Origin of the sequence: Thalassospira povalilytica (assembly GCF_002844235.1) — a bacterium.
Taxonomy (GTDB): domain Bacteria; phylum Pseudomonadota; class Alphaproteobacteria; order Rhodospirillales; family Thalassospiraceae; genus Thalassospira; species Thalassospira povalilytica.
Window position 1 is genome coordinate 288,358 of record NZ_PGTS01000004.1, and the last position, 209,079, is coordinate 497,436.

195 protein-coding genes and 2 riboswitches (1 of these 197 only partly in view) are annotated in these 209,079 nt (G+C 55.3%); of the genes, 114 read left to right on the top strand and 81 right to left on the bottom strand.

Features of this window, described 5'->3' with window-relative positions; translation table 11 throughout:
• The 3 genes from nadB to CU041_RS12745 all read left to right on the top strand — a co-directional run.
• Positions 1 to 563, top strand: the 3' portion of a protein-coding gene (gene nadB / locus CU041_RS12735; protein ID WP_101247220.1) for an L-aspartate oxidase. 1,084 nt of this gene lie to the left of the window's left edge; 563 of the gene's 1,647 nt are visible here — the last part of the coding sequence; the start codon falls outside the window, past its left edge; its stop codon occupies positions 561 to 563.
• A gap of 68 nt (positions 564 to 631) precedes the next feature.
• Positions 632 to 1,084 carry an MOSC domain-containing protein gene (locus CU041_RS12740; protein ID WP_068519805.1) on the top strand — a complete coding sequence of 151 codons (453 nt, stop codon included), beginning with the start codon at positions 632 to 634 and terminating at the stop codon, positions 1,082 to 1,084.
• A gap of 87 nt (positions 1,085 to 1,171) precedes the next feature.
• Positions 1,172 to 2,242, top strand: a complete 1,071-nt coding sequence (locus tag CU041_RS12745; RefSeq protein ID WP_101247221.1) for a sensor domain-containing diguanylate cyclase — start codon at positions 1,172 to 1,174, stop codon at positions 2,240 to 2,242.
• Between the two features lie 18 nt (positions 2,243 to 2,260).
• On the opposite strand, the gene CU041_RS12750 is transcribed toward CU041_RS12745, so the two are convergent.
• Entirely contained in the window at positions 2,261 to 2,809 is a 549-nt protein-coding gene (locus CU041_RS12750) for a DUF4269 domain-containing protein (RefSeq protein WP_170310223.1), read from the bottom strand.
• A 208-nt stretch (positions 2,810 to 3,017) separates the two neighbouring features.
• On the opposite strand from CU041_RS12750, the gene CU041_RS12755 reads away from it, so the two are divergent.
• Positions 3,018 to 3,974: an AEC family transporter gene (locus tag CU041_RS12755; protein ID WP_068519808.1), complete on the top strand. Its 957-nt coding sequence runs from the start codon at positions 3,018 to 3,020 to the stop codon at positions 3,972 to 3,974.
• Positions 3,975 to 4,039: 65 nt separating this feature from the next.
• Here CU041_RS12755 and CU041_RS21015 read toward each other — a convergent pair whose 3' ends face one another.
• On the bottom strand, positions 4,040 to 5,176 hold the full coding sequence (locus CU041_RS21015) for a YHYH protein (RefSeq protein ID WP_212733799.1): 1,137 nt from the start codon (positions 5,174 to 5,176) through the stop codon (positions 4,040 to 4,042).
• A gap of 88 nt (positions 5,177 to 5,264) precedes the next feature.
• Complete coding sequence (locus CU041_RS12765; RefSeq protein ID WP_101247223.1) at positions 5,265 to 7,139, bottom strand: ABCB family ABC transporter ATP-binding protein/permease; 1,875 nt, start codon at positions 7,137 to 7,139, stop codon at positions 5,265 to 5,267.
• A gap of 251 nt (positions 7,140 to 7,390) precedes the next feature.
• On the opposite strand from CU041_RS12765, the gene CU041_RS12770 reads away from it, so the two are divergent.
• From CU041_RS12770 to CU041_RS12800, 7 genes are all read left to right on the top strand, one after another.
• Positions 7,391 to 8,677, top strand: a complete 1,287-nt coding sequence (locus CU041_RS12770) for a glutamate-5-semialdehyde dehydrogenase (protein ID WP_101247349.1) — start codon at positions 7,391 to 7,393, stop codon at positions 8,675 to 8,677.
• A complete protein-coding gene (locus CU041_RS12775) occupies positions 8,674 to 9,282 on the top strand; it encodes a nicotinate-nucleotide adenylyltransferase (RefSeq protein WP_068519811.1) in 609 nt (202 codons plus the stop codon). Before CU041_RS12770 ends, CU041_RS12775 begins: the two co-directional genes overlap by 4 nt.
• Before the next feature lie 53 nt (positions 9,283 to 9,335).
• A complete protein-coding gene (gene rsfS, locus CU041_RS12780) occupies positions 9,336 to 9,725 on the top strand; it encodes a ribosome silencing factor (protein WP_228196103.1) in 390 nt (129 codons plus the stop codon).
• A gap of 76 nt (positions 9,726 to 9,801) precedes the next feature.
• Positions 9,802 to 10,260, top strand: a complete 459-nt coding sequence (rlmH, locus tag CU041_RS12785) for a 23S rRNA (pseudouridine(1915)-N(3))-methyltransferase RlmH (RefSeq protein WP_068519813.1) — start codon at positions 9,802 to 9,804, stop codon at positions 10,258 to 10,260.
• A 199-nt stretch (positions 10,261 to 10,459) separates the two neighbouring features.
• Positions 10,460 to 12,229 carry a methyl-accepting chemotaxis protein gene (locus CU041_RS12790; RefSeq protein WP_101247224.1) on the top strand — a complete coding sequence of 590 codons (1,770 nt, stop codon included), beginning with the start codon at positions 10,460 to 10,462 and terminating at the stop codon, positions 12,227 to 12,229.
• A 206-nt stretch (positions 12,230 to 12,435) separates the two neighbouring features.
• The gene (locus CU041_RS12795; RefSeq protein WP_101247225.1) at positions 12,436 to 14,271 is read left to right on the top strand and encodes a methyl-accepting chemotaxis protein; all 1,836 of its coding nucleotides are present in this window, start codon (positions 12,436 to 12,438) and stop codon (positions 14,269 to 14,271) included.
• Positions 14,272 to 14,330: 59 nt separating this feature from the next.
• Positions 14,331 to 15,095 carry a DeoR/GlpR family DNA-binding transcription regulator gene (locus CU041_RS12800; protein ID WP_068519816.1) on the top strand — a complete coding sequence of 255 codons (765 nt, stop codon included), beginning with the start codon at positions 14,331 to 14,333 and terminating at the stop codon, positions 15,093 to 15,095.
• 49 nt (positions 15,096 to 15,144) lie between these two features.
• Here the strand turns inward: CU041_RS12800 and CU041_RS12805 are convergent, their stop codons facing one another.
• Both CU041_RS12805 and CU041_RS12810 read right to left on the bottom strand, forming a co-directional pair.
• Positions 15,145 to 16,479, bottom strand: coding sequence for an aspartate aminotransferase family protein (locus tag CU041_RS12805; RefSeq protein WP_101247226.1), 1,335 nt, complete (start codon positions 16,477 to 16,479; stop codon positions 15,145 to 15,147).
• On the bottom strand, positions 16,479 to 17,477 hold the full coding sequence (locus tag CU041_RS12810; protein ID WP_101247227.1) for a phosphotransferase enzyme family protein: 999 nt from the start codon (positions 17,475 to 17,477) through the stop codon (positions 16,479 to 16,481). The genes CU041_RS12805 and CU041_RS12810 overlap by 1 nt, the downstream gene beginning before the upstream one ends.
• 462 nt (positions 17,478 to 17,939) lie before the next feature.
• Between CU041_RS12810 and fabG the strand changes: the two genes are divergently transcribed.
• Both fabG and CU041_RS12825 read left to right on the top strand, forming a co-directional pair.
• Positions 17,940 to 18,719, top strand: coding sequence for a 3-oxoacyl-ACP reductase FabG (gene fabG / locus CU041_RS12820; protein WP_101247229.1), 780 nt, complete (start codon positions 17,940 to 17,942; stop codon positions 18,717 to 18,719).
• A gap of 97 nt (positions 18,720 to 18,816) precedes the next feature.
• Positions 18,817 to 19,479: a YajG family lipoprotein gene (locus CU041_RS12825; protein ID WP_068519821.1), complete on the top strand. Its 663-nt coding sequence runs from the start codon at positions 18,817 to 18,819 to the stop codon at positions 19,477 to 19,479.
• 61 nt (positions 19,480 to 19,540) lie between these two features.
• Here CU041_RS12825 and CU041_RS12830 read toward each other — a convergent pair whose 3' ends face one another.
• Together CU041_RS12830 and CU041_RS12835 are read right to left on the bottom strand one after the other, a co-directional pair.
• Complete coding sequence (locus CU041_RS12830; protein WP_068519822.1) at positions 19,541 to 20,080, bottom strand: dihydrofolate reductase family protein; 540 nt, start codon at positions 20,078 to 20,080, stop codon at positions 19,541 to 19,543.
• A gap of 164 nt (positions 20,081 to 20,244) precedes the next feature.
• Positions 20,245 to 21,687: an L-serine ammonia-lyase gene (locus CU041_RS12835; protein WP_101247230.1), complete on the bottom strand. Its 1,443-nt coding sequence runs from the start codon at positions 21,685 to 21,687 to the stop codon at positions 20,245 to 20,247.
• Positions 21,688 to 21,887: 200 nt separating this feature from the next.
• Positions 21,888 to 21,982: riboswitch (glycine riboswitch) on the bottom strand.
• Between the two features lie 272 nt (positions 21,983 to 22,254).
• Here CU041_RS12835 and gpmI point away from each other — a divergent pair.
• The 11 genes from gpmI to CU041_RS12890 all read left to right on the top strand — a co-directional run bounded on the left by gpmI (position 22,255) and on the right by CU041_RS12890 (position 33,154).
• On the top strand, positions 22,255 to 23,847 hold the full coding sequence (gene gpmI / locus CU041_RS12840; RefSeq protein ID WP_101247231.1) for a 2,3-bisphosphoglycerate-independent phosphoglycerate mutase: 1,593 nt from the start codon (positions 22,255 to 22,257) through the stop codon (positions 23,845 to 23,847).
• On the top strand, positions 23,828 to 25,186 hold the full coding sequence (locus tag CU041_RS12845; RefSeq protein WP_228196314.1) for a murein hydrolase activator EnvC family protein: 1,359 nt from the start codon (positions 23,828 to 23,830) through the stop codon (positions 25,184 to 25,186). Before gpmI ends, CU041_RS12845 begins: the two co-directional genes overlap by 20 nt.
• A complete protein-coding gene (locus CU041_RS12850; RefSeq protein ID WP_068519826.1) occupies positions 25,183 to 26,484 on the top strand; it encodes a S41 family peptidase in 1,302 nt (433 codons plus the stop codon). The genes CU041_RS12845 and CU041_RS12850 overlap by 4 nt, the downstream gene beginning before the upstream one ends.
• A gap of 58 nt (positions 26,485 to 26,542) precedes the next feature.
• On the top strand, positions 26,543 to 28,075 hold the full coding sequence (locus CU041_RS12855) for a divergent polysaccharide deacetylase family protein (protein ID WP_101247233.1): 1,533 nt from the start codon (positions 26,543 to 26,545) through the stop codon (positions 28,073 to 28,075).
• Positions 28,076 to 28,118: 43 nt separating this feature from the next.
• Positions 28,119 to 28,664 (top strand): RNA pyrophosphohydrolase, encoded by a 546-nt coding sequence (locus CU041_RS12860; RefSeq protein WP_101247234.1) that lies wholly within the window; start codon positions 28,119 to 28,121, stop codon positions 28,662 to 28,664.
• Positions 28,665 to 28,749: 85 nt separating this feature from the next.
• Complete coding sequence (locus CU041_RS12865; RefSeq protein ID WP_101247235.1) at positions 28,750 to 28,938, top strand: hypothetical protein; 189 nt, start codon at positions 28,750 to 28,752, stop codon at positions 28,936 to 28,938.
• Positions 28,939 to 29,014: 76 nt separating this feature from the next.
• Positions 29,015 to 29,821, top strand: coding sequence for a methyltransferase domain-containing protein (locus CU041_RS12870; protein WP_101247236.1), 807 nt, complete (start codon positions 29,015 to 29,017; stop codon positions 29,819 to 29,821).
• A gap of 35 nt (positions 29,822 to 29,856) precedes the next feature.
• The gene (locus tag CU041_RS12875; protein WP_101247237.1) at positions 29,857 to 30,693 is read left to right on the top strand and encodes an alpha/beta fold hydrolase; all 837 of its coding nucleotides are present in this window, start codon (positions 29,857 to 29,859) and stop codon (positions 30,691 to 30,693) included.
• Positions 30,694 to 30,920: 227 nt separating this feature from the next.
• Positions 30,921 to 31,598, top strand: coding sequence for a hypothetical protein (locus CU041_RS12880; protein WP_101247238.1), 678 nt, complete (start codon positions 30,921 to 30,923; stop codon positions 31,596 to 31,598).
• A 129-nt stretch (positions 31,599 to 31,727) separates the two neighbouring features.
• The gene (locus CU041_RS12885; protein WP_101247239.1) at positions 31,728 to 32,711 is read left to right on the top strand and encodes a squalene/phytoene synthase family protein; all 984 of its coding nucleotides are present in this window, start codon (positions 31,728 to 31,730) and stop codon (positions 32,709 to 32,711) included.
• 200 nt (positions 32,712 to 32,911) lie between these two features.
• Positions 32,912 to 33,154 carry a hypothetical protein gene (locus tag CU041_RS12890; protein WP_101247240.1) on the top strand — a complete coding sequence of 81 codons (243 nt, stop codon included), beginning with the start codon at positions 32,912 to 32,914 and terminating at the stop codon, positions 33,152 to 33,154.
• Between the two features lie 72 nt (positions 33,155 to 33,226).
• Here the strand turns inward: CU041_RS12890 and CU041_RS12895 are convergent, their stop codons facing one another.
• The 3 genes from CU041_RS12895 to CU041_RS12905 all read right to left on the bottom strand — a co-directional run bounded on the left by CU041_RS12895 (position 33,227) and on the right by CU041_RS12905 (position 36,084).
• Positions 33,227 to 34,423 (bottom strand): phosphoglycerate kinase, encoded by a 1,197-nt coding sequence (locus tag CU041_RS12895; RefSeq protein WP_068519834.1) that lies wholly within the window; start codon positions 34,421 to 34,423, stop codon positions 33,227 to 33,229.
• A gap of 188 nt (positions 34,424 to 34,611) precedes the next feature.
• Positions 34,612 to 35,457 carry a diaminopimelate epimerase gene (gene dapF, locus CU041_RS12900; protein ID WP_068519835.1) on the bottom strand — a complete coding sequence of 282 codons (846 nt, stop codon included), beginning with the start codon at positions 35,455 to 35,457 and terminating at the stop codon, positions 34,612 to 34,614.
• Positions 35,458 to 35,565: 108 nt separating this feature from the next.
• Positions 35,566 to 36,084 (bottom strand): hypothetical protein, encoded by a 519-nt coding sequence (locus CU041_RS12905; protein WP_068519836.1) that lies wholly within the window; start codon positions 36,082 to 36,084, stop codon positions 35,566 to 35,568.
• A 418-nt stretch (positions 36,085 to 36,502) separates the two neighbouring features.
• On the opposite strand from CU041_RS12905, the gene ccoN reads away from it, so the two are divergent.
• The 4 genes from ccoN to ccoP are packed head-to-tail and all read left to right on the top strand — an operon-like array spanning position 36,503 to position 39,772.
• Entirely contained in the window at positions 36,503 to 37,960 is a 1,458-nt protein-coding gene (gene ccoN, locus CU041_RS12910; RefSeq protein ID WP_068519837.1) for a cytochrome-c oxidase, cbb3-type subunit I, read from the top strand.
• Positions 37,961 to 37,974: 14 nt separating this feature from the next.
• A complete protein-coding gene (ccoO, locus tag CU041_RS12915; RefSeq protein ID WP_068519838.1) occupies positions 37,975 to 38,706 on the top strand; it encodes a cytochrome-c oxidase, cbb3-type subunit II in 732 nt (243 codons plus the stop codon).
• Between the two features lie 16 nt (positions 38,707 to 38,722).
• Entirely contained in the window at positions 38,723 to 38,884 is a 162-nt protein-coding gene (locus CU041_RS12920; RefSeq protein ID WP_101247242.1) for a cbb3-type cytochrome c oxidase subunit 3, read from the top strand.
• A gap of 15 nt (positions 38,885 to 38,899) precedes the next feature.
• Entirely contained in the window at positions 38,900 to 39,772 is an 873-nt protein-coding gene (ccoP, locus tag CU041_RS12925) for a cytochrome-c oxidase, cbb3-type subunit III (RefSeq protein WP_101247243.1), read from the top strand.
• 100 nt (positions 39,773 to 39,872) lie between these two features.
• On the opposite strand, the gene CU041_RS12930 is transcribed toward ccoP, so the two are convergent.
• Together CU041_RS12930 and CU041_RS12935 are read right to left on the bottom strand one after the other, a co-directional pair.
• Positions 39,873 to 40,382, bottom strand: coding sequence for an SRPBCC family protein (locus CU041_RS12930; protein WP_101247244.1), 510 nt, complete (start codon positions 40,380 to 40,382; stop codon positions 39,873 to 39,875).
• Positions 40,375 to 40,719 carry an ArsR/SmtB family transcription factor gene (locus tag CU041_RS12935; RefSeq protein WP_101247245.1) on the bottom strand — a complete coding sequence of 115 codons (345 nt, stop codon included), beginning with the start codon at positions 40,717 to 40,719 and terminating at the stop codon, positions 40,375 to 40,377. The genes CU041_RS12930 and CU041_RS12935 overlap by 8 nt, the downstream gene beginning before the upstream one ends.
• Before the next feature lie 293 nt (positions 40,720 to 41,012).
• On the opposite strand from CU041_RS12935, the gene ccoG reads away from it, so the two are divergent.
• The 16 genes from ccoG (at position 41,013) to leuB (ending at position 56,975) form a co-directional block, all read left to right on the top strand.
• Positions 41,013 to 42,506, top strand: a complete 1,494-nt coding sequence (ccoG, locus tag CU041_RS12940) for a cytochrome c oxidase accessory protein CcoG (RefSeq protein ID WP_101247246.1) — start codon at positions 41,013 to 41,015, stop codon at positions 42,504 to 42,506.
• Between the two features lie 34 nt (positions 42,507 to 42,540).
• On the top strand, positions 42,541 to 43,059 hold the full coding sequence (locus CU041_RS12945) for a FixH family protein (RefSeq protein WP_101247247.1): 519 nt from the start codon (positions 42,541 to 42,543) through the stop codon (positions 43,057 to 43,059).
• Positions 43,056 to 45,479 (top strand): heavy metal translocating P-type ATPase metal-binding domain-containing protein, encoded by a 2,424-nt coding sequence (locus tag CU041_RS12950; protein WP_101247248.1) that lies wholly within the window; start codon positions 43,056 to 43,058, stop codon positions 45,477 to 45,479. The genes CU041_RS12945 and CU041_RS12950 overlap by 4 nt, the downstream gene beginning before the upstream one ends.
• 4 nt (positions 45,480 to 45,483) lie before the next feature.
• Positions 45,484 to 45,672 carry a cbb3-type cytochrome oxidase assembly protein CcoS gene (gene ccoS, locus CU041_RS12955; RefSeq protein ID WP_068519843.1) on the top strand — a complete coding sequence of 63 codons (189 nt, stop codon included), beginning with the start codon at positions 45,484 to 45,486 and terminating at the stop codon, positions 45,670 to 45,672.
• 78 nt (positions 45,673 to 45,750) lie between these two features.
• Complete coding sequence (locus CU041_RS12960; protein WP_068519844.1) at positions 45,751 to 46,449, top strand: cyclic nucleotide-binding domain-containing protein; 699 nt, start codon at positions 45,751 to 45,753, stop codon at positions 46,447 to 46,449.
• A gap of 215 nt (positions 46,450 to 46,664) precedes the next feature.
• Entirely contained in the window at positions 46,665 to 47,510 is an 846-nt protein-coding gene (gene panB / locus CU041_RS12965) for a 3-methyl-2-oxobutanoate hydroxymethyltransferase (protein WP_068519845.1), read from the top strand.
• 54 nt (positions 47,511 to 47,564) lie between these two features.
• Positions 47,565 to 48,434: a pantoate--beta-alanine ligase gene (panC, locus tag CU041_RS12970; protein WP_068519846.1), complete on the top strand. Its 870-nt coding sequence runs from the start codon at positions 47,565 to 47,567 to the stop codon at positions 48,432 to 48,434.
• A 244-nt stretch (positions 48,435 to 48,678) separates the two neighbouring features.
• Entirely contained in the window at positions 48,679 to 50,166 is a 1,488-nt protein-coding gene (gene ffh / locus CU041_RS12975) for a signal recognition particle protein (RefSeq protein WP_101247350.1), read from the top strand.
• A 148-nt stretch (positions 50,167 to 50,314) separates the two neighbouring features.
• Positions 50,315 to 50,725, top strand: coding sequence for a 30S ribosomal protein S16 (gene rpsP, locus CU041_RS12980; RefSeq protein WP_068519848.1), 411 nt, complete (start codon positions 50,315 to 50,317; stop codon positions 50,723 to 50,725).
• Positions 50,726 to 50,772: 47 nt separating this feature from the next.
• Positions 50,773 to 51,447: a ribosome maturation factor RimM gene (gene rimM, locus CU041_RS12985; RefSeq protein WP_101247249.1), complete on the top strand. Its 675-nt coding sequence runs from the start codon at positions 50,773 to 50,775 to the stop codon at positions 51,445 to 51,447.
• Positions 51,448 to 51,450: 3 nt separating this feature from the next.
• On the top strand, positions 51,451 to 52,167 hold the full coding sequence (gene trmD, locus CU041_RS12990) for a tRNA (guanosine(37)-N1)-methyltransferase TrmD (protein ID WP_068519850.1): 717 nt from the start codon (positions 51,451 to 51,453) through the stop codon (positions 52,165 to 52,167).
• Between the two features lie 3 nt (positions 52,168 to 52,170).
• Positions 52,171 to 52,575, top strand: coding sequence for a 50S ribosomal protein L19 (rplS, locus tag CU041_RS12995; RefSeq protein WP_068519851.1), 405 nt, complete (start codon positions 52,171 to 52,173; stop codon positions 52,573 to 52,575).
• A gap of 981 nt (positions 52,576 to 53,556) precedes the next feature.
• Positions 53,557 to 54,963, top strand: coding sequence for a 3-isopropylmalate dehydratase large subunit (gene leuC, locus CU041_RS13005; RefSeq protein WP_101247351.1), 1,407 nt, complete (start codon positions 53,557 to 53,559; stop codon positions 54,961 to 54,963).
• An 11-nt stretch (positions 54,964 to 54,974) separates the two neighbouring features.
• Positions 54,975 to 55,163: a hypothetical protein gene (locus CU041_RS13010; protein ID WP_068519852.1), complete on the top strand. Its 189-nt coding sequence runs from the start codon at positions 54,975 to 54,977 to the stop codon at positions 55,161 to 55,163.
• 4 nt (positions 55,164 to 55,167) lie between these two features.
• Positions 55,168 to 55,779 carry a 3-isopropylmalate dehydratase small subunit gene (gene leuD / locus CU041_RS13015; RefSeq protein WP_068519853.1) on the top strand — a complete coding sequence of 204 codons (612 nt, stop codon included), beginning with the start codon at positions 55,168 to 55,170 and terminating at the stop codon, positions 55,777 to 55,779.
• Between the two features lie 92 nt (positions 55,780 to 55,871).
• Entirely contained in the window at positions 55,872 to 56,975 is a 1,104-nt protein-coding gene (gene leuB / locus CU041_RS13020) for a 3-isopropylmalate dehydrogenase (protein ID WP_068519854.1), read from the top strand.
• Between the two features lie 35 nt (positions 56,976 to 57,010).
• Here leuB and sigJ read toward each other — a convergent pair whose 3' ends face one another.
• From sigJ to CU041_RS13040, 4 genes are all read right to left on the bottom strand, one after another.
• On the bottom strand, positions 57,011 to 57,934 hold the full coding sequence (gene sigJ, locus CU041_RS13025; protein ID WP_101247352.1) for an RNA polymerase sigma factor SigJ: 924 nt from the start codon (positions 57,932 to 57,934) through the stop codon (positions 57,011 to 57,013).
• Positions 57,935 to 58,083: 149 nt separating this feature from the next.
• Entirely contained in the window at positions 58,084 to 58,518 is a 435-nt protein-coding gene (locus CU041_RS13030) for a carboxymuconolactone decarboxylase family protein (protein WP_101247251.1), read from the bottom strand.
• 135 nt (positions 58,519 to 58,653) lie between these two features.
• The gene (locus tag CU041_RS13035) at positions 58,654 to 59,076 is read right to left on the bottom strand and encodes a hypothetical protein (RefSeq protein ID WP_101247252.1); all 423 of its coding nucleotides are present in this window, start codon (positions 59,074 to 59,076) and stop codon (positions 58,654 to 58,656) included.
• Between the two features lie 128 nt (positions 59,077 to 59,204).
• Complete coding sequence (locus tag CU041_RS13040) at positions 59,205 to 60,428, bottom strand: SAM-dependent methyltransferase (RefSeq protein WP_101247253.1); 1,224 nt, start codon at positions 60,426 to 60,428, stop codon at positions 59,205 to 59,207.
• Between the two features lie 449 nt (positions 60,429 to 60,877).
• Here CU041_RS13040 and CU041_RS13045 point away from each other — a divergent pair, with 449 nt between their 5' ends.
• The 7 genes from CU041_RS13045 to CU041_RS13075 all read left to right on the top strand — a co-directional run bounded on the left by CU041_RS13045 (position 60,878) and on the right by CU041_RS13075 (position 68,311).
• Complete coding sequence (locus CU041_RS13045; protein WP_101247353.1) at positions 60,878 to 61,900, top strand: aspartate-semialdehyde dehydrogenase; 1,023 nt, start codon at positions 60,878 to 60,880, stop codon at positions 61,898 to 61,900.
• A 184-nt stretch (positions 61,901 to 62,084) separates the two neighbouring features.
• Entirely contained in the window at positions 62,085 to 63,035 is a 951-nt protein-coding gene (locus CU041_RS13050; RefSeq protein WP_068519859.1) for a sugar-binding transcriptional regulator, read from the top strand.
• Between the two features lie 198 nt (positions 63,036 to 63,233).
• Complete coding sequence (locus tag CU041_RS13055; RefSeq protein WP_101247254.1) at positions 63,234 to 64,544, top strand: ABC transporter substrate-binding protein; 1,311 nt, start codon at positions 63,234 to 63,236, stop codon at positions 64,542 to 64,544.
• Between the two features lie 154 nt (positions 64,545 to 64,698).
• Positions 64,699 to 65,571: a carbohydrate ABC transporter permease gene (locus tag CU041_RS13060; protein ID WP_068519861.1), complete on the top strand. Its 873-nt coding sequence runs from the start codon at positions 64,699 to 64,701 to the stop codon at positions 65,569 to 65,571.
• Positions 65,572 to 65,581: 10 nt separating this feature from the next.
• A complete protein-coding gene (locus CU041_RS13065; RefSeq protein ID WP_068519862.1) occupies positions 65,582 to 66,412 on the top strand; it encodes a carbohydrate ABC transporter permease in 831 nt (276 codons plus the stop codon).
• A 40-nt stretch (positions 66,413 to 66,452) separates the two neighbouring features.
• A complete protein-coding gene (locus tag CU041_RS13070; RefSeq protein WP_068519863.1) occupies positions 66,453 to 67,460 on the top strand; it encodes an ABC transporter ATP-binding protein in 1,008 nt (335 codons plus the stop codon).
• Between the two features lie 80 nt (positions 67,461 to 67,540).
• On the top strand, positions 67,541 to 68,311 hold the full coding sequence (locus tag CU041_RS13075; protein ID WP_068519864.1) for an SDR family NAD(P)-dependent oxidoreductase: 771 nt from the start codon (positions 67,541 to 67,543) through the stop codon (positions 68,309 to 68,311).
• A 120-nt stretch (positions 68,312 to 68,431) separates the two neighbouring features.
• Here CU041_RS13075 and CU041_RS13080 read toward each other — a convergent pair whose 3' ends face one another.
• Positions 68,432 to 69,652, bottom strand: a complete 1,221-nt coding sequence (locus CU041_RS13080) for a winged helix-turn-helix domain-containing protein (protein ID WP_233433100.1) — start codon at positions 69,650 to 69,652, stop codon at positions 68,432 to 68,434.
• Between the two features lie 231 nt (positions 69,653 to 69,883).
• Here CU041_RS13080 and CU041_RS13085 point away from each other — a divergent pair, with 231 nt between their 5' ends.
• Complete coding sequence (locus CU041_RS13085) at positions 69,884 to 71,902, top strand: SLC13 family permease (protein ID WP_101247256.1); 2,019 nt, start codon at positions 69,884 to 69,886, stop codon at positions 71,900 to 71,902.
• 11 nt (positions 71,903 to 71,913) lie between these two features.
• Here the strand turns inward: CU041_RS13085 and CU041_RS13090 are convergent, their stop codons facing one another.
• The 4 genes from CU041_RS13090 to CU041_RS13105 all read right to left on the bottom strand — a co-directional run bounded on the left by CU041_RS13090 (position 71,914) and on the right by CU041_RS13105 (position 74,836).
• Positions 71,914 to 73,101: a hypothetical protein gene (locus CU041_RS13090; protein ID WP_101247257.1), complete on the bottom strand. Its 1,188-nt coding sequence runs from the start codon at positions 73,099 to 73,101 to the stop codon at positions 71,914 to 71,916.
• Positions 73,102 to 73,295: 194 nt separating this feature from the next.
• Positions 73,296 to 74,195 (bottom strand): bifunctional methylenetetrahydrofolate dehydrogenase/methenyltetrahydrofolate cyclohydrolase FolD, encoded by a 900-nt coding sequence (gene folD / locus CU041_RS13095; RefSeq protein WP_101247258.1) that lies wholly within the window; start codon positions 74,193 to 74,195, stop codon positions 73,296 to 73,298.
• Positions 74,188 to 74,523 carry a DUF167 family protein gene (locus CU041_RS13100; protein WP_101247259.1) on the bottom strand — a complete coding sequence of 112 codons (336 nt, stop codon included), beginning with the start codon at positions 74,521 to 74,523 and terminating at the stop codon, positions 74,188 to 74,190. Before CU041_RS13100 ends, folD begins: the two co-directional genes overlap by 8 nt.
• A gap of 16 nt (positions 74,524 to 74,539) precedes the next feature.
• Complete coding sequence (locus CU041_RS13105; protein ID WP_068519870.1) at positions 74,540 to 74,836, bottom strand: YggT family protein; 297 nt, start codon at positions 74,834 to 74,836, stop codon at positions 74,540 to 74,542.
• 500 nt (positions 74,837 to 75,336) lie between these two features.
• On the opposite strand from CU041_RS13105, the gene CU041_RS13110 reads away from it, so the two are divergent.
• The gene (locus CU041_RS13110; RefSeq protein ID WP_101247354.1) at positions 75,337 to 75,924 is read left to right on the top strand and encodes a DNA-3-methyladenine glycosylase I; all 588 of its coding nucleotides are present in this window, start codon (positions 75,337 to 75,339) and stop codon (positions 75,922 to 75,924) included.
• A gap of 86 nt (positions 75,925 to 76,010) precedes the next feature.
• Here the strand turns inward: CU041_RS13110 and CU041_RS13115 are convergent, their stop codons facing one another.
• The 6 genes from CU041_RS13115 to CU041_RS13140 form a co-directional block, all read right to left on the bottom strand.
• A complete protein-coding gene (locus tag CU041_RS13115) occupies positions 76,011 to 77,057 on the bottom strand; it encodes a LacI family DNA-binding transcriptional regulator (RefSeq protein WP_101247260.1) in 1,047 nt (348 codons plus the stop codon).
• Between the two features lie 109 nt (positions 77,058 to 77,166).
• Positions 77,167 to 77,778, bottom strand: a complete 612-nt coding sequence (locus CU041_RS13120) for an alpha-ketoglutarate-dependent dioxygenase AlkB family protein (protein WP_101247261.1) — start codon at positions 77,776 to 77,778, stop codon at positions 77,167 to 77,169.
• A 153-nt stretch (positions 77,779 to 77,931) separates the two neighbouring features.
• A complete protein-coding gene (locus CU041_RS13125; protein ID WP_101247355.1) occupies positions 77,932 to 79,383 on the bottom strand; it encodes an efflux transporter outer membrane subunit in 1,452 nt (483 codons plus the stop codon).
• 1 nt (position 79,384) lies between these two features.
• A complete protein-coding gene (locus CU041_RS13130; protein ID WP_101247262.1) occupies positions 79,385 to 82,579 on the bottom strand; it encodes an efflux RND transporter permease subunit in 3,195 nt (1,064 codons plus the stop codon).
• Positions 82,580 to 82,581: 2 nt separating this feature from the next.
• Positions 82,582 to 83,739 (bottom strand): efflux RND transporter periplasmic adaptor subunit, encoded by a 1,158-nt coding sequence (locus tag CU041_RS13135; RefSeq protein WP_068519876.1) that lies wholly within the window; start codon positions 83,737 to 83,739, stop codon positions 82,582 to 82,584.
• A gap of 309 nt (positions 83,740 to 84,048) precedes the next feature.
• Complete coding sequence (locus CU041_RS13140; protein ID WP_101247263.1) at positions 84,049 to 86,166, bottom strand: methyl-accepting chemotaxis protein; 2,118 nt, start codon at positions 86,164 to 86,166, stop codon at positions 84,049 to 84,051.
• 443 nt (positions 86,167 to 86,609) lie between these two features.
• On the opposite strand from CU041_RS13140, the gene CU041_RS13145 reads away from it, so the two are divergent.
• On the top strand, positions 86,610 to 87,503 hold the full coding sequence (locus CU041_RS13145; RefSeq protein WP_101247264.1) for an AraC family transcriptional regulator: 894 nt from the start codon (positions 86,610 to 86,612) through the stop codon (positions 87,501 to 87,503).
• Between the two features lie 74 nt (positions 87,504 to 87,577).
• On the opposite strand, the gene CU041_RS13150 is transcribed toward CU041_RS13145, so the two are convergent.
• From CU041_RS13150 to CU041_RS13175, 6 genes are all read right to left on the bottom strand, one after another.
• Positions 87,578 to 88,381 (bottom strand): carbon-nitrogen hydrolase family protein, encoded by an 804-nt coding sequence (locus CU041_RS13150; RefSeq protein ID WP_101247265.1) that lies wholly within the window; start codon positions 88,379 to 88,381, stop codon positions 87,578 to 87,580.
• Between the two features lie 3 nt (positions 88,382 to 88,384).
• Complete coding sequence (gene speB / locus CU041_RS13155) at positions 88,385 to 89,437, bottom strand: agmatinase (protein WP_101247266.1); 1,053 nt, start codon at positions 89,435 to 89,437, stop codon at positions 88,385 to 88,387.
• Between the two features lie 65 nt (positions 89,438 to 89,502).
• Positions 89,503 to 90,309 carry an ABC transporter permease gene (locus CU041_RS13160; RefSeq protein WP_068519881.1) on the bottom strand — a complete coding sequence of 269 codons (807 nt, stop codon included), beginning with the start codon at positions 90,307 to 90,309 and terminating at the stop codon, positions 89,503 to 89,505.
• Positions 90,306 to 91,157, bottom strand: a complete 852-nt coding sequence (locus CU041_RS13165; RefSeq protein ID WP_101247267.1) for an ABC transporter permease — start codon at positions 91,155 to 91,157, stop codon at positions 90,306 to 90,308. Before CU041_RS13165 ends, CU041_RS13160 begins: the two co-directional genes overlap by 4 nt.
• On the bottom strand, positions 91,154 to 92,203 hold the full coding sequence (locus tag CU041_RS13170) for an ABC transporter ATP-binding protein (protein WP_101247268.1): 1,050 nt from the start codon (positions 92,201 to 92,203) through the stop codon (positions 91,154 to 91,156). The genes CU041_RS13165 and CU041_RS13170 overlap by 4 nt, the downstream gene beginning before the upstream one ends.
• 141 nt (positions 92,204 to 92,344) lie before the next feature.
• Positions 92,345 to 93,445: an ABC transporter substrate-binding protein gene (locus CU041_RS13175; protein WP_101247269.1), complete on the bottom strand. Its 1,101-nt coding sequence runs from the start codon at positions 93,443 to 93,445 to the stop codon at positions 92,345 to 92,347.
• Positions 93,446 to 93,627: 182 nt separating this feature from the next.
• Here CU041_RS13175 and CU041_RS13180 point away from each other — a divergent pair, with 182 nt between their 5' ends.
• The 3 genes from CU041_RS13180 (at position 93,628) to CU041_RS13190 (ending at position 95,850) form a co-directional block, all read left to right on the top strand.
• Positions 93,628 to 94,536, top strand: coding sequence for a LysR family transcriptional regulator (locus CU041_RS13180; protein WP_068519885.1), 909 nt, complete (start codon positions 93,628 to 93,630; stop codon positions 94,534 to 94,536).
• A gap of 166 nt (positions 94,537 to 94,702) precedes the next feature.
• Positions 94,703 to 95,524 carry an AzlC family ABC transporter permease gene (locus CU041_RS13185; protein ID WP_101247356.1) on the top strand — a complete coding sequence of 274 codons (822 nt, stop codon included), beginning with the start codon at positions 94,703 to 94,705 and terminating at the stop codon, positions 95,522 to 95,524.
• Positions 95,521 to 95,850: an AzlD family protein gene (locus CU041_RS13190; RefSeq protein WP_068519887.1), complete on the top strand. Its 330-nt coding sequence runs from the start codon at positions 95,521 to 95,523 to the stop codon at positions 95,848 to 95,850. The genes CU041_RS13185 and CU041_RS13190 overlap by 4 nt, the downstream gene beginning before the upstream one ends.
• Before the next feature lie 72 nt (positions 95,851 to 95,922).
• Here the strand turns inward: CU041_RS13190 and CU041_RS13195 are convergent, their stop codons facing one another.
• The 3 genes from CU041_RS13195 to CU041_RS13205 all read right to left on the bottom strand — a co-directional run bounded on the left by CU041_RS13195 (position 95,923) and on the right by CU041_RS13205 (position 99,074).
• Positions 95,923 to 97,518, bottom strand: a complete 1,596-nt coding sequence (locus tag CU041_RS13195; protein ID WP_101247270.1) for a peptide chain release factor 3 — start codon at positions 97,516 to 97,518, stop codon at positions 95,923 to 95,925.
• A gap of 103 nt (positions 97,519 to 97,621) precedes the next feature.
• Positions 97,622 to 98,659 (bottom strand): permease, encoded by a 1,038-nt coding sequence (locus CU041_RS13200; RefSeq protein WP_101247357.1) that lies wholly within the window; start codon positions 98,657 to 98,659, stop codon positions 97,622 to 97,624.
• Positions 98,660 to 98,708: 49 nt separating this feature from the next.
• Positions 98,709 to 99,074, bottom strand: a complete 366-nt coding sequence (locus CU041_RS13205) for an ArsR/SmtB family transcription factor (protein WP_101247271.1) — start codon at positions 99,072 to 99,074, stop codon at positions 98,709 to 98,711.
• Positions 99,075 to 99,233: 159 nt separating this feature from the next.
• On the opposite strand from CU041_RS13205, the gene CU041_RS13210 reads away from it, so the two are divergent.
• From CU041_RS13210 to CU041_RS13245, 8 genes are all read left to right on the top strand, one after another.
• The gene (locus CU041_RS13210; RefSeq protein ID WP_068519890.1) at positions 99,234 to 99,572 is read left to right on the top strand and encodes an ArsR/SmtB family transcription factor; all 339 of its coding nucleotides are present in this window, start codon (positions 99,234 to 99,236) and stop codon (positions 99,570 to 99,572) included.
• Positions 99,573 to 99,600: 28 nt separating this feature from the next.
• Positions 99,601 to 100,113 (top strand): arsenate reductase ArsC, encoded by a 513-nt coding sequence (locus tag CU041_RS13215; RefSeq protein WP_101247272.1) that lies wholly within the window; start codon positions 99,601 to 99,603, stop codon positions 100,111 to 100,113.
• Between the two features lie 23 nt (positions 100,114 to 100,136).
• Positions 100,137 to 101,174 carry an ACR3 family arsenite efflux transporter gene (gene arsB, locus CU041_RS13220; protein WP_101247358.1) on the top strand — a complete coding sequence of 346 codons (1,038 nt, stop codon included), beginning with the start codon at positions 100,137 to 100,139 and terminating at the stop codon, positions 101,172 to 101,174.
• A 22-nt stretch (positions 101,175 to 101,196) separates the two neighbouring features.
• Positions 101,197 to 102,213 (top strand): ArsJ-associated glyceraldehyde-3-phosphate dehydrogenase, encoded by a 1,017-nt coding sequence (locus tag CU041_RS13225; protein ID WP_101247273.1) that lies wholly within the window; start codon positions 101,197 to 101,199, stop codon positions 102,211 to 102,213.
• 11 nt (positions 102,214 to 102,224) lie between these two features.
• Positions 102,225 to 103,451 (top strand): organoarsenical effux MFS transporter ArsJ, encoded by a 1,227-nt coding sequence (gene arsJ, locus CU041_RS13230; protein WP_233433102.1) that lies wholly within the window; start codon positions 102,225 to 102,227, stop codon positions 103,449 to 103,451.
• A 338-nt stretch (positions 103,452 to 103,789) separates the two neighbouring features.
• Positions 103,790 to 104,551 (top strand): PhoH family protein, encoded by a 762-nt coding sequence (locus CU041_RS13235; protein WP_068519893.1) that lies wholly within the window; start codon positions 103,790 to 103,792, stop codon positions 104,549 to 104,551.
• Positions 104,552 to 104,735: 184 nt separating this feature from the next.
• A riboswitch (cobalamin riboswitch) is annotated at positions 104,736 to 104,960 on the top strand.
• Positions 104,961 to 105,068: 108 nt separating this feature from the next.
• Complete coding sequence (locus CU041_RS13240; protein ID WP_101247275.1) at positions 105,069 to 108,029, top strand: ribonucleoside-diphosphate reductase subunit alpha; 2,961 nt, start codon at positions 105,069 to 105,071, stop codon at positions 108,027 to 108,029.
• Positions 108,030 to 108,050: 21 nt separating this feature from the next.
• On the top strand, positions 108,051 to 109,163 hold the full coding sequence (locus tag CU041_RS13245) for a ribonucleotide-diphosphate reductase subunit beta (RefSeq protein WP_101247276.1): 1,113 nt from the start codon (positions 108,051 to 108,053) through the stop codon (positions 109,161 to 109,163).
• Positions 109,164 to 109,245: 82 nt separating this feature from the next.
• On the opposite strand, the gene CU041_RS13250 is transcribed toward CU041_RS13245, so the two are convergent.
• Entirely contained in the window at positions 109,246 to 110,226 is a 981-nt protein-coding gene (locus tag CU041_RS13250) for a cation diffusion facilitator family transporter (protein ID WP_228196060.1), read from the bottom strand.
• A gap of 235 nt (positions 110,227 to 110,461) precedes the next feature.
• On the opposite strand from CU041_RS13250, the gene CU041_RS13255 reads away from it, so the two are divergent.
• From CU041_RS13255 to CU041_RS13270, 4 genes are all read left to right on the top strand, one after another.
• A complete protein-coding gene (locus CU041_RS13255) occupies positions 110,462 to 112,444 on the top strand; it encodes a heme lyase CcmF/NrfE family subunit (RefSeq protein WP_101247277.1) in 1,983 nt (660 codons plus the stop codon).
• A gap of 22 nt (positions 112,445 to 112,466) precedes the next feature.
• Positions 112,467 to 113,705: a c-type cytochrome biogenesis protein CcmI gene (gene ccmI / locus CU041_RS13260; RefSeq protein ID WP_101247278.1), complete on the top strand. Its 1,239-nt coding sequence runs from the start codon at positions 112,467 to 112,469 to the stop codon at positions 113,703 to 113,705.
• A gap of 463 nt (positions 113,706 to 114,168) precedes the next feature.
• The gene (locus CU041_RS13265) at positions 114,169 to 114,615 is read left to right on the top strand and encodes a response regulator (protein WP_068520018.1); all 447 of its coding nucleotides are present in this window, start codon (positions 114,169 to 114,171) and stop codon (positions 114,613 to 114,615) included.
• Positions 114,616 to 114,637: 22 nt separating this feature from the next.
• Positions 114,638 to 117,262: an ABC transporter permease gene (locus tag CU041_RS13270; protein WP_101247279.1), complete on the top strand. Its 2,625-nt coding sequence runs from the start codon at positions 114,638 to 114,640 to the stop codon at positions 117,260 to 117,262.
• A gap of 356 nt (positions 117,263 to 117,618) precedes the next feature.
• On the opposite strand, the gene atpC is transcribed toward CU041_RS13270, so the two are convergent.
• The 6 genes from atpC to CU041_RS13300 form a co-directional block, all read right to left on the bottom strand.
• Positions 117,619 to 118,023, bottom strand: coding sequence for an ATP synthase F1 subunit epsilon (gene atpC / locus CU041_RS13275; RefSeq protein ID WP_068519900.1), 405 nt, complete (start codon positions 118,021 to 118,023; stop codon positions 117,619 to 117,621).
• A 41-nt stretch (positions 118,024 to 118,064) separates the two neighbouring features.
• Complete coding sequence (gene atpD / locus CU041_RS13280) at positions 118,065 to 119,483, bottom strand: F0F1 ATP synthase subunit beta (protein ID WP_068519901.1); 1,419 nt, start codon at positions 119,481 to 119,483, stop codon at positions 118,065 to 118,067.
• 52 nt (positions 119,484 to 119,535) lie between these two features.
• Positions 119,536 to 120,426, bottom strand: coding sequence for a F0F1 ATP synthase subunit gamma (locus tag CU041_RS13285; protein ID WP_101247280.1), 891 nt, complete (start codon positions 120,424 to 120,426; stop codon positions 119,536 to 119,538).
• Positions 120,427 to 120,456: 30 nt separating this feature from the next.
• Complete coding sequence (gene atpA, locus CU041_RS13290) at positions 120,457 to 121,989, bottom strand: F0F1 ATP synthase subunit alpha (protein WP_068519903.1); 1,533 nt, start codon at positions 121,987 to 121,989, stop codon at positions 120,457 to 120,459.
• Positions 121,989 to 122,546, bottom strand: a complete 558-nt coding sequence (locus tag CU041_RS13295) for a F0F1 ATP synthase subunit delta (RefSeq protein WP_068519904.1) — start codon at positions 122,544 to 122,546, stop codon at positions 121,989 to 121,991. Before CU041_RS13295 ends, atpA begins: the two co-directional genes overlap by 1 nt.
• 506 nt (positions 122,547 to 123,052) lie before the next feature.
• On the bottom strand, positions 123,053 to 123,376 hold the full coding sequence (locus CU041_RS13300; protein WP_101247281.1) for a nucleoside triphosphate pyrophosphohydrolase family protein: 324 nt from the start codon (positions 123,374 to 123,376) through the stop codon (positions 123,053 to 123,055).
• 60 nt (positions 123,377 to 123,436) lie between these two features.
• On the opposite strand from CU041_RS13300, the gene CU041_RS13305 reads away from it, so the two are divergent.
• Complete coding sequence (locus CU041_RS13305) at positions 123,437 to 124,270, top strand: substrate-binding periplasmic protein (protein ID WP_101247282.1); 834 nt, start codon at positions 123,437 to 123,439, stop codon at positions 124,268 to 124,270.
• A gap of 17 nt (positions 124,271 to 124,287) precedes the next feature.
• Here the strand turns inward: CU041_RS13305 and CU041_RS13310 are convergent, their stop codons facing one another.
• Positions 124,288 to 126,519, bottom strand: a complete 2,232-nt coding sequence (locus CU041_RS13310) for a primosomal protein N' (RefSeq protein WP_101247283.1) — start codon at positions 126,517 to 126,519, stop codon at positions 124,288 to 124,290.
• 173 nt (positions 126,520 to 126,692) lie between these two features.
• Between CU041_RS13310 and fsa the strand changes: the two genes are divergently transcribed.
• The 10 genes from fsa to CU041_RS13360 all read left to right on the top strand — a co-directional run bounded on the left by fsa (position 126,693) and on the right by CU041_RS13360 (position 134,812).
• A complete protein-coding gene (gene fsa, locus CU041_RS13315; protein ID WP_068519907.1) occupies positions 126,693 to 127,349 on the top strand; it encodes a fructose-6-phosphate aldolase in 657 nt (218 codons plus the stop codon).
• A gap of 125 nt (positions 127,350 to 127,474) precedes the next feature.
• Positions 127,475 to 128,164 carry a DUF484 family protein gene (locus CU041_RS13320; RefSeq protein ID WP_068519908.1) on the top strand — a complete coding sequence of 230 codons (690 nt, stop codon included), beginning with the start codon at positions 127,475 to 127,477 and terminating at the stop codon, positions 128,162 to 128,164.
• Complete coding sequence (locus CU041_RS13325) at positions 128,143 to 129,096, top strand: tyrosine recombinase XerC (RefSeq protein WP_101247284.1); 954 nt, start codon at positions 128,143 to 128,145, stop codon at positions 129,094 to 129,096. Before CU041_RS13320 ends, CU041_RS13325 begins: the two co-directional genes overlap by 22 nt.
• Positions 129,097 to 129,177: 81 nt before the next feature.
• Complete coding sequence (locus tag CU041_RS13330; protein ID WP_101247285.1) at positions 129,178 to 129,471, top strand: YrhK family protein; 294 nt, start codon at positions 129,178 to 129,180, stop codon at positions 129,469 to 129,471.
• Between the two features lie 104 nt (positions 129,472 to 129,575).
• Positions 129,576 to 130,181 carry a glutathione S-transferase family protein gene (locus CU041_RS13335; protein ID WP_101247286.1) on the top strand — a complete coding sequence of 202 codons (606 nt, stop codon included), beginning with the start codon at positions 129,576 to 129,578 and terminating at the stop codon, positions 130,179 to 130,181.
• 95 nt (positions 130,182 to 130,276) lie between these two features.
• Positions 130,277 to 130,771, top strand: a complete 495-nt coding sequence (locus tag CU041_RS13340) for a class I SAM-dependent methyltransferase (RefSeq protein ID WP_101247287.1) — start codon at positions 130,277 to 130,279, stop codon at positions 130,769 to 130,771.
• 66 nt (positions 130,772 to 130,837) lie between these two features.
• On the top strand, positions 130,838 to 132,226 hold the full coding sequence (locus CU041_RS13345; RefSeq protein WP_101247288.1) for a glutamine synthetase family protein: 1,389 nt from the start codon (positions 130,838 to 130,840) through the stop codon (positions 132,224 to 132,226).
• Positions 132,227 to 132,450: 224 nt separating this feature from the next.
• Positions 132,451 to 133,473, top strand: a complete 1,023-nt coding sequence (nadA, locus tag CU041_RS13350; RefSeq protein WP_101247289.1) for a quinolinate synthase NadA — start codon at positions 132,451 to 132,453, stop codon at positions 133,471 to 133,473.
• A gap of 75 nt (positions 133,474 to 133,548) precedes the next feature.
• On the top strand, positions 133,549 to 134,388 hold the full coding sequence (gene nadC / locus CU041_RS13355) for a carboxylating nicotinate-nucleotide diphosphorylase (RefSeq protein WP_068519915.1): 840 nt from the start codon (positions 133,549 to 133,551) through the stop codon (positions 134,386 to 134,388).
• Positions 134,389 to 134,455: 67 nt separating this feature from the next.
• On the top strand, positions 134,456 to 134,812 hold the full coding sequence (locus tag CU041_RS13360) for an NUDIX hydrolase (protein ID WP_233433103.1): 357 nt from the start codon (positions 134,456 to 134,458) through the stop codon (positions 134,810 to 134,812).
• A 29-nt stretch (positions 134,813 to 134,841) separates the two neighbouring features.
• Here the strand turns inward: CU041_RS13360 and CU041_RS13365 are convergent, their stop codons facing one another.
• Positions 134,842 to 137,445: a mechanosensitive ion channel family protein gene (locus CU041_RS13365; RefSeq protein ID WP_101247291.1), complete on the bottom strand. Its 2,604-nt coding sequence runs from the start codon at positions 137,443 to 137,445 to the stop codon at positions 134,842 to 134,844.
• Positions 137,446 to 137,620: 175 nt separating this feature from the next.
• Here CU041_RS13365 and CU041_RS13370 point away from each other — a divergent pair, with 175 nt between their 5' ends.
• The 10 genes from CU041_RS13370 to CU041_RS13415 all read left to right on the top strand — a co-directional run bounded on the left by CU041_RS13370 (position 137,621) and on the right by CU041_RS13415 (position 151,153).
• Positions 137,621 to 138,610 carry a CorA family divalent cation transporter gene (locus CU041_RS13370; RefSeq protein ID WP_068520026.1) on the top strand — a complete coding sequence of 330 codons (990 nt, stop codon included), beginning with the start codon at positions 137,621 to 137,623 and terminating at the stop codon, positions 138,608 to 138,610.
• A 138-nt stretch (positions 138,611 to 138,748) separates the two neighbouring features.
• Positions 138,749 to 139,876: a cell division protein ZapE gene (gene zapE, locus CU041_RS13375; protein WP_101247292.1), complete on the top strand. Its 1,128-nt coding sequence runs from the start codon at positions 138,749 to 138,751 to the stop codon at positions 139,874 to 139,876.
• A gap of 588 nt (positions 139,877 to 140,464) precedes the next feature.
• On the top strand, positions 140,465 to 141,415 hold the full coding sequence (gene mdh, locus CU041_RS13380) for a malate dehydrogenase (protein WP_068519918.1): 951 nt from the start codon (positions 140,465 to 140,467) through the stop codon (positions 141,413 to 141,415).
• A gap of 141 nt (positions 141,416 to 141,556) precedes the next feature.
• Positions 141,557 to 142,786: an ADP-forming succinate--CoA ligase subunit beta gene (gene sucC / locus CU041_RS13385; RefSeq protein ID WP_228196313.1), complete on the top strand. Its 1,230-nt coding sequence runs from the start codon at positions 141,557 to 141,559 to the stop codon at positions 142,784 to 142,786.
• 2 nt (positions 142,787 to 142,788) lie between these two features.
• Positions 142,789 to 143,664, top strand: a complete 876-nt coding sequence (gene sucD / locus CU041_RS13390; protein ID WP_068519920.1) for a succinate--CoA ligase subunit alpha — start codon at positions 142,789 to 142,791, stop codon at positions 143,662 to 143,664.
• 69 nt (positions 143,665 to 143,733) lie between these two features.
• Positions 143,734 to 146,646 (top strand): 2-oxoglutarate dehydrogenase E1 component, encoded by a 2,913-nt coding sequence (locus CU041_RS13395; RefSeq protein WP_068519921.1) that lies wholly within the window; start codon positions 143,734 to 143,736, stop codon positions 146,644 to 146,646.
• Between the two features lie 105 nt (positions 146,647 to 146,751).
• Positions 146,752 to 148,017 carry a 2-oxoglutarate dehydrogenase complex dihydrolipoyllysine-residue succinyltransferase gene (gene odhB, locus CU041_RS13400; RefSeq protein WP_068520028.1) on the top strand — a complete coding sequence of 422 codons (1,266 nt, stop codon included), beginning with the start codon at positions 146,752 to 146,754 and terminating at the stop codon, positions 148,015 to 148,017.
• Between the two features lie 24 nt (positions 148,018 to 148,041).
• A complete protein-coding gene (lpdA, locus tag CU041_RS13405) occupies positions 148,042 to 149,448 on the top strand; it encodes a dihydrolipoyl dehydrogenase (protein WP_068519922.1) in 1,407 nt (468 codons plus the stop codon).
• A gap of 275 nt (positions 149,449 to 149,723) precedes the next feature.
• Positions 149,724 to 150,170 (top strand): methylglyoxal synthase, encoded by a 447-nt coding sequence (locus tag CU041_RS13410; RefSeq protein ID WP_068519923.1) that lies wholly within the window; start codon positions 149,724 to 149,726, stop codon positions 150,168 to 150,170.
• 56 nt (positions 150,171 to 150,226) lie between these two features.
• Positions 150,227 to 151,153, top strand: coding sequence for an AEC family transporter (locus tag CU041_RS13415; protein WP_101247293.1), 927 nt, complete (start codon positions 150,227 to 150,229; stop codon positions 151,151 to 151,153).
• Here CU041_RS13415 and CU041_RS13420 read toward each other — a convergent pair.
• Complete coding sequence (locus tag CU041_RS13420) at positions 151,100 to 151,888, bottom strand: RluA family pseudouridine synthase (RefSeq protein ID WP_101247294.1); 789 nt, start codon at positions 151,886 to 151,888, stop codon at positions 151,100 to 151,102. The two genes, CU041_RS13415 and CU041_RS13420, sit on opposite strands and share 54 nt — an antisense overlap.
• Before the next feature lie 151 nt (positions 151,889 to 152,039).
• Between CU041_RS13420 and CU041_RS13425 the strand changes: the two genes are divergently transcribed.
• Genes CU041_RS13425 through CU041_RS13435 form a run of 3 tightly spaced genes read left to right on the top strand, consistent with a single transcriptional unit; the run spans position 152,040 to position 154,059 of the window.
• Positions 152,040 to 152,855, top strand: a complete 816-nt coding sequence (locus CU041_RS13425; protein ID WP_101247295.1) for a DUF6134 family protein — start codon at positions 152,040 to 152,042, stop codon at positions 152,853 to 152,855.
• Complete coding sequence (locus CU041_RS13430; RefSeq protein ID WP_101247296.1) at positions 152,852 to 153,619, top strand: SDR family NAD(P)-dependent oxidoreductase; 768 nt, start codon at positions 152,852 to 152,854, stop codon at positions 153,617 to 153,619. Before CU041_RS13425 ends, CU041_RS13430 begins: the two co-directional genes overlap by 4 nt.
• Positions 153,616 to 154,059 (top strand): nuclear transport factor 2 family protein, encoded by a 444-nt coding sequence (locus CU041_RS13435; RefSeq protein WP_068519928.1) that lies wholly within the window; start codon positions 153,616 to 153,618, stop codon positions 154,057 to 154,059. Before CU041_RS13430 ends, CU041_RS13435 begins: the two co-directional genes overlap by 4 nt.
• Positions 154,060 to 154,092: 33 nt before the next feature.
• Here CU041_RS13435 and CU041_RS13440 read toward each other — a convergent pair whose 3' ends face one another.
• Genes CU041_RS13440 through CU041_RS13460 form a run of 5 tightly spaced genes read right to left on the bottom strand, consistent with a single transcriptional unit; the run spans position 154,093 to position 159,457 of the window.
• Positions 154,093 to 154,635, bottom strand: coding sequence for a DUF3833 domain-containing protein (locus tag CU041_RS13440; RefSeq protein ID WP_101247297.1), 543 nt, complete (start codon positions 154,633 to 154,635; stop codon positions 154,093 to 154,095).
• 29 nt (positions 154,636 to 154,664) lie between these two features.
• A complete protein-coding gene (locus tag CU041_RS13445; protein WP_101247298.1) occupies positions 154,665 to 156,011 on the bottom strand; it encodes an MFS transporter in 1,347 nt (448 codons plus the stop codon).
• Entirely contained in the window at positions 155,998 to 157,275 is a 1,278-nt protein-coding gene (locus CU041_RS13450) for an SAM-dependent methyltransferase (RefSeq protein WP_101247299.1), read from the bottom strand. The genes CU041_RS13445 and CU041_RS13450 overlap by 14 nt, the downstream gene beginning before the upstream one ends.
• Positions 157,276 to 157,280: 5 nt before the next feature.
• Positions 157,281 to 158,117 carry a DUF1365 domain-containing protein gene (locus CU041_RS13455; RefSeq protein ID WP_101247300.1) on the bottom strand — a complete coding sequence of 279 codons (837 nt, stop codon included), beginning with the start codon at positions 158,115 to 158,117 and terminating at the stop codon, positions 157,281 to 157,283.
• Positions 158,114 to 159,457: an NAD(P)/FAD-dependent oxidoreductase gene (locus CU041_RS13460; protein ID WP_101247301.1), complete on the bottom strand. Its 1,344-nt coding sequence runs from the start codon at positions 159,455 to 159,457 to the stop codon at positions 158,114 to 158,116. Before CU041_RS13460 ends, CU041_RS13455 begins: the two co-directional genes overlap by 4 nt.
• Before the next feature lie 213 nt (positions 159,458 to 159,670).
• On the opposite strand from CU041_RS13460, the gene CU041_RS13465 reads away from it, so the two are divergent.
• Positions 159,671 to 160,261 (top strand): sigma-70 family RNA polymerase sigma factor, encoded by a 591-nt coding sequence (locus CU041_RS13465; protein ID WP_068519933.1) that lies wholly within the window; start codon positions 159,671 to 159,673, stop codon positions 160,259 to 160,261.
• Entirely contained in the window at positions 160,258 to 160,962 is a 705-nt protein-coding gene (locus tag CU041_RS13470) for a ChrR family anti-sigma-E factor (protein ID WP_101247302.1), read from the top strand. Before CU041_RS13465 ends, CU041_RS13470 begins: the two co-directional genes overlap by 4 nt.
• Before the next feature lie 72 nt (positions 160,963 to 161,034).
• Here the strand turns inward: CU041_RS13470 and CU041_RS13475 are convergent, their stop codons facing one another.
• From CU041_RS13475 to CU041_RS13485, 3 genes are all read right to left on the bottom strand, one after another.
• On the bottom strand, positions 161,035 to 161,922 hold the full coding sequence (locus tag CU041_RS13475; RefSeq protein WP_101247303.1) for a 23S rRNA (adenine(2030)-N(6))-methyltransferase RlmJ: 888 nt from the start codon (positions 161,920 to 161,922) through the stop codon (positions 161,035 to 161,037).
• A 6-nt stretch (positions 161,923 to 161,928) separates the two neighbouring features.
• Complete coding sequence (locus CU041_RS21045; RefSeq protein WP_170310224.1) at positions 161,929 to 162,813, bottom strand: rRNA large subunit pseudouridine synthase E; 885 nt, start codon at positions 162,811 to 162,813, stop codon at positions 161,929 to 161,931.
• A gap of 77 nt (positions 162,814 to 162,890) precedes the next feature.
• Complete coding sequence (locus CU041_RS13485; RefSeq protein ID WP_101247305.1) at positions 162,891 to 163,625, bottom strand: SIMPL domain-containing protein; 735 nt, start codon at positions 163,623 to 163,625, stop codon at positions 162,891 to 162,893.
• Between the two features lie 261 nt (positions 163,626 to 163,886).
• Here CU041_RS13485 and CU041_RS13495 point away from each other — a divergent pair, with 261 nt between their 5' ends.
• Positions 163,887 to 164,564: a D-lyxose/D-mannose family sugar isomerase gene (locus tag CU041_RS13495; RefSeq protein WP_068519939.1), complete on the top strand. Its 678-nt coding sequence runs from the start codon at positions 163,887 to 163,889 to the stop codon at positions 164,562 to 164,564.
• A 112-nt stretch (positions 164,565 to 164,676) separates the two neighbouring features.
• Here CU041_RS13495 and CU041_RS13500 read toward each other — a convergent pair whose 3' ends face one another.
• A complete protein-coding gene (locus CU041_RS13500) occupies positions 164,677 to 165,627 on the bottom strand; it encodes a tetratricopeptide repeat protein (RefSeq protein ID WP_101247307.1) in 951 nt (316 codons plus the stop codon).
• A 182-nt stretch (positions 165,628 to 165,809) separates the two neighbouring features.
• On the opposite strand from CU041_RS13500, the gene CU041_RS13505 reads away from it, so the two are divergent.
• The 3 genes from CU041_RS13505 to CU041_RS13515 all read left to right on the top strand — a co-directional run bounded on the left by CU041_RS13505 (position 165,810) and on the right by CU041_RS13515 (position 168,503).
• A complete protein-coding gene (locus CU041_RS13505; RefSeq protein ID WP_233433105.1) occupies positions 165,810 to 166,934 on the top strand; it encodes a GGDEF domain-containing protein in 1,125 nt (374 codons plus the stop codon).
• Positions 166,935 to 167,006: 72 nt separating this feature from the next.
• On the top strand, positions 167,007 to 168,191 hold the full coding sequence (locus CU041_RS13510) for a BaiN/RdsA family NAD(P)/FAD-dependent oxidoreductase (protein ID WP_101247308.1): 1,185 nt from the start codon (positions 167,007 to 167,009) through the stop codon (positions 168,189 to 168,191).
• Between the two features lie 120 nt (positions 168,192 to 168,311).
• The gene (locus tag CU041_RS13515; RefSeq protein ID WP_068519944.1) at positions 168,312 to 168,503 is read left to right on the top strand and encodes a PLD nuclease N-terminal domain-containing protein; all 192 of its coding nucleotides are present in this window, start codon (positions 168,312 to 168,314) and stop codon (positions 168,501 to 168,503) included.
• An 86-nt stretch (positions 168,504 to 168,589) separates the two neighbouring features.
• On the opposite strand, the gene CU041_RS13520 is transcribed toward CU041_RS13515, so the two are convergent.
• The 3 genes from CU041_RS13520 to CU041_RS20645 all read right to left on the bottom strand — a co-directional run bounded on the left by CU041_RS13520 (position 168,590) and on the right by CU041_RS20645 (position 171,728).
• Positions 168,590 to 170,356, bottom strand: a complete 1,767-nt coding sequence (locus CU041_RS13520) for a TRAP transporter permease (RefSeq protein ID WP_101247309.1) — start codon at positions 170,354 to 170,356, stop codon at positions 168,590 to 168,592.
• Positions 170,357 to 170,429: 73 nt separating this feature from the next.
• Positions 170,430 to 171,386 (bottom strand): TAXI family TRAP transporter solute-binding subunit, encoded by a 957-nt coding sequence (locus CU041_RS13525; RefSeq protein WP_068520032.1) that lies wholly within the window; start codon positions 171,384 to 171,386, stop codon positions 170,430 to 170,432.
• A 201-nt stretch (positions 171,387 to 171,587) separates the two neighbouring features.
• Entirely contained in the window at positions 171,588 to 171,728 is a 141-nt protein-coding gene (locus CU041_RS20645) for a hypothetical protein (protein ID WP_170310225.1), read from the bottom strand.
• Positions 171,729 to 171,824: 96 nt separating this feature from the next.
• On the opposite strand from CU041_RS20645, the gene CU041_RS13530 reads away from it, so the two are divergent.
• Together CU041_RS13530 and CU041_RS13535 are read left to right on the top strand one after the other, a co-directional pair.
• The gene (locus CU041_RS13530) at positions 171,825 to 173,270 is read left to right on the top strand and encodes an MFS transporter (protein WP_233433106.1); all 1,446 of its coding nucleotides are present in this window, start codon (positions 171,825 to 171,827) and stop codon (positions 173,268 to 173,270) included.
• 229 nt (positions 173,271 to 173,499) lie between these two features.
• Positions 173,500 to 175,692: a malate synthase G gene (locus tag CU041_RS13535; protein WP_101247310.1), complete on the top strand. Its 2,193-nt coding sequence runs from the start codon at positions 173,500 to 173,502 to the stop codon at positions 175,690 to 175,692.
• Positions 175,693 to 175,790: 98 nt separating this feature from the next.
• On the opposite strand, the gene map is transcribed toward CU041_RS13535, so the two are convergent.
• From map to pcaH, 4 genes are all read right to left on the bottom strand, one after another.
• A complete protein-coding gene (map, locus tag CU041_RS13540; RefSeq protein ID WP_068520033.1) occupies positions 175,791 to 176,540 on the bottom strand; it encodes a type I methionyl aminopeptidase in 750 nt (249 codons plus the stop codon).
• Between the two features lie 100 nt (positions 176,541 to 176,640).
• Positions 176,641 to 178,281 (bottom strand): GGDEF domain-containing protein, encoded by a 1,641-nt coding sequence (locus CU041_RS13545; RefSeq protein WP_233433107.1) that lies wholly within the window; start codon positions 178,279 to 178,281, stop codon positions 176,641 to 176,643.
• Between the two features lie 233 nt (positions 178,282 to 178,514).
• Positions 178,515 to 179,144, bottom strand: coding sequence for a protocatechuate 3,4-dioxygenase subunit alpha (gene pcaG, locus CU041_RS13550; protein ID WP_101247312.1), 630 nt, complete (start codon positions 179,142 to 179,144; stop codon positions 178,515 to 178,517).
• A 3-nt stretch (positions 179,145 to 179,147) separates the two neighbouring features.
• Positions 179,148 to 179,861, bottom strand: coding sequence for a protocatechuate 3,4-dioxygenase subunit beta (gene pcaH, locus CU041_RS13555; RefSeq protein WP_068519950.1), 714 nt, complete (start codon positions 179,859 to 179,861; stop codon positions 179,148 to 179,150).
• 101 nt (positions 179,862 to 179,962) lie between these two features.
• Here pcaH and CU041_RS13560 point away from each other — a divergent pair, with 101 nt between their 5' ends.
• Together CU041_RS13560 and CU041_RS13565 are read left to right on the top strand one after the other, a co-directional pair.
• Entirely contained in the window at positions 179,963 to 180,916 is a 954-nt protein-coding gene (locus CU041_RS13560) for a LysR family transcriptional regulator (protein ID WP_101247313.1), read from the top strand.
• Positions 180,917 to 180,926: 10 nt separating this feature from the next.
• A complete protein-coding gene (locus CU041_RS13565) occupies positions 180,927 to 181,562 on the top strand; it encodes a trimeric intracellular cation channel family protein (protein ID WP_101247314.1) in 636 nt (211 codons plus the stop codon).
• A gap of 136 nt (positions 181,563 to 181,698) precedes the next feature.
• Here the strand turns inward: CU041_RS13565 and phnF are convergent, their stop codons facing one another.
• The gene (phnF, locus tag CU041_RS13570; RefSeq protein ID WP_101247315.1) at positions 181,699 to 182,412 is read right to left on the bottom strand and encodes a phosphonate metabolism transcriptional regulator PhnF; all 714 of its coding nucleotides are present in this window, start codon (positions 182,410 to 182,412) and stop codon (positions 181,699 to 181,701) included.
• A gap of 131 nt (positions 182,413 to 182,543) precedes the next feature.
• Here phnF and phnG point away from each other — a divergent pair, with 131 nt between their 5' ends.
• From phnG to phnN, 8 genes are read left to right on the top strand one after another with little or no spacing between them, the layout of a single operon-like run.
• Entirely contained in the window at positions 182,544 to 183,059 is a 516-nt protein-coding gene (phnG, locus tag CU041_RS13575; protein ID WP_101247316.1) for a phosphonate C-P lyase system protein PhnG, read from the top strand.
• Entirely contained in the window at positions 183,056 to 183,664 is a 609-nt protein-coding gene (gene phnH, locus CU041_RS13580) for a phosphonate C-P lyase system protein PhnH (protein ID WP_101247317.1), read from the top strand. Before phnG ends, phnH begins: the two co-directional genes overlap by 4 nt.
• A gap of 2 nt (positions 183,665 to 183,666) precedes the next feature.
• On the top strand, positions 183,667 to 184,800 hold the full coding sequence (locus CU041_RS13585) for a carbon-phosphorus lyase complex subunit PhnI (protein ID WP_101247318.1): 1,134 nt from the start codon (positions 183,667 to 183,669) through the stop codon (positions 184,798 to 184,800).
• A gap of 4 nt (positions 184,801 to 184,804) precedes the next feature.
• On the top strand, positions 184,805 to 185,731 hold the full coding sequence (locus CU041_RS13590; protein ID WP_101247319.1) for an alpha-D-ribose 1-methylphosphonate 5-phosphate C-P-lyase PhnJ: 927 nt from the start codon (positions 184,805 to 184,807) through the stop codon (positions 185,729 to 185,731).
• The gene (phnK, locus tag CU041_RS13595) at positions 185,731 to 186,513 is read left to right on the top strand and encodes a phosphonate C-P lyase system protein PhnK (protein ID WP_417826855.1); all 783 of its coding nucleotides are present in this window, start codon (positions 185,731 to 185,733) and stop codon (positions 186,511 to 186,513) included. The genes CU041_RS13590 and phnK overlap by 1 nt, the downstream gene beginning before the upstream one ends.
• Positions 186,514 to 186,526: 13 nt before the next feature.
• Positions 186,527 to 187,231, top strand: a complete 705-nt coding sequence (phnL, locus tag CU041_RS13600; protein WP_170310226.1) for a phosphonate C-P lyase system protein PhnL — start codon at positions 186,527 to 186,529, stop codon at positions 187,229 to 187,231.
• Positions 187,224 to 188,366, top strand: coding sequence for an alpha-D-ribose 1-methylphosphonate 5-triphosphate diphosphatase (locus tag CU041_RS13605; protein WP_101247320.1), 1,143 nt, complete (start codon positions 187,224 to 187,226; stop codon positions 188,364 to 188,366). The genes phnL and CU041_RS13605 overlap by 8 nt, the downstream gene beginning before the upstream one ends.
• Positions 188,363 to 188,968: a phosphonate metabolism protein/1,5-bisphosphokinase (PRPP-forming) PhnN gene (gene phnN / locus CU041_RS13610; RefSeq protein ID WP_170310227.1), complete on the top strand. Its 606-nt coding sequence runs from the start codon at positions 188,363 to 188,365 to the stop codon at positions 188,966 to 188,968. The genes CU041_RS13605 and phnN overlap by 4 nt, the downstream gene beginning before the upstream one ends.
• Before the next feature lie 62 nt (positions 188,969 to 189,030).
• On the opposite strand, the gene CU041_RS13615 is transcribed toward phnN, so the two are convergent.
• From CU041_RS13615 to CU041_RS13640, 6 genes are all read right to left on the bottom strand, one after another.
• Entirely contained in the window at positions 189,031 to 189,729 is a 699-nt protein-coding gene (locus CU041_RS13615; protein WP_101247321.1) for a DUF1045 domain-containing protein, read from the bottom strand.
• A 136-nt stretch (positions 189,730 to 189,865) separates the two neighbouring features.
• On the bottom strand, positions 189,866 to 190,513 hold the full coding sequence (locus CU041_RS13620; protein WP_101247322.1) for an LbetaH domain-containing protein: 648 nt from the start codon (positions 190,511 to 190,513) through the stop codon (positions 189,866 to 189,868).
• Between the two features lie 4 nt (positions 190,514 to 190,517).
• Entirely contained in the window at positions 190,518 to 191,330 is an 813-nt protein-coding gene (gene phnE, locus CU041_RS13625; RefSeq protein ID WP_068519968.1) for a phosphonate ABC transporter, permease protein PhnE, read from the bottom strand.
• A gap of 69 nt (positions 191,331 to 191,399) precedes the next feature.
• Complete coding sequence (phnD, locus tag CU041_RS13630) at positions 191,400 to 192,416, bottom strand: phosphonate ABC transporter substrate-binding protein (protein WP_068519969.1); 1,017 nt, start codon at positions 192,414 to 192,416, stop codon at positions 191,400 to 191,402.
• 68 nt (positions 192,417 to 192,484) lie between these two features.
• Positions 192,485 to 193,330 (bottom strand): phosphonate ABC transporter ATP-binding protein, encoded by an 846-nt coding sequence (gene phnC / locus CU041_RS13635; RefSeq protein WP_068519971.1) that lies wholly within the window; start codon positions 193,328 to 193,330, stop codon positions 192,485 to 192,487.
• Positions 193,331 to 193,627: 297 nt separating this feature from the next.
• Entirely contained in the window at positions 193,628 to 194,623 is a 996-nt protein-coding gene (locus CU041_RS13640; protein ID WP_101247323.1) for an Ldh family oxidoreductase, read from the bottom strand.
• Between the two features lie 218 nt (positions 194,624 to 194,841).
• Here CU041_RS13640 and CU041_RS13645 point away from each other — a divergent pair, with 218 nt between their 5' ends.
• Positions 194,842 to 195,303, top strand: coding sequence for an META domain-containing protein (locus CU041_RS13645; protein ID WP_170310228.1), 462 nt, complete (start codon positions 194,842 to 194,844; stop codon positions 195,301 to 195,303).
• Between the two features lie 96 nt (positions 195,304 to 195,399).
• On the opposite strand, the gene CU041_RS13650 is transcribed toward CU041_RS13645, so the two are convergent.
• The 5 genes from CU041_RS13650 to CU041_RS21020 all read right to left on the bottom strand — a co-directional run bounded on the left by CU041_RS13650 (position 195,400) and on the right by CU041_RS21020 (position 199,950).
• Positions 195,400 to 197,070 carry a BCCT family transporter gene (locus CU041_RS13650; protein WP_101247325.1) on the bottom strand — a complete coding sequence of 557 codons (1,671 nt, stop codon included), beginning with the start codon at positions 197,068 to 197,070 and terminating at the stop codon, positions 195,400 to 195,402.
• A gap of 66 nt (positions 197,071 to 197,136) precedes the next feature.
• Complete coding sequence (locus CU041_RS13655; protein ID WP_101247326.1) at positions 197,137 to 197,550, bottom strand: universal stress protein; 414 nt, start codon at positions 197,548 to 197,550, stop codon at positions 197,137 to 197,139.
• A 312-nt stretch (positions 197,551 to 197,862) separates the two neighbouring features.
• Complete coding sequence (locus tag CU041_RS13660) at positions 197,863 to 198,807, bottom strand: alpha/beta hydrolase (RefSeq protein WP_101247327.1); 945 nt, start codon at positions 198,805 to 198,807, stop codon at positions 197,863 to 197,865.
• Between the two features lie 72 nt (positions 198,808 to 198,879).
• Positions 198,880 to 199,812 (bottom strand): L-lactate dehydrogenase, encoded by a 933-nt coding sequence (locus CU041_RS13665; RefSeq protein WP_101247328.1) that lies wholly within the window; start codon positions 199,810 to 199,812, stop codon positions 198,880 to 198,882.
• A gap of 3 nt (positions 199,813 to 199,815) precedes the next feature.
• Complete coding sequence (locus tag CU041_RS21020; protein ID WP_255355948.1) at positions 199,816 to 199,950, bottom strand: hypothetical protein; 135 nt, start codon at positions 199,948 to 199,950, stop codon at positions 199,816 to 199,818.
• 209 nt (positions 199,951 to 200,159) lie between these two features.
• On the opposite strand from CU041_RS21020, the gene CU041_RS13670 reads away from it, so the two are divergent.
• The gene (locus CU041_RS13670; protein WP_212733800.1) at positions 200,160 to 201,098 is read left to right on the top strand and encodes a 3-hydroxyacyl-CoA dehydrogenase NAD-binding domain-containing protein; all 939 of its coding nucleotides are present in this window, start codon (positions 200,160 to 200,162) and stop codon (positions 201,096 to 201,098) included.
• Between the two features lie 107 nt (positions 201,099 to 201,205).
• On the opposite strand, the gene CU041_RS13675 is transcribed toward CU041_RS13670, so the two are convergent.
• The 7 genes from CU041_RS13675 to CU041_RS13705 form a co-directional block, all read right to left on the bottom strand.
• Positions 201,206 to 202,141 carry a BKACE family enzyme gene (locus CU041_RS13675; protein ID WP_101247329.1) on the bottom strand — a complete coding sequence of 312 codons (936 nt, stop codon included), beginning with the start codon at positions 202,139 to 202,141 and terminating at the stop codon, positions 201,206 to 201,208.
• A gap of 23 nt (positions 202,142 to 202,164) precedes the next feature.
• Positions 202,165 to 202,968 carry an SDR family oxidoreductase gene (locus tag CU041_RS13680; RefSeq protein ID WP_233433108.1) on the bottom strand — a complete coding sequence of 268 codons (804 nt, stop codon included), beginning with the start codon at positions 202,966 to 202,968 and terminating at the stop codon, positions 202,165 to 202,167.
• A gap of 23 nt (positions 202,969 to 202,991) precedes the next feature.
• Positions 202,992 to 203,702 (bottom strand): ABC transporter ATP-binding protein, encoded by a 711-nt coding sequence (locus CU041_RS13685; RefSeq protein WP_068519990.1) that lies wholly within the window; start codon positions 203,700 to 203,702, stop codon positions 202,992 to 202,994.
• Complete coding sequence (locus tag CU041_RS13690) at positions 203,699 to 204,469, bottom strand: ABC transporter ATP-binding protein (RefSeq protein WP_101247331.1); 771 nt, start codon at positions 204,467 to 204,469, stop codon at positions 203,699 to 203,701. Before CU041_RS13690 ends, CU041_RS13685 begins: the two co-directional genes overlap by 4 nt.
• Positions 204,466 to 205,746, bottom strand: coding sequence for a branched-chain amino acid ABC transporter permease (locus CU041_RS13695; protein WP_101247332.1), 1,281 nt, complete (start codon positions 205,744 to 205,746; stop codon positions 204,466 to 204,468). Before CU041_RS13695 ends, CU041_RS13690 begins: the two co-directional genes overlap by 4 nt.
• Before the next feature lie 2 nt (positions 205,747 to 205,748).
• A complete protein-coding gene (locus CU041_RS13700) occupies positions 205,749 to 206,690 on the bottom strand; it encodes a branched-chain amino acid ABC transporter permease (protein ID WP_101247333.1) in 942 nt (313 codons plus the stop codon).
• Between the two features lie 74 nt (positions 206,691 to 206,764).
• Positions 206,765 to 208,006 (bottom strand): branched-chain amino acid ABC transporter substrate-binding protein, encoded by a 1,242-nt coding sequence (locus CU041_RS13705; RefSeq protein ID WP_068519995.1) that lies wholly within the window; start codon positions 208,004 to 208,006, stop codon positions 206,765 to 206,767.
• A gap of 322 nt (positions 208,007 to 208,328) precedes the next feature.
• Here CU041_RS13705 and CU041_RS13710 point away from each other — a divergent pair, with 322 nt between their 5' ends.
• Entirely contained in the window at positions 208,329 to 209,069 is a 741-nt protein-coding gene (locus CU041_RS13710; protein ID WP_101247334.1) for a GntR family transcriptional regulator, read from the top strand.
• The last annotated feature ends 10 nt before the right edge of the window (positions 209,070 to 209,079 follow it).

Below are 209,079 nucleotides of genomic sequence, written 5' to 3' on the forward strand. Positions count from 1 at the left end.
GCACCGACTTGACCGGGCTTTATGCCATTGGTGAATGTGCGGGCACCGGTCTTCATGGTGCGAACCGTCTGGCATCCAACTCGCTTCTGGAATGTCTGGTCTTTGGCGAGGCCGCGGCCAATGACATTATCGAAGCTCTTCCGGTCGAAGATCATTTCAAACCGATCCCCGATTGGGATGAAACCGGCATCACCGATTCCGACGAGGAAGTCATTGTTGCCCATAACTGGGAACAGTTGCGCAACGTGATGTGGGATTTCGTCGGCATCGTGCGCACCACCAAACGTGTGCAGCGCGCCCAGCACCGTGTTGATTTGCTGTTGTCGGAAATTGACGAATATTACGGCAATTTCCGTGTCACCAATGACCTTCTGGAACTGCGCAACCTGTCAGTGGTGGCCAAGCTGATCATTCAATCGGCCCTGTGGCGTCGCGAAAGCCGTGGTTTGCATTATACCACCGATTATCCCGACCTTGATCAAAGCGGATCACCGCGCCAGACCATTCTAGTGCCTGAAAACTTTGCCGGTCGCTGGGTAATTGCCGGTCAGTGGAAAACCTGACCGGCAGCCTGACGACACCAATCCATCCATACCAAAACATGCCCTGATGCCCGCAACGGAACCCCGCCATGACCGCGCACGCCACACTGATCGGAATTGCCCGCAAATCAAAGTCCCATGCGCCGATGGAGACACTGGATCAGGTTCAGGTCAGCACCGAACTTGGCGTTGATGGCGATTATCGCGGGAAGTTGCGCCGTCGGCAGGTCACGATCCTGGCCGAGGAAGGCTGGAACGCCGCCATCAACGAAATCAGCAAACCTGATCTGCCCTGGACGACAAGGCGGGCAAACCTGTTTGTGCGCGGGATCGATCTGCCCCGTGAAAAGGGCAGCAAACTTGTCATCGGCAGCGTAACATTTGAAATTACCGGGGAAACCGATCCCTGCCACCGCATGGATGATGCCGCACCGGGGCTAAAGGACGCCATGACGCCCGACTGGCGCGGCGGGGTAACGTGCCGGGTAATTGAAAGCGGCGAACTGGCGATCGGGGATCAGGTCACGATACCGGTGGCCTGATCGTCGCAATCACACAGGAATTGAATTCGGGTATCGGGCAAACAGAATTTACATCAAAGGTTATTGATCAGCCGGGGGGAAGATCAGATGAAAAAAGCTGAATTACCAGACAATGAAGCTGCCCGTCAGAAGTCGCTTGAAAGCATGGGCATTCTGACCAGTGATGCCGACCCCGAACTTGATCGTATTACCCGTGTTGCCCAACGCATTTTCGGATCGGAAATCGTGGCGATATCGCTTCTTGATAATGATCGCCAGTTTTTCAAATCCAACATCAATCAGCCAACATCGGAAACCCCGCGCGATATTTCGTTCTGTGGTCATGCCATTCTGGGTGACAAGACATTTGTCGTCGAGGATGCCGAACATGACGAACGGTTCCATGACAGCCCGCTTGTCACCGGCATTCCCAATGTGCGTGCCTATGCCGGTGTGCCGCTGACCAATCCGGATGGTTTCAAGATCGGCGCATTGTGCGTGGTCGATACCCAAACCCGCCATTTCAGCGAGGAAGACCTTCAGATTCTTGAAGATCTGGGCCATTGGGCGGAAACCGCGATTGCCCTGCGCTATGGCGCAAGAACCCCGCAACAGGTTCTTGATGATCTTGACCCGGCCAAACATGAATTGCTGATCGATCCGATGACGCGGACCTGGAATGACGTCGGGATGAAGGAATTCCTGCACCGCGAATTGATCAATGCCCGTCTCAAGCATGACAGTCTTGCGATCTATCGGTTTGAAATCGATGACCACGAAAGACTGCTGCAAACCTATGGCAAGGACACCGTCAACCGGATCGTTCAGGCAATTGCGTCGGTTATCACATCATCATTGCGTGACCGCGACGTTGTCGGGCGGGTTGATGAATGCGGCTTTGCCTGTCTGATGCCCGGTGTGCGTCAGGAACAGACAAGTTTTCTTGGCTTCAAGCTGTGCGATACGGTGCGCGAACAATGCCGCTTTACCGACATGGAAGGCGAACCTGTGCGCATCACCATCAGTGTCGGCGCCACCTGGGCTGATCCCGACACCAAACTGCATTTCAAGGCCAACCGGATCCTTGAACATGCGGCAAATGCCATGGATCAGGCCAAGGCCGACGGGTTTGAAAACGTTGTTTATCGCGCCCTTCCTGCACCAGACCAACCGGTTTGACGCGGTTGGTCCCCGGCATCATTTTCTGATCGTTGATATCAACCGGTTGTGCATTTCGCCCGGTGTCATATCCGCCATTTCCGCCAACAAGATATAGGGATCGCCGTCCAGTCCCAACAATTGGGCAAAGGCCGGTTCGGTTTTGACCCCGGCCATCTTCAGGGCCAGTACGCCTTTTGCGAAATCCGGCCCCATCAAATGCAATATCCGGGCTTCGACCAGCATATGAAGAAATCCGAATTGCGACATGACCGGACAGTTTGTTGCAAATATCTCGACAGGAAAGCCGCCACAGACAAACCGGACAATCACCGCTGCCCCGACATTTGCCGTTGCCGCGCGATCATGACAGGAAAACTGCGCGAACGTTTCCAGTCGTGATATGGCAAATTTCCTGAACCGGTCCAAATCGGATGCATGACACAGAATATCGATATCGGAACTGGCGGTATCGATCCCGATCGGCAATGTCCCGGCAACAACCGGATCAAAATCCGAAAGGATGTCCATGACCCCGAATTTTTGCAGAATTTCTGCGGCCTGACGCCCACGCGAAGATGCCGACATCAACCGATCCAGCCCGCGAAAGTCATCACGACGACACCCGCAAGGCCAATCCATTACTGTTTGGTTCATTGACAAAACCATTCCGTTTCTTGACCCGATCGACCAATGCGGAGATACCTGATAATCGCAGCCATTCCAATCAGATGGTGCTGCGCCAGCCATTTGCGCATGTTCCTGTGCGCAGCCAACCAGAAAGCCCGTAAGTCACATGCTTGATATTCTGGCGATCACGTCACCGATCTTCATGATCATCGCGATCGGCTATTTTGCAGTCTATCGCAATATCGTGCCGCAAAACATTGTGCGCGGCATGGGGGCATTTGTAATGAATTTCGCGCTGCCATGCCTGTTGATCCGGGCACTGGGGCAGCGTGATCTGACCGAAATTATCGAACCGGTCTATCTTCTGGCGTACGGGATCGGTTCGCTTCTGGTGTTTGCATTTGGCTATTTCTATGCCCTGAAAGTTGCCGGCAAAAGTCAGGCCAATGCCACCTTGCAAGGCCTTGGCATGTCGATGTGCAATAGCGGCTTTGTCGGATATCCGGTCGTATCCCAGATCCTTGGTCCGACTGCGGCAATCGGACTTGCGCTGTGTGTCATGATTGAAAACCTTGTGATGATGCCGCTGGTTCTGGTGCTGGGTGACAGTGCACAAAATAACGGGCAAAGCCGCGTACAGGTACTTGGCAAGGCGTTTGTCAATCTGGGGCGCAACCCGATCATTATCGGCATTGCGATCGGACTTGTGATTTCGTTATCGGGCGTCACATTGCCCGGCCCGATTGTCCGGGTGATTGACATGCTGGCATCGGCATCGGGACCGGTTGCATTGTTTGTCATTGGCGGGGGCCTTGTCGGGCTGAAGCTTAAGGGGCTTCGCGTCGATATGGCACGCATCGTCAGCGCAAAGCTGTTGCTGCACCCGATTCTGGTTTTTGTTCTGGTTTATCTTCTGCCGGATATGGATCCGACTTTGCGGATCGCCTGCGTTGCCTTTGCCTGTTCCCCGATGCTCAGCATCTATCCGATTTTCGGCCAACGTTATGGCCACGAAGGATTGTGCGCGGCGTCACTGATGATGGCGACATCCCTGTCATTCATCACCATCAGCACCGCATTGTGGCTTCTCGATACCACCCACGTCTTTGGTCCGCTGCCCTGACATCCAAAGCAGCATCATCCGCCGCCGCTTAACGGTCTTCCTCTATCTGTCACCGGCGCAAGATTTCACCTTGGTGGCTGGCCGAACTTTGGACGCTGTCCGGGGAAACCGCCACCCGACGGAGGATCACGGCGACCATCCGGGCCTGCACCACCTGGGCCACCACCCGGACCACCGCCTGAACCACCCCCAGGGCCGCCACCTGGTCCATTTCCACCGGGTCCACCGGGCGGCATGCCACCCGGCCCCTTGTTGAAGCTGGGATCGCCAATACCGGCCAACAGACGCGGGATGAACGGGAAACTCTCTGTCACGAAATAGGCATAGGTTCCTTGCGGATATTCCGGTGTCACGGTTTCGCGGCCATTGGCCTCGTCAAGGTCACCAAGACCGGGCACATATTCGAAATCCTCGCCATATGTTCCGTCATATGGCCCGCCCGGACCACCGGGACGCGTGCCGGTTTTGACCCGCCATGAACTGCGCAACGCGACCACCGGTGATCCCGGATCATTGGGGTCGGCATAGCCAAACATCGCATAGATTGGGAAACCGTCGGCCGCAAAACCGATGCGAATGGAATGCTGATCGGGTGACCAGCTTTTTATCAGCCCCTTGGGCACGCCATGATAATGATAGGTGCCATCGGGCTGCACATGGGCATTGTTTTGATCAAGCCCCAGATCAAGGGTTGGTGAAATTGCTTCGTATCGCCAGCCGGACTGGCGATTGCGTTGCCAGAATTCCGCAGTATAGGGATCAAACGGAACCCCGTTTACTGCAATACCGAATGACAATCGATCAATCGGGGCGAACCGCCCTGTGCGAACCGGGTTTAAAGGCAAACGGAACTCAAGAGACTGCGCCTTGATCGCATTGGGGTTGCGCCGGTTCGGGAAACTGCCGGTGGCATGATCGGGAATGGCGTTTGATGTGATGTATCGATACCGACCCTCTTCACGCATGCGGACCTCGTTTGACAGTGCCCAGGCCTGCCGGGTCGGGTTCAAGACCATACCGGCCAGGGGCAACATGCCAAGCCCGACCAGAAGATTGCGCCGCATTCGGTCGACTTCTTTGCGTGTGTCGCCGATATATCTGCCCTCGTCCATCGGCGCGCGATCATGGTGATGATGGTGATGCTGAGGAGCGGATTGCTGATCCTGCTGCGCGTGAAGTTCGCTTCGTGTCAGTTTCGGCACCGGACTTTCCCCCAAAGGCAGATGTGGCGTCATCCTGATAGTTGGGGATAACGCCACACTGTTCCAGAGAAAAATCTGATATATCCGCCTAGCCTGGGATTTCACCCGCATGCGCAAGGATTTCCTCGGCCTCGCGGATTTCCTGTTGCTGGGCCCACATTTCCGAATATAGCCCGTCCTGTGCCAGCAAATCCTGATGGCGGCCACGTTCGGCCACCTGCCCATCGCGCAGGACAATGATTTCATCGGCATCGATCACGGTGGAAAGCCTGTGCGCGATCACAAGGGTCGTGTGACCGCGCGATACATCACGCAGGGCCTGCTGAATGTCCTTTTCCGTTCTGGTATCAAGGGCCGATGTTGCCTCGTCAAAGATCATGATTTTCGGACGTTTGAGCAACATGCGCGCAATCGACACGCGTTGCTTTTCCCCGCCCGAAAGTTTCAGACCACGTTCACCCACCATGGTTTTGAACCCGTCGGGAAGACCGGCAACAAAACCGTCGATGCTGGCAAGTTTGGCAGCATTTTCGATTTCTTCCTGCGCGGCACCGGGGCGGCCATAGGAAATGTTATAGGCGATGGTATCGTTAAACAGCACGGTGTCCTGGGGCACGATGCCGATTTCCTGACGCAGTGAATTTTGCGTCACATCGCGGATATCCTGACCGTCAACCGTGATCCGCCCGCCCGATACGTCATAGAACCGGAACATCAGACGCGTCAGCGTCGATTTCCCTGCCCCGCTTGGCCCGACCACGGCAACGGTTTTACCCGCTGGCACCTCAAAGCTGACACCCTTAAGGATCTTTCGATCCGGGTTATAGGAAAAATGAACATCCTCGAACCGGATCGCCGCATCCTTGCAGGCAAGTGCATTTGCGCCCGGCTTGTCTTCGACTTCCTTGTCGACATCAAGCAACGAGAACATACGTTCCATATCGGTCAGCGACTGTTTGATCTGACGATAGACAAAGCCAAGGAAATTGAGCGGCATATAGAGTTGCAGCAAATAGGTATTCACCAGCACAAAGTCGCCCACCGTCATGGTGCCGTCTTTGACCCCCTGGGCTGCCAGCAACATGTTCAGAACAAGACCGACCGCAATGATCGCACCCTGCCCGACATTGAGCTTGGAAAGCGAAACCTGTGACTGGACTGCTGCAATCTCATAGCCCCGCAATGCGGCGTCATACCGTTTTGATTCGTGGGCTTCGTTGTTGAAATACTTGACCGTTTCGTAATTGATCAGACTGTCGATCGCCTTGGTATTGGCCTCATCGTCGCGCTTGTTCATTTCACGGCGGAACTTCATCCGCCATTCGGTCACGACCAGCGTAAAGACGATATAGATCACGATGGTGACAAAGGTGATCAGCGCAAACCAAACATCATAAAGCGCCCACAGAATCACCGAGACCATGACAATTTCGAGCAGGGTCGGCAGGATATTGAACAGCATGAAGGACAACAGGAATTCGATACCCTTGACCCCGCGTTCAATCGCACGTGACAGCCCGCCCATCTGACGGTCCAGATGAAAGCGCAGCGACAATCCATGAAGATGTTCAAAAACGCCAAGGGCCGATGTGCGAATGGCCCGCTGGGCCACCTTGGCAAAGATCGCATCGCGCATCTCGCCAAATGCCGCCACCAGAATACGCACAAGGCCATAACCGACAATCAGCGCAACTGGCACAACGATCAGTGATGTACCATCCGTCCCGCCCGACTGCGCTGCTGATTGCGCGGCATCACCGGCCTTTTCCCCGCCGCCCAGCGCATCGACCGCGTATTTGTATAATACCGGAATGTAAACGTTTGCGACCTTGGCCCCGACAAGAAACAGCAAGGCCAGAACCACCCGCGCCTTAAGTTCGACTTCGCCGCGTGGCCACAAATAGGGCAGAAATGTTTTGATAACGCCAAACTCCGCGCGCGCGGTCGGCTGATCGGAACCCATATTTTTCAATTTCTTATCCCCAAACAGGTACCGGACAGCATGGCGGGATGCGCACGGTATGTCTTTTCATTCTGTCCCAAACAGATGGACCGGAATGCCCGCTTTGGCAAGCACGCATGGACGTTTATCCACTTAAGATCATTGCGAACTGCGGGTTTGATGTCTATTTTGCCAATTTGTTGATAAAATCTCAAAACGGCGGGTTTGACGCAGGTGCGATCAAACCGCTTTCTAGGAACGGAACCAGGACCATGACGGCGCTTGCCAGTATCGAAAGTCAGGACATCGCGACGCTTATGCGCGAAATGGGCATCAATGCCCGCACCGCTGCACTCGAACTTGCACAGGTCCCGTCAGAACCAAAAGTAGCCGCCCTGAAAACCGCCGCCGCAAAGCTGCGCGAAAATGCCGCCACCATTCTTGAAGCCAATGCCAAGGATATGGAAGCCGGCCGTGCAAAGGGCCTTACGGCTGCTCTTCTGGACCGTCTTGCCCTTGACGAAGCCCGGATCGAAGGCATTGCATCGGGTGTCGAAGCGGTCGCGGATCTTCCTGATCCCGTCGGTCGTGAACTGGCCCGCTGGAGCCCGGAACATAACGGGCTTGATATCGCACGCGTTTCGGTACCGCTTGGCGTGATTGGCATCATTTATGAAAGCCGCCCGAACGTTACCGCCGATGCCGGTGCCATGTGCATAAAATCAGGCAATGCCGCGATCCTGCGCGGCGGGTCGGAAAGCTTCAACTCGTCGCGCGCGATCTTTGATTGCATGAAAGCCGGCATCATCGAGGCTGGCCTGCCCGAACATGCAATCCAGATGATCCCGGTGACCGATCGTGCCGCGGTTGGCGAAATGCTGAAACTGTCGGACTATATCGATGTGATCGTGCCGCGCGGGGGCAAGTCGCTTATTTCGCGCATTACCGATGAAAGCCGCATTCCGCTGTTCAAACATCTTGAAGGCCTTTGCCACACCTATGTCCATGCCAGTGCCGACCCGCAAAAGGCCGTGGATATCGTGGTCAATGCCAAGATGCGCCGCGTTGGCATTTGTGGTGCGACCGAAACCGTCCTGATTGACAGTTCGGTTGCCGGGCGTCTGTTGCCCCGTATTGCCGAGGCACTGGTTGCCAAGGGCTGCGAGCTGCGCGGTGATGAAACCGCACAGGCGATTGATGGCCGCATCAAACCGGCAACGGCGGATGACTGGGTCACCGAATATCTTGATGCGATTGTCTCGATCAAGGTTGTCTCGGGTGTTGATGAAGCCGTCAATCACATCAACACATATGGTTCACACCATACCGATGCGATCATTGCCGAAAACGCCACCGCCACCGCGACCTTCCTCAACGGGGTTGATTCGGGGATCGTGATTGTCAATGCATCGACCCAGTTTGCCGATGGCGGCGAATTTGGCATGGGGGCAGAAATCGGCATTTCGACCGGCAAGCTTCATGCACGCGGTCCGGTCGGAGTCGAACAGCTGACCAGCTATAAATACATCGTGCGCGGTCGGGGTCAGACCCGTCCATGAGCGTCCCTGCGCCAAGATCGCATGTCGCACCAAAACGCGTCGGATTGCTGGGCGGGTCATTCAACCCCGCCCATGAAGGGCACCTTCATATATCACTAGAAGCGTTGAAACGCCTGCAATTGGACGCGGTTTGGTGGCTGGTATCCCCGCAGAACCCGCTTAAGTCCAGAACCGGTATGGCCGACCTTGCCGATCGCTTTGATTCTGCACTGATGATGGCAAAGCATCCCCGCATTGTTGTTTCTGCAATTGAAACCGAGCTTGGAACCCGCTATACGGCCGACACTCTTGCAGCCTTGCAACGTCGTTTTACCCAAACACGGTTCGTTTGGCTGATGGGAGCAGACAACCTGGCTCAGTTCCATAAATGGAAATGGTGGGACAGGTTGATTTTACGTGCTCCCATTGCGGTTATCGACCGTGAGGGGTATTCTAACAAGGCATTGTCCGGAACCGCCGCGCGCCGTATGGAACGCTGGCGTATTCCCATGGACAGGGCGGGTTTGCTGGCCGATCTTGATGTTCCGGCCTGGGTATACCTGCCGATCAAGCGCCATCCGGCCTCTTCGACCGCAATTCGCGCCGAAGGCAGATGGCAGGTGTAAGCAACACGGAGAGGTGCGTTTCGGGTTATCCGACCATCCCGTGGAAAGTTAAGGTGGCGACCATAGGTACCGCAAAACAAACTCTGAAGCCGGGCGAAATGCTTGCGCTGATCCAGAGATCGCTCGAAGACGACAAGGCAGAAGACCTTGTCACCATTGATCTGACCGATAAAACCTCCCTTGCCGATCATATGATCATTGCAACCGGCTCGTCATCACGTCGTGTGGCAGCCATGGCAGAACATATTGTCGAAGCTATCAAGGATGCCGGTCAGGGCCGTGCCCAGGCAGAGGGCAAGGAACAGGGTGACTGGGTTCTGGTTGATACCGGCGATGTCATCGTTCATCTGTTCCGTCCGGAAGTTCGCGCCTTCTACAACATCGAAGAGATGTGGGGCGTTGAAAACCCGGCTCTGAAACAGCAGGCAGCGCGGCTGTATTAACAGCCCGCGCTGTTTGGCGCCTGCCCGTTGCGGGCGTCACTGAACAGATATCTGCATAACGGTCTGGATCTGAGACATGCAAATTACCCTTGCTGCGGTCGGGCGGATGAAAGCCGGCCCCGAAAAAGATCTGTTTGACCATTATGCAGCCCGGCTGCGCTGGCCCTTTGCCGTACGCGAAGTCGAAGAAAAGAAAAAACTCCCCCCCAATCAGCTCAAAGACCGCGAAGCAGAATTGCTGCTTGGCGCCATACCCGACAACGCGTTCCTGATTGCCCTTGATGAACGCGGCAAGGAATATGGTTCGATCGAGTTTGCCCAAAAACTCGAAGGCTGGATGGATCAGTATGCTGGCAATATCGCCTTTGCCATTGGCGGGGCAGACGGACATGGCGCGGCCCTTAAATCCCGCGCCAATACGTTGTGGTCACTGGGCAAGGCGACCTGGCCGCATATGCTGGTGCGCGCACTGATCGCCGAACAGCTGTTCCGCGCACATGCTATCCAGACCAACCACCCCTATCACCGCGAATAAAATATCGGGTGCACTGCACCCCCTGTCCTGACGACCTTTTCGTTCAGATCGCAACGGATGACCGAGTGAAGAAATCGCTTCTCTCGTTTTTCGTGCATGTTGCCTTGCAACATATCGCCATTCCCGCTAACATTTTCATCACAAGAAAAAAACATTCCCAATATCAAAAATACTCTTGGGTAGTGGCGAGGCTTTGAAAATGGAACAAACCGTCTTTTCGGCAGATCAGGCCGCCGATGACGCGCGCAATGGTGGTGCATCCGAAGCACAGATCAGGGATCTGATGCGCGGCATTTCAGCTGCCCTTGATTACATTCAGCATCTTCTGGAATTTGCCAATACGGCCGGCGAAAGCCAGGACAGCCTGATGCGCGAGATTGATGTGCGATCAAACAATTTGCGGGCCGGGCTTGATGAAACCCGCCGTGAAATTGCCAACAGCACCGACGTTGCCCACGAAGTTCAAAACACCACCCGATCAACCGTTGCCAGCAAGACCGACGCCATCCGCACCGATCTTGAACGCATCAGCGCCGAACTTGAAACCAAGGCCGAAGGCGCCAACAAGGTTCTGGGCGCGATCGAGGATATCGGCAAGGGCATCAAACTTCTGGCGCTCAATGCTGCCATCGAAGCGGCCCGGGCCGGGGATCACGGGCGGGGCTTTGCCGTTGTCGCCAAGGAAGTCGGCAATCTGGCCCAAAGCACCATGCAACGCACCAACGAGGCAGTCGATCTGATTGACCTGTCGGAAGTCACACAGGCACTGCGCAAAAGCATGGCCAATATCGGCAGCGACCTTGACAGTCTGGGCAGCGAGATCGAAGCATCCCTTGCCACGCTTCAGGAACGGTTTGCCAATATGTCCGAACGGCTTTCGGACATTTCCGAACATAACCAGGTGGTGTTTGAATTGCTGTCAGGCAGCAAGGATGCATCGGCCCGCACCCGCAACAAGGTGACCTGGGCGCGGACCGATACCAGAACACTGGCCACCACATTGGCCGATGCCGGAACAGCCCAGCAAAAACTTGCAGGCTTTTTGAAAACCAACCACCTGCATGATGACCCAACCTTTGACCGGCTGGCTGATATCAAGGCGCGCGGTAAAATCCGCATTGCCATCGAACCGGCCTTTGTCGGGTTGTCATTCCGCCTTAGACCCGGGGATCCGTTGCGCGGACTGGATGCGGACTATGCGCGCGCACTGGCAAAATGGCTTGGTGTGGAATGTGAATTTGTTGAACATCCTTGGGATTTGCTGACCGAACTTCTGTTTGTCGGCACCAAACCGGGCAGCCCCACCGCCGATGTGGTCTGGAGCGCCCTGCCACCAAGTGAGTTTTACAAAGGTGTCGCCTATTCGGATACTTATACCTATCTGAATTTTGCGCTATGTCGCCGGGCTGCCAATAGCAGCATCAACCGCCTCGCCGATCTTGATGGCAAGGTTCTTGGCATCATCAATGATCCGGTGGCCTTTACCGTCCTTGAAGAACAGGGGCTTCGCTGGGCAGGAAATGAAAACAAGCCCGGCGGTATCGCCAGATTGTCCAATCTGATCGCCTATAGCGACCAGACCCGCCTGCATGATGCCCTGGCCGACGGGGCCGTTGATGCCTTTGCGGTGGATCAGCCGATTTTCCACTGGGCGGCCAACAACCCCGAAAGCCCCTGGCACGGCCGGATCGAAGTTCTGCCGGGCAATATCCTGCCCTTGCCTTACTATTATACCGCGGCGGTCGCGGCCGATCCGTCATCATATAACCTGCTTGCCGCGATCAATGAATTCATCGCCGGGTTCCGCCCCACTCCGGAACGGGCCGCCATTGAAAAACTGTGGCAGGGACAGGCCATCAATCATCATCTGACCTACAAGGATGAAGCGGGCAATCTGATCGGCGCGGACGAACTTGAAACGCTTTATCACGCCCATTGCCGCAAACACGGCATCCGGATTGACGCATAAGGCAACATGATCACGGCATCGCCGGGCGTTCAGTCCGGACGATGCCGTGATCAACCCGCAACACCCCCAAAACAGATCACCACCGTCACAGATCCTGTTTCGCAAATTCATAATATGCTGCCTTGCAACATAACTCGCCCGACGGTAGTGTTTCCCTAAAAGAAATAATTATTCCTAATTCAACGGGTAGTGGTGAGGCTTGAAGTATGGAAGAGACCATTCTGGCACCGCGTGATGACAGCATCACGCAAGATGATCACGTTTCGACACCCCAACAACATGATGCATCCGGCTTGGCAAAGGATGCAGAAACCGAAGAAAAATCCACGGCAAGTTCAAATGATCTTGCCCCGCTGATGCGCGGGATATCTTCGGCACTGGATTATATCGAACATCTTTTGACATTCGCCAATACGGCGGGCGAAAGCCAGGACAGCCTGATGCGCGAAATTGATGTCCGGTCCAATAACCTTCGTACCGGCCTTGATCAGACCAAACGCGAAATTGACGAAAGTACCGCGACCGCCAGCACGGTTCAGGATGCCACCCGCACCACCGTTTCATCCAAGACCGATGCCATTCGAAGCGACCTTGAAAAGATCAGCCAGGACCTTGAAACCAAGGCCGAAGGTGCAACCAAGGTGCTGAGTGCGATCGAAGATATCGGCAAGGGCATCAAGCTTTTGGCGCTCAATGCCACGATCGAGGCGGCACGCGCTGGCGAACACGGGCGCGGTTTCGCCGTCGTCGCCAAGGAAGTCGGCAATCTGGCCCAAAGCACCATGCAGCGCACCAACGAGGCGGTCGATCTGATTGACCTGTCTGACGTAACCCGGTCCTTGCGCGAAAGCATGGCAAATATCGGAAGCGACCTTGACAGTCTTGGCAGCGAAATCGAAGAAGCCCTTGGCGGGCTTAAGGATCGTTTTGCTGCGATGTCGGGGCGCCTTGACCATATCAGCGGCCATAATCAGGTTGTTTTTGAACTGCTTGATGCCAGCAAGGAATCATCGGCACGCACCCGCAGCAAGGTTTCCTGGGCCACCGGCGAAATTGGCAACCTGTCGGCCTGCACCACCGAGGACGCCGCGACCAGCGCCAAGCTTTCGCAGTTTTTGCGCAGCAATCATATCCATGATGACCCGGCCTATGACCGGCTGGCAGATATCAAGTCACGTGGCAAAATCCGGATTGCGATTGATCCGGCATTGGTCGGCGCATCATTCCGCCCCCAAAAGAACGGCCCGCTGCACGGCATTGATATCGACTATGCCCACGCCTTTGCCAAATCGATCGGCGTTGCCTGCGAATTTGTCGAACATCCCTGGGATTTGCTGACCGAATTGCTGTTTGCCGGCAAAAAGGCCGGGCAACCGCCCGCCGATGTTGTGTGGTGTGCATTGCCACCGAGCGACTTTTACAAGGGTGTCGCCTTTTCAGATACCTACACCTATCTTAACTTTTCGCTGATCCGGCGTCCGGAAAACACATCGATCAATACAATCGCCGACCTCGAAGGCAAGGTTCTTGGAACGGTCAATGACCCGGCCGCCCTTGCGGTTCTTGAAGATGTCGGATTGCGCTGGGCCGATAATGAAAACAAGCCCGGCGGCATTGCCAAACTGTCGAACATGATTGCCTATGGCGATATTTCGCGGGTTCATGATGCGGTTGCGACCGGTGCGATTGATGCCTTTGCAGGCGACCATCCGGTCTTTCACTGGGCATCAAGCAACCCGCAAAGCCCGTGGCACGGGCGGCTTGAAGTCCTGCCCAAACCGATCCTGCCCCATCCGTTCTTCTATGTCGCGGCCGTCGCGGCCGACCCGGCTTCCTATACGCTGTTATGCGCGATCAATGATTTCATTGCCCGGTTCCGCACCACCCCGGAACGGGCCGCGATTGAAAAGCTGTGGCAGGGTGAGGCCATAAATCATCACCTGACCTACAAGGACGAAGCCGGCAATCTGATCGGGGCCGACGAACTTGCCAACAGCTATCAGGCCCATTGTCGGAAATTCAACATCGATCCGGCGAAATAAGGCGGGGCACCCCATACAACACGCTGGCGCGATGATGGTATCGGCACTATCATCGCGCCATGGCAACAAACAAAAAATCCCTGCGACAACAACGCATTCTGCGTGAACTTGACCATGAACCGTCCCTGCGGATCATTGATCTGGCAGACCGTCTTTCCGTGTCGACAGAAACCATCCGGCGCGACTTTGACGAACTGACCCAACAGGGATTGATCAACCGCACCTATGGCGGGGCGGTGCGTCGCCAGTCAAGCGAGCCGGGACTTAATGAACGCCACAAACTTCATATCGCCGAACGTGAACTGATTGCCCGCCACGCCATGCCTGTACTGGCCGGGACCCGCCATATCATGATCGGATCGGGTGCGACCACGGTCCATGTTGCCAAACGGTTGGCCGTAACCATGAATGACCTGACAGTCATCACCCATTCATTCGGGGTGGCAACGGTTCTTGCCATCAACCCGACCATCCGGGTCATCATGGCACCGGGCCTTTATCACGCCCAGGAAGGCGCGATGCATGGTGCGCAAACCATCCGTTTTCTTGAAAATTATCGGGTGGAATGGGCGATCCTTGGCGCCAGCGGCCTTGATGAAGATGGCGCAAGCGACGCCCTGATCGAAGCATCCGAAGTCTATGCCGTCATGATGGAACGGGCGACACGGTCCATGATCGTTGCCGACCATACCAAATTCAATCAGGCCTTCCCGGCGCGCTATTGCGACTGGGGAAATGTCGATATCCTGATCAGTGATCAGACACCACCCGGATCCCTTGGCGATACCATCCGCGATACCGGTTGCCTGATCAAGGCCGGCTGACTGCCAAGTGCTGATTGCTGATTGCCGATGTGCCGATCGCCCCAACCGACTAACCACAAGCACGCAGGGATTTTCCAAGCGCCTCGATAAAGAAATCGACTTCTGATCGTTTCAGGCACAGGGGTGGGCGAATTTTCAAGGTTTGCCCGTATTTTCCCGCCGCTCCGATCAGAACACGGTGACGGCGCATGGCATTGATGACATCGCCCACCAGTTGACCGCTTGGTCGGGTCGGGTCACCGTCTTCTGACAGATCCACCCCCAAAAACAGCCCCGCCCCGCGTATATCACTGATCCGGCCATCCAGTTCGGCCAGATGCTGCAACCCTTCACGCAAATAGGCCCCGCAAACCGCGGCATTGTTCTGAAGATTTTCATCACGGATGACATCAAGCACCGCAAGACCCGTGGCCGCGGCAACCGGGCTTGCGGCAAAGGTGTTGAAATAGCCGACATCCTCGCAAAATGCGGCCAGCATTTCGGGCCGTACCGCGATCCCGGCCATCGGAAAACCATTGCCCATCGGTTTGCCCATGCTGACGATATCAGGGACGACGTCATGACGCGCAAATCCCCAAAACGCATCCCCGGTCCGGGCAAATCCGGGCTGGACCTCATCGGCGATGAACACACCGCCTGCACGGCGAATAACCGCAACAGCCAGTCGGAAGAACCCCTTGGGATTGGAAAAGACCCCGTCACTTGAAAAGATGCTGTCGACAATCAGGGCCGCCACCCCGTGCCCGCGCTCTTTCAAGGTGATCGCAGCCGAATGCACCGCATCAGCAAACCCGGCGGCAATATTGTCGCCATAGGCATGCTTGCCCGGTGGTGCGATGGCAATCACGTGATCGGGCAAAACACCACGTTTGACTGCCGATGGCGATATCTCGGTCACAGCCGCCGTATTCCCGTGATAGGCACTTTCCGTCACGATGATGCCACGCGCCTTGGCCGCACGTTGCGCAATCCGGATGGCAAGATCGTTGGCCTCGCTACCGCTACAGGTCAGGACAATGTTTTCCAGATGGTCCGGAAATGTCGCCTTAAGGCGATCAAGATAGGTTTCAACTGTCTGATGCAGATAACGACTGTTGATATTCAGCCGGGCGGCCTGATTGGCCATGGCACTGACCACTTTTGGATGGCAATGCCCGACTGACGGCACATTGTTATAAAAATCGAGATAGTTGGTGCCATCGGCCGCTGTCATCCAGCACCCCGATGCCGACACCATTTCGATCGGGTCGCGATAAAACAGTACGGAGGCCGCCCCGACATTGCGCAACCGGCGCCCCAAAAGATCGCTTTGGGGGCTGTCTTTTTTCTGCGGGCCATGATTGTCAAAGGCATTCATATCCAGAATGGGGCGCGCCTTGGTCATTACGCCCCCTCTGCCGCAAGATAGCTTTGCGCCATGGCGATGGTGCCGTCGGTAAAACCGGTTCCCATTTCCCGGGCGGTCGGCGTTTCGGGATGGCTGGCAATCCAGGCCGTCAGCAACAACCGTCTGAGCATCACAAAACTGTCGAGCATCGCACAATCGGCATCGGAAAACGGCGCAATCGTGCGATATCCCTCTATCCAGGCTTCCTTAAGCGCCGGCACAATCGGGTCCAGTTCGATAAAGCTGATGGCCGCGGCAAAGTCATAGCCAAACCAGCCAAATCCGCAGTCATCAAAATCAATAACGCCAAGCCGGTCCCCATCGACCAGAAGATTGGCCAGTCGCAGATCGGCATGGATCAGACCAAACCGGTCATTGCCCATACCAAACGTCACAAGCTTCTGATCCAGATGCTGGCAAACGCGCGTCAGCACCGCCAAACCGGTCGCATCAAGACCCGGTGCAGCACGCCAGTCCCCCCAATGCGGGGTCGCGCCAAGGGTCGTGTCAAAGGTCCAGCTTTTGCGCACAAAATTGACCGACCGTGCCCATTGCCGCGCATGCCCGTGCAGGCGCGCACTGATCGCGCCCAGCTTGAAAAAACCATCCACCAGCGCATCATCCGCAGATGGTTCATCGCCTTGCATGAAATCAAAAGCAACAACATGGCGACCAACCCCTTCCTGATCGAACTCGGCAACCAGTGATCCGTCACTGCGCATGCGCGGCTTGGGTGTGTCGACCACCTCGGCAGCGCGAAGCGCATTGATCCAGGCCAGCTCAGACTCGATTTCAGACCGTGTATGATATCCGGGGCGATGAACCCGCAAAATCAGCCGTGCGTCCGTTTTCGGGTCTGTCGCCAGAAACGTTGCATTCTCTGACACGGTCAAAAGCCTGACATCGGCATCAGCCCCCATGCCCCACCCCGGCAGAACCGAAATCGCACCGTCACGCAGGCGGCCAATCAGTTCGTCATCATATATTCCGCCCAATGCAGCCTCCCCTTTTGCGCTGTTCCGGTCCCCGGCTCACCTGTTGGCCTGTGCCCGATCCAACAATCTTTAACCTACCGTCATCCGGCCACGGCACGACCACCGGCATCACCGCCTTAACCGCGTCCTCGCGTTCCGGCATGTCCCGGCATGCCCCTTCATGTCGCCGTCCCGCCTTTGCCGCCCTGCCTTTGCCCCCCGGCCTTTGGTCGTCCTTACCGGCCATGGCAGCAGGCTCCCCTCGAACTAACGGGCTTTAACTGGCGGGCTTTCTGATAAGCCGTCCGAAACAGTGTTCTGTGAATAGTGCGCCTTAAAATGTGTAACTTGCAACATTTTTTGTTGCATCACGGAAAAAACCACCCAATCATCAGGAAAACACATCGCAACACACAATCAGGGTAGCGCCACACCATCCCCATCGGGGTATCGGACACTGGCACCTTCACGAAAGGATCCACCATGCTGACTTCAATTTCGGGAAAAACTGTCATCGTCACGGGTGGCTCCAAAGGGATCGGCAAGGGCATCGCCAACGTCTTTGCCAAACAGGGGGCCAAAGTCATGATTGCGGCCCGCACAGAAAAGGATGCGGCCATCGCAGTTGGCGAAATCACGGGTGCTGGCGGGACGGCCGATATGGTTTTGTGTGATGTGTCGGACTGGGATCAGGTCGCCGGGATGGCGGAATATACTGCCAAGACGTTTGGCGGCATTGATATCCTGTGCGCCAATGCCGGAATTTTCCCGCAAGTCAAAATGATCGATATGACGGCAGATGACTGGGACCAGATCATGACCACCAACCTTAAAAGCAGCTTTCTGTGCGTTAAGGCCTGCATCCCCTATTTTGAAAAAGCCGGCAAGGGACGGGTTGTGATTACCTCATCGATCACAGGCCCCGTAACCGGTTATCCCGGCTGGTCGCATTATGGTGCGTCCAAGGCCGGACAACTTGGCTTTATCCGCACCGCGGCAATGGAACTGTCGCGCTATAACACGACGATCAATGCCGTCATGCCCGGCAATATCATGACCGAAGGCCTTGCCGACCTTGGTCAGGACTATCTGGATTCAATGGCCAGTTCGATCCCGCTCAAACGTCTGGGCAGCGTCGAAGACATCGCCAATGCGGCCCTGTTCTTTGCCTCGGACGAAGCGGCCTATATCACCGGGCAATCCATCGTCGTTGACGGCGGCCAAATCCTTCCGGAATCGCTTGATGCCTTGGGCGAGATTTAAAATCTAAACAAGAAACTTAGTCAAGAAATGCACTTTAAGTTTGCATCCGATTTCCCGTTTGAATACAGATATTTCTGAATTTCAGGGGAGATCTATGATGGAACGTCGCCACCTTAAACTTATTGCAGTTCTGGGATGTGTCGCATTTCTTGGCGCCTGTGCCACATCGCGAAGTGTCGTACAAATCGAAGAGCCGGATACCATCGAGAACCCGACGGAGGGTGTCGAAGTCCGAATTCTGGAAGTGAATGACAAACGGCAATTCGAAATTGATCCGCCGCGACCTGATATCCCGTCACTTGCCAATGACGAAATTGATGACGATGCGATCACGGCGCGCGCATATGCCCGCAAACGCAACACATACGGCATGGCGTTGGGCGATGTGCTGATTCCGGAAGGCAAAACCGTTGCCGATGCCATTGCCAGAACCGTGGAAAATGGCTTCCAGGCTGCCGGATACCGCGTCCTGACACCCGCCGACCCCAATTACGATAAGGCTGCCGATGTCAAAGTCGACATTGCCGAGTTTTGGTCGTGGTTCGAACCCGGCTTCTGGCAGGTCACAGTCCACAATCGAAGCGACATCACCATCACGACAGATGCCGCAATTGCGCCCGAGCCGATTAAAGTGACTGAACACTACCGGGAAAACATGCAGATGGTTCTCGACAGTGATTGGCAGGCCAGCGCGATCAAAGCGTTAAAGCAGGTACGCGAAACAATCACAGAACAGCTACAAAAGCTCTCGGTGCAATGAAGCGTTGATAACCGTCATTCCGCAAAACTCAAAACCGCGCCATGATGGCGCGGTTTTTCGTTCAGATATCATGCAATCCATACTGGCTGCGCACCACGCCGGAATTATAGCGTTCTGATGCCAGCAACCGTGGCTTGATGCCACCGGCGTCACGCCCGAACAATGATATGCCGTCCCCCAGAACTTCGGGGATCGTAAAGATATCCAGCTGATCGGCAAAGCCGCCAAACAGGAACTGTGTGACCACACTTCCGCCGCCAACAACCCAGATGTCGCCATCGCCATTGCGGCTGTCGCGAAGCTGATCGACAAGTTCGATAATGCTGCCGCCATAGGCCTCGGTATTGGCCGGACGGTCTTGCGGAAGATCGCGTGATGTCAGAACGATGGTGCGGCGGGCCTCATAGGGCCAATCGCCAAATTCCATCACCTGATCAAAGGTGTTTCTGCCAATGATCAGCGTGCCTACGGAGTCCAGAAAATCATCAAAGCCGAATTCGGCCGGATCATATTCATCCAGCCAATCCACCGCACCATTGGTGCGCGCAATGAAGCCATCCAGACTGACCGCGATGTAAATGCGGAACAGCTTTTTGCTCATGTCTAGGTCCAACCTTTGGTGGGGTCTTTGCCCCTTGTTTGCTCGCGCAGATCATAACAGATCCCAAACCAAAGGTCGCAAGAAACACATTTCACCAACCGCCGGTGAAATGACTGTATCACCCAAAACGTTGATTTAAATCGCGTTTCATCAATGTTGTAACATCAACATTCAACCACGTTGACATTGACAGCAAGGCCACCCTGACTGGTTTCCTTGTACTTGCTTTGCATGTCGAGTCCCGTCTGGCGCATGGTTTCGATCACACGATCGAGCGACACGGTATGCTGCCCGTCGCCGCGCATTGCCAGTCGCGCGGCATTGATTGCCTTGACCGCGCCCATGGTGTTGCGTTCGATGCATGGCACCTGCACCAGACCGCCAATCGGATCGCATGTCAGGCCAAGATTGTGCTCCATCCCGATTTCGGCGGCATTTTCAACCTGCTCAGGCGTACCGCCCAGAACCGCACAAAGCGCGCCTGCGGCCATTGAACAGGCAACACCGACCTCGCCCTGACAACCGACTTCGGCCGCCGAGATGGATGCGCGTTTTTTATAGATCGACCCAATCGCCGCCGCGGTCAGAAGAAATTCGCGAATTTTGGTCTGACTGACATTAGATCCGAACCGTTCGTAATACCGAAGCACGGCCGGAATGACGCCCGCCGCACCATTGGTCGGTGCGGTCACGACACGTCCGCCTGCGGCATTTTCCTCGTTCACGGCAAGGGCATAAAGATTGACCCAGTCAATCACCGTCAGCGGGTCGCGAAGGCCCGCTTCGGGTTTTTCGGTCAATTCATGATAAAGCTTTGATGCCCGGCGTTTGACATTCAACCCGCCGGGCAAAATGCCATCGGTTTTGCACCCGCGATCAATGCAATCCATCATTGCCCGATGAACACGATCGACAAATTCGTATGTTTCGTCCGGGCTGCGCCAGCTTTGTTCATTGGCCATCATGATTTCGGCAATCGATGCACCTTCGCGTTTGCAAATGGCCATCAATTCATCGGCCGATGAAAACGGATGGGGCAGCGTGATATTGTCGCCGGAATATTCCGCCCCGCGATCATCGCCAGACACGATGAACCCGCCACCGACCGAGAAATATTCCTGTTCATGAATTTTCACGCCATCGCGGTCAAATGCGGTGATCCGCATGCCATTGGGATGCTGTGGCAGGGTTTCGGTAAAGTGAAACACCAGATTGGTTTCACGATTGAAATCAACCGGATGCTTGCCATAAAGCTGCAATTGCGCGCTGCTGTCGATGGCCTGCACGGTTGGCGCGACATCATCGGGGTCCACACTGCGCGGCCGATGGCCCGAAAGCCCCATGATTACGGCCGTATCGGTGGCGTGTCCCTTGCCGGTCAGGGCAAGCGATCCGTAAAGATCGACCACAACACTGCCCGCCTTGGTCAAAAGATTGCGGGCATCAAGTTCAAGACAAAACCTGTATCCGGCGCGCATTGGTCCGACGGTATGCGAACTCGATGGTCCGATCCCGATGGTATAAAGATCAACAACAGAAAGGTTTACGTCTTGCACAGAACCGTCCTGCGATCCCGAACGGGGACCGGTGGCGGGATTGGTGGTCATAAGGGCCTCCTTCACGGCTCTTGAACGCGCGAAAATCGCGCCGTTTACGAACCGGTGTCTTGCCCCCTCTGTCCCTTGACCTGAGATTGTGCGCCCATGGGTCGAAAACAACATCAACCCACAGGTTTTCATCCTTCGGTGGAAGCCGGTTGTCATACATGTTTGATCTGTATGCGTGCCGAATTCTCTCTCCAGAGCCTCTATCCGCGACGGTCCATCTGCCTGAGAGTTTTATGGGGCTATTGCTCCTTCGGCGCCGGTTATGCGGGTAACCGGGCTCTCCCGTCGTGGTGCGAGACGCCATTTCTGCCGCCTCTGAGGATCACCGTTGGGGGCAGATTATCTGTGTCTGATACCCCTGTCAAAAAGCAGCTTTGCACCTGCAAAAAATTCCAGGTCGGGGTACTGTTTCGCGGCCACATTCGTGCTAAATTGCCGAAATTACACATTTGCCTGTTGTGAGTAACGGTTGACCCACCCTGCCCGCACAACAGGATTGATGGCGAATTACCCGGTAAGTCACCATATTTACGGGTAATTCAGCCTTTATCTCTATCAGTGGGGTTTATGAACGTGACTGTATCGAATTCCGTAAAGCGCCCGCGCCCTGTGGTGCTGTGTATTCTGGATGGCTGGGGGTATCGCGAAGAAACCAAGGACAACGCCGTTGCCTTGGCCAATACGCCTGTCTGGGACGCGCTTTATGCCAATTATCCGACCGGATTCCTCAAGGCTTGTGGTCTGGATGTCGGCCTGCCCGAAGGTCAGATGGGCAATTCGGAAGTCGGTCACATGAACCTCGGTGCCGGTCGTGTCGTCATGCAGGAACTGCCCAAAATTGACGAGGCCGTCAAAACCGGAAGCATCGCCGATACCGATGCCGTCAAGAAAATCATCGCAACGCTGCGCGATAGCAAGGGTGTCTGCCACATTGCCGGTCTTCTGTCCGAAGGTGGCGTGCATTCCCATCAGGCCCATATGGCCGCCCTTGCCAAAATCATCGCAGGCGCCGGTGTGCCGGTCAAAATTCACGCCTATCTTGATGGCCGTGATACCGCACCGAAAAGTGCTGCCAAATTCCTTGAGAAATTCCGCGCCCTGATCGGCGATGCCAATGTCGAGATTGTCACCGTGACCGGGCGTTATTACGCCATGGACCGTGACAACCGTTGGGAACGCGTCAGCCAGGCCTATTTCACCATGGTTCAGGGCAAAAACTATGCCGATGGTCGCACTGCCGAAAGTGCGGAGGTCGCAATTGCCAATGCCTATGCGAATGACACCACCGACGAGTTTGTCCTGCCAACCGTGATTGGCGATTTTGACGGGATCAAGGATGGCGATGGCATTCTGATGACCAATTTCCGTGCCGACCGTGCGCGTGAAATCCTTGCTGCCCTGTGTGCGCCGGAATTTGACGGGTTTGACCGCGGCACCGCGCCGAAATTTGCCGTACAGGCCGGCATGGTCGAATATTCGTCCGAACACGCCAAATACATGGATGCGATCTATCCGCCGCAAACCCTTCCCAACATCTTTGGCGAAGTGGTTTCCAAGGCCGGGCTGAAGCAGCTTCGCATTGCCGAAACCGAAAAATATCCGCATGTGTCGTTCTTCTTTAACGGCGGCGAAGAACAGGTCTTCGAAGGCGAAGACCGCATTCTGGTCGCATCGCCCAAAGTCGCGACCTATGACCTTCAGCCGGAAATGTCCGCACCCGAAGTCACCGAAAAACTGGTCGCTGCCATCAAGTCGGAAAAATATGACGCGATCATCCTGAACTTCGCCAACCCCGACATGGTCGGGCATAGCGGCATTCTGTCGGCTGCTATGAAAGCAGCCGAGGCTGTTGATACCTGCCTTGGCAAGGTGATTGATGCGATCAAGTCGGTTGGCGGCGTTGCCTTTGTCACCGCCGACCACGGCAATTGCGAGGTCATGGTCGATCCGGAAACCGGTGAACCCCATACTGCACATACCCTTAATCTGGTGCCGACCATTCTTGTTAACGGTCCGGAAGGGGTAACATTGGAGAATGGGCGCCTTGCCGATGTTGCACCGACTTTGCTGCAACTCCTTGGCGTGCCACAGCCAGCCGAGATGACTGGCAAACCGTTGCTTAAGGGCCTGAAACAGAATGATGCGCTTCTTGCGAGCTAAGTCAGCTTATGAGATCGCCCTGCCTGCCGTGACCGCGCTTGCGCTGTGTCTGGCAGGCGGGGCAGCGCCTTCTTTTGCCCAGTCGCTTCAAAAAGTTGACAAGAAACTTGATCAGCTTGAAAGCCAGCTGTCCGAACAGCAAAAACAGGAAGAATTCCTGTCGCGCAAATCGCGGGAACTCTGGACCGAGGAACAGGCCCTGCAATCCGAAGCCATTTCGGTTGCCCGCCGTACCCAGCGTCTGGAAACAACCCTGACCGAACTTGAAGATCAGCTGCAATCGCTTGAAACCCGCGAAAAGGTCGCGGCCACCAGCCTTGAGGACAAGGCCGGTCAATATGCCCGCATCCTGATGGCCTTGCAGCGCCTTTCGACCACCCCGCCCGAAGCGGTCATTGCCCTTCCGACATCGCCGCAGGATACCTTGCGTTCGGCGGTATTGCTCAAGGCTGCCCTGCCCGGCGTTGAACAGCATGCCCGCGACCTGCGTAAGGAACTCGATGAAATTGCACGTTTGCGCGAAGATATCCGCACCCAACGCGCGGACGTCGCCGAAGCCACCCGTGCGTTGCAACAGGAACGCACATCGCTTGCCGCATTGCTGAGTGAAAAGCGCCGCCTGCGCACCGAGACCGAGGCCGAAGCCCACGAAGCCGCCAAGGCCGTAAATGCGCTGGCTGACGAGGCCAAATCACTTGGCGAGTTGCTGAGCACCTTGCGCAAACGGGCCGAAGGTCTGCCCGCACCGCGATCACGCCCGGAAATTGATGTCGCCACCCGGACCGAACCCGATGCAGATACGCTGGGCGCAACCACGATTGCCCGCAATACGCCCCCCGAACCGCCAGCCCGCAAGGAAGAACCGGCCGCAGCCACCCCGAAACAGGATGGCACAAGCGACGAAGAATTCGCGGTTGGCAGTTCGATCACCCTGGCGCATGGGCATTTGCGCATGCCTGCCAGTGGCAAAGTCGTCACACTGTTCGGGGAAAAATCGCGTGGTCCCGACGGATTGACCGTCACAAGATCCAAAGGAATTGAGATCAGCACCCGCGCAAATGCGCAGGTTGTCTCGCCCTTTGATGGCAAAGTGGTCTTTGCAGGCCCCTTCCGCGGGTACGGCCGACTCTTGATTATCGAACACGGCGAAGGATACCATAGTCTTATCGCCGGTTTTGATCGGCTCGACAGTGTGGTAGGACAATATCTGTTGGCGGGCGAACCTGTTGGTATTATGGGTGAAACAGCGCCTAAACTCTATCTGGAGATGCGCCAGGACGGAGAAGCGATCAATCCGCTTCCGTGGCTGGCCTCGAAAAACGGCAAGGTAAGTGGATGAAAACCTCTCGATTGGCAGTACTCGCACTCGCGACCGGCATGACTTTCGGCCTTGCGTCCCCAAGTCTGGCGCAATCTTCAACCTCCTCGGCTGAGACATATCGTCTTTTGAACCTGTTTGGTGACGTGTTTGAACAGGTCAAAGCCAAATATGTCGAAGAAGTCGATGACAAGCAGCTGATCGAAGCCGCCATCAACGGCATGCTGACGTCACTTGATCCGCATTCCTCTTATCTGAACATGGATAATTTCGAGGAAATGCAGGTCGATACCCGTGGCGAATTCGGCGGTCTTGGCATCGAAGTCACGATGGAAGACGGCTTTGTCAAAGTCATCGCACCGATCTATGACACGCCCGCCGAAAAGGCCGGCCTGCAACCGGGCGACTTCATCACCCATATCGACGGCACCGCCATTCGTGGCATGACGCTTAATGATGCGGTCGAAATGATGCGCGGCAAGGTCAATACCGACATTGTCCTGACCATCATCCGAAAGGGCGAACAGGCTCCGTTTGATGTCACCCTGACCCGTGCGGTCATCAAGATCCAGTCGGTCCGCGCCGAAGCCAAGGATGATATCGGCTATATCCGCATCACCAAATTCAACGAACAGACCTTTAGCGGCCTGCAACGTGCGATTGGCGACATGCGCGATCAGATCGGCCCGGAAATCAAGGGTCTGGTGATTGATCTGCGCAACAACCCGGGCGGCCTGCTTGATCAGGCGATTTCGGTATCCGATGCCTTCCTGGACAAGGGCGAAATCGTATCGACCCGCCCGCGTGATACCCAGAATACCGAACGCTATAACGCGCGGTCCGGTGACCTGGCCGAAGGACTGCCGATTGTTGTTCTGATCAATGACGGTTCGGCATCGGCATCCGAAATTGTTGCCGGCGCTCTTCAGGATCACCGCCGTGCGGTCATCATGGGCACGCGCAGCTTTGGCAAGGGATCGGTTCAGACAATCCTTCCGATGCCGGGCAATGTTGCACTGCGCCTGACCACCGCGCGTTATTACACGCCGTCAGGCAAATCCATTCAGGAAGTCGGCATCGTTCCGGACATCATCGTGCCCCAGGCCCGTGTTGAAAGTATCGAAAGCGATACCCGCCGGTCCGAAGCATCCCTGAACGGTGCGCTTCGCAACGAGGACGCCGCGACCACAGACGCAGAAAAGGATGCAAATTCCCGCCGGGATGAAGCCGAGCAACTTGCGATCGACGATTATCAGCTTTCGCGGGCGCTTGACATGATCCGGGGCATTTCGCTGTTTGGTCCGCGCCCGAAAGGGTAAGGACCATCCGGACATCGTGAGAGACTAGCTGTTCGTGTTCAGGAAAATCCTAAATTCCTTGCCATTCCGAAAGAAGAAGGATGGCGATCTCGACGAGGACATGGCCGGCGCGCTGGCCGACGACCTTGGCGACGGGATGACTGACGCTGAAGAAGTCAATCTTGATGACCTGCCCTTTAACGAACTTCCGATCGAAATTCAGATCAAGCGTCTGCCCAAGCGGCCGAAATCACGGCGCAGCTGGCTGTCGAAAATTCTGATCATTCTGGTCTTCCTGTCGCCCTTCGGGGCGACAGCGGTTGCCCTGATCCCGATCCTTGATCCGGAAACCGGCTGGCGGCTGTTTCATCTTGGCAGTCCCGAGGCCTTGGTGGCTGTCCCGGGGTCTGAACGCGAACTCCAGGAAGAAATCGCGCGCGGTGTGCGCGACATGCAGGAACGCGAACGGGCCCAGCATAATGGCGATGTCGGTCCCGATGGCACCCCACAATCCGCCGAAGACATTACCAATCAGCTTTCCGGTGTCTCCGATCTGGTCGGGCCGGCCGATCAGGCTGACGGTGTTGCCCCCGATACCGAGCTAAGCCCCGAAGAACTGGCCGCCATCATCGCCGAAGAAGGATCGATTGACGATCCGATCGAACCCGACCCCTTGCGCAAGGCCCCGCTGCCCGGTCTGGATGAAGAAGGCAGTTTCGGCCGTGTCCCGCGCATTGCCGATGATGGCACCACACCGTTCGATGCCTATAAGCGGCCCTTTGAAAAAACCGACGGGCAACCCTATGTCGCGATCATTCTGACCGGGGTTGGCCTGAATGAAGCCCGCACCGAAACCGCGATCAATGATCTGCCGCTTAATATTTCGTTGGGTATTTCACCTTATAGCCGCGACATCAAAACCGTTGCCGAACAGGCCCGCGAAATGGGCCATGAAGTCTTTCTTGAATTACCGATGGAACCGGCCGATTTCCCGCTTTCCGATCCGGGGCCACGCGCGCTTTTGACATCCCTGTCAGAGGGTGAAAACCTTGTGCGGCTTGAATGGTTGCTCGCACAGTTCCCCGGCTATGCCGGACTGGTCAGCCACGAAGGATCAAAATTCGGAAGCCTTGATAGCGCCATCCGCCCGATCATTGAATTCGTATCGCGTTCGGGCCTGATGTATCTCGAAGGTACGCGCAGCGGCATGGCAAGCTATGGCGCGCAACTGGCATCAAATGCCGGAACGCCAAATGCGATTGGCAACATTCTGATCGATCAGGTTCCCAGCCGCCGCCAGATTGATGCAAGACTTGCCGATCTGGTCCAGCTTGCCAAACGCAACGGTGTTGCTGTCGGCTTTGCCCAATCCTATCCGGTCACCATTCAGCGCCTGCGCAACTGGGCCTTGCGCCTGAAACGACAGGGCGTCGAACTGGCACCGGTCAGTGCGATTGCCAATATGCAGGTCACCCCGCAATCCGCCGCCGAAGCAGAAGCCGCACGCCGCGAAGCCGAACAGCGCGAAAGCGAAATCATGGCACAGGAAGCCGAAAACAATCCGGCTGAAAATACCGCAGACGAACCCGCCGCCACCATCGAAAGTCAGTGACCGGACGCCATACGCACCCGGCCCCGATCACCCAGGAGAAATCATGGCTGACAAATCCGCATCCCCGTCCGATACGAACTCAACCGAAGCCACAAGGGTAAAGGCCGAAGACCTGCCCTATCGCCCCTGTGTCGGTATTGCGCTTTTTAACAAGGATGGCCTGGTCTGGGTCGGCAACCGTTTCGGATTTGAAGGCGCATGGCAATTGCCCCAGGGCGGCATTGACGATGGCGAAACCCCGATTGAAGCCGCCCTGCGCGAGCTCAAGGAAGAAATCGGCACCGACAAGGCCGAAATCATCGCCGAAACGCCCGACTGGCTGACCTATGATCTGCCCGACCATCTGATTGGCAAGGCGTTCAAGGGCAAGTATCGCGGCCAAAAGCAGAAATGGTTTGCCATGCAGTTCACCGGCAAGGACAAGCATATCAATATTGATGTGCCCAACCCGGAATTTGATGCCTGGCGCTGGAACGACCTGGCGACGCTGCCCGACATGATCGTACCGTTCAAACGGCCCGTTTATTTGCAACTCGCCGAGGCATTTCGTGATGTACCGCAAAGAATTCGTAAAATGAAAAAGGCATAAAGGATCAGAACGCGGCTTGATCGCTGCTTTCTTTTCGCTAAATTTTACGAATTATCAGACACCTACGACTTAGAGGAGCTCCAATATGGGTACGGATCGGTTTATCTTTGGTGTTCTGACCATTGTGGTCGGTCTTTTCGGACTGTTCTATGCGTCAGGCTCGCATGACGGTTATTCCTATTTTGTCGGCTTGGCCCTGTTTGTCGGTGCTGTGCTGTTCATGTTCCACCTGATCAAGGGGTATTATGATCAGCTTGATGCAACCGATCACTGATCACGCGCTGTGCCTGATACAGCTGTAACCGGCATCAATGCTTTTAAATTCCCCCAAAAGGCTCTAGGAATTAACCATGAGCAATACACATTGGGATCCTGCCCGTTACAGTCTGTTTGGCAATGAACGCCTGCGACCTGCCATTGATCTGATTGGCCGCCTGCCAAAAGCAGCCAGCGGCTTTTCCCCGCGCCATATCGTTGATCTGGGATGCGGTCCCGGTTCGGTGACCGCAATTCTTGCCGATGCCTTTGCAACGGACAACGATGACAGTCCCCGTATTGTCGGTGTTGATTCATCTGACGAGATGTTGGACACCGCGCGCAAACGATCCGAAAACATTGACTGGCAAAAGGCCGATATCGCCACCTGGCAACCTGACGAGCAGGTCGATCTTCTGTTTTCCAATGCGGCCTTGCATTGGGTGCCCGATCACTCGACCCTGTTTCCCCGCCTTCTGGACTTTGTCCGTCCGGGCGGCATGATCGCCATTCAGGTTCCCAACAATTTCCTGGCGCCAAGTCATCAGCTGATCGGCGAAGCTGGCATGGACTGGCGCAAGGAAGTGGCACAGGCCATGCACGCAGCCCGTATCATGCGTCCGGGCGATTATTTCGACGTTCTTGCACCGTCATGCGATGAGATCGATTTGTGGCAGACGCAATATTGTCATGTCCTGAACGGGCCGGATGCGGTTTATAACTGGACCAGTTCGACCATCCTGCGCCCGGTGATGGCGGCCCTTCCTGATGACGCGGCACGCGCAACCTTTACCGCGAAATACAAGGAACGCCTTAATCAGGTTTATCCGATCCGCGATGATGGCCGCACACTGTTTCCGTTCAACCGTCTTTTCATGGTTGCGCGCAAACGCCCAAGCTAACCCCACCGAACCATTCCCTGACAAGGAGCCGCACCATGGCAGAATTTCGCGAACATTTCGTCAAATGCTGCGGGTACGAGGTCCATGTCCGGGCATGGGGCAACCCGTCCCGACGGCCATTGATCATGATGCATGGTCTGGCCAGGCTTGCTGATGATTTTGATCATGTCGCCCCCCATTTCACCGATCAGTACTATGTTCTGTGTCCGACCATGATCGGGCGCGGCTTTTCCGGCTGGGCCAAGGACCCGGACCGTGAATATACCGTGCCCTTTTATGTCGCGCAGATGTTCGAGCTTCTCGACCATTTCGGCATAGAAACCTGTGACTGGATCGGGACATCCATGGGGGGCCTGATCGGGCTTTATGCCACCGCCGAAGTTGCCGGACGGATTGAAAAGCTGGTTCTTAACGATATTGGACCCGAACTTGATCCGGACGCGGTGGCGCGTATCAAATCCTATGTCGGCGCATCACCCGAATTTGAAACCATTGATGACGTCGAAAAACTGGTTCGGCTGGTTTATGCCCCGTTCGGGGTGGCCGACGATGCAACATGGGCGTTTTTGGCGTCCCGTTCCGTACGGCGCCTGCCAAACGGCAATTTCATGATGCATTACGATCCCGAAGTCATGCGCATCTTTGCCGAACATATTGATTCCTTTGATGCCTGGGACGTTTTTGACGCCCTGCCCTGCCCGGTCATGCTGATCAGCGGCGAACAATCCGACCTCATCCCCAAGGCGATTGTCGAGAAAATGAAAAATAAAAAACCCGAAATGCCGGTTTTTGCAGTGGCGAACTGCGGACATGCACCCCATTTGAATGACAAAGCACAAATCAACGCTATCAGGGACTTTTTGGGGCGCTAAAGCCAGTGTTGCGCGCAACATACGCGAACCGTCTGTTGACGCCATCTTTTAAAAAAATCCCCTGATGAAGTTCACGCCGTGACAATGCCGCAGTCAATGTGGAGGCACGGACACGACATGGTTGGTATGGGACCGACACCGAAACTTGCCTGACTTCCAGTAATGGGGGTCCCCTGACCAGTGCGCTGATTGCTGTGACCGTTAGATCACCTGTGGGAACAGGCGGCATGATGATGAAACCGCATTTGGCTAAAACCTCGATCTGTACTGCATTTCTGGCCACCGCGATGACTGCGGGTTCGGGTCTGTTTTCGGCTGTTTTCGCCCAGTCGACAGACAGCACACAGGTTCCGGCATCCTCACGCCTGACCTTTGGCACGGATCTTGGCGCGGGCATTCTGCCACCTGCCGGATCAAACGGGATCGGTCGCTATTTTTCCAGCCGCCCACAAAACAGCATCGTGATCGGGCCTGCATTACAGGATGCGCAAGATCCCGAAAATGCCAGTCAGTTCTGGCTTGAAATCGACAGCAACCGGAATACCCGCACCAACGCACTTAGCGCGCAAATCGGCCTGGGCTATGCGCCGGTGCCGGAACTCGGCATTGCTGTCGGGCCGTTTGTCGAACTGGGTTCAACCCGATCGGAAAATATCGGCAACTATCAGACCGGCGGCTATGCGCCCGATCAACGGCGCAGCCAGGTTTTGTTCTCTGACAGTGACAATGCCTTTCACGATGCCGGTCTTGCTGCGTCTCTGTCCTATATGCCGCTTGAAGATATCTGGATCGGGTTGCATGGCAGTGTGTCGCGCAATATGGCACCACCTCATCCGGAACAAAGCATCCTTGACGGTATTGACGCCATGCTGGGATTGACCGCCAGCTACCGGATCGAATTCTGATCATTTGGTGTGGCCCCGGTGTGATCATTTCCGGGCTGTCACGGGAAATCCCTGTTGCACAGGACGGGCAGTCCTGTATGACTCTTGGAAAGATAATCCACCGGGATATTCAGGGACATTTAGACACGCATGAGCCACTCGCTCCCATCAAAGGCCGTACTTGGCGCCCCGTTTGAGGCATGCAATGCACTTGCTGCGGCCAAAAATGCCAATCTTTACCGTGCGGCCATGCGTCTGTCCCCGGAACGCCAGCGTTTCTTTCTGGCAAGCTATGCCTCGATGCGGGTCATTGACGACATTGTTGATGACGGCTTTCTTGAACTGCCCGATGCCGAACGTCATGCACAGCGTGAAACCGTTCTGGAAACCATCAATCAGTGGCAGGCCCAGATCATTTCCGCCAAAGCCGGTGCTGACAACCCGTTGCCGGAAACCGGCCCGCTCAGCGGTGATGTCTATGAAGCATTGCGTCTGACCCTTGGACGCAGCGATCTTTCGCCCGAACCATGGGTTGCCCTTGCCGATGCGCTGCATCGCGATGTTGCCGAAGAACCGATGGATGAATGGGATGATTTCATCGCCTATTGCGAAGGGGCAACCGCAGCACCGGCATCGATCTTTGTCTATCTTCTTTCGGCCAGATACGATCCGGAAATCGGCTATACGTCGCCCTTGACCAACCCGCCGATCTGTCACGCGCGCGATATGGCTATTTTCTGCTATATCATTCACATCCTGCGTGATCTTCCCGAAGATATCAAAGGCCCGGACCGCCTTGTCACCATTCCGTCCGAAATGCTGATTGCTGCCGACATCACGCTTGGCGAAATCCGCAACGCCATCGGTCAGGCCAAGTTCGAAAATCTTGATTACCTTGGGCGCATCCTGCTTGAACATGCCTGGGAGCATTTCGAAACAGGTCAGGCGCGCTCGGGCGAGCTTCTTTCGATTCTTGATACCGACGAGGCCGATACTTTATCGCGCCTGTTCACGGTCTATATCGAGCTGGGCGGTGCCATGATGGAAAACGGTTATGCCAGCTTCCTGAAAGATCGCGATGCGATCATGAAAAGCACGGCACAAAACAGCCTGCCTGACGTCAATCAGCAATAAGTCCCCGGATCGTGCAAACATGCTCGACCTTCCTGCCAGGGTCGCGCATCATATTTCATGCCCCGACAAGACAAGAACCATCGGCCGCATCGAACCGGACTGTGCAAACAGGCCTGTTGCGAAATATTCGGACATTTTGCACCGGCTTGCCAAAGCCAATTGTTTGCGGCCTCACTTAACGACGTCAAAGAGGTCAAGTGATGTTTCCGCTGCTTAAAAAGGTTGAAACCTGGGTGCGCAATCAGTGGGTTGATGCGACGGTCGGATTTATCCTGCTATTCACCGCCTTAAACGATAGCGGCGATACCCTGGTTGATGATGTCATGACCGGCAATGTCGGCACATCCCACGGGGTTCTGGTTCTCGGACTGGCCCATGTCGTCCGGTCAATCCCGCCCGTGATCAAAAGCATCGGCATCATTTTCTATCCCGAAAAGACCTAAAGCCATTTCAGGCTGCCCAAAAGAAAACCCCGCCAGATGGCGGGGTTTGTCGTAAATTCCTGACCGGCAATCTTACTTGGCGCGAAGGGCCGCAACACCCGGAAGGGTTTTGCCTTCCAGCCATTCAAGGAACGCACCGCCCGCGGTGGAGACATAGGAAAAGTCCTGATCGGAATCCGCATGGCGAAGGGCAGCAACCGTGTCACCACCACCGGCAACCGACAGAAGTTTGCCTGCCTTGGTCAGTTTTGCCGCATGCTGGGCAACCGAAACCGTCGCCGTATCAAACGGGGTGATTTCAAACGCACCAAGCGGCCCGTTCCAGACCAGCGTTTCACAAGATTCCAGACGCTTGTTCAGATCAACGATGGTTTCCGGACCGGCATCCAGGATCATGCCGTCGCTGGCAACGTCGTTGATGTCAGACACATCATGCGGTGCGTTTGCGGCAAATTCCTTGGCAACCAGACCATCAACCGGCAGAACGATTTCACAATTGGCGGCGTCGGCCTTTTTGAAAATCTCGCGCGCGGTTTCAAGAAGATCATGCTCGCACAGTGATTTGCCAACATTGACACCCTTGGCCGCCAAAAACGTATTGGCCATGCCGCCACCGATCACCAGTTGGTCAACCTTGGCAACAAGGTTCCCCAGAAGATCAAGCTTGGTCGAAATCTTGGCACCGCCAACAATTGCCATCACCGGATGTTTCGGAGCTTCAAGCGCATTGCCCAATGCTTCGAGTTCGGCCTGCATCAAACGCCCGGCATAAGCCGGAAGTGCGCGCGCCAGACCTTCGGTCGAGGCATGGGCACGGTGCGCACAGGAAAACGCGTCATTGACGTAAACATCGCCAAGCTTGGCTAGCTCGGCCACGAATGCCGGGTCGTTCTTTTCTTCCTCTGCATGGTAACGCAGGTTTTCCAGAAGCGCGATTTCACCGTTCTCAAGGCTGTTGACCACGCTTGCTGCCGCATCACCGATGCAATCATCGGCAAATTTCACCGGGCGGCCCAACTGTTTGGCAAGGGCATCGGCAACCGGTTTAAGCGACATTTCAGCAACGCGCTGGCCCTTCGGGCGGCCAAAATGGGTGATGACCACCAGTTTGGCACCGGCATCAGCCAGTTCGATCAGGCCCGGAACGGTACGGTCGATGCGGGTCGTATCACCAACAACACCATCCTTCATCGGAACGTTAAGATCAGCGCGCAGCAATACGCGCTTGCCAGCGACATTGACACCGTCAAGCGTATTAAAGTCAGCCATTATCTGAACCTGCTTTTGAGTTTCACAAAAGACGGGAGGCGGGCGTCCCGACATGGATCGGACCCGATCCTGTTGGGCCCTGTTTTGCCCGATCACAACAATCGACGCAAGGCCCGAAGGGGTCCGTAAAAGTACATGTAAAAAATAACCGGCCAACATCACCATGCGGGCCGGTTACATATTTCTGATCAGTGCGCACCCAACAGGGATGAATGCAGGAAGCCCTGGAAACTGGTCGCGACCGGTCCGGTCATCAGGACATGGTCATCGGGCAACCATTCAATCGTAAGCTTGCCCCCGTCAAGAATGACATCGGTTTTGCGCCCGGTCAGTCCGCGACGTGCCGCCGCAATGCCGACCGCACAGGCACCGGTGCCACATGCACGCGTCACACCGACACCACGTTCCCAGACACGCATCCGGATCTGGTTTTCGCCGATGATGCTGCACACTTCGATATTGGCGCGTTCGGGAAACATTTCGTGATGTTCAAGGATCGGTCCGAATTTTTCGATATCGACGGCTTCGGCGTCATCGACGAAAAAGACCGCATGCGGATTGCCGACATTGACCCCGACTGCGTCCGAAAGCGGACCAAGCGACAATGGAATATGGTTGGTATCAACCGCTTCTGACAGCGGGATATCACGCCAGTCCAGCCGGACCTGCCCCATATCCACGGTTACCTGACCATCGGCCAAACCATTGGCATCAAGAAGGCCAACCACGGTTTCAATGATCGCATCATTGCGGCCAAGCTCGCCCATGACGATGCTGGCAACACAGCGCGTGGCATTGCCACATGCCTCGACCTCGCCGCCATCATTGTTGCGGATGCGCATGAAGGCATCGGCAAGATCATCGCGGGCCGGTTCGATCACGATCAACTGATCGCACCCCACACCGGTTTTGCGATCTGCAATCCGGGCAGCAGTTGCGTTATCAAGATCAAGCACAGCGGGATCGCGTCGTCCGTCAAAGACAACGAAATCATTTCCCAGACCATGCATTTTGACAAAAGGAATACCGTTCATACCCGCCTTATAGTCCTGTTTCCGGGGCCCGTCCACATATCGCTTACCCGGATGTAGCACGAATATGCCCCGGCGCAAGCAGGCGTTTTTACGGATTTGGAAATGCTGTCAGGCTGACAGTTTCGGCGTTGCCGGCGCGCAATAGCGGACCTTGCTTGGCACGAAGCCGGCCTTGGCAAAATAATCGCGCAAACGCCCGTCACATTCGCCAAGCGAAACATACACATTGGCGCATTTATGATCGCGCGCCAGCCGGTTCATCGCATCACGCATGGCATCAAACACATAGGCACCCGCCACGATTTCCACCGCCATGACATTATCGACATGCAGGACAAGCCCGTCGGTCATGTCATCACGCACATAATAGGAAAACAGACCGTGGATATAGCCGCGCTCGTTGGACAGAACGATGATGCCGCGCTGGCGTTGCCATAAAAGCTGGTCGGCATCAGTTGCCCCCGCCAGGCCAGAGTCCGCCCCCGTATCGCCAACCGGCAGACAATACCGGTCGACAAAGGCACGCCATCGATCAAAAGACATATCGACCTGCATCATCTGCACCAGCGGATACGTCATATCCGCAGTGTGCGATGTAAGGGGATGTGCCTGATAGGCTTCTGACATGATTACCGTCCTCTGGAATTTACCCGATCATGCCGCAAATAAATCCGGTCAACCTTGATGTGCATCAACACGTTTGGATGCGTTGGGGCGCATAAACAGCCACAACACTTGAGGTCCCCGTCCGGCGACAACATGGAATCCCATGATTGAATTTCCAACGGGTATTGCGCGCCTGTATTGACGTACATCAATGGCTTTTGGGCCATGTGCCCGCATACTCGCTGCACTGAATGGGAAACCTCGCCAGGTTCAATGCGTCCCTGTTTCAAACGGGATGCATTGTGGGTGGGGCTTCAAGTGCAGGTGAATAACCCATCCTCGGATCGGGTTATTCACGGGGACGGATGAAACTGTCCGAGAGGGTCTGGACAGTTGCCCCGAACACCTTGAACGGGAGTCAAGCATGGGCCAAGGGAGCATGGCACAGACAGCATCGCCTGCGGTTGCTGTTAATTATAATATGGACGTTGTGCGCTGGGCCGCACTCGCGACCGTATTTTGGGGAGTCGTCGGATTTCTGGTGGGTGATGTCATCGCCTGGCAGCTCGCATTTCCGGCGCTCAATTTCGACAATGAATTTCTGAACTTTGGGCGTCTGCGCCCATTGCACACCTCGGCAGTTATCTTTGCCTTTGGTGGTAACGCTTTGCTGGCGACTTCCTTCTATGTGGTTCAACGCACCTGCCGCACCCCGCTTTATGGCGGCACGGCGTTGCCTGCATTCGTATTCTGGGGGTATCAGCTTTTCATCGTGATGGCCGCGATCGGTTACGTGACCGGCACCACCCAGGGCCGCGAATATGCCGAACCGGAATGGTTTGTTGATCTGTGGCTTACCCTGGTTTGGGTATGCTATCTGGCGATGTTTGTCGGTACCCTGCTGAAACGTCAGGAACCGCACATCTATGTGGCAAACTGGTTCTATCTGGCGTTTATCGTCACGATCGCGATGCTCCATCTTGGCAACAACCTTGCCATTCCGGTATCGCTGACCGGCACCAAGTCCTATTCGATGTTCTCTGGTGTTCAGGATGCCCTGACCCAGTGGTGGTACGGCCATAACGCGGTTGGCTTCTTCCTGACGGCTGGCTTCCTTGGCATGATGTATTACTTCATCCCGAAACGGGCCGAACGTCCGGTTTATTCCTATCGCCTGTCGATCATTCACTTCTGGGCGCTGATCTTCCTCTATATCTGGGCTGGTCCGCACCATCTGCACTACACAGCCCTTCCCGATTGGGCGCAGACCCTTGGCATGACCTTCTCGATCATGTTGTGGATGCCGTCCTGGGGCGGGATGATCAACGGTCTGATGACGCTTTCGGGTGCCTGGGACAAGCTGCGTACCGACCCGGTCCTGCGTTTCATGGTTGCTGCTGTCGGTTTCTATGGCATGTCGACCTTCGAAGGTCCGGTCATGTCGATCAAGGCCGTCAACGGACTTTCGCACTATACCGACTGGACCATTGGTCACGTGCATTCCGGTGCGCTTGGCTGGGTTGCCTTCGTATCGTTCGGTGCGATCTACTTCCTGATCCCGGTTCTGTGGAATCGCGAACGCCTGTATTCGATGCGTCTGGTGTCGCATCACTTCTGGTTGGCGACCATCGGGATTGTTCTTTACATCACCTCGATGTGGGTTTCGGGGATCATGCAGGGCCTGATGTGGCGCGCCTATGACGAACTGGGCTTCCTGCAATATTCCTTCATCGAAACCGTTGAGGCGATGCATCCCTACTACATCATTCGCGCAACCGGCGGCCTGCTGTTTGTTCTTGGTTCGCTGCTGATGGTCTGGAACGTCTACAAGACGATCAAGGGCGATCTGCGTAACGAAGCTCCGATCGGCACACCTGCCACTGTTGCAGCCGAATAAGGGGGGAACGAGATATGCTTCTTAAAAAACACCATATCGTTGAAAAGAACGTCTTCGTTCTGATCCTTGGCATTTTCCTGACCATCATCATTGGTGGCATCGTGGAAATCGTGCCGCTGTTCACGATGGAACAGACCATCGAAAAGGTCGAAGGGGTACGTCCCTATTCGCCGCTCGAACAGGCCGGTCGCAATATCTATATCCGTGAAGGCTGCTATAACTGCCATTCCCAGCAGATCCGTCCGTTCCGTGACGAGGTCGAACGGTATGGCCATTACAGCCTTGCCGCGGAATCGATGTATGACCACCCGTTCCAGTGGGGATCGAAACGTACCGGTCCGGACCTGGCACGTGTCGGCGGGAAATATTCCAATGACTGGCATGTGGCCCACATGAAGGATCCGCGCTCTGTCGTGCCGGAATCAATCATGCCGGGTTATCCGTTCCTTGCTGAACGCAAACTGAACTTCGATGACGCACAGGCCCATCTCGAAACACTTCGTATGGTCGGGGTTCCCTATACCGACGAAATGATCGAGACGGCCAAGGCGGACCTTTACCTGCAGGCCAGCGAGGATGCGGCCTATGACGATGATTTCCTTGCTCGTTACCCGAATGCGGCAACAGGTGATTTTGACGGCAAACCGGAAGAACTGACCGAAATGGATGCGCTGATTGCGTATCTGCAGGTCCTGGGCCGGATGGTCGACTTCACCACCTATAACCCGCAGATGAACCTGCGCTAGGGCAAAGGGGAACGTCATGGAATTCTTTACGCAACTCGCTGACTTTTTCCGCCCCCTGTGGGGACTGTGGCTGATGCTTCTGTTCAGCGCGATCATTGCCTGGGTCATGTGGCCAAGCAAAAAGCGCAATCGGGACATGGAAGCACACGCCCGGATTCCGCTGCGGGATCAGGATTAAGGGGAGAACAGAGTAATGCCGACACATGTCGAAAAAGACCAGGTATCCGGGCGCGAGACCACCGGCCATGAATGGGACGGTATCAAGGAGCTCAACACACCGCTTCCGTCCTGGTGGGTCTATGTTTTTTGGGTGACCGTTATCTGGTCAATCGGTTACTGGGTGGTTTATCCGTCCTGGCCGACCGCCAATGACTATCTCAAGGGGATGTTCGGGACGACCAACCGTACCCAGCTGCATGAAACCCTGAACAATGTTGCTGCCGAACGCGCTCCGTTCATGGAACGCCTTGCGGCACTCGATGTAACGGAAATCACCAGCGATCCGGAACTTCTGAACTTCTCGATGGCCGGTGGCAAGGCGATCTTTGCCGACAATTGCGCACCGTGTCACGGTACGGGCGGATCGGGCAATCCGGGCTTCCCGTCGCTTCAGGATGACGCATGGCTTTGGGGTGGGACACTTGAAACCATCAACGAAACCCTGCATGTCGGGATCCGCTGGGATGCCAATGAAGACACCCGCATGAATGACATGCCGGCCTTTGGCCGTGACGAATTGCTTGAACGCGATCAGATCGACGATGTTGTGCAATATGTCCTGCACTTCACCGACCGCGCAACCGACAAGGCCGCGGCTGATCGTGGTGCGATCGTGTTCGAAGAAAACTGTGCATCCTGCCATGGTGACAATGCCAAAGGCATTCAGGAACTCGGTGCGCCGAACCTGACAGACGCCATCTGGCTGTACGGGGGCGACAAAGCCACCATCACCGAAACCGTGACCAATTCGCGCCGTGGCGTGATGCCGGCATGGGAAGGCCGTCTTGACGAAGAAACCATCAAGATGCTGACGGTCTATGTCCACTCTTTGGGTGGCGGCCAGTAAGTTCGGCAGTCTTTAAGACGGAATATATCTGACAAAAAGGGCCAGCGATTTATCGTCGCTGGCCCTTTTTATATTTTACTTTGCGCTTTCACCGCCGGGCTCAGGTCGATGCCTTTTCGACCCCAGCCAAATGGGCATCAAGCTTTTGCAAGGTCTGCGCCCCGTATTCCACTGCCCCGAACCCGATCACAATTGCGCGGCGTGCTGCACTTGGATGCAGTTGGCGCAAGGTCACAACGGTTTTGCCATTTTCCTGCGGATCAAATGTCACAAGCAACCGGAATTGGTCCGGATCATTATCAATGTCGGCCCCGTGCAACGCCTCGATCATCACGGGAAACGTCACCTGGACAAATTCCATCCGGTTGGAATAGCGCGTGCCATCCGGTGCCACCATATCGAACCGCCATACGCCGCCACTGCGGATGTCAATTTCCCGGGTTTCAAGTCGCATTCCATCAGGGCCGAACCATTTCACAATTTGTGTGGCATCGGACCACGCACGAAAGGCAAGTTCGACGGGTGCATTCACGACGCGCGCCAACACAACCTCCCGATCAAGCGGCCATTCTTGCCAGTCGGCGATATGGTCGGTACCGCGATCAATCATCTGCTTGTTCCTTTTTCATGGTTTCAAGATGTACCTCAAACCGGTCAAGACGGGCTTCCCATTGCGCACGATGCAACGCAAGCCAGTCTTCGGCTTCCTGAAGCGTTCCCGGATTAAGGGCACAAATCCGTCGCCGCCCTTCGCGATGCGACACAATCAGCTTGGCATCTTCCAGAATGCCCAGATGCTGCGTGAAGGATGGCAATGCCATCGCAAACGGTTTGGCCAGCTCAGAAACCGATACCGGACCGCTGCTGAGTGCTTCGATCACAGCACGCCGGGTCGGGTCCGAAAGCGCATTGAATGTTGTTTCGATAGTTTGTTTTTCGATCATCATGGATCAAACCATAACCAATTTCGTTACTTAGGTAAATACCTAAGTAACGAAATTGGGATCAACACATCACTACGGCGACAATTCACACGAATATCCCTGCGTAAATTGACATGTATCATGGTGCGTTTTTCGCCTGTCTCGTACTTTTCTGCCTGAGATTTGAATAATTAGAGTTTGCTTCGTAAAGCTGCCGGAAGTTGAAAATTCTCTGGCTGTTTAACCGATTGAAACAACTGGCGGTTCACCGCGACGAGAGCAGTTGCTCGGACGAAAGCAACAACCAGGTAGCGAACATGGCCATGTCCAATTTGCAAAGTCCCGATATCGAAACGGCCCCGATCATTGAAGAAGACGACCGTGATCAACCCCTTTATAAAACGCGGGACAAAGTTTATCCCAAACGCGTTTCCGGCCGGTTCCGCAACCTCAAATGGTTCGCACTGATCGCGTTATTGTCGATTTACTGGTTGGTGCCATGGATCCGCTGGGACCGTGGACCAAGCGCCCCCGATCAGGCTGTTCTGATCGACATGGATCTTGGCCGCGCCTATTTCTTCTTCATCGAAATCTGGCCGCAGGAAGTCTATTACATCACGGGCATCCTGATCATGGCGGCAATCGGTCTGTTTCTCGCAACCTCGCTGTTTGGACGTATCTGGTGTGGGTATGGCTGCCCGCAGACGGTCTGGACCGATCTTTTCATGCTGGTCGAACGTTATATCCAGGGCGATCGCAACGCGCGTGTCCGCCTCGACCAATCAAAATGGACGTTCGAGAAATTCTGGAAAATCGGTGCAACCCATCTGGCCTGGATTGCCATTGCCATGGCAACCGGCGGCGCGTTTGTTCTGTATTTCAACGATGCCCCGACCGTCATTGTCGATGTCTTTACCGGCAATGCGACGCTGGCTGTTTATGTCACCATCGCGTTTTTGACTTTCTCGACCTATCTTCTGGCTGGCTGGGCCCGCGAACAGGTCTGCACCTATATGTGTCCCTGGCCGCGTTTTCAGTCGGCAATGCTGGATGATGAAAGCCTGATCGTCACCTATGAAGGATGGCGTGGGGAAGCCCGCGGGCCGCTTAAACGCAAAAACCTGACCCGTGGCGAAGTGCCCGAAACCGGCCACTGCATCGATTGCCGTGCCTGTGTGAATGTCTGCCCGACCGGCATTGATATCCGCGACGGCCTGCAGATGGAATGCATTGGCTGTGGCCTGTGTATTGATGCCTGCAACGACATCATGGACAAGGTCGGCTTTCCGCGTGATCTGGTCCGGTTTGATTCGGTCCAGAACACCCAGCTTCGCGCCCAAGGCAAGGCAACCCGTGTGCGCATCATTCGCCCGCGCACCATTTTCTATGCAGCCATCCTGACCGTGGTGGCATCGGTGATGATGTTCGGTCTTTTGAACCGTTCGGTCCTTGAACTCAATGTGCTGCGTGACCGCAACCCGCTATTTGTGACCCTGTCTGATGGCGATGTCCGCAATGGCTATACGGTCAAGCTGCTCAACAAGGAACAGTCGCTGAAAACCTATGAACTGACGGTTTCCGGACTGACGATTTCGGATTTCCAGATCATCGGTCAGACCCCGAACCAGAAAGGCACCTTTGATCTTGAAGTGGCGCCGGACCGGGTTGGCAGTTTCCGTGTGTTCATTGCCGCCGATCCGTCGGCACTTGATGGCGATGCAACACCGTTCGAATTCACGGTGACCGATACGGAAACCGGAAACACCGAAACATATGATACAGTATTTGCCGGTCCCAAGACCGACCGCTGATCGTGAAAACGCTTTGGCACAGGAAAGACAAGCAATGGCAACGCATATGACGTCTCCTTCTTCTGATCAAACCGGCCCGCGCAAATCGGATCGCTGGATCCCTTGGTACTTTGTTGGCGGTTTTGCCATCATGCTGATTGCCAATATTTCGCTGATCACTTTTTCCATGACCAGCTGGAACGGCCTTGTCACCAAGCACGCCTTTGAAGAAGGCAACAACTACAATGCTGCAATTTCCGGTGCGGCCCGTCAGGCCGAACTTGGCTGGCGCAGCAAACTGACGGTCGGGGGTGTCATCAACCAGTCGGGCACTATCACTGTTCTGTTCCGTGACAAGGACAGCAAACCGATCAGTGGTGCAAAAATGTCGATCGTTCTGACCCGTTCTGACCGCGACGACATGGACCAGACCATCCCGATGGCCGAAGTTGCACCGGGCGAATATCGCGCAAGTGCATCTTTCCCGGTATATGGTCGCTGGCAGGTCCGCACCATCGCCCATGCCATGGGTGATGATTACCAGACACTTGAAAACGTCGTCATCAATCCATGACCCAGCCCGCCCTTTGCCGTCACTGCCAGGAACCGGTCACTGCCTCGTCACCGGCAGGGCCTGACTTTTGCTGTGCGGGATGCGCCGGGGCGTATGAGCTGCTCGGCGAATTGGGGCTTTCATCCTATTACAAACGCCGCGCGGTCGATCCCAAAATCCGTGCCCTGCGCCCGGATGAAGAAACGCTTGGCAGTCTTGATTTCACCGAACTGGCCAGCACCGATGACACCGGCACCCACCATCTTAATCTGATGGTGGATGGCATTCATTGTGCGGCCTGTGTCTGGTTGATCGAAACTCTTTTGCAACGCAACGATGCCGTGACGCGTGCCCGGGTCAATATGACGACCCGCCGCCTGCGTCTAAGCTGGCAGGGTGCGTCGTCCGATATCGGTGCCATCCTGTCACCGGTTTTGCAGATGGGCTATCGCCTGATCCCGTTTGATCCCGCCGCCCTTGAACAGGCAACCGTGTCTCGCAACAAGGAATTGCTGCGCTGTCTGGCCGTCGCCGGATTTGCGGCCGGTAATGTGATGTTGTTATCGGTTTCTGTCTGGGCCGGGTATTTTCAGGGCATGGGCGGGGCAACCCGCGATCTGTTTCACTGGTTATCGGCATTGATTGCATTGCCTGCCGCGGCCTATGCCGGGATGCCGTTTTATCGCTCCGCACTGGGTGCCATCCGCAGCCGCCGGGTCAATATGGATGTCCCGATCAGCCTTGGCGTGATCCTTGCCCTTGGCATGAGCCTTGCCCAAACCATTCGTAGCGAACCGCATGCCTATTTCGACAGCGCGATCACGCTTTTGTTTTTCCTGCTGATTGGTCGCTATCTGGACGGGCGGGCCCGTGGACAGGCACGGTCGGCGGCCGAACATCTTTTGTCTCTGAATGCCCGGTCAATCACCGTCATTGACGATGACGGAACCCGTCGCCTGATCGCCCCGCACAAGGCGGAACCGGGCATGGTCGTTCTGACGGCGGCGGGGGAACGGATCGGCATTGACGGTGAAGTCATCGACGGCCAGTCCGACATTGATACCAGCGTCATCACCGGCGAAAGCATCCCGGTCCTGACCCGCCCGGGCAAAACAGTCTTTGCCGGCACGACCAATATATCCGCGCCTTTGCGCATTCGTGTGACGGCAACCGGCGGCAATACCCTGCTATCGGAAATTGTCCGGCTGATGGAAAATGCCGAACAGGGTCGGGCCAAATATGTCGCGATTGCCGACCGGGTGGCCAAATCCTATGCCCCGGTTGTTCATTTCCTGTCGCTGGCCACTTTTGTCGGCTGGTGGCTGATTGGCGGTCTTGCCTGGCAGGATGCGCTGATGAATGCGATTGCGGTTCTGATCATTACCTGCCCCTGTGCGCTGGCGCTTGCGGTTCCGGTCGTTCAGGTCATTGCCACCGGCCGGTTGTTGCGCGCCGGAATTCTTGTCAAATCGGCAACCGCACTTGAACGGCTGACCAAAATTACCGGTATCATTTTTGACAAGACCGGAACACTGACCACCGGCAAACCCGAACTGGTCAGCCAGACCGACGCCGAAACGCTTGAACTTGCCGCACGCATTGCCGCCAACAGCAATCATCCATTGTCCCGAGCCCTGGTGCGTGCGGCTGGCAATGTTGCGGCCATGGCCAATGTTACCGAACAACCGGGCCTTGGCCTGACGGCGCATACACCGTTTGGCACCATTTTGCTTGGCAGTCGCACATTTTGCGATATCGCGGAAAACGCCGATTTGCCGTCTGATGTCACCGGGCCGGAATTATGGTTGGCAGAACCGGGAAAATCACCGACCCGGTTTGTGTTCCGCGACACACCGCGCAGTGACGCGGTCACGGTCGTTGATACCCTGCGTGCGCGCGGATTTGATATGACATTGCTGTCGGGTGACCGCAGCAGCACGGTCCGCCAGCTTGCCGAAACAATCGGCTTGCGTGACTGGCATGCGCGCATGTCCCCGACCGACAAGGCCGGCTTTGTCCAGAAACGCGCAGATGAGGGCAAGTTTGATCTGATGGTCGGCGATGGCATCAATGATGCCCCGGCTCTTGCCTGTGCCCATGCATCAATGTCACCGGCAACCGCTGCCGAGATTTCGCAAAACGCGGCTGATATCGTGTTTCAGGGTGACAGGCTGGGTGCCGTCATCGAAGCCATCGACGTCGCCCGCAAGGCCGACCGGCTGGTGCGTCAGAACTTCGCCCTGTCCTTTGCCTATAACCTGATTACGATTCCCCTTGCGGTATCGGGCTTTGTCACCCCCCTGATTGCAGCCATCGCCATGTCATCGTCATCGCTGATTGTTATTGCCAATGCCTTGCGCCTGCATGCCAAGACATCCGGACAATCGCCAGACCTTGATATCGCGCCCCTGCGCCCCACATCCCAACAGGCAGGAGCCTAATGGCATGAGCAACCTTCTTCTCCTGATCCCGATCGCACTTTTTCTGGGTCTTTTGGGGCTTGGTGCCTTTTTGTGGTCACTGCGTTCCGGGCAATTCGACGACATGGAAGGGGCCGCCAATCGCATCCTGTTTGACGACGATGACGACCAGTTTGCGCCTAAATCCAAGAAATTCCACCACAATGACAGTTAGAATAACTTGAAACGCTCCTGTCTGTTCGCATAAATTAACGCTACTCAATGTATCGGGTCACCAGTATCGGAGTCTGCGATGGCAGTCCGCCCCCAACTTTGCGAAGCCTGTTCTATCAAGGACTTGACCTTCTGCTCGTCTTTGCACGGGGCTGAACATGATCAGCTGCGCCAACTGCTGACTCACGTCCAGTTTGATTCACACAGCACCATCTTCCACGAAGCCGAAGAAGCCGACTATGTCTTCAACGTCACGTCGGGCTCAGTCAAACTGTACAAATTGCTGGGTGATGGTCGCCGTCAGATCACCGGTTTCCTGTTTGCAGGCGACTTTCTGGGACTGGCCCTGAACGCCAATTACAGCTACACCGCCGAGGCAATCGAACCGGTCACGGCCTGTCGCTTCCCGCGGCAGAAGCTCGAAAAGCTGTTTGATCAGTTCCCGCATCTTGAAAAACGCATGCTGGGCATGGCGGTGGACGAACTGGCCGCCGCACAGGACCAGATGCTGTTGCTCGGCCGCAAGACTGCCAAGGAAAAGGTCGCATCCTTCCTGTTGATGCTGGCCCGACGCCAGGAACATCGCGGTGAAAATACCGATACCATCAACGTCCCGATGAGCCGGTCCGACATTGCCGATTATCTGGGTCTGACCATCGAAACCGTGTCGCGCACCCTGACGCAACTGCGCAAGGAAGCAACGATTTCGCTCAAGGATAACCGCCATATCGAAGCGGTCGGGCTTGATATGCTCGAAGACCTTGCCGAAGGCCTCTGAATTCTTTTGTGCAACTGCACAGTAATGCTGACTGCGTCTTTGAAATGATGCGAGGAAAAAGCGCAAATTCGGTCAATTGATAACCTGTTGGCCGAATTGCCTATTTCGCGATTGCGAAAAAATATTTCCCGAATACCGTCATCATATTGTAAACATGACGGCACGCCCGACACAGATCGGGCAGCCAAATCCGGTCGAACCGGGGGAGAAACGTCATGAGTGCCACCACAAAAAAGATGGGCCGGGTTTCCGTCCCACAGCTTCGCGCCCGCAAGGGGGGCGAACCGATTGTCTGCCTGACTGCTTACACAACGCCAATGGCCCAGCGCCTTGATGAACATTGCGACCTTCTGCTGGTCGGCGATTCACTGGGCATGGTTGTCTATGGCATGGAAAGCACGCTTGCCGTGACCGTCGACATGATGGTCAATCACGGCAAGGCGGTCATGCGCGGCTCGAAAAATGCCTGTGTCGTGATTGATCTGCCATTTGGCAGCTATCAGGAATCCAAGGAACAGGCTTTCCGGACAGCATCGCATATTCTTGCCGAAACCGGCTGTGCCGCGGTCAAGCTCGAAGGCGGGGCCGAACTGGCCGAAACCATCGAATTTCTGACCCAGCGCGGCGTGCCCGTCATGGGCCATATCGGCCTGATGCCCCAACAGGTCAACACCATGGGCGGTTTCAAAAGTCAGGGTCGCGGCGAAGCTGCTGCTGAAAAAGTCCTGGCCGATGCCCGTGCTGTCGCCGACGCCGGCGCCTTTTCCGTCGTGGTCGAAGGAACGGTTGAACCGGTCGCCCGCCACATCACCGAAACCATCGATATTCCGACCATCGGGATCGGTGCATCGGTGGCCTGTGACGGCCAGGTTCTCGTCACCGAGGACATCCTTGGCCTGTTTTCGGATTTCACGCCAAAATTCGTCAAACGCTATGCCAATCTGGGCGATGCCGTCTCCGAGGCGGTCGGCCAGTATGCAAGCGAAGTGCGCAACCGTCAGTTCCCGGCGGATGAACATTGCTTTGGCGTTACCAAAAAAGGTAACTTGCGCGCGGTCTGATGCCAGATGGTTCTGACCGCCGCGATTTCTTGAAATTTCGATACGACGATTACGATGCCTCTTACGACTGTTCACACCGTCGCAGATTTGCGCGCGACTGTTGCCGACTGGCGCGCGCAGGGCCTGCGTGTTGCCCTGGTGCCGACCATGGGTGCGCTTCATGACGGCCATATCAGCCTGACCCGTCTTGCCCGTGAACATGCCGACCGCGTGATCGTATCGATCTTTGTCAATCCGACCCAGTTCGGCCCGAACGAGGATTTCGGCGCCTATCCCCGCACTCTGCCCGATGATCAGAAACTTCTTGATGCTGCCGGGGTGGAACTGTGCTTTGCCCCCTCGGTCGAGGAAATGTATCCCGACGGCTTTGCCACCAAGGTCAGTGTCGATGGCGCAATGACCAATGTTTTGTGCGGGGCGGCCCGCCCGGGTCATTTCGATGGGGTGGCCCAGATCGTCACCAAATTGCTGCTTCAAGCACTGCCCGATTGCGCGATTTTCGGCCAAAAAGATTATCAGCAGCTGATGGTCATTCGTCGTTTCAGTGCCGATCTCAACATTCCGGTCGACATTATCGGGGCCAAGATCCTGCGCGAAGAAGACGGTCTGGCCATGTCGTCACGCAATCGGTATCTGTCGCCACAGGAACGCGAAACCGCGCCGGTTCTGAACCGGGTTCTGGCCGATATCACCGCCAGGGCCGCCAAGGGCGCCGAACTTGGACCGCTTTTGGCCAAGGGGCGCGAAGACATTCTGGCCGCCGGGTTCAATCCGATCGACTATCTTGAAGTTCGCGATGCGCAAACGCTTGAACTGGTCAGCCAAACCGTTACCAGACCGGCGCGAATCTTTGTTGCTGCGCGTCTTGGCAAGGCCCGCCTGATTGACAATCACGCGATTGATCCGGTCAGCCCGGCGGTTTGAACATCCGGTTGGAAGCCCCCGGGCACCATCAGAATCGGGGATTGGGTTCGAAATGACTCGAAAAGCGCAGAACATCGCGCTTTTGCGCCCGATTGCGCTTGACTCCCCACCCCCGATCCAATAAACCCTCCTCACCAAAGGTCGCCCAAGGGGTGACTCCCCCAGTCCTCGAGTTTTCGAGCACTGGGTTTTAGTTTTTTGTGCGTACGCGGTGGAAACACCGGCAACACAGACGGGATTTGGAATGTTTGAAGGACTAAGCGATCGCCTTGGCGGAGTTCTCGATAAGCTGCGCAAACGTGGCGCGCTGAAGGAATCCGACGTCAAGGAAGCCATGCGCGAAGTACGCGTCGCCCTGCTTGAGGCTGACGTTGCGCTGCCGGTCGTCAAAACCTTTATCACCAACGCCACCGAACGTGCGGTTGGTCAGGACGTTCTGCGCTCGGTCACCCCGGGCCAGATGGTCGTCAAGATCGTCCATGACGAACTTAAAAACATGCTGGGAGAAGGCGAAGACATCAATCTTGCCTCGACCCCGCCGGTGCCGATCCTGATGGTTGGTCTTCAGGGTTCGGGTAAGACCACCAGTTCTGCCAAGATCGCGCTGCACCTTACCAAGAAGCGCAACAAGAAGGTTCTTCTGGCATCGCTCGATATCTATCGTCCGGCCGCCCAGCAGCAGCTGAAAGTGCTGGCCGACGATAATGGTCTGGGTGTTCTGCCGATCGTTCTTGGCGAAAAGCCGGTTTCGATTGCAAAACGCGCCATGGATACCGGCCGCAAGGAAGGCTATGACGCCGTCATCCTTGATACCGCCGGTCGCCTGCATATCGACATGGAACTGATGAGCGAAGTCGCCCAGGTCCGTGATGCGGTCAACCCGGTCGAAACCCTTCTGGTCACCGATGCGATGACCGGTCAGGACTCGGTCAATGTGGCCAAGGAATTTGCCGAAAAGGTCGGCATCACTGGTATCGTTCTGACCCGTGTTGACGGTGATGCACGCGGTGGCGCGGCCCTTTCGATGCGTCAGATTACCGGCTGCCCGATCAAGATGATTGGTGTCGGCGAAAAGATCGACGAGATGGAAGCCTTCCACCCTGATCGTATCGCCAACCGTATTCTTGGCATGGGTGACGTTGTCAGCCTGGTTGAAAAAGCCGCTGAAACGATCAAGGCCGAAGACGCCGAGAAAATGGCGAAGAAGTTGCGCAAGGGTCAGTTTGACCTGAACGACCTTCTCGCCCAGCTCAAGCAGCTTCAGAAGATGGGTGATCTTTCCGGCATCATGGGGATGCTGCCGGGCATGGGCGCGCTGAAAAAACAGATGTCGCAGACCAAGCTTGATCCGAAACTTCTGACCCATCAGGAAGCGATCATCCTGTCGATGACGCCCAAAGAACGTGAAAACCCGGCCCTGATCAAGGCATCGCGCAAAAAGCGTATTGCCGCGGGCTGTGGCCTGACGGTTCAGGACGTGAACAAGCTGCTCAAGCAATACCAGACCATGTCCACCATGATCAAAAAGATGGGCAAGATGGGCAAAAAAGGTCTGTTTGGCGGCATGCCGAAAATGGATCCGGCAATGCTTGAGGGCGGCGAAATGCCCGACCTCGGCAATCTGCCAAAAGGTTTCCCCGGTGCCGGGGGCGGTTTGCCGCCCGGCTTGCCGGGATTGGGGGGCGGCGGTGGCCTTCCTCCGGGATTCCCGGGATTTGGCAAAAAGAAATAGCCAGACCCCAGGTTCTTAAACAGGTTCTCAAGAATGCCTCTTAGGAACCGAAACGGTCGCAAGGCCGCAGACTACAAGACTAGCAAATAGGCCCCTCGGGGCCCTGATTTAGAAGACTACAAACCCAAGCTGAAAGGAACTTATCCGAATGGCTGTCAAGATTCGTCTTTCCCGTGGCGGTGCCAAGAAGCGTCCGTACTACCGTATCGTAGTTGCTGACGTTCGTGCTCCGCGTGACGGCAGCTTCATCGAGAAAGTCGGTACCTATGATCCGATGCTCCCGAAGGATGCTGACAACCGCGTGACCTTCAAAGAAGAGCGCATCAAATACTGGCTGTCTGTTGGTGCACAGCCGACCGATCGTGTTGCACGCTTCCTTGGCAAGGCTGGCCTTGCTGACGCGTTCAAACCGACCGAACAGCCGCAGAAGTCGGCTCCGAAAGCGAAAGCCCAGGAACGTCTTCGTGAGAAAGCTGAAAAAGCTGAAGCTGCTGCTGCCGCTGCTGCGGAAGCCGCTGCCGAAGCAGCAGCACCTGCTGAAGAAGCTGCAGGCGAGTAATCGCTGAACGCACGCTTTGATCAGATACCGGAAACTTGTGAACCGAAATGGCTGATACCCGCAAATCCAAGAACGACGAAGCTTATGTCTGCGTCGGCATGATCACCGCCCCGCACGGGGTGCGTGGTGCCGTGCGCGTCAAAAGCTATACCGTCGACCCGGATAACCTTGTCGGTTACGGCCCGTTGTTCGACGCCAAGGGACGCGTGAAATACAAGCTGTCTCCTGTCGGACATGTCCGCGACCAGCTGATCGCCAAGATCGAAGGTGTGGACGACCGGGACGCCGCCGAACGGCTGCGGGGTACCAAGCTTCATGTACCACGGGCAGCACTGCCCGAGACGGAAGATGAAGACGAATTCTATCTTGCCGACCTTGTCGGTCTGAAGGCCTTCCACATTGATGGATCGCTGTTCGGGACCGTACGGGGCGTGGCTGATTTTGGCGCTGGCGACGTAATCGAAGTCGCGCTTGAAGAAGTCCGTGGCAAGGTTGTCGTTCTTCCGTTTACCAAGGAAGTGGTTCCCGATGTGGTGCTTTCGGAACGCAAGCTGGTGGTAAATCCGCCCGAGGGGCTCCTGCAGGATGAAGACGGACCCGGCAATCGCAGCCGCCGTCCCAACAAATCCCGCAAGGACTCTCAGGCCGACCGCGATTCTGATGCCGTCACTGCCGATGCAGTAGGCGCGGAAACCGCGACCGGCAGCGGAAAGGAGGCCTGATCGATGTCTGTGTGGCAGGCAAAAGTTGCAACCCTGTTCCCGGAAATGTTCCCGGGTGTGCTTGGTCAGTCTTTGGCTGGCAAGGCGCTTGAGAACGGGATCTGGTCGCTTGATGTCAAAGACATCCGCGATCATGCAACCGACCGCCACCGCACTGTTGACGACAATCCTTTCGGGGGCGGGGCCGGCATGGTCATGCGCCCGGATATTGTCGACGCTGCCCTGCGTGAATTGCGTGCCGACGCACCGCAATTGCCGCTGATTTATCTCAGCCCGCGGGGAAAAGTGCTGAACCAGAAACGTTGCCGCGAACTGGCAGCGGGCCCGGGTGCCATCCTGTTGTGCGGTCGTTACGAAGGTATCGACCAGCGTGTACTTGATGAACACCAGGCCGAAGAGATCAGCATCGGCGATTACATCCTCATGGGCGGCGAACTGCCGGCCATGGTCCTGATTGAATCGTGCATTCGCCTCATTGAGGGAACGGTCAACAAGACCGAGTCCGTCGACGAGGAAAGCTTTGAAACCGGGTTGCTTGAATATCCGCATTACACGCGCCCGGCCAATTGGAACGGGCGTGACGTGCCGGAGATCTTGCTTTCCGGACATCATGCCAAGGTACAAGCCTGGCGGCATGCACAGGCAGAAGAAATTACTCGTGAGCGACGCCCGGACCTTTGGGACCAGTATGTCGCAAACGGGAACATCAAAGAGGGTTAAACCATGACCAACATCATCCAGCAGCTCGAGAATGAGCAGCTCGACAAAATCGTTGCGCAGCGCGAAGTTCCGGAATTCGACGCAGGTGATACCGTTCGTGTACACCTGAAAGTCGTTGAAGGTACCCGTGAGCGTATCCAGCAGTTCGAAGGCGTTTGCATCGCCAAGAAGAACCGCGGCCTCAATTCTTCCTTCACCGTGCGTAAAATCGCATCGGGCGAAGGCGTTGAGCGTATCTTCCAGTCGTACTCCCCGGCCATCGACAAAATCGAAGTCGTTCGCCGCGGTGACGTTCGTCGCGCGAAACTGTACTACCTGCGTGGTCGTACCGGTAAATCTGCACGTATCGCCGAGCAGACCACCGGCCACAAAGGCAAACTGACCGCAGCAGAACGCGCGAAGAAGTAATTCTCCGCCGTTTGGCTATGTCAGACGAAAAGACGGGCTCACCTTCGGGTGGGCCCGTCTTTATTTCATGATCAATCACAACAGAAAACAAAACCAGCTGTCTACAAACTCCATCGAACCTGAGAAGTTACCGATTTCCGCGTTTCCACTTTTCACGCAAACATTGTTGTACGCATTCACTATTCCGCTTTACGCAATCCTCAATGCAATAATCTATGAATTGCAGTTTGCGTGCTCGATTACGCGTGTATCTGCGATCTTTGCGCACTCGACGCTTACGCACACACAGCAGTTCCAAGAGTTGCGCAATTTCAAGTTGGTTCGAGCGAGATACAGGAAGACGCAGCTCCTCCTTCAGCCTCCATTCAAAATCTCCACGCGTAATCACAGCAAATCTCCACATAAGTTATTGATATAGCTACACAACCTATGGTTTCTCTGTCAGCAGTCAAGTTCAGCCCTAGGGGTTTTCCTGCGTAGAAAACCAATTACCAGGCCCAACACGTCAGCACAAAGTAACGCCTCATCAGGAAGCACAACTATTAAGAGCATTTCGCCGAATCGCCAGCTTTATAGCTTTGGAAAGAATACACGCAGAAACCATGGGATAAATTCATCAGCTTTTATTATATCAGATATCTCTAACTCATATTGATTTAAGCCGATTTGGCTACTTTTGGGTGCTGTATTTTTCCCGTTTCAATTTCAGGATGCAAACCTGGGAAAAACACGCGCCCGGCGGCTTGCGATTTAAAGGCCGGGGTGTATAAAGGCACTCCCGCGGCAAAAACAATCAAACCCGCGTGGTTCTGGATAATAAAATTTCGCAAACCGGATTAAGCCGGTTGCGCCGGAGAAAACGCCATAACCGATCTGCTGCCTTGGGCAGGATCACCTTGCGTATTTTTCGAGACATTCCGGGCCACACAGACGGGGCGGTTGTTGCTGCTCAAAAGATCGATGTTTTATGAGGAGGTCGAGATGGGTCAACCTAAAACCCTTTTTGACAAGATTTGGGAAAGTCATGTGGTCGATACGCAGGATGATGGCACCTGCCTGCTGTATATTGACCGTCATCTCGTCCACGAAGTTACCAGCCCGCAGGCATTCGAAGGTCTTCGCAATTCCGGCCGCAAAGTGCGCCATCCCGAATTGACCCTTGCCGTGCCCGACCACAACGTTCCGACGTCTGACCGGTCCCAGGGCATCAAGGAAGAAGACAGCCGCATTCAGGTCGAAACCCTTGACCAGAACGCGCGCGAAACCGGCATTCATTATTTCCCGATGAACGACCTGCGTCAGGGTATCGTTCACATTGTCGGCCCGGAAGAAGGCTTTACCCTTCCTGGCGTAACCATGGTTTGTGGTGACAGCCACACCTCGACCCACGGCGCATTCGGTGCCTTGGCATTCGGTATCGGCACGTCCGAAGTCGAACATGTTCTGGCAACCCAGACCCTGGTTCAGAAACCGGCCAAAAACATGCTGGTCAAGGTTGAAGGTGACCTGCATCCGGGCGTTACCGCCAAGGACATCACCCTTGCGATTATCGGTCGTATCGGTACGGCTGGCGGTACCGGCTATGTCATCGAATATGCCGGCTCGGCGATCCGTTCGCTGTCGGTCGAAGGCCGCATGACCGTCTGTAACATGTCGATCGAAGGTGGCGCACGTGCCGGCCTGATCGCACCGGACGAGAAAACCTTTGAATATATCAAAGGCCGTCCGATGGCCCCCAAAGGTGCCGCATTCGAACAGGCTGTTGAATACTGGAAAACCCTGCCGTCTGACGAAGGTGCCCATTACGACAAGATTGTCGAAATCGATGCCGCCGACATCGTCCCGCAGGTTACCTGGGGCACCAGCCCGGAAGACGTCGTACCGGTTACCGGTGTTGTTCCGTCGCCAAGCGACGGCAAGGACGCCGGCAAGCAAAAGGCAATCGCCCGTTCCCTCGAATATATGGGTCTGACGGCTGGCACCCCGATCGAAGAAATCAAGATCGACCGCGTGTTCATCGGTTCGTGCACCAACGGTCGTATCGAAGATCTGCGTGCCGTTGCCGAAGTCGCCAAGGGTCGCAAGGTTTCGCCGTCGGTCAATGCCATGATCGTTCCGGGTTCCGGTCTGGTCAAGGAACAGGCCGAAGCAGAAGGCCTGCATGAAATCTTCATCGAAGCAGGCTTTGACTGGCGCGAGCCGGGCTGCTCGATGTGTCTGGCAATGAACCCGGACCGTCTGGCCCCGGGCGAGCGTTGCGCTTCGACTTCGAACCGTAACTTCGAAGGCCGTCAGGGTCGTGGTGGTCGTACCCACCTCGTCAGCCCGGCCATGGCAGCAGCAGCTGCAATCACCGGTCACCTGACTGACATTCGTAAACTCGGTTAAAGAAGGTTCCCATGGCCGATACCGCATTCATCAATTTTCGCGAAAACGCCCCCCGTATGGGACGTGCTGCCGTGCTGGAGCAACTTCTGCCCCAGCTGACCGGCATCAACCTGCCCGACTTTGTCGCACAGGAACTCGACGCGACCGAAGAATTGATCGAAGCACTGGGCCTGGCCTGGGAAACCGGAAGCAAGGGATAAGACGATGGAAAAATTTACCAAGCTCACCGGTGTTGCTGCACCGCTGCCGATGATCAATGTCGATACCGACATGATCATCCCCAAACAGTTCCTTAAAACCATCAAACGTTCTGGCCTTGGCAAGAACCTGTTTGATGAAATGCGTTACGACGACAATGGCAACGAGATCCCCGATTTCGTTCTGAACAAACCGGCCTATCGCAATGCGCAGATCCTGGTATCTGGCGACAATTTCGGCTGTGGTTCATCGCGTGAACACGCGCCTTGGTCGCTGCTTGATTTCGGCATTCGTTGCGTGATCGCGCCGAGCTTTGCCGACATTTTCTATAACAACTGCTTCAAGAACGGCATCCTTCCGATCCGTCTGCCGCAGGAAGATGTCGACAAGCTGATGGCCGATGCCGAACGCGGTGCCAACGCCACCGTCACCGTTGATCTGGAAAACCAGGAAATCACCGGTCCGGATGGCGGCTGCATCAAGTTCGAAGTCGAAGAATTCCGCAAGCATTGCCTGCTGAACGGTCTTGATGACATCGGTCTGACCTTGCAGAAATCCGATGCCATCAACGCATTCGAAGCCAAGCGCGCTGCGTCGCAGCCCTGGTTGTCGCTCTAATTCAAAAAGGGGTGGCGAACGGTTTCGTTTGCCGCCCCTTTTCTATCGCTACGGGGTGAGCGGCCCCGAAAATATCTGGGAAGGATTCTTTTATGACCACCACCAAAAAAGTATTGATGCTGCCGGGCGACGGAATTGGTCCCGAAGTCATGCGTCAGGTCCAGCGCGTCATGGACTGGATGGCGAAAAAGCGCAATGTGAACTTCGAAATCACCGAAGGCCTGATTGGCGGTGCGTCGATCGATGCGCATAACAACCCGCTGACCGACGAAACCCTTGCCGATGCAATGGCGGCGGATGCGGTTCTGCTTGGTGCTGTTGGTGGTCCGAAATGGGACGATCTTCCGTTTGATATCAAACCGGAACGCGGTCTTCTGAAAATCCGCAAGGAAATGGGCCTGTTTGCCAACCTGCGTCCGGCACTGGTGTTTGACGCCCTTGTTGGTGCATCGACCCTGAAAGAAGAAGTCGTCAAGGGTCTCGATATCATGATCCTGCGCGAACTGACCGGCGGCATCTATTTCGGCCAGCCGCGCGGCATCGAAGAACGCGACGGTGTTCGCACTGGCTTTAACACCCTTGTCTATTCCGAACCGGAAGTCGAACGCATCGCGCGCGTTGCTTTTGACATGGCCATGAAACGTGACAAGCGTCTGTGCTCGGTCGACAAGGCCAACGTTCTGGAATCCACCGTTCTGTGGCGCGAAGTTGTTGAACGCGTTGCCAAGGACTTCCCGGAAGTCGAAGTCAGCCACATGTATGTCGATAACGCATCCATGCAGCTGGTTCGTAACCCGAAACAGTTCGACGTGATGGTCACCACCAACATGTTTGGCGACATTCTGTCGGATTGCGCTGCCATGCTGACCGGGTCGCTCGGCATGCTGCCATCCGCATCCCTTGGTGCGGCCGACGCTGACGGCAAACGCAAAGCACTTTACGAGCCGGTACACGGTTCCGCACCGGACATCGCCGGTCAGGACATCGCCAACCCGCTGGCAACCATTCTGTCCTTTGCCATGATGCTGCGTTATTCGTTCGACATGGGCGACGATGCAACCCTGATCGAAAATGCGGTTCAGAACGTCCTTAAGGGCGGCCTTCGCACCGGCGACATCATGCAGCCGGGCATGGCAAAAGTTTCGACCACCGTCATGGGTGAGTCGCTGATCAACGAACTCGACAAACTTGTCTGATCCTTCGTTCTGATCACAAATTCAAAAGGCCGGGTTTATTGCCCGGCCTTTTTGCTATCCGGGTCGATTTCAACGGCATTGCCGACGACCGCTTCAAACAGTGCAAGCTTGTCGGGATTGCGATGCACGAACAGATCAACAATCCGACCATCCTTTTCCGTTGCGCTTAGTGCGGTTTCAACCACACCATCCACCATCATCAGAAGCCAGCATTCCCCGTCCAGCACCACATAGAACGCCCGTTCACGTGGATTGCGTTTGCGCCAGACACCGACAAAGAACCGTGCAACATGATCCGGACCATATAGCGGATTGGCAGTGGCCAGTGCCTTGCCACCACCATCGGAATGCAAAATGACATCCGGGGCAAGCTGGGTCAGAAGCTGACCGACATCACCAAGACTAAGCGCCGTGACAAAGGCCTGCATGCGTGTCTGATCACATGGCTGCCCGGTGATTTCCGGTGTCGCATCGCGGTCATTTTCACGCTTCATTTTGCGCCGGGCCCGAAACAGGATCTGACGGGTATTGTTCGGGGTGCGTTCGATCACCGGGGCAATATCATCATGTGCCCAGTCAAACACCTCATACAGGACAAGTGCCACCCGTTCGACCGGCGCAAGACGTTCAAGCATCAAAAGATACGCCTGCCCCAGACCTTCCTGTTCAATCAGGTTGGTTTCGGCTTTGGGCGGTTCGGGCGTCATCCACGGTTCTGGCAACCAGTTGCCAACATAGTTTTCGCGCTGGCGCCGGGCCGATTTCAGAACATCCAGACAAATATTGCTGCACACCCGGACCAGCCAGCCGGTTGCATCCTTGATCTCGGCGTGATCCTGCTTGCGCCATCTGAGCCACACGTCCTGCACCGCGTCTTCGGCGTCGGCATGACTGCCCAGCATCCGATAGGCCAGCGCCGTCAGACGTGCGCGATGCTGTTCAAAAATCGTATCTGACATCCTGTACCCATCAAACGGGTGAAGCGGCACGGGATTACCCCGTGCCGCCTGATCTTGTTGCTTGCGTTGCTTCATCCTGCCCGATGGACCTTCCTGTTGCAAAGAGACGATATCATCTGTCTCCCGGGCAACGGGCGCGGAAAGCCCGGTCATGCAAATTCGTGCTGGGCAATGCCAAGACGGTTCCAGGCATTCATGGTTGAAATCACGCAGGTCAGTTCGGAAATCGCATCGGCTTCAAAATGTGCCAAAAGCGCACCGTGGCTTTGTGCAATGCGTTCCTGGCTTTCGATCCGGGTCAGGCATTCCGCCCAGTCAAGTGCCGCGCGTTCGGCATCGTCAAATCCGTCTGCGGCGCGCCAGACCGGCAACATCGTCAGTTTGGCCGCATCGCCACCATGTTCGGCAAAACTTTTGGCATGCATGCGCAGGCAAAACGAACACTGATTGATCTGTGACACGCGGCATTCGATCAAATCACGCAGGACGGCTGGCACCTTGCCATTTTCAACAATGGCCGTGGCCAGACCATACATCGATTTGAACAGGGCCGGGCTGGTATCGGGGAATGAAAAACGGCTCATCATAGTTCTCCTTGCTCGGTAACGGGATCACGTCCCTTCTGCCCACAAGGACGAAACACAAACGGGCCGCGTTACACGGCCCGTCCGTCTTTTTTTTCTTTTTCCGCGTTCACCCGGTAAACGCGCCCGAAAAACCTAGGCCATGCCAAGCTTTTTCAATGCATCGGCCAGGGGCGCATGCATCACCCATTGCCAATCCTCCCCCGCCGACTGTTTGCCATCGGCCAGGGTAAAGATCGCCGCAAGATAGTCACTGACATCGGATTTGCAGACCGGCAGCCCCGCAGCCGTTGCGATTTTCCCGGCCAGTCGGCCATATTTCTTGTGCCCGATCCGGCAGCCGAAATGCCCGACCGTTTCAGCCAGCTTAAGACCGGTAATTTCGCGCCCCGGTGCCCGTGCGTGGGCACGCAACATGTCCCGTTCGCAACTCGACAGTTCGATCGCACCCAGTGCCTTGACGTAATCTTCCACCTGCCCGATATGCGGGGTCCGGCTTGTTAGCGATGTCTCGCTGCCCTGATGATCAGTGTCATCCCAGTTCATCACTTTCAGCATGTCGTTTCCTCCCGACAAAAGACCGGTTGATCGCTTTTTCACATCTGTCGTGCCGGTCGATCACGCGATGTGTCTTGGAACCCTTAAACAAGTCAGGGCGGGAAACCATCGTTCCCCGCCCTGTATCCTCAGGCATAGTCAAAGCCCGGCTTGGTAAAGACAAACTGGCCAACCCGCATGCCGCCACCGCCTTCTGACTCGTCAAAGGCATTGATGCAGCCCGCCAGATAGAATTCCCACATTCTGCGGAATTCCTCGTCATATTTGACCGGGTCAAGTTCATCACGCACCGCCCTGAACCGGTCACGCCAGGCCCGCAATGTCCGGGCATAGTTGCGCCCGGCATGGAAATGCGATGCTTCGACCATCAGATTGGCGTGCTCGGCGGCTTCGATCACTTCATGAACCGCCGGAATATAGCCGCCAGGAAAGATATATTTGTCGATCCAGGGGGATGTAAATTCGGCGCGCGGCTTGATGATGGTGTGAATGACGGCCCGGCCACCGGCCTTAAGCAGTTGGCCAACCTTTTCGAAATAGGTTTTGAACTGATGGCGACCGACATGTTCGAACATGCCCACCGATACCACCCGGTCATATTTTCCGGCATTGGCATCGGCAAAGACCCGGTAATCAAGCAAATGATAATCCAGTCCGCTTTTGGCATTGTCGCCCATCTCGGCCCGCTTTTGCTGCGCCCAGTTATATTGTTCGGTCGACAATGTAATACCGTGGACCTCGGCCCCGGTTTCACGGCGGATAAACCGGCTTAACCCGCCCCAGCCGCAACCGATATCGACCACCCGCAACCCCGGCTCGTTGATCTTGAGCCGCTGGGTGGTCAGGCTCATTTTGCGGTGTTGCGCTTCTTCAAGGGTTTGCGCCCCGTCATCCCAGAAGGCACATGAATATTGCATCTCCGGATCAAGGAAGCGGGTATAAAGATCATTGCCGATATCATAGTGATGGCGGACGCGTTTTGATGCTGCCTTGACAGTGGTAAACTGGGCAATCTGGAATTTGAGCGCCTGCAACTTTTCGATAAAGGTGCCAAAGCCGCTCGACGAATGTCCACCTTCGAAATTAAGGCGCAACACGCGGATCAGATCTTCCATTTCACCGCTGACAAGGTCAAAGCCGCCATGCATATAGGCTTCGCCAAATCCCGGATCGGGACTAAGCGCCATTTTAAGGGTGTTGGTCCAGTCGGGCACGGTCATGCCCGCACGCGGTTCCGAACCATCACCCAAAACGATTTCATGTTTGTCATCCACGCGGAAAACCAGCGTTCCGCGCGTTACATGTTCCCGAAAGAAATCGAGAACCTTTTTCTGTGTCCAATCCAAACTCATCGGGTACGTCATCGGCCGTCCTTTTTGCAAAAGTCGGAAAACTGATCGCCCCATATGCAGCATTGCCGCATATCTGCATCTAACCCTTTGTCAGGATCGTTTTATCTTGCCATTTGGAAGGTCGTCAGATGGTGGCAGCGGTTTCGCGATGCGATCCGAGCCGAAAGCAGAAATCAACCAAGCAGGATGCGAAACGATTCTGATTTCGGGTTCGACACATGAACCCCGTATACGATTTTGCCAGATTTTTCTGCGATCTCAAGTAGTAATCATAGGTGGAATGACAAGGATGCGCTTGCGCAATTGTCGTGAAAGCCTTACATCTCGCGCCAGATTATCAGACATTATCCACAGGCATGTGCCTGCGCCGTCCGAACCGCCATGCGGCTTATTGCCTGCGTTGGCCCGGGTCCGGCCTCCATGCCGACCAGACTGAAAAGAGGCACCTGATGGGCTATAAAATCGCCGTTGTCGGCGCGACCGGAAATGTCGGGCGCGAAATGCTCAACACTCTTGCCGAACGCAAATTTCCCGCCGATGAAGTCTTTGCACTGGCATCCTCGAAATCAATCGGTCGTACCGTCTCCTATGGCGAAGACGATGATCTGAGCGTATCGGACGCGGCCAATTTCGATTTCTCGCGCGTTGATATTGCCCTGTTCTCGGCCGGCGGGGAAACCGCCAAGAAACTGGCTCCCAAGGCCGCCGAGGCCGGCTGTGTTGTCATCGACAATTCCAGCTATTGGCGCATGGAACCGGGCGTTCCGCTGATCGTGCCCGAAGTCAATGGCGATGCCCTTGCCGGTTACGCCAAAAAGAACATCATCGCCAACCCGAACTGCTCGACCATTCAGATGGTGCTGGCCCTTAAGCCGCTTCATGACATGGCATCGATCAAGCGTATCGTGGTTTCGACCTATCAGTCGGTTTCCGGGGCCGGTCGTGCCGCCATGGACGAACTGTTCAACCAGACGCGCGGCATCTATGTGAATGATCCCCCGCAAAAGGAAGAATTCACCAAACAGATCGCCTTTAACGTCATTCCGCATATCGACAGCTTCATGGATGATGGCGCGACCCGTGAAGAATGGAAAATGACGGTCGAAACCCGCAAGATCCTGGATCCGGAAATTGCCGTTCACGCAACCTGTGTGCGTGTTCCGGTCTTTGTCGGCCACGGCGAAGCGGTCAATATCGAGTTCGAAAAGCCGATCACCGTCGAAGACGCCCGCAAGGCAATGAAAGATTTCCCGGGTGTGTCGGTTGTCGATTACCGCCAGGACGAAGGCTATGTCACCCCGCAGGAAGTCCAGGGCGAGGACAATGTCTTTGTCTCACGCGTGCGCAAGGATCCGACGGTCGAAAACGGCCTGTCGCTGTGGTGTGTCGGCGATAACCTGCGCAAGGGTGCGGCCCTTAACGCGGTTCAGATTGCCGAAAAACTGGTTGCGGATTTCCTGCCCAAGAAATAAGGAAAACCAACAGCTTCCTTTGCAAAACCCGCCCTTTTTGGGGCGGGTTTTGTCGTTGATAGACGCATGGACGCTGGTAACAATTCCAAAAAGACGGTAGGGAAAAAGACAAGACTTCAGCGATAAAAGCGTTCATCACCCAGTTGGCGCATGATGAACAAGAAGATATGTCGGGGGGAATCGGATGGTCAAAAGAACGCGCAAGGAAGCAGCCCGTCTGGATGAAGCAGCCCGCGCGGGCTGGCTTTACTATTGTGCCGGGAATACCCAGGACGAAATCGCCCAGAAGCTTGGCGTTTCACGTCCGACCGCGCAACGTCTGGTCTCGGCGGCCGTCAGCGAAGGACTTGTCAAAGTCCGCCTTGATCATCCCATCACCCATTGCATGGAACTGGGCAAGGCGATCTGCGAAAAATACGGTCTGGCCAATTGCGATGTCGTGCCCACCGACCCCTCCGCCCCCGAGGCAATGTTTGGCATGGCACAGGCCGCCGCAACCTATCTTGAGCGCGCCTTGCAGTCTTCTGATCCCAAAATCATCGCCCTTGGCACCGGGCGTGCCATGCGCGCCATGGTCGATGAAATCGGCCGCATTGACGGCAGTCACCACAAGATCGTCTCGCTGGTCGGCACCATCGCCCATGACGGGGCGGCAAGTTTTTATGATGCGGTCACCGATCTGGCCGACCGCACGCGCGCCCCGCATTATCCGTTGCCGATCCCGGTGATCATCGAAGATCCGAAAATGCGCGAACGCATGCAAAAGCAACCGCCGATGGACAATATCCTGAAGCTCGCCCGCGAAGCCGATATCCGCTTTATCGGTGTCGGGCATCTGGGCGATGACGCACCGCTTCATATTGACGGATTTATCACCAGGGATGAACTGACATCCCTGCGTCAAAGCGGTGCAATCGGCGAAGTGATCAGCTGGTCCTTTGACGAAGACGGCAATATCCTTGATCACCCGGTCAATCATTGCGTCACCAGCGCCCCGGCGGTTCAGCCGGCCACCAATACCATCGCCGTCGCCAAAGGGGCCAAAAAGGTCGCAGCGATTCGCGGGGCCATGCGCGGAAAACTGATTTCGACCCTGATCACCGACGAAGCCACCGCCGAAGCTTTGCTGCGCTAGCACCGCGCGCCAGGCTGCGACAATATAACGCATAGCCACCCTGTCAGGCCGCCTGACAGGGTTTTGTTTTGTGCGCCGCAAAAACGAATTCGTTTGACAATATGCCGCGAAATTGAGTGAATGCTCATTACCTGAACAAATGATCAAGACGGACAGCCAAAGTTGTCCAACGGGTAGACAGTCCTTTTGGGAGGAAATATGAAACGCGTAATGGGAGCAGCGCTGTGCGCGCTGTTGGCAGGCGGTATCGCACACGCCAATGCCGAAACGAAACTGACCATCGCAACCGTGAACAACGGTGACATGATCCGCATGCAGAAGCTGACGGATGATTTCACCTCCAAGAACCCGGACATCACGCTTGAGTGGGTAACCCTCGAAGAAAACACCCTGCGTCAGCGCGTCACCACTGATATCGCCACCAAGGGCGGTCAGTATGACGTCATGACCATTGGCACCTACGAAGTGCCGATCTGGGCCGAAAAGGGCTGGCTCGCACCGCTCGACAATCTGGGTGCCGACTATGATGTCGATGACATCATGCCCGCCATCCGTTCGGCCGTTTCCAAGGATGACGCGCTTTATGCTGCACCGTTCTACGGTGAAAGCTCGATGATGATGTACCGCAAGGACCTGTTCGATGCGGCCGGCATCACCATCGATGGTCGCCTGACCTGGGACCAGACCCTTGAAATCGCCAAGAAACTCCACAAACCGGACGAAGGCGTCTATGGCATCTGCCTGCGCGGCAAGGCCGGCTGGGGTGAAAACATGGCGCTGATCACCACCATGGGCAATGCCTATGGCGCGCGTCTGTTTGATGAAAACTGGAACCCGACCTTTGACAGTGCCGAGTGGAAAGCAGCACTGGACATGTATACCAACATCCTTGGTAACTATGGTCCTCCGGGTGCAACGTCGAACGGCTTTAACGAAAACCTGTCGCTGTTCAACTCGGGCAAATGCGGCATGTGGATCGATGCAACCGTTGCGGCATCCTTCGTGACCAACCCCAAAGAATCCAAAGTTGCAGACAAGGTCGGCTTCACCGAAGCACCGTGCGCTGCGACCTGCACCGGTGCCAACTGGCTCTGGGCTTGGAACCTTGGCATCCCGATGGGTTCCCAGAAAGTCGAAGCCGCCCAGAAATTCATCGCTTGGGCGACCTCGAAAAACTATCTCGAACTGGTAGCGTCGAAAGAAGGCTGGGCAAACGTACCGCCGGGCACCCGCATGTCGCTTTATCAGAACCCGAAATACCTCGAAGCCGCACCGTTTGCTGACGAGACCCTTCTTGCCATCGACAGTGCAGACCCGATCAATTCGACCATGAAACCGAAACCCTATGTTGGTGTCCAGTTCGCTGCGATCCCGGAATTCCAGGGTATCGGCACCACGGTCGGTCAGCAGTTCTCCGCAGCTCTTGCCGGTCAGATGTCTGTCGATCAGGCCCTTTCGGCCGCACAGTCAAGCACTGACCGCACCATGCGCAAGGCTGGGTACTACTGATACACCACAGGCCGGAAGTCGTCTCATCGCACATCTGAAATGATTTCTGGCCTGCGCCTCCTTGACCTGATGAACTTGGGGCGGTGGTTGCAAAACGCACCGCCCTCTTTCCATCCGGAAAAGGATCCGCAACATCAATCTCGGGGAGCACATCATGTCGACACGGGCCTCGACCCTGACCGGGCGTATCATGTCCGCACCGTCGATCATTGTCCTGTTCTTGTGGATGGCCGTCCCGCTGGGCATGACGATTTACTTCTCCTTCCTGCGCTACAACCTGTTGTCGCCGGGAATGGAAGAATGGATCGGCACACTTAATTACGAATTTTTCCTGACCGATCCGGCCTTTTTTGCATCACTGGCAAACACGCTTTTGCTGGTTGGATCAGTTTTGGTCATCACCGTTGTTGGCGGCGTCCTTTTGGGACTGATGCTTGATCAACCGATTTTCGGGCGCGGTATTTTGCGTCTTCTGGTGATTGCCCCCTTCTTTATTATGCCGACCGTGAATGCACTGGTCTGGAAAAACCTTTTGATGGACCCGGTTTCGGGGATGTTTGCGTGGATCGCCAGCCTGTTTGGCCTGCCCGCGATTGACTGGTTTACCAATGCGCCGCTGACCTCGATCATCATCATGGTGTCCTGGCAATGGTTGCCCTTTGCCGTTCTGATCCTGCTGACCGCACTCCAATCGCTGGACCGCGATCAGAAAGAAGCCGCCCAGATGGATGGCGCCGGTCCGGTCGCGATCTTTTTCTATATCACGCTTCCCCATCTCAGCCGTGCGATCACGGTGGTGGTGCTGATCGAAACCATCTTCCTGTTGACCGTCTTTGCCGAAATCTTTGTCACCACCGGTGGTGGCCCGGGTCTGGCAACGACCAATATCGCCTTCCTCGTCTATACCCAGGCGCTGTTGCAGTTCGATGTTGGTGGTGCATCTGCCGGCGGCATTGTCGCGGTCATTCTGGCCAATATCGTGGCGATCTTCCTGATCCGCCTTATCGGCAAAAACCTGGACAAATAAGGGGCGCGACATGGAAAACAAACAAACACCCCTTGGCTATATCAGCTTCTCGGTCTTTGCCTGGATCGTCGGTCTTCTGATCTTCTTCCCGATTTTCTGGATGGTCCTGACCAGCTTCAAGACCGAGCTTGAAGCCGTTTCGATCCCGCCCAGCTTCATCTCCTTTGACTGGACGCTTGAAAACTATGCCGAGGTCCAGGAACGGTCGAACTATTTCAAGTTCGCCATGAACTCGGTGATCCTTGCGGTCGGGTCAACACTGGTCGGGCTGGTCTTTGCCGTGACCTGTGCCTGGGCCATGGCCTTTAACCCGACCAAACGCACCAAGGATGCGCTTCTTTGGATGCTGTCGACCAAAATGATGCCGCCGGTCGGCGTGCTGGTGCCGATCTATCTGGTGTTCCGCGACTGGGGACTGCTTGATACGCGCTTTGGTCTGATCATGGTTCTGTTCCTGATGAACCTGCCGATCATGGTCTGGATGCTTTACACCTATTTCAAGGAAATCCCGACCGACATTCTCGAAGCCGCACGCATGGACGGCGCAACCCTGCCCAAGGAAATCATCTTTGTGCTGTTGCCCATGGCCGTGCCCGGCATTGCCTCGACAATGCTGCTCAATGTGATCCTGGCCTGGAACGAAGCGTTCTGGACGCTCAACCTCACCACGTCCGATGCCGCACCGCTGACCGCTTTCATTGCCTCCTATTCCAGCCCCGAAGGGTTGTTCTGGGCAAAGCTTTCAGCTGCATCGACGCTCGCGGTGGCGCCCATTCTGGTCATTGGCTGGTTCTCTCAGAAACAGCTTGTTCGTGGTTTGACATTCGGCGCGGTCAAGTAACCGCAGGCCCAATCGAAATAGAGAAAGAAGGAACACCAAAATGGGTGCTATCCGACTGGAAAAAGTCAAGAAAAGCTTCGGAACGCTGGATGTTATTCCCGGTGTCGATCTTGATATCAATGATGGTGAATTCGTTGTCTTTGTCGGTCCGTCGGGCTGCGGGAAATCAACCCTGCTGCGTCTGATTGCCGGTCTCGAAGATGTCACCGATGGCAAAATCCTGATTGACGGCACCGACGTTGCCAACGAAGCCCCGGCCAAACGCGGCCTGTCGATGGTCTTTCAGTCCTATGCGCTGTATCCGCATATGACGGTCTATAACAACATTGCCTTTGGCCTGAAAATGGCGGGCGAAAGCAAGGATGTTATTGATCAGAAAGTCCAGTCCGCGGCCAAAATCCTCAACCTGACCGATTACCTTGACCGTCGCCCCGGCGCGCTTTCGGGCGGGCAGCGTCAGCGTGTTGCCATCGGACGTGCGATCGTGCGCAACCCGGCGGCCTTCCTGTTTGACGAACCGCTTTCAAACCTTGATGCGGCCCTTCGCGTCAATATGCGTCTTGAAATCACCGGTCTTCATCAGGAACTCAAAACCACGATGATCTATGTGACCCATGATCAGGTCGAAGCCATGACCATGGCCGACAAAATCGTGGTTCTTCAGGCCGGCCGTGTCGAACAGGTCGGCAAGCCGATGGAACTTTATAACAGCCCGGCCAACAAATTTGTCGCCGGTTTCATCGGCTCACCGAAAATGAACTTCCTGGGCGGGGAGCTTGCAGCAAAACATAACTGCCATGAAATTGGCATCCGTCCCGAACATCTGACGGTCAGCACTGATCGCGGCGATATCGCCGCAACAGTCAAGATCGCCGAACATCTGGGGGCCGAGACATATCTCCATGTCGAAGCCGACGGCCTTGGCCCGATGACGGTCCGCGCCACCGGCGAAATGCCCCTTGGTGAACATGACAAAATCTTCCTGACACCTGAACAGGATCGCATCCACCGCTTTGACGCCCATGGTCTTGCGCTTGGACCTTCCTGATACGTGCACAATCCGGGCCGCAATGCCCCACACCAGCATTGCGGTCCCGCCTTACCAATCAAGCTAACTGTGAGTCCAAAATGTATCTTAAAAAGTTCGATCTTTCCGGGCGTCGTGCCTATGTCACCGGTGGCGGTCGCGCCATTGGTCTGTCCTGCTGCGAAGCACTGGCCGAAGCCGGTGCCCATGTTGTCATCGGCGATATCAGCGAAGCTGTCGCAGAAGAAGGCCGTGATTACCTGAAATCCAAAGGTTACACCGCCGATATCGACATCATGGATGTCACCAACACCGATCAGGTCCGCGCCAGCGCGGAAAAAATGGCCAAGCAGGGCGGGATCGATATTCTGGTCAACAATGCCGGGATTGCCCGGTCGGAAACCCCGGCCGAAACCGTCACTGACGAACATTGGCTGAATGTCATTGACGTCAATCTGAATGGCACTTTCTGGTGCTGCCGCGAATTTGGCAAACAGATGCTGGCCAAAAAGAACGGTGTGATCGTCAATGTCGGTTCCATGTCGGGCTTTATCGTCAACAAGCCCCAGGAACAGGCCTATTACAACGCATCCAAAGCAGCGGTTCATCACCTGACCAAGTCGCTGGCGGCGGAATGGGGCGGTCGTGGTGTGCGCGTCAATGCGGTCGCACCGACCTATATTGCGACCCCGCTGAATGAATTCGTCAAATCCAAGCCGGAAATGTATGACGCCTGGATCAATGGCACCCCGATGGCCCGCCTTGGCCTGACCGAGGAAATCGGATCGGTTGTGCTGTTCCTGGCATCTGACGCGTCCAGCCTGATGACCGGATCCATTGTTCTGGCTGATGGGGGTTACACCTGCTGGTAAGGCCAGGTGCAACTAATGGCTACAATGTCCTGAAGCTATTTGTAGCCAGGTCGGAACAATGGTGAAACGGGGCGCAGATGTGGGACCTGCGCCCCGTTTACCTGTTTATCCCCTGACCTTTCATAAGGTCGGAACACTGCCCAAATAGCGTGAAAACGCATTGTCGCCCGCGATCTCGACCCCGTTTTCAAGACCAAGGAAGCTGGCCAGACGGCGCAATTCCGTCATCAATGGCCCGGCCACATCCCCCTGATTGCACCCGTCTTCCAGATGCGCACTTTGCACCAGAAGAACGCCCTTTTTGCGCTCTGACTTCAAATCGACACGCGCAACAAATTCGCCATTCAACATGAATGGCAGGACGTAATAGCCGTATTGGCGCTTTTCGGCCGGCACATAAATCTCGATCCGGTAGTTGAAGTCGAATATGCGTTCCACCCGGTCGCGTTCCCACATCACCGGATCAAACGGCACCATCAAACAGGTCGGCTTGGCGCGTGCACGCGGATTGACATGCGGGCACAAATACCCCGCCTGTTTCCATCCTTCGACATCAGCACACAGCAACCGCCCCTCTTCGACCAGCTTGATCAGGCACTCTTTCACATCGGCCGTCGGCAGGCGGAAATATTTGCGTAAATCGGCCTCGGTCGCGATGCCCATCGCCGCAATCCCCTTGCAGATCAGGTCTGATTGCGCCTCGATCCTGATCGGTGCCGGGTCATGGGCCGCATCCCCGATGATCCGGTGCGGCAAATCATAAATCCGCTCGAAACTTGACCTTCGTTTTTGCGCCATGACCTGCCCGCTCCAGAACAGATATTCCATCGCGGTCTTGGTTTCCGACCACCCCCACCATTGGGAACTGCTGGCCCCTTTTGCCTCAAGGTCGCTGGAACCGACCGGGCCGTTGCGCTCGATATGATCAAGAATACCCTGGATCAGTTCGGGCTTTTCACGCTGGATACGGGCAATACGCCCCCAGGTACCCAAACCCTGTTTTGCATCCTCCATCCGCCAGCGATACAGCGGATAATCCTCGACCGGGATCATCGATGCTTCGTGGCCCCAATATTCGAACAGTTTCCTTTCGCGCGACTTACCCCAGACAATGTCATCAAGCATCGCCGGGTCATACGCACCCAACCGGCTAAAGACCGGCATGTAATGGGCGCGGGTCAAAACATTGACACTATCGACCTGCAGCATATTGGTTTTGCGGATGGCCTTCATGATCCGGCGTTTGGTCACCGGCCGGTTGTCATCCTGTTCGAACCCCTGCCCGCACAGTGCAAGATTACGGGCCTGTTTGACCGAAATGGCAACGCTGGCAGTGGGCATTGGGGCAGTGTCAACTGGCATGATACAACATTCAAATTGGCAAATAAAAACAGGATGATGCTACGGTCATGTGCATGGGTCTGAACCCTAACATATTCTCCTGACAAATATGGCAGTAGCAACCAAAACGTAAATTATCCTGCCCCCTTTCGACATCACTTGACCACCCGAACCACCGCACCCTAGCATTCAACATCCCCATACCGGGCACAACAAGATCGGACGGCATAAATGGATAGCGCACAAATCATGATCCTGACTGTCCTTGTCGGCACAGTTGCCCTGTTTTTATGGGGGCGCTGGCGCCATGACATGGTGGCCATGGCATCGCTTTTGATGTGTGTGGTGCTTGGGCTTGTCCCGACTGGCGAGGCCTTTAACGGTTTTGGCCATCCGGCGGTGATTACCGTGGCCTGTATCCTGATCCTGTCATCCGCCCTTCAGCAATCCGGCGCGGTTGATGCCCTGACCCGGACGGTATTGCCGCAATCGGCCGGGCCGTTTGTGACGCTTGCCGCACTCAGTCTTCTGGCCGCCATTCTGTCGGCCTTTATGAACAATGTCGGGGCGCTTGCGCTTTTGATGCCGGTTGCCCTTCAGATTGCCAACAAACAGGGCGTACCACCGGGCAAGATTTTGATGCCGCTTGCTTTCGGCTCGATCTTGGGTGGCATGACCACCCTGATCGGGACGCCGCCAAACCTGATTGTTTCGGGCTTCCGTGCCGGTTTGAATGGCAGCGGGTTTTCAATGTTTGATTACAGCCCGGTCGGCATTGCCATCGCCTTGGCCGGTTTGGCCTTTGTCATTCTTGTCGGGCGTTTCCTTGTTCCGACGCGCGAACGTGCCGGTGCCGAAGGATTTGAAACCGGCTCCTACCTGACCGAGGCGCGCATCACCGAAGGCAGCAAAGCCGCCGGCATGTTGCTCCGTGACATCAATGACGAGCTGGAAAAATCCGACGCCCAGGTCATCGGTCTGATCCGCAATGAAAAACGCATTCCGGCCCCGAACCCGTATCGGGAACTTCATGACAATGACATCCTTCTGATCGAAGCAGAGCCCGAAGGCTTGGCAAGCGCCCTTTCCGGTCTTGAGCTCACCCTCGAAGCCGAATGGCGCAGCATTCAAGCCGAAGCCAAGGCCAAAGCTGCCGAGAAAGAGAAGGAAAAAGACAAGGACAAGGACAAGGACAAGGACAAGGACAAGGATAAAGACGACGCCGGCACAGATGCCAAGGAAGCGGCGACTGAAAAGGTCAAGGAAACGACCAAGGCACAAAACGCCAAGAAACCTGACGAAAAGGTAATCTCGACCGGCGCAAAACCCGGCGATGAAAAATCACCCGACGCCGAACAAACGGCCGAGCTTCATAAAAAGGCCCTGCAATCGGATGACATTTCCCTGATCGAAGTCGTGATCCTGCCAAATGCCGCCTTTATCGGGCGGTCGGCGGCCGATATTCGCATCCGCAGCCATTATGGCATCAACCTGCTGGCAATTTCACGCCAGGGGCAACGCTCCATGTCGCGCCTGCGCACCATGAAAATGCAGGCCGGCGACGTTCTGTTGATGCAAGGATCGCCCGCCGCCATCAGCGAATTTGGCAATCGCATGGGCTGTGCGCCCCTGGCCGAACGTGCGCTTCATCTTGGCGACAAGTCACAGGCCTTCAAGGCCAGCGCGATCATGGCCATTGCCATCGCCCTTGCGGCCTTTGGCATCGTGCCGGCTGCCATTTCCTTTGCGCTTGGTGTGTTGGCAAGCCTGCTGTTTGGCGTTGTTGCCCCGCGCACCCTGTATGACGCGGTCGACTGGCCGGTCGTGGTCCTGCTGGCGGCCCTGATCCCGGTTGCCACCGCGATGGAAACCACCGGCAGTGCCGATCTGATTGCACGCTTCCTGCTTGAAACCATCGCCCAGGGCAATGCCGTGGTCGCCGTCGGGCTGATCCTGATCGTGACCATGACCCTATCGGATTTCATGAACAACGCCGCCACCGCGGCCGTCATGTGCCCGATCGCCATTGGCAGTGCCGCCCAGCTCGGTGCAAGTTCCGACCCGTTCCTGATGGCGGTTGCGATTGGCGCATCCTGCGCCTTCCTGACCCCGATCGGCCACCAGAACAACACCCTCATCCTCGGCCCCGGCGGCTTCCGTTTCGGCGACTACTGGAAACTCGGCCTACCGATTGAAATCATCGTGGTGGCCGTTGGCGTGCCGATGTTGTTGTGGGTTTGGCCGCTTTAACCTGACCATTCTTACACTGCAAGATATGGATATGCGCGCTTCAGTGCAGCTCGATGTTCTGAGGACATACCTTTTTCAATCTCGTCGAGCCATTCATGGAACTTATCAATACTATCAATAGTGAAAATTCGCACCCCATAGTTCTTTTGCAGGTCTAGTTCCGGTGCTTCGAGTAATTCGGCCATGGCTCTATCTGCAAAAAAGGCATCACAGTATGGGGCGTATTTTGAAACATGACGGACGTCGTAAAAGAAGCCTGACAAGCGCGTTATAGCCTTCTTTCGGTTTGTATAAGCGCCCATCTTCACCATCTTTCTCAATAACCCAAAAATTTTTGCTGAGATCACCTCATTCGGGATCGAGCGAAAATGTTCAGACGAGAAAAACCTTAAAATGGTTTGAAGCCTCTGATCGGTAGGGACTTCAGCAGGAACGCTCTGGAGCAAACTCTGAACGACGATAGACGCGACAGGAGCGTTCAGAAGCGCTGTAAAATCTCCTTGGCTCATTCGGCTTGCGTATGAAAAATATGCTTCCAGATAGCCTTTTGCCGCATCAGCAAGCTCGATGGCTACAGCCTCTTCAAAAGTACTTTGACTTTCCCTCCAGAGATCAAACAGGTCTACTAATGATGAAACAGACTCCGACTTTAGGCTTCTCGCCTTTTCTCTATCAGTTCTAAATCTATCGATATTGATGCGAAAATATCCTTCCCATTCATGGATATCTTCATTGAAAACATCACTTTCCTCTAAGAGATAGCCAGAATCACTATCTTCAAGCCAAGAGCTAAAAGCTTTTAGGATCTGAGTATTTTCCAATTCATATTCTGCTACAAACTCATGGCCCCTAGAGGTATTTTTTATGAAGTCTAGAAGTTCGTCTCGCCATTCCCACAGATCCGTCTCGTCTTCATGGAGCGTGGAGTATGGGGTCACTATCAACTGATACTGAGCTAACTTCGTCAGTTTATCTGCAGCGATTAAAAAGCGTTCATCATTTCCCCTAAAAACATGACTGAGGAAGAATTGGTCGAGATAAACAATTTTCTTTCGTAAGAGAGGAAGGCGCTCTCGCTCTTTATATCGGCATGTTGCACAACCTTTCAGAATGTAAGGATGACGTATATCGATTATCCCGAATTTCTGCTCAGCACCGCAGCTTGGGCAATCACTTTCGAAGAAGGAAACGAGAGCCATTTAATTTGTCCGCTGTAGCAAGAATTAAATGTGCCCAATGACCTTATGCACTGGGCAAAAATCTACCGAAGATTGTATTTTATCTGGCATCCCCAATCAAACACACACACTTCTGCTAAAGACCTGTTTTGCCTCCTTGCAAACAAAAAGGGCAGCCAATGGCTGCCCTTCGCATTTCGAGATGGTCGTGTGGCTTAGCTGTCAAAACCAAGGTTCGGCACTTCAAGGCCGTTGGCACGGCAGGCCGAGATCAGGGTGTTGTTGAGCAAACACGCAATGGTCATCGGGCCGACACCGCCCGGAACCGGGGTGATGGCACCGGCGACTTTGGATGCGGTTTCAAACTCGACATCGCCAACCAGCTTCATTTTGCCCTCGGCCCCTTCAACCCGGTTGATGCCGACATCAATCACCGTGGCACCCGGGGCGATCCAGTCGCCCTTGACCATGTTCGGGCGGCCTACCGCGGCAACGACGATATCGGCGCGGCGGACTTCTTCGGGCAAATCGCGGGTGCGCGAATGTGCAATGGTCACCGTGCAGCTTTCTTTCAGCAGAAGCTGCGCCATCGGCTTGCCAACGATGTTGGAACGACCAACCACAACCGCCCGTTTGCCCGTCAGATCGCCAAGGGTATCTTTGAGCAGCATCAGGCAGCCATAAGGGGTGCAGGGGGCAAAGCCCTCGCCGCCAGTGGCCAGTGCGCCGGCATTGACGACATGGAATCCATCCACATCCTTGGCCGGGTCGATGGCCGCCAGGATCGCCTGTTCGTCGATATGTTTGGGAACTGGCAACTGGCACAGGATGCCATGAACGTTTTCATCGGCATTGAGCTTGGCGATCAGGGCCAGAAGGTCTTCCTGGCTGGTGTCGGCCGACAGTTTGTGTTCATAGGAATTCATGCCGCATTCAAGGGTCTGTTTGCCCTTGTTGCGGACATAGACCTGACTGGCCGGGTCTTCGCCGACCAGAATGACGGCAAGACCGGGGGTCACACCGTGGTCCGCTTTCAGCTTGGAGACTTCTGCTGCGATGTCTTCGCGCAGTTTGGCTGCGAATGCCTTGCCATCGATGATTTTTGCGTCACTCATGTGTCTGTCCGCCCGTCAGTTCGGTAATTTGCGCCATCAGCTCTGTGGGAGTGCCGGAAATCACCAGCACCTTGTTGCGGTCTGTATGCCCGCTAACGATCCCGACCGAGGATTTAGGCCATTTGGCCGCTTTTGCCAAAAGTTTTATCAGGGCCTGATTGGCTTTGCCGTTTTCCGGCACTGCTGTCACCGATGCCCTAAGCTGCAAACGCCCGCTGGCATCTTCAATCAGACCGTTGATCGCATTACGCGAAGCCTTTGGCGTCAAGCGCACAAACAGACGGATCCCGGTTTGATCAGAGAGTATCTCGCAAACGGGATCAGTCATTGTCTGATTGAGACATCTAGTAACCTAAAAGAGCCATCCGGACATCGGTCTGGATCAGCATATTGGCAAATTGCAGTACCAGAATCAGAATGATCGGCGAAATGTCGATGCCGCCAAGGTCCGGCATGATCCGCCGGATCGGGCGCAGGGCCGGTTCGGTCACACGATACAGGAAATCACCGACCATATAGACGAATCGGTTGCTGGTATTGATCACGTTGAATGCCACAAGCCATGACAGGATTGCAGATGCAATCAGCATGAAAATGTAGATCCCAACCACAGTATCAATCAGCCAAAAAATCGCCAGCATCGCCGCTCCTTACGATCGCCGGGCATATTCGGTTTTTGCCCGGTAAGATGTTTGCACGCAGCAAAACCTAGTCGGCAATGCCCCGCAACGCAAGCGCAGAGCGTTGATTTTACCCCGTCAAAGCGCAAGTTTTCATCGCTTTGTGATCCCCGTCACCCGACAGGTGGCTTCTGCGCCGCTTTGCGTGCCGCAGTTGATTGTTTTGCATAGGATAATCTTCCACCGGATCGCGTTGCGCCCGATTGTGTTGCATCGGATTGTGTTACCCCGGATTGTGTTGCGCCCGGTTGTGCTGCATCGAAATAAGTAGCACCGGATCAGGTTGGGATGCTGAAGCCTGAAACGCCGAAACCGCACACGCCGGAGCCTCGCATTCCGGGGCCCGGTATTGCGATGCCCCTGCCAGAAACTGTCAGGAGATGTCAGGGCACAGCCGATCTGTGCTTGCAGCAGGGCGGCCTTGGGCCAAGAATACGCCAAACCATCAAAGGATGAAACACATGCCAGATCAGGTTCACCGGCGTTGCGGCTGGGCGGAAACCCATCACGACAAACCGTTTTATGTCGATTATCACGACACCGAATGGGGTGTTCCGGTCCATGATGACCGGCTTTTCTTTGAAATGCTGATCCTTGAGGGCGCCCAGGCCGGGTTGAGCTGGCTTACGATTCTGGCACGGCGCGATACCTATCGCGCGGCATTTGATGATTTCGATGTGCATAAGGTCGCGGCCTATGACGCGGCCAAGCAGGAAACCCTTCTGGCCGATCCAGGGATTATTAGGAATAAGCTAAAAGTCGCGGCGACTATTAAAAATGCCCAAACATTCATTGCCATTCAGAAAGAGTTCGGAAGCTTTGATGCCTATATCTGGAAATTCGTCGAAGGCCGCCCGGTGATCAATCACTGGAACACCATGTCCGAAGTTCCGGTATCAACCGAACTTTCCGACCGAATTTCCAAGGATCTGAAAAAACGCGGCATGAAATTTGTCGGCACCACCATCATCTATTCATTCCTGCAGGCCACCGGCCTTGTGATGGATCACACTAGGGAATGTTACCGCTACCATCAGTTGGCAAAATAGCCATCTGTTCGGAAACGCCAAGGCCCCAAACATACTGTCGACATATCCGTTCGCCAGATATTAGCGCACCTTAACCCAACACAGGGTCAGAGCGGTTTGCTTGATCCGCGGAGCAGTAATGTGGTTTTAAGGGTGATGGTTTTGCCCGGGGCTTCTGACAGGGCCATTTCGGCGGCAAGGCGGCCTTTTTCAACGGAATCCTGATACATGGTGGTCAGGGGCGGGTCGGTGCGTTCGCCAGCGGCAATACCGTCAATGCCGATCACCTTGAGATCGTCCGGCACCTTGCGCCCCGATATGCGGGCGGCATCAATCGCGCCAATGGCAATCACATCAGACATGCCCAGAATGCCATCGATTTCGGGATGGGACGCCAGCAATTCGGCGGTCATTTTCGCACTGTGATCGGACTGATTGTCGCATTCGACATGCAGCACATCGGACGGCGCAATGCCCGCACCGGCCAGTGCGGCGTGATACCCGGCAAGACGTTCGCGCACCACCCGGTGACTGGCAGCACCGACACGGTTGGCATTCATCGGACCGAAATGATCATGGTCGGTTGCCTGAAGCGACAGAATGGCAAAGCGTTTTGCCCCGCAATCAAGCAAATGCTGCGCAGCATTTTTCCCGGCAGCAAAATCATCCAGTGCGACAGTGCCAGCGGCACCGGCAATATCGGTATCAATGCTGATCAGCGGCTGGTTGCGGCGCTGAATGGCGGCGATGATGTCGTTATTGTCGGAATAGCAATGGACCAGAAAGGCATCGACCGCCGCATTATTGACCGCGGCAATTGCCTGTTGCTGGTTCTGGGCCGAAATGATCATGACATTGACGCCCTGCTGGGCACATTCGCGCCCGATCCCGCGCAGCAATTCAATCGCCACCGGATCGGTAAAGGCATATTCGAGATTATCGGGAAATACCACGCCAAGTGCGCCGGCCTTGCCGGTGCGCAACATGCGCGCCATGACATGCGGCCCGCGATAGCCAAGTTCCTTGGCCGCGGCAAAAATCCGTTCGCGGACTTCGGGGCGGACCAGATCGGGTTTGCCAAACGCGTTGGACGCCGTTCCTTGCGAAACCCCGGCCGCCTTTGCGACATCCAGAAGTTTTACGCGTTTCGCCATGCGCCTGTTTCCCCGAACCCGTGTGTTTCACACTGATATTGATCTGATTTGCCTACACTATAGCCAAAAGCAGCGCATTACTTCCAGAACACATTATCCGGGTCTTGGACTATCTGGCTTCAGGTTGGGTATTGCGAAATGTCAGATTGATGCGCCCATTGACCTGACGGGCGGTTTTGGGAATTTGATGCAGCCAGCAATGCTGGGTTTCACCCGCCATGATCAGGGCCGAGTTATGGGGCAAATCGATGCTGATCCGGTCCCCGGTCTTTTTGTGACGAAAATGAAAGCGGCGTTCTTCGCCAAAGGACAGGCTGGCGATTACCGGATTTTCGCCCAGAACATCTTCATCATCGGCATGCCATGACACACTGTCACGCCCGTCACGATAATAGTTCAAAAGCACCGTATTGAATGGCGCACCAGACAGGTCTTCGGCCAGTTTGCGCAACGGCGCGACAACCGATGGAAACGGTGCCGCCGGGTGATAGACCCCGCTATAGCGATAGGCGACCTCGCCAAACCATGCCGTCAGACGCGGCACCGGGATTTCCTTGCCATGGATTTTGGCGATTTCCTGTTGCCAGACAATCCCGGTTTTAAGGCGGGCAAAGGCGCGGTCGGCATCATCGGGGGTCATGATTTCACGCAGCAGCAATACTTCGCCGTCAAAGGGCAGAAGATTACGTGGTGGTTCATTGGCAAACAGATCGCCGGTCATGATTATCCCCGGAAGTCACACTGCCAAAGACCTATGCCGAACGATTGAGAAACTCAAGCCACAGTTCGCTGATATATCTGTTTTCACAGGAAGTTGAGGCGCACAATCCCGCAATCCGCGCCGGTTTCCGTGCCCTTGCCGATATTGCCGGTGTCAGCCGTTGATCAGGGTCACGCCATGTTGCGCAGCATAACGTTCGACATCCTCAACACTTAAACCCGCCGCACTGTAAAGATTTATGGTTTCAAGTTCGAGATCGGTTTCGGCATCGGCCAGCGATTGCAGCGCAGATGTCAGGCTGCGCTGGGAATCAAGGACATCCAGAAAATCAGACAGCCCCTGAACATAGCGGACCCGCGATTGTTCAAAGGCATCGCGGTGATGCTGAACAGATGCAATCAGGGAATCACGTTGCTGCATGGCACCGACATAGCCATAGATCGCACTTTCAACATCATCAATCGCATTCAAAAGCGTCTGCCGATAGGTCAGAAACGCCTGCTCGGCTTCTTCTTCGGCGACCGTGATATTGGCACGGCGTTCGCCGCCATCATAAAGGGTCGCGTCAAGAAGTGCGCCAATCGCCGCCATGACCGTTCGGACAATCGGCCCGGTGCCATACCCCGTTACCCCGAGTGCGAGCGAGCCACTTAGCGTCAATTCAGGATAAAGGGTGGCGGTTTCAACACCGATCTGCGAGGTCGCACCGATCAAAGCCAGTTCGGCAGCACGAACATCGGGTCGGCGGCGCAACAGATCGGCCGGAATGCCGATTGGCGGGCTGCTTTGAAATTCGGGCAATGGCGATGCATCAAGAAGCAAATCGCGATGGGTGCCCGGCTGGGCGCCAACCAGAATTGAAATGGCATTGATCGACCGGTCAATGCTGATCTGCAAGGTCGGTACGGTTGCTTCGAGGTCGGAAACTTCGGCACGCGCACGCGACAGATCAAGCTCGGAGCCAAGACCGGTTTGCAGACGGACCTGAACAATGTTGCTGGTCTGGCGTTGCAGATCGAGCGAATCCTGCAAAAGCGCCAGACGTTTCTGGGCGCCGCGCAATTCGATATAGTTGGTGATGATATCGGCGATCATGGTGCGATAGACATCTTCGCGCAGATAAACCTGACGGAGATAGTCGGCCTCGGCGACCTGTTCTTCGCGGGCCTGACCACCCCAGATATCCGCCGTCCAGGAAAAATCAATCCCCGCGCCATAGCCCAGTTCATCGACATGATCGCCACTGGCCCGGCTTGATGTTGACCGTTCGGCCGAACCGTCAAGGGACGCGCCAACAGTCGGACCATTGGCCGCGCCGACCCCGCGTGCTGCCGCCGCGGCAGCACGGATACGGCTAATCGCGATTTTAAGGTCGATATTGTTGGCCACACCTTCGTCAATCAGGCTTTGCAGCACCGGATCGGTGGTGCTTTCCCACCAGCGGCCATGATCGGCCTGCGAGGCGGCAATCACCGGAACTTCCGGCGTATAGGCCCCGACCAGATCAAAGTTCGGTGCGGTATAATCCGGCCCGACGGACTGGCACCCGGCAAGTGCGGTCAGAAGTGCGATGCCCGAAACAGCAAACAGACGATTTTTGGTCATGTTATTTTGCACTTCCTTCAATGCCGCCGCGTCCATCCGGACCATGCGGGAATTCGTCGGGAATTTCACCCGTATCAGGAATGGATTCCGCAGCCCGCAACTGTGTTTGCAGTTTAAGCCCCCCATCGGCACGTGCGGAAACAAACGGTGCCAGCAACAGATACAGAACAGGTGTCAGGAACAAGGTAAAGACGGTGGCAAAGCCAAGCCCGCCAAACACCACCCAACCGATTGCCGCACGGGCTTCTGCCCCGGCACCGGACCCCAGAACCAGCGGCAGCCCGCCCAGAACCGTTGAGATCATCGTCATCATGATCGGGCGCAGACGCACCATTGCCGCGTCATGGACTGCCTCGCGAACGGAGCGTCCGGAATCACGCAGCTGATCTGCAAATTCAACCACCAGAATGCCGTTCTTGGCCATCAGCCCGACCAGCATCACAAGCCCGATCTGGCTATAGATATTGATCGAAGTGCCACTGAGACTGAGTGCAAAGATCGCCGCAGCCAGCCCGAATGGCACGGTCAGAACAACCACAAGTGCGGACATGAAACTTTCGAACTGGGCAGCCAGAACCAGAAGCACCACCAGAACCGCAATCAGGAAGGTGATCTGGACGTCACTTGATGTTTCACCAAGGGCCGCGGCATCCCCGAGGAACAGAACACCAATCCCGGGCGGCAGCACCTTGTCAGCAGCCGCATTGACGTCATTGACCGCCTGATCAAGGGTGTAGCCCGGTGCCAGGTTGGCCGACACACCAACCGCGCGTTGCTGACCTTCGCGTTCAAGTTCGGATGCAACGGCTTCCTCACTAAGCGTGATGACAGACGATAGCGGCAGGATGCGACCATTGGTGCCGGTGACAAACAGATTTTCCAGATCAGACGGATCATTGATGCTGCCCACAGCACTGCGCAATTTGACCGGGATGCTTTGGTCATCAACATTGATGTCGGTGACTTCGTATCCTTCGATCATCGCGCGCAATGTCGTATCAAGTTCATCGATTTCGATGCCCAGATCAAAGGCGCGTTTGCGATCAATATTGACCAGAAGCTGTGGCTGGGTGGTCTGATAGGATACCCGGATACCGGTCAGATTGGGATTGTTTGCTTCGATCTCGGCCTGAAGGGCACGGGCATTGGCAGCAAGATTGCGATAGTTCGTCCCGGTCAGGGCAAACTGCAATCCTTCGCCGGTGCCACCGCGCAGGCCAAGACTGTTGGGTTGCCAAACAAATGCCTGCACACCGGGCAGCGCATTAAGCTTGCCCCGGATGCTGTTGGTGATGTCCTGCTGGCTTCTAGCGCGTTCATCCCATGGGACCAGCGGCGCAATCACCAGCGCACGGTTGGGGTCCCAAAGACCGACAATCGTGTAGATATTCTGGGCTTCGCCCGCATCGACGATCGGGCGAAGAATATTTTCGACCGCTTCGACCTGACGATCCATGTAATCAATGCCGACACCATCAGGCCCGCGCAGCGATACCAGGATACGACCGCGATCCTCGTTGGGCAGCAATTCCTTGGTCACGACGTTATAGGCACCAAAGGCCATCCCGCCGGCAATGATACAAATGATCAGGGTGATCACCGGATTGCGCAGCACCCATTCAAGGATCACGCGATAAATCCCGGCAAAGAATATCCCGACCCGTTCAAGCAGGTTGGGTTCGGCCTTTGTATCACCGTCATGCGGATCGATATGTTTCAGGCGCGATGCCAGCATCGGACACAAGGTCAGCGCGACAAAGGAAGATACGGCGACCGAAAAGGCCAGAACGAAACCGAATTCCCGGAACAGACGGCCTGCTGTACTGGGCAGGAACGAAATCGGCACGAAAACCGAAATCAGGGTCAGCGTGGTGGCAATGACCGCAAAGAAGACCTGACGGGTGCCAAGCACCGCAGCCGCCATGGACCCAAGTCCCTGATGACGGCGGCGCTGAATGTTTTCAAGCACGACAATCGCGTCATCGACAATCATCCCGGTTGCCAGAACAAGTGCCAGCAAGGTCAGGATGTTGATCGAAAAGCCCATCGCCCAGATCGCGGCGACCGTACCAACCAGCGCGATCGGAATGGTCACCGTCGGGATCAGTGTTGCAGAAAAAGAGCGCAGGAACAGATACAGCACACCGATCACGATAATGATGGCAAGCGCCAGACTGGTGATCACTTCCCAAAGGGCCCCTTCGATGAAGACCGCATCGTCGGAGTTCACGAAGATTTCGATATCGTCATACTGATTGTTAAGCCGTTCGACCGCATCGCGAATGCCATTGGAAATCGCAATGGTATTTGATTGCGCCTGGCGCACCACACCAAGGCCGATCACCGCACGCCCGTCGAGACGCACATAGGAAGACGCATCATCAGGGCCGTAATAGATATCGGCAACATCGCCAAGCAGAATGCTGTCACGGACCAGCATCTGATTAAGTTTGTCGACTTCCCAGACCGACGCATCGGCACGGACAAAAAGCTTCTGATCGGTCGATTCAAAACTGCCGGCCGGAATATCGAACTGGGCCGTGCGCAACACATCGGCGATGTCTTTGACCGAGAGGCCGTAACTTGCAATGCGCAGCGGATCAACACGCACATGCAGGACCTTTTCGCGGTCGCCATTGACCGTGATTTCGGCAACACCGGGCACCGCCAGCAATGCTGGGGAAATCTGGTCATCAACGATATTGGCAAGTTCTTCTTCGGTCAGGCGGTTGCTGACCACGGCCATGCGCATGATGGCACTGGCATCGGCGTCGGCCTTGACCACGCGGACTTCCTCGACCTCGTCGGGCAGGCTTCTGGTGGCGCGGCTGACGGCTTCGCGGATGTCACTTGCGGCATCATTGATTTCGACATCGGGAAAGAATTCGATGCGAACCCGTGAACTGCCTTCTTCGCTTTGGGAATTGATGTCCTTAACACCGCTAACGCGTGAGGCAGCACTTTCAAGAACCGATGTGACTTCGGCATCGACAGTTTCGGGCGATGCGCCGCTATAGGTTGCGGTAATGGTTACGGTCGGCCGGTCAACGTTGGGCAGTTCGCGGATTTCCACACCGAGCATCGCCGCCAGACCGGCAAGGATGATCAGCAGGGAAACAACACAGACCAGCACCGGACGGCGGATACTGAGCGAGGCAAGATCATTCTGATCCTGATTGCCGGAATGATCGGTCATGATCAGGATCCCTCACCGTCACCCTCGCGGGTGGCAACACCGTTACGGGTGTCATTGCGAACATCATTGCGGATACTGGCCGAAACGGTCCGACCCGGACGCAGGCGCAACACGCCTTCGACCACGATCAGATCACCATCGGCAATCGGCCCATCAAGCAGGATGCGGCCATTGGTACGTTTGACAACCCGGACCGGAATGCGGGCGACCTTGTCATCATCAATACGCCAGACATAAGTCCCGCCATCGCCCCACAACACAGAGATTTCAGGAACAGACGGATATCGTTTGCCTTCGATATCGACATAAACCGCAAAGGACATCCCGGCAAGCAGGCGGCCATTGGGATTGGGCACACGGGCCCGAACGGCGAATGTGCGGCTTTCGGGGTCGATACGGCTGCCGATGGAATCAACAACACCGGTAAAGAGTTCGCCGGGCAGGCTCCAGGTTTCGACACGGACTGACTGACCGGGCTTAACATTGTCAAACCGGGTTTCGGCGACTTCGAAATCGACCAGAATGCTTTCGATATTATCAAGGGTTACAAGAACTGTTGAGCTGTCGACACGGTCACCGGCCTCGATTTGCGGGATGCCGACAATGCCGTCAAACGGGGCCAGAATGGTGCGGTCGGCAAGATCGACCTCGGCCTGATCAAGCTGAATGCGGGCTTCGGCAAGGGCCGTCCGTGCAGAATCGACTTCGCTTGCGGCAACAGCACCCAGCGGGCGGGCCTGTTCATAGCGGGCAAGGAGCTGTTCGGCGTCCTTGACCTGAACCGCGGCAAGGTTGCGGGCAAGCCGTTCGCGTTCGGAATTGAGGATAACAAGAACCTGGCCCTTGGTGACCTTGTCACCGGCGCGGACCAAAACGTCTGATACTTCGCCCGAAACAGCCGGATAGATCGAAACCCCGAGTGCGGATTTACCGGTCCCGACCGATTCAACAACGGTCTTTTCATCCATCAAAGTGGCATATTCGGCAATGACCGGAAGACTGCGTTCACCACCGGCATCACCGCCGCGTTGCTGCGCCTGCTGGGACGGCGCGCCGGGCGACACAAGTGCCGTGATTTCGTCTTTGGCAAAAATATAGGCAGACGCCGCGACTGCAACCAGTGCGACACCTGCGATCAGAAGCGTTGATTTACGCGCCATCGCATTGATACTTCCAAGTCGGGCAGATCACATGATCTTCCCCAAGAGAGCCCTGTTCCCGTCCGGGAAAGTTTCCGTATTTCAATTCATTACCCGTGACGGGTGCTTGTTCTTTTTATGAAACACTTGTACCGGGAAAGATATTGCAACCGGTTGGGCAGAACCACAGAAAAAGTGTATCAGAAACGTCGCAGTTTGTATCTTTCTGCACGATCTGGTCGCTGTTTTGACCCATGGTGACATCAAAATACAATTGGCCCGCACAGTCAAAGTGACGTGCGGGCCAATTGTTTGAAAACAAAGGCGTGATCAGGCAGCGCCCAGCATCCCCGATTTGGGAAATGCCACCAGATTGTCCTGTTGCCAGATGTCAGAACCGTCATCAATAGCCGGATCATCGTTGCCCGATACATCATCGTCGCTTGCGGCCGAGGCCACAGCACGATCAAGCGATGCGGTCAGTTCGGTCACATTGCGTTCGACCTCGTCCGCCCGACGGTTAAGATCAAGGCTGAGCTTGCGGGTGACTTCGATGTCGTTGGAGACTTCGACAATGGCAGCACCGACATTGCGCACCGCATCCCCGGCCAGTGCGATGGCACCGGTAATTTCCTCGGTCTCGCGGCGCTGATGTTCGACGTCGCCGGCGACTTCATCGGAAATCGACATCATCGAGCGCACGGTCACGCCGACATCTTCCATCGATGCAACACACCGGTCGGTCACAGCCCCCATGGCATTGACATGTTCGGTGATCTGTTCGGTGGCGCGTTCGGTCTGACCGGCAAGGTTTTTGACCTCGGCCGCGACAACGGCAAAGCCTTTGCCCGCTTCGCCGGCACGGGCGGCCTCGATCGTGGCGTTCAGGGCCAGAAGGTTGGTTTGACCAGCAATGCCGCGGATCAGATCGACAATCTGTTCGATGCTGAGTGCGACTTCGCGCAGGTCATCGACCGCCTTGGCCGATTGTTCGGTGGAGCCAACCGCATTCTGGGCAATTTCGCGCTGACGTTCGACGCGGTTTGCAATGGACCCGATGGCTTCGGTCAGGCGAATGGCCGCATCGCCAATTGCGTTGGAATGCGACTGGCTGTCCTGTGCGGCATCGGTGGCATTCTGGGTCTGGGTGGTGACACGTTCGGCAGCCGCGGCAACTTCGGTCACGGCTTCGCGCATGCGGGTGACCTGATGGTTGACCGATTTGACCAGACCGGTGGTTTCACCTTCGATGGTTTCGGCCATGGCACCAAGGGATGCGCGGCGTTTTTCTTCCTCGATCCGTTGCAGGGTGATGCGTTCCTCGGCCATCTGTTCGATCTTGAGCGCATTTTCGCGGAAGATCGCAACAGTACGCGACATGGCACCGAATTCATCACGACGGTCGATATCGACCAGATCAATGTCGGTGTCATTTTCACTCAGGCGTGTCATGTCGCCATTCACACGTTTGAGCGGGCGCAGGATGCTCATGGCGATGCCAAGCGCCAAGGCCAGCGCCAGCGCAACGCCGATTGCCGCAACAATGATGTTGGTCAGTGCGGATTTTTCAGATTGCGCGTGGGCCGCATCAACCAGAATGGTCTGATGTTCCATGGCTTCGGCACGGATATTCTGGGTGATGGTCTGAACTTCGCGGACGGCGGATTTGAAATCATCCATCGACTGGCGGAACCCGCCGATTGAGCCTTCAAGCTGGTTTGCGCCCTGTTTGAGAAGGTCATTGTCGCGCACGGCATAGGAGAAAAGCTTTTTGTCATTGCGGGACAATTTGCCGACCGCGTTTTTGATTTCATCCTGAAGATCGGTCAGTGCCGATGTGTTCGCGCGCGCCTGATCAAGGGATTCCGGCGTGCGCAGGATGGAATATTGCAGACTGTTGACGATGGCGGCCAGATTGGCCTCGCCCAGCTTGTCACCGAACTTGTCGGCGATTTCGGGATCGCGCTTGGCGATGAATTCTTCCAGTTTGGCGGCCGATTTGCCAAGCTGATTGGCGCCCAGCAACATGGTGTCGGATGCGGCTGTCAGGTTTTCGGCCCGCAGAACCAATGGTTCAAGGGTCGCGATGTAATCGGCACTCAGACTTTCGAGTGTGTCGGCACGGGCAACATCACCCGATGCCCGCAGGGCTTCGACCAGGGTCGCGCCGCTTTGTTCGGCATTCTGGCGGATGGTTGCGATGCCTTCGCGATCAAGCGGATCGACGGTTTGGGCAAACAGAAGAACCTGGTTCGACAGGCGTTCAAGTTTCAGGGCGTAGTCATTGGCAAGACCAACAAGGCTTGTGCTTTTGGCGATACGGTCGGCGTGGGCCCCGAAGCCAAGCAGATATGTCGAAGACAGTGCACTGAGGCCGACAAGCAGGACAACCAGAACAAAGAAGCCTGCAAAAATGCGTGATCCAATGCGAATTCGATCAAGAAACATGTAAGATCCAAACAGAAAATGGGACGTTTGGCGCGATCCTTACAACGGTGCATCGCTTCGTTTTGTAACACTTAGATGAAATCCGCATTTGTCGCGCCATTCCTGAGCGTTCCGATCACTTCGCAGGTGCAAAACAACAGGAATCGCGCACCAAAATGTTCATATGAACATCGCCCTATACATCTGTTGAGGGCGACCGATACCCTGTCAAAGGCGCTGTTTCTGGAACTTTTCAAGGATCGGCGGCGACTCGCAGCTATTCGGGGCCGCGAACATGGGTGCCCCCTGCCCGGCCATCGCCGGACACATGATGGCGGATTGGCAAAAGCAACCGATAGCCAGCAGCCATACATCCAAGGCACAGCAAGAACGGGGTCTGGCCGAAAATGTCACGGTGACAATATTGTTCAAGCCGGGGGATTTTTTGGCGCTATACTTGGCGCATGGGAACAGGTTTGCCGCATAATGGTGCCGCGCGACCGCATCCGACTGCGGCCCGGCGCCCCCGCGAGATTGCCCGTCACTGGCGGGCAGCTGACGGCATTGATTTGTTCGAAGCCGATTACAAGAATTTCACCTTTCCCAAGCACAGCCATGACTATTACGCGTTCGGCACCATCCTGAACGGGGCGGAACAGTTCATGACGCGCGGGACCAATTATGTCGCATCGCGCGGGCAACTTTTGATGATGAACCCGATGCAGGTCCATGATGGCGGCCCGGCATCCGATGACGGGTATCAGTATCAGATCATGTTCATCGCACCCGAGATTTTCGGCGATCTGGTGCGTGAATTATCCCCGACCAATACCGGGCTTCCGTTTTTTGGAAATTGTGTGGTCGATGATCGGGAACTGCATCTGCAATTGCAGCAGCTTCATCGCATGTTCCGCCCGGATTTGTCGGCCACGACAAGCTTGCTCGAACGCGACAGCCAGCTTCTTTACAGTGCGGCACGTCTGGCCCTGCGCCATGCGGATGCGCCGCCCTTTGTCTATCGCCCGGGATCGGAAGACAAGCGCGTGCAGACCGTGATCGACTATATGGCGGCCCATCTTGATGAAAATATCGCGCTTGAAGATCTGGCAACCATCACCGGGCTGAGCCGGTTTCATCTGTTGCGCGTGTTTCGCGAGGCAACCGGACTTCCGCCCCATGCCTATTTCAATCACATGCGCCTGCGCCGGGCCAAACGCATGCTGTTTGACGGCGCCACAATTGCCGATGCGGCCGCGGCCACGGGCTTTGCCGATCAAAGTCACCTGAACCGGCATTTCAAAACCATGTGGGGCGTCAGTCCCGGCGCCTTTATCGCAAGCCTTGACCGCAAGGCATGATCATCAAGCCTGATCACAGATCATTTCAAGATGCCTTGATCACCCATCGCGGTTGATCGCGATCCCTGGCCCGATCAGTTTTCGTCGAGCAATCCCGCATAGCTTTCCGGGCGACGATCCGCGAGATAGGGAAATTCCGTGCGTGATTTTTTCAAGGCGTCAAAATCAAGATCGGCAAGGATCAGGCAATCTTCCCCACCGGCGCGCGCAAGGTCGGACCAGGGGCTGCAAATCACGCTTTTGCCGACATAATCCAGATCGCCTTCCTGATCACAGCGATTGGCATAGGCCAGAAACATCTGACTTTCCATCGCACGGATCGGCACCATCATTTCGGCGACCCGGTCAAAGGGTGCCATCTGGGCGGTCGGCACCAGCAAAAGATCACATCCCTTAAGCGCGATGCTGCGCACCAGTTCGGGAAATTCGACGTCATAGCAAATCAGCATCGATACCTTGATGCCGTTCCAGTCCACCACCAGCGGCAGGTTGTTACCCGGTGCAAAGCAACTGCGATCAAGATCGCCAAACAGCTGGATTTTCCGATGCAGCAACCGGCGTTTACCGGTCTTGTCAAACAGCGCACAGGCATTGTAATTGCGCCCGTCATCGCCCAGTTCGCCAAAGCCGACAACAATGGCAATCCCGGTTTCGCGTGCCATCCGGCTTACCGCGGTAAGGCTGTCACCCGACAGTTTTTCAGATTCCGCAAGAATGGCGGCGCGCCCGATATTATAACCGGTCAGATACATCTCGGGTGCGATGATCAGATCAGCACCGGCATCGCGGGCCTCACGCGCGCGGCGCGCAAGGTTCGCGATCCGGGTCGGTTTATCAATGACTGCGTCCTGGCCGGACTGATAAACCGCGATTTTCATGACTTATCCCTCACCCTTGCGGCGTTTGATTGCATCGGTCACCAGACACAGTTCTTCAAACAGCACCTGGGCACCGACATGGGCGGTATTGGTGGTGGCATCATATTGCGGGGCAACCTCGACAATATCGGCACCAACAAAATCAAGCCCCTTGAGCCCGCGCAAAATCGCCAGTGCCTCGCGCGAGGTCAGACCACCGATTTCAGGCGTGCCTGTCCCCGGCGCAAAGGACGGATCAAGACAATCCACATCGAATGAAAGATAGACCGGGCCATCGCCAATCACTTCGCGTGCCTTGGCAATCACCGCATCGACCCCCATTTTCGGGACTTCTTCGGCATGGATGACGGTCATGCCGCTGTCATAGGAAAATTCCCAAAGATATTCCGCCCCGCCGCGAATGCCGATCTGGATGGTGCGTTCCGGATCAAGAACCCCGTCCATCACCGACTGGCGGAACGGACCGCCATGATGGAACTTGGCACCTTCATATTCGCCGCTGGTATCGCAATGGGCATCAAGATGGATCATGCCGACCGGGCGGTCCTTGCCAACAGCGCGCTGGATCGAATAGCTGATCGAATGATCACCGCCAATGGCAATCGGGATTACCCCGGCATCAACGATTTTGGTGAAGTAATCGACGATGTCTTCGTGACAGCTTTCAAGCGAGAAGCGGCTGCGGAACGGCACATCGCCGATATCGGCAACATTGCAATGGGCACCGGGCACCATGCGCAACACATGTTCATACGGGCCAATGCGTTCGATGTTGCGCACTGCACGCGGACCAAGACGTGCGCCTGCCCGGTTCGTCACGCCCAAATCCATCGGCACCCCGACAAGGGCAACATCCAGACCATCAAAGTTGTTTTTTGCCGCATCGGGGGCAAAAGGCGCATCAAGGAAAGTCGGCACCCCGGCAAACGGCCATTTGCGTTCGCCGCTTGCGGAAAACTGGGTTTCGGCCACTTCCTTGAAGTGCGGATCGAACATGTCGCCGCCTTTGGCGTTGCCATATTTCTCGCGCAGTTTTGCGAGTTTTTCACTGTTCATGATGGTGGCCTCCTAGGGTCGGGTGGGACGTTTATTGTTGGGGATATGGCAGATCAAAATTTGCATCAGCCATCCTCGTCATGGCGCCAGGCGCCAAGCAATCGTGGCAAATCGCCAAACCGTGCAATCAGGCCGAACACAATCACCGCCACAGCCACAAACAGGACCGTCACGGACGCCATGGTCGGCGTATAGCCATATCGCAGGGAATTGAAGATCTTGATCGGCAGGGTCTCGACCGTGAAGCCGACCGCCATATAGGCAACGATATATTCATTGAGCGACAGCACGAACGCAAAGGCCATGCCCGAAATGATATAGGGCAGGATCAAAGGCAGGATCACGGTGCGCAGAATGGTCTTGTCATCTGCGCCCATGGTGGCGGCGGCTTCGACCAGACTGTCATCAACGGCATCAAACCCGAGTGTGAGTGTGACAAGCGGCAAGGTGACAAAGAAGATGCCGTGACTGATCACCACCGTCCATGGCTGCCCATAGGCCCCGGCCGTGGTCCAGAAACTCAGGAATCCAAGCGCAGTTATGACCGGGGGCAAGATAAACGGCGCCAGTCCGAGCACCTGAACAATCCGGGCCCAGGGCGCATGAAACCGCCACAGGAACCATGCCAGCGGAAAGGCGACAATCACCGAAAGACAGGATGCCCCGATCGCCACACCGACACTGTTAAACAGGGCCTGACGCCAACCGTCATCGGTGAAAATCTGGGCATACCAGTCCAGCGAGAAACCCTGTGGCGGGAAGGACAGCGATTTCTTTTCGTTAAATGACACCCCGGCAACCACGACAAGCGGCGCCGACAGAAACAGCACAAGCGATCCAAGAAACAGACGCAGGACAAATTTGTTGATCATGCCGCGTGCTCCTTTTTGCCATAGAGCAACGAAATCGCGACAAGCGACAGACTGACCAGCACCAGAAATACCGCCATTGCCGCTGCAAATGGCATGTTGGATTGATAGATCGCCTGATCCGTGATCAAAACCGACAATGTCCAGTGGGACGGTTTGCCCAGCAATTGCGGCAACAGATAACAGCCGAGCGCAAAGACAAACACCATGATCAGAGTGGAAACGATGCTGTTGCGAAGGGCTGGCACCACAACATTGGCAAAGCTGCGAACCGGTCCGGATCCCAGAGTCCGGGCGGCTTCGACCAGAGACGGGTCAAGACGCGACAGGGCGGGATACAGCACCAGCACGGTATAGGGGAATGTCTGATAGACCATACCGGTCATGACCGCGCCGAAACCGGGCGACAAGGACATCGGTTTGTCCATGATCCCCAGCGATACCAGCAGATTGGTGATCCCGGCCGTCCGTGACAGCAAGGTCGACCAGCCAAAGCCGATCAGGACTTCTGACAACGATAACACCGAGAGAAGAAACACCAGCCAGACAACCTGTGCCTGACGGCTCATGCGGGTCAGGATATAGGTAAACGGGAAGGCCAGAACGACCGAAACCACCGCCACCAGTGCCGCCAAACCAATCGAAAAGCCCAGAATTCCGCCAAAGAACCCGGTCAGAAAGCGCGCATAGTTTTCAAAAACAAAGGCCGGTTCGTAAAACGCCCCCTGCACGCGCTGAAAGAATGAAACGGCAATCATGATCCCGAACGGGATCACAAAGAAAACCGTCAGCATTCCGGCCGGGAATGCGATGGTGGCGTAATCGGCAAATTTTTGCGGTTTAAGCTTCATGCGTCCCCCAACACCACACAGGCTTCCCGCGGGAAGGACACTGAAACCCGGTCACCTGCCGTAACGTCGGGGCGGTCTGACGGGGTGGTTATCGCGGTAATCTGTTGACCGGACACATCAAGATAGAATTCGATGCTGGCACCAAGATCACGGATATAGGACACCGTTCCTGTCAAAATGCCCGCGGAATTTGCCCCGTCATCTTTTGCAAGGCGGATATTTTCCGGCCTGACTGAAATGGTCACATCCCCCGATGCCGGGACATCATCGGCCAGCAAGACACCACCGGCAACGGCAATCTGGTCTGCCCCGTTGACCCGCCCGGTAATCAGGTTGGTCATGCCGATAAAGTCGGCAACAAAGGCATCCTTGGGTTTGCGATAAATTTCGACCGGCGGGGCAACCTGATGAACCTTGCCCTGAGACATCACCACCACCAGATCGGCCATGGTCATGGCTTCGCGCTGGTCATGGGTCACGACAATGGTGGTAATTCCCAGCTTTTGCTGAAGCTGTTTGAGTTCGATCTGCATGCTTTCGCGCAATTTGGCATCCAGTGCCGAAAGCGGTTCATCAAGCAGGAAAAGTTTGGGTTCAAGTGCAAGCGCACGGGCAATCGCCACGCGCTGGCGCTGTCCGCCGGACAGTTTGGCGACCGGACGGTCAGCCATATCTGGCAATTGTACCAGTTCGAGAAGACGTTTGACCGCCTTGAAACAATCGGCCTTTGATCCGCCGCGAATACGCAACGGATAGGCGATATTTTCGCCCACCGTCAGATGCGGGAAAAGTGCCAGATTCTGAAACACCATGCCGAAGTCACGCTGATGGGTGGGAATGCGCGTGACGTCGTTTCCTTCAAGCAAGATCCGGCCATGGGTCGGATCTTCGAGCCCGGCAATCATCCGCAGCAAGGTCGTCTTTCCACAGCCCGACGGCCCCAGAAGACACACAAATTTCCCGTTGGGGATCGTAAGGCTGGTTTCATGAACGGCGGTAAAGTCACCGAACTTCTTTTCGATGGAATCAAAGACCAGACCAGACATTGGGCATCCTGTTTATGACATTGGACAAGGCAACCAGGCAGCATGCCGTGGCCATGGTCGATGACCGGCAGGGTGATTTGCACCCCGGGCATGCTGCCTGTCTGCAAGATCAGCTGTTAAAAGCCGGACCCTGATTGGCAATTAGCCAACAATCAGTTCGGTCCATTTCTGCGACAGCCAGTCGGCGCGCTGCTGATACATGTCATAACGCGGAATGATCGGTTCGATTTCCGAGGAAACCGACGCGAATTCGGCATCGGTCAGGCCGGTTTTGGCCCGCGGAATGGTCGGGGATGTGCCGACCTTGCGCGACAGCAATGCCTGGATTTCCGGCTGGCTCATGAAATCGATAAAGACATGGGCCAGATCGAGCTTCTCAGAAGCCTTGGAAACCGCCCAGCTGCCGGAATCGTTAATGCCGCCTTCTTTGGGGAAGGTCGAACGCACCGGATAACCATCGGCCGCCGCAAGACCGGCAACATCGTGGTAATACTGGCCCATCGGGATTTCACCCGATTTGAGTGCCTGTTCGAACTGGGCTTCGTCACGATACCAAAGCTGCACGTTGTCTTTAAGTTCGGCCAGCTTGTCCATGACCTTGAGAATGCCTTCTTCGGTATCAAGGATTTCCTGACCACCGAAATAGGTCTTGGCCGTGACATCCAGCAGGAAGGAGTTGGTGACAAGCGCAAGAAGACCAAGCTGACCTTCACGTTCGGGTTTCCAAAGTTCGGCCCAGCTGGTCGGTGCTTCGCCAATCACGTCAGAGTTGGAAACAAGGGTGATGTACCAGGTAACCGCACCAACCCCGCAAACACTGCCATCATCATATTTGTTGATAAAGGCCGGGATGACATTTGCAACATTAGGCATTTTGGCCGGATCAAGTTTCGCCCAGATGCCAGCCGCCGAACCACGCAGCATGCTGACCTGTGAAATCATCGATACGTCGGCTGGTGCCTGACCGGCGCGCGCTGCCTGTTCAAGCTGCACCAGCCATGCTTCGCCCGTCGGCTGGGCAATCGATTCGACGGCAATGCCGGTCGCCTTGGTGAATTCGGGGAAGATATGCTTGTCAAAGCTGTCTTTGAAATACCCGCCGTAAGCGCCGATCTTGAGGCTTTTTTCCTGGGCTTTCAGAATGCCCGGAAAACCTGTGATCCCCGCCATCGCAACCGCAGAACCGCCAGCAATCCCTGCCAGCACGGAACGGCGGCTGATACCCTTTTTCATGTCGTCCATGTGATCCACCTCTGATAATTGGCGGGTCTTGGCCCGCCTGTGTTTTTGTTTCTTGCCATCGCCTTTTCCCAGAACAGCGATGTCGTTTGCCTAGCAGATCAAATTGCGCGACCCGAAAAAATCACGTAATGCTGAAACTTACTTTGGGATTCTTCAAAGTAAGTCACGGGGGATGTGTCGGAATGGCGATGGAACAAACCGATCTCAAGCTTTTGCGTATTTTTTTGACCATCGTTGAAGCCGGCGGATTTGCAGCCGCACAAAGCGAACTCAATCTGTCGCTGTCGACCATTTCAAGTTATGTCACCGCCCTTGAAACAAGGCTTGGATTTAGTCTGTGCAAACGCGGACGCAGCGGCTTTTCCCTGACCCGTGAAGGTCAGGTGGTATTCGAAGAAGCCCATCGCCTGTTCAAATCGGTATCGCATTATGAAACCAAGATGCGGTCGCTACGCGACAAGCTTAATGGCACATTGACCATCGGTTTGACCGACAACACCATCACCGATCCGGGGGCGCGCCAGATTGAAAAAACCATCGCGCGTTTTGTCGAACAGGCCCCGGATGTAACATTGAATGTTGTGACCTATCCGCCCAATGATTTGCTGCGCGAAGTCGTGACAGGCGCCATTCAGGTCGGTGTCTGTGCCTTTCCCAAAACGGTTCTGGGATTAAGCTACATCTCGCTTTATCCGGAAATGCACCGGTTTTATTGCGGGGTGGATCACCCGCTTTATCATCAGCCCGACAGTGAAATCGATATTGACGAAATCCGGCGTTTCCGGATTGTCGGGCGGAAATTCTGGCTTGGCCGCGACCTTAAGGATTTTGCGATCGCCCGCCCGCACGCCACGGTTTCGGATATGGAGGCCGAGGCACGCCTGATTCTGTCGGGTGCGTTTCTGGGCTATTTGCCCGAACATTATGCAAAACAGTTCGTCGAAGCCGGGCGGATGCGCCCGATCCGCCCCGATCAGTTCTTTGTCGAGGCAATGTTTCAGGCAAGCTTTGATTCCAACAAGCAGCTTGATCCGGTTGCCGAGCTGTTTCTTGACCTTCTGATCGAAGACTTTGGCGCAAAGCGGGTGTGAATTTCAAATCGCCGCCTGATCGGGCAATAGCAATATCGTCCAATACGTCCTGTCTGATCTGCCCGATAGTGGAGCCTGTAAGACTTGGCTCCTCGCCCACCAGCAAACCGGAACCGCCAGTCGCCCCCAAATGAACTGGCGCATAAAACAATAGGAAATGTCGGAAATGTCACGCCCCGGACCTGCCCAAATCGGGCATTTCGACCCTGATACCATCAGACGCGGCGCGATCGCGTGCCTGCCACTTTTGCCAAGCACCATTATCTTTGGCGCGGTGCTTGGCGTTCTTGCGTCCCAGCGCGGCTTGTCGTTGGGCGAACTTTTATTCATGAGCCTGACGGTCTTTGCCGGATCGGCCCAGTTCGTGTCGGTTGATCTGTGGCGCGAAACCATTCCGGCCGCCACCATCATCATCGCAACAGCGGTGATCAATATGCGCTATATCCTGATTGGTGCGTCGCTTCGCCCGGTTTTTCGTGGCCGTCCGCTTTGGGTCAAGATTTGCGGCATGCATATGGTGGCCGATGAAAACTGGGCGGTGACCATGACCCAGCCAAACCTTGCCAATCCGGGCTTTCTGCTGGGTGGCGGGATCTTTCTTGGTGTGGTCTGGGCGACGGGCAATATTGCCGGTTACCTGCTGGGCGGCGGCATTCCCGACCCGGAAGTCTATGCGCTTGATTTCGCCTTTACCGCGGTTTTTGCCGCCCTGACCATTGGCATGTGGAAGGGCAAGGTTGACCTTTTGCCATGGGTGGCCGCCGCGATCGGATCCATCATCGGGCACTATACCCTGCCCGGCACCTGGTCGATCCTGGCCGGTGCGGGGGCCGGTGTTGTCACCGCGGCCCTGACATGGCGCCCGGATATGGATGATGACAGTCTTGAGGCCGAATTTGCCGTGGAAGGCCGCGATGCCTATGGCGCCCCCGAAGGCACCGTCAACACCGGCAAAACAGCGACCTTCAGCCCGGAGGCCGGCAAATGACCCAGTTCCCTGATCTGACGACTTTCAGCCTTGAAGCCGTTTTGACCATCCTTGGCATGGCGGCTGTAACATACGGCATGCGTCTGGGCGGGCTTTTGATGGCCGATCGGTTGCCGCAACATGGCCGCTGGGCGCATGTGCTCGAACGTCTTCCCGGTGCGGTTCTGATTTCGGTCTGGGTGCCCAGCGCACTTTCGGCCGGGGCCATCGGCATTGCCGGTGCGGCAGCAACAGTCGTTACCATGGCGCTTGCGCGCAACCTGTTTGCGGCCATGGCCGTGGGGATGGTTCTGGTGGCGGTCGGGCGGTATTTTATCGGCACGTAGACAACAGCGTCTTTCCAATAAAAAAGCCGCCCGACAATGGGCGGCTTTTTGCATTTGGCAGGAATGCCTGTATCAGGCAGCAACCATATTTTGTTCGCGGGTGGATTCGAACTTAAGGTTCGGCCAGTCGCGTTGCGTGGTTTCAAGGTGCCAGGCGTTACGCGCGATAAAGACCAGTGTATCGTCATGGTCTTCAAACAGTGCCGACTGGTTTGAATCGCGGAACTTCTTGATCTCAAGCGGATCATCGCCCATGACCCAGCGCGCCGCATAGGCCGGGGTCTGTTCGAAATGGACCTTGATGCCATATTCAGCCGCGATGCGTTCCTTGAGAACTTCGAACTGAAGTTGGCCGACCACACCGACGATCCAGTCCGCCCCCATCATCGGTTTAAAGACCTGGGATGCGCCTTCTTCGGCAAGCTGTTCAAGGGCACGCTGAAGGTGCTTGCCCTTAAGCGGGTCATCAAGACGGACTTTCTGTAGCAATTCCGGAGCAAAGGCCGGAACACCGCGGAAGCGAAGGTCTTCGCCCTCGGTCAGGGTATCACCAATACGCAGCGTGCCGTGGTTCGGAATGCCGATAATGTCGCCCGGCCAAGCTTCTTCGGCAATGTCACGTTCATTGGCAAAGAACAGCATCGGGTTATGCACCGCCATCTGTTTGCCCGCACGGACATGTTTAAGCTTCATGCCGCGTTTGAAATGGCCCGAACACAGACGGATGAATGCAATACGGTCGCGGTGGTTCGGGTCAATATTTGCCTGAACCTTGAAGACAAAGCCTGCGACCTTTGGTTCGACTGCGTCGACCAGACGGGTTGCGGCTTCTTGCGGGCGCGGGGTCGGGGCGATATCGCCAATGCCGCGCAACAATTCACGCACGCCAAAGTTATTGACTGCCGACCCGAAGAAGACCGGGGTCAGATGCCCTTCGCGATAGCTTTGCAAATCAAATGGCGGGCAGATTTCGCGCACCATTTCGACTTCTTCGCGCAGCTTCTCCAGAAGATAATCCGGGATCAGTTCATCAAGCTTGGGATCATCAAGGCCTTTGATCGGGATGGCTTCCTTGACGACATTGCCGCCTTTTTCCATGAACAGAAGCTGATCATTGACCACATCGTAACAGCCATGGAAATCACGGCCCGACCCGATCGGCCATGTTACCGGCGACACATCAAGGGCCAAGTCCTGTTCGATCTGATCAATCAGTTCGAACGGATCGCGGGATTCACGGTCAAGCTTGTTGACAAACGTCGTGATCGGCACATCACGCAGACGGCAGACCTCAAACAGTTTGCGTGTCTGGGCCTCGATACCCTTGGCACCGTCAATCACCATGACGGCGGAATCAACTGCGGTCAGCACGCGATAGGTATCTTCGGAAAAGTCTTCGTGGCCCGGCGTATCAAGCAGGTTGAAGATGTTCTTTTCAAACTCGAAGGTCATCACAGCCGAAGACACGGAAATGCCGCGGTCCTGTTCGATCTTCATGAAGTCCGAACGTGCGCCGCGCTGTTCCTTTTTTGCCTTCACCGCACCGGCCATCTGAATGGCACCCCCGAACAGCAGCAGCTTTTCGGTCAGGGTCGTTTTACCCGCATCCGGGTGGGCAATGATGGCGAAGGTACGGCGACGCGATACCTGCTGGTCAATCATCGACATGGTTATCAACTTTAATCCGATATGAATTTCTTGGCGCGCAATGTAGCGATTTTTACGCCCAATGCCACCGTGAAATCGTCATATCGGGCATGTAGGGCTGCAATCAGCCCAGCCAAATCTGCGAAATCACCCCGATTGCGAACGATCCGACCAGCGCATAGGCCAGATACAGGACAAAGACGGGCTTTTTCACCAAGGCAAACACCGCAATTGCCGCCGGAATTGATGACACGCCGCCCGCGACCAGAAACGCCATCGCCGCCCCCGATTGCATGCCTTGGGCAATCAGGCCCTGCATCACCGGAAGGGCTGCATAACCGTTCAAATAGGCCGGAACACCAACAAGGGTGGCAATGGCAATCGGACCAACGCCATCCCCGCCAAGCAGGCCGCTGACACTTTCGGCCGGGACATAGGCCACCATCATGCTTTCGAGCAAAAAGGCAAAAGCCATCCATTTGCCAAGGAAGATCATGTTTGAAAGCGCCGATTTGCGGAACCTGGTCACCCGGTCGCCATCCTGCCAGAATTTCCAGACGACTTCCTTGGGCGCGCGGACCTTGGCCCCGCCGCATCCGCCATTGCCAACCCCGTCGCGCAGCGGATCAGTGAGGAAGCCGCGACCCACCAGCCACATGGTAACAAAGCCCCCCATCAGACCAAGCGCGATGGCGGCAATCATTTTGATCACCGCAAAATCGGTTCCCAAGGTGCCTGCTGTCAAAACAAACATTGCCGGATCAATCACCGGCGATGCCAGCCAGAATGCCATAACCGGGGCAAGCGGAACCCCCATGGCCAGCAGGGCCGCAATCAGCGGAATAACCCCGCAGGAACAGAACGGTGACAAGGCCCCGAATGCGGCCGCGGTAAAGACCATGCGCACCGGATGCCCGGCAAAGGCCCGCGAGATCAGGTTATCCGCCCCGCTCGCCGTGGCATAGGCGGCCATTGCGATCGACAGCAACAAATAGGGCGCGGTCCCGATAAAGGCATCAAGGGTGAATTCAATGCTTGGCACCAGTTGCGCAGGATCGAACAGATAGACCGCCAGCAAAATCGCCAGTCCCGCCAACAGAACGCGGTCAAATTGACGGGCTGAAACGCCGAGACGGCGGAGTTGCAATGTCAGGGCAGTCATATCCATATCCCTAGAAAATTAGTTATATTATCCCAAACAAAAGACCCGCTTATGCAAGGGCCTTGGAATCCTTGTTGCTGATGGCACCGGTTTCGGTTGTGGAATCGCCTGATGACAGGGGTGAAAGATCAACACCGCTGCAACATTCATCGGCAATGAAGCCGACGATATTTTGCATCACGTCAAAATCCGCCCGGTTGCGGGTTTCACGGCCCTGCTTTTCCTGGGTGACAAGACCGGCCTGAACCAGCGTGCCAAGATGATGTGCCAGGGTCGATGCCGGCAATTCAAGCAAACGGCCAATATCACCGATATTCAACCCATCGCGTCCGGCCTTGACCAGTTGGCGATAGATTTTCAATCGGGCTTCATGGCCCAGTGCCGCAAAGGCAGGTGCGATGTCTTTTTCTTTCATGTCGCAATCATAACTATATTTCTAGTTATTTAAACATATTTTTGCGCTGCGAATAAAGAATTGATTTCAAAACATAAATTTTGAACCCGGGTTTAAAGCAAGATCATGACACGCAATTGTCACTTGCCAATTGATCAATATGTCGATAATTCCAGACATATGGACACAAATAACGCAATTACCGCCCTGGCCGCATTGGCACAGGAACACAGACTGGCTGCTTTTCGCTTGCTGGCCGCGACCGGGGAAACCGGCATGGCCGCCGGGGAACTGGCACGCCAAATCGGCATCCCGCACAACACAATGTCATCGCATCTGGCAACATTGAGCAATGCGGGACTGATCACCGCCACGCGCGATGGCCGATCCATGATTTATCGCATTGTTCCCGCCGCCATGCGGGCATTGCTGGGATTTCTGACCGATGACTGCTGTCAGGGGCGCCCGGAACTTTGCGGGCTGGCACCGGTGACGGCACCAAAGACAGAATGCTGTTAATTCAATCTGCCTTTCAGGGGACAAACACATGTCTGGTGGAACCTATAACGTGCTTTTCCTGTGCCGGGCCAATTCGGCGCGCAGCATCCTGGCCGAAGCCATCCTGAAAAAGGAAGGTCACGATCATTTCTTTGGCTTTAGCGCCGGGTCCTACCCACGCGGCGAAATTCACCCCTATGCGCAGGAGCTTCTGACCAGCCTTGGGCACGATATCAGCAGCTTTTCCTCAAAGGGGATGGAAGTCTATTCCGAGCAGGACGAAGTCAGGTTTGATTTCGTTTTCACCGTTTGCGACGCCACCGCCAATGAAGATTGCCCGATCTTTCCCGGATCCCCGATGACCGCCCATTGGGGTGTGCCTGACCCGGCCGCGGTTACCGGCAGCGACGCCGAAAAACGGCTGGCCTTTGCCGATACCTATCGAATGTTGCGCAACCGGATTTCGATTTTCACAAGCCTGCCTTTTGCATCGCTTGATCGCCTGTCGCTGCAAAAGGAAATCGACAGGATCGGCCATATTTCAGATCGCGAGGATGCATGACACAGAAAAAGGACACCGCCGCCATGGGATTGTTTGAACGCTACCTTACGGTTTGGGTCGCGGTCAGCATCGTGGCCGGCATTGTGCTTGGCGAACTGTTTCCGGCCCTGTTTCAGACGATTGGCAATCTGACGGCCTATGAGATCAATTTGCCGGTAACGGTTCTGATCTGGTTGATGATCGTGCCGATGCTGATGAAGGTCGATTTTGGCGCCTTGCACGAAGTCGGTCGGCAATGGCGCGGCATTGGCGTGACACTTGGCGTGAACTGGCTGATCAAACCGTTCACCATGGCGGCCCTTGGCTGGCTGTTTATCGGGTTTCTGTTTCGCCCGCTTTTGCCCGAGGCCCAGATTGAAAGCTATATCGCGGGCCTGATCCTTTTGGGGGCGGCACCGTGCACGGCGATGGTGTTTGTCTGGTCGCACCTGACCAAGGGGGATGCCAATTTCACCCTGACGCAGGTGGCCCTTAACGACACCATCATGATTTTCGCCTTTGCCCCGATTGTTGCGCTGTTGCTTGGTATTTCGGCGATTACCATTCCGTGGGAAACCCTGACCATTTCGGTCGTCGCCTTTATCGTCATTCCGGTGATTGCCGGTCAGGTGATCCGAAGCCGGGTAATGAAGGGCGGCATTGATCATTTCAATGCATTTGATGCCCGGCTCAAACCGGTTTCGATGATCGCACTACTGACAACACTGGTCTTGCTGTTTGCCTTTCAGGGGCAACAGATCATTTCCCAACCGATCATCATCGCGCTTCTGGCCGTGCCGATCATTTTGCAAACCTATTTCATTGCTGCCATCGCCTATGTCGCCAACAAGTTTCTGGGGGTGGAGCACAGGATTGCCGCACCCTCGGCGATGATTGGTGCATCAAACTTCTTTGAACTGGCGGTCGCCACCGCCATTGGCCTGTTCGGCTTTTCATCGGGTGCGGCATTGGCGACCGTGGTCGGCGTTCTGGTCGAAGTTCCGGTGATGTTATCGCTGGTTGCCATTGCCAACCGGTCACGTGGCTGGTTCGCATCAAACACCGCCCCGCAAAACAAGTAATCCACGCATTCAGGTAATCGAGATGAGCAAGAAAATACGCATCGGCATCAACGGTTTCGGCCGCATGGGGCGGCTGGTTTTACGGGCGGGCTGGGGTCACCCGAACCTTGAATTTGTTCATATCAATGAAATCCGGGGCGGGGCCAAAACTGCGGCCCATCTTCTGGAATTTGATTCGGTTCATGGCCGCTGGTCCAACCGGGTTGATTGCATCAATGACCAGGTGGTGATTGATCAGACCCACAAGATTTCGTTTTCCGAAAACGCCACACCGGCCGACACCGACTGGATCGGCATGGGGTGCGACATCGTTCTGGAATGCACCGGCAAATTCAAAACGCCCGAAACGCTTCAGCCCTATTTTGATCAGGGTGTGAGAAAGGTCATTGTCGCAGCCCCGGTCAAGGAAGGTGCGCTTAATATCGTCTATGGGGTCAATGATGATCTTTACGATCCGGCGACACATCATCTTTTGACTGCGGCAAGCTGCACCACCAATTGTCTGGCCCCGGTGGTCAAGGTCGTGCATGAACAACTGGGCATCAAGCATGGTGCGATCACCACCATCCATGATGTGACCAACACCCAGACGATTGTCGATCTTCCGCATAATGACCTGCGCCGGGCGCGGTCGTGCCTGCAATCATTGATCCCGACCAGCACCGGCTCCGCCACCGCGATCACGATGATTTATCCGGAATTGGCAGGAAAATTGAACGGGATTGCCGTGCGTGTGCCGCTTCTTAACGCATCGCTGACCGATTGCGTGTTTGAAGTGGCGCGCGATACCGATTTTGAAACGGTCAATCGCCTGATGCGCGAGGCATCGGAAACCTATCTTGCCGGTATTCTGGGCTATGAAGACCGCCCGCTGGTCAGTGTTGATTACCTTAATGACAGCCGGTCTTCGATCATTGATGCCGGATCGACCATGGTGATCGACAAGCGACAGGTCAAAATACTGGCCTGGTATGACAATGAATGGGGCTATGTCTGTCGTATGGCGGATCTGGCTGCCAAAGTCGCGCAATCGCTTTAGGAATGCCGATCATGTCATCTGCCATTCGCAATTATGCACTTGTGACCGGGGCCTATTGGGGCTTCACCCTGACTGACGGGGCGTTGCGGATGCTGGTGCTGTTGCATTTCCATGCCCTTGGCTATTCGGCATTTGAAATTGCCCTTCTGTTCATCCTCTATGAAGTGGCGGGGATTGTAACCAATCTGGTTGGCGGATGGCTGGCACAAACACGCGGGCTGCGCTTTACCCTTTATAGCGGATTGATCCTCCAGATCGCATCGCTTGCCGCCCTTTCGCAAACACAGGCCGATTGGGCACCGGCCATTTCAGTTATCTATGTCATGGGACTTCAGGCCGCATCGGGGGTTGCCAAGGACCTGACCAAGATGTCGAGCAAATCGGCAATCAAGGTTCTGGTGCCTGCCGATGCCGGGGGTGCGCTTTTCAAATGGGTTGCCCTTTTGACCGGGTCGAAAAACGCCCTTAAAGGGGTCGGCTTTTTCATGGGCGGTGCGCTTTTGTCCTGGCTTGGATTTTCCGGGGCGTTGCTTGCCATGGCGGTCGGCCTTGCCATCACGCTGATCGCGGTTGCGCTGTCACTGGGCAATGCGATGTCCGGACCATCTGAAAAGATCAAACCCAAATTCCGTGACGTGTTTTCGCGTGACCGCAAGATCAATGTCCTGTCGGCGGCCCGGCTTTTCCTGTTCGGGTCGCGTGATATCTGGTTTGTGGTCGGCCTGCCGGTGTTTTTGGCAGCCGAACTGGGCTGGAACCATATCGAGGTCGGCACCTATATGGCGCTTTGGGTGATCGGATACGGCTTCATTCAGGCCTTCGCCCCCAAAATGCTGCGCGCCGGATCACACGAACCCGATGGCTGCACCGCCCGGTTCTGGATCGCAGCCCTGATCGCGGTGACCACTGCCATTGCCGCAGCCGTCACACAGGGGATTGCGCCGCAACTTGCAGTTCTGGGCGGGCTTTTGGTGTTCGGCATTGTCTTTGCCGTGAACTCGTCACTGCATTCCTATTTGATCCTTGCCTATGCCGATGGCGACAAGGTCGCGATGAATGTCGGGTTTTATTACATGTCCAATGCCATCGGGCGGCTTTGCGGGACCATTCTGTCGGGCGTTGCCTATTCCTATGGCGGGCTGGTCGGATGTCTTGTGACGTCGATTGCGTTTTTGACCATCAGCTGGATCATCAGTGCCGCCCTTCCGGCAAGAAGCGCCGTCACACCGCAGAGTTGAACAAAAAAGTTCTTTCGCAGATGCGGGATAAATGACTGAAAAGACTCACAATCCGGATTCACGAAAATTTCATCGTGCAAAAAACCGTGACAAGACACTGCATATAGGGGTACGATTCCAATCAACGGTCAATCACTGGACCGCAGGAGGGGTTCCCGAGTGCCGCGAAAAAGCGTCTTACAACGAGAATTTTCGCCCCCCGGATCGCACATGCAACATGTTGTGACCGGCGGAAACTCCTACCGCCACTTCCATCGCAAGATGAAAATTGAATGCGCGCCTTTCCATGACGGAATGGCGCGTTTTGCTTTTTTGGCACATTTGATGAGGTGATCGTCATGGGTAAGCGCGCAGCACGCCGTCGTAACCGTCCGCAACAGTCCGACAACAATGTCCATGAACTGTTTGATGAAAAGAACGCTGACTGGCACCCGCTTCAGGGGGAAGCCGCAGAACAGAAAGGACAACGCGATCAAAGCTACCGCCGCAACATCCGCCCGAAAAGTGAAAACCAGGCCGCATTGATGGAGGCCATTGATGCCTTCAACCTGGTCCTTGCCCTTGGCCCGGCAGGCACCGGTAAAACCTATATCGCCGTTTCCAAGGCGGTCGAGGCCCTTGATAAGGGTGATATCGGCCGCATCGTTCTGGCCCGCCCGGCTGTTGAAGCCGGGGAAAATATCGGCTTCCTGCCCGGCGATGTCGAAGCCAAGATGGCCCCGTATCTTCGCCCGCTTTATGACGCGCTTAATGATCGCCTTGGCACCAAGCGCCTGCGCACATACCTTTCGGACGGCACGATTGAGATTGCCCCGATCGGCTATATGCGTGGCCGTACCCTGAACAATGCCTTCGTCGTCATCGACGAAGCCCAGAACTGCACATACGGGCAGCTTAAAATGCTGGTGACCCGTCTGGGCTGGAATTCTACCATGATCCTGACCGGCGACCCGGATCAGACCGACCTACTGCCGGAAATGTCGGGTCTTTCGGAAATGTCTGAACGACTTGAAAATGTCGAAGATGTCGCCTGTGTCCAGCTGCGCGACAAGGACATTGTCCGACATCCGCTGGTTGCAAGCATGCTTACGGTTCTCTGATTTCGGTTATCAAGTTCCGACACAGCAAACCAAAGAAGAAAAAAGGACGGGCCCCGAAAGGGCCCGTCACTTTTTTTTTGGATCTGCTTATATAGACTGATAATTCTTGGCTTCGCGCCCGATCACCGGGATCGATAAAACCTGTCAAGAAAACATATATATTGACGAAATTTTCAATCCGAACCCAATATATAGACATCACGGTCCTTCTTACCGAACCATATCGGTTTGAAGGCTAAGAGGGAATTCGGTGCGTTTTGCATATGCACGACAATGCCGAAGCTGCCCCCGCAACTGTAAGCGGCTAGCTTTAATCCAACCATGGTCACTGAAATGCTTGGCATTTCGGGAAGGCCGGATGAAGCATCGATCCGCAAGCCAGGAGACCTGCCGTGAGCGAACGTAAACATTCACGGGCGGGGTGTCCCGGTGGAGTGCTTGTGATCTGACTGGCAAACCGCCAATCATCCCTGCATACCTCCGTTTGGCCTTTGCCCCCATATGATTGGGGCTTACGATGTCAGAAGCAGTCGAGTTGGAACGGCCAGCCGTTTCCGATCCTTCATCAAATTCACAAACCATCTATCAGGTGATCCGTCGCAACGGATCGGTTACGGCCTTTGATGCAACCAAAATCAAAACAGCCCTGACCAAGGCATTTCTTGCCGCCGAGGGCGAAACCGCGTCGGGATCACATCGGGTACATGACATTGTCGATGGATTGGCCGATCAGGTTACCACGACCTTGTTAAAGCGGGCCGCGCCGAGCCATACCCTTCAGATCGAAGATATACAGGATCAGGTCGAGCTGGCCCTGATGCGCAGCGAACATCACAAGGTTGCGCGCGCCTATGTCCTGTATCGTGAAGACCGTGCGCGCGAACGCGCCAAGCTTGATGCACGCAAGAAAAGCAAAAAGGCCGGGCAGCCCGATCTTCATGTCACCCTGCCCGACGGCAGCAAAAGGTTGCTTGATATTGACCGGTTGGCGACCGTGATTGCCGAGGCCTGTGGCGACCTTGATGGCGTCAGCACAGCACCGATCATGGAAGAAACCAGAAAGAACCTTTATGACGGTGTCACCACCGGGGAATTGGCACTTGCCCCGATCATGGCAGCCCGAACACTGGTAGAGCGCGAACCGAATTACGCCTTTGTCAGCGCACGTTTGTTACTTGACAAGCTTCGGACAGAAGCCCTGAGCTTCGTCTTTGACCAGCCCGAACAAGCCACCCAGGCCGAGATGGGCGTACGATACGCGACGTATTTCCCCGCCGCGATCACGGCTGGCATCAAGGCCGGTCTGATTGATCCGGAATTGTCAAAGTTTGACCTGAAAAAGATTGCCGCTGCGATCAAACCGGAACGTGATCTGAATTTCCAGTATCTGGGACTTCAGACGCTTTATGACCGTTACTTCCTGCATGTCAAAGGGTCGCGGTTTGAACTGCCACAGGCCTTTTTCATGCGGGTTGCCATGGGTCTTGCAATCCGTGAGATCGACCGCGAAGCCAAGGCAATCGAATTTTATGATCAGCTTTCCACCTTTGTCTTCATGGCATCGACCCCGACCCTGTTCAATGCCGGCACATGCCGCCCGCAATTGTCATCCTGCTTCCTGACCACCGTGCCCGATGACCTTGATGGCATCTTCAAATCAGTCAAGGACAACGCGCTTTTGGCGAAATATTCCGGCGGCCTTGGCAATGACTGGACCCCGGTGCGTGGTCTTGGCGCGCATATCAAGGGCACCAATGGTCAAAGCCAGGGCGTGGTTCCGTTTCTGAAAGTCGCCAATGACACCGCGATTGCCGTCAACCAGGGTGGCAAGCGCAAGGGGGCTGTTTGTGCCTATCTCGAAACATGGCACATCGATATCGAAGAGTTCCTTGATCTGCGCAAGAACACGGGCGATGACCGCCGCCGGACGCATGATATGAACACGGCCAACTGGGTGCCGGACCTGTTCATGGAACGGGTGATGGCAGATGCGCCATGGACCCTGTTTTCGCCCGATGACACGCCGGACTTGCATGATCTTTATGGTGCGAAATTCAAGACCGCGTATGAGGCATATGAAGCCAAGGCCAATAGCGGCCAAATCACGAATTTCAAAACCGTGCGCGCGGTGGATCTTTGGCGGCGCATGTTGACCATGCTGTTTGAAACCGGTCATCCATGGATCACCTTCAAGGACCCGTGCAACATCCGGTCCCCGCAACAACATCGCGGCGTGGTGCATTCATCAAACCTGTGCACGGAAATTACACTCAATACATCGGCAGACGAGGTCGCGGTATGCAACCTGGGCTCAATCAACCTGTTGGCCCATGTCACCGAAAATGGCATCGACCATGACAAGCTTGCAAAAACGGTAAAAACTGCGATGCGGATGCTTGATAACGTCATTGATATCAACTTCTACACCATCCCCGAAGCACGCTATTCCAACATGCGTCATCGTCCGGTTGGTCTTGGATTGATGGGTTTTCAGGATGCGTTGCAGAAACTGAAAATCGCCTATGCCTCGTCAGAGGCCGTCGCATTTGCCGATGAAAGCATGGAAGCCATTTCCTTCCACGCCATTTCGGCATCGGTTGATCTGGCGGCGGAGCGTGGCCGGTATGAAAGCTTTGACGGTTCATTGTGGTCCAAGGGCACCCTGCCAATTGACTCGCTTGAACTGCTTGCCAAGGTTCGTACCGAATTTGATGTCGACCGCAGCCAGCGCCTTGACTGGGACGGGTTGCGCGAACGGGTCCAAACCACCGGCATGCGTAATTCCAACACGATGGCAATCGCCCCGACGGCAACGATTTCCAATATCTGCGGCGTCAGCCAGTCAATTGAGCCCGCCTATCGCAACCTGTTTGTGAAATCGAACATGTCTGGCGATTTCACGGTGGTCAATGCCGCCCTTGTCCGTGATCTGAAAGAACGCGGTCTTTGGGACGAGGTGATGATATCCGACCTGAAATATTATGATGGCAGCATCGGCCAGATTGATCGCATTCCCGATGACCTCAAGGCGCTATATGCCACCGCGTTTGAACTTGATTCATCCTGGTTGATCGAGGCGGCATCACGTCGTCAGAAGTGGCTTGATCAGGCGCAATCCCTGAACCTTTATATCGCCAATCCGTCTGGCAAAAAGCTTGATGATCTTTATCGTCTGGCGTGGTTGCGCGGACTTAAAACCACCTATTACCTGCGATCAAGTGCCGCGACCCATGTCGAGAAATCGACACTTAAGGGCACCGATGGTCGCCTGAATGCGGTGGTGAATGCCCCGCAAGCAGCAAGCCCTGCCCCATCGCCTTCGCCTGTTACCGCACCTGCACCTACACCAGCGCCCGCAGTCAGCAATCGTCCATCCGGGGTCATTGATGCGGGCGCCGCATCCGATGCGATTACCGGCGGTGACGTCTGGGGCAAGGCATGTTCCCTTGACGACCCTGATTGCGAAGCCTGCCAATAACCAGAAACCGGAATAAGAACCATGCTTGACTGGATTGAAAACGACGCCCCGGTTTCACACGATACCGGTGATGGCACAAATGATGCCACCGGCCTTGGCGAGATTGACCGTTCCGGCGGTCGTGTCACGGTCAGTGACAAGGCGATGATCAATTCGCGGGCCGATGTGAACCAGCTTCTGCCGCTTAAATACGGCTGGGCCTGGGACAAGTACCTTGCGGGTTGCAATAATCACTGGATGCCGACCGAAGTTTCCATGCAGGCCGACATCGCGCTTTGGAAATCGCGCGATGGCCTGACCGATGATGAACGTCGGATGCTTAAACGTAATCTGGGTTTCTTTGCCGCATCCGAAAGCCTTGTTGCCAACAACATCGTTTTGGCAATTTATCGCCACCTGACCAACCCGGAATGCCGCCAGTATCTTTTACGACAGGCCTTCGAGGAAGCGGTTCATACCCACACCTTCCAGTATATTGTCGAAAGCCTTGGCCTGGATGAGGGCGAGCTTTTCAACATGTATCGCGAAGTTCCGTCGATTACCGACAAGGCGGCATGGGCGTTGAATTATACCAAGCACCTTGATGATCCGAATTTTGCCACCGGCACACCCGAACGCGATCAGGATTTCCTGCGCGATCTTGTGGCGTTCTATGTCGTGTTTGAAGGCATGTGGTTTTACACAGGATTTGCGCAAATCCTGTCACTTGGCCGGCGCAACAAGATGGTCGGCATCGCCGAGCAATATCAGTACATCCTGCGTGACGAGAGCATCCATCTCAATTTCGGGATTGATGTTATCAACCAGATCAAGGCTGAAAACCCGCATCTTTGGACAGCGGAATTTCAGGAAGAAATTCGTGCGATGTTGCGTGATGCCGCCGAACTTGAAGCGGCCTATGGACGCGACACCATGCCCAATGGCTTCCTTGGCCTGAATGCCGAGCTCTGTGAGCAATATATGCATTTCATCGCCAACCGCCGTTGCGGGCAGCTTGGCCTTGCCCCCGTATTTAACGAGGTCGAAAATCCGTTCCCCTGGATGTCAGAGGCCATGGATCTGAAAAAGGAAAAGAACTTCTTTGAAACCCGGGTGATCGAATATCAGAACGGCGGCGCGCTTAGCTGGGACTGATTGCCACACCCAACATCATCATAAACAAAACGGCTGGGAACATGTTTCCAGCCGTTTTCATTCAAGCCTAGTCTTTTGGCGGTTAGCGCCCCATGGCGGCGACTTCGCTTCCGGCGTTGGACACCGGGATGTCGTGTTGACCGGCGCGTTTGGCGCGACCGGTGTGCCAGAATTCCGGGTCTTCGGTATAGCCGCTATATTCATCGAGATGGATGTCTTCGGGCGGTTCGGGATGGATGGTGATATCAAGATCGGGATATTCGGAACGGATGCTGTCCATTACCTGATGGCAGATGGTGTGCGCTTCGCGCATCAACATCCCGCCATCCATGATCAGTTCGATCTCGGCAAAGCGATGCACGCCCGATGACCGTGTGCGCAGGCGGTGAATGCCGATCACCGATGCGTTTTTCATGGTCAGTTCAATAATGCGCTGGCTGTCGGAATCGGGCAGTTCCGCATCCATCAGGACCTTGACCGAATTGCGTCCGACCTTGATCGCGGAAAACAGCAGGAAGCTTGCCACCAGTGCGCCGATTGCCGGATCGGCCCAGGCAAATCCCGATACCCCGGCAAACAGGGCAATGATCACGGCAAGATTGGCCAGAATGTCGCTGCTATAATGCATGGAATCGGCATCAACCGCCACCGATCCCGACATTCGCACCGCCTTGCGCTGCAACAGTACCAGACCAACTGTCATGACAAGTGACACCGCCATGATCCAGATGCCTTCATAGGCAAAGGAAATCTGTTTGGGTTCATTGAGCCTTGATGCGGCCTCGGCCAGGACCAGAACAGCCGCCCCGATCATGAAGGCCGACTGAAACAGCCCGGCAAGGGGTTCTGCCTTGCCATGGCCGAAACGGTGATCATGATCGGCCGGGCGCCATGCCGAACGGACCGCCATGAAGTTGATCACAGACGTGCCGACATCAAGCATACTATCAATCATGGAGGACAGCAGACTAACCGAGTCCGTCAGGAACCAGCCAACCGCCTTGATGATGATCAGGGTCGCAGCAATGACAATGGAGGCCGTCGTTGCACGACGTGCCCACATTTCTTTCTGCGCTATGTCAATGACGGGACATTGACTCATACGTTGTTGACCTCTGGCCGCCCAATCTGCCACCTGACAGCGGTTTTATAGCCTGTTTGAGCATAATATGTAATGACTATTGCCATATTTTCGCCCAGCGTTGTGCAGCAAATAGCGCATATTTGATATTCCGCAAGGTTTCCAAGCCTGTTTTAAGGGATTATATCTCGCAATCGGGCGCACAAGAGAGAACCTAATGATTGTAGAGATCGGACATTACGCACTGATATTGTCACTTGTTGTGGCACTCGCCCAGTCGACCTTGCCGTTTTTGGCCGCATCGCGCAGAGACCCGGTTCTTTTGATGGTGGCGCCGCGACTGGCGATTACCTGTTTTGCACTGGTCGCCGCCAGTTTTCTGGCGCTGACCTATGCATATGTGGCGTCTGATTTCTCTGTTCTCAATGTTCTGTCCAACAGCCATACCTCCAAACCGATGATCTACAAGATCACCGGTGTGTGGGCGAATCACGAAGGATCGATGCTGCTTTGGGTGATGATCCTGACCCTGTTTGGTGGTGCGGTTGCCGCGTTCGGGCGCAATCTTCCGCCAACGCTTCTGGCCCGCGTGCTGGGCGTGATGGGGCTGATTGGTGTTGGCTTTATTCTGTTTATCGTTCTGACCTCAAACCCGTTTGAGCGCGTGATCAACCCGCCGCTTGATGGTGAGGGCATGAACCCGTTGCTGCAAGACCCTGGCATCGCCATCCATCCGCCCTTCCTGTATCTGGGCTATGTCGGGTTTTCCGTTGCCTTTGCCTTTGCAGTCGCCGCCCTGATTGAAGGACGGGTTGACCCGGCATGGGCGCGCTGGGTCCGTCCATGGACGCTGGCGGCATGGGTCTTTCTGACCGCTGGTATCGGGCTTGGTTCCTGGTGGGCCTATTACGAGCTTGGCTGGGGCGGCTGGTGGTTCTGGGATCCGGTGGAAAACGCATCCTTCATGCCATGGCTTGCCGGTACGGCGCTGTTGCATTCGGCGATTGTGGTTGAAAAACGTGATGCGCTGAAAAGCTGGACGATCTTTTTGGCGATCCTGGCGTTTTCGTTCTCGTTGCTTGGGACGTTTCTGGTGCGTTCCGGGGCGCTGACATCGGTTCATGCCTTTGCCACCGATCCGACGCGTGGCGTGTTTATTCTGTTCTTGCTGTTTATTACGGTTGGCGGGTCGCTTGGCCTTTATGCATGGCGTGCGCCCAACCTTCGGGGTGGCGGACTGTTCCAGCCGATTTCGCGCGAAGGCGCACTTGTGTTTAACAATGTGCTGCTTTCGATTGCGGCGGCCATGGTGTTGCTGGGCACGCTTTATCCGCTGTTGCTTGAAACCGTGACCGGGGAAAAGATTTCGGTAGGCGCGCCGTTCTTCAACGCGACCTTTGTGCCGATCATGACCCCGGTCATCATTGCCATGGCACTGGGTCCGCTGATGCCATGGAAACGTGCCGACCTTTTGGGCGTGTTCAACAAGCTCAAGATCGCGCTGGCGGCAACGGTTGTGGTCGTTCTGGTCACCTTGTGGCTTGCCGGCGGGCCGGCCTTTGCCCTGTTCGGGCTTGGACTGGCGACCTGGCTGTTTGTCGGGTCGATCCTTGAATGGGCCGGGCGGATCAAGCTTTTGCGCGAACCGTTCGCCACAAGTCTGCGCCGGATGAAGAACCTTCCGCGTTCGTCCCATGGCACCATGCTGGCCCATGCCGGGGTTGCAATCGTGGTTGCCGGGATTACCGGATCACAAGCCTGGACCGAAGAAGCCGTGCAGTCGCTTGCGGTCGGGGAAAGTGCACAAATTGCCGATCATACCTTTACGCTCAGCGCGATCCGGGAATATCAGGGGCCGAACTTTGTCGCCCGTGAAGCAACCATCACCATTGCCACACCGGGTGAACGCACGGTCATTCTGACGCCTGAAAAACGTGTCTATACGGTCGAGGGCATGCCCACCACCGAGGCCGGGATTCAATCAAGCTTTACCGGCGATATCTATGCCGTAATCGGCGATCAGGATGAAAGCGGCAAGTGGATCACGCGGTTCTATGTCAAACCGATGATCCCGTGGATGTGGGCCGGCGGCCTGATCATGGTGTTTGGCGGGCTGATGTCGCTTTCGGACAGACGTTACCGGATTGGTGCGCCGACCCGTTCCCACAAGGCAGCGGCCAAAGCCGTTCCCGCAGAATAAGCGTCAGGGCTAGGAAACCTTCATGACCATCTGGATTGTTCTTGCCGCCATTACGCTTCTTGTTGCGGGCTTTGTCCTTTGGCCGGTCCTGCGTCAGCGTGAAACGGGTGCCGATGCTGCGTCTGATGACGACGATCAAAACGGCAATAACGAACTGAACCATGATCTTGCGGTTTATCGCGACCAGCTGGCCGAGATCGAGCGCGATATCGAACGCGGTGTCCTCAGCACCGAACAGGCCAATGCGGCACGTATCGAAGTACAACGCCGTATCCTGAATGCAGATCAGCGCATCAAGGCCCGGGAAAGTGGGGCGACATCACGCATCGGCAAGCCGTCACTTCGGATATATTCCGCCCTTGCGATTGTGCTGTTTCTGATTGGCGGGTTCGGGCTTTATCTTGATCTTGGCAGCCCCGATATGCCCGACCGCCCGATTGCCAGCCGGGCTGATGAAATCAATGCCATCCAACAGGCAGAATCGATCAATAGCGACCGGCTTGCTGCACTCAACCGCGCGGTCAGTGATCTTTCGCAAAAGCTGATTGCCGATCCGGAAAACCTTAAAGGGTGGGAACTGCTTGGCGCCAGTCTGATGGCGCTTGGCCGCCCAGTCGAGGCACAGACCGCGTTTCTTGAGGCCGTCAAACTGTCTGATCGCGATGGCGATTATCTTGCCATGTATGCGGAAAGCCTGATCCGTGGCGACAATGGCCAGATCAATGCAACCGCACGCGGTGTCCTTAAAGAAGCCGCGACAACCCAAAGCGGCGACCCGCGCATCCAGTATTATCTGGGCCTTGCCGATGCACAGGATGGCAATATTGCCGCGGCTGTTGATCGCTGGATCGCGCTTGCCAACAGTGCCTCGGCTGATGCGGCCTGGTTGCCGATGGTGGTTGCCCGGATCAAGGATGCCGCCCTTGCCCAGGGAATTGATATCGAAGGGCGACTTGATGTCGCAAAGGCCGCGCCATCCAATGGTCCAAGCCAGGACGATGTCGCCGCCGCCCAGCAAATGACACCCGAAGAACGTCAGGACATGATCAATTCGATGGTCGATGGACTGGCTGACCGTCTTGACGGCAATCCGGACGATCCGGAAGGCTGGGCACGGCTGATGCAGGCCTATATGGTGCTGGGGAAACAGGACAAGGCACAGGCCGCCTATCAGAAGGCATCGGATGTGTTTGCCGATCAGCCCGATCTGGTCGCCCGGTTTGATGCATTGGCCAAAGAGATCGGGATCACAGCAAACTAGATCCCGATCAGGCCGCCCCCGATGATCTGGGCTGGCAATTCGCGGGATGGCGCTGTAAAACTGTTTGCAGTTGATGAACCTGGCAACCATTCCCCGACACATTGCCAGCCGGGCGATACCACCCGTTTTCACCCATCATGATCCGCCCGGAAATCCGGCGGATACGGCGGTGATAAAAATATCCCTTCTCCCCTTCCACCACCACTTATGAGATATTATATTTCATACGTAAGAATAATGATTTCTACTTTAACAAGGCCTTATTGATTTGATTTTCGTGTCAAAGTATGAGAACCAGTCTTAAGGGTAGCTAATTTAGCAAATTGCTATTCTAGGATATGGGGTGCGGTCGATGGTTGGGGAACCATCGTTCTCTTTTCTTTTTATAATTCAAGAGATTCGCAGAGCGGGAAACAGGGACGGGGTATAGGATAACTACCCACCCGATTGGATAATGGGTGCAATGTCGGCTCACGCAAATGGCATAACGAACAATCTGTTGCTGATTGAAGATAATCCGGGTGACGCACGTCTTGTGCGCGAAGCTCTTCGGGAATTCAAACGCCCGGTGGAGCTGCATCACGTCAAGGATGCCACGACAGCGTTGCAGTTCCTGCAGCAAGACGGCCCCTATCGGAATGCGCCGCGCCCGCGCCTGATTCTTCTTGATCTTAATATGCCGCGCAAGGATGGTCGCGAAATGTTGCGCGATATCCGCAATGATCCCAATTCGGCTTCAATCCCTGTCATTGTCCTGACGACGTCGGGGGCGGACCACGATGTTGATCTTTGTTATGCTGCCGGGGCAAACTGTTATTTGCGCAAACCGGTCGATGTGACAGAATTCATCGATCTGATGAAAATGATCGAATCCTTCTGGCTGGGGCTGGCTTTAACCCCGACGCCGTAACCCACCTGCCAGCGAGACGCGCATGTCCCGCCTGCCATCATCTTCTTCGCGTTACGCCACATGCAAAGCCATCGGTCGCTTTGTCCATTGTCAGCTTCGCAGACCGACTGCGGGCATATGGGCGCTGTTTGCGACCCTGGTGTTTGCAATCACCACCCTGTCACTGACGGTCAGCATGACCCATTCAGTACGCGATGCGCTGCGCCAGTCGGCCGAACAAACAATCGGTGGCGATATCTCGTTACGGCTGTTTCACCGACCGCCAACAGATGCGGAGTTGGGGTTCCTTGAAACTTTCGGCATTGTGGCTGTCAGTGCCGAACAACGCGTCATGATCCACCCCAAACCCGATCAACCCGGAATTTTATCGGAACTCAAGGCCGTTGACCGGACATATCCGCTTTTCGGGGATGTGAAGCTTTCGCGGCCCGGCCCGGTCAGCGCCATTCTGGCAAACGATGATGATGATGATGCCGGTGGCAACAAAAACCTGCCCGGGGCAATCGTTGATCAGGATTTTCTTGATCAAAGCGGACTTTCGATCGGCGATGTCATTCATCTCGGCGATCAGCAATATCGTATTCGCGCAGGGTTGCTGGCCGAACCGGAACGACAGTTCAGGCTGTTTTCACTGGGACCGCGCATTATCGTATCGCTTGATGACTATCGAAAGAACGCCCTGCTATCTTCAGACAAACAGGTTTACTGGTATAGCCGACTGAAACGCAGCCAAGCTGACCCCCGCCCCAACAGTCAGGTGATCGCCGATATCGAAGCCCGCTTTCCCGAAAGTGGCTGGCGCATTGTGAATGCTGCTGATGGCATCCCGGGTATCGAGCGGATCGGCGAGTTCGCCACAGCCTTTGTCAGTTTGATCGGCATTGCGATCTTTGCCATTTCAATGAGCGCGATTGCCAATGCCATTCGAACCGATTTGAACGGTCGGCAGGATCAGTTTGCCCTGATGCGCGCCGTCGGGGTCAGACCGGGGCAACTTGGCATCACCATCGCCGGGTTGGTCTGGGGCATTGCGGTTGTGGCATTGATTGTATCGGCATTTATCACCCAGCTTTTGGCCGGTATGATCGCCCCGATATTTGCAAGCAACCTTGGCATTACACTTAACCCGTCAGTCCATCAATGGACTGATATTACGGGCTTTGTTGCGTGTTTTGTGGCTCTGCTGTCAATCGGACCGATACAGACGGCATGTGCGGTCAAGCCGGCCCTGCTGTTTCGCCATCAGACCGACAAAACGCCGCACGGGTCAGGCACGCAACATTCCGGGGCGTGGCTGACCCGCGCAGCAATCCTGACATCGGCCATCGCTGTTATCTGGTTTGCAATGCGCCTGATCGGGTCCGGTTGGTTTTCCGGTATTTTGATCGCGGTGCTTGTGCTGTGTCTGTCGGGATTTATCGGCGTCGGGTTTTTGATGCGCAAGGTTTCAGCACTGGCCGCACATCGATGCGCGGGATCACCATCCTTGAAACTGGCCCTGCGCAATATTGCCCGCCCGACCAGCCCGACGGTCACTGTTGCCGCGTCATTTGGTCTGGCAGTGACATGCCTGTTTGCGGTCATTGTGTTCGGGGCACTGGCGGGACATCACCTTAGATCCGTCTTGCCAACTGAAACCCCCGATCTGGTGTTTTTTGACCTGCCCCCCGATCAGCAGACCACTTTCCGGACTGCCGCCCTTGCCGTGCCATCGGTGGAAGCGATCGAACAAATGCCATTCGTGCATGGTCGGGTAACCCGTCTTAACGGCAAGCCGGTTGTCCTTGATCAGGTGCCACGACGCTATCACTGGTTTATCCGTGGTGACCGGGGTCTGTCTTGGGCGCGTCACCCAAACACAACATTGCAAAAGGCCGAACTTGTGGCTGGTGATTGGTGGCCAGACGATAGTATCAATGCAAACCTTGTGTCGCTTGATGCCGATATTGCCCATGCACTTGGTCTTGGGCTCGATGACAGCATTTCGGTCAATATTCTGGGTCAGCGGCATGACCTAAAGATCGCCAATCTGCGCAAGATCGACTGGTCGCGCCTTGGCCTTGATTTTCCGATGGTATTGTCCCCGATGCAGCCGCCATTTGCCCATGGCGTGATCACGACAATTGACCTCGTCCCGTCATCCGCATCCCGAAATACCGCCGCCGCGATCAGCCGCCTTGGCGATCAGTTTCCCGCCGTTCCGATGATCCGGGTATCGGATGTCATGGATCGCCTTGGCACCCTGTTTGACCAGGTGCACGGCGTTCTGTTGCTGTTGACGGTAATGGCAACCGTCGGGGCCTTGCTGGTGATTGTGACCGGGTTGATTGCCCAGCGTCAGGATGGCGCGGCCAACCTTGCGATGCTGCGTGCCCTTGGTATTCGACCGGGGCAAATCATTCGGACAGGCGCACTTGAAACCGGCATTGTGGTTGCGGCAAGCGGGGTTCTGGGCACGGTGGCCGGGACAAGTGTCGCGGTGCTGGCAGCATCGCGCCTCGGATCATTCGACGTCGCGGAGACCGTGGTAATGATGGCGCCCCTTGCGGCAGGGGCCGTGGCACTGATCGGGATCATCGGGTTTGGTGGCGGATGGATTTTGCAACAGGCATCCCTTCGGGCACAGTCGGGTTGGCGTCGCGGATAGGACCAGAGACCACACCAGACAGGGCACTCTGCCCATGCTGACCTGAGCTGAGCTGGGCTGGGCTAGGCTAGGCTAGTTTGGACCGGGCCAGACTTGCCCCACACCAAAGCAGATAGCGGGCCCCGTCCACCCCATACATGACTGCGGCCCGAATGTGCACACCAGGGTAGCGAAATTCCGGATGGGGTCATTCCGCTTACAGGCTTGGGACATCTTGAAGCCCCCAAAATCCATGCGCAGCGCATCCTGAATTATGGTGTCACCATCATGTGATGGACATCTATCAGAACGAGACACCACCAACAAAAAAGGCCGCCCACAAGGGCGGCCTTTTTCAGGAATATTTCAACTGACGATCAGTTGGTCAGGGCAGCAATCTGTGCACGGGCAATTTCGAGCGCGCGCTCGGCATTTGCCTTGTCGTGGGCAGTGCTGGCTGCCTTGAGGTCGGCAGTTGCCTGCTCAAGACGTGCCTGTGCTTCGTCAGCTTTCAGATCGGCAACCGGAACCGCTTCTTCTGCCAGAATGGTGCAACGCTCGGGATTAACCTCTGCGACACCACCGGCGACGAAGATACGTTCGGAAACCTTACCACCTGCATAGATGTCGATGACACCCGGACGAATGGTCGAGATCATCGGCGAATGCTTCGGCAGCACACCAAAATTCCCGTCCGTGCCCGGAACAACGACCATCTCGACCGGCTCTGATTTGAGCAGGGCAGACGGTGAAACAAGTTCCAGTACAGTCGTATCAGTCATGACAATCCTCGCTCCTTAGCCGGAGGGGGACCGAAACTGCCTTAGGCAGCTTCGGCCATCTTCTTGGCTTTTTCGATGGCTTCTTCGATGGTGCCGACCATGTAGAATGCCTGTTCCGGCATGTGGTCATATTCACCAGCGCAGATCGCTTTGAAAGCCTTGATGGTGTCTTCGAGCTGAACGAATACGCCCGGAGTACCGGTAAAGACTTCTGCAACGTGGAACGGCTGCGAAAGGAAACGCTGGATCTTACGGGCACGTGCCACGATCAGCTTGTCTTCTTCCGAAAGCTCGTCCATGCCGAGGATGGCGATGATGTCCTGAAGACCTTTGTAGGTCTGAAGAACACGCTGAACTTCACGAGCGGTCTCGTAGTGTTCCTTGCCAATCACGCCCGGATCGAGTGCACGCGAGGTGGAATCGAGCGGGTCAACTGCCGGATAGATGCCAAGCTCGGCAATCTGACGGTTCAGCGTGGTGGTTGCATCAAGGTGAGCAAACGAGGTTGCCGGTGCCGGGTCAGTCAAGTCATCGGCCGGGACGTAAATTGCCTGAACCGAGGTAATGGAACCTTTTTTGGTCGAGGTAATACGTTCCTGCAGCGCACCCATGTCGGTTGCCAGCGTCGGCTGATAACCCACAGCAGACGGGATACGACCGAGAAGTGCCGACACTTCCGAACCAGCCTGGGTGAAGCGGAAGATGTTATCAACGAAGAACAGAACGTCCTGGCCTTCTTCGTCACGGAAGTATTCCGCAAGGGTCAGACCGGTCAGAGCAACACGTGCACGTGCTCCCGGGGGTTCGTTCATCTGGCCATAAACCAGTGCGGCTTTGGATTCGCCTTCCGGATTGATAACGCCCGATTCCATCATCTCGTGATAGAGGTCGTTACCTTCACGGGTACGTTCACCAACACCAGCGAAAACAGAGTAACCGCCGTGGCCTTTGGCAACGTTGTTGATCAGTTCCATGATCAGAACGGTTTTACCAACGCCTGCACCACCGAACAGACCGATTTTACCACCTTTGGTGTACGGTGCGATAAGGTCGATGACCTTAATGCCGGTAACCAGAATTTCGGTGTCGGTTGCCTGATCGATGAAGTCAGGTGCTTCACGGTGGATCGGTGCGGTTTTGGTCGCGGTAACCGGACCACGTTCGTCAACCGGCTCGCCGATCACGTTCAGAATACGACCAAGGGTTTCCGGACCAACCGGAACCGAGATCGCGTCACCGGTGTCGATGACTTCCTGACCGCGCTTCAGACCTTCGGTGGTGTCCATTGCGATCGTACGGACCGCATTTTCACCAAGGTGCTGTGCAACTTCGAGAACCAGACGCTGACCGTTGTTGTCAACATGCAGCGCGTTCAGAATGGGAGGCAGTTCGCCGTCGAATTTAACGTCGACGACGGCGCCCATTACCTGGGAAATTTTCCCCGCCTTCTTGTTCGCCATAGGTATTGTCTCCTGCTCGGACAAAGCTATCCGTTAACTTCCTGCGACCCGCTTACAAAGCCTCGGCGCCGGAAATGATTTCAATCAGTTCATTGGTGATCTGAGCCTGACGTGAGCGGTTGTACTGGATGCTCAGTCGGTCGATCATGTCGCCGGCATTGCGGGTTGCGTTATCCATCGCGGACATACGCGCGCCGTGCTCGGATGCGCTGCTTTCAAGCATTGCACCGAAAATCTGGACGCCAACGTTACGCGGCAGCAAATCAGCCAGAATGGCTTCTTCGGACGGTTCGTAGTCATAAACCGCAGAAGAACCAGTAGCTTCTTCCTGCTCAGCAGCTTCTTCACCGACAAACGGGATGAGCTGCTGTGCTGTTGCCACCTGCGAAATCGCGGACACGAACTTGTTGTAGAAGATCGTGCAGACGTCGAATTCGCCTTCGTCATACAGCGCCAGAACTTTATCGCCAACTTCGGAAGCAGAAGAGAAATCAATGCCCTTCTTGCCTTCGATGCCGGTATACCGGGCGACAATACTGTCACCAAATTCACGCTTGAGCGCATCTGCGCCTTTGCGGCCAACACAGATCAGCTTGACCGTTTTGCCTTCGGCCTGCAGGGCCTTGGCTTTCAAACGGGCAGCTTTGACGATCGATGCGTTGAAACCACCGCAAAGGCCACGGTCAGCGGTGAAGACAACGAGCAGATGCACATTGTCTTTACCCGAACCGGCCAGAAGCTTCGGAGCGCCTTCATTGCTACCGACGGCGGTTGCAAGACGACCCAGCATCGTCCCCATGCGTTCAGCATAGGGACGGGCTGCTTCGGCTGCATCCTGTGCACGACGGAGCTTGGAGGCTGCCACCATCTTCATCGCCGAGGTAATCTTCCTCGTCGATTTGACGCTGGCAATGCGCGAGCGCAGATCCTTCAAACTAGCCATTGCGTTTCCTCCTTCGCCTAAGTTTCAGTCTTACGCGAAGGTTTTCGCGAACTTGTCGAGGAACGCTTTAAGCTTGGTTTCGCTGTCTTCCGACAGAACCTTCTCGGTGCGGATCGCATCGAGGATATCAGCACCAGCGGAACGAATTTCCGACAGGAACTGGTCTTCGAAAGCGCGAACTTTGTTCACTGCGATACCGTCGAGATAACCTTTAACACCAGCATAGATCACGACGACCTGCTCTTCGACCTTGAGCGGCGAGTACTGCGGCTGCTTGAGCAGCTCGGTCAGACGTGCGCCACGGGCCAGAAGTTTCTGGGTTGCCGGATCAAGATCCGATGCGAACTGTGCGAATGCTTCCATCTCACGATACTGAGCGAGTTCCAGCTTGATCGAGCCGGCAACCTGCTTCATCGCTTTGATCTGTGCGGACGAACCAACACGCGAAACCGACAGACCAACGTTCACAGCCGGGCGTACGCCTTTGTAGAACAGGTCGGTTTCAAGGAAGATCTGACCGTCGGTGATCGAGATCACGTTGGTCGGAATAAACGCCGAAACGTCGTTACCCTGGGTTTCAATGACCGGAAGTGCGGTCAGCGAGCCAGCGCCGTTTTCGTCATTCATCTTCGCAGCACGTTCCAGCAGACGGGAGTGCAGATAGAAGACGTCACCCGGGAATGCTTCACGTCCCGGCGGACGGCGAAGCAGAAGCGACATCTGACGATATGCAACTGCCTGCTTGGACAGATCATCATAGAAGATGGTTGCGTGCATGCCATTGTCACGGAAGTACTCGCCCATTGCGCAAGCAACGAACGGTGCCAGGAACTGCATCGGCGCCGGGTCGGACGCGGTAGCTGCAACGACAATGGTGTTTTCCATTGCGCCGCGCTCTTCGAGGACCTTGACAACCTGTGCAACGGTCGAACGTTTCTGACCAACTGCAACATAGATGGAGAACATCTTGTCGCTGTCGGATTTCGCTGCATCGTTCACCGGCTTCTGGTTCAGAATGGTGTCAACGATGATGGCGGTTTTACCGGTCTGACGGTCACCAATGATCAGCTCACGCTGGCCACGGCCGATCGGGATCAGGGAGTCAATCGACTTGATACCGGTCTGTACCGGCTCGTGAACCGATTTACGCGGGATGATGCCCGGTGCTTTGACGTCGGCAAGGCGACGTTCTTTGGTTCCCAGATCGCCTTTACCGTCGATCGGGTTACCCAGTGCGTCAACGACGCGGCCGAGAAGTTCTTTACCAACCGGAACGTCAACGATGGCGCCAGTACGTTTAACCTGGTCACCTTCCTTGATCGAACGGTCAGAACCGAAGATCACGACACCAACGTTGTCTTCTTCGAGGTTAAGGGCCATGCCCTTAATGCCACCCGGGAAGTCAACGAGTTCACCAGCCTGAACGTTGTCCAGACCGTAAACACGGGCAATACCATCACCGACGGACAGAACCTGACCGACTTCGGCAACTTCGGCTTCAGCGCCAAAATTGGCAATCTGATCCTTGAGAATAGCGGAGATTTCCGCGGCGCGGATTTCCATCACGCAACCCCTTTCATAGCGAGCTCGAGCTTCTGCAGTTTGGTACGAAGCGAGGCATCAAAAACCCGGGAACCGACCTTGACGACAAGACCGCCAAGAACCGCCGGATCAACTTTAAGGTCCACTTTGACAGTGGCGCCGACAACTTCTTTGAGAGCGCCGGTAACGGCTTCGATTTGCTCTTTTTTCAACTCGGATGCCGAGGTGACCTGTGCGGTTACTTCGCCATTGTGAGCTGAGAGCATGGAAAGGTAGGAATCGATAACACCCGGCAGGGCAAACAGACGACGCTTCTGAGACAGAAGTCCTACGGTCTTCTTGGTCAACTCGGAAACGCCAAGCTTGTCCAGAAGAGCCGCCATCGCCTTGGCCTGCACGTCCCGGGAAATCACGGGACTGCGGAGTACATTCCGGAGGTCATCGCTGTTTGCGATGGCCTGGTCGAGCAATTCAAGATCGCCTTTCACAACATCAAGCTGCTTGGCCGAATTGGCCAAGTCAAAAAGTGCAGTGGCATAGCGCCCTTGGAGCCCGGTCGCGGCAGTATTTTGGGACACCGGTGAAAGCCCTCAATTCTGGTTATGAGAACGACTCGGATACGTATAAAAAAATGGTCTCCCGAAAGGGTCTCCTTCCGGGAAGCGAGCGTTTGGTATCACATGTCCATGGCGTGGGCAACCCCCGCGCAAGCGCATTTGGACGCTCTTTTTCATTCTTTGGCAAAGAAGGCCCGAAACACCGCGAAAACACCCGTTTTTGCGGGGGATGTACGACTATTTTATAACGTGCCCTTATCAACCAAACGGCACTTTGGGTATTCGATCACGCTATTTTCGCGACGAATCCCCCGATTTGGACGAACATTCTTTTTGGCCGACCTGCTCAAAACAGATCAAAGCCCGGCAAAAGTGTAACCGAGTTCACACCTGAGATACCCGGCGCACGGCCATGAACCGATAAACTTCGCCCCGATATCCTGCACTTAAATTAGGTGTTGGCATTCCGCTTATATATAAAGACAGGCGTGCCCGGGACATCATGTCAGGGCACCGCTTGTCACGCATCAGATATGAGAACCGGTACCGTCGCCTTTTGACTGCCAGTTTCGCGACCGGTTGATGGCCATCTTTGCATCGCATTGCGCGCCGAGTTCCAGGCCGAACTGATCCATCAGCCGATATAGCAATATCATCACGTCGGCGGCCTCTTTGCCGATTTCGGACAGATCACGCTGATCAATGGCATCACCAAGTTCATGCATTTCGAGCATGGCGCGATCCCAAAGTGCTTTCGGATCGGTCACCGGACCAAAGGTTTCTTCCGCCCATGCACAGATTGATTGTTGGCTTTCGGTCCGTGCATTATTGTTTTCGCAATGCTTTTTCACTTTAAATCTCTGTCTATATCAAGTTGCACCGGTTCCCGCCGCCCACAACGGACGACAGAAATGAGAAAACCGATCGACACACGCCATGAAACAAATGCCATCTTCAAGATGGCAGCTGTTTGCCTGACCCTGTGTGTCTTGGTGTTTTCATACAGCACCGCCCAGGCACGAACACTGATTATCGAATGTCTGAGCGAACCGCCCCTTAAATGGTGGTCCAATGACAAGGCGCTTGGCATCGATGTCGATATCATGACCGAAGTTCTGCGCGAAATGGGGATCACGGATTACACATTCCGCTTTGTCGATACCGGTCGACGGTTGCTTCATAATGCCGAACAGGGGCAATCCGATATTGTGCTGACCCTGTCGCTGAATGATGAACGCGAACGCTTTCTGACCTATCCAGAAGAAGCCCACCTGCTGCTTGACTGGCGTTTTGCCATTCGCAAGGAAGACAGCAACCATATCCGGTTTTCCGATTTTTCCGATCTGTCCAATGTCCGGATCGGGGCTGCTGCCGGCTATTCCTATACACAGGCATTCTGGGAATCCGGACTGGATATCGAAACGGTTGCCCGCAACGATCTTTTGATTCCGATGCTGTTGCAGGAACGCTTTGACGCCGTACCGGTCAATTATCTGAGCACTGTTTTTGAAACCATCCAAAGCGGTGAACGCAGCAAGATTGCCTTTTTGTATCCACCGCTGCGCCGGGCGGCCTATTACAATCCGTTTTCCAAGGCATCGGATTACCCTGACAAACAGGTTTTCCTGGACCGCTATGACGAAATCATCCGTGAAATGCGCGATGACGGGCGGCTTTTGGCAATTTTTGAACGCTACCTTGGCCCGGATGGGCTGGATTGGTGGCAGTCACAATATTCCCAATAAACCGAACCTGATCATTTTTACATGAAGCTATACGGGTCGATATCGACCTGCACTCGCACACTGCCCGGTGTTTTGACCTTTGATAGCCAGTCATGAATAAGCGCCTGCATCTTCACCCCTTTATCCGCACGGATCAGGAAACGACGGCGATAGCGCCCGCGTAACAGCGATAGCGGTGCTGGTGCCGGTCCCAAAATCATCAGGCCATCCCCACGCGGCGCAGCCCGGCCGATCCGCCATGCGGCTTCGTCGACTTCGTTTTCCTTTTTGCCGCTGATGATAAGGGCGGCAAGTCGCCCATGCGGGGGCATGCCATGGGTCATGCGCTGGGACAGTTCGACCTCGTTAAAGGCATTGCGATCACCAGCAGCAATCGCCTTGATCACCCGGTTGGCCGGATCGGCTGTTTGCAAAATGACCGTGCCCGGTCGATCACCACGCCCGGCACGCCCGGCGACCTGGGTCAGCAATTGATAGCTGCGCTCAGCCGCCCGCAAATCCCCGCCCGCCAGACCAAGATCTGCATCGACAACCCCGACCAGGGTCAGCATCGGAAAGTGATACCCTTTGGCAAGGATCTGGGTCCCGATCAAAAGATCGACTTCATGATTGTGAACCCGCTTGACCAGTTCGGCGGCGGCCTTTGGCCCCATGATATTATCGGATGTCGCGACCTCGACCCGGATATCGGGAAAGGTTTCGACCGCTTCTTCAAACAGGCGCTCCACCCCCGGACCGCACGGCGCCAATTTGCCCTCGGCCCCGCATTCCGGACAGGTATCAGGGGCCTTGGCCTGATAACCGCAATGATGGCATTGCAGCTTTCCCCAGGCACGATGTTCAACCAGCCATGCCGTACAGTTCGGGCACTGGAACCGATGCCCGCAGGCCCGGCACAGGGTCAATGGCGCATAACCCCGCCTGTTCAGGAACAGCATCGCCTGTTCCCCGCTGGCAAAGGTTTCGACCAGCCGCTTTTTCAGCGTCGGCGTGATCCAGCGATTGCGTTCGGGTTTGTCCGAACGGATATCGATGATTTCGACACTGGGCAAAACCGCCGCCCCGTGACGACTACCAAGCTCGACACGCTGATAGCGGCCGGCTTCGACATTGGCCAAAGTTTCAAGCGACGGCGTCGCCGATGCCAGCACCACCGGAATATTGCCAAGATGGGCCCGCGCCACAGCCATGTCGCGCGCGTGATAAATCACGCCGTCTTCCTGTTTGAAGGCATGTTCATGTTCCTCATCAACCACAATCAGACCAAGATCGTGATAGGGAAGGAACAAGGCCGACCTGGCGCCCACCACAAGTTTTGCCGATCCGTCTGCCACCGCCCGCCAGGTATCGCGACGCCGCGCCTGCCCGACTTCAGAATGCCACAGGGCCGGGTTCACACCGAACCGGTCGCGAAAACGTTGCAACCACTGAGCCGAAAGGGCGATTTCGGGCAACAGGACCACCACCTGCTTGCCTTGGGCAAGGGCGGCACGGATCGGTTCAAAATAGACCTCGGTCTTGCCTGATCCGGTGATGCCATCAAGAAGGGTACAGGAAAACCCGCCACGTTCGACCTGTGCACACAGGGCATCTGCCGCCGCTGTCTGTTCATCCGAAAGATCGGGCCGCGGGATTTCAAGATCCGGCAGATCAAACGGCGAAGGCGGGGTCACCATCAAGCGTTGCACGGCACCTGCTTCGACCAGCCCCTTGACCACACTGGCCCCGGCACCGGTTTCGCGCAGGATATCGCCTTGCTCCATGGGGGGATGATCGGCAAGAAACGCCAGAACGCGTTTGCGCGGCGGTGTCATACGCAGCGACGCCGCATCAAAATCCGCATTGAGCGTGAATCTGAAAATCGGTTTGGGGGCTTCAAGGGCGTCAGGCACACTCATTGCCATGCGCAAAACCGCCCCTTGCGGGGCCATGGTATAGGCCGACACCCAGTCAACGAACCGGCGCGTTACATCGGCCATCGGTTCGGTCGGGAGAACGCCGTAAATTTCACGCAGTTTGGACGACTCGACATCGCCCTTGGCCGGTCCCCAGACAACACCACGCTGGTTTTGGCGCCCCAGCGGAATTTCGACAAAGTCGCCGGGTGCCACAGAAATGCCTTCCGGCACCAGATAATCATACGGCCCCGCCAAAGGCAGCGGCGGCAACACAGAAATCGTCTGTGCGGTTACCTGAAAGGCCGGATCATCAGCAAACAGATTTCCAGATGTGGCCTTTGCGGCACTCATATATTATAAACCCCGTGAGATTGCCTGTAGCGCCGAACCTGATTTGCGGGTTCCGGGCCGTCAGGCAAAGACGTAAACGGTCCCACAGCCATGGGTTTGGTCCCGTCATCAGATGGCTCTGACCCTAGCAGCTAACCGCATCATTGAACAACAGGTCCTAAACAGGAAATCCAATGAAGTTTTTCATCGATACCGCTGACATCGACGCAATCCGCGAACTCGCCATGTCCGGCCTCGTGGACGGTGTCACCACCAACCCGTCGCTGGTAGCAAAAACAGGCCGACCGTTTCTCGAACTGATCAAGGAAATTTGTGACGTTGTCGACGGCCCGGTCAGCGCAGAAGTTGCAGCGACCGACTACGACACCATGGTTGCCGAAGGCCGCAAACTGGCGAAAATTGCCGACAATGTTGTCGTCAAGCTGCCGCTGACGGCTGATGGCCTCAAAGCTTGCCGTACCTTCACGGACGAAGGCATCCAGACCAACGTTACCCTTTGCTTCTCGGTTGGTCAGGCGATCCTGGCTGCCAAAGCTGGCGCGACCTATGTGTCGCCGTTCGTTGGCCGTCTTGATGACATCTCGTCTGATGGCATGCAGCTGATTGCTGACATCTGTGAAGTTTACAACAACTACCCGAACTGGACGACCGAGGTTCTGGTTGCTTCGGCCCGTGGCCCGCAGCACGTTGTCGACTCGGCACGCCTTGGTGCGGATGTTGTCACCATCCCGCCGCAGGTTCTTGGCCAGCTGACCAAACACCCGCTGACCGACAAGGGGCTTGAGACCTTCCTGGCGGATTGGGAAAAAACCGGCCAGTCGATCCTTTAAGTCGTCCCGCAATCCGGCACGACAGATAAAAACCGCGCGTCCGCCGGTTTTTAACATGCATTTAACCCGGCTGCCCGCATTGTGGCAGCCGGGTTTTTTATTTCTAATTTTTCAAGCCGGAACCGATGGAAAAGACAGCTTTGCGCGCCGACGATGTCGTCAACTACCTTGCCGAGAATCCTGATTTCTTTACGACGCGTCCGGACTTGCTTGAAAGTCTTGAATTGCCGGTGCGCGAGCTGGGCAATGGCGTTGCCGACATGCAGCAATATGTCGTGGCGCGCCTGCGCGATGAACGCGAAAAGCTGCGCGGTGCAACCAGCGAACTGATCAATATTTCCAAATCCAATCTTGAAACCCAAAGCCGCATTCACCGGGCAGTTCTGGCATTGCTGAATGCGCGCGGTTTTGAAACCTTTGTCGAAGCACTTCAGGACCTTGTGCCCGAACTGCTTGATCTTGACGCGATTGCGCTGTGCTTTGAAGAATGCGACGAGGCCCCGGTGCCAAGCTGTGGCGGCCGTGTCCGGCGCCTCGTTGTTGGTGCTGTTGATCAGGTTCTTGGCGAAGAACAGGATGTCTGGCTGTTGCCGGATGATGCCGGGGATGAGGCGATCTTTGGTCCGCGGGCCGAGGAAATCCGGTCAGCAGCAATCGTCCGCCTTGCACCATTTTATGGCGATCCGGTCGGTATCGTTGCCTTTGGCGTCAAGGAACCGGGATATTTCAGCCCGGCCCAGGCCAATGATCTGATCATGTTCCTGGCATCCGTGATCGAGTTCGGGGTACGCAGATGGCTGACCCAAACGGTCTGATCGCCCTTAAACTGCCCGACGACCTGCGCGAAGCCATTGCCGACTGGCGGGGGTGGCTTTGCGATGAAAAACGCGCATCCGATCACACTACGGATAACTATCAGGCCGACCTTTATGCCTTTTTGGGGTTTGTCACCGACCATCTTGGCGCGGTCCCTGATCTGAAAGATTTGCTGCGTCTGAACCCGCGCGATTTTCGAAGCTGGCTGGCCCGGCGCAGCATGGATGGCATGGCCAAAACATCAACGGCGCGTGCGCTGTCATCGCTGCGCAATTTTTACCGTTTTCTCGAACGGTCAGGGCGCGGGCAAAATGCCGCCGTGCAATCCATCCGCAACCCGCGCCTTCCGCAATCCACACCCAAACCGCTGACACCCGATGATGCGATGGCGGTGCTTGAAAATGCCGATGCCTGGCAGGATGAGCCATGGCTTGGGAAACGCAATCTGGCATTATTCACCCTGCTTTATGGATGCGGGTTACGTATTTCCGAAGCACTGGACCTGAACGCCAATCAACGCCCGACCGGGGATTCGATGGTGATCACCGGCAAAGGCAACAAACAGCGCCTTGTCCCGGTCTTGCAGATTGTGCGTGATGCCATCGATGATTATATCCGCGCCTGCCCGTTTGCCCCGGACGGGGATGAGCCGCTTTTTGTCGGCGCGCGCGGCAAACGACTGGTCGCACAGGTCGCCCAACGTGAAATGCGCAAGGTCCGCGAACTTTTGAACCTGCCCGATACGGCGACCCCGCATGCGCTGCGCCATTCCTTTGCTACCCATCTTCTGGCCGGTGGCGGGGATTTGCGCACCATTCAGGATTTGCTCGGCCATGCGTCGCTTTCGACCACCCAGCGCTATACCGCGGTCGATACCGAACAGTTGATGGCGGTCTATAACGGCACCCATCCCCGGGCGCGGCAGCGATAAACCATCATTCCGGAAATTTGGCGGAAACGATCCGGGTTTCCAAGCGTTGGCACTGTATCATTCACCCAACGGGAGACCGCCATGAAACTGTTTCGCTCACGCCGTTTTGACGCCAGCCCGAAGCACCGCCAGGTCTATAGCGCCTATGAGATTGCCTATTCGACAGTCGATCTGCTTGCTGCGGTGTTGTTCATCATCGGCAGTGTGCTGTTTCTTGATAAGGCCACGATGCATGTCGGGACGTGGCTGTTTATCATCGGCTCGGTCCTTTTCGCGGCACGCCCGGCTGTAAGGCTGGCGCGCGAACTGCATCTTTCGGGACTTGGCGATGGCAAGACCGACCATCAGCATGCCGATCAGTCCGCACAAAGCTGAGCTCTGCTTTGGCCTTAGCGCGCATTTTGCAAAATTTCGTTTCCACCGGCTTGCAGTTCCCCCTTACACTGCCCGCAAACAATTGATTCGACCGGAGGAAAATCATGATTCTGCGCTCCAGTGGCCCGTCGCCGTTTGGCCGGAAAGTCAAAATGGTTGCCAAGATTCTTGGCATCTATGACCGTTTGACCATCGAGATGTCCAACACCAATGATCCGCAAGACACATTGCGCCAGCAGAACCCGCTGGGCAAAATCCCGATCCTGATTCTGGATGACGGTCGCAAGATTTTTGATAGCCGCGTGATTTGCGAATATCTTGATGCGCAGGTCGATGGCATCACCCTGCATCCGACCGAAAGCGACGCCCGGTGGGAAGCATTAACGCTTCAGGCGCTTGGCGATGGCATTGTCGATGCCGCGATCCTTCAGGTTTATGAAAACCGCATGCGCCCCGAAGACAAGCGCCATGAAGACTGGCTGTCCTATCAGGCAGACAAGGTCAAACGATCACTTGATCAGCTGGCCCAGACCCCGCCATCGCTTGAAGGCGATCTTACGATCGGGCATGTCGCGATTGCCTGTGCACTCGGTTATCTTGATTTGCGCTTTGAGGGCAAATGGCGCGCGAGCTATCCTGCGCTTGTGGCCTGGCTTGATGCCTTCCGGGCGCGTGTCCCGGCCTTTGACGCGACCAAGTTCGAAGGTTGATCTATTTATCGGCCCCGCCCACGGCATGATTGGCGGGGTCGCAAATGCCCAAACAATAACGACCCGATTTCCCAAAACCCGGAGCCTCACCCGTTATGTCCCGTCTGAACAGCGTTATCCGCCGCCTGCAAGCCCAACGCGATTGCCTGAATGCCGCCGCAGAAATGATCAAGGATCAGGACGGCATCGTACTGGAAGTCGGTCTGGGCAATGGCCGGACATTCGACCATTTGCGCGAAATCATGCCGGATCGGGAAATCTTTGTATTTGATCGTCAGATCGCCGCCCATCCGAAATGCATCCCCGATGACGATCATCTGTTCCTTGGCGATATTTTCGAAACCCTGCCCAGGGCGGTCGAACAGTTCAAAGGCAAGGTTGCCCTTGTCCATTCCGATGTCGGCACCGGGGACGAGGCCCTTAATGCCAAGATCGCGGCCTTTATCGGCCAGACCCTGCCACCGGCCTTGATGATCGGGGCGATTGTCGCCTCCGATCAGAAGATCGACGTACCCGGCACGATTGCCGAACCCCTGCCCGAAGGTGTGCCGCAGGACCGCTATTTCTTCCGGCGTTTCAAAGGGCAATAATCCGCCCGCCCGACACACAGGCCATAGTCGGCCACCGCCCGTAATCCACCATCAGGATACCAGACCGTGACCACCAGTAATGCCTCCTCCCCCAGCGGATCGCAGCTTTCCGAAGCACAGGATTTCCTGGCCAAATATCCCGATGTCGAAGCCATCGACATTATCCTGACCGATTTCCACGGCATCGGGCGCGGCAAGATGATCCGTCGGCACGAGTTGGAAGGCATTTATAAATCCGGTCGCGGCTTGCCCAGCTCCCTGTTCGGGCAGGACGTCACGGGCGAGGATGTTGATGATTGCGGTCTGGTCCAGACCGGGGGCGGCGGCGATTGCCGGTGCTGGCCGGTGCCGGGCACGCTTGGCTATCTGCCCCATACCGGTCGCGGGCAGCTTTTGATTGCCATGCATGAAGAAGATGGCACACCCCATGATGTCGACCCGCGCAATGTGTTTGCCGCACAGGTCAAGCGGGCCGGGAAACTCGGCTTTCGCCCGATGGGGGCATTCGAACTTGAATTTTATCTGGTGGATCGCACGCCCGATGCATCGGGCCTTTATCACCCGGCATCCTATGCCATGACCAAACGCGGATCATCGCTTCGCAATACCATGTCGGTTGACGAGATTGACGAAATGTCACCGCTGTTTGATGCGGTCTATGAAGGCGCAAAGCATCTTGACCTTACCCTGGAAACCCTGATTTCCGAATATGGTCCGGGGCAATATGAAATGACCATCCGCTATCGCGATCTGATGCGTGCAGCCGATGATGTCATCATTGCCAAACGCCTTATCCGCACCTGTGCGCGGCGTTTCGGCATGGAAGCGGTATTCATGCCAAAACCGTTTGGCAACGAAGCCGGGTCAGGCATGCATTTGCACCTGTCGCTGGCCGATCCGGACGGCAACAACCTGTTTGCCGATCAGGCGGACGGATCGCTCAGCCCGTTGATGCTCAATGCCATTGGTGGCATTCGCGGAACCATCGGCGAAACCATGCTGCTTCTTGCTCCGTTCATGAATTCATGGCGCCGATTTGCCTCGGCCATGTATTCACCGGCATCCGATGACTGGGGCGTTGAAAACCGCACCGTGGCGCTCCGCGTTCCGGGCACACCGGGCAAAACGCGCCATTTTGAACATCGCATTGCCGGTGTGGACGCCAACCCGTATCTGGTGGCAGCCGTCACCCTTGGTGCCGCCCTTGACGGGATCGAAAACAAGATTGATCCGGGCAAACCCTGCGAAGACGAAATCGGTCAGGCCAAAGCCCCCAACGACCTGCCGCGACACTGGCTTGATGCAATTGACCAGTTTGGGGCATCCGAGTTCAACAAACGCACGCTTGGCGAACGCTTCCACACGGCCTTTACCAAAATCAAGCAGGCCGAGTACGAACATATGGCGCTTAAGGTTTCGGCGGCAGAGTGGGAATATTACGGGTTTTCCGTTTAAGGAAGATCGGTGATTGACCCGATTGCGCACCAAACCAGCCCGCCATCAAGGTGGCGGGCGGAATTTTATGTCCTGCGTCTGGTGCATGACCGGGTGAATAACTGCCCCATTTCCTTGCCATCCCGGCTTAATGGCGATATTCAGTTCTCAAACTGTCATTAACTTGCAATGCCGGGCCCCGCGACTTATCTCCGGCTTGCAAACAGGCGAGATGAGACAACGCCATGAATGAAATGATCACCATTGCCGAAGCATCTGCTGACGCAATGTCGGAAATGCAGATTGATCCGACCCTTGATCTGGAAGCTGAGATTCAGCGCCTGAAAAAGGAAAAGAACGCGATCATTCTGGCCCATTACTATCAGGATGGGGAAATTCAGGACCTTGCCGACTTTGTCGGCGATAGTCTGGACCTGTCGCGCAAGGCTGCCGAAACCGATGCCGATGTTATCGTTTTCTGCGGTGTGCGTTTCATGGCCGAGGTTGCCAAAATCCTCAGCCCGAACAAAACCGTTCTGTTGCCGGATTCGAAAGCGGGTTGCTCGCTCGAAGATTCGTGTCAGCCCGAACCGTTCCGCAAATTCCGCGAACAACATCCTGATCACGTATCCATCACCTATATCAACTGCTCCGCAGAGGTGAAGGCCGCGTCCGATATTATCGTGACCTCGTCCAATGCGGCCGAGATCATTGATCAGATCCCGCTTGATAAACCGATCCTGTGGGCACCTGACCGCCATCTTGGTTCTTACCTTGCCAAGAAAACCGGTCGTGACATGACGCTTTGGAACGGGTCGTGCATCGTGCATGAACAGTTTTCCGAACGCGAACTGATCCGCCTTAAGACCCAGAACCCGGATGCCAAGATCGCTGCCCACCCGGAATGCCATGACGGTATTCTGAAACATGCCGATCACATCGGATCGACCCGGGCCATTCTGGAATATGTGATCAACGGTCCGGATCAGAAATATCTGATCGCGACCGAGCCCCACATTATCCACCAGATGGAAAAGGCAGCCCCGCACAAGGAATTCATTCCTGTACCGGGTGCCGACGGATCATGTGCGTGCAACAATTGCCCGTTCATGGAGCTCAATACGCTCGAAAAGCTTTATCTGTGTCTTGTCAATAACGGCCCGCAGATCGTCATGCCCGAAGACCTGCGTGTAGCAGCGGTCAAACCGCTTGAACGCATGCTTGAAATGTCAAAGCACATTCCGGTCAAAAAAGACGACGCGGCCTAAGCCAGATCACCTTACAGCCCCGCAAATCTTGCGGGGCTGTTTGCCTTTCCCATCGCATTTAATACGGCACCCACCATGACCGTCCTGACCCAGGCTGAAATTTCGGAATTCATCGACCGCGCCTTTGCCGAAGATATCGGAACCGGCGACATCACATCTGACAACGTTGTGCCCGCTGATGCGCGCCTGCGTGTTGCCCTTGAAACCCGCGAGGATATCGTGGTTGCCGGGCTTGATATCGCGCTGGACTGTTTCCGCAAACTGGTCCCCGATGCCAAAATCGAAAAGCATTGCGAGGATGGCGATGCGATCAAGGCAAAGGACGTTCTGGCCGTGGTTGAGGGCAATGCGCGCGGTATTCTGACCGCGGAACGTACAGCCCTTAATACGCTTCAGCATCTTTCGGGCATCGCCACCACCACGCGCACCTATGTGGCCGCCATGGGCGAAACAACGGCGAAGCTTTTAGATACCCGCAAAACGTTGCCCGGTTGGCGCAAGCTGGAAAAATATGCCACCCGCATGGGGGGGGCGCAGAACCACCGTATGGGTCTTTATGACGGGGTGATGATCAAGGACAACCATATCGGTGTTGTCGGATCGATCACCAAATGCGTCGAAGCTGCCCGTGCGGCCAACCTGCCCAAGATCGAGGTTGAATGCGATACCCTTGATCAGGTGGCCGAGGCCGCCAATGCCGGTGCCGATATCATCCTGCTTGATAATATGGGACCCGATATGCTGCGCGAAGCCGTCGCGATTGTTGGTGGCCGCTGCAAGACCGAAGCATCGGGTGGCGTGAACCTTAAAACCATCGGGGCGATTGCCGCCACCGGTGTTGATTACGTATCGGTCGGGCGCATTACCCAATCGGCCCCGGCGGTTGATATCGGGCTGGATGTTGCCATCCTGTAATCGCACCATGCCCCACCCGGACACACAAGAATCACCGCAAAGGATTATCCGGACCGCAAACTGGATTTTGCGTGACGGGGAAAAGGTGCTTTCGGTGCGCAGTCATGGCCGCGACCGTTTTTATCTTCCGGGCGGGAAAATCGATCCGGGCGAAACCGCCCGCGATGCCATCATTCGCGAAGTCACCGAGGAACTTGGCGTCACCCTGATTGATGACAGCATCCGGGAAATCGGCACTTTTGCCGGGCATGGCCACAATCAGCCCGACGGGGCGATTGTGCGCATGACCTGTTTTACGGCCGACTATCGCGGCATGCTTGCCCCGGCCCGCGAGATCGCCGAGCTGCGCTGGCTGACCCAACGCGAACGCGACCTAATGGCCCCGATGGGCCAAAAGATCACAGCGGCACTGTTTGACATCTGACAGGTTTGTACTTCCGTTCCGGGCAATTCCTAGCGCGGGGCATCTGCATCCGGATCACCACCGGCATCCGGGATGCCGCGGCTCGACGCGTCCTGATCGCGTGAAATATCCTTGGCGGCCGATGGCGGTGTTGCCTGCTGGTCGGCACCATGTCCATCAACATCATCCGATTGCGGGGCCTGCTTGTCCTCGACCTGCGGGGTTTCGGGGCGCGGTCGGGTCTGGCCCCTGCCGGCATCGCGGATTGCCTCAGTCAGCTTGTCGATATCACGCAGATTAAGGTCACGCTGCGGGAACGGAATTTCGATGCCTTCGTCACGGAACCGCTGCACAAGTTCAAACCGGATCGAACTTGCAACCGCCATGACATCGCCGATATCACGCAGGAAATAGCGCAGCTCAAAATCAAGCGAGCTGGCACCAAAATCCATGAACACGACCTGTGGCGCCGGATAGCTCAGGATTTCGCGACGTTTATCGGCCATCTCAAGCAGGATTTCACGCACCTTGTCGACATCGGCCCCGTATGAAACACCGATCTTGATGATGCCACGGCCCGAGCGTTCCTTAAGCGTCCAGTTCAGGACCCGGTTGGAAATCAGTTCGGAGTTCGGAATGACAACCGATGACCGGTCAAAGGTTTCGATTTCGGTGGCGCGTACCCGGATATCTTTGACAAAGCCCTGATCGGCACCAACCACGATCCAGTCCCCGACCTTGATCGGCCGTTCGACCAGAAGGATCAGACCCGATACGAAGTTGTTGACGATACTTTGCATGCCAAAACCGATACCGACCGAAATCGCACCGGCAATGATCGCAAGGTTCGAAAGATCCATGCCCGCCGCCGAAATAGCCAGCAGCACCGCAAGACAGATCCCGGCATAACCGAAGATCGCCGAAACAGAATGTTGCAGCCCCTGATCAAGCTTGGTGTTGGGCAGAACCCGCGTGCTGAGCATCCGCTGGAAGAACCGCATCGCGCCCAGAACAATCACAAACATCAGGGCCGCAAGCAGGATCGACTTCAGGGAGAAATGAATTCCCCCGACCTGGATGCCGACAAAGGCCTGCTGGACAGCAAGGATCAGGTCAACCCAGGCAATATCAGTAAAGATCATCACCGCGACCGGCACGGCAATCGTCACCATCACCACATCGATCAGAACACGGAGCCAGAAATACAGGGTGCCATGCACCGCATCGGTGGTTTTGCTGTCTTCGGCCGGTTCGGGGCGCACCAGATAGGTGTGCATCAATGCCCGGCTATAGCCGCGCAGCAACCAGTAACAGGTCAGGAATGCCAGACCCATCATCAGGTTTTCCAGAATGAAGCGCGCCAGCGCCACATAGCCCAGCGCCATCAGAACCGGCATCAGAATGGCGACGGCCTTCAGACCACGGCGACTGCGCCGTTCAAGTTTGGGCCAGAATTCATGCCGGTCCTTTTCGTCATGCACCCAGAAGACGCCAAGCGACGACACAAACAGCAGGACCGAAATGATCAGAACGTTGGAAATACTTTGGACAAGCGCAATATCAAGCGACGTGCCAAGGGTTGTCGCGCCTTGCAACAGCACCATGTCCCACGCAAAAATCAATGCCACCACCAGCGACGAAACCCCGACAATCCGGGCACCGCGCGGCGTGGTTCCGGCCCGGCGCAGGGTCGGTGAAAATGGGGAATGAACGCTGCGAATGGCCGCACCGACAAAAAGCAAAAACAGGGCGGCGGCAAAGCATTGATGGATGAAATCGCCCATCGCCCCGTTCAAAAGGTCCTCGCGGGAATCAAGAATGCCATATGCCACCAGCAACGCGATCCCCGGCACCATTGCGGTAAACAGGAACCGTGTCCCCGATATCAGGGCAACCCGGTCTTCGGACGGCACCGCTTTCCAGCGCGCCGGCATATAGCGCAGAACAAGGACTTCCCCGCCAATCAGGGCCGCAATCACGATAAAGGATAACAGAACAAGGCCAGGCGCAATTTCGGCAAGCTCGTCGGCCGCTTGACCTTCGAGTTCCAGGTTGGCATAGCGTGCCTGCACCATGCTGGGCAGACGCACAATTTCACCCCACGCGGTCAACCAGACACCGGGATCAAGCGGCACATCAACCCGCCCCAGAATGCGGCGCGTGAAGCGTTCGCGGGCCAGTGCGGCAAGCTGATCGGAAAGTTCGGTCGCACGGAAATCGACAAGTTCAAGCTGCTTGATCACCCCGGTAACGCGCGCGATGTCCTGACCAATGCGTTCACGTTCGCGCGCGACGGCGGGGACTTCTTCCTGGCCTTCTGCCGGGGGTTCGCCAAGCTTGCCAAGGGCGGCTTTAAAGCGTTTCAGTCGCTCATCTGCCCGATCATGAAGGGTATTCACACCAAGCTGGATGGTTTCGATCTTGTCACGGCCATCGGAAATAAACCGGTTGGTGACTTCGTCACGGGCGATCGTCTTTTCCAGATCGCCAAGCGCATCATCCCATTCGGAAATCCGGTTCTGGGCGTTTTCCAGTTCGATTTTCTGAACGGCTTCCTGAGCCTTGTCGTCGCCTTGCGCCGCCACAGGGTGCGTCGCTGTCATCGCCAACAAACAGATTGCAAGACCTGCGAATACGTGACGAAGAGAAGTCATGCCTGATGATCCATATTGATGCCCAAAGACCGGTATTTGACCGTTTTGCCCGATTTGCAAACAAGTTACACTGAAGAATGTAACGAATCATCAAACGTTTCGTTCCCATGATTGATGAAATCGCCATCTGCTGATTGCCCGCATGATTTTCGGCAAAACAGCCAAGGAGCCCCCAATGCACAAATCGGCCCTGATCAACGCCTTTCAGATCAACCAGGACGGGTCGGCAAAACCGATCGAATGGAGCACCCTGCAAGACGGACTGCCAGCACCAAGCGAGACATCCTATGTCTGGGTTCATCTTGACTGGATGGGCGAAGGGGTGCGCAACTGGCTGATCAATATTGCCGGTATTGACCCGACGATTGCCGATACCCTTGCAACACGCGGCACCCGTCCTGGGGTGTTCTTCTATGATCCGGGTTATTCACTGAACCTGCGCGGGGTCAACCTGAATGCCGAAAACGACCCGGCCGATATGATTTCGGTGCGTTTCTGGGTCACCTCAAACATGGTCATTACCCTTCGCAATCAGTCGCTTAAGGCGTTTGACGATATCCGTTCGGCAATTGCACAAAACAGCGCACCGCGCAGCATTGATGATTTCGTTCTGACCGTGGCTGAAAGGCTGATCCACCGGCTTGAAAATGTCGTGCGCGGCATCGAGGCAGATGTCGAAACCATCGAGGAAGACCAGGAAACCGTTGCCGAGGGCAAGACCCTTGCCCTGCGTCGGCGCGGGTCGGATATCCGTAATTCCGTCTCGCGGCTGCGCCGCCATCTGGCCCCGCAGCGCGACGCGCTTTCAAATTATGTCGAACAGAAACCGGCCTGGTCGGACAAGCGTTTCAAACGGCGCGGGCGGGCCCTGACCGACAAGACGATCCGCCTGATCGAAGAATTTGATTCGCTTCGTGAACGCATCCAGATCGTGAACGAAAACCTGATGGCGATCGAAACCGAGCAGATGAACCGCACCATGTACTGGCTGACCGTAATTGCCGGTCTGTTTCTGCCGATCAGTTTTGTCACCGGGCTTCTTGGCATCAATGTCGGGGGCATTCCGGCGGCGGACAACCCGTACGGCTTTGTCACGGTTGCGGTGATTTTGACGGCCATTACCGCCTTTGAAATCTGGCTTTTCAAAAAAATGCGTCTGATCTGACGGGCGGGCATCACTGTCGATGCTACCCTAAGGGCAGAATGCGCAATCGCATCAAGCGCCTTGTTGCATTGCAATGCGTCTTGGCGCTATGACATTGCACATTGAGCTGATTTCTTTCACTGCATCCGAGACTTGTTGATGACCGACGGCCCGCTTTCCCGTTATCGCGCGAAAATCACATCTGGCGAGCTGTCCCACGATCCGATGCAGGAGCTGTGCGCGGAAAAACTCCAAAGCCTGAAAAACGCGCTGGCCCATTACGAACCCTCGACCGGGTCGGGCGGCTGGCGTGAACGGTTTGGATTGACCCGGCGCCGCGAAGAACCCACCCCGCCATCCGGGCTTTATATTTATGGCGAAGTCGGGCGTGGCAAATCCATGTTGATGGACCTGTTCTATGAAACCATCGACATTGAAAAAAAGCGCCGCGTGCATTTCCACGACTTCATGCAGGACGTGCATGAACGCATGCACCGGTTCCGCAAGACCAAGAAAAAAGATGACGCCGACCCGATCCCGCCCATCGCCAAGGACCTGGCCGATGGGGCCTGGTTGCTGTGTTTTGATGAAATGCAGGTCACCGATATCACCGATGCGATGATCCTTGGACGGCTGTTCGAACAGCTGTTTGACCATGGCGTGGTGATTGTGACCACCTCGAACCGCGTCCCGGATGACCTTTACAAGGACGGCCTGCAACGTCAGAATTTTCTGCCTTTCATCGATATGATCAAGCAGAAGCTTGATGTGCTTGAACTGGCCAGCCCCACCGATTACCGGATGCGCAATCTGACCGCCGCAGACGTATTTCTGTATCCGTGCCAGCGTGAAGAAGCCGTTGGCAAGATTGATGAAATCTTTGAAACCCTGACACAGGGGGCACGCGTTGCCCCCGACAGTTTGACCATCAAGGGCCGCAAGATTGAAATCTCGGCCGCGGGGGCCGGTGTTGCCAAATTCAGCTTTGACGAGCTGTGCACACGTCCGCTTGGCCCGGGGGATTACATCGCCCTTGCCACGCATTTTCATACCATCGTCATTGATTTTATTCCCAAACTGCCGGATTCCCGCCGGGACTGGGCCAAACGGTTCGGAACACTGATCGATGCAATGTATGAACACAAAACCAAACTGATCTGCGCAATCGAATGCGACCCGACCGAGATTTACACCGACGGCGATTATTCGTTCGAGTTCCAGCGCACGGTGTCGCGCATGACCGAAATGCGCAGCCAGGAATATCTCGACATGGCGCATTTGACCTGATTTCTGCCCCATGGCGGCCGCGCAAATGATCACGGATCGCGCCGCCGGGATGGGTCAAAAAACGACTCCACCCATCAGAGTTTAAAACGGTTGCAATAATTCGCCATATGAGCGCGTATCGCCGGGTGATTCTTGCGTGAGGCATGTCACAAACGCACAATCGCGCAAATTTCATCGTATTAGCGTTTTTTCGTGTACGTGCCAGTCGCATGGCTGATGGCCGTTTCGTGCAATGCTGGGGCGGTGCAATCGGGATCGCACGCCCGAATTGGCGGCAAACGCGCAGACTGCCTTTCCTTTAGGCAGCCCGCAATCGTAAACAGGCTTTGGTTTTGCTGCGCATTCATGCCCCTTCGCAACCGCAACATGAACGGTTTTTAAGCGTTTAGACCATAGTTGCAACAAACCCCGAACCGGCGGTTTTCCTCGTAAAAACAGCGGGGTTTCCCCTTGTAAATCGAGACGATTCAGTTTACGACACTCGATGTTTACGAACGATTATTTCGCGTTCGCAGGTTTAAATTTTCAATCGCGCTCCCAAGTTGAGTTTCGACCCCCAGGAAGCGTAATAGGGAAGAAGGTAACGGAATGGCCCGCAACAAGATCGCGCTCGTCGGTGCTGGCAATATTGGTGGCACGCTTGCTCACCTCGTCGGCCTGAAAGAGCTTGGCGACGTCGTCCTTTTCGACATCGTTGATGGAATGCCACAGGGCAAGTCGCTTGACATTGCTGAATCCTCCCCCGTCGACATGTTTGATGCCGACCTCAAGGGTACCAGTGACTATAAAGACATCGCAGGCGCTGATGTTGTTATCGTCACCGCAGGTGTAGCTCGCAAACCGGGCATGAGCCGTGATGATCTCATCGGCATCAACACCAAAGTCATGACCCAGGTCGGTCAGGGCATCAAAGAACATGCTCCGAATGCATTCGTCATCGTCATCACCAACCCGCTTGATGCGATGGTCTGGGTGATGCAGCAGGCAACCGGCTTCGATCCGAAGAAAGTTGTCGGCATGGCAGGCGTTCTGGATTCGGCACGTTTCCGTTACTTCCTCGCAGAAGAATTCAACGTATCGGTCAAAGACGTTACCGCATTCGTTCTTGGCGGCCACGGCGACACCATGGTCCCGTCCATCCGTTATTCGACCGTTGCCGGTATCCCGGTTCCCGACCTGATCAAAATGGGTTGGACCACGCAGGAGAAAATCGACGAGATCGTTCAGCGCACCCGTGATGGCGGTGCGGAGATCGTTGCCCTGCTCAAAACCGGTTCTGCTTTCTATGCCCCGGCTGCTTCGGCAGTTGCGATGGCTGAAAGCTACCTGAAAGACCAGAAACGCGTCATGCCGGTTGCTGCTTATCTGAGCGGCGAATACGGCGTTGATGGTATTTACGTCGGCGTCCCGGTTGTTCTGGGTGCTGGCGGTGTTGAGCGCATCGTCGAGATCAATCTTGACGAGTCCGAAAAAGCAAACTTCGACAACTCCGTGAACGCAGTTCGCGGCCTCGTCGATGCTGCTAAGGGCATGCTCTAAGAACGCGAAGCGGGCTGGTCGTTGACCGGCCCGTTTTTCAATCATTGGTGTTTTTAAAACTTCAATGATCGCGGGCCTCGCAAACAAAGTCCCTCCCGCATATACGGGGACATTGAAATCCCGATTTCTGACCCACAGGAAATCGTACGGAAGGCAAGAAAGCGACCGAACATGAATATTCATGAGTACCAGGCGAAAGAAATTCTTCGCAAATACGGTGTGACCGTGCCGAATGGCAAAGTTGCATATACCGCTCAGGAAGCCATCGAAGCTGCCCAGTCCCAGGCTGGTCCGGTTTACGTGGTGAAATCCCAGATCCATGCAGGTGGCCGCGGTAAAGGCACCTTCAAGGAAGCCAAAGCAGGCGATAAAGGCGGCGTTCGCGTTGTCAAAAGCGTCGAAGAAGTTGGCGCAAACGCTGAACAGATGCTCGGTTCGACCCTGGTGACCCACCAGACCGGTCCGGAAGGCAAAGAAGTCAAACGCGTTTACATCGAAGAAGGCTGCGATATCGCACGCGAACTGTATCTTTCGGTTCTCGTCGACCGCGCTTGCTCGCGCGTGATCTTCATGGCTTCGACCGAAGGCGGCATGGACATCGAAGAAGTTGCCGAAGCAACCCCGGAAAAGATCGTCACCGTTGACATCGATCCGGCTGCCGGCTTCTCGGGCTTCCATGGCCGTAAACTGGCATTCGCACTTGGCCTCGAAGGCAAGCAGGTTTCCAAAGCTGTCAAATTCATGTCGGCAATGTACCAGTGCTTCCTCGACACCGATGCAGCCATGGTTGAAATCAACCCGCTGGTCGTGACCGGCGAAGGCGACATCATCGCGCTCGATTGCAAAATGAACTTCGACGACAACGCGCTGTTCCGTCATCCGGACATCGAAAACCTGCGCGACGAAGACGAAGAAAACCCGGCTGAACTTGAAGCTGCCAAACACAGCCTCAACTACATCAAGCTCGATGGCACCATCGGCTGCATGGTTAACGGCGCAGGCCTGGCCATGGCAACCATGGACATCATCAAGCTTTATGGTGGCGCACCGGCAAACTTCCTTGACGTTGGTGGCGGCGCGACCAAAGAACGCGTTACCACGGCCTTCAAACTGATCCTGTCTGACCCGAATGTCGAAGGCATCCTGGTCAACATCTTTGGTGGCATCATGCGTTGTGACGTGATTGCAGACGGCGTTGTGGCAGCTGCCCGCGAAGTCAGCCTGAACGTTCCGCTGGTTGTTCGCCTTGAAGGTACGAATGTCGAACTTGGCAAGAAGATCCTCGAAGAATCGGGTCTGCCGATTGTTTCGGCTGACAACCTTGCCGATGCCGCCGAGAAGGTGGTCAAAGCTGTGAAGGAGGCCGCGTAACTATGGCTGTTCTCGTCGATAAAAACACCAAAGTTATCTGCCAGGGTTTCACTGGTTCGCAGGGTACTTTCCACAGCGAGCAGGCTCTTGCATATGGCACCAAAATGGTTGGTGGTGTTACCCCGGGTAAAGGCGGCACCAAGCACCTTGACCTGCCGGTCTTCAACACCGTTGCCGAAGCGAAACACGTTACCGAAGCAAATGCTTCTGTAATCTATGTTCCGCCGCCCTTCGCAGCAGATGCAATTCTTGAAGCCATCGATGCAAAAATCGAACTTGCTGTCTGCATCACCGAAGGCATTCCGGTTGCTGACATGGTTCGCGTCAAGCGCGCGCTCGAAGGTTCTTCGACCCGCCTGATCGGCCCGAACTGCCCGGGTATCATTACCCCGGACGAATGCAAAATCGGCATCATGCCGGGTCACATTCACCGCCGCGGCAAAATCGGTATCGTTTCGCGTTCCGGTACGCTCACCTACGAAGCAGTTGCACAGACCACGGCCGCTGGCCTGGGTCAGTCGACCTGTATCGGTATCGGTGGTGACCCGGTCAACGGCACCAACTTCATCGACTGCCTCGACCTGTTCCTGAAGGATCCGGAAACCGAAGGCATCATCATGATCGGTGAAATCGGTGGTTCGGCTGAAGAAGAAGCATGTGAATTCCTGCAGGCTTCCAAAGTCAAGAAACCGGTTGCTGGCTTCATCGCCGGTGTTACCGCACCTCCGGGTAAACGCATGGGCCATGCCGGTGCGATCATCTCGGGTGGCAAGGGTACTGCCGATGCGAAAATGGAAGCCATGCGCAGCGCTGGCGTTCTTGTTGCCGATTCCCCGGCAAGCCTCGGCTCGACCATGCTGAAGGCTTTGAAGGGCTAATCTGGGTAGTCAGAGGAAAGGCAAGGGGGGGCGTGGTCCTGTCTTGGGGACCATGCCTTCCGACCACAAATGAAACCTCAAGATCTCGACACGATTCTTAACGAGTCGAACGCAACCTACATCGCTCAAATCTATGCCCGGTATCTGGAGAACCCGTCTGCGGTTGACCAGAGCTGGGCTGAGTTTTTTGACGGGTTGCAGGACGACGCCTCCGAACTCCTCGCAGAAATGCGTGGGCCGAGCTGGCAGCCGCGGGAAACCAAGGTTGTTGGCGGCATGGAGGGATACGACGTCTCACAGGGACATGCCGAACGTCAGGCCCAGGTGGCCTATGCACCGGCAGCCCTCGCAGCACCGGGAGCGGCACAGGTCAATTCTGATGCCATCCGCGCTGCGGCCAATGATTCCATTCGCGCACTGATGCTGATCCGATCCTTCCGTGTGCGCGGCCATCTGGAAGCAAATCTGGATCCGCTGGGCCTTGCCCCGCGTGAACCGCACCCGGAACTTGATCCCAAGACCTATGGCTTCACCGAAGCCGACATGGACCGTCCGATTTTCATCGCGAACGTTCTGGGTCTTGAAACCGCGACCATCCGCCAGATCGTTTCCCTGGCGCGCAAAACCTATTGCGGGTCGATCGGTATCGAATTCATGCACATTCAGGAACCTGAACAGAAGTCATGGATTCAGCAGCGGATCGAAAGCATCGGCAACCAGACGCAGTTTACTGCACGCGGCAAGGAAGCCATCCTTGAGCGCCTGGTAGAAGCCGAAGGCTTTGAAAATTATCTGCATACCAAATATGTCGGCACCAAGCGTTTCGGCGTTGACGGTGGCGAAGCCCTGATCCCGGCACTTGAACAGATCCTTAAACGTGGCAGCCAGCTTGGCATCCGCGAGGTCGTGTTCGGTATGCCGCACCGTGGTCGTCTGAACGTTCTTGCCAATGTTATGGCCAAGCCGTTCCGCGCGATCTTCTCGGAATTCATGGGCAACCCGTCCAAGCCGGACGACGTGATGGGCTCGGGTGACGTTAAATATCACCTTGGTACGTCCGCCGATCGTGAATTTGATGGCAATGTCGTTCACCTTTCGCTGACGGCAAACCCGTCGCACCTTGAAGCGGTGAACACTGTTGTCCTTGGTAAGGTCCGTGCAAAACAGTCCCAGCGCAAAGACACCAATCGCGAGCAGGTTATGGGTATCCTCCTGCATGGTGATGCGGCCTTTGCCGGTCAGGGTCTTGTTGCGGAAACCTTCGATCTGTCGCACCTCAAAGGGTATCGTACCGGTGGTACCATCCACTTTGTTGTGAACAACCAGATCGGTTTCACGACCAAGCCGACCGATTCCCGTTCTTCGCCCTATTGCTCGGACATTGCCAAAGTCGTTCAGGCACCGATCCTGCACGTCAATGGTGACGATCCCGAAGCAGTGGTTCATGCGGCCCGCATCGCGACCGAATTCCGTCAGGAGTTCAAACAGGACGTCGTTATCGACATGTTCTGCTATCGCCGCTTTGGCCACAATGAAAGCGACGAGCCGGCCTTCACCCAGCCGAAGATGTATGACGTGATCGGCAAACACCCGACCACCAAGGACATCTATGCACAGCAGCTGATCAAGGAAGGTCTTCTGACCGAAGAACGCGTCAAGGAACTGGACAAGTCGTTCCAGGATTATCTTGATGAAGAGTTCAAGGCGTCCGAAGCATACCGTCCGAACAAGGCTGACTGGCTTGAAGGCAAATGGTCCGGACTTGCATCCTCGCATGGCGAAGATGCCGACTGGATCGGCAAGACCGGCGTCGACGAAGATCTTCTTCAGGAAGTTGGCCGTGCGCTTTCGACCGCACCGGAAGATTTCGACATCAACCGCAAAATCCTTCGTCAGTTGAAGGCCAAGGCGAAGATGTTCGAAACCGGCGAAGGTATTGACTGGGCAACCGCCGAAGCACTGGCGTTCGGTACGCTGATGTGCGAAGGCACCCCGGTCCGTCTTTCGGGTCAGGATTGCCAGCGCGGTACCTTCTCGCAGCGTCATGCCAAACTGGTCGACCAGACCACCGAGGCCAAATACACCCCGCTCAACAACATCCGTACCGGTCAGGCCGAGCTTGAAGTTCTCAACTCGCCGCTGTCCGAAGCCGGTGTTCTGGGCTTTGAATATGGTATTTCCCTTGCCGAGCCGCACTCGCTGGTTCTTTGGGAAGCCCAGTTCGGTGATTTTGCCAACGGTGCACAGGTCATCATTGACCAGTTCATCAGCTCGGGCGAAGCCAAATGGCTGCGTATGTCGGGTCTGGTGATGCTTCTGCCGCACGGTTACGAAGGCCAGGGTCCGGAACATAGTTCGGCCCGTCTGGAACGTTACCTGCAGCTTTGTGGTGAAAACAACATGCAGGTGGCGAACTGTACGACACCGGCAAACTATTACCACATCCTGCGCCGTCAGATCCGTCGCTCGTTCCGTAAGCCGCTGATCCTGATGACGCCGAAGTCGCTTCTGCGTCACAAGCAGTGCGTGTCGAACCTGTCCGAATTCGGTCCGGGAACGACATTCAAGCCTGTGATCGAGGAAACCGGCAAGCTGGTAGATGCCAAAAAGGTCAAACGCGTCGTTCTGTCGTCGGGCAAGGTCTATTACGATCTTCTCGCCGAGCGCGAAAACCGCGGCATCGAAGATGTTGCCCTGGTTCGTGTCGAACAGCTTTATCCGTGGCCGGAAAAAGAACTGGCAACGGAACTTGCGAAATACCCGAATGCTGATGTCGTATGGTGTCAGGAAGAATCCGAGAACATGGGTTCCTGGTTCTTCGTCGATCGTCGTATCGAAGCCACCCTGTCGAGCATTTCGCACAAGGCGGGTCGTCCGGTTTACGTTGGTCGTGCAGCTTCGGCTTCGCCGGCAACGGGTCTTCTGAAGGCCCACCTGCGTGAACAGGCCGAACTTGTCGATGCGGCACTAAGCGTAAAATAACTTTACCGAACGGGCGAGCAATCGCCCGTTCAATACGTTCATTTAGAATTCATTCGCATCATGGCAGACCCACACTGCCTGATTGAAAAAACGGTCGAGGAAAAAATGGCGACTGAAGTTAAAGTTCCCGCGCTGGGCGAGTCTGTATCTGAAGCCACGGTGGCAAAATGGTACAAAAAAGTCGGTGAAGCTGTTGCTGCCGATGAACCGATTGTCGAACTTGAAACCGACAAAGTGACCGTTGAAGTCAACGCACCGGTTGCCGGCGCGATTGCTGAACTGGTTGTTGGTGAAGGCGACGAAGTCGAAGTTGGCGCCCTGATCGCCATGATCAACGAAGGTGCCGAAGGCGCTGCTGCTGCTCCGGCAGAAGAAAAAGCAGAAGCCAAGGCGGAAGAAGCTCCGGCCAAGAAAGAAGAAGCCAAACCGGCTCCTGCTGCTGCGCCGGCCGCTGCCACCGCAGCCAACACCGACCATCCGCTGCCGCCGGCAGTTCGCAAACTGGTCGAAGACAACAATCTTGACCCGGCCGCCATCCCGGCAACCGGCAAAGATGGCCGTCTGACCAAAGGCGACGTCATGAACTATCTTGCTGGTGGCGCACCGGCACCGCGTGCGGCTGCACCGGTTGCTGCGGCCCCGGCAGCGCCGAAGCCGGAACGTGAACTGCGTGACGGTGAAGAGCGCGTCAAAATGTCCAAGCTGCGCCAGACCATCGCGCGCCGCCTGAAAGAAGCCCAGAACACCGCGGCCATGCTGACCACTTACAACGAAGTGGACATGACCAACCTTCTGGCTTGCCGTAACCAGTACAAAGACGGCTTCGAGAAGAAGCACGGTGTGAAGCTTGGCTTCATGTCCTTCTTCATCAAGGCCTGCACCACGGCCCTGAAAGAATGGCCGGCTGTTAACGCCGAAATCGACGGCAACAGCTTCATCTACAAAAACTACTGCGATATCGGCGTTGCCGTTGGTACCCCGCAGGGTCTTGTTGTTCCGGTTATCCGTTCGGCCGAAGAAAAAACCTTTGCCGAACTCGAAAGCACCATTGTCGATTTCGGCAAACGTGCCCGTGACGGCAAGCTTGGCATGGATGAAATGACCGGCGGTTCCTTCACCATCTCCAACGGTGGTGTCTTCGGATCGCTTCTGTCCTCGCCGATCCTGAACGCACCGCAGTCCGGTATCCTCGGCATGCACAAAACCCAGATGCGCCCGGTCGCAATCGACGGCAAAGTCGAAATTCGTCCGATGATGTATCTGGCACTGTCCTATGACCACCGTATCATTGACGGCCGCGAAGCGGTTTCGTTCCTGGTACGCGTCAAGGAATGCATCGAGAACCCGGAACGCATCCTGCTCGACATCTGATCAGACAAAAGGATCAAAGAACTCATGAGTGAGAACTACGACATTGTCGTGATCGGTGGCGGTCCTGGCGGTTATGTTTGCGCCATCCGCGCCGCACAGCTCGGCCTTAAGGTTGCCTGCGTTGAAAAACGCGGTGCACTTGGCGGTACCTGCCTGAATGTCGGTTGCATTCCGTCCAAGGCACTGCTGCATTCGTCCCACCTGTTCGAAGAAGCTTCGGAACATTTCGATACCCACGGCATCGAAGTTTCCAAGCCGAAGGTCAATCTTGAAAAGATGATGGCCCGCAAGGACAAGGTCGTTGACAGCAACGTCAAAGGCATCGAGTTCCTGTTCAAGAAGAACAAGGTTACCTATGTCAAAGGTGCCGGCGAGATCACCTCGCCGACCTCGGTCAAGGTTGCCCTTCTTGATGGTGGCGAAGAAACCCTGAATGCCAAGAACATCGTCATCGCGACGGGTTCGGAAGTCACCCCGCTGCCGGGTGTTGAAATTGACGAAGAAAAAATCGTCTCTTCGACCGGTGCGCTGACTCTTCCGAAAGTGCCGAAGAAGATGGTTGTGATTGGTGCTGGCGTCATCGGTCTGGAACTTGGTTCCGTCTGGCGTCGTCTGGGTGCCGAAGTCACCGTTGTTGAATTCCTGGACCGCATTCTGCCGGGTATGGATGGCGAGCTGGTCAAACAGACCCAGCGCATCTTTGCCAAGCAGGGTCTTGAATTCAAACTCGGCCACAAGGTAACCGCAGCAAAAACCACCAAGTCCGGCGTGACCCTGACTGTTGAACCGTCCAAAGGCGGCGATGCAGAGGAACTCAAAGCTGACGTGGTGCTGGTTGCCATCGGTCGCCGTCCTTACACCACCGGCCTTGGCCTGGATAAAGTTGGTGTTGAACTCGACGAACGCGGTCGTGTCAAAACCGACGAATATTTCCAGACCAATGTTGGCGGCATCTTTGCGATTGGCGACACCATTGCCGGTCCGATGCTTGCCCACAAGGCTGAAGAAGACGGCGTTGCACTTGCAGAAATGATTGCCGGCGAAGAAGGCCATGTCGATTACGGCAAGGTCCCGGGTGTTGTTTACACCTGGCCGGAAGTTGCTTCTGTTGGCAAAACCGAAGAACAGCTTAAGGAAGAAGGTGCCGAGTATTCTGTCGGTAAATTCCCCTTCACCGCCAATGGCCGTGCGAAGGCGATGGAAAGCACCGATGGTTTCGTCAAGCTGCTTGAAGACAAGAAAACGCACCGTGTCGTCGGCGCGCATATTGTCGGCCCGGCTGCTGGCGATCTGATTGCCGAAGTGGTTCTGGCGATGGAATATGGCGCATCTGCCGAAGACATCGCACGCACCTGCCACGCCCACCCGGCCCTTGGCGAAGTCGTCAAGGAAGCCGCACTGGACGCGGACAAACGCGCAATCCACATGTAATTGATCAGACATCCGTCTGAATGACAAACGGCCGTCCCGTTCATTCGGGGCGGCCGTTTTGTTTTGGCCGTGCTCGGGTCTGAGTTCGGGACCACGTCCGAGGCTGGGGCTGGGATCGGGGCCGGAATCCGGAACGGGACCGGAATTCCGGTCAGATGCCCAAGATCGACATTGCGACAGGTCAGCTTTGCGCTTTTGTCCGATGATTGGCGCGTGACGCAATGCGGTATTGGGGATTAGTATGATAAATCAATATCAAAGGCCGGGAGACCACCATGACCCTATCCATCGGCGTTGTTGCCCATGACCGTCGCAAACGTGAAATGGCCGACTGGCTGGCCAAGCATCAGGCGAGTTTTGCCAATACCCGTATCTTTGCCACCGGCACCACCGGGCGTGTATTGAAGGAACGGTTTCCGGCATTTGATATTCATCCGCTTAAAAGCGGTCCATTTGGCGGAGATCAGCAATTGGGATCCATGATCGCCCATGGGCAATTGCAGGCCATGTTCTTTTTCACCGACCCGATGACCCCCCATCCCCATGATGTCGATGTCCGCGCCCTGATCCGGCTGGCCAACCTTTATGAAGTGCCGATTGCGTGCAACCAAAGCACGGCCGACCTTCTGATCAGCAATCCCCGGTTCGAGGAAATCTGCGAACAATATCGCGACCATTCCCCGGAACAGGTCTTTGCCGATTACAGCAATCGAAAAGTCTGATGAATTAATCGCCCCTGCCCGATATACGTCACCCGTCCCGGAGCGCCCCGTCCGCCATGTCACTTGCCTATGAACTGATTGCTGCGATCTTTCCGATTTTTGCCGCCATTCTGGTTGGGGCTGCGCTGAAACGTTATCTGATTACCGGATCGGATATCTGGGCCGGGATTGATCGGCTGACCTATTACCTGTTGTTGCCGTCCCTTCTGATTGTCGAGATTTACCGGGCGGATTTTTCAAGCGGCAATGCAGGCACAGCAGTCGGTGTTACCCTTGCCGCAACCCTTGGCCTGTCGGCCGCCTTGCTGATCCTGCGGCCCCTGATCACGCGCGATACGCCGCTATTTACGTCAATCTTTCAGGGATCGGTTCGATATAACAGTTATGTGCTGCTGGCGGTTGCCGACGCGCTTTATGGTGCCGAGGGCTTGGCACTTGCCATTGTCTTTGTCGCGGTCATGGTGATTGCCACCAACATGCTGGGTGTGGTGGTGTTAAGTGCGTTTAGCGGCGGTAAAAGCAGCCTGAGCCGGATCATCAACGGGATTGTCAAAAACCCGATCATTATCGCGGCTGGTGCGGGCGCCATCCTGAATGTGAGTAACATTCACGTTCCGCTGCCCATCGAAAATACCGCCGCCCTTTTCAAGACGGCGGCCTTGCCGCTTAGCCTGCTTTCGGTTGGTGCCGGCCTTAAATTTATTCTCAACAAAAAGGCAATCTGGGCAATCACACTGGCCACCACCATCAAACTTGCCATTCTTCCGTTGATCACGGGCATCTGCCTGCATCTGGCGGGGGTCGATGGCATGGTTTTGGCGATGGGCGTGTTCTATGCCGGAATGCCGTGCGCCGGGAATGCCTATATCCTGGCGCGTCAGCTCAATGGTGATCCCGATGCCATGGCATCGATCATCACGCTTGAGACATTACTCTCCGCCTTCAGCGTCGCTGTCATCGCCGGTATATTGAGCATCAATTGAGCTGGCATGGGCGGCATAATCCCCGTCATAACCACAGGCAGAAAGCCCCGGACGCATCAGTTCGGGCGGCGGTGCGTCGACCACGACCGGATCACGATCGGCATGAAACGGTACAATGATCTGACGCGATAGCAGCATCAGCGTCGGCGGCGCGCCAAAGATCGGCGGTTCGTCCCCGCGCCCGTAAAACGGATCGCCAACCACCGGATGGCCGATATGGTCAAGATGCACACGCAACTGATGGGTACGCCCGGTATGGGGCACCAGTTCAAGCCAGGTGATATCGTGACCGTCAGCATCCTTGCCACGACCAAGAACCCTGTATTCGGTCTTTGACGGCTGCCCATCGTCATGGACGACCATCTGCCAGCCACTTTCATCATTGATCTTGCCAATCGGCGCATCGATGAAGCCGTGATCATCTTCCATCGCACCGCGCACCACCGCCCAATAGGTCTTGCCGATTTTCTTTTCGGTAAAGAGGCGGGTAATTTTCTTGGACGATTTCGGATGACGGCACAGCAACAGGCACCCGGCCGTATCGCGATCAAGACGATGTGCCAGGGTTGGTTCAGGCTGAATACCGAATTTCAGATCCGGCAAATAGGCATCAACATGGAAATAGGTTTTCGGCCCGCCATGCGATGCCAGTCCCGGTGGCTTGTTCAGCACGATGACATTCGAGTCACGGTGCAATACATGCGCAATAAGATCTTCGGCAATCGGATGGGTCATTGATACGGCCTTTCATACAAGCCCCTGCTTTACCCCATCAGGCGGTGCCGGGCAATGATGATGACATTTGATCTAGCGATCACGTGACAGCGTAACAAGATCAGACAACCGGTCATTCAACCTGTATGCGTGCAACCCGGAACTCTTGATCATGATTGACGTTTCAAAACATGTCAGACCTGTTCTTTGTGCTGTGGCGATATTGGCCGCAATCGGCATTGGGGGCATCCCGAAGATGGCCCATGGCAGCCCGATCAAATTCGATGACAGCCCGATGCCATCAAACGGGCTTGCCACCGATACTGCGTTATCAACCGCCTTTGAGCGTCCTGACACATGCAAGGGTTTTGATCCGATCAAACGATACGGTCCGGAACTTAAATTTCAAATCCGCCGCAATGATGCCCCGGTCGGGGTTCATAGTGTGACCTTCAATCGCGGGCGCGACGGGCTTCAGGTCGTGGCCCAAAGCAATATCGATATCAGCATTCTGGGCTTCAATGCCTATCGGTTTGCATATCGATCCGAAAGCATATGGCAAGGTAACCGGTTGATGCGACTGTCGGTAAATGTTGATGATGACGGTGAAAGAACGGATGTCACGGCCACCCGTGAGTCCAATCATCTGGTGGTGAACGGCCCGGGTGGTCGCCAGGTCATCCGGACAGACATCTTTCCGACCGATCACTGGCATTGCGGTGTTCTGGCCCGAAAATCGGTTCTGAACACGATTACCGGCAAACCGAATGACGTCACCATCACTGCCGGTCAAAGCGAAATGCTGCGCACAATGGACGGATCAATCCGTGCCACCGGCTTTCGTTATAATGGCGAACTCAAAACCGATGCCTGGTACGACCATCTTGGGCGTTGGGTCGGGTTGCAGTTTCGTGCGCGTGACGGATCGACCATCACCTATCGCTGCATGAATTGCCAAACCCGCAATGCCGCAAAGGAACAGGGATGAAAAAGCACTTTCAAACTATCTGGATTGTTGGTGCGTCAGCCGGGATTGGCGCCGCATTGGCCGCCAAATTCGCAAACAACCCGACGTCCGAGCAGCAGAACATCATCATTTCAGCCCGCAATGGCGACAAATTGCGCGAACTGGCCGATGCATTGCCCGGGGTCATTCCCGTTGCCGTCGATATTACCGATCCGAATGCGGTCAAATCCGCCTTGGCCCGGATCGAGGAGGAATTCGGCCTGCCTGATCTGGCCGTGCTGGCAGCCGGTATCTATTCGCCAATGAAAGTCGCGAATTTTTCGGCAGATACGGTTCGAAGCCATATCGATACCAATTACATCGGCATCGTCAATTGTCTGGAGCCGCTTTTAACGCGCATGCGCGCGCGTCGGTCCGGGGAAATTGCCGTGGTGGCGTCAGTTGCGGGATATCGCGGATTGCCCAATGCGGCGGCCTATGGCCCGACCAAGGCCGCACTAATCAATTTATGCGAGACATTGCACACCGAATTATCGGGCAGTGGCGTTCTGTTGCGGGTAATCAATCCGGGTTTTGTCAAAACGCGTCTGACCGACAAGAACGATTTCGAAATGCCCTATTTGCTGTCACCTGATCAGGCGGCAGACTTCATGTATAAAGACTTGTGCGGCAAGGATGATTTCGAAATCGCGTTTCCGCCGCCTTTTGTCCGGCAACTGAAACTGACGCGTATTTTGCCCTATGGGCTGTTCTTCAAACTGATGCGCAAACTGGTGAAGGCATGAACGAGACTGAAAACAGAAAACGCCATCTGATTGCTGCTTATGGCGCCTATTTTGAAAACCTGTCCCCGGAAACGGTCAACGAGCTTTCCGGGATGGTCACAGACGATTTTACGTTTTCTGATCCCTTTACCACCCGCAAAGGGCCGGATGATGTTTGCGCCTATCTTGGCAAAACATTCACCGATACCGAGAACCCCAATTTTGTTGTCACCCACGAGGCCCTTGATGGTGATATCGGGTTCTTGCGCTGGCAGTTCTCGGCAAAAATTCCGGTGATCGGACATTGGGAATTTTGCGGCATGACCGAACTGACATTCAACCAGGATGGCAGCCTTTTGGCATCCCATGTTGATTACTGGGATTCCGGTCAGCATTTCTATGGCAAATTGCCGATCCTTGGCTGGATCATCAAGCGTCTTGCACGTCGTGTCGCAGGCTGATGCCCGGTTGCGAACCCACACCCCAGCCAAACCCTAGTTCGCGGCAAGACTGCTGTTTCTGTTGAAGAACAGGGTCACCTCGCCAATTTCAAAGCCCCATTTCCGGACACGGGCGCGATTGACCAACACCCCGTCGGGTTGCAGGAACATCCAGTCATTGAAGCTGACGCGCCAGGAACCGTCACCGACCTTGAGATCCATGTCATAAGACCAGTTCAGCGCATTGCCATACTGGCTTCCGATCGCGGTGCCGATAATGTCGTCAGCCCGTCCTTCATAGGCATGGTCGCCGGTCTTTGTGATCACCCAGACACGACGGTCGGTTTCACCATCGTCATACAGAAAATCTTCTTCCAGTGTCAGGGTGCCGTCCTTGACCGTGCCGGTGATATCGACGGTAAATTGACGACGCAAAGTCCCGAACCGGTCTTCGAATATTCCCCATGCCCGGCTGTTGCCTTCGAAATAGTCAAAGACATCGAAGACGGGTTCCTTTTGCGCAAAATCCTGCGGTTTCATCGACCCACATCCGGTTAGTACCAATAAAAAGCTCAGCGCAATCATTTTACGCAGCATAGGCTTGCTCCTGATTCCTGACCCCAAGATCAAACTCTGCGGCGAAGAAGGCGCCGACGAATGGCAACCTGATGCCGGCTTCCCAGCGGGAAGCGCCACATCATCCCGATTGCTCCTGCTTTCAATACGACGGGAAACACCGCATAGATCAGAACCAGGACGAGCAAGGCACCGCTTTTTTGCCCGTCCCCGTCGGTCAGGCCAAAAGCCCCCAGCACCGGAAGTGCAATTCCGGCCGCCAATGCCATGGCAAGTTTGTTGGTCATGTTCCAAAGGGCAAATAAAAGGGCCGTCCGTCTGGCGCCGAACCGGTAACGGTCCCAGTCATCGACATCGGCCTGTATCGCCGGCGGCAATGCCAGATCGGCCCCCAATGCCGCCCCGGTCACAAGACAAATCACGCCAAAGCCGACAAAATCCCCAGATCCCAGAAACGGCACAAAGGCAAAGGCCGCAATCGCCATCATCATCGCCATACACCAGATGCGATGTTTGCCAAACCGTGCCGACAAACCGACCCAAAGCGGAATGGCAATGATTGCCGCCAGAAAATAGGACAGGATCAGGATATTTTCAGCATCACGATCAAGCTGCAAAAAATACCGCACAAACAGCGGAAAACACACAGCAGGCAGGCCCGCCGCCAGACCGTTGATCATCCATGCAGCAAGCAGTCGCACAAACAGACGGTTGCCTGACAAACTGCGAAGCCCCAGCCGCAAAGTTGTCGCGAACGTCAGGCTACCCGTCGGGGCCAAGGGTGATGTTTCAACAGACTGGTGCGCAACAGGATCGGGCACACGCCAGATCAGAAGCACAACGAAAACAGCCCCCAGAACAAGGGTCGTCAGGGCAAGCATCCTGATTTCATCAGACCGGTCGGCAGCATCCAGCAGCACGGGAAGCCCACCCGCCAGCACAATACCGATCAAGCCGGCCCCTTCGCGACAGGCCGTCAAGGAGGTCCGGGTTTTGTAGTCTCCCGACAGATCAGCCCCCCATGCAAGATAGGGGACCTGAAACAGGGTCCAGCCCAGAAAAAGGATCGTCGCCCACCAGAACAGGTAGGTCACATCGGGATTGTCCGGCGGGGTAAAAAGATTCCACAAACCGATACCGGCAATCACCGCACCGATCGCCACCCAGATTTTGCGGGACCCGGACCGGTCAGACAACCACCCGATCAACGGATCGGTTGCCATATCAATCACGCGCACCAACAGCAATATGGCCCCGGTGGCCGCAAGCCCCACCCCAAGATCATCACCATAATAACTTGGCAACAGGACATAGGCCGGGATGGTTGGCACGGCTGCCGCCATCGCCGGAAGCGCATAAAGAAGCGCTGTGTTCCGGGAAATATCAGACGCGGGCATTGCCGGGATGTTCGATCACGAACAATCCAACGTCGATCGAGCCGCAATCAAACCCGGTTTCGCAATAGGCCAGATAGTATTCCCACATGCGTTTGAACCGCTGATCAAAGCCCTGTTTGGCGATGTCGTCCCAGCAATGCTGGAAACGGCGCTGCCATTCGGCCAGCGTGCGGGCATATGATTTGCCAAAAAACTCGCTATGGGCAACGGTCAGGCCGGCCTGATTGACAGCCGCCGAAAGCGCGGTTGGCGACGGCAGCATTCCACCGGGGAAGATATAACGCTGAATAAAGTCGGCACCCTTGCGATAGGTATCAAATCGCGCGTCATCAATGGTGATGATCTGCAAAACCGCACGCCCGCCGGGACGAAGACATTTACGGATCATTTCGAAATAGGTTGGCCAATGTTCTTCGCCGACGGCTTCGAACATTTCGATTGAGACGATCTTGTCGAACTTTCCGTCCTGATGGCGGTAATCGCGCAGTGCGATGTCTGTGCGGTCATTCAGCCCCTGTGTCAGAAGCCTGCGACGTGCATAGGCGTGCTGTTCGGCCGACAAGGTCAGACCGGTTACGTTGCACCGATATTTGCCTGCTGCCAGTTCGGCAAACCCGCCCCAGCCGCATCCGACTTCGAGCACCGTTTCACCGGGCTGCAATTCTGCGAGATCGCAGATGCGTTGATATTTTGCGGTTTGCGCCCCATCAAGTGACATATCCGGGCTGCTGTAATAGCCCGAAGAATAGGTCATCCCCGGATCAAGCCACGCAGAATAGAATTCGTTTCCAAGATCATAGTGATAGGCAATGTTGCGTCTGGATCCTTCCAGGGTGTTGGCATTGCGCAAATGCCCAAGACGCGCCACCATCCGTGACAGGAAGCCACCCGCCAGACGGGCACGCACGATGTTTTCATTAAGCATTGCAACGCGCATCAGACGGGTAATGTCCGGGCTGCTCCAACTGCCATCCATATAGGCTTCGGCAAAGGCGACATCGCCGCCCGTGGCCAGTTTGCGGATTGCCTGCCAGTCATGGATGTGAATGGCAGCCTGAAGGTCCGTTTCCTGATCACCGGTAAAATGCAGATGGTCATTGTCGGGCAGAACGATGGTCAGTCGCCCGAACTGCAAATGCGACAATACCCGTCGCAACATTACCTTAAGCAGGCTGCGATTTCCGGTCATGCTGCCCAACAAGGGCACAAGACGATCACGCAATGGAACAGACAATTCAGAAGCCGTCGGATTACGGTCAGGCATTGTTCTTATCTCTTTCCTGCTTGGGTCGCTGCGGTCCCGGTTGCCAGAACATAGGTCACCGGGCTTTGTGGTGGTGCCGGTCGTTTATGGAATGTCATCCCCTTGCGCCAAAGATGAAGCGCTTCCCAGTGGATGCCCGCCACAACCTTGAGCGTCATCAAAGGATAGCGAATGAACGCTCCGAACAGTTTACGGTCAGACAGGGCATTTCGATCACCAACAAAGGCCGCATTCAGAAACGCCCCGCGGGCATCGGTTTCGCGGATCGCCACCGCAACATTTTCACCCGGAATACGAATACGGAAATGGTAATCGGCCACCATGTCGATAAAGGGTGAAACATAGAAACCCTTGGCACAGGATTGGCGCAAGACACCCTTGTCATCAATTGCGCCCGGTCCGACCGGGATCAAATAGCTGTGGCGATCGCCAAAGGTGTTGGAAACTTCGTACAGCACCGCACCAAGCCCGCTATCCGCCCGATAACAAAAATAAACCGATAGCGGATTGAAAACAAAACCCAGCAGCCGCGGATAGCAAAGAAGTTCAATCCGTGACGCGCAATCAGCCAAATCATGTTCTGCCAGTATGGCTTCGAGGCGGGTGCGCAAATTCTGCCCCGCCCCGTCTGCGTGATCACGGTCATGGAAGGAAAACAGATTGAACCGGTTGCGGCTGAATAAACGCAATCTGGCGGCAAGATCATCGATCTCGTCAAGGTCGAGCAGGAACGAAAACACCGAATAGCGCAGTTTGTGCCGTTTCGGCCGTAACCGGTTATGGGTGACGACACCTTCATACAGGGCGGATGCCCAACGGGCTGGCTTCGATGTTGAGGTCATGACACCTCGCTTGATTGCGGGACGATGGTTCCGGTCACGTGGATGCGGCCATTTTCATCGTCAACGATCCAGGGACGGCGCACATTGCCAAGGGCTTCTGCCACCGCAAGGCCGGACTGCAATCCGTCCTCATGGAAACCGTAACCGAAATAGCTTCCGCAATACCAAAGATTATCGACACCCTGGATCGACCAAAGGTCTTTTTGCGCCGCCATTGCGCCGGCATCAAACAGCGGATGATCATACAGGAATGAACGGATCACACTGCCCGATGCGGGATGGCGGGGCGGGTTAAGGGTCACAAATAGCGGTTTGGCAGGATCGAGATGCTGCAACCGGTTCATCCAGTACGTGACACAGACCTTTTTCTCGCCGTCCTGTTCTTCGGCCAGATAGTTCCAGCTTGACCAGACCTTTTGGTTTTTGGGCATCAGGGCCGGGTCACTATGCAGGATCGCAAGATTGCGTTCGTATTTGAACGCCGAGAGAAGCGTTTTGACCTTGGGAGCCGGATCATCCTGGAGTGCCAATGCCTGATCACCATGACAGGCCAGAACCACGTGATCAAAGATTTCCCGGTTGCCGTAACGGTCTTCGACAAACGCACCACCGGCCGGGTTTCGACCGACCTTTGCAATTGCACGATCCAGAACCACACCGCCCGAAATGCCTTGGGTCATGCGCTTCACATACTGGCGTGAACCACCAAGCACCGTCCGCCATTGCGGCCGGTCTTTAAGCTGAAGCAATCCATGGTTCTGACAGAACCGCACGAAGGCCGCCAAGGGATATGCCATCATGGTATCGACCGGTGTCGACCAGATCGCAGCCCCCATCGGCAACAAATGATCATTGATGAATGCCGATGAATACCGATTTTCGCGAAGATAATCGCCAAGACTGATTTTTTCAGCACTGCCATCTTCAAGGGCACCGGGTGCTTCGCGGTAGAAGCGCAAAATATCGCGCACCATTTTCCAGAACCGCGGGCGAAGCAGATTGCGTTTTTGCGCAAACAGCGCCCCAAGGTCGCCACCACCATATTCCAGCCCGCCCCGATCCATCGATGCGGCAAAGGACATGTCGGTAGGCACAGTCTCAACACCAAGATGATCAAACAGCGCACAGAGATTTGGATAACAGCGCGTATTATAAACGATAAAGCCCGTATCGACCGGGGTGCTGTCCGCATCCACCGTATTGGAATGACCACCGGGCCGGTCATCCTTTTCATACAGGGTCACGTTGTGGGATTGGCTGAGCAACCAGGCTGCCGACAGGCCGGAAATGCCCGAACCGACAACCGCAATATTGAGTTTTCCCGAAGTGACAACGTTCATATCGAACCGGCCTGCTTGCAGTTATGTTTTCAAAACTACATATCAATACGCATGGCAATAACATGCGGATCACTTAGCAGCTTATATGTGATGTCATTGTAAGTACCTGTCAGAAAACGTACAATTTCATCTGATCCAAAAGAACACGGCCGCCGTATCAAAGTCATGATGAACATGATCTTGGCGCGGCCCCAAAGGGGACCTGAAACCACAATGACCGGCACCAAGTCCAAACGCCCCGGCCCGGCAGACCCGGTTGAGGCGAAAAAATGTGCCGATTGGATCGTTTCCGTCGCGACAACCCGCGACCGGGAAGCGTTTGCGCAACTGTTCGCGCATTTTGCCCCGCGCGTTAAGGCCTATATGTTCCGGTTTGGCGGAAATGCCGAAACCGCCGAGGAACTGGCACAGGAGGCGATGATGCAGGTGTGGCGCAAGGCGCATCTGTTTGATCCGTCCAAGGCCGCGGCCAGTACATGGATCTTTACCGTGGCCAGGAACCTGCGCATTGACCGGTTCCGCCAGCGCAAACATATCGAGGTGGATGATTCCGACCCGACGCTTATTGTTGACGAGGACCCGCTGGCCGATGAAGTGGTCGGGCGCGATCAGGAAGCGGTTCTTGTCAAAGCTGCGATGGAAGAATTGCCCGCCGATCAGAAGGTAGTTGTCGAATTGTCGTTTTTTGAAGATTGCTCACACAGCGAAATCGCCGAGCGTCTGAACATCCCGCTCGGGACGGTTAAGTCCCGGTTGCGCCTTGCCCTGGGCAAGCTGCGCGGCGGACTGGAAGGTGTCGCATGAATATCAAGCATCATCCAACTGACCAGACATTGATGGATTATGCCAGCGGGTCGCTATCACAGGCGATGGAACTGCTGGTGGCAACCCACATGACCCTGTGTCCGCATTGCCGCAACAAGGTAAGCGGGTTCGAAACCATGGGCGGTGCCGTGCTTGAAAATACCGACAGCATGTCAATGAGTGACCATTCACTTGATCACGTGATGGCCATGCTTGAGCGCGAAGCAACCAACGAAAATATTGTGACCGAAACGCTGCCCACCATGCGCAGGATTGCGGTTGGTGAAAGCATTACCGGCAGCACCATGGCGTCGCTTCCGCGTCCTTTGGCAGAACTTCTGCCCGAGGATGTCACATCCCTTGATGACATCCCGTGGAAGTCGCTGGCGCCGGGTGTGAAACAGTTCCAGCTTAAATCGATCGAAAGCAAGGGCACGGTCCGTTTGCTTAAAATCGCGCCGGGTATTTCGATCCCGGATCACGGACATCATGGTCATGAAATGACCTTGTTGATCAAGGGATCCTACATCGATGAAATCGGCCGGTTCCGGGCCGGCGATGTTGCCGATCTGGATGATGATGTCGATCATCAGCCGATTGCCGATACGGCAGAAGAATGCATCTGCCTGATCGCAACCGATGCCCCGATGAAGTTCAACCGCCTTTTGCCGAAATTGTTGCAGCCATTTTTCGGTATCTGATTTCCGATGCGTCCCAACGCGCCAAGCCCCGCAGGATGAAACTGCGGGGCTTTTTTTTCGGTTGGTATGGGATTATTGCGCAGCAACCAGCCAGTTGATGCTGTGCTGTGCCGGTCCGGGAAATTTGCAGGTTTTGGCAAGCCAGACGCCGATTTCGGCAAGCTGCTGATCAAATTGCCAGGGCGGATTGATGACAAGCAAGCCGGTGCCGCGCATCCGTCCCTTTGCCCCGCCCTGATCAGCGGCCAGTTCGGCGCAAAGAACCCCGCCCGATGCCTTGATCGCACCAAATGATGTGCGCAAATCGCCGTCAAATCCGTCCTCAAGGATCGGATACCACAGCATGAAGGTGCCATTTGGCCATTTTTCCCATGCATGCTGCACGGCGTTTGCGGCCTTTTGATAATCCTGTTTCACATCATAGCTCGGATCCATCAGGACCAGTCCGCGACGGATCACAGGCGGCATCATGGCAACAAGGCCTTCATAGCCGTCACGTTTATGCAGATGAATGCGGCCATCGCGTTTGACACGATGATGCAGGGTTTCATGTTCGCGCGGATGAAGTTCCATCAGAATCAATTCATCTTCTTCGCGCAGCATTTCGCGCACAATGAATGGCGATCCCGGATAAAACGGCCCGCGATAGGCATCTTCTTCGCGCACACCATAATCGCGGCCTTTTGCCACTGGATCGAAACGCGCCACATGATCAAGGAACGCTGCCAGCATTTCCGGCGGATTTGGTTCGGCCTTTGCCCGCGCATAACCGTCTTTCCATTCGCCGGTCTTGGCCGCCTGATCACTGCCAAGATCGTACCAACCCGATCCGGCATGGGTATCGATCACGCAGAACGGCTTTTTCTTTTTGCGCAAATGACTCAGGACAAGCCACAAGGCCGCGTGTTTGTGCATGTCGGCAAAATTCCCGGCATGAAATCCGTGCAGATAGCTCAGCATGTCCCTTTATCCTTTCCCGGGGCGCGTATTACCACGCCCACCGCCGCCCGGACGTGATTTTGCCCCGCCCCGTGCAGATGCCCGGTTGCCGGATTTGGCGTTGTCTTTGCGTGATCCTTTATGGCGGCCGGCCCCTGACTGATTTGACGTCCCGTTTTCGTCGCTGTGCGATGCGCTATGCGATGCCTGATGGCGCTGGCGGGCGGATTTATAGCCACCCTTGCGGCGCGATGGACGGGCCGGGCGATCTGTGCGCGCGTCGGCATCTGATGCGGCGTCAAGCTCGGTCCGCTTTGGCGGCTTGGCCGATCCGGGCGACAAACGGCGATGGGTTGCCGGTGGGGCATCAACATCAATGATTTTCCATTCGCCCGGGGCAAGACCGTCCAGCGTCCAGTCACCAATCGCCTGACGGATCAGGCGCAATGTTGGAAAGCCGACCGCGGCCGTCATGCGGCGAACCTGCCGATTGCGGCCTTCGGTGATGGTCAGTTCGATCCAACTGGTCGGGATTTCCTTGCGATAACGCACCGGGGGATCGCGTTCCCACAGATTGGCGGGTTCATCAATACGGCGAACCTTGGCAGGCAGGGTCATGCCGTCTTTAAGCTCGACCCCATTGCGCAAATCGTCAAGCGCCTGATCGGTTGGTTCGCCATCGACCTGCACCAGATATGTTTTGGGCTTTTTGTATTTCGGATGGGCAATCTGTGCATTTAGCGGCCCGTGATCGGTCAGCAGCAGCAAACCTTCGCTGTCGCGATCAAGGCGACCGGCGGCATAGACCCCCGGCAGATCGATATAATCAGCAAGCGTCGCCCGGCCATTTTCACGGTCGGTAAACTGGGTCAAAACGCCATACGGCTTGTTAAACAGGATCAATTGCGCCATGGCGCGCATAAAACCAGCTTTGTCGGGTCTGTCAATATGTCCCGGTGATGATCATCGCATAACGGCAATGAACGTACTTAATCCTCGATCAGATATTCCATGGTGGTGACAACACGCACGGTTTTGTTGATCTGGCTGGCTTCGTTCATATTGGGGGCACCATCACCGGCCAATATCTGAAACAGGCCTTGGGTTGCACGGCGGATACCACCAAGCTGCCCACCGGAATCCGTGGCAAATTGCATGGCAGCTTCGCGCGCATTCGCCGTTGCCGCCGCAATCATGTCGGGCTTGATGGCATTCAGACCGGTGAACAGATAGCTCGGCCCGGGATTATAGCCCTGCCCGCCCAGAACAATGCCGCCCTGAAGCAACTTTCCGATATTCTGTGATGCGGCCACCACCGCATCAACATCATCTGTGCGGACCTGAATGGTCTGATTGACAATGAACCGGCTTTCAACCGGCCCGGACCGGTATGCCTGCGCCAGTTGATCGGTTACCTGCAGGTTTTGCAATTCTGTCTGATCGCGCGTGATGCCGTGGCTGGCCAGAAAATCCAGAAGAGTTTTGGTATCGGCATCAATTTTGGCCTGGGCATTTTGCAGCACATCATCGGTTGCAACATAGGTCATTGGCCAGAAGGCCTTGTCTGCCTTGACATCACGTTCTGCCAGCCCTTTGACCGTTACAAAACGATCCAGTGACCGCATGTTTTCGATCCCTTGGCCGACCATCCATCCGGATGCCGCGATACCGCCCGCGACCACAATTGCCGCGAAAACTTTTGCAAAGCCCGAAGATTGCGTCATGTGCCCGTCCTTTTCCCTTGCACGCCAAACGTGAAATTCACCATCGGATAGCCTATTCTTTATATCATGATATCGCCGTTGAAAGCGGCAATTACGAGGCACCGTTGCGTGAAATCAATGTGCCCGTAAAATTGTGCAAACAGGATTTTGAATGCATTCAAAACTGGTCGCTTTCTGACAGACATCATGTTAAAAGCGCGCCAACACATTCAGGGTCGGCAAAACCGGCCCACGCCATTCACACGTCACAAGAGGTCATCCATGCTGCGTTCTGAAATCAATGCCTGCATTGAGCACGCCAAAGAGCTGTACGCATCCATCGCATTCAAATTGCCGGAATGGGCCCATTACAGCCCGTCCCAGTGGGACGCCGAACCCGATCTTGCGAAATGGTGCCGTGACCATCAGATGGGCTGGGATGTGACCGATTATGGCGAAGGCAATTTCGACAAGCGCGGCCTGATCCTGTTTTGCCTGCGCAATGGCATCTTGCGCCAGCCGGGCGAAGTTCCCTATGCCGAAAAGATCATGATCGTCGGTGAAAATCAGGAATGCCCGTGGCACTACCACAAGGTCAAAATGGAAGACATCATTGTGCGAGGTGGCGGCAATCTTGTGATCGAACTTTGCAATCTGACCGAAGACGGGCAGATGGATAAGGTCAATGACGTTCGCGTGCGCACGGATGGCAAGCTCAATATCCTGCCCGCGGGTGGCAAGGTTGTGCTTGAACCGGGTCAAAGTGTCACCCTGCCAAGAACGCTTGTGCACCGTTTCTATGGCGAAGAGGGCAAGGGCCCGGTGATTGTTGGCGAAGTATCCCAGGTCAATGACGACCTGACTGACAACTATTTCTTTGATTGCGATGCACGCTTTACCGAAATCGAAGAAGACGTCGCGCCCATTCATCCGCTGTGGAATGAATTGCCAAATACGTAATCAAACGCCAAACGTTCTGAAAACAGAAAGGCCCCGCCGGCAATCGCTGCGGGGCTTTTCATTTGCATATCGGTGCGTATCGGTTCGGACTGGTCGGCAGAGATGGGTTAGATCATTCCGCCGGCTTGTGATCGTTGGGATCACCAAGAATATCTGCAAATTCCGGCAAATCACGCAGCGGTTCAAATTCTTCTTCGGTCCACGCGGGCTGACGCATTGATTCGGAAAGTTCGACCGCGCGCTGCAAATCAGCAAGGGCGGCTTCGCGGAAGCCAAGCCCGGCATTGGCGCAGGCACGCTGGTAATAGCCATTGGCACTTTCGGGTTCCTCGGCCAGCAACCGGTTGCACAGGCTTAGTGCCCAGTCACGATCACCAAGTTGCAAGGCCGCGTCCGCCTTATAGGCCATAACTTCCGGATCACCCGGGGCAAGTTCAAGAATCTTGTCATAGGTTTCGATTTTCGAACGCGGATTTGACAGCTGATTGGCCTGCAACCACAGGGCATGAATGGTCTGTGTACGTTCGATTTCGTGCTGATGTTCGTTAATCAGCTTGGATTTCAGGCGCAACTCATCCTCAAGCGAGGACAAGCGGGCTTCGAATTCTTCGGAAAGGCGGCGCAGTTCCGTATCCGCCAGATTGCGGACACTGGATTTCAGTTCACGCAAAGACTGCCAGCCCAGCATGGTCAAAAGCGCACCCACCGCAGCCACGAAATAGAAGAAATACGTAACCGTATTGGACGAGTAGGAAATGGCCTTGTCGATGGCTTCGAGCTGACGGTTGACCACTTCGCGCAGCAGTTCGGCGCGCATGCCCTGCATTTCGGTCCTAAGGTTTTTCAATTCATCAAGAACATAACGTTCCATCAAGGGCGGCATGTTTGACCGTTCGGCCGGATCAAGCGCACGGAAATCGATGCCATCGGCAGGAAGGGGACTTTCCGAAGAAGACGTGCTTTTTGTGTCATCGGTCTGGGCATGGACCGGTTGGGATATCGCGCCAACAGAAAGAAGACCCAGCATCAAAGCCAGAATGAAGAAAGCACATTTTTTTGTCATTGGTCCGCGTCCTGTTTTCCTGCCCGTTCGGTGATGAGACCATAGGTATCAGGAATGAACAAACACTAAAACCGGCAAGCATCCATCCATAAGAAATCACTGATCCACATCAACACAGCAGATCCAAAAACAGCTTAACCTGCCGGTTAGGAAACAGTTCAGGATTATCCCCCAGGTTGGCCATGCATACTTACGGTCTACGTCACGAACATGCCGAAGAACATTCCAAGCTTGCGCTGGACTTGATGGCGCAGCTTGGTGTGATTCCCCATCCTGACAATTTTCTGATTTTCTATTCCTATCTGGCCGGAACCAACCCGGACATGAACCAGACGATTGATATCCTGCGCAGCAACCACCGCGCATTTGACGAATTGCAGTGCAAGGCAATTCATGACCGTTTTTTCAGCACCGAACGCGAACGCAAGATCACCGAACAGATCACGACAGAGCTGCGCCGACAGCTTAACAATGCGCTTAACAACGTCAAAAAGATCGGGGTCGATACCACCAAATACGCCGAGGCGCTTGACCATTTCTGCGACTATATTTCCAGCAAGGATTTCAGCAATCTTGAACAATCCCTGCATACGCTTGTTGGCGCAACGCGGCAGATGGAAGATGTCAGCCATGTCTTTGGCCAAAGCCTTGATAGCAGTTCGACCGAGATTTCACGCCTGCGTCAGGATCTGGCCAAGATGCGCCACGAAGCCATGACAGACGGGCTGACAGGCATTGCCAACCGCAAGGCATTTGACGAGAAACTTCGCGAAGAAGCCATGACCGCAATGGAAAGTGGCAAACCGGTCAGTTTGCTGATCCTGGATATCGATCATTTCAAAAGCTTCAATGACAATCACGGCCATCAGGTCGGTGATCAGGTTCTGCGTCTGATGGCAGAAGCATTGGAGCGAAATGTCAAAGGACAGGATTTCGCCGCACGATATGGCGGTGAAGAATTTGCGATCATTTTGCCGCAAACAACACTGGGCTGCGCCAAACAAGCCGCCAACATGCTGCGCCACAATGTGGAAACCCACAATATTGTCAGCAAATCAAACCAGAAAAAGGTCGGGCGCATCACGGTGTCGATCGGGGTTGCAACATTCCGGTTCGGGGAGCCGTTGGCACGGTTGATCGAACGTGCAGATGATGCGCTCTATCTTGCGAAATCGCGGGGCCGTAATCAGGTGGCAAGCGAACGCGATGTCGAACGCGACGCACAACATCGCAAAGACCAAATCATATCCCCGGCAAAGGGTGCCAAATCAGCCGACGGCAAGCCCGCAAAGCAGCGTTGCGCCTGATAGCGCTGACAACCAGCCGATTTCCACGTATAAGGCAGGCCAACTTATCGAAAATAAACTGGTCTGATTTACGTGAAAAAAATCGATGTTCTGATCATTGGTGCCGGTGCGGCCGGCCTGATGTGTGCGATTGAAGCCGGCAAGCGCGGTCGATCCGTGGTGGTTGCCGATCATTCGGCAAAGCCCGCCGAAAAGATCCGCATTTCCGGCGGCGGTCGATGCAATTTCACCAATATCCATACCAGTCCGGAGAATTTTATCTCCGAAAACAAGCGTTTCTGCGTGTCGGCCCTGAAACGCTATACGCAGCACGACTTCCTTGATCTCGTGAACAGCTACAACATTGCCTGGCATGAAAAGACGCTGGGACAATTATTCTGCGATGAATCATCGTTCCAGATCATTGATATGCTTCTGGACGAATGCGATGCGGCAAATGTCGAAATTCGCCTGAACACCGAAATTTCAAACATCATCCGCCGGGAGGATGGCGGATTTGATGTGACGACGCGCACCGGTGCGCAATGGACCTGTCAATCGCTTGTCGTTGCCTGTGGCGGATTGTCGATCCCGAAAATCGGCGCCACCGGGTTCGGATATCAGATTGCCCGTCAGTTTGGCATCAATGTCATTCCGACCCGTGCGGCCCTTGTGCCCTTTGTATTCGATCCGGAACTGCGGACAAAAACCGGCGAACTTTCGGGCATTTCGGTTGATGCCGTTGTCGGCTGCAACAAAAAGCAGTTCCGCGAAGGTTTGCTGTTTACCCATCGCGGACTTTCCGGACCATCAATTTTGCAGATTTCGTCTTATTGGAATGAAGGCGACAGCATCACGGTGAATCTCAACCCCGAAGAAGATGCGTTTGATATCCTGAAATCCGCCAAGGCCGAAAACCCGAAACAGGCAGTGCATAACGTTCTGTCGCGCATCCTGCCAAACCGGCTGGCGCAAATGATTACGGCCAATCACGGTCTTGAACGTCCCATCGGGGAAACCGGGGACAAGGCGCTTCGCAAACTGGCAATGGATGTCAATCAATGGTCGGTGATGCCAAGCGGCACCGAAGGATACCGCACAGCCGAAGTCACGATCGGCGGGGTGGACACCAACGCCCTGTCATCAAAAACCATGGAAGCGCGTGACGTGCCCGGACTTTATTTCATCGGCGAGGTCGTCGATGTCACCGGGCATCTTGGCGGCTTTAATTTCCAGTGGGCATGGTCTTCTGGCTGGTCCGCCGGACAGGTCGTCTGACCCTTATTTTAACGCGTAATTTGCAAACAACTTTCCCCTGTCGGGAACAACACCGCATTTCAACCGTTTATCAGACAAGCGCGGCAAAAATCGCCGCAGCAATAAACACGAGGTTGGAACATGCTTGAGTATGGTGGAATTATTGGCCTGTTGGTCCTGATTGCCGACGTGTGGGCCATCATCAACGTTATGGGCAGCGGTGCAAGCACCGGCTCGAAAGTTATCTGGACGGTTCTTATTCTGGTTCTGCCGGTACTGGGACTGATTATCTGGCTGTTTGCCGGTCCGCGTAGCGGCCGCGTCTCAGCATAACATCAGATCGCACCTTCGCGGTTCGCAGATCATAACACAAAAGGCCGACAGATATCTGTCGGCCTTTTGTCATTTCAGATGTGGTGTCAGATGCCCGCAGCAAAAATCGCCACGGCCCCGGCACAAACCAGCGCCACCCGCGTCACAACGGCGCGCGGCGATATCAGACCGAACGAAATTGCCGTCAAACCAACCGCAACCTTAAGCCCCGCGGCAATCGCCCAGACCGGATCATTGCCAAGATCAATCAGCGATGCATTGGCGATCATGGCAAGCGGCACGATATACAGCCCAACACCAAGCGCCATCGCGGTTCCGGCAACCTTGAGCCAGTTTTCTTCGACCATACCCGCCGCAATAAACACCGCACCGCAGACCGGGGGTGTGATTGTCGACAGCAAGGCAAACCAGAACACGAACAGATGTGCCTGCAACGGATCAAGACCAAGTTCGATCAAAGCCGGGCCCGCCACGGATACGCAGATGACATAAGCCGCCGTGGTCGGGACTTCCATGCCAAGGATCAGACAGGCCAGTGCCGTCAGCAACAAAGCAGGCCATAACATCCCGCCCGACCCGGATAGCAGAAGCGACGTGATTTTCACCCCAAGCCCGGTCAGCCCGAGAACCCCGATCACAATCGAGGCACAAAGAATGATCGACCCGATCATTGCCACCTGACGCCCGGCATTCAGACAAACGTCGGTAAAGCGATCCTTTGCCCGAACCAGATCAAAAGTCAGTGTGCCGTCAAAAAACAGCAAGGCCGCCCCGGCAAGCAGGGCAAGGCATGCGGCATATTGCGGCGTGTAGCCACCCCCGAACATTCCCCACAGCAAAATGGTAAAGGGCACCAGGAAAAAGCATGATGTGATAATCACAGCCCGCATTGTCGGGCGATCTTTTTCCGGCACACCGGGAAGATCGAAACGCTGGGCAAAGGCATTGATCCCCACCCAGACAGCAAGGAAATAAAGAATGGCCGGCAAGATCGCCGCAACCATGATTTCGACATAGGGTCGCCCGGTCAGTTCCACCATCACAAACGCACCCGCCCCCATCAAAGGCGGCATGATCTGACCACCTGAAGAGGCCACCGCTTCGACCGCGGCTGCCAGCCGTTTGGGATAGCCAAGCCGGGTCATTGCCGGCAATGTAATCGCACCGGTCGATGCCACATTGGCCGATGCCGATCCCGATATCGAACCAAACAGTGCTGATGAAACGACAGATACCTTTGCTGCCCCGCCCTTAAGACGGCCAGCAGCCGCACCGGCAACATTCATGAAACCCTGTCCGGCTTCGCCCGCATTCAGAACGGCCCCAAATATCACAAAGATCGCAACGATACTGACCGACACCCCGGTCAGACTGCCCCAAAGGCCGCCTTCGGCAATGGTCAGGGTCCCCAGCATGCTTTCGACCGGAAGCCCGGCATGCCCGAATTCACCGGGAATATATTCCCCCCACAGCGCATAAAGCAGTGCAATCGACGCCACCAGAGGCAGCGGCCAGCCAATGGCGCGACGCGCCATTTCCAGAACAATCAGCAAAAGCGCGGTCGCAATCGCGATCTGCCCGTTGCCCATCAAAAATCCGTACTGATCGCCAAGTGCCGAATGATTGGCAACAATCCAGCCACATCCAAACAAACCAACAATGGTCAAAGCGATGCCGGAAATTTTTTGCGCCGGAGTTTTCGCAACAAAAATCAATGCCCATGGCAAGGCAAGCGCCATGTGGATCGGGCGGCTGACAAGGTTGGGAACAAGGCCGGAAAAAATCAGCCACAGGTGAAATGCAATCGAAACTGCACCAAGGATAATCCAGAAGGGGCGAGAAATGGCCGACATGTCAGATCAGTACATTTGATAAAGAACGGCCCGGCAAGACTGCCGGGCCTGTGATGCAAGAAAAGATCAGAACTTAACGCTGATCATCACGAACCGGGAAACCTGCCTCGGCGTAGTAACGCAGCGCGCCGGCATGGATTTTACCGGTGATGTTGCCCAGCATTTCCGGCGCGACACCGTTCCACCAGGACGAGCTTTCACCCATTTTGGCTTTCTGTTCCCAGAAGGTCTTGGTCAGTTGATAAGCCGTATCATCATCCATCTGGGTGGTCGCAAAGGCGACAACAGACAGCGATGCGGTGGTGATGTCCTTGTCCTGGCCGTTATAGGTGCCTGCCGGGATAACCGTCTTGTCACGTTTGGTCAGGGCAAGCTGTTCGTCAGACAGCGACAGAACATTCACATCCGTACCCGCAGCCGCTTCGATCACGTTTGGCGCAGGCCAGGAACCGGCGGTGACAAAGCCGTCAATCTGACCGTTTTTAAGGGCGGCAACCGCGTTGGAAAGCTCGGCATCCGCAAGATTGACCTTGCCATCAAGACCGAACAGACCAAGGTACTTTTCGCCTTCCTTGGCCCCGAAGGAGCCCTTGCCCAGCAAAATGGTTTTGCCTTCGAGACCGGCAAAATCGGTCGCGCCGGAATCAGCGCGCATGACGAAATGCATGGTCAGGGACGGGATCGGAAACAGGGCGCGGACGCCTGCAAATTTTTCAGCCGGGCGGTCCTTGAACGGGCCTTTGGCAGCCTGGGCAAGGCTGACCAGACCGGGCGGCGACGTGAAGACATAGTTGCCCGGACGTACCATGGCTTCCATGACATTCTGAACCGAACCCTGGCTTTCTTCGACCGTGACGATCACATCACCGTTGGTACCGGTTTTCATGGCTTCGGCGAATTGGGCCGCCATCTGGTAATAGGACGATGCGGCTTTTGCCGATTTCAGGGTGACACGGGTTTCGGCCTGTGCGGCAGTCGCCATCGACAGGGCCATGACACCGGCGGCAATGGCGCCAAGAGTACGTTTCATTTTCAAGGTTTCCTCCCCTTGTATGGTGGCCCGCCGGTCGGCTTTGGTTGCCGAACTTGAAGACGAACCGTTTCGCTGGTGGCGAAAACGCGCAAAATCCAGCCCGCTTTCAGGATGGTTTTTGGCAAAAAGAACCAAATTCCCGGTCATAGAAAGCATCTGGGGCGCCAAGGTCAAGCAGCTTGTGGCATTGATTGGCCGTCAATCGACTTCAAGCAGTCCGGATTTCACATGCCAGTTGCGCAAAACCGGCACTATTCGCGGCAGGGCTTCGCCCTTAAAGGAGGCGATGAAATTGCACGGGAACTTCTTGTGCAGAATGGCGTTAGCCCCAAAATGCATGACAATCCTTTTGCTTCAATGGCTTGTTTGGATTGACATGTTTCGTATCCTTGCCGCAGGGTGTCCCTGCCCCACACGAACTCAGACGAGGAAGCCATGCCGCGCTCGCCGGTCGCACTGATTATTGCACTGTCAGCCACTTTGTTTGCCGCATTCGCGCTAAACAGTGGCGCATCGCTGCAATCATCGCTTTTGGCACTGCGTGCATCGGCAGAAGGATTCGCGCCGATCTTCACCGGTATCATTATGGCGTCCTATTATATCGGGTTCGTTGCCGGGATTGTCTGGGGCGCAAGTCTGGTTAACCGGGTCGGGCATATTCGAACCTTTGCCGCCCTGGCATCGACCGGATCCGCGATCACGTTGCTGCATGCCGTTTTTGTCGATCCGATCACCTGGTCGCTGTTTCGTGCGCTGACCGGGCTTTGTGTATCGGGGCTTTATCTTGTGATTGAAAGCTGGCTGAACGCGCAGGCCGACAACACGTCGCGAGGCGGTACAATTGCCATCTATATGACGGTGTCGCTTGGCGGCCTGGCAATTGGTCAGCTGCTTTTGAATGTATCACCGATCAGCAGTTTCGAGCTGTTTACGGTGGCCTCGGTTCTGTTGTCGCTGTCTCTGGTACCGCTCGCATTGACACGCCAGCCGCCCCCCACGGCAGTCAGCGGCGAACGCATGACGTTCCGCCGCCTTTATAATATCTCGCCGCTCGGCTTTGTTGCCGCATCGGGTGCCGGTGTATTGTCCGGGGCTATTTACGGGGTTGGTCCGGTTTTTGCCGCCGACCTTGGTTTGCCGACCCATGATGTCGCCTATTTCATGTTCTTTGTCATTCTGGGCGGCATGATCATGCAGTTTCCGATCGGCAAACTGTCCGATATGGTGCCGCGCCAATATGTGATGATTGTTGTTCTGTTCGGGTTGGCGATCTGTGGGCTGATCCCGCTTGCCGCGCCGGATATGATCCGCAACAACCTGACGCTTTGGGGGGGCATCACGGGTGTGTTCATCATGCCGATCTATGGATTGGCTGTGGCCTATGTGAATGACTATCTCGAACCCGAAGACATTGTTCCTGCATCTGGTGGCCTGTTGATCATTTACGGTGCATCCGCCGCCACAGGACCGCTTCTGGGTGCCAGTGCCATTGGCCATATGGGCCCATGGGCGCTTCCGGTCTGTTTTGCGATTATCGGCATCTGTGTCGCAAGTTTTGCGATCTATCGCGCCGGTTTCGGTCGTCGTATCAGCATCGAGGAACAGGGTCAGTTTGTTGCCGTGCCGCGCACAACGCCGATGGCATTTGAACTGTCCCCGATCACCGATGACCCCGGCCAGGATCAGGAAGATGGCCAAACCGCGGGCAGCAGTCCCCTTGATCCTGATGAAATCGCTGAAATGATGACCCCGGATGGCACCGCACATCCCGATGATTTCGGTCAGGTCGCACTCGACGACCCCCAACCCGATGACGACACCGAACGACAGTCGGGATCAGGATCGGAAACGGGCCCCGCATCCGGTTCAACATCGCGATAGCTTAAAGGCCCCGCCGGGATCAGATGGCGATACCGGCGGTATCACTGTGACCGGTCTATTTCCATAATACGGAAAACATCCCGAAATAGTAAAACCGGCTGTGGACCAGCACGGGTTCCAACCCATATGTTGTGGCAAATGAAAGCGTGGGAACGCAAAGAGGACGACGTTCGATAATCGGACGATTTCCCGGCTCCCACGGCGGTTCCAAGTCTGGTGAGAGAAACACATGACCCAACGTATTCAAAAAGGCGGACTTCAGATCGCAACGGTTTTGCATGATCTGGTTGCCAACGAAATCATTCCCGGCACGGGAATCAGTTCTGATCAGTTCTGGGCGTCATTTGAAAAGCTGGTCACCGAACTTGGCCCGCGAAACAAGGAGCTTCTGGCAAAGCGTGACGCGCTTCAGGCAAAGATCGACGAATGGCACCTTTCGCGCCAGGATCAGGCCCGCGACCCGGCCGCCTACAAGGAATTCCTGACCGAAATCGGGTATCTGCTGCCCGAAGGGGATGATTTCTATATCGGCACGACCAATGTCGATCCGGAAATTGCCCGTGTTGCCGGCCCACAGCTTGTTGTGCCGGTCATGAATGCGCGTTACGCGCTCAATGCTGCCAATGCACGCTGGGGCAGCCTTTATGACGCGCTTTATGGCACCGACGTCATTGATGAAGCCGATGGCAAGGAAAAGACCAAGGGCTTTAACCCGAAACGTGGTGCAGCGGTTGTTGCCTATGCTGCGGATTTCCTTGATCAGGCGGTTCCGCTTGCCAGCGGCAAACATGCCGATGCAGCCAAATATGAAGTTCGTGAAGATGGTTCGGGCTGGTGGACGCTTGTTGTTACACTTTCCGATGGCAGCGAAAGTGCCCTGGCACAGCCGTCACAGTTCATTGGTTACAATGAAAAGAACGGTGCGCTTTCGGAAATCCTTCTGCGCAACCATGGTCTTCATGTCGAAATCCGGATCGATCCGAGCCACCCGATCGGCAAGGAACATGCCGCAGGCGTTTGTGACGTCATTCTGGAATCGGCCCTGACCACCATTCAGGATTGCGAAGATTCGGTCGCTGCGGTTGATGCCGAAGACAAGACCCTTGTCTATCGCAACTGGCTTGGCCTGATGAAAGGCACGCTTGAGGAAAAATTCGAAAAAGGTGGCAAAACGGTTACCCGTCGCCTGAATGCGGATCGGACCTATCAGGGTTTTGACGGCAACGAGGTTGTTCTTCCGGGCCGCAGCCTGATGCTGGTGCGTAACGTTGGCCATTTGATGACGTCCGATGCGGTTCTTGATGCCAATGGCAATGAAGTGCCCGAAGGGTTCATGGATGCCATGATCACCGGCCTGATTTCCAAGCATGACGTTGAAGGCAAGAACGAGCTTTCGAACTCCCGTCATGGCAGCGTCTATATCGTAAAGCCGAAAATGCACGGCCCCGAAGAAGTCGCACTGACCAACGATCTGTTTGCATTTGTTGAAAACGCGATCGGTGTTCCGGAAAACACCCTTAAGGTTGGCATCATGGACGAGGAACGCCGCACGACGGTGAACCTTAAGGAATGCATCCGTGCCGCCAAAGACCGCGTTGTATTCATCAATACCGGCTTCCTTGACCGGACCGGTGATGAAATCCATACCAGCATGGAAGCAGGCCCGGTTGTCCGCAAGGAAGCGATGAAAGACCAGTACTGGATCGCGGCCTATGAAAACTGGAACGTTGATGTCGGCCTTGAATGCGGCATGAAGGGCATCGCCCAGATCGGCAAGGGCATGTGGGCAAAACCTGATCGTATGGCCGAAATGATGGTTGCCAAAATCGGCCATCCGAAAGCCGGTGCAAACTGTGCCTGGGTTCCGTCCCCGACGGCTGCGACCCTGCATGTCATGCATTATCATCAGGTCGATGTCCGTGCCGTTCAGGACGAAATCGGTAAGCGCGAACGCGCAAGCCTTGATGACATTCTGGCCATTCCGCGCCTTGGCGACATCAAACCGATGCCAAGCGAAATTCAGGAAGAGCTTGATAACAATGCCCAGGGGATCCTTGGATATGTTGTCCGCTGGATCGATAGTGGTGTGGGTTGTTCCAAGGTGCCTGACATCAATGATGTCGGCCTGATGGAAGACCGTGCGACGCTTCGTATTTCAAGCCAGCATATTGCAAACTGGCTGCATCATGGTCTTTGCACCGAAGAACAGGTTATGGAAACCATGAAGCGCATGGCTGCTGTCGTTGACAAGCAGAATGCCGGTGATCCGACCTATCGCAATATGGCACCGAACTTTGATGACAGCGTCGCCTTTGCTGCGGCCTGCGATCTGGTCTTCAAGGGCCGCGAGCAGCCGAACGGCTATACCGAGCCGGTCCTTCATGCCCGCCGCCGCGAAGCCAAGGCGAAATACGGCGCATAAAACCCGCCAAAAGCATCAAAACAAAAGCCGCCCGGATCATTCGGGCGGCTTTTTTGCTGCAAAAAATGCTGCACCATCAAGTGCAACATAAAATCTGTTTATTCGCCAAGCGTCATGATCTCGTAGCCCTTGTCGGTGACAACAAGGGTGTGCTCATACTGCACGGTGGCATCACCGGTATCGGCAAACAGTGTCCAGCCATCTTCACCATCCAGCGCCCATTTCGCGCCATAGGACAGGAATGGCTCAATGGTGATGACCTGTCCCTTTTTCAGGGAACGGCGTTCTTTGGGATCGTCCCAGGTCGGGATGGTGTGCGGATGTTCGTGCAATGACTTGCCAATCCCGTGACTGGCCAGATTGCGGATCAGGGTATAGCCGCCCTTGCGGGCAAAATTTTCAATCTTGAGACCGATTTCACGGATCGGGGCCTTGTCGCGCACCACCTTGATCCCGGCCCACATCGCCTTTTTGCCATCTTCGCACAGCTTGGCAATTTCCGGCTTTGCCGTGCCGCAAATGAAGCTGGCGCCGGTGTCGGAAAAATATCCGTCCAGCGACGCGGACACATCGATATTCACCAGATCGCCATCGGCCAGAACCTGATCGCCGGGAATGCCGTGTGCCACCGCTTCGTTGACACTGATACAGGTCGCACCGGGAAATTTGTATTCGCTTTCGGGTGCGGAAACCGCCCCGGCATCTTCAAGGATTTTGCGTCCGATATGGTCAAGTTCAGCCGTGGTGATCCCGGGAACCGCAGCTGCCCCCATCGTATCGCGGGCACGCGCGCAAATCCGGCCAATCCGGCGCAAATGGTCAAGGTCTTTTTGGGATGAAACTGTCATGAAATGCTTATTGCGATGGCGCGTTGCAAAGTCAAGAAAACCCGCGTCTGACAGGGTTTTATCATTGATGAAATTGTCGTGATGCGGCCCAAACGGCGCGTCAGGCCCGCGAAGTTGAACTGTCGGACGATTTTTCGACAACCGAAAACAGAACATATCCGTTCTTGCCCCGCGCCTTGGCGGTATAAAGCGCAATATCGGCACGTTCCAGAAGCTTTTCCGGGTCATGGCCATGTTCCGGATAGACCGATATCCCGATGCTCATATTGATCGAGACCCGGTTCCCGCCCGTGATGAAGGGCATCAGGATTTCGTGCAGAATGCGTTCGGCAAGCATGGTGGCCTCGGTGGCACCGTTTTTGTCGACATGACAGACAATGACCATCTCGTCACCGCCAAGACGCGCGACAAGATCACCACCCCGCACGCATCGCCGCAACCGCTTTGCCACTTCGCGCAGAACGTCATCACCCGCCGCATGGCCAAACCGGTCATTGATCGGTTTGAAATCATCCAGATCAAGCATCAGGATCGCCAGTTCGCCTTTTTTGCGATCTGCGCGCGCAATGGCATGTTCAAAATAGGCATCCATCGCCAAACGGTTGCCAAGCCCGGTCAGCTTGTCATGGTGGGCGATATGTTTCATCGCCCCCAATGCCGCATCTTTTTCCGTCAGCTTGGCCAACAGAGACTGGAGGTTTTTGGACAGGATATTGATTTCGCGGGCGCCGCGCACATCCGGGAGCTGGCTGATTTCGCCGCGCTTCATTGCTTCGATCGCGTTGGCCATATGACCGATCGGCCCGACCAGAAAACCGGCCGCCCACCAAGCGATGATACTGAACACGACCGCAAGAACCGTTCCCCAGATCAAAATATCACGGCGCAATTCAAATACCGGGGCAAGGGCATCATCGACATGCTGACGCACGAGGATCGACCAGTTCAGGCCATCATAATCAAGATGCCCGTCAGCAGGCGCATATCCGGTCAGATATTCCCGGCCATCGGGCCAGGTGCTTATTTTCCAGCCGACATGATTGCGCTTTGCCTCGGTCAAGGCATCAAGACGCAGGCTGGTCCCCACCAGTTCCTGATCGGGTCCCAGCAACACCGTGCCTTCCTGTGAAATAACAAAGATATCGACATTCTGATGGATACCCTGACCACCAAAAAGCGACTTGCGGACCGTATCGGCCCATTCCCAACTCAGATGCGTTGCCAGGACACCGGTGAATTCATCGCTGTCATTGACCAATGGTACAGCAATATCGACGAACTGGATGGGTTCACCATTATAAAGCGGGAATTTTTCGGCAAGCAGTTTGGCATCATGCACATCACCGATGAACTGGCCGTTCTTGCCGTACTGGAATACGGGCCGCTGGGCAATATTCATTCCTACAAGCATGTCACCGGTCGCGGCAACCACCGTTCCTTCGTGATCAAGGACACCGATCCAGGTGAAAATCGGAATTTCCCGGCGCAGCCGATTGATGATCGAACTGATTTCGCGCACATCTTCGAAATTGCGCAGGGCACCCAATGTGCTCAGAACTGAGACTTCGCCGCGATGTGTCCACATGGTGCGGTCAAGTTCATCGGCCATCTGAAGTGCAATATCAGACACGCCAAGGCCGATCTGCGTTTGTAAATCTGCACCGGACCGTTTGCCGACCACAAAGCTCATCAATGCCGCCAACCCGACAACCATAAGCGCAGTTGCCAGGGCGACTTGCACACGGATTCCGACTTGAAACAGCTTGTTCAAGGCTGACCCTCTCACTCTCCGGGACCGGGGCATATTGTTTTTGCGTGTTTGCCCTCGGTGCGGCTGGTTTGCCATACCGCATTTAATGACCGTGATATAAGGATCAGACAAGCGGTTTTGAAGAAGGTCCCAAACAAAATATGACAGCCATCTTATATGGCTGTCATATTCGAATGCACATGGATCAGCGTCAAACGCGCCGATCAAATATCAAAGAACACCGTTTCGTTTTCACCCTGCAGAACAATGTCAAAGCGATAGACCGGCACAGCGCCGCTGTCATCACGCGTTGCGATCAGGGTTTTACGGCGTTCGGCTTGCTCAATCAGGTTCAGCACCGGGTCGGCTTCATTGGCGTTTTGTTCGTCGCCAAAATACATCCGCGTATTCAGGCCGATATTGATGCCGCGTGCGACAATCCAGAAGTTGACATGCGGCGCCATATCCCGACCATTTCGGCCTGTCACCACACCGGGCTTGATGGTTTCAAACCGGTACACCGCAGTATCAAAATCGGTACCGGTGCGCCCCCAACCACGGAAGTTTGCATCAATCTCGCCCGTGTTCTGGCGATCAAGTTCATGGTTGTAGCGCCCATCTGCATTGGCCTGCCAGATTTCAAGCAACGCATCGCGAAGCGGCGTACCCGTCCCGTCAATCACCCGGCCTTCGATGATGATCCGTTCGCCGCGGGTGTTTTCATCGGCCATGATATTGGTGAAATTGTTTTCAAAAATATCAAAGCCCGCCTGTTTGGGGATCAGGCCGATATGGACATAGGGACCCGCCGTCTGGGATGCGGTTTCTTTGAGATATTCAAGTGACTGCACCATGGATCAGTTCCCTTCCAGACGGTTTTCAAACAAGGTCGAACGACGACCGCGCAAAACGATGTCAAACTTGTAGGCAATGGTATCAAGCGGGATCGAGCCATTGAGATCAATCGGCGCAATCAGGCGGTTGATCGCATCTTCATCTGGAATGACATGGACGATCGGGCATTCCTTGATCAGCGGATCGCCTTCGAAATACATTTGGGTGATCAGACGCTGGGCAAAGCCCGATCCAAAGACCGAAAAATGGATGTGGGCCGGACGCCAGCTATTGACATAGTTGCGCCACGGATAGGGTCCCGGCTTGATCGTGCGGAAAAAGTAATAGCCGTTTTCATCCGTCAGCGCGCGCCCGCACCCGCCAAAGTTCGGATCAATCGGGGCAAGATAGGTATCCTTTTTATGGCGATAGCGCCCACCGGCATTGGCCTGCCAGAATTCAACCAGCGTATGGGGAACCGGGCGATTGTTTTCATCAAGAACCCGGCCATGTACGATGATGCGTTCGCCAATCGGATCGCCATCCTTGGCATAATTGCGGATCAGATCGTTATCGAGCGGACCAAGTTCGTGCTGACCAAATACCGGCCCGGTTGTTTCGGATAACGATCCCTGAAGCGACAACATCGCCTGACGCGGGGAACGCGCGACTGATGTTTTATAAATCGGCGTATAGCCCGCGGGCTGAAGCGTTCGGTCACGCTGATAGAATTCCATTGATCTTCCTCCGCAAAATGTTTGTTCCGGTTTGTGCCGGTCTTGCGAACATCCTGCGCAGTCGATTGCATAAAATAAATGCATGATTTATCATTTAATTCATGAGCAATTTCGATCATTTGGAACTGGACGGGCATGCATTGCGGTTGTTTCTGGCCGTCCTTGAAGAAGGATCGGTAACCGCAGCCGCCGAACGGCTTGGCGTGACGCAATCAGCGGTCAGTCACAATCTGACCAAGCTGCGCCGGATCATGCGCGACCCGCTTTTCACCAAATCCGGGCGCGGCATTGTTGCCACCGCCCATGCCCAAAGCCTGGCCGAACAGGCGCGGTTTCTTCTTGATCAGATGCAGGCCTTTGCCAGTGGGGCAGATTTCAATCCCGCCGATGCCCGCCTGTCGCTGACCATTGCCGCAAACGATCTTCAACGCGATCTGTTGTTGCCCAGTCTGTTTGAAAGCCTTGAAAGGCAGCTTGCCGATATCCGGATGACGGTTGTGCCATCCCTTTTGCCCGGTCCGGCCTTGTTGCGCGAAAATCGCTGTGACCTTCTGATTTCGCCGCGCCCGCCCGAAGGTGTCGATATCGTCCAGAAACGTCTTTTGACCGATCATTACATGGTGTTTTTCGACCCCGAAATGCGCGCAGCCCCGGCAAATGCAGATGACTATATGTCAACCCGCCATATCACGGTTCGTTACGGCAACAACCGCACCCTAGAATTCGATGATATGCTTGAAAATCAGGGGATTGATCGTAACATCGTTTTGCGGGTGCCGAACTTTACCGCCATTGCCGAATTTCTGCGGGGCAGCCAGATGATCGCAACTTTGCCAAGCCTTTTGCAGCAGCATGCCCTGCGTGATTTTGCGCGTGTGCCCCTGCCACTCGATACACTTGCCGTCAACACCATCGATCTTCCGATCTATATGTGCTGGCACCAACGATATCAGCACGATCCATCACACAGATGGCTTCGTTCCCAGCTTGAAGATGTGGTGGCTGCCAAACTGCGCACACCATCGAACCGCCCGCTTTCGCAACAAACAGGCTAGACAGCACGTCATGACCACTACCCAGATCATCTATTGGCTTGAATTGGCGGGCGTCGCCGTTTTTGCAATTACCGGCGCGCTTGAAGCATCGCGACGCCAGATGGATGTTGTCGGCTTTGTTCTGATTGCGACCTTTACCGGTATTGGTGGTGGCACCGTTCGTGACGTGATCACCGGGGCGACGCCGGTTTTCTGGATCCGGGACCCGGCCTGGGTGGTGACGTGTATCGGGGCTGCGATCTTTACCTATTTCACGGCTCATCTTGTGGAACGGCGCTATGTGGCGCTGATCTGGCTTGATGCGCTTGGCCTTGCGTTATTTGGTGTAACCGGGGCTGCGATTGGTCTTAATCTTGGTGTTGCGCCACTGGTCGCAATCATTCTGGGAATGATTTCCGCAACATTTGGCGGCATGGTCCGCGACGTTGTGTGTAACGAAATCCCGCTGATCCTGCGCCCGGAAATCTATATCAGCTGCGCACTTCTGGGGGCGAGCATCTATGTCCTTGGCACGGCGGTTCTGGAATTGCCGCGTGGACCGGTGGCAATCATTGCGTTTTTCTGTGCGTTTTTACTGCGCGCCTGCGCGATCAAATTCAAGCTGAGCTTCCCGGTTTATAAAGCACGTCCCGGCCGCGAATATTAAGCCAAATGCAGGTGTTTTCAGCCGACGCCTTTGGCCTCAGCACATCCATAGTGAGTTAACTGACTTGATCGCGCAACAAGGCTGATTTTTGGCTTATAACCCAGCGTAATTTTTGACAAATGCCCGGTAAGCCTTGTCATTCGACAATCAGCTGCACCCGATCACTTGAAAAGGCCGTAACGCCATATTCGATCGGCACCCCGGCAGAATCAACATCGACGCTTTCCGTTGAAATTACCGGGCGGTTTTTGGCCTGTTTCAACAGGCTTGCCACACGTGATGACGGCAAGGCAGCCGAAATTCGCGTTGTTTTGCGGCTGTAATCATCAATGCCAAACCGTTTGAAGGCCTCGGTCAGGGATTTGGTTTGGGTGAAGATGTCAACGATGCCGTCAAAACGGGCTGCCGGCATGTAGCTTGTCGCCACAGCCAGTGGAATGCCATCGGCCTCGGAAACGGAAAACAGTTCAATCACGCGGGTACCGGGTTTGACATCAAGACAATTGGCGACCGTTACATTTGCCTTTAGCACCTCTGACGAGATCAGCCGTTTATCGGGAAGACGGTGGCGCCCCGATACGATCTGGGAAAATCGGGTTTTGGATCCCAGCGGATAATCCAAGATCTGCTCCTGGACAAAGGCACCGCGACCCTGTTCGACGCGCACCACATGACTATCGACAAGTGCCGCCATCGCACGGCGCACGGTATGCCTGTTCACGCCAAACCGGCGCACCAGCTCCATCTCCGTCGGCATTTTGTCACCGGGTGAAAACACACCTTCGGCAATATCAGCCAGAAGCTGTTTTTCAATTTGTTTCCAGATAGATAGTCCCGGCTCCCAATCCATCACTTTCCCCGTTCATAAAACTTTCACCGCAAGACCTTTGCCAAGCTCGATAAATCGTCTTATAACGTGAATATGTATAGACGTCTAGACAAATTTTGAATTTGTCGACTTGCTGGAAAAGGATCAGACAGATGACGGCGCATACCGCCTGGACAGACGGGCCCGCCCAGGATCACAATCCCCTTCATCAGAACCAGACAGAGCCTGTTGATCAGGCGACCGCGGCGCGGCAACGCTGGATGTCGGTTCTTGCACGCACGCCACGTGCGACTCTGGAAAGCGAATGGACCACCCGTTATGGCGATCAGAATTGGTCCCTGCTGCGCGAACCACAGATTGGCATGGTGATGGTGCGTGGACGCGCCGGTGGTGCGGGGCAGCGTTTCAATCTTGGGGAAATGACCGTAACCCGCTGTGCTGTGACGCTTTCGGACGGCACCGTTGGCCATGCTTATGTCAAGGGTCGCGACCGTTTGCAGGCGCAATATGCCGCGCTGTTTGATGCCGTCATGTTGCGCGATGGATCGGCCGGGGATTTCATTGATGACCTTGCCAGTGCACAGGCCGATGCCAAACGCGACCATGCCCGCAAGGTTGCCGCAACCAAAGTTGATTTCTTTACCCTTGTCCGCGGAGAAGACGAATGACCCTGCAATCCCAGACAAGTGACTTGCTGCCGGGCTTTGACCATGCCGCCTTTGATTCGAATGCCGTTTTCCGGGTTTTGCTTGACGCCATGTCGCGGCCCGGGTGCATTTACGACCTGCCGGTTTCGATTGCCACACCTGATGGCCTAAATGCATCGGCCACCGCGACACTCCTTGCCATGGCAGATATGGACACCACCATCTGGCTGTCGACGTCCTGCATGACCAAGGCCGCGAACGATCATCTGAAATTCCATTGCGGCTGCCCGATCAGCGATGACGTTGCGCAGGCCGACTTTGCCGTTGCCCGGATTGATGATGACCTTTCCTTCATCACCCGTCTTTCGATGGGCAATGCCGAATATCCCGATCAATCGGCAACCCTGATCCTGATGGTCGACGACATCACCAATGCACCGGCAATGAAACTGACCGGGCCGGGGATCAAGGACAGCCATGACCTTGCGATCAAGAACCTTCCGGCAAGCTTCCATACCTGGCGTGCGGAAAACCATCACATGTTCCCGTGCGGAGTTGATGTGATTTTCGCAAGCCTGACCCAGATTTCCGCCCTTTCGCGCACCACCCGGATTGAGGTCATTTAACCATGTATGTTGCCGTCAAAGGTGGCGAACGCGCCATCAACAATGCCCACCGGCTGCTTGCCGAACAGCGCCGTGGTGACAAAAAGGTTGCCGAAATCCAAACCGATCAGATCGAACAGCAATTATCGCTGTCGGTGACCCGCGTCATGGCCGAAGGATCACTTTATGACCGCGATCTGGCCGCCCTTGCCATCAAACAGGCCCGCGGTGATTTGATCGAGGCGATTTTCCTGATGCGTGCCTATCGCACGACATTGCCGCGTTTTGCCTTTTCCAAGCCGATCAAAACTGCGGACATGGATATATCACGCCGCATTTCGGCAACCTTCAAGGACTTGCCCGGCGGGCAGATTTTGGGGCCAACCTTTGACTATACCCATCGCCTGCTGGATTTCACCTTGATGGCCAATGGCGAGGAACCGCTTGATGCGCCATGTGGAGAACATCCGGTGGATGACCATATGCCGCGCGTTCTGGACGATATCCTGAATGACGAGGGCCTGATACAGGACGAACCGGTCCCGGTCGATGACACTGCACCGGTTGCCGATTTGACCCGCGAACCGGTCAAGTTCCCGGCCGGTCGTGACCTTCGATTACAGAACCTGAGCCGCGGGGACGAAGGATTTGTCCTTGCGCTTGGATATTCGACCCAGCGCGGATACGCCAACAGCCACGCCTTTGTTGGTGAAATCCGCTATGGCAGCGTATCGGTTGAAATCGAACCCGAAGAACTCGGCTTTGCCATTGATATTGGCGATATCGAACTGACCGAGTGCGAAACGGTCAACAAATTCAAGGGATCGAAGACCAAACTGCCGCAATTCACCCGCGGCTATGGCCTTGTGTTCGGTCAGAACGAGCGCAAGGCAATTTCCATGGCACTGGTGGATCGTGCCATGCGTGCCGATGAAATGGGCGAACAGATCATGGGCCCGGCACAGGACAGCGAATTCGTGATGGAACATAGCGATAACGTCCAGTCCACCGGCTTTGTCGAACATATCAAGCTTCCGCACTATGTCGATTTCCAGGGTGAACTTGAACTTGTTCGCCGCATGCGGACCGAAGTCGAAGAACGATTGGCCAAGCTTGATACCGAGACCGCCCGCCCCCAACCCGAAGCCGCGGAGTAACTCCATGGAACAGACTGTCAATTATTCGGCGGATGGGGCAACGGCCTATAATTTCGCCTATCTCGATGAACAAACCAAACGCATGATCCGGCGCGCATTGCTGAAGGCCGTTGCAATTCCGGGATATCAGGTCCCGTTTGCCGGTCGTGAAATGCCAATGCCCTATGGCTGGGGTACGGGTGGCGTGCAGGTCACCGCCGCCGTTATTGGCCCTAATGATACCCTTAAGGTCATCGACCAAGGGGCTGATGACACCACCAACGCAGTTTCCATCCGTCAGTTCTTTGCCAAGACGGCAAATGTTGCGACGACTGAAAAAACCGCCGAGGCATCAATCATTCAGACCCGCCACCGCATCCCGGAAAAGGAACTGCGCGAAGATCAGGTTCTTGTTTATCAGGTGCCGATCCCCGAACCGCTTCGTTTCCTTGAACCGCGTGAAACCGAAACGCGCAAAATGCATGCACTTGAAGAATATGGCTTGATGCATGTGAAGCTGTATGAAGACATTGCGCGTCACGGCCACATCGCCACCACTTATGCCTATCCGGTCATGGTGGATGATCGCTATGTGATGGACCCGTCACCGACACCCAAATTCGACAATCCGAAAATGAACGATATGGCGGCCCTTCAGCTGTTTGGGGCCGGACGCGAAAAACGCATCTATGCCCTGCCGCCCTACACCAAGGTCAAAAGCCTCGATTTCGAAGATCATCCGTTCGAAGTCCAGACCTGGAAAGATGAATGCGGCATGTGCGGCGCCCGCGACAGTTACCTTGATGAAGTCATTCTCGATGATCAGGGCAACCGGATGTTTGTTTGCTCGGACACCGATTACTGCAGTGAGCGGCAGGAAGCCGGCCATCGCGGCCCGCAACATCATGACCAGCCCCTTGGCAAGGCAGCACGCGAAAAGGCAGCAGAATAATGACCCAGATGAGCAATCCGCTTTTGCGTGTGGACAACCTGACCATGATGTATGGCGACCGGGTTGGCTGCAAGGATGTAAGTTTTGAACTCCGCCCCGGCGAAGTTCTTGGCATTGTTGGAGAATCCGGTTCGGGCAAATCCACTTTGCTGCGCAGCATTTCCGCCCAGCAGGAACCGACCAAAGGAACGGTTCAATACAATACCCGTATTGACGGCGTGTGTGATGTCTATCAGATGTCCGAAGCCCAGCGCAGGCTTTTGATGCGCACCGACTGGGCGTTTGTGCATCAAAACCCGCGTGACGGGTTGCGCATGAATGTCAGCGCCGGGGCCAATATTGGCGAACGCCTGATGGCGATCGGGGATCGTCATTATGGCAATATCCGCAGCAATGCGGACGCCTGGCTTGGCAAGGTCGAAATTGCGTCCGAACGCCTTGATGATCTGCCATCGACCTTTTCGGGCGGCATGCAGCAACGTTTGCAGATTGCCCGCAACCTCGTAACCAGCCCGCGCCTCGTTTTCATGGACGAACCCACGGGTGGGCTTGATGTTTCTGTTCAGGCCAGATTGCTCGATCTGCTGCGCGGGCTGGTTCACGACCTTAATCTTGCGGTGATTATCGTCACCCACGATCTGGCGGTTGCCCGGCTTCTTTCGCACCGGCTGATGGTGATGCAACAGGGCAAGGTGATTGAACATGGCCTGACCGATCAGGTGCTTGATGACCCGCAGCATCCCTATACGCAGCTGCTTGTTTCTTCCATTCTTCAGAACTGACCGGGGCGGGAAAATGTCTGAAATGCTTCATGCTCAAAACGTCGCCAAAAGCTTTACGCTCCATACCCAGGGCAGCGTAACCATTCCGGTTTTTCAGGGTGTTGATTTTACCCTTTCGGGTGGGGAATGCATCGCGCTGACCGGTGAGTCGGGTTCGGGGAAAAGTACCTTTATGCGCATGCTTTATGCCAATTACACGTGTTCTGACGGATCCATCAAGGTGTTCCATGATGGTGACTGGCTTGATATCACCACCGCCAGCCCGCATTCGATCCTTGAGGTGCGCAAGCGCACCATGGGCTATGTCAGCCAGTTCCTGCGCGTGATCCCGCGTGTGCCGACCCTTGAAATCGTGGCCGAACCGCTGGTTGCTCTGGGTACTGCCCGCGAAACCGCGATGGACAAGGCACGCGATCTTTTGACCCGGCTTCGCATTCCGGAACGTTTGTGGCAACTTTCGCCACTGACATTTTCGGGCGGTGAACAGCAACGGGTGAATATCGCACGCGGCTTTATTACCGATTACCCGATCATGCTGCTTGATGAACCGACTGCATCGCTTGACGCCCAAAATCGTGCCACTGTTCTGGCATTGATTGAAGAAGCCAAGGGACGTGGGGCGGCGATCGCCGGTATTTTCCATGACCATGAAACCCGTGATGCGGTGTGCACCGGGTCGTTTGATGTGACTTCGTTTAAAGTTGGGGCCAATGACTGAACAGATTTTTACCAATGCCAAACTCGTCCTGGCCAATGAAGTCATTGACGGTGCCGTCCAGATCAAAGACGGACTGATTACAGATGTTTCCGACCGGCCATCCAATATTGCCGGTGCCGAGGATATGGGTGGCGATTACCTGATGCCCGGGCTGGTGGAACTTCATACCGACAACCTTGAAAAGCACCTGACCCCGCGCCCCAAAACCCGCTGGCCCGCCACGGCGGCCGTTGTCGCCCATGACAATCAGGTGGCAAGTGCGGGAATCACCACGGTGTTTGATGCCATTTCAGTTGGCGATGTGACCGATGGTTCGGAACGTATCGAACGCCTGATTGAATCCGTCACCGCCCTTGAACATGCGCTTGAAAACCAGCTTCTGCGCGCAGATCATAAACTGCATCTGCGGTGCGAAACGTCTTATGGCGGACTGATCGAGGCACTTGATAACCTTGTTGATCTGCCTTTGGTCAAGATGCTTTCGGTGATGGACCACACACCCGGTCAGCGCCAGTTCGTCAGCCTTGATGCCTATTACACCTACTATCAAGGCAAGTATGGCATGAGCGACGAAGAAATGCGGAAATTCATCGCATCGCGCAAACGCGATTCCGAACTTTATTCCGTCAAACATCGCCGTCATGTGGTGGATCTGGCACATGCCAAAAACCTTGCCCTTGCCAGTCATGATGACGCAACTGCCGAACATGTTGCCGAGGCCGTGCAGGACAAGATGACCGTGGCCGAATTCCCGACCACCCTTGAAGCAGCCAAGGCATCGCATGAAGGCGGACTTGGTGTGATGATGGGGGGACCGAACCTTGTACGCGGCGGATCTCATAGCGGCAACGTTGCGGCAGGCGATCTGGCCAGGAATGGCTATCTTGATATCATTTCAAGTGATTATGTCCCGCACAGCCTGCTGCACGGGGCAATGAAACTGTTTGATGATTTTGACGGATATGATTTGCCGCGCGCCATTCGCACCGTAACGCTTAATCCGGCAACGCAAGTCGGCCTGACGGACCGCGGTGAAATTGCCACGGGCAAGCGCGGCGATCTGATTCGGGTGCATCATTCGCCGCATCATCCGATTGTCCGCGGGGTCTGGCGTGAAGGTGTTCGGGTGTCATGACCGAACGCCATACCCATGATGGCGCGATAAAACCGGGACTTTTGGTCCTTGTCGTCGGCCCAAGTGGCGTTGGCAAGGACACCCTTCTGGATGCGGCACGGGAACGGCTGAAAGATGCAGCGCATATCTGCTTTCCGCGGCGCTGCATCACCCGCCCGGCCGGGTCAGTTGGGGAAATCCACATTCCGGTCCGACCGGAAGATTTCGCACAGATGGCCCGCCAAGGTGCCTTTCTGCTGAGCTGGAAGGCGCATGATCTTTGCTATGGCATTCCACGCCATGTGCAGGATGATGTGGCAAATGGCAAAACCGTCATCGTCAATGTATCACGCAGTGTGATCGATGATGCCCGATCCCTGATCGGTCATGGTCAGGTCCGGGTTCTGAACATTCGGGCCAGCAGGGATGTTTTGCGCAAACGTCTGGAAGCCCGCGGGCGTGAGGACATTCTTGATATCGAACGACGTCTTGCCCGTGCATCCGCCTATCAAATCGATGGCGACAATATCGTTCATGTCGATAATGATGCCGATCTTGAAACCGGTATCACACGTTTCATCGCCGCCATCGAGATTGATCACGCGATCGCCAATCGGGCCTGAACCCTGTCCCTTCCAACGAAACATTACAAAAAATGCTGCAGTTTTTGCTGCAGCATTTTTGTTTAGCCCTTAAGGGCAAATCTTTGCAAAAACCAGAATGGCTTGCCGTCGCCAGGATCCCCGAACAGGCAGATATCGGTAACTTCAAACGGTTCTGCACAAAGCGGCGCAACAACCGGTACCAATGCCTTTTCAAAGCGCGCAACCTGATCAGCTTCAAGCTTGTTGGTCAGGGTCAGATGGAACCGGAACTCTTCCATCACATAGGGATATCCCCATTTGACCAAATTGGCTTCCTGGCGATCGGAAAGCCCCACCGCGCGGCGCTTGTTCATTGCCGCTTCGTCTTCGGGTTTGCGAAAATCATCAAGATCACGCACCAGCAATGCTGCAAGCGCACCAAGGTCGCCCAACGGTTCGGTCGGCACAAGCGCCAGAAAGCGACCGATTGCCTTTAACTTAAGGGGCCCGCAGGTGACCGGTTTGATTTGTGTAGCAACATCTTTGATCGCGGTTTCAAGGTCGGTTCTGCTTTGCCCGTCATTCAGGGTGAAGGGCGGCTTTAAAGTCCCATGAAAACCATAACGGGCGGGCGATGTGGTGGCAGCAACGATTTCATCATCATCAAGTCCGTCGACAACCGGTCGCGCAACATCCTTTCCGGTTGCGGCATCGCGCCCCAGCCAGGCATCACCAAAAGCCCCAAGGCCGCTTTGCGGTGCCGGAGCATAATAAAGGGCATAGCGTTGATATTCTGACATGATTTCTCTTTGACGGAATGCCGTGGGGCCGAGCCCCATCTTGGGAATTGTCGCGCCAACGCGCAACACCCGTTTGATGAAAAACGCCGAAGAATTTCATCTTCGGCGCATCGCAAAATCAAACATCAATACCGGATCAGACTGTATCGTATTTCAGGCAGAAATCACGTACCGGAAGGCTTCGGAAATCAACCAGCCGTTCGCGCAACATATCATGGGACCAGTCCCACCATTGGATGCGCAAAAGGGCATCGATAATATCGGCTTCAAACCGGGGACGAAGGGGACTTGCCGGAATGCCGGTCACAATGGTGTATGGCGGCACATCCTTGGTCACCACGGCACCGGAACCGACAACCGATCCAATGCCGATGGTCACCCCGCCCTGCACGATCGCACCATGACCGATCCAAACATCATGATGAAGTATCACGCGTTTTTCCCGACGCCAGTCAAAGAAGGTCGGATCATCATCGCCAAGCTCATAGGCGCTTGATCGATACTGGAAGTGATGCATGGATGCCCGGTCCATCGGATGCTGTCCGGGATTGATGCGGGTATGGGCGGCGATATTCACGAATTTTCCGATATTGGAATAGATGATCTCGCTGTCATTCACGACATAGGAATAGTCACCCATTTTCGTTTCGCGCATCGATGTCCGTGGGCCGACCTCGGTCCAGACACCCATTTCGCAATCGACAACCGTCGCAGTGCCATCAATGGTCGGATATTCCGAAAGCGCCTTCATGGCCGGTTTGGCTTGCGTGATTTGAAAAGTCATCTGATCACGTCACCAACTTGCGCAGACGCTGGGAAACCATATCAAGAAGACTGACCGAAATGATGATGATGATCATGACAGCCGCGGTTTCGGCATAATAGAACCCGCGAATATATTCCCAAAGCACCATGCCAATCCCGCCCGCACCGACGATACCAAGGACCGTAGCCGACCGTACGTTGGACTCAAACCGGTAAAGCGAATAGGAAATCCAAAGCGGCAGGACTTGCGGGATTACGCCAAAAATAACTTCCTGAAGTGCATTGGCCCCGGTTGCGCGGATGCCTTCGACCGGTTCGGGATCAATCGCCTCGACGGCCTCGGAAAACAGTTTGGCAAGAACACCTGTGGTGTGGATCCAAAGTGCAAGAACACCGGCAAACGGACCAAGCCCCACCGCCACAACGAACAGCATGGCAAAGACCATTTCGTTAATGGCGCGGAAGGAATCCATTAAACGGCGGACCGGCTGATAAACCCAGACCGGCACGATATTTTCAGAGGATAGAATGCCAAACGGGATCGAACACACGATTGAAAGCGCCGTTCCCCAGATCGCGATCTGGATGGTGATCCACATTTCTTCGACATAGGTCTTCCACATCAGGAAGTCCGGCGGAAAGAAACCTTCTGCGAAATCGACCATATTGCCGCTGTTTTCAAACAGGGCCATCGGGCGCATATCCGCACCTTCCCACGACATGGCCAGAAGACCAAGAATGACCGCCCAAAGCAAAAAGCTTGATGCCGAGCGTTTCAGGTCCCTTGGCGGAAGCTCCGTTGCGACAGATGACGCGGAAGAAATGCTGCTATTCATCATGTTAATCCCGGATGGTAAATGCAAACAGGGAGCACACGGTCCGTGCGCTCCCTGTCGGAAGATCGATTACTCGTAGGAAACGAGGATTTCGAGTTCAGCCAGTTTCTTGTCGATTTCAGCAACGCGTGCTGCTTTTTCGTCTGCTGACAGTTCTTCGGTGTTCTGGATTTTCAGCTTGTTCTTATACAGTTCAAGCTGACGGATCGGGTAAAGCTGCGCGTTCGAGCTTTCCATGAATTTGCCCATACCGTCCTGGATACCTGCCAGAACCTTGTTGGCACCTTCAACGTCGCCCATACGGCCATATCCAAGGAAGAAGGCCTTGATTTCGGATTTCAGTTCGCGCGACAGATCCTTGCGGTAAACCATCGGGTCAGACGGGATCAGCGGCGAGGTCCAGATCACTTTGACCTTTTCGGTGATTTCCGGCTTGTTCATTTCGGTACGTGCGAGCTGCTCGGAATTGTTGGCAGCAACATCAACCTGCTTGTTGGCAGTCGCCATCAGGTTGGTTTCGTGGTTCGCATTGCGGACGGTCTTGAAGCAATCCTTCGGATCAACACCGTTCTGCGCAAAAACGTAGTAGGTCGGAACCAGGAAGCCCGAGGTCGAGTTCGGATCACCGATACCGAAATTGAGCGAGCCATCACATTTCAGCATGTCGGCAAGGGTATTGAGCTTGTCGTTATCAGCCTGGGTGATGATGTGGGAATAATATCCGTTCGAACCATCGGATTTGGAGGTCTGAACGAAAACTTCACCACCAGCACGGTCAACGGCTTCCATCGCCGACTTGTTGCCGAACCAGCCGACATGAACCTTGCCAAAACGCATGCCTTCGATGATGCCGGCATAGTCCGGGGCAAAGAATGCCTCGATCTCTTTGCCGAGCGCCTTTTCCATGTCGTCGATCATCGGCTGCCACTGGGCTTTGAGGTTCGAGCTCGACTCAGTCGAGATGAAGCCGAAAACCAGCTTTTCCGGATCCTGTTCGAGCGGCTTGTACTCAACATCAGCAGCAGCAATGCCCGATGCCAGCAAGGTTGCAGCCAGTGCTGCAGATGCAATTGTCTTGGCGATCATAAGAAGTCCCCTGTCAAATATGAATTGGACGTGTGTCGATGAGGTAAGGCAGTCAAAACGTGACCCGGCTAGCTTGTCGCGATGGCCAGATCCTTTTTCGCAACCGGCTCAATCGCGGGACGTGTTTCATCCCCGGAACCATCTGCAAAAAGCTCGGAAGAATATTCGCCGTACAATTCGCGCAGGAATTCCGGCGTCAACTGGGTGGAGGGCCCGTCAAATACGACAGCACCATCGCGCATGGCGATGGTGCGTTTGCAATAGTCTTTTGCGTAGTCAACCTGATGAAGGGACACGATCACGGTCACGTTGTCTTCACGGTTCACACGATCAAGGGTATTCATCACCTTGCGCGAGGATGCCGGATCAAGCGACGCGATCGGCTCATCGGCAAGAATAAGACGCGCACCCTGGGTGATGGTCCGGGCGATTGCTGCGCGCTGTTGCTGCCCGCCGGAAAGATTGCGGGCCTTTTTGGTCGCATGCGCATCAATACCGACACGATGCAATGCGGCCATGGCACGCATTTTTTCGGATTTGGTAAACAGGCCAAGTGATCCGCGCCAGGCAGGGACGCGCCCCAAAAGCCCCATCAGCACATTGGTCAAAACCGACAGGCGGCTGACCAGATTGAATTGCTGGAAAACCACACCGATTTCTGCGCGCACTTTGCGGGCGCCGCGCGAAATCTTGCCATTTTCCTGAATTGTTTCGCCAAACACGACGATCTTGCCACCGTCGCGATCACCGCGCAGCAATCCGGCAACATGGCGGATCAATGTTGATTTTCCCGAACCGGAAGCACCGATAAGCGCAACCATTTCGCCTTCCCGCACCTGTAACTTCACATTTTTCAGTGCGCGTTTGTCACGGGTAAAGCTTTTGTTCAGCCCAGAAATATCTACAACCAGCATCAAGAAATCGCCTGCATGTGTTTCGCTGGATGACGAAGCTACGCATGAATGGCGACTCTACGGTGACACTGATGTTACAGTTCGATGATTACGGCGCTCTGTTTACGCCAACAACAATCAAACTTGTCTATACATCAAATATATTTTCAGTAATTTCAAAAATACATCGATGCAGATAAATCATATTTAAAATGATCTTGTAAAAATAGAAAAATAAATCAGCATGTCTCAAAACAAAAATCTGCACATGTGCCATGACCTGTGCAGATTTTCATTCGAAATATATCGTTATTTATTTTACTTGATTGCTTCGATTGCGGACATCACATCATCTTCGATTTCAAGGCCGTCCACTTCAGCAATGGCGCGCGCTGATTTCCCGCGCCGTCCCGGAAGACGCACACCGTCTTCGGCGGCAATTTCATTAGCAATCGCAGCAAGATGATCCATGACACCGGCCCCGCCCGTCGACGCCGGATCAATTGCAATGATCATTTGGCCCAAAGCAGGCGGCTTGCCCTTGTCATCAAACAGGGATGATGACTGATGACCGAATTGCGCACCAGTGAGACCGGCTGCGAGAAGTTCGACCATCATTGCCAATGCTGCCCCCTTGACACCGCCAGCAGGGACCATGGTTCCATCCAGTGCCTTGACGGGATCGGTTGTCGGGTTCCCGTCCGTGTCAAATGCCCAGTCATCGGGAATTTCGACACCCTTTTGCTTTGCCGCCATGATTTTTCCGCGTGCGACTTTCGACAGAGCAAGGTCAATGATCACAGGATCGCCTGCACTTCCGACCGGCACCCCAAAAGCAATCGGATTGGTCCCGAACATCGGGCGCCGACCACCCCACGCCGCCATTGCCGCCGGGGCATTGGCGAACATCATCGCCGCCAAGCCCTGTTCTGCAAGGCGTTCGACCGTCAGTCCCATAACACCGGCATGATGGGATTTAAAAATTGATGCAAGAGCAATCCCCTGCTGGCGGACCATGTCAGGCAAATGATCCATCATCAAATCCAGCGCCGGATAAGCAAACCCGTATTGCGCATCAATCCGCAAAACACCTGGTGCCGACTTTTCCATTTGCGGCGTAGCATTGCCATCAACTTTTCCTGCGCGGGCCTGTGCGGAATAGGCCGGAACGCGCCGGAAACCGTGACCACCCTGTCCGGATGCTTCTGCGGCAACCAGCGCGGTCGCAACGGATGCTGCATTGTTCCGGCTGACATTGCAGCGCATCAAAGTATCGCAAACAAGCGTATGAGCATCTGACAGGGAAATTTTCATGATGGATATGACCTTGGGTAACAGCGGAAAACGCCATGGGCGGGATTGCTGTTACAATAAGCCGATGCCCGGTCAACAGGCAAAGGTGTTTTACCGTTTTCTTGCACTGCACATCATATGACCTGTCGGCGCAAACATCTGAAGTTGTGCTAAAATCCTGCCTTAAACTTTCGATACGTTTCATCATCATCAGCCCCACCCAGCACAGGAATAGTGACATGCACACCACAAAACCGATCATGTTTTCCGCCGTCGCGATGACAGGCGCGCTGCTTTTGTCTGCATGCAATACGACCGGACAGATGAATACCGCGGATGACTGGAAAAATGTCACGGGCAAGGACTGGCACCTAACCATGCTGTCCGATGGCGGACAGACATTTACATTTAGACCGACATCGCCAATGCAACCCAGTGCTGTCTTTTCAGAGGATGGAAAGGTTAACGGGTCTTCGGGCTGCAACAGTTATTTTGGCACCTATGATCAGGATGACAATCAACTGACATTTTCGCCACTCGGCGCGACCCGCAAGATGTGCCTTAATGGCGCGATGGCGATCGAGGCAGCTTTTAACAATGCGACAACTCAGGTCACGCACTGGAAACTTGGCAATGACCAACTGGTTCTGATTGACCGGGATGGCAAAACCATCATGACGCTTACAACCAAAGCCCCGTAAGCCAATAAACGGCTTGATGAACGCAAACAAAAAGGGCGCCGTTTGGCGCCCTTTTGTTGGTTCCAGCGATGTTTTCGATCGCTTTCAAACCGGAAATCAGTCGTCGGCTTTGGTTGCTTCGGATTTCGGACCGACTGCTGCCGGTTCGGTGCGCAGCCCCTGAATGATCGAGAAGCAGGCCAATAACAGCACAATCGCAAACGGGAAGCCGGTTGATACGGCCATCGCCTGCAACGAGCCAAGCCCACCACCCAACAGCAATGCGATCGCAACCAGACCTTCGAAAGTGCACCAGAAAACACGCTGGGGAACCGGGGCATCAACCTTGCCGCCAGCGGTGATCGTATCGATCACAAGCGATCCTGAATCCGATGATGTCACAAAGAAAACAATCACCAGAATAATGCCCAAGAATGACGTGATCGCATGCATCGGCAATTGTTCAAGCATTGTAAACAGCTTGATCGGAAGACCTGCTTCGGCAATGGCAGTTACACCTTCGCTGACCATGTGAACGGCAGTACCGCCAAACGCCGTCATCCAGAAGACACATACAAGCGACGGAATGATCAGAACACAGGTGATGAATTCACGCACTGTACGCCCGCGCGAAACACGCGCGATGAACATGCCAACAAACGGTGACCAGGAAATCCACCATGCCCAATAAAATGACGTCCATCCCTGGCTGAAGTTGGTATCAGCACGACCAACCGGATTGGACAGGGCCGGAAGATATTCGACATAGGCAACAAGAGACGTAAAGAACCCCTTGATGATATCCATGGTCGGACCAACCAGAACCACAAACAGCAACAGCAAGGCTGCCAGTACCATATTGATTTCCGACAGACGTTTGACCCCGGCATCAAGCCCGGCCAAAACCGAAATCAGCGCAACACCGGTAATGGCAATGATCAGGAAGACCTTCGATCCGTCGGTCACTGAAATCCCGAACAGGAAATCAAGCCCGGCATTGGCCTGTTCAGCGCCAAAACCAAGGGACGTCGCAAGCCCGAACAGGGTGGCAAATACTGCGAGAATATCAATAACATGACCGGTCCAACCCCACACACGTTCGCCAAAGATCGGATAGAACACCGAACGCATTGTCAAAGGCAGGCCCTTGTTAAAGGAAAACAGCGCCAAGGCCAGCGCGACCGTTGCGTAAATTGCCCACGGATGAAGTCCCCAGTGGAAAATGGTTGCCGCCATTCCAAGATCAAACGCCGCATCGGCATCACCGACCGCCGCACCCAAAGGTGCCCAGTCCGTACGCATGCCGTCATCGCCGAACGCTGTGCCCCCGATCGAGGACGAGAAATGCGAAATCGGCTCTGATACGCCATAGAACATCAAACCGATGCCCATACCGGCCGCAAACAGCATCGCAAACCAACCCGAATAGGAATAATCGGGTGTCGCATCTGCGCCGCCAAGACGTACCCGTCCAAGCGGTGACACAATCAGAAACAGACACAAAATAACAAAAATGTTGGCCGCAGACAGGAAGAACCAGTCGAAGGTCGACGTCAACCAGCCGCGCAGGTCATTGAACATCGGCCCGACACTTTCCTGAAAGGCCAGTGTCAGAAATACAAAAGCAACAATCGACAACCCGGAAATCATGAAGACCGGGTTGTGCACATCAAGACCAAACGGTCCGATCTCTGTCTGGATATTGTCCTGACCGATTTCATAATCGGTCTCGATCGGGTTCGCTGCACCATCCGGGCTTTCAATGCCCGTATCAGCTTCTGACCCCATTTCAAACTCCCTAGCTTCGTGATTAAACAGCTACCCCTAGCCGTCTTTACTCAAAGGCGTGATTGTCTAACGCACCAGGAACACGGATTGATCCGCGTGTGATGCAACATATCCGCCATGAGATGAAAAAATATGGTCGGCAATGCCCGGAATATGCGACGCCATAACGATCACATCGGTGCCAAGCTCATCGGCTTTGCGCACCAAAATCTTGCTCAGATCCGTTGCCAGATCATGGGCAATTTCCGCATCCGCAGAGACTTTCAACCCGGATTTACCGGCTGTTTCCTGTGCGAAATCCGACAATTTCTGTTCAAACTCTTTGGGGCTGTGCGCCACCGAAGACGGGGTATTTGTCCCGACCGCAAGGAAACAAAGTTCGGATTTGTAATGTGTTGCCAAATCGATAGCCGTTTGAATGGCCTTTTCCATTTTGTCGATATGGGCCAGATCCACCGGCACAAGCATCTTCTGATACATTCATTCCTCCGTTGTGTGCACGCAAATATACGCGCCAATCCTTCGGTCGAAATCAAAGTTCAGAGATGATAACAGGTCATTGAATACAAATCAAAAACGGGCAGCACCGGCAAAAATCAAAGATATTTGATATTCAAATCACGAATTAAAAGAACACAATGATTTTGCATCAACACTACAATAACCATAAGTGATTTACGCCGCTTACAGCGGTTAAGATTTATTATTTATGATCCGACAATAACATCATCGAAATGGCGGAAAATATCAGAGTGCAGGGCTACGCGGATCACGGAGCATAACAGCGTGCAGTCATTCCTGATTGACCATACGGGTGATGGCCTGACACACATGGGCAAAGCCGTCCTTGGCCCCGGGGCTCATATATCTGGCACGCAGCCAGCCATGGATCATTTGTGGTTCTTCCCGGTATTGAACCCAAATGCCTGCCCGCGCCAAGCGCGCGGTATATTCACGTCCGTCATCACGTAACGGATCGAAATAGGCGGATGTTATATAGGTCGGCGGCAACCCGCGAAGATCATCCACGGACAAGGCATGCGCCACCGGATCATCCATCGGCGCTTTCAAAACGTCGCGGTAATAAATGACATCATCGGTGCTTAAACCCGGGGCGCTGGCCATTTGGCCGTAACTTGGCCAGTTAAGATCCCCGCCAAGTGCCGGATAAATTAAAACCTGACCAAGAATACGATCCCCAAATCCGTCATCCCTGGCCCTTAATGCCAACCCGGTCGCCAACATGCCGCCCGCACTGTCACCCACCAGAACGATCTTTTTCCCCGCCATCAGCAAACTGTGCATCACGGTGTGACAGTCTTCATGCTGTGCAGGCCAGATATATTCAGGTGCCAACCGGTAATCGATTGCGGTTAGTTCTGCCTGTGCACTTTCTGCAATATCGGCACAGATTGCATCATGGCTGTCACATGATCCAACCACGAACCCGCCACCATGCATGTAAAGAATTCTGTGCGGCGTACCAAGGGTTTCCGGACGATAATGGCGCACCGGAACCGTTCCGATAACATCGTCCTGAATGTGCATGCCATCCGGACGCGCACGCCCGAAATACGAACATAACACATCATACCAGACGCGTTGTTGCTCGATCCCGGCGGCAACCGCATCAGGTGGATAAAGGCTGTCGCATTTGGCAATGAAAGCACGGATGCCCTCTTCTTCGGGCATCGGGTCATAACTGATATCGAATGAAACCGGGCCGGAATCCGACATTTGGAAACCTTTGCGTGTTGGGACCCCTCAAAACTAGCGCGGTTTTCCGACCTTTAAAAGGGTTCTGTCGTATCAGAGTGAAATGCTTTCGACACAATCCTTCAAAAGCTGCGCACTGCGGCCGAGACCTTCGAGTTCTTCTGCCGCAAGATCCGGCATCAGGTCCTCCGATACGCCGTCCGCACCGATCACCCGTGGAATCGACAACGCAACATCGCGCACATCCCCGATCTCGGCCATGACACAGGAAACCGTCAGGACATCATGCTGATCACGGGCAATGGCCTTGATAATCCGGGCCAGTCCCGCACCAATCCCGTAATAGGTTGCGCCTTTGCCCTTGATGATTTTATAGGCCGCATTGCGCACACCATCATCAATCCGTGCACGCACATGCTGGGTGATCGGCGATCCCACTTGGGCGGCTACTTCTGCCAGGGACAAAGACCCCACGCGGGCATTGGACCAGGCCAAAACTTCGCTATCACCATGCTCGCCAAGCACATAGGCATGCACCGATTGTGGCGATATTCCCAGATGCCGGCCAAGCAGACTTCTAAACCGGGCCGTATCAAGGATGGTTCCAGATCCAACAACCCGACTTGCCGGCAACCCGGAAATACGCTGCGTGATCTGGGCCATGATATCAACCGGATTGGACGCAATCAGAAGGATCGCATCGGGCGCAACGGCAAGGACATTACCCACAACATCCTTGAAAACTGCGGCATTGCGCTCCAACAAGGCAAGTCTGGTTTCACCGGGTTTCTGACTGACCCCGGCCGCAAGAATAACGACCCGCGCCCCGGCAAGCCCGCCATAGTCAGCCGCCTCCACAATTGTTGAGGACATGAACGGAACAGCATGGGCAATGTCTTCTGCCTGGGCGACGGCAAGATCATGGTTCTGATCAACCAGAACAACCGAACTGGCAAGTCCCATAACCGCAAGCGCATAGCCCGCTGAACTTCCAACCATCCCGGCCCCGACAATCCCAACCTTCATCACTCAATCTCCCGCATCAAAACCCGTCTTCACATCAATGATGCCACCAGCGGGTGAAGCGGTCAAAAAGGATAAATGTTGCGCAACAAAACATCCCCATTCTTCAGATGAAAAAACCAAAGGATCGATTGCCGTCATGAACGCAATTCTAAATCGAAATTTCAATCACTTAGCCCGGACTAAACCATTCCAATCGCACCCGGTTTACGGTAGAATTTCAACAATATAAAGCCGCATGCGCGCATCATGATTTCCGGGGAAAAATCACCGTCAAAAGGTGATTAAAAACAACAATATACACCGGACCAATCCGTCATGATCGGCACATCAAATAACGGGAGGAAATTTTGGGTAATTCGGACATCCGCCAGGTGACTGTTGTCGGAACAGGCATCATTGGCGCAAGCTGGACCTGTCTTTTTTTGGCACATGGTTTTGATGTTGTCGCAACCGACATTCGCGACGGCGCAGAACATGATTTGAACACGGCAATCGACCGGTTCTGGCCAACACTTCCCGATACGGTTCTGGCCAAAAAACAGCGCGGCAATTTGCGTTTTTCAACCGACCTTGATGAGGCTTGCGCAGGCAGCGGATTTATCCAGGAAAATGCGATTGAACGACTGGATGCAAAGATCGAATTGATGCGCCGCATCGATGCCGCGACATCCAAAGAAACCATCATCGCATCAAGTTCATCGGCCATTTCGGTGACCGATATGCAATCGGCCTGTGCGCATCCAGAACGCGTCGTTCTCGGCCATCCGTTCAACCCGCCCCATCTTGTACCGCTGGTCGAACTGGCCGGCGGGAAAAAAACGGGTCAACGGGCGCTGGAACAGGCAGAGGCATTTTATGCTAGTCTTGGGAAAACGCCGGTTCGGCTGGAAAAAGAAATATATGGCCACATTGCCAATCGGTTGCAGGCCGCAATTTTCCGCGAAGCCATTCATATGCTTGATCATGGCATCGCATCGGCCGAAGACATTGACCGCGCCGTGACCGAAGGACCCGGACCGCGTTGGGCATTGATGGGGCCGTTTATGACCTATCGGCTGGCGGGCGGAGACAAGGGCATGCAGGGATTTTGGGACATGTTTGCCCCGATGCAGGAAAAACTTTGGGCTGACCTGGGCAATCCGACACCACAAAAAGATCTTCAGGATCGGGTAACCGCCGCGGTTGAGGACTCCTATGCCGACAAATCAATTTCCACCGTTATTCGGGAACGTGATGCCCGGTTGCGCAAGATACTGGCGGTCAAAAAGTCACCCGTTTCCGATTGATCTCGGGATAAAAATCACCCGCAAAAAAACGGCACAGTGTCAAATACACTGTGCCGTTTTTAATTTGGAACCGGTCAGACATGACAAACCATGTCTCGGCATCCATCCTAGAAATTGACCTGATCACCGCCTTTAAGCGACAGCATGGCGCGTGCTTCGTCCGGGGTTGCGATTGCAAGACCAAGACCTTCGAGAACCTGGCGAATGCGCAGAACCTGTGACGCGTTGGACTTTGCAAGCTGCCCCGGGCCATTCCAAAGGGAATCTTCAAGCCCGACACGGACATTGCCCCCCATCGAAGCCGCCATTGTCGTGATCGGCAATTGATGGCGTCCTGCGCCAAGCACCGACCAGACATAATCGTCACCAAACAGGCGATCTGCTGTGCGCTTCATATGCGCAACATCTTCAGGATGCGTGCCGATACCGCCAAGAATGCCAAATACTGTCTGAACAAATAGCGGCCCCTTGACCAATCCGCGGTCACGGAAATGCGCAAGGTTATAAAGGTGGCTGGTATCATAGCATTCAAATTCGAACCGCGTGCCATTCCCAGAACAGGCTTCGAGAATATATTCAATATCCTTGAAGGTGTTGCGGAACACGATATCTCGGGAATTTTCAAGATATGCCGGTTCCCAGTCATGTTCGAATTTCTGGAACCGATCAAGCATCGGGAACAACCCGAAATTCATCGACCCCATATTCAAGGACGCGACTTCCGGCGCGAATTTAAGTGCAGGCTGCAAACGTTCCTGAACCTGCATCGCAGGACTGCCACCGGTTGTCAGGTTCAGGACCGCATTCGTGGATTGTTTCAGCCGCGGCAGGAAACGGGCAAACATGTCCGGGTCCTGGGTCGGACGGCCGTTTTCAGGATCACGGGCATGAAGGTGCAGGATCGCCGCCCCGGCTTCGGCGGCCTCGATGGCCTGTTCGGCGATCTGGTCCGGGGTAACAGGCAAATGCGGAGACATGCTGGGCGTATGAATGCCACCGGTAATGGCACAGGTGACGATGACCTTACGTGACGTTTTAGCCATGGTGTTTTTCCTTTTTGATCCGCTCAGATGGTTTCGACATTGCCGCAGACACTGATGGCCTGCCCGGAGATATTTGCCCCCGCCGGGGACGACAGGAACAGCGCCATACCGGCGACATCTTCCGGCTCGACCATGCGGCGCAACGAAACCTGTGACAGGTACTGCGCTTCCATTTCCTCGTAACTGATGCCAAGGGATTCAGCACGGGACCGGATCACGTTTTCAATGCGCGCGCCCCGAACCACACCGGGCAATATGGCATTGACGCTGATGCCATCGGGACCGGCTTCCTTGGCCAGACTTTGCGTCAGTCCGACAATTCCCCATTTCGCTGCGGCATAGGGGGTGCGAAGCGCATATCCAAGCCGCCCGGCCACCGATGAGATATTGATGATCGTTCCGGCCTCATTGGCGCGCAGCAATGGCAAGGCCCGCCGCAGAACCAGAAACTGGCTCATCAGATCGATATCAAGGGTGCGACGGATCTCTTCGACAGAAAGCTCGTCAATGGCACCGGTCGGACCGGAAATACCCGCATTATTAACCAGAACATCAAGCCCGCCGAGCTGTTCGGATGCCATGGCCAGCAACTGATCAACCTGTGTTTCATCCGAAACATCGGTTACGCGTGTCAGCACATCGGGAAAGTCTTTGGCAAATGTGCCAAGGGCATCTTCGTCAATGTCACAAATCAGAACCTTGGCACCGGCTTCGCGAAAGGCACAGGCGATGGCCTTGCCAATTCCTGACGCCCCCGCTGTCACCAGAACCCGAAGGCCCGACCGAGGTCGGGTTCGTTCAATCATATTCATTTTCGACCTATTCATGATTTACGCCCACGGCCCGGACATCAGGCAACTTCAAGCCAGTTGCGCCGCACTTCGGGTGTTTCTTCAAGCTGTTCGGGGGTCCCGCGATAAACCAGTTCGCCATGGCCCATGACCATGACCTGCTGGGCAACTTTCAACGCGATGGTCAGCTTCTGCTCGACCAGGACCACAGCAACGCCGCGACGCCCGATATCAAGGATCACTTCCATCACGACATCGACAATCCGTGGCGCCAGTCCCTCGGTCGGTTCATCAATCAAAAGAAGCCGCGGATTGCCCAGTAACGACCGGCAAATGGTCAGCATTTGCTGCTCGCCACCGGATAAATATCCGGCCCGAATGCCCCGGCGTTCGCGCAGACGCGGGAAATAGTCATACATTTCCTCGATCGTCCATTGATGCGCACCGGGCGCACCCTTTTGCCCGCCCATGATCAGGTTTTCCTCAACCGTCAAATTGGGAAAAACCAGCCGTTCCTCGGGAACATATCCGATCCCCTTTCGGCAAATGTCATAAGGGCGCTTGCCCGCAATCGATTGCCCGTCAAGGGTCACGGTTCCCGCACTTGGCGGTACCAGTCCCATCATTGCCTTTAACAGGGTTGATCGACCCGACCCGTTGCGTCCCAGCAAGGAGACAATGCTGGATTCACCGATTTCCATATCGATGCCGTGCAGGATGTGGCTTTTTCCATAGTGGGCATGCAGCCCTTTGACTTCGAGCAAGCTCATTGCGCCCCCTCCTGACCAAGATAGGCTTCCTGGACTTCACGATTGGCACTGATGCGCTCGGGGGTATCGGTCGCAAGAATGCGGCCATATACCAGCACCGAAACCCGGTCACACAGGCTGAAGACGACGCTCATGTCATGTTCAACCATCAAAAGCGTCTTGCCTTCGGTCACCTTGCGAATCAGCTCTGCGGCCTTGGCCGTTTCTTCGCGCGACATGCCAGCAGTCGGTTCATCAAGCAAAATGACATCGGCACCGGTCGTAAGCGTCATGCCGATTTCAAGTGCGCGCTGCTCGGAATATGTCAGGTCCCCGGCCATGCTTTGCGCACGTGCTTCAAGCCCGACCCGGTTCAGAACATCGGCAGTTTCGTCATTGACCCGACGCATCCCCGCTGCCGACCGGAACAGCCCATAGCGCACCTGATGGCGGGCCATCACGCCGATCCGCAGATTTTCAAACACGGTCATGCGATGAAAAATGTTGGTGATCTGGAATGATCGTGCCAATCCGGCGCGATTGATCAAGTGCGGTGAAAGACCGCCAATGCTGTTTCCTTCAAGCCGGATATCGCCCGATGACGGCGCAAACATCCCGGAAATCAGGTTAAACAAGGTTGACTTTCCCGCCCCGTTGGGTCCGATCACTGCATGCCGTTCGCCCGGACGAATATCAAGGTTCAATCCCTGCAAAACATCGATCGGCCCAAATGACTTGCTGACATCCGAAAGCTGCAACGCAGGCGTCTGTGACGTTATCTCATTCATTCTTTGCCTCCCGCACCGACGGTCATATCAGCAGTCGTCGCCTCATCCTTGCGTGCCCAAAGCCGGTCAATCACGCGACGGGCCCGGATCAGGATGAAGACACCCCCGCACAGCAACACAAGCGGCACAAGCCACGTCACCGGATTAAGCGGGCTCCAGGACAGGCCAAACAGGTCATAGGCCGGGAAACCACCCGATGCCCCGTCGCGGGCCATTGCATAGTCCTGACCAAACAGAACTTCGGCACTTTCGGTCAAAAAGACAGTCCCTGCCGCAATCAGAATGCCGCCGCCCAAGGCCACAAGATACGGACCGCCAATCTTTGCCAGATCGAGCTGACGACGATTGCGGATATGGTGACCAATCACCCCGCCAATACCTGTTGGTGCATACAGCATCACCAGAACGAAAATCAGTCCCTGGTAAAACAGCCAGGACCGGGTCAGATCCGAAATCAGGAAAGAAAACAGGGTAAAGACCGTTGCCCCGATCACCGGGCCAAAGAACACGGTCGATCCACCGACAAAGGTCTGCAAGACCACCTGTGCGGATACCGATCCCGAAAACAGCGAATAGTTTGCTGTCTCGTTGGAAATCGCCAGAAGCGCACCGGCAACACCGGTCATCATGGCCGAAACCGCAAAGACGATCACCTTGGCGTAATGGGCGTTATAGCCCAGAAACTTGACGCGCTGCTCATTGTCACGCAGTGCAAGCGTCAGACGCCCGAAAGGCGTTCTGGTATAGGCCCAAAGTGCCAACCCGCACAGGACCACCCAGCCAAGGGTCAGATAATAGACTTCGATAATCGTGCCAAACCCGAGCCCCATCCAGGGCATCCGCATCGACGACACGCCCGCTTCACCGCCAAACGTCCCTTCGAGATGCGGGGCCAGCGAATGAAACAGTTCGGCAATTGCCAGGGTCACCAGCGCGAAATACACGCCCGACCGCATGGTCGAAAAATACCCGGCGACCACCCCAACCACGAGCCCGGCCAGCCCCCCGGCCAGCGGTAAAAGCGGCGTTGGAAAGAACAGGCCGTCTTCAACCGCGATCATCAGATGCAACGCCGCAAAGGCACCAACCCCGAAATAGGCCGCATGACCAAAGGACAGAAGTCCCGCCTGACCGTTCAGCAGATTGAAGGCAAGGGCAAACAGACTGGAAATCAGGACATTGATCAGCGCATTCTGCCAACCAAGCCCGAGAAATGGCGGTACTGCGATCAACAGAACCAGCAGCAGCGCCAGAAGAATTTTTTGAATGGATGTCATCTTTAATTCCGTTCACCCATCAGGCCGGCCGGACGTACCAGCAGGACGATCAACATCAGTGCAAAGGGAATGGTTGCGCTTACCGAAGACAGCTCAAGCGTCAAAAGACCGCCGACCGATCGCGCCCAATCGCCAAGCCCGACCACGTCAAACATGCCGGCAATCGACCAATCAAGACCGACAGCAAAAGACGAAAACAGGCCAATCAGAAGCGACGCCACCAGCGACCCTTTAAGGGATCCAAGGCCACCGACAACCACAACAACAAAGACAATAACGCCAAGTTCGATGCCCATATTCGGGTTGGTCGGATAAAAGGCACCGGCAACAGCACCAGCCAGCCCGGCAAGGGCGGCCCCGGTCCCGAAAACGAACATGAACACAATCGGAATGTTGTGGCCCAGTGCCTCGGCCATTTGCGGCAACCGTTCAGCCGCGCGCACGACAATACCGGTACGTGTCCGCGTCAGCAGAAGCCACAGCACCGTAAACATGATGACCGCAACCGCACCAATGAACATGCGATAGAATGGATATCCGGTGCCGAAAATCTCAAAGGCGGAAAACCGCAATGCTTCGGGCATCTGGTAATTGACCGGAAAATCGCCGAAAAACAGCTTGATCAGCTCTTCAATAATCAGCGCCAGACCAAAGGTCAGCAAAAGCTCGTGCGCATGACCATGGGCATGTACCCGCGGCAGCAAAAACCGCTCGACCGCCATACCGACAAGCCCGACCACAATCGGTGCGACCAAAATGCCGGTCCAGAAACCGAAAATCGAAGACACCGCATAAGCGACATAGGCACCGAGCATGTAAAACGAGGCATGGGCGAAGTTCAGCACACCCATCATGCCGAAAATAAGCGTCAACCCGGCCGAGACCATAAACAGCAACAAGCCATAGGTCACGCCGTTCAACGTGGAGATAATCGCGAATTCCATGAGACTTCCGGACTAAAAGAGGCAGAAAAGACCCGGCACAACACGACGAAGGCCGGGTCCTGGAGGCGTCGGGATTACGCGTTCGGGCGCTTCATCTGGCAGCTGTCCTGCACCGGATAGATCGCCTTTTCGCCGGGAATTACCTCGACCGTCTCAAAGCCCATATCCGTGCCGTCGGCCGGATATTTTGCGCCCTTGACCACTTTGGAAACCACCACCGGACGAATGGTCTGGTGATCTTCCTTGCGTACCGAAATCGGTCCAAGCGGTGACTGGTAGACACTGTTTTCGAGTGCCAGCGCAATGTCGGTGACATTGATGTCGCCGCCCTTGAAATCAAGCGTGGACAAAGCTTCCTGAAGCTGACCCAGGGCAAAGGTCGAATGACCTTCGACAAAGATCGGATAGGCTCCCGTGGCTGCCTTGTAGGCTTCCGGGAATTCGTTGGTCGGGGTCGCCGCATTGTCATAGTTGTTGGCGATATAGTGACCCAGTGCCGTCTGACCGGCATTGGCGATGTTGCCCGGCTGATCAAGGAAGGTTGTCGCAAAGGTCACATCAAGACCCGCATCACCGGTCGCCTTCATCAGCAACAACAGGTCATTGGACCAGTTGCCGGTAAAGACTGTGTCCGGCTCAGCCGATTTGATGCGTGCAACAAATGGTGCAAAATCCTGGATCTTGTTCACATCATGCAAGACTTCGCCAACGACCTCGTATCCACCCTCGGATGCAGCGGCCTCAACAGCGGCCTGCACATCCTTGCCCCAGGAATAGTTCTGGTTGATGGCATAGGCCTTGCTGCCCAGTGCATCCGATTTTTTCATGGCATTGACCAGGGCGGTAATGCGCATCGGTGCGGTCGTGGTAAAGCGGAAATGATAAAACTGGCACTTGTCGCCGGTAAGCTCCATGGCTTCACCGCCAAGGTTCATAAAGATCATTTCCTTGCCGGGATTACGCAAATTGTGTTTGCGAACATCTTCGGTCAATTGGCCGGCAATCGCCGATGATGCACCCTGAATGATAATATTTACGCCGTCCGCAACAGCCTGACGGAATTTGTCCGCCGCTTCGGACGCGCCGCCGGCATTGTCATATTCCGTCACCTGAACGGGTTCGCCGTTAAATCCGCCAGCTGCATTGATACGATCAACACCGTACTTCACAGCGCGCGCATAAAGACGCCCGGTCGAGGTTTGCGACCCTGAAAGACTTTCGATAATCCCGATTTTAAGGGGCTCTGCCTGCGACGTGGCGGCACCGAGGGTACCCGCGCCCAGCGCCATCGCGGCACCGAACGCAAATTTTGTCATACGATTCAAGTTTTCCTCCCAGATAACACTTGTTTGTGTACTTGGTCTGCCGCGCTGCGTCAGTTATTCCAACGTCTTGGTTCGGCATTAACGGCAGTATAGACACAAGAATTTGACTGAGTAAAGATATTAGATATGTGATCACACTTTAATTTCGATGACCTTTTCTCACCCGGTGCACATTGCCATGGCCAACGCACTGGACGTAGAATGCCATAGACAGTACTGCTGTAATCACCTGATTTGGCGTAACTTGTGACCATTGGTGAAATGTTTTGCCGCCGGGTCCAACGTTTCTTCACCTTCTTGAGGCACCGAGTACGTGAATACCTTCGACCTGACAAAGAATTCCAAACCGATGCTGGCCCCGGTTGATGTCTCGACCGTTCAGGAACGGGTTTATCAAAGCCTGCGACTGGGCCTGCTCCGGGGCGAGTTCCTGCCTGGTGAACAGGTTTCTATCCGCGCTCTGGCCAATATGCTCGGCACCAGCGCCATGCCGGTCCGCGAAGCGATCGCGCGCCTGATCGCCGAACGTGCCATCGAACAGTCCGGACCGCGCACACTTCGCGTTGCGCCCTATCATGCCTCCGAACATGAAGCATATATTCGCATCCGCATGCAGCTCGAAGGTTACGCTGCCGAACGCGCCGCCAGTGGCCCCAAAAACCCGAAACTGGTCGATGCCCTGCGTCGCCACAATGACCAGATCAAAGAAGCATTGCAGGTTGATGATTATGACTCGGCCCTGACCGGCAATCAGGCCTTCCATTTCGAACTATACCGCGCCAGTGGCTATAGCCAGCTGCTTGACTTGATTTCGACGCTCTGGCTACGCACCGGCCCGATTGTCGCCTCCGCACGCAAGGATACCTCCCTGTTCGAACGCGTATTCACCCATGGCGTCAAGATCCACAGCAATGTCATCGATGCCGTCGCCCAACGAGACCGCGCCGCGGCCCGCTGGTCGGTCAATCTTGATATCCGCTCCTCACATCTGGCCATCCGGCGTTTCTACAAGCTTGCAGATGGCAATGCGGCTGATGTTTCCGGGGCGGATTGATCTGATTTTT

Excerpts from the sequence above, each read along its gene's own strand:
- CU041_RS12740 (WP_068519805.1), top strand. The coding sequence starts at position 632 with ATGACCGCGCACGCCACACTGATCGGAATTGCCCGCAAATCAAAGTCC.
- CU041_RS12745 (WP_101247221.1), top strand. The coding sequence starts at position 1,172 with ATGAAAAAAGCTGAATTACCAGACAATGAAGCTGCCCGTCAGAAGTCG.
- CU041_RS12750 (WP_170310223.1), bottom strand. The coding sequence starts at position 2,809 with ATGTCGGCATCTTCGCGTGGGCGTCAGGCCGCAGAAATTCTGCAAAAA.
- CU041_RS12755 (WP_068519808.1), top strand. The coding sequence starts at position 3,018 with ATGCTTGATATTCTGGCGATCACGTCACCGATCTTCATGATCATCGCG.
- CU041_RS12765 (WP_101247223.1), bottom strand. The coding sequence starts at position 7,139 with ATGGGTTCCGATCAGCCGACCGCGCGCGCGGAGTTTGGCGTTATCAAA.
- CU041_RS12770 (WP_101247349.1), top strand. The coding sequence starts at position 7,391 with ATGACGGCGCTTGCCAGTATCGAAAGTCAGGACATCGCGACGCTTATG.
- CU041_RS12775 (WP_068519811.1), top strand. The coding sequence starts at position 8,674 with ATGAGCGTCCCTGCGCCAAGATCGCATGTCGCACCAAAACGCGTCGGA.
- rlmH (WP_068519813.1), top strand. The coding sequence starts at position 9,802 with ATGCAAATTACCCTTGCTGCGGTCGGGCGGATGAAAGCCGGCCCCGAA.
- CU041_RS12790 (WP_101247224.1), top strand. The coding sequence starts at position 10,460 with ATGGAACAAACCGTCTTTTCGGCAGATCAGGCCGCCGATGACGCGCGC.
- CU041_RS12795 (WP_101247225.1), top strand. The coding sequence starts at position 12,436 with ATGGAAGAGACCATTCTGGCACCGCGTGATGACAGCATCACGCAAGAT.
- CU041_RS12800 (WP_068519816.1), top strand. The coding sequence starts at position 14,331 with ATGGCAACAAACAAAAAATCCCTGCGACAACAACGCATTCTGCGTGAA.
- CU041_RS12805 (WP_101247226.1), bottom strand. The coding sequence starts at position 16,479 with ATGACCAAGGCGCGCCCCATTCTGGATATGAATGCCTTTGACAATCAT.
- fabG (WP_101247229.1), top strand. The coding sequence starts at position 17,940 with ATGCTGACTTCAATTTCGGGAAAAACTGTCATCGTCACGGGTGGCTCC.
- CU041_RS12825 (WP_068519821.1), top strand. The coding sequence starts at position 18,817 with ATGGAACGTCGCCACCTTAAACTTATTGCAGTTCTGGGATGTGTCGCA.
- CU041_RS12830 (WP_068519822.1), bottom strand. The coding sequence starts at position 20,080 with ATGAGCAAAAAGCTGTTCCGCATTTACATCGCGGTCAGTCTGGATGGC.
- CU041_RS12835 (WP_101247230.1), bottom strand. The coding sequence starts at position 21,687 with ATGACCACCAATCCCGCCACCGGTCCCCGTTCGGGATCGCAGGACGGT.
- gpmI (WP_101247231.1), top strand. The coding sequence starts at position 22,255 with ATGAACGTGACTGTATCGAATTCCGTAAAGCGCCCGCGCCCTGTGGTG.
- CU041_RS12845 (WP_228196314.1), top strand. The coding sequence starts at position 23,828 with ATGCGCTTCTTGCGAGCTAAGTCAGCTTATGAGATCGCCCTGCCTGCC.
- CU041_RS12850 (WP_068519826.1), top strand. The coding sequence starts at position 25,183 with ATGAAAACCTCTCGATTGGCAGTACTCGCACTCGCGACCGGCATGACT.
- CU041_RS12860 (WP_101247234.1), top strand. The coding sequence starts at position 28,119 with ATGGCTGACAAATCCGCATCCCCGTCCGATACGAACTCAACCGAAGCC.
- CU041_RS12865 (WP_101247235.1), top strand. The coding sequence starts at position 28,750 with ATGGGTACGGATCGGTTTATCTTTGGTGTTCTGACCATTGTGGTCGGT.
- CU041_RS12870 (WP_101247236.1), top strand. The coding sequence starts at position 29,015 with ATGAGCAATACACATTGGGATCCTGCCCGTTACAGTCTGTTTGGCAAT.
- CU041_RS12875 (WP_101247237.1), top strand. The coding sequence starts at position 29,857 with ATGGCAGAATTTCGCGAACATTTCGTCAAATGCTGCGGGTACGAGGTC.
- CU041_RS12880 (WP_101247238.1), top strand. The coding sequence starts at position 30,921 with ATGATGATGAAACCGCATTTGGCTAAAACCTCGATCTGTACTGCATTT.
- CU041_RS12885 (WP_101247239.1), top strand. The coding sequence starts at position 31,728 with ATGAGCCACTCGCTCCCATCAAAGGCCGTACTTGGCGCCCCGTTTGAG.
- CU041_RS12890 (WP_101247240.1), top strand. The coding sequence starts at position 32,912 with ATGTTTCCGCTGCTTAAAAAGGTTGAAACCTGGGTGCGCAATCAGTGG.
- CU041_RS12895 (WP_068519834.1), bottom strand. The coding sequence starts at position 34,423 with ATGGCTGACTTTAATACGCTTGACGGTGTCAATGTCGCTGGCAAGCGC.
- dapF (WP_068519835.1), bottom strand. The coding sequence starts at position 35,457 with ATGAACGGTATTCCTTTTGTCAAAATGCATGGTCTGGGAAATGATTTC.
- CU041_RS12905 (WP_068519836.1), bottom strand. The coding sequence starts at position 36,084 with ATGTCAGAAGCCTATCAGGCACATCCCCTTACATCGCACACTGCGGAT.
- ccoN (WP_068519837.1), top strand. The coding sequence starts at position 36,503 with ATGGCACAGACAGCATCGCCTGCGGTTGCTGTTAATTATAATATGGAC.
- ccoO (WP_068519838.1), top strand. The coding sequence starts at position 37,975 with ATGCTTCTTAAAAAACACCATATCGTTGAAAAGAACGTCTTCGTTCTG.
- CU041_RS12920 (WP_101247242.1), top strand. The coding sequence starts at position 38,723 with ATGGAATTCTTTACGCAACTCGCTGACTTTTTCCGCCCCCTGTGGGGA.
- ccoP (WP_101247243.1), top strand. The coding sequence starts at position 38,900 with ATGCCGACACATGTCGAAAAAGACCAGGTATCCGGGCGCGAGACCACC.
- CU041_RS12930 (WP_101247244.1), bottom strand. The coding sequence starts at position 40,382 with ATGATTGATCGCGGTACCGACCATATCGCCGACTGGCAAGAATGGCCG.
- CU041_RS12935 (WP_101247245.1), bottom strand. The coding sequence starts at position 40,719 with ATGATGATCGAAAAACAAACTATCGAAACAACATTCAATGCGCTTTCG.
- ccoG (WP_101247246.1), top strand. The coding sequence starts at position 41,013 with ATGGCCATGTCCAATTTGCAAAGTCCCGATATCGAAACGGCCCCGATC.
- CU041_RS12945 (WP_101247247.1), top strand. The coding sequence starts at position 42,541 with ATGGCAACGCATATGACGTCTCCTTCTTCTGATCAAACCGGCCCGCGC.
- CU041_RS12950 (WP_101247248.1), top strand. The coding sequence starts at position 43,056 with ATGACCCAGCCCGCCCTTTGCCGTCACTGCCAGGAACCGGTCACTGCC.
- ccoS (WP_068519843.1), top strand. The coding sequence starts at position 45,484 with ATGAGCAACCTTCTTCTCCTGATCCCGATCGCACTTTTTCTGGGTCTT.
- CU041_RS12960 (WP_068519844.1), top strand. The coding sequence starts at position 45,751 with ATGGCAGTCCGCCCCCAACTTTGCGAAGCCTGTTCTATCAAGGACTTG.
- panB (WP_068519845.1), top strand. The coding sequence starts at position 46,665 with ATGAGTGCCACCACAAAAAAGATGGGCCGGGTTTCCGTCCCACAGCTT.
- panC (WP_068519846.1), top strand. The coding sequence starts at position 47,565 with ATGCCTCTTACGACTGTTCACACCGTCGCAGATTTGCGCGCGACTGTT.
- ffh (WP_101247350.1), top strand. The coding sequence starts at position 48,679 with ATGTTTGAAGGACTAAGCGATCGCCTTGGCGGAGTTCTCGATAAGCTG.
- rpsP (WP_068519848.1), top strand. The coding sequence starts at position 50,315 with ATGGCTGTCAAGATTCGTCTTTCCCGTGGCGGTGCCAAGAAGCGTCCG.
- rimM (WP_101247249.1), top strand. The coding sequence starts at position 50,773 with ATGGCTGATACCCGCAAATCCAAGAACGACGAAGCTTATGTCTGCGTC.
- trmD (WP_068519850.1), top strand. The coding sequence starts at position 51,451 with ATGTCTGTGTGGCAGGCAAAAGTTGCAACCCTGTTCCCGGAAATGTTC.
- rplS (WP_068519851.1), top strand. The coding sequence starts at position 52,171 with ATGACCAACATCATCCAGCAGCTCGAGAATGAGCAGCTCGACAAAATC.
- leuC (WP_101247351.1), top strand. The coding sequence starts at position 53,557 with ATGGGTCAACCTAAAACCCTTTTTGACAAGATTTGGGAAAGTCATGTG.
- CU041_RS13010 (WP_068519852.1), top strand. The coding sequence starts at position 54,975 with ATGGCCGATACCGCATTCATCAATTTTCGCGAAAACGCCCCCCGTATG.
- leuD (WP_068519853.1), top strand. The coding sequence starts at position 55,168 with ATGGAAAAATTTACCAAGCTCACCGGTGTTGCTGCACCGCTGCCGATG.
- leuB (WP_068519854.1), top strand. The coding sequence starts at position 55,872 with ATGACCACCACCAAAAAAGTATTGATGCTGCCGGGCGACGGAATTGGT.
- sigJ (WP_101247352.1), bottom strand. The coding sequence starts at position 57,934 with ATGTCAGATACGATTTTTGAACAGCATCGCGCACGTCTGACGGCGCTG.
- CU041_RS13030 (WP_101247251.1), bottom strand. The coding sequence starts at position 58,518 with ATGAGCCGTTTTTCATTCCCCGATACCAGCCCGGCCCTGTTCAAATCG.
- CU041_RS13035 (WP_101247252.1), bottom strand. The coding sequence starts at position 59,076 with ATGCTGAAAGTGATGAACTGGGATGACACTGATCATCAGGGCAGCGAG.
- CU041_RS13040 (WP_101247253.1), bottom strand. The coding sequence starts at position 60,428 with ATGAGTTTGGATTGGACACAGAAAAAGGTTCTCGATTTCTTTCGGGAA.
- CU041_RS13045 (WP_101247353.1), top strand. The coding sequence starts at position 60,878 with ATGGGCTATAAAATCGCCGTTGTCGGCGCGACCGGAAATGTCGGGCGC.
- CU041_RS13050 (WP_068519859.1), top strand. The coding sequence starts at position 62,085 with ATGGTCAAAAGAACGCGCAAGGAAGCAGCCCGTCTGGATGAAGCAGCC.
- CU041_RS13055 (WP_101247254.1), top strand. The coding sequence starts at position 63,234 with ATGAAACGCGTAATGGGAGCAGCGCTGTGCGCGCTGTTGGCAGGCGGT.
- CU041_RS13060 (WP_068519861.1), top strand. The coding sequence starts at position 64,699 with ATGTCGACACGGGCCTCGACCCTGACCGGGCGTATCATGTCCGCACCG.
- CU041_RS13065 (WP_068519862.1), top strand. The coding sequence starts at position 65,582 with ATGGAAAACAAACAAACACCCCTTGGCTATATCAGCTTCTCGGTCTTT.
- CU041_RS13070 (WP_068519863.1), top strand. The coding sequence starts at position 66,453 with ATGGGTGCTATCCGACTGGAAAAAGTCAAGAAAAGCTTCGGAACGCTG.
- CU041_RS13075 (WP_068519864.1), top strand. The coding sequence starts at position 67,541 with ATGTATCTTAAAAAGTTCGATCTTTCCGGGCGTCGTGCCTATGTCACC.
- CU041_RS13080 (WP_233433100.1), bottom strand. The coding sequence starts at position 69,652 with ATGCCCACTGCCAGCGTTGCCATTTCGGTCAAACAGGCCCGTAATCTT.
- CU041_RS13085 (WP_101247256.1), top strand. The coding sequence starts at position 69,884 with ATGGATAGCGCACAAATCATGATCCTGACTGTCCTTGTCGGCACAGTT.
- CU041_RS13090 (WP_101247257.1), bottom strand. The coding sequence starts at position 73,101 with ATGGCTCTCGTTTCCTTCTTCGAAAGTGATTGCCCAAGCTGCGGTGCT.
- folD (WP_101247258.1), bottom strand. The coding sequence starts at position 74,195 with ATGAGTGACGCAAAAATCATCGATGGCAAGGCATTCGCAGCCAAACTG.
- CU041_RS13100 (WP_101247259.1), bottom strand. The coding sequence starts at position 74,523 with ATGACTGATCCCGTTTGCGAGATACTCTCTGATCAAACCGGGATCCGT.
- CU041_RS13105 (WP_068519870.1), bottom strand. The coding sequence starts at position 74,836 with ATGCTGGCGATTTTTTGGCTGATTGATACTGTGGTTGGGATCTACATT.
- CU041_RS13110 (WP_101247354.1), top strand. The coding sequence starts at position 75,337 with ATGCCAGATCAGGTTCACCGGCGTTGCGGCTGGGCGGAAACCCATCAC.
- CU041_RS13115 (WP_101247260.1), bottom strand. The coding sequence starts at position 77,057 with ATGGCGAAACGCGTAAAACTTCTGGATGTCGCAAAGGCGGCCGGGGTT.
- CU041_RS13120 (WP_101247261.1), bottom strand. The coding sequence starts at position 77,778 with ATGACCGGCGATCTGTTTGCCAATGAACCACCACGTAATCTTCTGCCC.
- CU041_RS13125 (WP_101247355.1), bottom strand. The coding sequence starts at position 79,383 with ATGACCAAAAATCGTCTGTTTGCTGTTTCGGGCATCGCACTTCTGACC.
- CU041_RS13130 (WP_101247262.1), bottom strand. The coding sequence starts at position 82,579 with ATGACCGATCATTCCGGCAATCAGGATCAGAATGATCTTGCCTCGCTC.
- CU041_RS13135 (WP_068519876.1), bottom strand. The coding sequence starts at position 83,739 with ATGGCGCGTAAATCAACGCTTCTGATCGCAGGTGTCGCACTGGTTGCA.
- CU041_RS13140 (WP_101247263.1), bottom strand. The coding sequence starts at position 86,166 with ATGTTTCTTGATCGAATTCGCATTGGATCACGCATTTTTGCAGGCTTC.
- CU041_RS13145 (WP_101247264.1), top strand. The coding sequence starts at position 86,610 with ATGGGAACAGGTTTGCCGCATAATGGTGCCGCGCGACCGCATCCGACT.
- CU041_RS13150 (WP_101247265.1), bottom strand. The coding sequence starts at position 88,381 with ATGAAAATCGCGGTTTATCAGTCCGGCCAGGACGCAGTCATTGATAAA.
- speB (WP_101247266.1), bottom strand. The coding sequence starts at position 89,437 with ATGAACAGTGAAAAACTCGCAAAACTGCGCGAGAAATATGGCAACGCC.
- CU041_RS13160 (WP_068519881.1), bottom strand. The coding sequence starts at position 90,309 with ATGATCAACAAATTTGTCCTGCGTCTGTTTCTTGGATCGCTTGTGCTG.
- CU041_RS13165 (WP_101247267.1), bottom strand. The coding sequence starts at position 91,157 with ATGAAGCTTAAACCGCAAAAATTTGCCGATTACGCCACCATCGCATTC.
- CU041_RS13170 (WP_101247268.1), bottom strand. The coding sequence starts at position 92,203 with ATGTCTGGTCTGGTCTTTGATTCCATCGAAAAGAAGTTCGGTGACTTT.
- CU041_RS13175 (WP_101247269.1), bottom strand. The coding sequence starts at position 93,445 with ATGGACGACATGAAAAAGGGTATCAGCCGCCGTTCCGTGCTGGCAGGG.
- CU041_RS13180 (WP_068519885.1), top strand. The coding sequence starts at position 93,628 with ATGGCGATGGAACAAACCGATCTCAAGCTTTTGCGTATTTTTTTGACC.
- CU041_RS13185 (WP_101247356.1), top strand. The coding sequence starts at position 94,703 with ATGTCACGCCCCGGACCTGCCCAAATCGGGCATTTCGACCCTGATACC.
- CU041_RS13190 (WP_068519887.1), top strand. The coding sequence starts at position 95,521 with ATGACCCAGTTCCCTGATCTGACGACTTTCAGCCTTGAAGCCGTTTTG.
- CU041_RS13195 (WP_101247270.1), bottom strand. The coding sequence starts at position 97,518 with ATGTCGATGATTGACCAGCAGGTATCGCGTCGCCGTACCTTCGCCATC.
- CU041_RS13200 (WP_101247357.1), bottom strand. The coding sequence starts at position 98,659 with ATGACTGCCCTGACATTGCAACTCCGCCGTCTCGGCGTTTCAGCCCGT.
- CU041_RS13205 (WP_101247271.1), bottom strand. The coding sequence starts at position 99,074 with ATGAAAGAAAAAGACATCGCACCTGCCTTTGCGGCACTGGGCCATGAA.
- CU041_RS13210 (WP_068519890.1), top strand. The coding sequence starts at position 99,234 with ATGGACACAAATAACGCAATTACCGCCCTGGCCGCATTGGCACAGGAA.
- CU041_RS13215 (WP_101247272.1), top strand. The coding sequence starts at position 99,601 with ATGTCTGGTGGAACCTATAACGTGCTTTTCCTGTGCCGGGCCAATTCG.
- arsB (WP_101247358.1), top strand. The coding sequence starts at position 100,137 with ATGGGATTGTTTGAACGCTACCTTACGGTTTGGGTCGCGGTCAGCATC.
- CU041_RS13225 (WP_101247273.1), top strand. The coding sequence starts at position 101,197 with ATGAGCAAGAAAATACGCATCGGCATCAACGGTTTCGGCCGCATGGGG.
- arsJ (WP_233433102.1), top strand. The coding sequence starts at position 102,225 with ATGTCATCTGCCATTCGCAATTATGCACTTGTGACCGGGGCCTATTGG.
- CU041_RS13235 (WP_068519893.1), top strand. The coding sequence starts at position 103,790 with ATGGGTAAGCGCGCAGCACGCCGTCGTAACCGTCCGCAACAGTCCGAC.
- CU041_RS13240 (WP_101247275.1), top strand. The coding sequence starts at position 105,069 with ATGTCAGAAGCAGTCGAGTTGGAACGGCCAGCCGTTTCCGATCCTTCA.
- CU041_RS13245 (WP_101247276.1), top strand. The coding sequence starts at position 108,051 with ATGCTTGACTGGATTGAAAACGACGCCCCGGTTTCACACGATACCGGT.
- CU041_RS13250 (WP_228196060.1), bottom strand. The coding sequence starts at position 110,226 with ATGTGGGCACGTCGTGCAACGACGGCCTCCATTGTCATTGCTGCGACC.
- CU041_RS13255 (WP_101247277.1), top strand. The coding sequence starts at position 110,462 with ATGATTGTAGAGATCGGACATTACGCACTGATATTGTCACTTGTTGTG.
- ccmI (WP_101247278.1), top strand. The coding sequence starts at position 112,467 with ATGACCATCTGGATTGTTCTTGCCGCCATTACGCTTCTTGTTGCGGGC.
- CU041_RS13265 (WP_068520018.1), top strand. The coding sequence starts at position 114,169 with ATGTCGGCTCACGCAAATGGCATAACGAACAATCTGTTGCTGATTGAA.
- CU041_RS13270 (WP_101247279.1), top strand. The coding sequence starts at position 114,638 with ATGTCCCGCCTGCCATCATCTTCTTCGCGTTACGCCACATGCAAAGCC.
- atpC (WP_068519900.1), bottom strand. The coding sequence starts at position 118,023 with ATGACTGATACGACTGTACTGGAACTTGTTTCACCGTCTGCCCTGCTC.
- atpD (WP_068519901.1), bottom strand. The coding sequence starts at position 119,483 with ATGGCGAACAAGAAGGCGGGGAAAATTTCCCAGGTAATGGGCGCCGTC.
- CU041_RS13285 (WP_101247280.1), bottom strand. The coding sequence starts at position 120,426 with ATGGCTAGTTTGAAGGATCTGCGCTCGCGCATTGCCAGCGTCAAATCG.
- atpA (WP_068519903.1), bottom strand. The coding sequence starts at position 121,989 with ATGGAAATCCGCGCCGCGGAAATCTCCGCTATTCTCAAGGATCAGATT.
- CU041_RS13305 (WP_101247282.1), top strand. The coding sequence starts at position 123,437 with ATGAGAAAACCGATCGACACACGCCATGAAACAAATGCCATCTTCAAG.
- CU041_RS13310 (WP_101247283.1), bottom strand. The coding sequence starts at position 126,519 with ATGAGTGCCGCAAAGGCCACATCTGGAAATCTGTTTGCTGATGATCCG.
- fsa (WP_068519907.1), top strand. The coding sequence starts at position 126,693 with ATGAAGTTTTTCATCGATACCGCTGACATCGACGCAATCCGCGAACTC.
- CU041_RS13320 (WP_068519908.1), top strand. The coding sequence starts at position 127,475 with ATGGAAAAGACAGCTTTGCGCGCCGACGATGTCGTCAACTACCTTGCC.
- CU041_RS13325 (WP_101247284.1), top strand. The coding sequence starts at position 128,143 with ATGGCTGACCCAAACGGTCTGATCGCCCTTAAACTGCCCGACGACCTG.
- CU041_RS13330 (WP_101247285.1), top strand. The coding sequence starts at position 129,178 with ATGAAACTGTTTCGCTCACGCCGTTTTGACGCCAGCCCGAAGCACCGC.
- CU041_RS13335 (WP_101247286.1), top strand. The coding sequence starts at position 129,576 with ATGATTCTGCGCTCCAGTGGCCCGTCGCCGTTTGGCCGGAAAGTCAAA.
- CU041_RS13340 (WP_101247287.1), top strand. The coding sequence starts at position 130,277 with ATGTCCCGTCTGAACAGCGTTATCCGCCGCCTGCAAGCCCAACGCGAT.
- nadA (WP_101247289.1), top strand. The coding sequence starts at position 132,451 with ATGAATGAAATGATCACCATTGCCGAAGCATCTGCTGACGCAATGTCG.
- nadC (WP_068519915.1), top strand. The coding sequence starts at position 133,549 with ATGACCGTCCTGACCCAGGCTGAAATTTCGGAATTCATCGACCGCGCC.
- CU041_RS13365 (WP_101247291.1), bottom strand. The coding sequence starts at position 137,445 with ATGACTTCTCTTCGTCACGTATTCGCAGGTCTTGCAATCTGTTTGTTG.
- CU041_RS13370 (WP_068520026.1), top strand. The coding sequence starts at position 137,621 with ATGCACAAATCGGCCCTGATCAACGCCTTTCAGATCAACCAGGACGGG.
- zapE (WP_101247292.1), top strand. The coding sequence starts at position 138,749 with ATGACCGACGGCCCGCTTTCCCGTTATCGCGCGAAAATCACATCTGGC.
- mdh (WP_068519918.1), top strand. The coding sequence starts at position 140,465 with ATGGCCCGCAACAAGATCGCGCTCGTCGGTGCTGGCAATATTGGTGGC.
- sucD (WP_068519920.1), top strand. The coding sequence starts at position 142,789 with ATGGCTGTTCTCGTCGATAAAAACACCAAAGTTATCTGCCAGGGTTTC.
- CU041_RS13395 (WP_068519921.1), top strand. The coding sequence starts at position 143,734 with ATGAAACCTCAAGATCTCGACACGATTCTTAACGAGTCGAACGCAACC.
- odhB (WP_068520028.1), top strand. The coding sequence starts at position 146,752 with ATGGCGACTGAAGTTAAAGTTCCCGCGCTGGGCGAGTCTGTATCTGAA.
- lpdA (WP_068519922.1), top strand. The coding sequence starts at position 148,042 with ATGAGTGAGAACTACGACATTGTCGTGATCGGTGGCGGTCCTGGCGGT.
- CU041_RS13410 (WP_068519923.1), top strand. The coding sequence starts at position 149,724 with ATGACCCTATCCATCGGCGTTGTTGCCCATGACCGTCGCAAACGTGAA.
- CU041_RS13415 (WP_101247293.1), top strand. The coding sequence starts at position 150,227 with ATGTCACTTGCCTATGAACTGATTGCTGCGATCTTTCCGATTTTTGCC.
- CU041_RS13420 (WP_101247294.1), bottom strand. The coding sequence starts at position 151,888 with ATGACCCATCCGATTGCCGAAGATCTTATTGCGCATGTATTGCACCGT.
- CU041_RS13425 (WP_101247295.1), top strand. The coding sequence starts at position 152,040 with ATGATTGACGTTTCAAAACATGTCAGACCTGTTCTTTGTGCTGTGGCG.
- CU041_RS13430 (WP_101247296.1), top strand. The coding sequence starts at position 152,852 with ATGAAAAAGCACTTTCAAACTATCTGGATTGTTGGTGCGTCAGCCGGG.
- CU041_RS13435 (WP_068519928.1), top strand. The coding sequence starts at position 153,616 with ATGAACGAGACTGAAAACAGAAAACGCCATCTGATTGCTGCTTATGGC.
- CU041_RS13440 (WP_101247297.1), bottom strand. The coding sequence starts at position 154,635 with ATGCTGCGTAAAATGATTGCGCTGAGCTTTTTATTGGTACTAACCGGA.
- CU041_RS13445 (WP_101247298.1), bottom strand. The coding sequence starts at position 156,011 with ATGCCCGCGTCTGATATTTCCCGGAACACAGCGCTTCTTTATGCGCTT.
- CU041_RS13450 (WP_101247299.1), bottom strand. The coding sequence starts at position 157,275 with ATGCCTGACCGTAATCCGACGGCTTCTGAATTGTCTGTTCCATTGCGT.
- CU041_RS13455 (WP_101247300.1), bottom strand. The coding sequence starts at position 158,117 with ATGACCTCAACATCGAAGCCAGCCCGTTGGGCATCCGCCCTGTATGAA.
- CU041_RS13460 (WP_101247301.1), bottom strand. The coding sequence starts at position 159,457 with ATGAACGTTGTCACTTCGGGAAAACTCAATATTGCGGTTGTCGGTTCG.
- CU041_RS13465 (WP_068519933.1), top strand. The coding sequence starts at position 159,671 with ATGACCGGCACCAAGTCCAAACGCCCCGGCCCGGCAGACCCGGTTGAG.
- CU041_RS13470 (WP_101247302.1), top strand. The coding sequence starts at position 160,258 with ATGAATATCAAGCATCATCCAACTGACCAGACATTGATGGATTATGCC.
- CU041_RS13475 (WP_101247303.1), bottom strand. The coding sequence starts at position 161,922 with ATGCTGAGCTATCTGCACGGATTTCATGCCGGGAATTTTGCCGACATG.
- CU041_RS21045 (WP_170310224.1), bottom strand. The coding sequence starts at position 162,813 with ATGGCGCAATTGATCCTGTTTAACAAGCCGTATGGCGTTTTGACCCAG.
- CU041_RS13485 (WP_101247305.1), bottom strand. The coding sequence starts at position 163,625 with ATGACGCAATCTTCGGGCTTTGCAAAAGTTTTCGCGGCAATTGTGGTC.
- CU041_RS13495 (WP_068519939.1), top strand. The coding sequence starts at position 163,887 with ATGCTGCGTTCTGAAATCAATGCCTGCATTGAGCACGCCAAAGAGCTG.
- CU041_RS13500 (WP_101247307.1), bottom strand. The coding sequence starts at position 165,627 with ATGACAAAAAAATGTGCTTTCTTCATTCTGGCTTTGATGCTGGGTCTT.
- CU041_RS13505 (WP_233433105.1), top strand. The coding sequence starts at position 165,810 with ATGCATACTTACGGTCTACGTCACGAACATGCCGAAGAACATTCCAAG.
- CU041_RS13515 (WP_068519944.1), top strand. The coding sequence starts at position 168,312 with ATGCTTGAGTATGGTGGAATTATTGGCCTGTTGGTCCTGATTGCCGAC.
- CU041_RS13520 (WP_101247309.1), bottom strand. The coding sequence starts at position 170,356 with ATGTCGGCCATTTCTCGCCCCTTCTGGATTATCCTTGGTGCAGTTTCG.
- CU041_RS13525 (WP_068520032.1), bottom strand. The coding sequence starts at position 171,386 with ATGAAACGTACTCTTGGCGCCATTGCCGCCGGTGTCATGGCCCTGTCG.
- CU041_RS20645 (WP_170310225.1), bottom strand. The coding sequence starts at position 171,728 with ATGCATTTTGGGGCTAACGCCATTCTGCACAAGAAGTTCCCGTGCAAT.
- CU041_RS13530 (WP_233433106.1), top strand. The coding sequence starts at position 171,825 with ATGCCGCGCTCGCCGGTCGCACTGATTATTGCACTGTCAGCCACTTTG.
- CU041_RS13535 (WP_101247310.1), top strand. The coding sequence starts at position 173,500 with ATGACCCAACGTATTCAAAAAGGCGGACTTCAGATCGCAACGGTTTTG.
- map (WP_068520033.1), bottom strand. The coding sequence starts at position 176,540 with ATGACAGTTTCATCCCAAAAAGACCTTGACCATTTGCGCCGGATTGGC.
- pcaG (WP_101247312.1), bottom strand. The coding sequence starts at position 179,144 with ATGGTGCAGTCACTTGAATATCTCAAAGAAACCGCATCCCAGACGGCG.
- pcaH (WP_068519950.1), bottom strand. The coding sequence starts at position 179,861 with ATGGAATTCTATCAGCGTGACCGAACGCTTCAGCCCGCGGGCTATACG.
- CU041_RS13560 (WP_101247313.1), top strand. The coding sequence starts at position 179,963 with ATGAGCAATTTCGATCATTTGGAACTGGACGGGCATGCATTGCGGTTG.
- CU041_RS13565 (WP_101247314.1), top strand. The coding sequence starts at position 180,927 with ATGACCACTACCCAGATCATCTATTGGCTTGAATTGGCGGGCGTCGCC.
- phnF (WP_101247315.1), bottom strand. The coding sequence starts at position 182,412 with ATGGATTGGGAGCCGGGACTATCTATCTGGAAACAAATTGAAAAACAG.
- phnG (WP_101247316.1), top strand. The coding sequence starts at position 182,544 with ATGACGGCGCATACCGCCTGGACAGACGGGCCCGCCCAGGATCACAAT.
- phnH (WP_101247317.1), top strand. The coding sequence starts at position 183,056 with ATGACCCTGCAATCCCAGACAAGTGACTTGCTGCCGGGCTTTGACCAT.
- CU041_RS13585 (WP_101247318.1), top strand. The coding sequence starts at position 183,667 with ATGTATGTTGCCGTCAAAGGTGGCGAACGCGCCATCAACAATGCCCAC.
- CU041_RS13590 (WP_101247319.1), top strand. The coding sequence starts at position 184,805 with ATGGAACAGACTGTCAATTATTCGGCGGATGGGGCAACGGCCTATAAT.
- phnK (WP_417826855.1), top strand. The coding sequence starts at position 185,731 with ATGACCCAGATGAGCAATCCGCTTTTGCGTGTGGACAACCTGACCATG.
- phnL (WP_170310226.1), top strand. The coding sequence starts at position 186,527 with ATGTCTGAAATGCTTCATGCTCAAAACGTCGCCAAAAGCTTTACGCTC.
- CU041_RS13605 (WP_101247320.1), top strand. The coding sequence starts at position 187,224 with ATGACTGAACAGATTTTTACCAATGCCAAACTCGTCCTGGCCAATGAA.
- phnN (WP_170310227.1), top strand. The coding sequence starts at position 188,363 with ATGACCGAACGCCATACCCATGATGGCGCGATAAAACCGGGACTTTTG.
- CU041_RS13615 (WP_101247321.1), bottom strand. The coding sequence starts at position 189,729 with ATGTCAGAATATCAACGCTATGCCCTTTATTATGCTCCGGCACCGCAA.
- CU041_RS13620 (WP_101247322.1), bottom strand. The coding sequence starts at position 190,513 with ATGACTTTTCAAATCACGCAAGCCAAACCGGCCATGAAGGCGCTTTCG.
- phnE (WP_068519968.1), bottom strand. The coding sequence starts at position 191,330 with ATGAATAGCAGCATTTCTTCCGCGTCATCTGTCGCAACGGAGCTTCCG.
- phnD (WP_068519969.1), bottom strand. The coding sequence starts at position 192,416 with ATGATCGCCAAGACAATTGCATCTGCAGCACTGGCTGCAACCTTGCTG.
- phnC (WP_068519971.1), bottom strand. The coding sequence starts at position 193,330 with ATGCTGGTTGTAGATATTTCTGGGCTGAACAAAAGCTTTACCCGTGAC.
- CU041_RS13640 (WP_101247323.1), bottom strand. The coding sequence starts at position 194,623 with ATGAAAATTTCCCTGTCAGATGCTCATACGCTTGTTTGCGATACTTTG.
- CU041_RS13645 (WP_170310228.1), top strand. The coding sequence starts at position 194,842 with ATGCACACCACAAAACCGATCATGTTTTCCGCCGTCGCGATGACAGGC.
- CU041_RS13650 (WP_101247325.1), bottom strand. The coding sequence starts at position 197,070 with ATGGGGTCAGAAGCTGATACGGGCATTGAAAGCCCGGATGGTGCAGCG.
- CU041_RS13655 (WP_101247326.1), bottom strand. The coding sequence starts at position 197,550 with ATGTATCAGAAGATGCTTGTGCCGGTGGATCTGGCCCATATCGACAAA.
- CU041_RS13660 (WP_101247327.1), bottom strand. The coding sequence starts at position 198,807 with ATGTCGGATTCCGGCCCGGTTTCATTCGATATCAGTTATGACCCGATG.
- CU041_RS13665 (WP_101247328.1), bottom strand. The coding sequence starts at position 199,812 with ATGAAGGTTGGGATTGTCGGGGCCGGGATGGTTGGAAGTTCAGCGGGC.
- CU041_RS21020 (WP_255355948.1), bottom strand. The coding sequence starts at position 199,950 with ATGACGGCAATCGATCCTTTGGTTTTTTCATCTGAAGAATGGGGATGT.
- CU041_RS13675 (WP_101247329.1), bottom strand. The coding sequence starts at position 202,141 with ATGGCTAAAACGTCACGTAAGGTCATCGTCACCTGTGCCATTACCGGT.
- CU041_RS13680 (WP_233433108.1), bottom strand. The coding sequence starts at position 202,968 with ATGAATAGGTCGAAAATGAATATGATTGAACGAACCCGACCTCGGTCG.
- CU041_RS13685 (WP_068519990.1), bottom strand. The coding sequence starts at position 203,702 with ATGAGCTTGCTCGAAGTCAAAGGGCTGCATGCCCACTATGGAAAAAGC.
- CU041_RS13690 (WP_101247331.1), bottom strand. The coding sequence starts at position 204,469 with ATGAATGAGATAACGTCACAGACGCCTGCGTTGCAGCTTTCGGATGTC.
- CU041_RS13695 (WP_101247332.1), bottom strand. The coding sequence starts at position 205,746 with ATGACATCCATTCAAAAAATTCTTCTGGCGCTGCTGCTGGTTCTGTTG.
- CU041_RS13700 (WP_101247333.1), bottom strand. The coding sequence starts at position 206,690 with ATGGAATTCGCGATTATCTCCACGTTGAACGGCGTGACCTATGGCTTG.
- CU041_RS13705 (WP_068519995.1), bottom strand. The coding sequence starts at position 208,006 with ATGACAAAATTTGCGTTCGGTGCCGCGATGGCGCTGGGCGCGGGTACC.